Here is a 181,007-nt window from a genome sequence, read left to right on the forward strand (position 1 = left end):
GGTTAGGGTTAGTACGTGGATCAGTTTTAGATGGAAAACCTGGGGGTTACTGGGTCACTTCTGGATGGAAATCAACACCCACGGGGATGAGCGCCATTCCGATGGCCAATGGAGGTGTACTTCATGGGTAGTATCCGCAACTCAGACACCATGGGCAGCCTGTTCATGGACTTCAGATTTCAGGGCCAGCGGTGCCGGGAGTACACGGCACTGACCGACACCCCAATCAATCGCAAGAAGCTGGCAAAAGTCCTCGCCAAGATCGAGTCCGAGATCAATGCAGGCACCTTCGTATACGCCAACTACTTTCCCAACAGCAAAGCGCTCAAGCGTTTTGCACGGGCAAACCTTGAGAAGGCGGCTCCCACTGCGGTGATGGAGGCGATCGCAGAGTCGGCTGAGATGACGGCCGTAGAGCCGAAGTCGACTGGCCCATTGTTCTGCGAATTCTCGGCCCAATGGTTCAAAGAGCACGAGATCGAATGGCGACGCAGCCATATCCGATCCCTGCGCTCCACTCTGGACGGTCGACTGATCCCTCACTTCGGACAAAAGGTGGTCAGCAGCATCACCAAATCCGACATCCTTGCCTATCGCGCCACACTCGCCAAAGTAAAAGGTCGCGGAGACAAGGAAGGACTCTCACCCAAACGGATCAACGAGATCATTGGCACGCTTTGCCAGATCATTGACGAAGCCGCCGACCGATTCGAGTTTACGACGCCCACGACCAACATCAAGCGACTCCGAGTGCGCAAGGTCGATGTGGATCCGTTCAGCCTGCAGGATGTACAGAGCATTCTGGCGACCGTCCGTGCGGACTATCGCAACTATTTCACCGTGCGCTTTTTCACCGGAATGCGCACTGGAGAAGTCCATGGCCTCAAATGGCGCTACGTCGATTTCGAGCACCGCCTGATTCGGGTCCGGGAGACCTTCGTTCTTGGAGAGGATGAATACACCAAGACCGACGGCAGCCAGCGCGATATCCAGATGAGCCAGCCGGTAGTCGAGGCCCTCACCAAGCAGTACGAGGTGACGGGAAAACTGTCCGACTACGTGTTCTGCAACCTGATGGGCGCGCCATTGGATAACAAGAACTTCACGGACCGCATCTGGTATCCATTGCTGCGCCATCTGGACATGACTGAACGCAGGCCTTACCAGATGCGCCACACCGCGGCGACCCTGTGGCTGGCTTCCGGTGAAGCGCCCGAATGGATCGCACGCCAGCTCGGCCACACCTCCACTGAAATGCTGTTCAGGGTCTACAGCCGATACGTGCCCAACCTCACGCGCCAGGACGGTTCGGCCATGGAGCGTCTACTGGCCAGTCGGCTTGCCACCGGCAAGGTCTTGCGCATGGACGGCGCTCACCTGCAGCAAGTGGGCGATAGCAACCTATTCGCCGAAGCAGGGGGCAGCGAGCGGGCGCCCATGCCCGTGCCCAAACCCCGAGGCGTTGCGGTTGGAGCCTCAGAACGGGCCCGAACAAACCGGTCACGCACATCGCAGGACATCACCCTGCCCGAACGCCATGCGGGCGAAGACCCGCAACCCCCGCCCCCGGGCGCGATGCGTACTCACGTCAGACGGCTGAACCCGCTGCACGCCTGAGGCCGCACTAAGCCACCGTCGACACCTCCGAGCCCCGCTGGCACCAAGCAGCGGTCTGGGCGGAGCTTTGTCCGACGCAGGCCCCTCGCTGTGTCATCGCCCACCTCATTCACCTTCAGTCTTTCATCGCCAGGAAACCATGAACCCCATCACTGTGCGCCGATATCCCCGAGCCCCATATTCCGAGAGCTGTTACGTGCCACCGGCACCAGCGGCTCCACAGAATAGGTCGTTGACCTCCAGAGTTGAGCAAATTCATGGAGTCGTGAACCTGCTCGATCACCTGCCAGCCTGCGCCAACAAGAGTCTTCGTAGCTTTATCGCCGATGTGTTCGACAAGGCACTTCTTGCGGCGTACTCCATACCGGCGAGGGGCGCCTGGGCACCCGAGTGTTGCCAATCTGCAGAACATTCCCTGCTCGGCTGGAGCCTTCAGATGTCCAAACGCGCCCGACGGTATCCGGCCCTGCACGCATGGGAGCGGGATGTGGCAGTCGCAGCCGCTTTGGTCGCTCCGTGTGGACTGGCGGGCTACCTGCATGACCATCCCGACCGAGACCCTGTGCTAAGCCTGAACAGCGAGGAACGCGAAGAAATTGTCGCGCGGCGCCTTGTGATCCTCGACGCCCCCTTGCGCCGCTTGCGATCACGTGATGCCGAATGCGGCAGCACGTTGGGCGCAGTGCTCGACGTCAGTGGAGACGAAGAGCTCGACCGCCAGCAAGTCGCGCGTATCACCGCCGCCATCGGCTTCATGGCAATCCTCTGACTATGCGCCCCACACGCTGAACAACTGGACCCCAACATCCATGAAACCCACATCCAATCCAATATCCAGGAACGCCTCTTCCGCTGGCTCCACCCCTACCCACTTTGTGCAGGAGCACAAGGGCCTGTGCATCCTGGCGTTGCCAGCAAGCTTTCGCAAAGCGGTCCCCGCAGAGCGCTGGGGGGAGATCCACCGTGAACTGCATGCCCAAGTGCTGGAACTCATTGAGCGACTGCCCGGAGCGGTTCACTTCGTCGCGATGCCCCTGTGCGTAGCCCAGATCACCGGCGACATAGACCCGGCAGAGATCGGTCAGCGGTTGACTCAAGAGGACTTCATCCTCGAGCCCCGCGGGCGGACAGGAGAAACCAGCAGCCGTGCGACCCCCCGCAGGGCAGCCTCCAAGAAAGGAGCCTCCCGTGCGTAATCACCGAGCCCGACAAGGAACTCAGGACATGTTCGGAGCCCCCCAGAGTCAGCGTGCTCTGCAGGTCCAGGCTGAGCAACGTGCCCAGTTGCTCGGGCAACTACCGCTGCTTTCTAACCAGGCGCTGGTGCCATTCGTCACAACGGTTTTTGCATTGGATGAACTGGTCGCCGCATATCTCCTGCCTTTGCGTTCTGCGCCCCGAGAACTGGATGAAGGAGATCCGACTGCACTTTCGCAGTGTTTAGCTGCCATGGGGCGTGCCCGCCGTTGCAGAACCTTGGTCCTCAAATCCAGCTGGGAGCCCGTTGCCGTGGCGCTGTTGGTCAACCCCTGTGGCTACTACCTCTGCCTGCGCGAGCTCATGTTTGGACGTCACTACGTATCGACGCCTGACATGTACCAGCGGATTAGCCATGTCAGGGCAGAGGTGCTGACCAAGCCCCTGCAGGCACTGTGTGAAGCCGACCCCCAGGTCGGACGTTATCTCGCCTGGATCTTGGGGTTTGGTTCCTACAAGGGGCTGGATGTCCGGCGGGCGGTCGACATGCAGAGGGCGGTGTATCGCGAGACGCTATGGATGAGCTGAGACATCGACATGACCACGAAAGGAATCAACGATGCACTGGATCATTCACCTGACGCTCCTGGCGTTGAGCGCCATCAACGCGTATCTCATCTTCCGCAGGGATTGGGATCCCATGGACGCCTGGCTCTTTGTGGCGGGTGCTGCGGTGGCGCTACTCCTCACGTTACTCCTGCATCTGCTCTTGAAGGTCAGGTCCGAGGAGCGCATCGCGCTCCTGCACGAAGTGGCCAAGACGGCTAAAGCCGATCTGGTCGCCTTCCTGAAACTGCTTCGCTTCTGGCGTTGATAGCGATCTCCATTCCATGTCGGTCGCGCGAGATGTGACCGGTGCAGAACCCAAACAGAAATTTCCATCACCATGAGAACAACGAACATTCAATTGCGCGCGCACATCTGCGAACGCAGCGCCCAGCTACGACGCATCGCTGCCGAGCTCAAGACCGAGCTTTTTGGGATTGATGACATCATCGATCGCGTGATCGACACAATACGGGCGTGGTACGTCCTGCCCGACATCATCAACCGGCCAGTCATCGTGAACCTGTGGGGACTCACCGGTACGGGCAAGACCCAACTCATTCGCAGCCTGTCCAAAAAGCTCGGGTTCTATGACCGCCTGATCGAAGTTCAGATGGACGGCTATTCCAACGGAGGAGGGGTGTCGATCGGCTCCATGTTGTCGGACTCCGCGATCGCCGAGGGCACTCCCGGAATCCTCGTGCTCGATGAATTCCAACGATTCAGGACCATTGACCGCGAGGGGCGCGAGCGCAAGGTCGAGCACTACATGGACGTGTGGGGCTTGCTCTCCGACGGGAAATTGCCTCCCAACATTAGCTTCCTTGGGGATATTGAGCGCAGGTTGGCCGAGGCTGCATATCGTGACGAACACAAGCGGGTTGGCGTGAAGTCGGATGCTGACGAGGAGGATGTGGTCGTTGGGCTGTTCGCGCGAACGCCCCGCAATGATCTTACGAAGTTCGCTCTGCCGCCGTATCAGGCCCAGGAATTTAAAGCGATGTTGAAGCTCAAGGAGTCCATCATGGAGATCATGACCTGGTCTCCGCAGGATCTCCACAGTCGCTTGGTTGACTTCATGCAGGACCCCCATGCGTGGGAGACAGATTACTCGAAACTGCTGATTTTTGTCTGCGGCAATCTGGATGAGATGTATGCAGATGCCGCAAGTCGCGTGGAAGACTGCGACACGGATGCTGATGTGTTCCATGCCATGACCCGCAAGCTTTCGCTCATTGATGTGAAGCGGGCGTTGAGTGAGCGCTTCAAGCCCGAGCAAATTGCCCGTCTTGGCAACAACCACGTCGTCTATCCCAGTCTGAACCGCTCGACCTACCAAAAGCTCATCGAGGTAGCGGTGCACGGGTACTTGCAGGAAATCGAGGCGTCCAGTGGACTGCGCTTTGAAGTGACCGATGCGGTCAGGGAGCAGATCTACGCCAATTCGGTGTTTCCCACCCAGGGCACCCGTCCGGTTTTCTCTTCCGTGCATGGTCTGATGAGTGCACCTCTGGTGGACTTCACACTCTGGGCGCTGGAGCAGGGCGCCGGGCCAGGTGAGGAGCTGACCATAGATGTCGACCCAGATGCCGGACTACTGATCGCGCGATGGGGCCACCGGATACATACCGTACCCGTAGCGTTTGAGATCAGCAAGCTTCGTCAGCGACCCGACCCAGACATGCGGGCAGTTCTGGCGGTGCACGAAGCGGGGCATGGTCTGATATACGCCTTGCTCTTCCGGCAGGCTCCGCTGGAAATTCGCATCAACATGGCGACCTTCTCCGGGGGCTACAACAGCTTCAATGCGCTCAAAGTCAAAACCCGCGGCAATCTGCTCGACGCGGTGTGTGTTGCGCTCTCAGGTCGCGCTGCCGAAGAGATGGTGTTTGGCATGGAGTCGCTGAGCTCGGGCAGTGAGAACGATCTCAAGCTGGCGACGCAGCAAATGGCCGCCTTTATCCGGCATGCCGCGTTTGGTAAGCGCATCAGCCATGTGGATGTCAGCACGGAGGCCGGGGAGGATATCAACACGGATGTGGCCGGTACCAATTCAGAAATTGAAGCAGGTCTGCAGACCCAGTACGAACGTGCGCAGACCCTGCTCGCTGAAAACCGGGCTATCTATCTTCGGATGGTCAACGAGCTCATCAACGAAGGTCAACTGGCGCCGCAGAAGATCCGGGAGTGGTTGGGACTGTCGCAGCCGGAGGTGCCCAAGGATGCGTTGGAGCCATTTGATGCAAAGTTGAGAGAGTTCGAACGACGCCATTCCCAACGGCTCACGAGTGTCTAGGGAATCCGGGGCGATTCATCCAATTTGAAGCACTGCGCCCTCAAGACAGTTGACCGAGCGCAGGGACCTGTATCCATCTGTGATCGTGACGGTAAGATGGGACGAGTGATTTCTATGCGTCCAACCCGCTCTTTTGAGCCGGGTTGTGCGGCCAAATTCTCTCAGCCTCCATGCTCGACGACATCAAAAAAACCCTCTGGGCCACCGCCGACAAGCTGCGCGCCAACATGGACGCCGCCGAATACAAGCACCTGGTGCTCGGCCTCATCTTCGTCAAATACATCTCCGACACCTTTGCCGCCCGCCGTGCCGAGCTGACGGCCCGCCTCACCAACCCCGACGACGAATACTTCTATGGCGACGCTGACCCCGCCGACATCGAAGCCGAACTGGAAGACCGGGACTACTACAAAGAGGTCAACGTCTTCTGGGTGCCCGAAGGTGCGCGATGGGAAGCCCTGCGCAACGCCGCCAAGCAGCCCGACATTGGCAAGCGCATTGATAACGCACTGACCCACATCGAGGTTGAAAACCCCAAGCTCAAAGGCATCCTCGACAAGCGCTACGCCCGTGCGCAGTTGCCCGATGGCAAGCTGGGCGAGCTGGTGGACTTGGTATCTACCATCGGCTTTGGGGCCGACCCCGCCGTGGCCCGCGACGTGCTGGGCCAGGTGTACGAATACTTTCTGGGCATGTTCGCCAGTGCCGAGGGCAAGCGGGGCGGGCAGTTCTACACGCCCGCCAGCATTGTCAAAACCCTGGTCGCCATCCTGGCGCCGCACGAAGGCAAGGTGTACGACCCCTGCTGCGGCTCAGGCGGCATGTTTGTTCAGTCTGAAAAGTTCATCGAAGCCCATGGTGGAAAAATTGGCGACGTGTCCATCTACGGCCAGGAGGCCAACCCCACCACTTGGCGCCTGGCCGCCATGAACCTGGCCATTCGCGGCATCGACTACAACCTGGGCCGCGAGCCTGCCGACACCTTCACCCGCAACCAGCACCCCGACCTGCGGGCCGACTACATCCTGGCCAACCCGCCCTTCAACATCAGCGACTGGTGGCACGGTAGCCTGGAAGGCGACCCGCGCTGGGAATATGGCGACCCACCCCACGGCAACGCCAACTACGCCTGGTTGCAGCACATGCTGCACCACCTCAAACCCACGGGCCGCGCAGGCATTGTGTTGGCCAACGGCAGCATGAGCAGCAGCCAGAACAGCGAAGGCGTGATCCGCGCGGCCATGGTCGATGCCGATGTGGTCGAAGTCATGGTGGCCCTGCCCGGCCAGTTGTTCTTCAACACCCAGATTCCCGCCTGCCTGTGGTTTTTGGCCAAGCAAAAGACGCGCAAGGGCGAGGTGCTGTTCATTGATGCCCGCAAGCTGGGCCGCATGATCAGCCGCGTGCAGGCCGAGCTGACGGATGAGACGATTGCCCGCATCGAAGCCGTGGTGGCCGCCTGGCGCGGCGAACCGAGCGCAGGCAGTTATGAAGACGTGAAAGGCTTTTGCCGCAGCGTGCCTCTGGCAGAGATCGCGCAGCACGGCCATGTGCTCACCCCCGGCCGCTACGTGGGCGCGGAAGACGTGGAAGACGACGACGAAGCCTTTGCCGACAAGATGCAGAAGCTCACCGAGAAGCTGGGCGAGCAGATGGCCAAGGGTGTGGAGCTGGATGCGGTGATTCGGGCGAAGCTGGGGGGGCTGGGGTATGAGTTCTGACTTGACCACCCTGACCCCCGAATACCGCCAGTGGCTGGCCGAGCTGAAGGCCCGCTATCGCCAGGTACAGCTCAAAGCGGCGGTTGCAGTCAACACGGCCATGCTGCAGTTTTATTGGGAACTGGGCACCGACATGGTGGCCAAGCAGACCCAGTTTGCCTGGGGCAGCGGCTTTTTGCGCCAGATCAGCGCCGACCTGATGCGCGAGTTCCCCGAGGTGAAGGGGTTTTCCAAGCGCAATCTGGAGCAGATACGGCGCTGGTACAGCTTCTGGAATGCCTCACCAGCAATTGCGCAGCAGGCTGCTTCGCAATTGATGGGGATTCCTTGGTGGCACCACGTCACCATCCTGACCAAGTGCAAACAGCCGGACGAGGCGCTGTACTACGTGCAAGCCACGCAAACTTACGGCTGGAGCCGCAGCGTGCTGACCCACCAGATCGAAAGCGGCCTATGGCAGCGCGAGGGCAAGGCCATCACCAACTTTGCGCAGACCCTGCCCGCCGTGCAATCCGACTTGGCGGTGCAACTGCTCAAAGACCCGTACCAGTTTGACTTTCTCTCCCTGACCCCAGAACACACCGAACGCGAGCTGGAAACCGCCCTCATCGAGCATGTGACGCAGTTTTTGCTGGAGCTGGGCGCAGGCTTTGCCTACATGGGCCGCCAGGTGCCGCTGCAAGTGGGCGAGCGCGATTTCTTCTTGGATTTGCTTTTCTATCACGCACGCCTGCACTGCTACGTGGTGGTCGAGCTGAAAACCGTGGACTTCGAGCCCGAGTTTGCGGGCAAGCTCAATTTCTACCTGAAAGCCGTGGACGAACAACTGCGCCGCGAGGGCGACCAGCCCACCATCGGCCTGCTGCTGTGCAAAAGCAAAGACCGACTGGTGGCCGAATACGCGCTGAGCGATATGCAAAAGCCGATGGGCCTTGCGACCTACAACCTCAGCCATACCCTGCCCGAGGCACTGCGGGGGCAGCTGCCCAGCATTGAGCAATTGGAGCGGGAGTTAGGGCTGGATGCTGCGGGTGGCGATGATTCGGGCGAAGCTGGGGGGCTGGGGTATGAGTTCTGAGTGGGCAAGTGGCAAGCTGGGTGATTTCATCGAACTCAAAAGAGGGTATGACCTCCCACAGGCCAAACGTGAGCCTGGAAAAGTGCCCTTGGTTTCATCATCGGGCGTTAGTGATCGCCACAGCGTGGCGATGGTGAACGGCCCTGGCGTTGTAACCGGTCGATATGGAACGATTGGACAAGTTTTCTATGTCCAAGAAGATTTCTGGCCGCTAAACACCACTCTTTACGTGCGCGACTTCAAGGGCAACGATCCGCAGTTCATCCACTACTTTCTGAAAATAGTCGATTTTTTTGCTTATTCGGACAAGGCGGCAGTGCCCGGCGTGAACCGCAATCACCTGCATGAGGCTTTGGTAGTTGTTCCGCCGATTGATTCCCAGAAAAGCATTGCTCAATTCTTAGGTGCTCTCGACGACCGCATCACCCTCCTGCGCGAAACCAACGCCACGCTCGAAGCCATCGCCCAGGCTCTGTTCAAGTCCTGGTTCGTCGATTTCGACCCCGTGCGCGCCAAGATGGAAGGCCGCCCGCCCGAAGGCATGGATGAGGCCACCGCAGCGCTGTTTCCCGATGGGTTTGAAGCGTCGGAGTTGGGGGAGGTGCCGAGGGGGTGGCTGTTGCAGACATTCCGCGACACTATCCAAATCATCGGTGGCGGCACTCCAAAAACCTCCAATCCGGATTTTTGGGGTGGTGACATTCCTTGGTTCTCCGTGGTTGATGCGCCCGGGCCATCTGACGTATTTGTGATCGACACAGAAAAGCACATCACGGAAGCGGGATTGCATGGGTCATCCACCAAACTGCTGCCCGCTGGCACAACCATCATTTCAGCTCGCGGAACTGTTGGAAAGCTGGCTCTTTCCGGACGGTCTATGGCAATGAATCAATCTTGCTACGGGTTACGAGGCAAGGCGGGCGATACCTACTTCACCTACTTCAGCGCAACGCGTTTGGTACAGCAGTTGCAGCAGCGAGCACACGGCTCCGTCTTTGACACCATCACACAAGAGACCTTTTCAGGCGTGTATGTCGCTTGTCCCCAAGCTCCAGTAATCCAAGCGTTTGATGCAGCCGTGGATGCGCTGATGGCTCGAATCCGAGCAAACCTGTTCCAAGCCCAAACCCTCTCCTCCCTCCGCGACACCCTGCTCCCCCGCCTGATCTCCGGCCAGCTGCGCCTGCCCGAAGCCCAGGCCGCCACCGAGGCCGCCCTGGGCGGTGCGCTGTAAGTATGAATGCTTTGTTTTTGATAGCTGCTTGCGCTTGCTCCATAAGCGCTAGAGCCGTTTTTTACTTCAAGTGTCTTGTCGGCCTGGCCCGCTGGGGGCAGCTCTGCGCACGGCCTGCCGGTGCCGCTTGGGGGGCTGGCCCACAATGCAGCCAGCGCCGCACGCGTGCGGCGGCGTCCCTGACCCTGGAGCCTGCGTATGCAAATTGAGTCCATCGAAATCAAGAACTACCGGCTGTTTCGCCACGCCAAGCTCAGCACCATTCCGCGCTTGTGTGTGCTGGTAGGTGCCAATGGCACGGGCAAGTCCACGTTGTTTGATGTGTTCTCGTTCCTCAAGGACGCACTGGCCATGAACGTGGGCAAGGCGGTGAGCAAGCGCGGCGGCTTCAAGGAGTTGGCGAGCCGGGGCTTTGCCCACGAGCCGATTGAGCTGACGCTGCAGTTTCGGCTGGAGATCACGGGCAAGGAGCGGCTGGTGACCTACCAGTTGCGCGTCGAGCCCGACATGATGGGCCGCGCCGTGGTGGCGCGCGAGGTGCTGCGCTACAAGCGCGGGCCGCACGGCAAGCCGTTTCACTTTTTGGACTTTGCGCTGGGCCAGGGCTATGCCATTACCAATGAGGAAGACTTCTCCAAAAAAGACGAAGACCTGACCCGCGAGGTGCAGGCGCTGGACGCGCCCGATATTTTGGCGGTGAAGGGCCTGGGGCAGTTTGACCGCTTCAAGGCGGCCAGCGCGCTGCGGCTGATGATTGAGAACTGGCACATCTCGGACTTTCATGTGTCAGAGGCGCGGCCCAGCCAGGAGGATGGCTTTGCCGAACACCTCTCCACCCGGGGTGACAACCTGCCGCTGGTGGCGAACTTTCTGTTTGAGCACCACCCGGATGCTTTTGCGCGCATTCTGGAGGCCATGAAGGCCCGTGTGCCCGGCGTATCCCTGGTGGAGCCCCGCCAGACGGAGGATGGGCGGCTGGTGCTCCGGTTTCAGGATGGCAGCTTCAAAGACCCTTTTGTGGCACGCCATGTGTCCGACGGCACCATCAAGATGTTTGCCTATTTGGTGCTGCTCAATGACCCGCAGCCCTACCCACTGCTGGCAGTAGAGGAGCCCGAGAATCAGCTCTACCCCGAGTTGCTGCCGGAGTTGGCGGAAGAGTTTCGCAGCTATGCCCAGCGCGGCGGGCAGGTGTTTATCTCTTCACATTCTCCCGACTTTTTGAATGCGCTGAAGCTGGAAGAGATTTACTGCCTGCGCAAGGTACAGGGCTTCACGCAGATCAGCCGCGCGGCGGAGTCAGCCAACTTGCAGGCGCTGGTGGATGCGGGTGATTTGCCGGGCGCGCTGTGGAAACAGGGTCTGCTGGAGGGCTTGAACTGATGGCGGGGCGGCTGGTGTTTTTGCTGGAAGAGCCCTCGATGAAGCTGTTGCTGGAAGGGCTGCTGCCCCGCCTGATGCCCGGTTGGGTGGCTGGGCAACACTTTTTGTGTGTGCCGCACGAGGGCAAGTCAGACCTGGACAGAAGCATTCCGCGCAAGCTCAGTGCGTGGCAGATTCCGGGGGATAGGTTTGTGGTGGTACGCGACAACGACGGGGCAGATTGCGGGGATGTGCTGCACAAGCTCCAGTCCATGTGCCGCGCCGCTGGCCGCCCCGACACCTTGGTGCGGCTGGCCTGCCAGGAGCTGGAAGCCTGGTATCTCGGCGATCTGCAAGCCGTGGCCGCAGCCTTCGCCCACCCCAAGGCCGACAGCGCAGCACATCGCAAAAAGTTTGCAGACCCCGATGCATGGCGAAAGCCGTCGGTGGAACTGGAGCGTTTGGTGCCGCGCTTTCAAAAAGGAGCTGGCGCCCGTGCCATGGCCCAGCACCTGCGTGAGCCAGAGCACAACCAATCACACAGCTACGGCAAGTTTGTGGGCGGGGTGCGCCGAGTTGCGGGGGAGATGGGGCTGTGATGGAAACGCGGATCGAACCGGAGGAGGCGGGGCTGATCAAGACCGACGAGTCGGACACGACCTCCACGCACTACGCGCACTATCTGCCGTTCTGGGCCTGAAAAGTGCTTAAACGCAAACCTTTTATCAGCGAGGGGTGCTTGAAAAATTCATACATATCAAGGGTTTACGTGTTTAAACGCAAACTCGCTTACGCCACCCTCCGCGACACCCTGCTCCCCCGCCTGATCTCCGGCCAGCTGCGCCTGCCCGAAGCCCAGGCCGGCACCGAGGCCGCCCTGGGCGGTGCCCTGTAGGCATGATTGCTCTGCTTTTTATAGCTGCTTGCGCTTATCCATAAAGCGCTAGCGTCCAATTTGGCTTAAGAATCTGCTCCAGGACCCGTGTGATGTTCTCACCCACCTCCCTCGAAGACCTGGCCCTGCTGCGCGAAACGGTGGAGCTGGAGTGCAAGCTGGCCCAAGGCCAGAACGGCCAGGGCGAGGTGCCCAAGGATTTCTGGCCCACCTACTCGGCCATGGCCAACGCCCACGGCGGCGTGGTGCTGCTGGGCGTGCGGGAGAAGGATGGGGTGTTCTCCATTGCGGGCATTCCCAACCCGGCGAAGGTGCGGGCAGACCTGTTCAACAACCTGAACAACCCGGGCAAGGTGAGCGCCAATCTGCTGACCGACGCCGATGTGCAGGAGTGGGTGCTGGGGGACAAGAGCATTTTGGTGGTGCGCATTCCGCAGGCCATGCGCAAGCAAAGGCCGGTGTTCCTCAACGGCCAGCCGTTCGGCCATACGTACAAGCGGCTCAACGACGGAGACCGGCCGTGTGATGAAGAGACGGTCAAGCGTATGCTGGCCGAGCAGGTGGAGGATGAGCGCGATGCCCGAATTCTGCCGGGCTTTGGTATGGGGGACATTGATGGCGAGAGCTTGCGCATCTACCGCCAGATGCTCAAAGACGAAAAGCCAGGTCACCCTTATCTGGAGCAAGACGACTTTACCTTTTTGACCAGCCTGCGCGGCTGGCGGCGTGACCGCCAGACAGGCCAGGAGGGAATGACGCTGGCGGGCCTACTGATGTTTGGCACCTGGGCGGCCATCCAGGAGGCCGCGCCGCACTATTTTCTGGACTATCAAGAGCGTCCAGAGGCCAAAACCGAATTGCGTTGGGTTGACCGATTGGTACCTGATGGTACCTGGACGGGCAATCTTTTCGAGTTTTACCGCCGGGTGTACCGAAAGCTGGTGGCCGACCTGAAAGTTCCGTTTTCGCTCAAAGACGGCCAAAGGCAAGACGACACGCCGGTACACGTCGCCTTGCGTGAAGCGTTGGTCAACACCCTGGTGCATGCGGACTACACGGGCCGGGTGTCGGTGTTGGTGGTCAAGCGGCCAGACATGTTCGGCTTTCGCAACCCTGGTTTGCTTCGGCTGCCTGTGGAGCAGGTGATTCGGGGTGGCGAGAGCGATTGCCGCAATCGCATCCTGCATCAAATGTTCTTGCTCATTGGCCTGGGTGAACGTGGGGGCTCGGGCATGCCCAAAATTTACAGCGGCTGGCAAAGCTGCCACTGGCGTCAGCCGCTGCTGAGGGAAAAGGACATGCCAGAGCAAACCTTGCTGGAATTGCACATGCTGGATTTGCTGCCACCTGCGGTGCTGGACGCACTGCGGGCGCGGTTTGGTGCATCGTTCGATCAGGTGGGGGCGCTCGACAGAATGATTCTGTCCACGGCCGTGATCGAAGGTGTGGTCAACCATGCGCGCATGACCGAGATTTCCCCCCAGCATCCTCATGACATCAGCTTGGCGCTGGCACGGTTGGAGCGTGATGGGATGTTGCTCTCCCAAGGCCAGTCTCGTGGCAAGGTTTATTACTTGCCGGGCGCGGCTCCCGTTACCCCGGAGCAGGTATTTCCCGCAGCGTTCAGCTTCGGTAGTAATGGCACTAGCTCCGGTAGTAGCACTGCAAGCTCCGGTACTAAGGAGGATACCTCCGGTAGTGATCAGCCCGTGCGGCCGGAGCAGGCCACGCCTCGCACTACGGAGGGCGTCAACACCCACACTGCAACCAGGGATGAGCACGGTTGTCTACTGTCGCCCTTGCTGGATGCGCCCGTCTTGGATGATCTCAGCGCCCTTTCAGATACATTGAAGGACGACCTGTTGCGGCGAGCCGCCCTACCCCGGGGTAAGGCACGGTTGGAGCGTCCAGCCATGGTGGAGGTAATCTTGTCGGTATGCGAAGGACGGTATGTGCGGCTCAGTGCATTGGCTGAGCTTTTAAACCGGGATCCAGACGGTTTGCGCAAAGGCTATTTGGACGCATTGGTCAGGGAGCATCGCATTCGGCGCGCATTTCCTGGTACGCCAACCCATGAGTTGCAGTCCTATCGGAAAGCCGAAGAATGATCGGGGGGCTTTCTGCGGGGGCCTGCAACAGGTACCTGCGCTACATCGAGCTGATGAAGCTGTAGCCACAGGACAAAAAAGCGAGAGGGAGCCGTGACCGAAGACCAACTGGAACGCGAAACGCTGGCCTGGCTGCAAGACGTGGGCTACACCCACCGCTACGGGCCTGACATTGCCTTTGACGGCACCACGCCAGAGCGCGCGGACTACCGGCAGGTGCTGCTGCCCTTTCGGCTGCGCGAGGCCATCAACCGCCTGAACCCCAGCATTCCAGTGGCTGCCCGCGAAGACGCCATCAAGCGCGTCACGGATCTGGGCATCCCCTCCTTGCTGTCGGCCAACCGCGCGTTCCACAAAATGTTGGTGGGCGGTGTCCCCGTCCAGTATCAAAAGGATGGCGAGACACGCGGCGACTTCGTGCGTCTGATCGACTGGGCACACCCCGAGAAGAATGAATGGTGGGCGGTCAACCAGTTCACCATCAAAGGCCCGCACAAAACCCGGCGCCCTGACATCATCCTGTTCGTCAACGGTCTGCCGCTGGTGCTGCTGGAACTCAAAAACCCCGCCGACGAGAACGCCAACATCTGGAAAGCCTTCGACCAGATCGAGACGTACAAAGAGCAGATACCGGACGTGTTCCAGTACAACGAGGTGCTGGTGATCTCGGACGGCACCGACGCGCTGATGGGTTCGCTGTCTGCCAACGCCGAGCGCTTTATGGCTTGGCGCACGATTGATGGAGTAAACCTCGACCCACTGGGGCAGTTTCAAGAACTGCAAACCCTGGTGCGTGGTGTGCTGACCCCACAGTACCTGCTGGACTACATCCGTTACTTTGTCCTGTTCGAGGACGACGGTCAGCTCGTCAAGAAGATTGCAGGCTACCACCAGTTCCATGCTGTGCGTGCAGCCATCGAAGAAGTGGTGACCGCCTCCCGGCCCGGAGCTTCCCGCAAGGGCGGTGTGGTGTGGCATACCCAGGGCAGCGGCAAGAGCATCACCATGACCTGCTTTGCCGCCCGTGTGATGCAAGAAGCCGCGATGGAGAACCCCACCATCGTGGTCATCACCGATCGCAACGACCTCGATGGACAGTTGTTTGGCGTGTTCAGCCTGGCCCAAGACCTGTTGCGCGAGCAGCCGACACAAGCGTTAACCCGCCCGGACTTACGCGCCAAGCTGGGCAATCGCCCCTCCGGTGGCATCATCTTTGCCACCATCCAGAAGTTCATGCCGGGGGAGGATGAAGATACCTTCCCGGTGCTGTCCGAGCGCAGCAACATCGTGGTGATCGCGGACGAAGCTCACCGCACCCAATACGGGTTCAAGGCCACCCTCAAAGGCAAGCCCGGAGAGGAGAAATACCAGGCGGGCTACGCCCAGCACCTGCGCGATGCGCTACCCAACGCCACGTTCGTAGGCTTTACCGGAACCCCGGTCAGCAGTACCGACCACGACACCCGAGCAGTGTTTGGTGAGTACATCCACGTCTACGACATGCAGCAGGCCAAGGAAGATGGCGCCACCGTGGCCATCTACTACGAGTCCCGCCTGGCCAAGCTGCGCCTCAAAGACGAAGACCTGCCCAGCATTGACGACGAAGTGGACGAGCTGGCCGAGGACGAGGAAGAAAGTACCCAGGCCAAACTCAAAAGCCGATGGGCCGCCCTGGAAAAAATCGTAGGCGCCGAACCCCGCGTTGCCAGTGTGGCCGCCGATCTGGTGGCGCACTTTGAAGAACGCAGCACCGCCCAATCCGGCAAAGCCATGGTGGTGGCCATGAGCCGCGACATCTGCGTTCACCTCTACAACGAGATCATCAAGCTGCGGCCCGACTGGCACGACCCAGACCCCGAGAAAGGCGCAATCAAGATCGTGATGACCGGCTCCGCCAGCGACAAAGCCCTGCTGCGCCCCCATATCTACGACGGCAAGGTCAAAAAACGACTGGAAAAGCGCTTCAAAGACCCCGCCGACCCGCTCCGCCTGGTGATCGTGCGCGACATGTGGCTCACCGGCTTCGATGCCCCCTGCGTTCACACCCTGTACGTGGACAAGCCCATGAAGGGCCATAACCTCATGCAGGCGATTGCCCGCGTGAACCGGGTCTTCAAGGGCAAGCAAGGCGGCCTGGTGGTGGACTACATCGGCATTGGCAACGAACTCAAAGCCGCCATGAAGGAGTACACCGCCAGCAAAGGCCGGGGCACTCCCACCGTAGATGCCCGCGAGGCGTATAGCGTCCTCATGGAAAAGCTCGATGTCCTGCAATCCATGCTGCATGGCTGCGATTACAGCGACTTCCTCACTGGGGGGCACCAGACCCTGGCACGAGCTGCCAACCACGTCCTGGGCCTGCGGGAAGAAGGTGGCAAGGATGGCAAACGCCGCTTTGCTGATACCACGCTGGCACTGACCCAAGCCTTCTCCCTGTGCTGCACCCTGGACGAAGCCAAGGCTGTGCGGGAAGAAGTCGCCTTCATGCAGGCTGTGAAGGTCATCCTGACCAAGCGGGACATCACCGCTAAAAAGCGCACCGACGAACAGCGCGACGAAGCCATCCGCCAGATCATCAGTAACGCCGTCGTGTCCGACCAGGTGGTGGACATCTTTGATGCCGTGGGCCTGGACAAACCCAACATTGGGCTGCTGGACGATGAATTCCTGGCCCAGGTGAAAAACCTGCCCGAGAAGAACCTGGCGGTTGAACTACTGGAACGCTTGCTCGAAGGCGAGATCAAGAGCCGCTTCGGCAGCAACGTGGTGCAGGAAAAGAAGTTCTCCGATCTGCTGGGCAACGTGATCAAGCGCTACCAGAACCGCTCCATTGAAACCGCGCAGGTCATGGAAGAACTGGTCGAGATGGCCAAGAAGTTCCGCGAGGCCGCCAGCCGGGGCGAGTTGCTGGGGCTGACCGAGGACGAGGTGCGCTTTTACGATGCCCTGGCCACCAATGAATCAGCGGTCAGAGAACTGACCGACGAAACCCTCAAGAAGATTGCCCATGAGCTGACCGAGAACCTGCGCCAGAACCTGACGGTGGACTGGTCCGAGCGTGAGAGTGTGCGGGCCAAACTGCGACTGATGGTCAAGCGGGTCTTGCGCAAGTACAAGTACCCGCCAGACTTGCAGGAAGAGGCGGTGGACTTGGTGCTGCGGCAAGCGCAGGTGTTTGGAGACAACTGGGGCAGCACCTAGCCGGACTCCGGGGCGAACCGACGCGCCAATATTGATGAGCACTTCGCTCAGGGATTCTTGGTACCGAAGGCTTTCACGGCATCAAGCACGCCCTTTGCGAGCGTGCGGATGCCGCTCAAGTTGTAGCTGCCACCGATCTGTTCATAGGCATAGCGGGCTTGAATGAAGTAGTTCGAGCACTCGGCAAGAAGCGGTGCCAGCTGTTCTCCTGACGCCGCCAGAAATTCAGACTCAATAGCAGCCTGAGTGGGCAGTTCAAGAGACGCAAACACATCCGACAAGTTGTGCCCATGTGCCGTGGACATGATCTTGGCAGCCTTCACAAGACCATCCGAGGTTACGCCCCCGCCAACCGCGCCGCCTTTTTCCACTTATTCGCGATTCCAGGCCGCCATCAGCATGGTGCCGACTTCATCGTAGTCCGTATCCTTCTTTTCGGCGACTCGCCGCACGCCAGTCCGCACAGCCCGCTTGCCACTCTTGGCTGTGTGAGATGCAGCTGAATCGGTCAGCAATCCACCCAGCAATATCCGGTAAAACTCCTGGAAGGCATCCTCGATGGTTAGGTTGGCCTGGGCAAGGAATGCCGGGCGGCGCAACCTCAGTGCCGCTCCCAGCATCACCTCAGACATGACCAATCCATGGCAAGGGGTGAAAACACCCTGCCGCACTCCTTCGTCGATGAGTTGGGACATTCGCATGGTACGGGCATGCTGGTAGTGGTCGAAGATGCCTCGGGCAACCGCAGAGTCTTCGACATCCTTCAAGAACTGCACACCAATACGGCTGGCCGCATGGACGCCGACGCTGAGGTAGACAGCGAGAGCCGTCGTCAAATCTTTTTCACTGTGGATCAATGCCTCCCCCTGTTCCAGGAGGCTGTCAAAAAAGCGTTGCACGACAGCGCAAAAGATCTCTTCCTTTGTCTGCGCAATGTCATAGAGGCGCCGCCGCGAGCAATGCATACGCGCGGCAATTTCACCCACGGTCAGACCTTTGATGCCCTCCGTTAAGAGCAAATGGGTCAACGCATCGAAGAACTCCTCGTCTGTGAGCTTTTTTTTCATGCGGGTTTCTCCCAATAAAAAGCGGTACCAAAACAATTGACCCAGTACCTATCTAGATGTCCAATGGTACTAATTTACATCAATTGGTACCAAATGAACAGCCTGCTCAACGTACCGCACAGCACACGATTTCTGTTTGCCCGTTGGTGCTGAAGGCGTGCGAATTGTCAGCGACGGCGAGACCACTGAAATTGACCTGAACAAAGAAGCAACGCAATGAATCTTCTCGACTATTTCGATGCTGGCGTCGCCAGCCACCCGGACGCCCCTTGCTTTTTTGACCACGGGCGCGACACCACGCCCATGACCTATGCTCAGGCGGGTGCGCTCACCTGCCAGATCGCCCGAGGGTTGGATTCCTTGGAGTTCGCGCCGGGCTTTCACGGCGCGGTGCTCAGCGGCAACTCCGGAGCCGCATTCGTGGCGTTGCTCGGGGTTGTACGCGCTGGAGGCGTTTGGCTCCCCGTCAATGCGCGCAACAGTGTGGAGAGCAACATCGAGTTCCTGCAGGACATGGACTGCGACGTCTTGTTCTACCAGGCCCGATATGCCGGCCAAGTCGCCGAGATCCGCGGCAAGGTTCCCCGCATTCGCCATTACATCGCCTTAGACGAGACTGATGAGCAGGACCTGTCGGTTGCCCAGCTGATCCAGGGCCAGTCGTCCGAGATGTTTGCAGCGCCGCTGCAACCACAGGGACTGGCCATGATCATGGGTACCGGTGGCACCACGGGGCGTTCAAAGGGGGTCATGCTCAGCCACCGCAACCTGACGGCGACCATGGCCAACCACATGTCGGCGATGTATATCACCGACCACATGACCGTGCTGGCAGCGGCGCCCATCACCCATACCGCAGGACTGGTGTCGCTGCCTTTTATGGCGCGAGGCGGCCGCGTCATCCTGATGGATGGGATTGATCCGCAGAACCTGCTCAAGGTGATTGAGCAGGAGCGGGTCAACATGATGTTCCTTCCTCCTACGGTCATCTATACGTTGCTGGCCCAGCCCAACGTTCGCGATTTCGACTTTTCTGCGCTGCGCTACTTCATGTACGGCGCCGCACCCATGTCACCCGACAAGCTGGCCGAGGCCATTGAGGTTTTCGGCCCAGTCATGCTGCAGATCTATGGCCAGGCGGAAGTGCCGGGCGCCATCTCCGTGTTGCGCGTCGAGGATCATTTCATTGACGGACAGGTGGCCCCCCGCCAGCGCCTGCTGAGCGCAGGGCGCCGCTTTCCCTTCACGCGAGTGGCCATCATGGACGACGACGGTCAGGTGCTCACTAAGCCGGGGGCTGTGGGCGAAATCGTCGCGCAAGGCGACATCGTAACTACGGGTTACTACAAAAACCCCGAGGGCACCGCCGAAGTGCAGCGTCATGGCTGGCATTGCACCGGTGACGTGGGCTATTTCGACGAGCAGGGCTTCCTGTTCATCGTTGACCGCAAGAAAGACATGATCGTCACCGGCGGCTTCAACGTCTTCTCGTCCGAGGTTGAAGCTGCCGTTATGGCACACCCTGCAGTGAAGGACTGCGCCGTCATCGGGGTGCCCGATGACAAATGGGGTGAGGCCGTCAGAGCCGTCATCGAGCTGCGCCCAGACCAATCTGTGGATCCGCAGGCGCTCATCCAGTTCGTCAAGGACCGCCTGGGAAGCGTGAAGGCGCCCAAGGAGGTCGATGTCGTCGCGCAACTTCCGCGCAGCGCAGTGGGCAAGGTCCTGAAGAAGGAAGTACGCAAGAAGTACTGGAGCGCGCAGGAGCGGATGGTCTCCTGAACGCAGGACGCTTCGAATCAACGCACGTTTGGCAATTCAACCTGGAGCTATCGCAATGCAAGAAACCGTTCTCGTCGCCGGTGTCGGCATGACCCCTTTCAAGAAACCTGGTGACAACCTGCCGTACCCGGAAATGGCCGCGCTGGCGATCCGCCAGGCGCTGCAGGACGCCGGCTTGGTGTACTCCGATATTCAGGATGTCTATGCAGGCTATGTCTATGGTGACTCGGCCAGCGGCCAGCGCGCTGTTTATGAAGTTGGCATGACCGGCGTACCGGTGATCAACGTCAACAACAATTGCTCATCCGGTTCCACCGCCCTGTACCTCGCGCGCAAGGCCGTCGCCAGCGGCTCGGCCGACTGCGCCCTGGCTGTGGGCTTCGAGCAGATGCCCTCAGGTGCCCTGAAGGCGCACTGGGACGACCGGCCCGACCCGCTCGATCGCTTCAACGGTGTCATGGATGAGGTCTTCGGCCATCCTGAGCTCCCGATGGCAATCCGCTATTTCGCTGGAGCTGGCCGCGAGCACATGCAGAAGTACGGAACATCACTGGAGACTTTTGCCCGAATCCGCGCTAAGGCGAGCCGCCACGCCGCACGCAATCCTCTGGCGCTGTTCCGCAAGGAAGTCACCGCCGAAGAAGTGCTGGCCAGTGCGCCGTTGGTCGATGGGGTAATGCACCGTCTGATGGCCTGCCCCCCGACCTGCGGTGCTGCTGCGGCTGTCTTCGTGAGCAAGCGCTTCGCGCAAAAGATGGGCTTGACTCCAGGTGTGCAGGTGTTGGCACAGTCGTTAGTGACGGACCGTTCCGGCGCGTTTACCGACAAGTCCGCCATTTCGATTGCCGGCTTCGGTATGACGCAGGAAGCCGCTCGCCAGGTGTATGAAGCTGCAGGCGTGGGGCCACAGGACATCAATGTGTGTGAACTGCACGACTGCTTTGCCCAAAACGAGCTGCTCAGCTACGAGGGCCTGGGCTTCTGCGGCATCGGCGAAGGTGAGGCGTTCGTGCAATCCAACAACAACACCTACGGCGGCGCCGTAGTCGTCAATCCCTCCGGTGGATTGCTTTCGAAGGGTCACCCCTTGGGCGCTACCGGCCTAGCGCAGTGCTTTGAGCTGGTCCACCAGGTGCGTGGCAGTGCTGAGGATCGGCAGGTTGAGGGGGCGCGGTTCGCCTTGCAGCACAACGCCGGTTTGGGTGGCGCCACAGTGGTAACTCTCTACGGCCCAGCCAATTGAGGAACCGGATATGACGAAAAGACTGGAAGGCAAGGTCGTCTTGGTGACGGGTTGCGGATCGTCAGGCCCCGGCTGGGGCAATGGCAAGGCGATGGCGGTGCTGTTCGCTCGTGAGGGAGCGAAAGTTTATGGCTGCGACATCAATCTGGAAGCGGCCCGGGAGACTGAATCCATCGTTCAAAGCGAGGGCGGAACCATCAGGGTCACCCATTGCGATGTGACCGATCCTGTTGCGGTAGAGACATTGATCCAGGACTGCATTGCTACCTATGGCGATGTCGACGTGCTGGTGAACAACGTTGGCATTGGCCGCCTGGGTGGAGTCGTCGAGCAGAGCCTGGAAGACTGGCGCCTGGTGTTCGACGTGAACCTGACGTCCATGTTCCTGACATGCAAACACGTCATTCCCTCAATGCTCAGGAAGGGCAAGGGAAGCATCGTCAACATCGGCTCGGTGGCTGGTCTGCGTGACAGCGGCGTGGCGTACGTTTCCTACAGCGCATCAAAGGCGGCTGTGCTTGGCTTCTCGCGCAGCGTGGCTTTGCAGTACGCCAAGCAGGGCATCCGCTCCAACGTCCTGATGCCGGGTCTGATGAATACGCCCATGGTCCGTCAACCGTCTCTGGCACTGCAAAAGGGCTACCAGGAGGCATCCGTGGACGACACGATGGAGAAACGCAATAAGCAATGCCCCATGGGGCACATGGGAGAGGCATGGGACGTGGCTTACACGGCCCTATGGCTGGCGAGTGACGAATCCAAATACGTCACTTCCGCCGAAATCTTGGTCGATGGCGGAATTTCCGCACGCATCGGCTGATTAGAAGCATCTGAAATTAACCAAAGGAGACAGAGCATGGGTAATTTTTCGAAATGGGTCAGAAGGAGCATGGTGGTTGCTGCGGCAGCCACGATCGGACTGACCGCCACAGCGTATGCACAAGCCACGCCGGAGAAGTTCAAGGTCGGCGCCGTGCTGTCGCTGTCGGGCCCTTACGGCTTGCTGGGAGAAGATATGCGCCGCGGGGTGCAGATCGCTGTGGAAGAGCGCGGTGGCAAGGTGCTGGGCGTGCCAATCGAAATCACCTGGGAAGACGATGAGACTAAACCACAGCCGGCAGTGCAGAAGGCTACCAAGCTGATCTCTGAAGGCTCGCACATGATCTTTGGCGCACTGAGCTCCGCATCGACCCTGGCGATCATGAACGTGACCAAGCAACGCAAGATCCCTCACCTCGTCACCATTTCGGCGGACGACAAGATTACCGTGCCCGGTGGTTCGCGCTACACCTTCCGTACGTCCAACAACCTGGATATGGAAAACCGCATGGCGCTGGTGTACATGCAGGAGAAAAAGCTCAAGCGCATCTATGCAGTGACTGCGGACTACCAGGCCACCCGCGACGGCTACACCTGGATCAAGTCCCAGCTTGACGCCAATGGCATTCAGGCCGTGGGGGAGGACTTCCCCCCGTTTGGCAACCGCGATTACTCGTCCATCATCGACAAGATTTCCAAGTCGAATGCCGACGGCGTGTTGTTGATGATGACGGGCTCCGACGTGGTCACCTTCCTCAAGCAAGCCGGCCAAGTCAATCTCGGCAAGACAAAGGTGCTGTTCGGCCCCGTAGCAGCTGATGACACGATGGTCGCAGCCGTTGGGCCCGCTGCGGTCGGTGTCAATTCTGGCCAGCGATACCACTACACCGTTGAAAACGCTGCGAACCAGAAGTTCGTGGAGGCCTATCGTAAGAAGTTCGGCATGTTCCCCAGCATGACGGCGGGCGAGGCTTACGACGGCATGGCATGGTGGCTTGACACGGTGGAAAAAACCGGCTCCTGGGACAAGGAGAAGTGGGTTGATGCGTTCGCTACCAGCGTTCGTGAAAACTCCGTTGAGGGCAAGAAGACCATGCGTGCCTGCGACCACCAAGCAGCACAACCCGGCTTCTGGAGTGAAGTGGTGAACGGCACCCCACCTGCACCGGCTCTGACCATGAAGGTCACCAAGGTCTTCTCCGAGGACAAGCTTTTCGCTCCCTGCAAGAACTAAGGACCGTACGGCACGGAGGTCCGCAAGGCACCTCCGTGTCAGCAACGGTGGTTCGTACCCGGTAATTCGATATGTCAACTATTGTGATTGGCTTGAGCTTAGGCATGCTGCTGTTTCTTTTGGCAGCGGGCCTCACGCTCATCTTTGGCATGTTGGGCGTGATTAACTTCGCCCACGGCGCCATTTACATGCTAGGTGCCTACGTCTCTTTTGAGACAGGTAGGCGAACAGGCTCCTTTCTCATGGGCGCACTGGTAGCCACCCTCGTAACCGCGGTTGTGGGAGCAGTGGTGGAAAAGTTGACCCTGCGCCCACTGTATGACCGACCGCATTTCTATCAGTTGATTCTGACGTTTGGCCTGATCCTGGTTTTGGGCGATGCCGTGCGCTTCTTCTGGGGCCCGGGCTACCAGGAGGTGCCAATTCCCCAACTTTGGAGCGGCACTGTCGACATGCTGGGTAGCACGATCCCCATCTACCGACTTTTCGTCATCGGGTTCGGCGCGTTCATTTCCATCGGGCTTTACCTTCTGCTCGAGAAAAGCACATTCGGCATGCTCGTGCGTGCTGCCAGCAGCGATGCGGAAATGGTGCGCATCTTAGGACTGCCGGTGGGTACTGTGCGCATGGCGGTATTTTCCATTGGCTGCGGACTGTCCGGCCTTGCTGGTGCGATTGCGGCGCCTTTGTTCCCGATTGAGCTGGGAATGGCCACGAACACCATCATTGACTGCTTCATCGTCGTGATCCTGGGTGGGCTTGGAAACATCCGTGGGGCGATTGCTGCCTCCATGCTGATCGGCATGGTCCGCGCTCTGGGTTACGTGTACATGCCCGGCTGGGTGGACATCATGACATTCGTGCTGCTGATAGGCACCCTTTTGACACGCCCACAAGGCCTGTTTCACCGTGCGACGAGGACGGCATGAAGTTCACCAAGTTTGATATCTACTTTGGCTTGCTGTTGGCGGCAGCGAGCATCATCGTGCCGCTTCTCAACCCCGGGGAGGCAACCATCCAGTTGCTGACGTTGGCTGCCATCTGGGCGATATTCGCCGTCGGATTCGACTTCGTCTTCGGCTCCTTGGGAATGGTGTCTTTCGGCCATGCCACCTTCCTTGGGGTTGGCGGTTACGCCGTGGCCCTGGCGACGCAAAAGTACGGTCTTCCTTTCTACGGCGGAGCTGTCATGGCGATTGCTGTCGGTGCCGTATTCGCACTGTTGTTCAGTTTTTTCGCTCTGCGGGTGTCGGGCATCTTCTTCGCGTTGGTGACTTTGGCACTGTCCCAGTTGATTTTCATTCTGGCGGACAGCAAGCTTCGCGGCTTCACGGGTGGCTCGGATGGCATCTCTGGCGTCGAACGCCCCAGCTTCATAGGCATCGACTTTTACGATCCCGTCGCCTACTACTGGTTTGTCCTTGGTGTGTATGCCCTGGTGATGCTGGTGGTGATCTCGCTGCGCAGTTCGCCTTTTGGGCGCGTTATCGCGGCCATTCGGGACAACGAAACCCGCGCTGACCAACTGGGCTTCAACATCAACCGCTACAAACAGATCACCTTTGTGATTTCTGGCGCCTTGAGCGGCTTGGCCGGCGCTCTTCTGGCATCGTTGCTGATGTACATGAACCCGCAGATGCTGCATTGGACGACGTCTGGCGACGTCATCATCATGACGCTGCTGGGAGGCTCTGGAACGCTTTGGGGTGCCACGGTCGGTGTGATCGTGTTCGAGTTCCTCAAGGAATGGCTGAGCAGTTGGACCGAATATTGGTACGGCGTCTTGGGCGTGGTGTTCATCCTCGTCACCATCTTCTTCCCACGCGGCATCGTCGGTGAATTGGAGAAAGCCTTTGCGACCTACCAGAAAAATCGCCGAGGAGGTGTCCAATGAGCCAGGTGGCACTCAAATGCGACGGCGTGACCGTGAGCTACGGAGCGCTGAGGGCCGTCAACGATGTGAGCCATGACTTTCATGAAGGACGCATTTACGGCTTGATTGGCCCCAATGGTGCGGGAAAAACAACTTTGCTGAACGTTCTGGCGGGACGCCAGATGCGCCACGACGGCAGGGTTTTTTGCCATGGCCAGGAGATTAGCCAGCGCCCCGCTTACGCGCGTGCCCGCATGGGCATAGGCCGGAGCTTCCAGATCATCAAGATCTTCGGCGAGATGACGGTGGAAGAGAACCTGTTGATCGCTGCACAGTCTCGGCGCCCAGGTTTTCAGCCTTTCTGGATCAGCAGCAGCTTTGACAGGAAGTTCCGCGAGCAGCTGGACGCCATCCTGGAACTGACCGGACTCACCGCGCACCGTGACGAAATTGCTGGCACGTTGCCCTACGGCTTGCAGCGTTCGCTAGAGCTTGGCGTCACGCTGCTGCCCGACCCCAAGATTTTGCTGTTGGACGAACCGCTGGCCGGCATCGGCCACCACGAAATCCAGGCTGCGCTGGAACTCATCCACAAAGTCGCGCAGGGGCGCACGGTGCTCCTGATTGAACACAACATGGATGCAGTGATGTCTCTATCCCACGAAATCGTGGTGATGAATAACGGTTCTGTCATTGCTTGCGGTTCGCCGGAATCGATCCGCAAGGACGAGTCGGTACGTTCAATTTACCTTGGAGAGGACGCCCAGTGATCGAACTCGATAAAGCAAGCGTCAAGTATGGGCAGGCTCTGGCGCTGGAGGAGATTTCCGTGCGCATTGATGCCCACGAAATCGTCGCCATCGTCGGCCGCAACGGTGCCGGCAAGACCACCCTGCTCAAGGCGCTGATGGGCCTGATGCCATTGGTGGGCGGTCGGCGCCTGCTTGGTGAGCAAGACATCTCGGCCCTTGGCGTGGAAGCCATCGCCAAGCTCGGTGTCGCTCTGGTTCCTGACACGCGCCGTATCTTCCCCAATCTCACGGTGTTGGAGAACCTGAAGATTGGGACATTGGCCCATCAACCGGGGCATTGGACCATTGACCGCGTGCTGGAAATTTTCCCGCGCCTGGCAGAGCGACTGAACTTTGGCGGAGACCATCTTTCTGGCGGGGAGCAGCAAATGCTCTCCATCGGACGGGCACTGCTGAGCAACCCGCGCATGCTTTTGCTGGACGAACCGACGGAGGGTCTGGCGCCCGTGATCGTGGACCACCTGGTCCGCGTCTTCAGCGAGGTGCACAGCCAAGGCACCGGCATTGTGCTGGTGGAGCAAAACCTCAAAGTCCCCATGAAATTGGCGCATCGGCAATACGTTCTGGACCATGGCCAGGTCGTGTGGTCCGGCACGGCCCAGGAGCTCGAAGCGCAGCGCGCCCACGTGGAAGGCCTCATTACCACGGGAGCGGCCACATGACTGCCCCTATCCAACGCCCATCCGATACGAACACCACGATGAATCGAACCACTGCACGCATAGCCCCGTTGAGCGCGGACGACCCACGGTCCAAGGACCCTGTGATTGAAGAACTGGTGGACTTCATTGGCTACCGCCCCAACGCCCTATTGACCATGGCCCGCAAGCCCGGTGTGGTGCCGCAGTTGCTCAAGCTGTTTGCGCTGACGGTGCGCGGTGATGGGCTGCTGCCGCAATCGCTGCGCTTCCTGGTGGCGGCGGAGACTGCGCGCCGTGCGCACTGCCGCTACACCACGACGCACCTGGTCCACGCTGCCCACCATGTGGGTGTCTCCTGGGACAAGCTTGCTGCGCTGCCAACCTACCGCGATGACACCCGGTTTACCGACCAGGAGAGAAGAGCTTTGGCCATTGCCACCGCCGGAGGCAGCTTGCCGGTTCGCGAACCGGCCCAAGCCATTGAACAGGCCAAGCAGATCTTTTCCGACGAGGAAATCGTGGAGATCGTCTCCTGCGTCGCAATGGTCGGTTGGTTCAACCGCTGGAACGGCCTGATGGCTTCGGAGCTTGAGGCAGAGCCAGCGGAAGCGATGGCCCATGTGCCTTGGCTTTCGGAACTGGAAATCTGAGCTTGGCGCTCCCATGCGCCCTTGGTGCGAAGGAAAAAGACGATGTATAGCCGTATTGACGAGCCCCACGCATGCACGTTGACCGATGCCTTGCGCGAGTGGGCATGCAGCCATCCTGACCAGCCCTGGCTTGAGGACAGCCAAGGCTTCCAGCTCACCGCCGGCCAAGCCTACGCGGACAGCCAGCGATTCGCGGGCTATTTGCACCAGCTTGGGGTTCAGCCCGAGGAGCGCGTGGGTGTCTTCATGACGAACAGTTGCGCAACCGCCACCACCGTGTTCGGCATTGGCCTGCTGCGCGGAGCTGCGGTGATGCTCAACACGGAATTGCGCGCCACGTTCCTGCGCCACCAATTGAACGATTGCCAACTGGCCACCATGGTGGTGGACGCATCGCTGGTCGAGCACATCGTCAGCCTGGCTGACGAGCTGCCACACCTCAGAACACTGATCGTGTTTGGCGAACGCACTGGCGCGATGCCCAGCCAGTGGCGCTGTCTGGACTGGGCCGACCACCGGTCCAGCACACCGTGGGAAGGCCTTGCGCCAACGCCCCAAGACATCTTCTGCATCATGTACACGTCAGGCACCACCGGGCCCAGCAAGGGCGTGCTCATGCCGCACTGCCACTGCGCGCTGTTCGGCATCGGTGCCATGCGCAGCGTGGAGATCACGGCGCAGGACAAGTACTACATATGCCTGCCTTTGTTCCACGCCAACGGGCTCTTCATGCAATTAGGCGCGACGGTGCTGGCCCGCATTCCCGCGTATTTGAAGCAGCGTTTCAGTGCTAGCACCTGGTTGGCGGACATCATGAAAACCGGCGCCACTCTGACCAACCACCTGGGCACCACCGCGATGTTCGTCATCAACCAGGCGCCCACGGCGCAAGACCGCAGCCACCGCCTGCGCGTCTGCATGAGTGCCCCCAACCCCGTGCAACACGAAGTGGTTTTTCGGGAGCGCTTTGGCGTCAAGGATGTCTTGTCGGGTTTCGGCATGACCGAGATTGGCATTCCGATCTGGGGCCGCCTGGGCCATGTCGCACCCAACGCGGCGGGCTGGGTCCACGAGGATTGTTTCGAGGTCTGCATCGCCGACCCCGACACCGACGTGCCGGTGCCCGCCGGTCAGACGGGCGAAATCCTGATGCGACCCAAGGTGCCGTTTGGCTTCATGGCGGGCTACCTCAACGTGCCCCAAAAAAGTGTCGAGGCCTGGCGAAATCTCTGGTTCCACACCGGTGATGCGGGGATACGCGACGAACAGGGTCTGATCACGTTTGTCGACCGCATCAAGGACTGCATCCGCCGCCGGGGAGAAAACATCTCGGCCACCGAAGTTGAGGCCGTAGTGGGCCAACTGCCTGGCATTCACGAGGTGGCTGCCTACGCCGTGCCCGCGCAAGGCCCGGGTGGTGAAGACGAGGTCATGCTGGCGCTGGTGCCCAGCGCAGGTGCGACCCTGGACATGGCGCAGATCGTGCGCCAGGCCAGTGCCCGGTTGCCGCGTTTCGCCAAGCCGCGCTACCTGCGCCAGATGAACGAACTGCCCAAGACCGCGACCGGCAAGATCCAGCGGGCCGTCCTGCGCCAGCAAGGCAGCGCAGGCGCCTACGATTCCGAGTCGACGACGACCGACTGACGGGGAGAGCAGACGATGTCCAACAAGTTGCGCGGCAAGGTCGCAGTCGTCACGGGCTCGGGGCGCGGCATCGGCCGGGCAATGGCCATCAAGCTCGCCAGCGAAGGCGCCAGAGTCGTCGTCAATGACCTCGACGATGGGCCCGCTCAAGCCGTGCGCGAGGAAATCCGCGCGCTGGGTGGCGAGGCGCTCGCTTGCAGCGGCAGCGTCACCGACCCGGAGTTTGCCGATCGCATCATCAGCGCCGCCACCGACGCGTTTGGCGGACTCGACATCCTCATCAACAACGCTGGCTACACCTGGGACAACGTCATCCAGAAGATGAGCGACGAGCAATGGCATGCGATGATCGACGTGCACCTCACCGCACCGTTTCGCCTGCTGCGGGCAGCCCAGCCGGTGATACGCACGTTGTCCCAGGCCGATGCGGCAGCGGGCCGCCGCGTGGTGCGCAAGGTGGTCAATATCTCCTCGGTTTCCGGCGTTTTTGGCAATGCAGGGCAAGCCAACTATTCCAGCGCCAAGGCCGGCATCATGGGCCTGACCATGACATTGGCCAAGGAATGGGGGCGCCTGAACACCACGGTCAACTGCGTCGCCTATGGCCTCATCAGAACCCGCATGACCGAGGCCACCGCCAACGCAGACGCCACCATTGAAGTCGAGGGACGCGAAATCAAGGTGGGCGTCAACCACGACTTGATGGCGATGATGGAACGCAGCATCCCCATGGGCCGTGCCGGTACGCCGGAGGAAGCAGCCGGCGCAGCCTATCTGTTTTGCATTCCCGAGTCCGATTACGTCAGTGGCCAAACCGTGCTGTGCACGGGCGGTCTTACAGGCATTTAATCTTTCAACCGGCAACCATTGCTCCCATGTCAAAGCCCGAAGGCGCCGCGCTGCGCTACCCGTTTGAAGCCCCGGCTCCGGGCCAGGCGATGCAGATCGCCCCGGGAGTGCGCTGGATCCGGCTGCCCATGCCTTTTCGCCTGGACCACATCAACGTGTGGGCCGTCGATACGGACGATGGCTGGGTGCTGGTCGACACCGGACTGAACGACCCCAATACGGTGGCCGCATGGCTTGCCCTGATGGACCAAGGCGCGCTGGCACGCCCGCTGCAAGGCGTGTATGCCACCCACATGCATCCAGACCATATCGGCCTGGCGGGCTGGTTCACACGCCGTGCCGGCGTGCCGCTGTCCATGAGCCGTCTCGAATATCTAACCTGCCGTGTCATGCATGCCGACACCAGCCGCGAGGCACCGCCCGACGGAGTCTTGTTCTACCGGCGCGCGGGTTGGTCGCCGGCCGCCATTGAGAACTACCGCAGTCGCTTCGGGAGTTTCGGCAAGCAGATACACGCACTGCCTGACAGCTTTCGGAGGCTGCAGGACGACGAGGTGCTCCAGTGGGGGCGCCACGCCTGGCAGGTGGTCGCCACCGCTGGCCATTCACCTGAGCATGTCTGCTTTTATTGCCCCGATCTGAAACTGCTGATCTCCGGTGACCAGGTGCTGCCACGTATCTCGTCCAATGTGTCCGTATTCGCCAATGAGCCCCAGGCCAATCCGCTCAAGGAATGGTATGCGTCGCTCGACAAGCTGCATCGCCAGATTCCCGACGATGTACTGGTACTTCCGTCGCATAACGAGCCGTTTTACGGGTTACACAAACGCCTGCTTTCGCTTCGAGCGGGTACTACGGAGGCATTGGAGCGGCTGTGCCAACAACTGCGCGGCGGGCCCCAACGGATCGTGGACGTATTCCCGGCACTGTTTCGCCGCCCCATAGGCGAACAGGATGGCCAGCAACTGGGCCTTGCCACGGGAGAGGCGGTGGCGTGCATGAACTACCTCATCGTTGAACGCGCGGTGCAGTGCACCGTGGATGCCGACGGCGTCGCCTGGTACGCACAAGCGTCGTGACACCTGACCCGCCCGGCCCCGGCGACGGTAGGGACAGTGGCACGGCTATCCATTTTTGGTTTAGGAGCAACCCATGGAATCGATCTATATCGCAGGCGTCGGTATGACGCCGTTTGGCCGCCATCGCCAATGGAGCGTGAAAGACCTCACGCGCCAGGCCGTCACCGCCGCGCTGCAGGACGCAGGCTGCGACGCCTCGCTCCTGCAAGCCGCCTATTTCTCCAATGCCACGCAGGGTCACATGGACGGCCAGCACATGGTACGCGGGCAACTGGCTTTGCGCGCCATGGGCGTACAGGGCATTCCGGTGGTCAACGTGGAAAACGCCTGCGCCAGCGCCAGCACGGCGCTGCACATGGCCGTGCAACATGTGCGCAGTGGCGCCGCCGATATCGTGCTTGCCGTGGGCGCCGAGAAGATGTGCATTGACGACAAGGCCCGCATGTTCGCCGCCTTCGACGGGGCCTGGGATGTGCATGAAACCGAAGCCGGTAAAGAGCGCCTGCTGGCCATGGGCCACGGCATCGCCCCGCCTCCGGGAAGCCAGTCGCCCCGCCCCTACAGCCTGTTCATGGACATCTACGCCGCCATGGGCCGCATGCACATGCGTGAATTCGGCACCACGCAGCAGCAGTTCGCGGCGGTGGCCGCCAAGAACCATGGGCACTCTGCGCACAACCCGCTGGCGCAATACCGTGAAGCCATGAGCGTGGAGCAGGTGCTGGCCGCCCCGCCGATCAGCTACCCGCTCACGCTGCCCATGTGTTCACCGGTGAGTGACGGCGCGGCAGCGGCCATCGTCTGCAACGAAGCGGGCCTCAATCGCCTGCAAGGCGATGCCCGCCGTGCCGTGCGCGTGCTGGCCTGCGTGCTGCAGACCGGCAGCGAGCGCGCGTCGAACGACCTCGAAAACCACCTGGTGCGCAAGGCCGCCCACCGGCTCTACGAACAGTCCGGCGTGTCGCCCCAAGACGTGGGCGTGGCCGAGGTGCACGACGCCACGGCCATTGGCGAAGTCTTGCAGTCCGAACTGCTGGGCCTGGTTCCCATGGGACACGGCGGCCCGGCGGCCGAACGCGGCGAGACGCGCCTGGGTGGACGCATCCCCATCAACCCCTCAGGAGGGCTCGAAAGCAAAGGCCACCCGATTGGTGCCACCGGACTGGGCCAGGTGTTTGAGCTGGTGACGCAACTTCGCGGCGAGGCCGGGCCGCGACAGGCACCGGGCGTGCGCATCGCGCTGGCAGAAAACGGCGGCGGGCTGGCGGGCGTCGAGGAAGCCGTGGCCTGCCTCACGCTGCTGGGCCGCTGAAAAGGAGGTGAAAGGTATGAGCCATTACCCCGACAACATCTTCCCCGGCATGGTCGCCAACCGAGCCGCAGAGTTTCCAGACTTCAAGGTGCTCACCATCGAAGGCGCCGGGGTGCGTCCCGACGAGGTGCGCACCTACCGCCAGCTTTGGGACAACGGACAGCGCATGGCGCAGGCCATGCTCGACCTGGGCATTGCCCCGGGCGAACGCGTGGCCCTGCTCATGGCCAACCACGCCGAGTTCGTCGAGGCCATGGTGGCCGCTGGCATCGTGGGCGCAGCCGTGGTGCCCATCGATCCACGCACCAAAGGCGACAAGCTGCACTTCATGCTGACCAACAGCCAGTGCAGCGCAGCCATCGCCGCAGACTACGTCCTGCCCCGCCTGCAACCGCTGCGCGAACGACTGCCCGGCCTGCGCTGGGCGATGGCCTTTGCCACCGACGAGGGCGACCGGCCCCTGTCCGACTGGCAGGGCGTTGAGGACTTGGCGGCACGGGCTCCGGCCGATGTGCCCGACCTGCCCCTCCTGACCACCGACCCCGACAGCGCACTGGAGCTGATCTTTACCTCCGGCACCACAGGCGACCCCAAGGGCATCGTGATGACGCACCGGCGGTATTGCCAAACCGTGCAGCTCGGCCCGAGCCTTTTCGGGTACAGCACGGACGACGTGCTGTACTCGGGCCTGTCGCTCACGCACGCCAACGCGCAACTCGTCACGCTCGGGTCGGCACTGGCCTGTCGCCTGCGCTGTGTCCTTTCGCGGCGATTTACCAAATCGCGCCTGTGGGACATCACGCGCCAGTACGGCGCGACCACGTTCACCTTGCTCGGCGGCATGACCACAGCGGTTTATACCGAACCCCGCAAACCCAACGATGCCGACAACCCGGTGCGCTTCGTTGTCTCCTCCGGCATGCCGGCTGCCATCTGGGGTGAGTTTTCCCAGCGCTTTGGTGTGCAGATCGTGGAGTTCTATGGCGCGGCCGAAGGCGGGATGACCTTCAATCACTTTGGCCAGGGGCCTTTGGGCAGTATTGGCAAACCTCCGCCCTCGCTGCAATATCGCATCGTGGATGACGCCGGCAACGATGTCCCGCCCGGCCAGCAGGGCGAACTACTCATGCGCCATGCCAACGGTGCACCTTTCGTTGTGGAATATTTCGGCAACCCCCAGGCGTCGCAAAGCAAGTGCGCCGGAGGCTGGCTGCACATGGGCGATGTGGTGCATGCGGACCAAGATGGCTGGCTGTATTTCGACTATCGCCAGGGCAGCGGCATCCGTCGCAACGGCGAATTCATTGCCACCGCATACATCGAGAAGGCGATCGCTGAATCGGGCATGGTCGATGACGTGTACGTCTACGGCATAGCCAGCGCGCAGCTCGCACCAGGAGAAAAGGAAGTCGTCGCCGCCGTTGTACCCAAGGATGCGGCGATTTTCAACGCGCAGCAACTCTTCGACGTGTGCCGGGAGCACCTGGAGGCCGGCATGTTGCCGGGTTTCATCCAAGTGTTAGCCCAAATTCCCAAGACGGCATCCGAAAAGCCGCAGGACCGCTTCCTGATGGAGGCGTTCGAGCGCGAGCCGCAGAGCGTGCACCGGCGTATGGTGCGGATTTAAGACTCGGGAGCTCCACCGCTGCAAGGTGACGGAGATCCTTTCCGTATTGGGTCAACAGTGCAATCCTCGGCTTTGTATGGGTGGATTGCTCAGGCGGAAACCCGCACCGCCGGAACCGTTGTCTGTTCCGGGTTGATCTTGTCGCCGCAAGGAACTATAAAAAGGACATGTCTACAACCCGCCAAGTTCTCGATGATCCAGTTCTATTGGGGCTGATTCTGACCGCCATAGCTATCAACCTTGCAGCGCTTGGTCTTAAATTGGAGCGACGGCGTGCACATGAGGTGACAGACTGATAGCGGTTAGGTGGAACGGGTGCTGCTGGGTGATCCTTGACGAGCCCAGGGGCGATTCACTGCACCAATTGATACACTGCTCTATTATGGAGGTAGCACTGGTTATGCCTTCAACGCCTGTATTGATCTACGGGCTCTTTGTCTTGCTCTTCATTCTCATTGCAATCCCCGCAGGGAGAATGATTGATAAGGCCAACAAAGAAACAGACGAATCAATCAGGTTGTTGTTAAAGCGCCGTGACGAGCTACGTCAAATAACTTCAGATAGCGACTACTAAGTTCGCCCTGAACAATTCGCCTCTCAGTCGCAGGCCAGTCGGTGATTGCGTGGAGCGGCGACCAATGCAACGATGAGCGCCTGCATCGACAGTCCGAAGCGGGCGCGTAAAAGCCGCAGCGCGGCCAGAATCAGGCGCAAGTTGTGCCCGGCCCCGCACATCACCGCGTGCAGCGCATCGCCCAGCGCACCCTTGAGCGGATTGCGGGCAAGCCGCCCATCCATCTTCATGTGCCCGATGGCCGGCTCGATGGCGCTGCGCCTTTTAATCATGGCCTTGAGCGTTCGGGTGATGCCTCGCTTTTGGCCTGACATCAGAATGCGCACGCCCTCCACCTTTACGCCCCCAGCCCTTGTCCACGATGGCCGTTGTCGGCGGCTTGTCCGTGCCAGTGAGGATGCCCACTTGCTCCAGTGTCTCGGCCAGCGTGTGACCGTCGTAGGGGTTGCCCGGCATGCTCCTCATGCCCACCACCAGGCCTTCCTTCAATGTGGTGGCGATGCTGACCTTTACGCCGAACTCGTATGGCGTTCTGGCTTTGCCCTTGCTGATGCACTCCACTTCGGGCGCGTGCAGGGCGTACAACTTGTTCTTGTCTTTCGTCCGTTGGGTCAGGATGCGGCCCGTGCGCTGCAATAGGTCCTGAACCTTGGCCTTGGCCACCTCAGGCAGCAGGTGCAGTTGGCGAGTAACTTCACGATGCACCCGGCCCACGCGGGTGCGCAGTGTCCTCACAGCTTTCTTCATGCGCTTGAACTGCTTGGCGTGCGCATAGCGCCCAATCTGCGCAGCCACCTTCACACCCGGCTTTTGGGTGAACAGCATCAACACTTCCTCGGCCACATCGGAAAACTCCAGCTTGGCCTTGATGGGGTCGAGCTCCACCGAACCGAAGAACATCGTCTTCTTGGTGGGTGCCGCTCCGGCTGTGCCGGTGCCACTACCCGAATTTGCGCACGCAGCAGCAGTATGGAACTCGCCAGAGCGAGCGACCAGGCTTGCAATCGATCTGCCCGTAGAAAGCCGACATCCGCGATAAGCCATAGCAGCACCTTATGGATGCGCCGCGAAGTGAATTCCGGCATGTTCAGATCGGCATCCAAAGTTAGTCGAGGAGCCCGATTCATGAACCAGTCAAACACCGGCGGCTTGAAGCGACCCAACAAGTGTCGACATTCAACTTGAAGGAGCTTGTCGATAAGCCGCTGCTACAACCACTGCTGTAATCAGTAAGGTCATGGCGATCTTGGCAGACACTGGTGTCAGTGCAAGCGAATCCATCACGCGCGAAACTCAGAAGTCGTCATCCCGGTATCAAGATACGCTTGCGGGACTCATGTAAATACATAATTCCATTGACAGGTTGATGGCTCAATCATCCTCGGATAGTGGACCGTGACAGGTTATTGCAGGTTGACACTTTGTTAGCAAGTCCCACTGCCCCCTTGGGCGGGGTCTCGTCCATGAGCAGCGTTCAAACCGCCGTTCTCAAGGCATTGAGGATCAAACAGCTACAACAAGGCGCTCAACTCAGTCTCTTGTAGGGGCACGTTTGACACTCGATGTCAATGAAATCAATCACTTGCGCCATTTGGCGTCGAACTCCGGTGCTCCCTGTAGACGTACCCTGTCAATTGTCATGCCGCAGCCAAAAATGCAGGTGATTCACTCGCGCGAAAACGCCACTTTCGTGCTAAAGTAGAACTAATGGCCGTCTGCGTGCGGCCAGACCGCCTGCTAACGGCGAGCCATCATGGATTGGGAAACCTGTCCTATACATATCCGGTGCCTCCCATGGCCCGAGATTTAATTTTGATGGTTGATGGTTCATAACCGTCAGTCACTCAGCGGGAAAATTCCCCCTCATAAATTAGCCGACGTTACACGCGTCGCGCTCCTCAAAATTGATTGCACAACAACTGTGCGGCAATCAAAATATCAACGGATTTTTTTGGCGAAATATCGCCATTAATTTATCTTCGCTTCAAGGACGGTTCGTCCGTCATTTAAAAAATCATCGGTGCAGTTAAGTGCATCGATGCTCCCATACTGGCCCCGCATCCTCTGGGGGTCGTCAAATTCGCAGTCCACGCGGATCGCGCAATCTCCCTCCCACCATTAATTTCGCTCGCCTTAGCGCTGGCGGCCGTTTGTCGTGCGGCAAATTTTTCTACGACCAATATTTATCTATTTGATTTGAAAGGAATTCCTATGATTTTTGAAAATGCATTGGTTTTTGAATCAAGAAGGACTGGTGAGTTAATCGCAACTTTGGAGCAAAAGGTGACCCATCAACTAACAGCGATTATTGATGACGAAGGTGTTGAAGTCGGTGGCGGCGTGGCGGATCTGCGATTTGGCGAGATGAATTCGCTAGCCGCAGCGCTAAAAAATATATTGACTGGCGAGCGTTTGTGCGAGCCTGAGTTGCTGTTAATAGAATCGATCGCGCGCAGTAAACCTGATGGAACAATTCTTCAGTTGAGGTTGTTTTGTTATGCCGAAGAAGGCGCTTTTGATCGGTCGAAGGCGAATCGTCTCATTCGGGCAATTTTGCAGAAAATGTTGGGATATTCTGCTCAAGATGATCCAAAATACCTTGATGAAAATCAACTAGCAGACTGTGAAAGGGAAAATGTACAAGTCGTTGCTCAGGAAGCTTTGCGAAGCTTGGCAAACAGAAAAATCAAGGCCCCAATCCGCGTTGATTTTTTTGGTTCAAATATTGAATTGGAGGGGAAATTTGCGCCGCGTGCGAACCTGGCTTGTTTTGAACCGAAACAGATTTCTCTTTATGGTCGAATCCTTGGGTTTGATACAGGAAAGAAGAGCTTATTAATGCGGGTGGAAAGAAAGGTTATGGAGATCCATTATTTGGAGGATGAACTGCCCCTCGTCCAAGTAGCAGAACTAGCGCAAATTGGCTCAGAGGCGCATGTACGGGCGAGGAAAACACTAGATCACCTGGGTCGTGAAGTGCTTTGTTATTCTTGCTTTGCGGAGCCCCGTGCGGTAGCTTAGTATTTTGGTGACTACGTGGTCAGCTTGCTTTGGTTGGCTGACCACGATAACGCCAAAGAAATAAGAAAAATTAGCATAAATTCATGACTTGAGCGAACAGATCCTGTGCCTCTGAGTCCAATCGCCGCGCAGCGATCAATAATGCTTGCTAGCGGAAATCCACGCCGAACTGGATCCACTTGAAGTTTAATGCCTTCGAGCTTCAAGGTTTGCGTTGTAATTAATTGGAGTGAATTGTCGTCAGCGAATTTTTGTAGAGCCATTTCCCGGGAATTTGTGAAAATTCGGAAACTATCATTTTCAAGCTTCCAGCAGTTTATGACTTGTTTCATGAATTCAAAATGCTCTTTCTTCCACATAAGCACCTGCCGAGAAGGACCAATGTAGGTGCTGATTTCCTCGCCAGCGTACGGGAAATTGGAGGATAGGGACTCATCCCACTTCACTAACTCTGTATGTCGTACCAGTTCAGCCCAGCGTGTCGGTTGAATTCCAGAAAGCCAGTCAAGTGGGTGCGAGCCTGTCTTTTTTCTTGAAACTATGCGGCCCGTTTCGATCAATAAATTCTCTAGACGCTTTGCATTTTGGTCGGAGATATTTGTCGCCGACTGAGCGATGCCGAAATTTCTCCGTAGAACAAGCATCCGAACAAATTTGAGGGCCTCCGTAGCTGTGAGGGGACTTGTGGTAGTCGTGCCAGAGTTTTGTTCAAATGTGCTTAAGTAGTCATGGAGTAGCGTGATCCTGTCCAGGTCAATCAATTTTTCCTGAAGATATTTGGACCTATCCTGTTGAGTGAATTTCTGAAGCTGCACGGAGCGGCTTGCCACATTCGGAAAGAAATGAAAGTAACTTCGAAATGTTGTGCCTGGTTGTGCATGACCCAGTAGTCGGGCGACAGCCCACGAACAGCGGCGTGTTGATTCCTCACTTCCCAGTAAGAGGCGCCGTGCATTCTGGTGTGCGGCGCTCCCGATATCAAACGGATTCAAATTCAATGTACTGAGGTCCAAGAGCTCAGCCACTCTGTTCGCAAACGTATGTCGGTTGTGATGCGGACTGAGTTGATCGTTGCGGGTTACCTGTTGAATGACACCACCAATTCTTCTGAGCAGTCCTCGCCGCTCTTCCAAACCATCTAGCCCAAACTCGGTCGGGAAGAGTTCGTCTTTGTCATGCAAGACCGGGGTGGCTTGTCGTACTAGGAAGCATTGCTCGATGATTGCCCTCTCGTGATCCGTCAGCCGAAAGAGGAGTGGAACTTGGCGACGGCTTGCTGGCGATTTCAGCCGGCGCAAATGATTGCTCCGAACCATGAGCACCACACAGTCCGGCGCCGGCTCCGTCCAGTCAGATCGCAACAGACATGCGGCCTCCATCCCGCGCAAGCCGAATCGGTACATCAACAGATTGATGAACGCGCATTGAAGATCGCCCACGGATGCTTGGGCTGGAATGGGCGCAAGACAAGCATTGATGCGGAGGTACTCCAGCTCTGTGATGCAGCCAGCGGATACCAACAAGCTGGGCCCATCTGAAAAAATTTCTGACCAATCTGGGTTTTCGACTCCGAACGCAGCGTTTATCGTTTGGTGGAAGTCCTTCAGGCACTGGAGGGCTAGGTGGAGGGTCTTGTATCCATTCTTGGCGACCTCTGTGCTGAAGTCTGGTGAATGTGCTGTTGGCTCGGTTGTATCTGGAACACTGGAGCGAGCGTCCATCAAGCGCAGGTAGAAGTCTGTGACATCTTCTTCCTCGCACGCCAGTAGATCGTGGTCAAAACCGATGGCCAAAAAGCACAGTGACAAGCTGCTGAAATATCTGTCCACAGAACTGACGCGAAGAAGGGTGCCCTTGCTGGTGCTTCTTCGTAAGAGGTGCCGCACCCACTCCACCAGGAGAAGGCAACTTCTACCGGCGGACCCTCGGTATTGATCCAGCGCTCTGCAAAGTGCCGCGTCCATATTTCTGCGGCCAATCCCACCAGCGGTAGCGGCGGCGTGTTTTCTGAATATCGTCCGCACCTCGCCGAATAGCTTCTTGCTTGCCTCCTGTGAGATGGCGGGATCTGGCATTCCGGTTGGTGGCGAATGGTCTGCCGTATCTCTGTCAACCAGAGCGGATAGATGAACTTCATGCTGGTCTGGAGATATCCTGGGTGGGCCTTGCTCGTCCTCGAAAATTTCCGAGCCGCTCTCCGTTTCGGATGCTTTGAATGTTCCGAAATCACCGGCCGCACCGTGCCGCAGTCTGATCCAGTCGCGATGCGGCAATCCGACGGATTGGAGGTCGCCATTCAGATAGGCCGTAAGTGAGGCGGGGAACTCCAGAAGGTTTGCTTGATGGACCAGTTGCGCGATTTCAGTGATCGTTGCAGTGGCGGTGTTTATGTGCGGGGCCAGCAGCCCGATCTCTTTGCAGAGCTTTTGCCACTCAACGGGAGGACTGCTCTTGCCCATGTCCAGGCCACGTTTTGTCGTACTGGCGCGGGCAAGGAAGTTCGCTGCGGCAACACTGATGGGGTAGCGTTTGACGGCGCAGCCCGAATCGATGTCCAAGTCAGGGGAATACTCCAGATAGTAGGATTGATCGAAATGCACAAGCCGAAAGTTTTTGGCCACGAGCAGGTCTCGGAGCAGGGGGGGCTCTGTCACCCTGGACTCAAGAACCGTGAGCACTGTTCCAAAGAAAAGACATTCGCGAAGCGAAGTACGGGAGAGCTCCTTCGTGTCAAGAATGTGCTGCAGGGCATGAAGTGCCGCCGCTACCTTTTGGCGGCTGCCGATAGCTTGGTGCGAGAGCAACGTGCGCTCCTCCAAGGCAGGCAGGTAGCGCTTTTTGAGACGTGGTCGAGTCCCATCCGCGCACCAGCGTTGCCGAATCCAGTTCTGAAGCGCTTCGTATCGAAGGGAGCCGAGTGCTCGCGGTGTGCCCGAGTCGTTGAGCAGCATGCGTTGGCTCAGCACCTCCCATTCGTCGGCTGAGATTGAATCGACAGGTCGCTCTCCAACAAAACGAAGAATCTCACTTTGTGCTTCAGTCAGTGCGTCAGCGTGGCGTTTCGCGCGTCGAGTCTCACGGGCCGCTCTGCCGAATTGCGCACCCTCTTCAAGGCATGTCTTGCCAGGCGTCAGGTCGGGAAAATCAAGGGGTGTGGTGTCCCAGCCAGGCGTTTGAGGTGGGGCAAACTGAAGCGCGGCGAAGAGCTGTTCAAGGGCCGGGCGGATAGCTTCCAAATCCTGAAGCCTAACCCTTGCCGAGAACCGTCCGTATGTAGCCGTTCCTCCTTCTGCATGCCCGAGGAGGCCGTCGATGATCTCGGGGTCTTGCCCCAATCTGCGCAGATTCGTGCTGGTCCGATGTCGGAACAGGTTCCACGGCAACGGCCAGGAGAAGACCTCCATCGAGTCCAGCGTCACTTCAGATACTTCGAACCAGCGCAGGCTTTTTCGTGCGGGGTCTTCCCCGAGGAAGAAAAGTGCCGGCATCGCGGCGCTGGCTGCGCCAGCGGATAAAGTCTGCAGCTCTTGAGAGAGAGGGGGATCCTGGCTGCTGAGGCAGGAAGCTAGGCGACGAAGGTGGGGCAGGTAGAAGTCTTGGCAGAGCCGGACCAACTCGCTGGGAAGAACCACCATCCGACCGTCATGACGTTGGGAGGCAACTTTGTCCACGACGAACAAATACCTTTCGTCCCAGTCGACCTGCCCGAAGGACTCCAATGGGCTGGACACCGGACGAATTGCAGTCGCGGCAAGAATTGCGGCGGTCATGTAGACCGTCACCGCGTTGTGGTGGGCTAGCCAGTTCTCGGCCGGGCCAGCCGCCAGGCGGCCAATGTGCTGACCTACCCGTGCAATTTCTTCGCGCAGCAATGGGTCAAGCGGGCTCAGTTCACTGCCGGCGATGTTTTCTTGTGCTTGCGCGTTCCGTGGGAACAAAGGAGGTGGCGCGAGACCCGCAGCGGTTATGCCTCGGTGGACTTCCGCTGTCCGAAAAGCTGCATAGGCACAAGATCCCGGCAAACCACTTCGCGAGCTGCTCGCAAGCAGGCGACCGAGTACGGGGTCACCGGTTGCCTCGAAAACGCCTTGCTCAAGGACGTGTGCGAGCGTGCCTGACCGAACGCGTTCCAAGCCGGGTGTGCGCTTGCACACTTCGTTGAACATCGCCTCTGGCGAATCTTGGGCTGGTGACGACGGCCAAAGATCCAACAGTGCGCGCGCCGACGGGCGTCCCGAGCAGTGCTGAGAAATGATTTCTGCAACTTCGTCTGGAAGTGGCACTTGAAGATGGCCCGCGAGGGGTTCCAGCCATTGCGATGTCGCAGATGAAGCCTTCCATCCCCTGGGGTGCCGGGGGGGCAATCTCTGCAAAGTCTGGGTGTCGGGGTGAATGCTCCAGTCCCGCCCACATTGACTGGAAAAGGAGATGTCGGTCGCTGCCATCCGAACGGATTTGGCCGTGTAGACCGCGATCCAAACGAGTGCGCCCAAGAGGCGAAGACTTTCGGGTGCGTCTCGCGCAATTGCAGCCTGCCACCAGTTTTCCAGGCAAGCCCGTTCAAACTGATTGAGGCGGTTGGTACTGAACGGGAGGAATTGCTGGTCTTCGATGGTGGCGAGAAGCACACCACGCGCTTCATGTTCCTGAGCCACCGGATTGAGGCGCTCATCAATCTTTGCTTCCCAGCATTCGGTCCCTTCGCCGCCATCCTGGTCGATGAACCTTCCGGTGATGGGCTGGGGGTCTTCCGCCAAGATTTCGCCTGGAGAAAAAACGGTCGGCGCTGTACTTTGAGCGGATGTTCCCCAAAGATGCTCACGACCGGGGGACAAGCGGGCATATTGAGAAAAGGCACCCTTCGCGGTCAGGGTTTCGGCTCGGCCGGCCCGGATCGGCTCAGATTCACAGTAGCTGCGCAATGTCCGGAGCAGTTTGATATGCGCCTTGACGCCGGGCCCGTCGTTGGACGCCAGTTCTAGCTTGCCGATCAGAGCTGCAGATTCCCAAGTCAGATGCTGTCTATATATAGTTAGTGATCCACTGGGGGGGCGAAGCCCAGCGAAAAGATCCCGCCAATCCCAGTCGCCAGAGACTGCTTGGCGCAAGCTCCACGACACCTCGACGAGCCGTTTGTCCGGCTCGGATCCCTCATAGATGGCTGCGATGAACTGGATGAACGTCCAGGTTCGAAATGTTTCCAACCGAAGGTGGGCGGCTGCGTCAGGGTGATAGGCCCTGGGCACGCACAGCGCGAGGAGGGCGAATTCGCGCAACGTGCCGCGTGGGAGTTGCGCGGCTACCTGTTGGGCCGGAGGCAAATATGGATACAGACGGGCAATGGTTGGGGACGCAGCTAGGGACTCCATGAGCCGGTACAACTCCGAAGCCGGCTCGGATTCGTCGGCCCATGCCGAGGCAATCTTCAACGGTACGGGCTGGCGCAAGTACTCAATGATTGATCCGACGTACTCAGGATTGGCGCCGGTTTTTGATGCATCAAGAACCGCAAGCAGCGGACGAGTCAGCCTTAGCCGGCTAGCCCATTCGAGCAAAGGATGCAGCGACGCTGGAAGCCCAAAGGTCTCAAAAGCCTGTCCGTCCTGACCGCCGAAAATCCAGGGTCCGTTGTCCATTAGGTCTCATTCGTTGAAATGCGGCGCGTTCTGCACCGACCGGAATCGTCAAAATTCCATGTGTATTCAACGTTTTACATCATTTCTAGTCAATTGAAAACGTAAGATACGTTCTCATCAGCCTAGAGCTCATAACCTTCTCGCGCAACCAATAAGCAAGCGGTTTCCGCTGACAGTAAACGCCCACTAACCAGTGGGCGTTTTTGTTTGTAGCCCAACCATAGCCTTGTTGTAGCCATCCGTAGCCTGTCGGTTTGGTCGATTGGTTCCATACGACCATTGGGTGCTTTCGGGCGTTAGTTCGAAATCGAACGCCTGATCGGGCCACTACGTAGTTGGCAGCAAGAGCAAACCTCCAGAAGGGGGGGCCGGCGGCCGTTTGAGGCTGATCAGCGACATTCGCGGGCCGTGCCATGGACGGTGGGGGCCCGACAATGGCGGTCATTGAGAGCCGTTGGCCGCAACCGACAGCTTTACTCCCAACACCAGTCGCTCGACTGCACTACGGACAGCAAGCTGACTTGAACGGCCGTTCCCGCACAGAGTGTCAGGCTCAAACGCCCCATGGTAGACGTTCAACGGGGGCAGCGGCCAGATGACCCTGCCTTGATTTCACGTACAGCAAGAAGTTGGAAACTTCAGCTGTATGGAGAATCGAGATGCGAGATACCAAACTGCCCAAGCGGCAATACACGGATGAATTCAAAGTCGAGGCGACCCGGCTGGCCGAATCGGTCGGAGGCCACGAAGCGGCGCGCCGATTGGGTGTTCCGGTGGCCACACTGGGCAACTGGAAGCGGCGCTCAGCCGCAGCAGGCACAGGCGCACCTGAAGTCGCGTTGAATGCGGGGGCAGTGCCAACGCGCCGGCCCGTGAGCGAACTGGAGGCTGAGAACAGCCGGTTGCGCAGGGAACTCGCCGACGCGAAGCTCGATGTGGAAATCCTTCGAAAAGCGACGGCGTACTTTGCCAAGGGGTCGCGATGAAGTACGCCTGGATCGAGCATCATCGCGACGAGTACACGGTGAGCCGGCTGTGCCGGGTGTTGTCGGTATCCCGGTCGGGGTACTGCCAGTGGCGCGTGCGGGCGCCCAGCGCGCGATCCCTTGCCAACCAGGCCCTGGACACCAAGGTGGCGGCCATCCATCAGGGCAGCCGCCGCAGCTCCGGCAGGCCCCGGATCACGCAGCAACTGCGCCAGCAGGGCGAGTGCGTGAGCGCCGAGCGGGTGCGCCAGAGTCTCAAGCGCCAAGGCCTGTTCCCGGTGTACCGCCGGGCGTACGTGGTCACCACCGACTCAGGGCACCGCCTGCCGGTGGCAGCCAATATTTTGGATCGACGTTTCGACGGCTGGCAGCCGAACCAGGCCTGGGTGGGCGACATCACGTATGTCGCCACCGGCGAGGGTTGGCTGTACCTTGCCGCGGTGATGGACCTGGCGAGCCGCCGGATCGTAGGTTGGTCTATGTCAGACTCGATCGATGCGAAGCTGGTGTGCGCTGCCCTCAAGTCAGCGTATTGGCAACGCAAGCCGAGCCCGGGATTGCTGGTGCACACGGATCGTGGAAGCCAATATGCCAGTCATGAATACCGCCGGCTGGCGGCGGACTTCGGCATCACGATGTCGATGAGCAGACGGGCGAACTGCTGGGATAACGCGGCCATGGAGAGCTTCTTCAAGACGCTCAAAGTCGAGCGGATCTACCAGGTAAGCTATGACACTCGGGCGCAGGCAAGATTGGACATCGTGGACTGGATCGAGGGCTTCTACAACCGCGTGCGCATGCACACGGCTATCGGATGCCGGGCCCCTGTCACAAAGGAACGCAGCCTGCTGGCTGCATGACTTGGTGTACGTGGAAACGAGGCAGGGTCACAACATCGTGCAGAGAATCCTTAGCCAAACGGGGAACTCCAACTGAAATACATTAGTCAATTCAGGATCAATCGCTAAGTGCCAAGCCGAGATCAAGAACTGTCGTATCTCGCTCAGCGATTCTGCATCGGAAACGCAATCCTTCAGCCTCACCAAACCACAGTTCGGTGCGAAGCAGATCGCCTGGATAGACCGGTGCGGAAAAACGCGCGTCAAAGCGTCGTAGGCGCGATGCGTCGCCCGCGGCTGCCAGAGCCGCCACGGCATAGGCGGCGATGCCGTAGGTGCAAAGTCCGTGAAGTATCGGCCGCTTGAACCCCGCACGATGTGCCACGGCAGGGTCGGCGTGCAGCGGGTTGTCGTCGCCGCTCAGCCGGTAGATCAACGCCGCCTGCAGCGGGATGCGGAAATCAAGAAAGCCGTCCGGCTTGCGCGGCGGCAGTGGAAGCACTGCTGGCATGGTGACGGGAGGGCCGCCGAAGCCGCCGTCCGCGCGACAGATGGCGTTGGACCGTAGCGAACATAGCAAGGCGCCATCAGTGTTGTCGAAGAGGTCGCGGCGTGTGTACAGGTGTGCGCCGCGACCGGGGCCCTTGTCGATGATCTCTTCCACGACCATGCGGCCCGTCACGCTGCCTGACACCGGCAGCGGCCGGTGCACAACGAGGCTTTGTTCGCCATGCACCACCGCCTGCCACTGGATGCCGGTGTCGGGGGCACGCTGCCAGAAACCCGGATGGCCGAGCACCACCGCCATGGTTGGCAGGATGCGAAGACCTTCCTCGTAGACATAGTGCAGTTGCTGCGCGTCCAGCGGATTGTGACCCAAACCCAGACCGAGCGCGTAGAGGATACCCTCGCGCGGGCCGTAGGCCTGAACCACATCGGGAAAGACGCGGCCGCGCAGGCGTTCATAGTCGATCGTCATCGGAGCATCGTTTCTTGTTGCTCAGATTGCAGCGCGCTTGCCCCACATCGGCAGTGGCATGGCAACGGGTTTGGCTAAGCCGAAGGGCTCCGGTGCGATGGTCACGATCTTCCGCGCGCGCCACTGGTCATAGGTTGGGAAGGCGCGCGTATTGCTCTGTGTCGTCGGATCGAACTTCACCCCCCAACCCACGATGGTCGACCCTGCAGGCAGGTCAAGGGCCAGCGCAGCCGCGCGGATCTTTTCGGTGTCCATCGCGCCCGCGTCGGGCAGGATGCGCTTGAGCAGAAGGTGCATCGCCGTGAAGCCCATGCCGGTATGCGCGGAAGGTTCGCGGCCGCCATGCTTTTTCCGGTGTTCTTCATGGAAGCGCTTGAAGAGCGCCGCGGCCTCCGGGGTGAGGCCGGACGCATTGATATTGACGGAAGTGCCGGCGTTAAAGACGCCGTTCACGTCGTCCATCAGCGCGTCCGCGTACTCCCCGACGTTGTGACCGCCGCCGTTGCCGATCACAGCTTTGAAGTTGAGCCCAGCTTCGCGCGACTGGCGTGCGAACAGGATGCAGTCGGGCGTGTACTGGCAGGCGATCAGCACGTCCGGCTGCAGTGACTTGTAGCGCTGCACTATGGACGACATGTCGGTCGTCTTGTAGCTGTAACTGGTGGCATCGACGACGGTCACCCCCTTCTTGGCCAGCCAGGCCTTCGCACCTTCGGCAATGGCCGTGCCGTTGGCCGAGTCTTCTGTTAGCAGTGCCACCTTCATCTTCGAGACCTCCAGGCCGCAGCCCGGCGCGATTGTGTCGGTGACGAAGCGTGCAGCGCCGGCCCCCAGCGTGGTCGCCGGGTAGATCATGCGAAGTAGGTACTTAAAGCCGCGCTTGGTCACGTCGTCGGCGACCGCGCCCTGCTCCAGGTAGATCACCTTGTTGCGTTCGGCCACCTGGCTCGCGGGCAGCGAGATCGAGCTCGCATACGAGCCCACGATGACTTTGACTCCATCCTTGCTGATCAGGCGATTGGCTTGCGAGACCGCCTCCGTGGAACTCGGCACATCGGCCACCGCGAACTCGATCTGCTGGCCGAACACTCCGCCCTCGGCATTGATCCACTCTTGCGCCATTTGGAAGCCGCGGAACACGTCGTTGCCGAGTGTGGCGAGCGGCCCCGACAACGGCAGCAGCACGCCGATCTTCAGCGGTGGCTTTTGCGCGAAGACCGATGGTGCGGTCGCGGCCGCGGCCAGGCCGCCACTGGCCATGGCGGCAAAGGAACGTCGGGATATCTTGTTCATGTGCTTGTCTCCTGTTGCTTTGGTGAACCGAGGCCGAGATAGATGCTTTGCACCTCGGGGTTTTGGGAAAGTTCGCGGCCCGTGCCACTGAGGGCGGCGTGGCCGTGCTGGATCACGTAGGCGCGGTCGGCCATTGCCAGCGCGCGACCGACGTTCTGCTCGACGATCACTAGCGTCACCCCGGTGTCGCGGATGGCGCGAATGGCGTCGTAGACGACGTCGACCGCGATCGGAGCCAGGCCGAGCGAGACCTCGTCGAGCAACAGCAGATCGGGCATGGCGACCAGGCCGCGTGCGATCGCGCACATCTGCTGCTGTCCGCCCGACAGTGTGCCGCCGAGCTGCAGCGCACGCTCCTGGAGGATGGGGAAGAGGCGGTGCACATAGGCCAGGCGTTCGGTCAGATGAGGGCGGGCCCGCTTCGAGTAGGCCCCCATTTCCAGATTGCGCCGCACGTTCATGCGCTGGAACAGGCGCCTTCCTTCGGGCACTAGTACCACGCCCCGTTCGACGATTTCGCTGCAGGTCTGGCCACCGATGGCAACGCCATCGAGCAGTATGCTGCCCCGCGTGGGTTGCACCAGTCCGGCGATCGTGCGCATCAGCGTCGTCTTGCCGACGCCATTGGAGCCCACGATTGCCACCACTTCCCCACGCTGGACCGCCATGTCCATGCCGAACAGCACCTGGGTGTCTCCGTAGCCAGCGTCCACATCCTTCACTTCAAGCATGGACGGCTCCCGTGATCGCGGTGGTGGTGAGGTCGCCCAGATAGGCACGGACGACGGCCGGATCTCGCATCACCTCCTTGGGGCTGCCGTCGGCGATCTTCTTTCCGGTGTCCATGACAACGAGCCGGTCGCAGATGTCCATCACGGCCTCCATGTTGTGTTCGACGAAGAGCACGGTCGTGCCTTCGTTTCGCACGACGCGAATCAGCTCGAGCATGGCGCCGACCTCCGAGGAGTTGAGCCCCGCCAGCACCTCGTCGAGCAACAGCATGCGGGGTACCGTGGCCAGAGCGCGACCCACTTCCAGCCGCTTTTTCTCGGCTGTGGTGAGCGAGGGCGTCGGTAGGTCGAGCCGTCCACCCAAGCCGACGCGTCGCGCGACGTCGCGGGCCGCGGTGCGTGCTTCGTCGATGCGCCGTCGGTGTAGCATGCTGCCAGTCATGATGGTCTCCAGCACCGTCATGGATGTAAAGGTTTGCGGTATCTGGAAGGTCCGCGCGAGGCCGCGTCGGCAGATGCCCGCTGAAGACATGCCGGCCAGAGAGCGCCCTTCGAACAGAATGTCGCCGCTGTCCGGTGCGATGGCACCTGCGACGAGGTTGAAAAGGGTGGTCTTGCCGGCGCCGTTCGGACCGATCAGTCCGAAGATCTCGCCGGCGGCCACTTCGAAGTCTACCGCGTCGACGGCCACCAAGCCTCCGAAACGTTTGGTGAGGGTCTGGATCTGCAGCATCATTCGTCTCCCGTGCGCGTAGCGGGCCCAGCCTTGCGCCGCTGCAGCCGCTCACGCAGATCCTGCAGGCCACCTACCAGGCCCTGCGGCAGCAGCACCACGATCACGACCAGCATCAGCCCGTAGACCACCAGGTGCGTGCCGGAAGCAGCGCTACCGAAAGCCTCCACTAGGAACTCCCGGAAGGGCAGGGCGATGGCGGCGCCCAGCACCGGACCCGCCAAGGTGCCCACGCCGCCCAGGATCGACATCAGGGCCAGATCCACGGAGAAGCTGATAGTGAAGACCGTCCCGGGCTCGATGTACATGACGTACTGAGCCATCAGCGTTCCGCCGATTGAGGTGAGTGCGGCGCTGACCACCAGCGCTAGTAGCTTGTAGCGCCGCAACGGCACGCCTGCGGCATCGGCGGCTTCCTCGTTGTCGCGGATCGCGCGGAGGTAGAAGCCCGTGTAACTGCGCGACAGCAGGAAGGCGGCGATCAGCACTACCGCCAGATAGCCGCCGGTCAGCCAGACATAGCTGCTGCGATCGGCAAACACCATGCGGGCGAAGCCCGGCACGAAGTCCACGCTCAGCCCATAGGGCAGCGCGACGAACTTGCGCGAATAGATCAGCAGGATGCGCACCGTTTCGCCAAAGGCGAGCGTGGCCATCGCGAAGAACACCCCGCGCATGCGAAAGGTGGGGAAGGCAATGATCACCACCAGCACGATGCTGAACACGGCACCTGCGAGCATGCCAAGCCACGGGCTGACGCCCGCATAGTTCAGCAGGATGGTCGAGGTGTAGGCACCGATGCCGAAGAACGCGGTGTGGCCGAGCGAGAACTGTCCCGCCATGCCGCCCACGATGTTCCAGGAAGACGCCAGGCCCGCGTAGAGCAGGGTCAGGATCAGCAGGTTGAGATAGTGATCGTTGCTGGGGATCAGCGCCCCGGCCACCACGACCAGGGCCAGGACGCCGGCCCAGGCCGCATCGCGGCGATGGGTGATGAGGTAACGCGACGTCATTTGAGCGCCTCCTTCTCTGCGCCCTTGACGCCGAACAGACCATGCGGACGCACCGCGAGCAGCAGGATCAGCAGCACGAAGTGCGTGGCCTCTTTCAGGTCGGGGCTGATGAAGCCGGTGATCGATTCCACGATGCCCAGCACCAGTCCGCCGATCACGGTGCCGGGCAGGCTGGACAATCCTCCCAGCACCACCACGACGAAGGCGACCAGCACGAAGAAGGTGCCCACCGAGGGAAAGGCATAGAAGCTCGGAACCAAGACAGCCCCGGCAATGCCGGTCAGTCCGATGCCGAGACCGAAGGTGATCAGAAAGATGCGGCCAGGGTCGACGCCCATCACACGCGCGGCGACGATGTCCTGCGAAATTGCCTCGATCGCACGCCCCAGGAAAGTGGAGCGCATGAATACGACCACCGCAGCCAGGATCGCGGCCGCGAAGCAGAAGGCCACCAGCCGGTTCGAGCTGAGCGTGATGCCCAGCAACTCAACCGATTCGCCGCCGGGCGGCATCACCTGAACGGTGCGGTAGTCGGCGCCCCACAACATCAGCGCCACGTTCTGCAGGGCGATGCCCAGCCCGAGCGTGGCGAAGACCTGCGTCATCTCGGGTTTGTAGATGGTGAAGCGCATCAGGCACCAGTAAAAGAGCAGGCCCAGCACGAAGAAGGCGGCGCCGATCAGCGGGGCGCCGAAGTATGGGTTGATGCCGGTGCTGCGCATGAGCCAGTAGCCCGCGTACATCCCCAGCATCAGGAACTCGCCATGCGCGAAGTTAACAACCTTCGCCACGCCGAAGATGAGGTTGAGTCCGAGTGCGCAGAGGGCGTAGACGCCGCCGAGTAGAACGCCCGAGACGATGAGTTGAATGAGAACCTGCATTGGAAGGACTTATCTCCGAGGGGCGGGTTTTGCCGAATGAGTTGGCGATAAATATTCTATAAACTACAGAATGTATTTAATTTAATGTGGCGATGATTCTTGTGTCAAGGGGGTCAACACCCATGGCCGCTCAGCCGCCCAATCTGCCTGTTCACATCACCTTCATCCACGGACTGCCCATGACCATCCAGCGCTCACTCACCACCTCAACGCCCAGTCCCGAACTCATTGCCGGCGTGCTGGAGGAGGCGGGCATCAACGCGGTGTTCGGCATCTCCGGCGGGCACACCGGACGGATCTTTGGTGCGCTGGAAAAAAGACAGGCCACGATCCGGACCGTGCTGGTGCGGGAGGAATCTCTGGCCGCCGTCATGGCGGAGGTCTACGGGCGGCTGACGCGCAAGCCGGGCGTGGTGCTGGGGCAGGGGCCGTGGGTGCTCGGCAACGGGCTGGTAGGCACCATCGAGGCGCGTTTGTCGAGCTCGCCGATGCTGCTGCTGACCGACTTCAGCGACACCCCGCCGTTCGGGCTTCACGCGCCCTACCAATCGGGCACCGGCGAGTACGGCAACTGGGACGCGCGCCAGGCTTTCGGTGGCATCACCAAGGAAGTCTTCGCGGTGCACGACGCCACCGGTGCCGTGCAGGCGACACAGCTCGCGATCAAGCATGCGCTCAGCGGTCAGCCGGGCCCGGTGGCGGTGATCTATGGCCTGGCGGCGCTGACCGGCGAGGTCGGCCCCGATTCGCAGCCACGCCTCTACCCGACGCGTCACTACCTGCCGGTGGCGCTTCCTCCCGCACATCCAGTGGCAGTGGCCGACGCCATCACCGCGCTGCGCGCCGCCCGTCGACCGGTGCTGGTCGCCGGCAACGGCGTGCGGTTGGCGGCGGCCTACGAGCCGCTGCGCCGCTTCGCCGAGGCCGCCGGCCTGCCGGTGGTCACCACCCCGTCGGGCAAGGGGGTGCTGGCCGAGACGCATCCGCTCGCCTTGGGCGTGTTCGGCACCTTCGGCACCGGCGGTGCCAATGCCTGCGTCGCGGAGGCGGATCTGGTAGTCGTCGTGGGTTCCAAGCTGAGTGCGTCGGACACCGCGCGCGAGAACCCGTTGCTGCTCGATCCCGAGCGGCAGACCTTCATCCAGATCGACGTCGAGCCACGCAATGCCTCGTGGACCTTTCCGGCCGAGCACGTGCTGTTGGGCGACGCCGGCAGGGTGCTGGATCAATTGCGCGAAGCGCTCGGCGACGCGGCAGCGTCGGATGGCGCCGACCGTGTGGCGCGCCAGCGTGCGCTGCACGGGCACTTCGACGGCGATGCCTACCGATCGGACGCCAGCCCGCTGATGCCCCAGCGCATCATCGCGGAACTGCAGCGCCACCTGCCGCAAGACGTGGTGATTACCTGCGATGCAGGCGAGAACCGCATCTTCATGACGCACTGCTACCAGACCCGTTCGGCTGGCGCCTTCCTGCAGGCGGCCGGCGCCGGGCCGATGGGCTTTGGCATCCCCGCGGCGCTCGCAGCCAAGCTGGTGCATCCCGAGCGCGCGGTGGTCGCGGTCTGCGGTGACGGAGGATTCGCCATGACCATGAACGGACTGATGACCGCGATCGAGCAGGCGCTGCCCATCATCGTCGTGATTTTCAACAATCAGGCGCTCGGCTGGTCGCTGCATTCGCGCGGACCCTTCGCCACCACGCTGGGTGACTTCGACCATGCGGCGATCGCGCGCGGGATGGGCTGTGAGGGCGTGCGCGTGACCGACCCGGCCAAGCTAGGGGAGGCGCTGGAGGCCGCGCTGCGGGCCACTCGACCGACGGTCATTGATGTGATGACTTCGCTGGACATCTCGTTCGACGACCTCAGTCTACCCCTGGCCGCACCGGCACGGTCCGGTACCTGAACCTGCTAGCCAACTTCAATTAACCAGGAGACATGACATGACATCACACATCCGAGAAGTCGCCACTGGGCTGCGCTTTCCCGAAGGGCCGATCGCCATGCCCGATGGCTCGGTGCTGCTGGTGGAGATCGAGGGCAAGACGCTCACGCGCGTGAGCAGTGACGGCCGCGTCAAGCGCATCGCGCAGCTTGAAGGTGGACCGAATGGCGCGGCCATCGGCCCCAATGGCAAGGTGTTCATCTGCAACAACGGGGGCTTCAAGTGGCACGACAGCGCCGAGCATGGCATTCGCCCGATCGGCCAAGCGGATGACTACGTTGGCGGGTGGATCGAGACCGTCAATTTGCGCTCCGGACAAGTCGAACGCCTCTACGAGCGCAGTGACGCAGGACCGCTGCGCGGGCCCAACGACCTAGTGTTCGACCGCCATGGTGGGTTCTGGTTCACCGACCACGGCAAGACCCGACCACGGGATGTCGATCGCGGTAGCGTCTGCTATGCCAAGGCTGATGGCTCGCAAATCCAGGAACTGATCTTTCCACTGTGGTCGCCCAACGGCATTGGCTTGTCGGCCGACGAGCGCACACTGTATGTGGCGGAGACTTTTACGGGACGTGTCTGGGCTTTCGACCTCAGCGGGCCCGGTGAGATAGCCAAGAAACAGTGGCCGCTATCGCCAAACGGTGGCCGGCTTCTTGTCGGTCTGCCCGGTTACCAGAATCTGGACTCGCTCGCGATCGACAGCGCAGGAAACGTTTGCGTTGCGACCTTGGCAAATGGAGGCATCACCGTGGTTGCGCCGGATGGTAGCAGCGCCGACCATGTGCCACTGCCTGACGCGATGACGACCAACATATGTTTTGGAGGGCCATCATTGCGCACCGCATACATCACGCTGTCGAGCACCGGCAAGTTGATTGCTATGGAGTGGCCGCGGCCTGGATTGCCCTTGAACTTCCTGAACACCTAGGGAAGCTCTTCACGAATCGGTTCTGGCTGTGCCACGGCGATGTGTGAGCTCAAATAGCACTCACGTTGAGCAGTTTGGGCGTGTGCAGGGCGCCCAGCAGGCGCTGCGCCAGGGCAATTGCCCGGTTTCGTGGGGCATTACGCCCCCTGCACGCGCACCTGTCCTAGGCAGCATCCCTTTCAAGGTGTTGCCCCTGATCCCGCAGCAGTAACCTGCGCCCCACAGCGGGAGAGCTGCGGATGTGGAAAGAAGTCTTGGAGAGGTTTGAGAGCCATGCGCCGGTGAGCGTGATGACCCGGGCGGCGTTGGAGCATGCCTTGCCGGCGAGCTGGGTGGATGAAGTGTTCCAGACCAGCCGCCAACGCCAGTATCCTCGCGAGTTGCTGTTCTCCAGCGTGGTGGAGCTGATGATGCTGGTGAGCCTGGGGCTGCGCCCCTCGCTGCACGCGGCGGCCAAGAAGATGGCGCAGTTGCCCGTCACGCTGGCGGCGCTGTACGACAAGGTCAAGCGCACAGAACCCCTGGTGCTGCGGGCTCTGGTGCAAGGCAGCGCGGCTCGCCTGGAGCCGGTGGTTGCTGCGGTAGGCAGCCAGCCCAGCCTGCAGGGCTGGCAACTGCGCATCCTCGATGGCAACCATTTGCCAGCCAGTGACAAACCACCCCAATTTGGACAAGACCGGCCCCTGAAGCCAAGCCGTGCCCACAGAGACCGGGCAGGTGCGTGAGCAAGCCATTGAGCTGGCGGCCACCCAGGAGACGGTGGTCGCCCCGCCGTCCTGGCGCCGCATCGAGATCCAGTTGCAGGCGCCCACCGAAGCGGGTGACCAAAGCATTGCCTTGTGGAGCAACCTGCCGGCGAGCATCGACGCGGCCACCATTGCGCAGTTGTAACGCAAGCGCTGGCGCATCGAGGGCTTGTTCGGACGGCTCGAATCGGTGCTGCACAGCGAGATCCGGACCTTGGGCCACCCGCGTGCGGCGCTGCTGGGGTTTGCTGCAGCAGTGCTGGCGTTCAACGTGTTGGCGCTGCTCAAGCGCTGCGTGGAGCAGGCGCACTGCGAGCGAGCGCCTGGTCTGGATGTTTCGAGCTATCACCTGGGCGTGCATGTGGCCAGCGACTACCAGGGCATGCTCATTGCGCTGCCATCCGAGGTGTGGCAACCGTGGTGCGAGGCGTCAGGCGAGGAGGTTGCGCAGCATCTGCTGCGCCTGGCAGGGAAGGTCAACCCGCGCAGTGTTGCCACGGCCAAGCGCGGCCCCAAGAAGGAAAAGCCTGGGGGATACGTGGCTGGCGCTGTGGCTCGCAAGCAGCTGTCCACCGCTCGTGTCCTCAAACAGGCTGCGGGGACAACACCTTGAAAGGGATGGTCCTAGGCAGGCCATCAGCTTGTGCCTTGCCATCCACAGATTGCCCTGCGCAAACAGCGTGACGATCTGCGCCGTGTTCTTCTTGAGCCCCCGGTAGCGAACCTTCACGTACCCGAATTGTTGCTTGAGCACTCGGAATGGATGCTCCACCTTGGCCCGGATGCTGGCCTTGGTGCGCTCGAACTGATCAATCAGAGTACCCAGTGCTGATGAATCAACATACGCGTTCAAACATGGCTTCGACCAACTTGTAGTCGTTGAGCAAGCGGCGGAATTAGTGGCGTCGGGCACAGGCTCGAAACCCAGGTCTATGCCGACGAAACGGCGCAGGCTGGCACTGTCGTACAAAGCTTCTTCATATGCCAGGTTGGCGAGGTTGAACCAGTGCTGGATGAAGTGGGTGCGCAGCATGCGCTCGAGCCCGATGGGCGGGCTTCGATTGCCAAGCTTGGGGTAGTACGGTGCGATTTCATCGCACAGTGCCGCGCACGGCACCAGCGCATCCATGGTCTTCAAGAATTCGTCTCGCCGCGTAGGCTTGCGGTGCAGTTCAAAGCCCGACTGTGCGTCGGCCGCCATGGCCAGTGTCTGCTACTTCATGACCCGGCGATTTACCCCGGGATGTACGAGCAGCAGGGATTTTTTCAGCGCCGCCCCAGCAGAACCTGAACGCGGCATCGGGAGCCCTGGCGTTCAACGCCCTGTCCAGCGCGGTGGGCGCTTCTCGATGAAGGCGCGCGGCCCTTCGAAGTAGTCATCGCTGGCTGCCGCCAGTTGCATGCCGACGACGCTGCACTGGCGAAGCTCGCGCTCGTCCAGGTCTAGCGCTGTGCGTGCCACGCGAAGGCTCTCGCGCACGGCTATCGGCGCATTGCCTGCGATTTGCGAGGCCAGTAGCAGTGCTTCCTCCAGCACTCTCTCGGGTGGGACAAGCCGGTTGACGAAACCGAAGTGGTGCGCACGTTCAGCGTCAATCGGCAGCGCCGTAGCGATCATTTCCAGAGCAATGTTGGGCGGCAACGCCCGTGGCAGTCGGTACAAGCCCCCTGCGGCGGCGATCAGGCCGCGCAAGACTTCGGGCAGTCCGAAGGACGCGCGCGGTGACGCAACCACCATGTCGCATGCCAGGACTAGCTCGCAGCCACCAGCGAGCGCCTTGCCATCGACCGCGACAATCCAGGGCTTGTCCCGCTTTGCGAATACCAAGCCGGCAAATCCGCCACGCTCGGTGCGCAGACTTGCTCGTTGGCCGGCGGCTATCTCTTTGAGGTCGGCGCCTGCAGAAAAGACGTCAGGATGCGAGCTGGCCAGCACAATGGCACGAATGTGCGAATCGGCCTCGGTGGCATCGACAATGGTTTCGAGCGCCGTCGCGACCGCCCCATTGACTGCGTTGCGGGCATCGGGCCGGTTCAGCGTGACGAGGGCGGTGTGGTCGTCGCGCACTTCGAAGCGAACCACGGCATCCGGCGCGTCGAATCCTGGCAGCGCAGTGCTCATGCGTCTATGCTCCGACCCGGTTGCAGCACCACTTTCGACACGTCGCGCGCCCGAGAATGCGCGAAACCATCGAGGGCCTGGTCGAGCCCGAGCACCATCGAGACGAAGGGGCGCACCGCCTCGGGCGTGTCATAGAGGCGACGAGCCATGACCTCCCACCCGGCGCGCTTGGACGCGTGCGCGCCACGAATCTGCTGGCGGTTGCGCACCAGCGCGGTCAGGTCGATGGCGGCATGCTGGGCATGGATGCCAGCGGTGACTAGTATCCCGTCCTTGCGTAGCACCGCCAGGCCCTGGTTGATGCTCCCGGGATGGCCTGTGGCCTCGAAAACGACATCGGCCAATCTGCCATCGGTAGCGGCAAGGAAGCTGGCGCTCAGGTCTGTCGTGTCCGCGAGATCGATGATGTGTGTCGCGCCGATCTGCATCGATGTCTTCAGACGCGCTCGATCGTTGAGTCCCACCACCACTACCGTCGTCGCACCGCGCCAGGCGGCGGCGCGCGCGATCGCTTGGCCGATTGTGCCTGGCCCCAGAACCAGCACGGTGTCGCCGGAGGTCACTGCGCCCACCTCGGCCGCGTTGTCGCCTACACAGAGTGGCTCCATTAGCGCTGCGAGCACCGGATCAGTGCCTTCGCGCAGGGCCACGCAAGCCAGCGCCGAGACGCGCACGAAACGCGCGAACGCACCGTCACTGGTCAACCCGATGGTGCGGCGGAAGTTGCAGCGCTGAGGGAATCCCGCCACGCAGGTGGTGCACTTCATGCAGCCGATGGTGGGGATCGCGGATACCAAGTCGCCCTCCGCCAAGCTGGAAACCTCGGGCCCAACTGCCGCGATGCGACCGGAAAACTCATGTCCCAAAGTCACCGGCAAGCGGTTGCGCATGAACTCGTAGCTGCTGCTCCAGTCGTAGACATGCACGTCCGAACCGCAGATGCCAGTGGCTGCCACCTCAATCAACACGTCGCCAACACCGGGGCGACCGGGTTCGGCCACCTCGTCGAGTGACAGGCCAGGGGCGGGCGCGGTTTTGCGAAGGGCTAGCATCAGGTGACCTCGTACCAGCTTACCGGCGGGAATGCGTTCTCATCAGTCACGACATCGATCAGGGTCATGGTTTCGGCCTTCAGCGCGTCATCCAGGGCGGCTCCTAAGTCGGCGGCGTTCTCTACGCGCACGCCCCGTGCTCCGACCGCCCGGGCGATCGCCGCGTGATCGACGGGCACGAAATCGCAGGCATCGGTGTGGGCTCCGAACTTGACGTTCTCGGCGTGCTTCTGGTAGCCGAGGATGCCGTTGTTCAGCACCACCAGCACTACCCGTAGCTTCATCCGCACGGCCGTCTCCAACTCGGCCCACGCATGCGCGAAGCCTCCGTCACCAACCACGCAAAAGATCGGCGCGTCGGGCTTAGCGACCCGCGCACCCAGCGCCATCGGAAAGCCCCAGCCAAGGCCGGCCAAGCCGCGCGGCGTGATGAAACGCATGCCGGCGCGACGCGAATGTAGATAGTTCGCGACCCAGATCGACGAGTAGCTCGCGTCGGCCACCACGATACTTTCGGGCGTCAGTCGCTGGTCGATCTCGTTCATGATCCGTTCGGGGCGCAGTGGCGAGGCATTGCTCTCGATCAGCGCGGCGGCTTCGTCGCGGTGCCGATCGTGGCCCTTGCGGATTGCGGCTTCCACTTCGGCGCGACGGGCGCGGCGCTTGGAGAGGAGGTCGCCGCGCTCGAGCCGGTCGGTTAGTGCAGCGAGCGTGAGGCGTGCGTCGCCGATTAAGCGCATTGCCTCGTAGTTGCGTCCGACTTCCAGGGGTTCGACATCGATGTGGATGAAGCGCGCGTTTTTTGGATACAGCTTCCAGGAGTCGGTCCCGTTCTGGTTGGTGCGGTTGCCCACCAGCAGCACAACGTCGGCGTCGGTGATCAGCGGTTTGAGGTAGCGAGCGCCGCCGTTCGGCCCGGTGAAATAGCTGGCCACACCGATCGACAGCGCGTGCCCCTCGTCGACCCCGCCCTTGCCCATGACAGTGGTGGCCACCGGCACGCAGCCGACCTCCTGCAGTCGCTCCAGTTCGGCAGCTGCGCCGGACAGATGCACACCGCCACCCGCGATAACGATTGGGCGTTCCGCTTCGGCGAGCAAGGCGGCGGCTGCGTCGAGGCTGACCTGATCCGGCAGCATGCGATCCAGTGGATAGCGACCCAGCGACGCCTGGCGCGATGTCATCGGTGGCGCCGGCTCCAGCAGCAGGTCAGCGGGCAGCAGCAGCACCACCGGGCCTGGACGGCCGCTCGTCGCGGCGGTGAAAGCCATGTCGAGGTAGTCGTCAATCCGGCTGGCCTCCGTGATCCGACGAACCCACTTCGTGCACGGCCGGAACATCGACTCATGATCGATCTCCTGGAACGCATTGCGATCGGTCTGGTCCCGGTTGACGTCCTGCACCAGTGCAATCAACGGGATCGATACCTTCAACGCTTCGAGCAGCGGTGCCACCAGCAGTGCGGCGGCCGGCCCGTTCTGCGCTGTAACGATGCCCACCTGGCCGCTCAAACGTGCATAGGCGTCGGCCATGTAGCCGCCGGTGTTCTCCTGGCGATATGCGATCTGGCGGATGCCGTACTGCTTACCGGCCAGATGCACCATCGACGGCAGGCTCTGTCCGAACAAAAAGTTCACGCCGTGGCGTTGAAGACCTGCCGCGATACGGTGTGCGACGGTCTCGGTCGGGTCCAAGCCGCGTGACTGGGTTGCCCGGCGGGTGGTCGGGTCAAGTGCGAGGGGGGGCATGGCATGTCTCCTGTGTCTCTTTGAAGATCGCAGGGCCTGATTGGTAGGCACTGTCTGCGGGGGATCGTTACGACCTGCGACGCCTTCCTGCGCCATAGGTTTCGCTACGGATGCAATAATTCTATAAACTATAGAATATGTCAACCTAAATATAGATTACCGTTTGTCCCGGCTTCTCCCTGTGCTTCAATCTGTGGCATCCCAATCCGATACACGAAGATGATCAAGTCCGGTAGCGACACACTCCTCAAGGCCACTGTGCCCATCGCCCACTCGAGCCTGTCCACCAAGGTCTACGAGTTCATGCGTAGCGCGCTGGCGAACGGCGAACTTCTGCCCGGCCAAAAGCTAAGCGCTCGCACGCTTATCGACCGGCTGGGCGTCAGCCAGACGCCGGTCCGCGAGGCCATGCTCCAGCTGGTCGCGGAACGCGCCTTGGCGATGAACCGCAACAAGTCGGTGACGGTGCCAATCCTCACGGCCGAGATGTATATCGAACTGCGCGACATACGGGTGGCACTCGAAGGCCTGGCCTGCCGCGGCGCGGTGGAGCACGTCGCCGAGTCGGACGTTAAGGCGATCGAGAAACTGCACCGCGAGATGATGGTGGCGAAGCGCGCAGGCGACTACCGTAACACGCTACGCCTGAATCGCGAGGTCCACCTGGGGATCTACGCACTGAGCCGGCGGAACGAACTGCTGGCGATCATCGAATCGCTGTGGGTACGCACGGGCCCGTACCTGAACCTGATCTACAAGGAAACGGACAAGAAGGAGCCCGAGTCGCACGAGCACGAGAAACTTTTTGCCGCGTTGCGCGCCCGCGATCCCGACGCCGCCGCCGCCTCGATCGCACGCGACATCGTTAAGGGGGGGGCACCGGTCGTGAAGGCCCTGCTGGCGCAGGCCGGAGGCCGTGCAGCGTGAAGTCCGGGCGCTTAGGTCGGCAGCAGGCGTTGGGCTTGCATGGAGGCAAGCCAGTGCCGCAGCGACACCGCTGTGTCGATGCAGTCGCGTAAGCCGTGCTTGCGCAGCTTGAGACCGCTGAGGACAGAGTCGGGCGGTTGCGTGACGCCGCTGGCCAGGGTGCGGTGGGCAAACTGTCAGGAGCTACCGACGAGCGCGTCCAGGGTGATTGGCAGCAATCGCTCGCGCTGGATGATGTGTTGCTACAGCGCCGCGTGCGCGGGCATTTCCGCCGCCAGCGACATGGGCGTCGGCGGCCCGGCCGACATGCCAAAATGTTCGGCCAGCGTTGGCCACAGATCCTGCCAGACCAGCATGTCTCTATTTACGATGTTGTAGGTTTCGTTGGCGGCAATTTCATGCGTTGCGCAGAATTCGGCCGCACGTGCGATTAGCCGACTGTCGCTGCCTGCGACGATGAAGCGGCCGCCGCCGGGATAGCCCAGAGGCTGCGCGCATTCACGCTGGATCGCGGCGATGACGTTCATTAGGCTGACCACCGCATGTCCGAACACGACCTGTGGTCGCAGCACGCTGAATGTCCAGGCTGCCTCGGCCTGGCGTTCGCGCACTAGGTCTTCCTGCAGCCAGTAGAAGTTCTCATGCGGATGCCGCGGCTGGCTCTCGCGGCAAGGAACCGGCGCTGGCTCAACGTGACCGCCATAGGCCTTGGCACCCTGCATCAGCGTGAGGTGCCGCATTCTGGGTGCTGAAGAGTGCAGCGTGTCGAGCAGGTTGCGCAGCATCGCAAGATTGGTCGACATCTGCTGCGGATCGCGCCAGCCGCTCACCAGTTCAGGCAACTCGAACAATGCGGTGTAAAACAAATGCGTGACGCGGTCCAGGGCGGCGCTGGCGTTGCGACAGCTCTGAAGATCGGTCAAATCGACCTGCAGTTGGGTGACGCCGGGCGGCAGTGGCATCGCACGACGCGCCAGGGCGATCACCTCCCAGTTGGGCAGCGCCGCAAAATGCGCGAGCGCCGCAGCGCCGACCACGCCGCTGGCGCCGGCCACGAGCAGCGTGTGCTTCGCGGTCATGTCGACGTTTGCGCAACCGTGATGACCACCTTACCCTTGGCACTGCGGTTCGCCACGGCAGTCATGGCATCGGCGGCCTGTTCCAGCGGATAGCGCGCGCATATGTGGGGCTTCACCTTGCCTTGCTCAAACCAGCTAAAAAGCTGCTGCATGTTCTGTGCGTTGCGCGCGGGTTCGTTACGCGCAAAGGCGCCCCAGAACACGCCGACGATGGCGCATCCCTTGAGAAGCGGCAGGTTCAACGGAATCGAGGGGATGTTGCCCGCCGCGAAGCCCACCACGAGAAAGCGTCCGTTCCAGGCGATGCTGCGCAGGGCTGGTTCGCTGTAGGCACCGCCGACCGGGTCGTACACGACGTCGACACCGCATCCGTTCGTGATCTGCCTGATCCGTTCCCGCAGGTCCTCGCGCTCGTAGTGGATGAGTGCATCGGCGCCATGCGCCGCACAGACAGCCAGCTTGTCGTCGGACGACGCCGCGGCGATCACCCGCGCGCCCATCGCCTTGCCGATCTCGATCGCCGCCAGCCCGACGCCGCCGGCCGCACCCAGCACCAGCAAGGTCTCACCTGCCTGGATTTGCGCACGGTCCTGCAGCGCGTGGTGGGAGGTGCCGTAGGTCAGGGCGAAGGCCGAAGCCGTTGCGAAGTCCATGGTGGGTGGGATCGGCAGCACGCGCCAGGCCTCCGCCACCGCCTCCTCGGCGTAGCCGCCCCAGCCCAGCGGCGCGAGCACACGCTGGCCAAGTTGCAGCCCGCTCACTTCGTGGCCGATCCGGACGATCACGCCGGAGACTTCCCCGCCGGGCGAGAAGGGCATCTCCGGCTTGAATTGGTACTTGCCCTCGATGATGAGGGTGTCTGGAAAATTCACGGCCGCAGCATGCACGGCGATCACGACCTGCTTCGGCCCGGGCACAAGGCCTGGCACGTCCTCCAGCGTCAGGCTCTCGGGCGAGCCGTATTGACGGCAAAGAATAGCCTTCATGCGGAGGCCACCGATGCGTGGCGTGCCAGATCGGCCACGCCGATGGCACGGGATGCGCGCAGCGCGGCAAGCTCGGCCTCGTCGATGCCCAGCACTTCGCGCAGGACATCTGCCGTGTGTTCGCCGAGCTGCGGCGGCGCGCGTCGGTAGGTGACCGGTGTCTCGGAAAATTTCAGCGGGTTGGCGACGATTGGCGTCATGCCCTTTACCGGGTGGTGCACCTCCTGGCGCAGTTCGCGGTGGCGCACCTGTTCGTCATCGAAGACCTGCTGCAGGTCGTTGAGCGGGCCGCACGGCACCCCCGCCTCGGTCAGGCGGGCGCGGCAGTTGGCGACCGACCATACGGCCAGGGCATTGGTAAGCACCGGTACCAGCGTCTCTCGGTGCGCGACGCGCAACGCGTTGCTGGAGTAGAGCTCGTCGCACGCAAGCGCGTCGAGGCCCAGCACCGAGCAAAGCTGCACAAACTGCTTGCTGTTGTTGACGGCAATGACGATCTGGCCGTCAGCGCAATCGAAGGCCTGGTAGGGGCAGCTCATCTGCGAAGCGATCCCCAGTCGGCGCGGCAATTGGTCTGCGATGAGGTAGTTCGTGGGGACCAGCGTCATTGCGGCGATCTGCGCATCGAGCAGTGCCAGGTCGATGTGTTGACCGCGCCCTCCAGGCGTGTCACGGTGCCTAAGCGCCGCAAGGATACCGATCGTCGCATAGAGGCCGGCTGTCGCGTCGGAGATGGGATAGCCCACGCGCTGGGGCCCGCCCCCAGGTTGGTCTTGCGGGCCGCCGGTCGCGCTCATCAGTCCGCTCATCGCCTGAAAGATCAGGTCGTAGCCGGGCAGCATGCGATACGGTCCGGTCTGGCCGAAGCCGGTGATCGAGCAGTACACGAGGCGAGGGTAGAGCGCGGACAGGGATGCATAGTCTAGTCCGTAGCGCTGGAGGTCCCCTGTCTTGAAGTTTTCCACCAGGATGTCCGATTCGGCCGCGAGGCGGCGCGCGATAGCCTGCCCGCCGGGCGAGGCGAGATCCAATTCGATGGAGCGCTTTCCACGGTTGACCGCGCTGAAGCCGGAAGTGTCTTCCATGTTGCTGCCGGCGCGTGGCTTCGGTCTAACACCCTGCGTGCGGGCCTCGTCACCAACGCCCGGACGCTCGACCTTGATCACATCGGCGCCTAAGTCGGCCAGCATCTGCGTGACCGAGGGACCGGCCAGTACGCGGCTTAGATCTAGTACCCGCACCCCGGCCAGCGCGCAGGGAGTGACCTGCTGCTGCGCGCTCATTGGCCTTTGCCGGTGGCCAAGCCGGCCTCTTTGAGCGCCCTGCCCATGCTGATGTAGCCCTCGTCGATCATTCGAGCGTAGTCAGGACCGGTCATCGTCGTGGCATCGATGCCCATGCGACCGAAACCAACCAGCACTTCCTTGTCCTTCATCGCCGCAAGCATGGCGGCCTGCAGGCGATCGACGATCGGCTGAGGCGTTCCCTTGGGCACGGCCAGTCCCATCCACGATTCGATCTCGACGTCGTAGCCACTCTCTTTGACGGTGGGCATGTCGGGTCTGTCGGTCCATCGCGCCGGACTCACCGATGCAAGCAGGCGCAGTTTTCCCGACTGGACATGTGGCACGATCTCTGACGGCGTCTGAATGATTGCGTCGACCTGCCCCATGACAAGCGAGAGCACGGTTTCGCTGCCGGACTTGTAGAGAACCTGATCGAAACGCGCGCCCGTCTTGCGGCCGAGCTCGAACATGGCGATGTTGTTGGGAGCCCCCGGGGCGCCGAAGAAAAGTGGTTTGAGCTTTGCGGCTTCGACCAAATCCTTGACTGTCTTGTATGGAGAGTCGGCCCGCACCGCCAAGCCATATTGGAAGCGACCAAAAGCTCCGGTGAAGATGAAGTCCTTTGCGGTGTAGTTCACGGGAAGCATGTGCGGGACGATCGCCATCGGTGCGAATGTGAGCACGCCGACGTTGTATCCATCGGGCTCCAAGCGAGCCAATTGCGTCGGGTTCATCGTGGCTTGGGCTCCGGCCTTGTTGATCACCACGATGGGCTGCTTCAGTTCTTTTTCCATCGCCCTCGCCAACAGTCGGGCTGAAATGTCCCCCACCCCGCCCGCTCCATAGCCGACACTCAGTTTAATTTCCTTTTCCGGATAGTCTGCCGCCGTCGAACTGAGTGGCAAAAGCACTGCGGCGCTGAGCGCGGTGGTGGCTAGCATGTGCAAAATCGTCTTCATAGTTGTCTCCTTTTTTTGTTGAGGCGTGGGTGCCTCCGATACGAGGCAGGGGCAAGGCAAGGCCGTCAAATCATGAAAGCGCCTCCGTTGACATCTAGAGTGATGCCGTTGATGAACCCTGCTTCACGGCTTGCCAGGAAGGCTGCAGCGGCGCCGATATCGTCGGGCGTGCCAAGGCGGCCGACCGGGATGCGCTCCAGATATGCCGCGTTCACGGCAGTACCCGCTTCAGCCGCCATCGGGGTTTCGATGCGCCCCGGTGCGATGGCATTGGCTGTTAGACCGTACTTTCCACCCTCGGTGGCGAGTACGCGCGTTAAGCCCATCATCCCAGCCTTTGAGGCGGCGTAATGTGCTCCAGCGATGTCAGTCCTGGTTCGACCGGCTTGCGACGCAATGTTGACAATGCGGCCGAACCGCAGCGACTTCATATGAGGCAGACATGCTTTCGAGCATAGGAAAGCTCCGGTGAGGTTGATGTCGAGTACACGGCGCCACTCCACCTCGTCCATGTCAGAAATAAGTGCCTTCACTCCGTTGTGCTTGGGCGAAATTCCAGCGTTGTTGACCAGAATGCCAATCGGTCCGAAGTGCCGGTCGGTTTCTTCCGCTAGTCGGGCTGCATCTGCTGGAGCAGACACATCGCAGACAAGCGTCAACACACGGTCAGGCACACCAAGCGTCACAGCGGCGTCCCTCAGCACATCGCCGTGTGTGTCGGCTAAGACCACTTTCCCGCCCTCCGCCAAGAAGCGGGCCGCTATGGCGAACCCTATACCGCGCCCAGCCCCGGTAACAACGACCACACTGTCCACGAATCGATCCATATGATTCCTAATTTGTATTTTGTAATTTATAAACTTATGAATGACGAGGTGTCAATCGGGTAGCTGCTGATGACAGGGAGAGAAGGCAACTGGCTGCATCTGAGCGACGCCACGCTCACCTTTCCGCAGACATTGGTGCTGCGCTATACCTATTTCGAACCTCTCGAGCGCCGTCAGCCTCAGGTTGCCGCTGACTATGCACGCTGGTTCCTCGCGAGACTGCGCGCCGTTGATGCTGCTGTGCAATGCGACGAGTTCCTTTGCGCTGGCCGGTTTACCGCCGCCGACGTCGCGGTGGCTTATGCGCTACAGCTGGCTCAGCACCTGGGGCTGGACGAACAATTCTCGCCAGCGGTCGCCGCGTACTGGCAGAGGCTGCAGGCGCGTCCCGCCTTCCTGCGTGCCTTGCAGCGGCAACGTCGTTGTGCGGTGGAGCAGGGCGTGGATCCAACCCCTTCGCCGGATCTGCGACCCTCATAGCATCTGGAGGTATGCATTCGCATGAGCCAACGGGTGAGATGAGGACGCCGCGGTAAGCTCTGGGTCCATTTATCGCCACCATGCTTCCTGATCTCGACTCTTTGCTGCTCTTCAGTCGCGCCGCAGAAACCGGTAGCCTCACCAAGGCTGCGGAGACCCTGCATATCGCGGCGCCTGCTGCCAGTCGCAGACTGTCGCTGCTAGAGCACCAATTTCGAGTGCAGCTCTTCGATCGCCACCCGCGCGGGTTGACATTGACCCCAGCGGGGGCATGCCTTCTGGAGCACGTGCGTGGCATCTTGGACGCCGTGTACCGCTCTCAAATCGAGCTGTCCAACTACGCTACTGGACAGGCAGCGGTACTGCGCGTATGCGCCAATACATCAGCGATGGCCCAGTTTCTACCGCAGGATTTGGCTGACTTCCAGGAGCTGCACCCGGATATCCGACTGGTTCTGGACGAGCAATGGAGCGAAGCGTGCGCCCAGACCGTGCGCGCTGCGCGGGCTGACCTCGCCATCGTCCTTGAAGGCCCGTGGACCAAGGGCTTGCCCACTTGGCCCTACCGCCGTGATCGGATTGCTGCGGTGTTTCGTCGAGGCAAGGCCCCCAAGGGAGATTGCCTTGCATTGGTCGACCTGATGGGGCAGAACCTCGTGGCCTTGGAAGACCGATCCAGCATGATGCGCCTACTGGCCGAAAAAGCCGCCCAGGCTGGCCAGACTTTCACCCTAGGTGCAAAAGTCAAGAGTTTCGAGGCGGTGTGCAGGTTGGTGCAAGTAGGCAGTGGCGTGGGTCTGTTGCCGCTGCGTGCTGCCCAGGCCTTTGAGGTAGCGATGGGGCTGGAGGTCGTACCGCTGTCCGACAGCTGGGCCGTCCGCCAGATGTCGATTTGCGCCGCCGATTCACAGCCATCTCCGGCGTTGCAGGCACTGATAGACCACCTGGCAAAGGTCGAGCATTCGAATTTATGAAACACGGCTTTCGCCAATCGGTCATTCTCTTGTGGAGACCTGCTGCCGATACTGCGATGAAGGGCACAGACCCGCCATCACAGAAATCATCAGGAGACATCGCATGACCCTTCGCACGATTCCCAGGCTGCACTAGCTCGCAGCGGCGGCGATATCAAACGCCGCGCGCCCCCTCGTCCTCCCCGTTCCCACTGCCCGCGAAATTGACGGGCGGTTCCGCATGCGCCACAGCGCAGGAGTGCCCATGTCTTCTTCCCCTCTCGGCAACGTGTCTTCCATCGGCATGAATATCGATCAGCCTCTCGCCAGTGTGAAAACGATCTTCGTAGGCGGCAGCTGGCGCGCCGCCCCAGACGGTGGCGTATTGCCCATGCACGCACCGGCCGATGGGCGTCTCATAGGCCACATCAGCCGCGGCACCGCAGCAGACGTGGACGCTGCGGTGGCGGCCGCCCAGGCCGCGCTGGCTTCCCCGGCATGGGGAGGGCTGAGCGCTGCGCAGCGTGGACGCCTGCTGATGGCGCTTTCGCGGCGGGTTCTAGAAGAGGTGGAGCGCCTGGCCTGGCTGGAGGCCCACGACACCGGTAAGCCTATCGGGTTGGCACGTGGCGACATGCAAGTGCTGGCCCGTTATCTGGAGTTCTATGCCGGCGCCGCCGACAAGGTGCATGGCGAGGTCATTCCGTTTGAGCCCGGCTACACCGTCACCGTGTCACGGGAGCCGCTCGGAGTCACGGCCCATATCATTCCGTGGAACTATCCTGCCCAGATGTTCGGGCGATCGCTCGCTCCCGCGCTGGCCATGGGCAATGCAGTGGTACTCAAGCCGTCGGAAGATGCCTGCATGTCTTGCCTGGCAGTGGCCGAGCTTGCGCAGGAGGCAGGATTCCCGCCGGGGGCCATTAACGTGGTCACTGGCCTCGGCGCAGAGGCGGGTGCAGCCCTCTCGGCGCACCCGGACGTGCGCCTCGTCACCTTCACGGGGTCCAGCGAGGTCGGAGCACTGGTGCAAGCAGCCGCGGCACGCCACCATGTCCCGGTCACGCTGGAATTGGGCGGAAAATCCCCCCAGATCGTATTTGCCGACGCCGATCTGGAGCGCGCTGCCGACGCTGTGGTGCGCGGCATCGTGCAGAACGCGGGCCAAACCTGCTCCGCAGGCAGCCGGGTGCTGGTAGAACGCTCCGTCTTCGCCGCCTTCGCCGAGCGGCTCGCAAGCCGCTTTGCGGCGGTGCGCTTGGGTACGCCGGAGGCCAATGCTGATCTGGGGCCCCTCATCAACGCTTCACAGCGTCAGCGCGTGGAGCGCTTCGTGGCACAGGCACGCGCAGACGGAATCGCCGTCATCGCTGAAACGCCCCTGCCGGATGATCTGCCTCCTCAGGGACTGTTCGTGGCGCCGGTTGTCTTCGGCCCGGTTCACGCGCGGCATCCGCTGGCCCGCGAGGAGGTGTTCGGGCCTGTGCTGTGCGCTATGCCGTTCGAGGATGAGGTCGATGCAATCCGCTTGGCCAACGACACCGATTTTGGCTTGGTGGCGGCGGTGTGGACCCGCGATGGGGACCGCCAGGCACGCCTGGCGCGTCGCATCCAATCGGGACAGTTCTTCATCAATTGCTATGGCGCGGGCGGCGGTGTGGAACTGCCCTTTGGGGGGGTGAAGCGCAGCGGTCATGGGCGCGAAAAGGGCATGGCAGCACTGGAAGAAATGAGTGTGACCAAGACCGTGGTGCATTTCCATGGCTGAATACGCCAATCCTCTCAACACGCACGCAGCGTCTGCGCAGCCCGGCCCCCTGAGTGGACTGTTGGTGGTCGCGTTGGAGCAAGCCGTTGCCGTACCGTACTGCACCAGCCGCCTCGCTGATGCCGGGGCTCGTGTGGTCAAGGTCGAGCGACCCGAGGGTGACTTCGCACGCCGGTACGACCACTATGTGCACGGCGAATCGAGCTACTTCGTCTGGATTAACCGCGGCAAGGAGTCGATCACGCTGGATTTGCGCGAGGGGGCGGATGCCGCACTGCTGCATGCCATGGTGGCGCGCGCCGATGTGTTCATCCAGAACCTGGCACCTGGCGCCGCGTCTCGTCTGGGCTTCGACAGCGAGTTGCTGCGCCAACGCCATCCGCGCCTGATTACATGCGATCTTTCAGGCTATGGAGAGGAGGGACCGCTTCGCGACATGAAGGCCTACGACCTGCTGGTGCAGGCCGAAAGCGGACTGGTTTCCGTCAATGGAGCGCCTGGAGAGTGGGGACGCATCGGTATCTCACTGTGCGATATCAACGCCGGCATGAACGCGCTCATCGGCATCCAACAGGCGCTGCTGCAGCGTGCGCGCACGGGCCATGGGTCGGGGGTGAAAGTGTCGCTCTTCTCCACGGCAGCCGAACTCATGTCTGTGCCCCTGCTGCAGACAGTGTGTGGCGGTGAGCCTCCTCAGAGGGTCGGGCTGCGCCATCCCACCATTGCACCGTATGGCGCATTCAGTTGTGCGGATGGTCGGGATATCGTGATCTCGATCCAGAACGAGCGTGAATGGCACCTTTTTTGCGCGGTGTTCATGGATGCGGCGAGCATGGCGGACGATCCGCGCTTTTGCACCCTGCCGGATCGGCTGAAGAACCGTGCGGAGCTTGACGCGCGCGTGCAGGAGCGCTTCAGCCGCTTGGCGCATGGGCAGGCCATCGACCTGCTGATGGCTGCAAACACTGCGTTTGCCTCGGTGAACTCGGTGTCCGACCTGGCGCGCCATTCTCAGCTGCACACGTGGCCTATGCCGGTGCACGGGGCTACCGTGCGCATGCCTGCACCTCCCTATGCCATGGAATGGGATCGGGGTGCCTTTGCCCCCGTACCTGCCGTTAACCAGCATGGTGCGGCGCTGCGAGCGGAGTTTGGCGAGGTGGTGGCATGAGCCGTGTTCCATCCCTCCCCGCGTTGTGGAGCGTAAACGCATGAACACGCCCGACACCTTTGACTATGTCATCGTAGGCGCAGGCGCAGCTGGCTGCCTGCTCGCCAACCGTCTCAGCGAAAACGGGCGCCACAGCGTCTGCCTGCTCGAATCCGGCCCGCCAGACCGCAATCCATTCATCCATATCCCGGCGGGCTTTATCAAGGTGGGGTATGACCCGCGGTACACGTGGCCGTTTGAAACCGCTCCCAGTTGGGGTACGGCAGGTCGCCGTGTCACCGCGCGCCTGGGCCGTACGCTGGGTGGATCGAGTGCGATCAACGGCTTCAACTACACGCGGGGAACCGCCTCCGACTATGACGGCTGGGCGGCACTGCGCAATCCTGGCTGGAGCTATGACGAGGTGCTGCCCTACTTCCAGCGTACTGAGCGGCGTATTGGCGGCGACGACGCCCCCCACCGAGGCCACGAGGGGCTGCTGCCCATCACCGATTGCGACTGGCGGCATCCGCTCTGCGAGGGATTCATCCGCAGCGCAGAGTCTCTGGGTATCGGCCCGGCGGGGGACTATAACCTGGGTGTCCAAGCCGGTGCCGGCTACTACCAGCGCTGGATCCACCGAGGCCGTCGTGTAAGCGCTGCTACGGCCTTCCTGAAGCCTGCTCGAGGGCGCGCCAACCTGGAAGTGCGCACTGGCGCGCATGCCACCTCGATCGTGTTTTCGGGTCGTCGTGCCGTTGGCGTGCAGGTGCGCATGCAGGCGGGAGGCGCACAGGGCACTGTGCATGCTCGGCGCGAGGTGATCCTGTGCGCAGGCGCGATCAACAGCCCTAAACTGCTACAGCTCTCTGGCGTGGGACCACTGGAGTGGTTGCATTCTTTGGGCGTGAAACCGTTGCATGCATTGGACGGAGTGGGGCGGCGGCTGCAGGACCACTTCATGGTGCGCTCCGTGGTGCGCGTGCAGGGCACGCCCACGATCAACAGCACCGCGCGTGGATGGCGGCTGTGCCTGGAAATTGGCAAGTGGGCGCTGGGCCGGCCCAGCGTGCTGGCCATCAGCCCGTCGGTAGCCTATGCCTTTGCCGCGTCGCGCCCTGGCCTGCCTGCGGCGGACCTGCAATTCCACTTTTCGCCGGGCAGCTATGCCTCGGGGATCGCCGGAAGGCTCGACAGCTTCCCGGGCATGACACTGGGCTTTTACCAGATGCGCCCCGCCAGCCACGGCCATGTGCGGGCTCTTTCGACCGATCCATTCGCACCTCCCGAGATACAGCCCTCCTACATGGAGCGCGAGGAAGACCGCCGCGTGGTGATCGACGGCCTGCGTCTCACGCGCCGCATCTTGCATGCCCCCGCACTGTTGCCCTATGTGGAGCGTGACGAGGCGCCGCCGGCACACGCGATGAGCGATGAGGATCTGCTGGAGTACGCCCGCCAGCGGGGGGGGACGGCCTGGCATTTCATGGGGACCTGCCGCATGGGCCCGGCCCAAGATGAGTCGAGCGTGGTGGACGCGCAATTGCGGGTCCATGGCCTCGAAGGCTTGCGCGTGGCCGATGCCTCGGTGATGCCGGCCATGCCGTCGGGCAATACCGGTGCGCCGACCATGATGATTGCGGAGAAAGCAGCGGACATGCTGCTGCAAACCTAGTCGGCTTTGGCGCCATTGCGCTTCAGCTGTCAGCGCCAACTGTACCTATCTCAATAGGTGCAGCAGGCTTACAGTAGGTGCTCGCATGCAGGCTCCGTTCCCAAGGCGGAGCATACAGTGGGTACAGATGGATCACCAGATCCGCACCGCCAGCAATGGCGACAACAGGAGACAAGTCATGACAGGAATTCGTCAGATCGCCAAGGCAGCAGCAGCGGCACTCACCGTGGCGTGCGCATTTGCAGCCCACGCCCAGGATGTGATCAAGATTGGCTACACGGCCGACCAGTCCGGCAGCGGCGTGGCAGAGCTGGGTATTGCCGGGCGTTGGGGGTTCGAGGCGGCCATCGAGGACATCAACAAGGCCGGCGGCATCCTGGGTCGCAAGGTGGTGGGCGTGATCCGCGACGACCAGGGCACTCCGCCGAAAGCCATCCAGACCATGCAGGACCTGATCGACAGCGAGAAGGTACAGGCTGTGGTCGGCCCTGCCAACTCGGGCAACGCCCTGGCCTGGCTGCACATCCCGCAGCAAAAGAAGATTCCGGTGGTAGTGCCGATCGGCACGGCCACCGAGATCACCACGCGCTATGCCAAGGAGCCGCAGAATTACCTGTTCCGCGTCTCGATGGTGGACCGCGAGCAAGTGGCGCTGCTGGCCGCCTATGCGGTCAAGGCGTCCAAGGACAAGAAAATCGCCGTGCTGGCCGACTCCACCGGCTACGGCCAGGGTGGCATCAAGGATGCGACCGAGATCCTGGCGCTGCACGGCGTCAAGCCCGTGGCCGTCGAGAAGTACGGTCCCAAGGACACGGACATGACCTCGCAGCTCAACAAGATCAAGGCCGCGGGGGCTGACACGGTCATCATCTACGGCATCGCCGATGGTGCCGCGCAGGTGGTGCGCAGCATGGAGAAGATCAACTACATGCCCATCACGCTGGGGACCTGGGGCAACCTGAGCTCTCTGTTCCCGAAAATGACCGGCCCCAAGCTGGCCGAGCATCTGATCATGGCCGCGTCCACCACCGAGGACAGCTCGGACAAGACGAAGGCATTGGGCGAGCGCGTGCGCAAGAACTTCCCGACGCTCACCACCTTCCCTTGCGCCGCGCAGTCCTACGACTCGGTGATGCTGCTGGCCGCCGCGATGAAGCAGGCCAACAGCACCGATGGCGAAAAGGTGGCGGCTGCGCTGGAGAACCTGAGCGGCGTGCAAGGCGTGATCAAGACCTACAACAAGCCATTCAGCAAGACCATGCATGAGGGCCTGCACGTGGGCGACTTCTACCTCGCCCGCTGGAAGGACGGCGGAGTGGTGCGTTTCCAGGACGACATCTACAAGTCCATCACGTCTGCCGACCTGAAGCAGTGAGCGTATGCGCTCCTAAAAAATGAGAGCTGCCCGCGCATGATTTGCAAGGGTTTCAGCATAACAACAGGCTGAAACCTTGATCTAGCAAGCGCTGGCAGCTCATTTTTTGACGACTACCGCATCAGTGTCAGTGGAAGGCAGCGCATGGCCGATTCGATACTCCAGGCAATTTTCAGCGGCCTGGCCCTGGGCAGCATTTACGCGCTCGTGGCCGTGGGCTTCAACATCACGTTCAACACGACCAAGACCTTGAACTTCGGGCAGGGCGAATTCCTGGTGGCCGGGGCCTTCGTCGCAGTGTCAGTGCTGCTGCTTCTGGCGGGCAAGCAGATGACCGATGCGCTCCTACCTGCAGAGGTGTCATTGGCGCGCTACCTGCTCAGCTTGGTGGCGACCATGGCGGTGTTGGCGCTGCTGGGTGTCGTGCTGTACTACGCCGCGGTGCGGCCCTTCGTCGGACAAGGTGGGATGGCGTGGGTGATGAGCACCATTGGCTTTGGCATCATCATCCAGAACACTGCGCTGGCGATCTGGGGGCCGTCCCCGTTGGTCATGCCGTCACCCCTGGGCAATGACGTGATCCGCATCGGCGGCGCGGGCGTGCTGCCGCAGGAGGTGCTGGTGCTCGTTGCAAGTCTGGCCGTGCTGTTGACGCTGGACTGGGTGATGCGCCGCACGCGACTGGGCAAGGCCGTGCGCGCCGTGGCGCAAAGCGGCAATGCCGCTACGCTGATGGGCATCAATGTGAGCGCTATCGTCGTGCTGGCTTTCGTCGTCAGCTCCAGCCTTGCCGGGCTTGCGGGGCTATTGATCGCACCCATCACCACGGCCTCGGTCTTCATGGGGATGACGCTGGCGCTCAAGGCATTCTCGTCGGCCATCCTGGGCGGGCTCACCAGTCCCCGCGGCTGCATGCTGGGCGGAATACTGCTGGGTGTGATCGAGGCGTTGGTGGGCCTGTGGCATGCGGAGCTGCGTGAAATCAGTATGTTCCTGCTCATCATCGTCGTGCTCGTGGTGCGCCCGCAGGGGCTGTTGGGCCAGCGCATTGTGGAGAAGGTATGACGGGCGAGCGCAAGCATTACCTGGGGCTGGCCTTTGTCGCCGCACTGGCGGCGGTGGTGCCGCTGTTCACGGACAACGATTTCTATCTGCGGGTGCTGTTCCTCATTGGGGTCAACTACATCGCCGCCGCCGGCATGAACGTGCTGGTGGGCTACACCGGACAGAAGTCGCTGGGCCACGCGGGACTGTACGCGGTGGGCGCGTACACGACGGCGCTGCTGACCACACGCTGGGGGTGGAACCCCTGGCCTGCCTTTGCCGCAGCGGGCGTGATGGCCGGGCTGTTTGGCATCGTTATCGCGCTGCCAGCTCTGCGGGTCAAGGGGCCGGCGCTGGCCATGGTCACCATCGGTTTCGGCATCGTGGTGGAGAAGATCGTCTCGGAATGGCAGGACGTGTTCGCCGGCCAGCAAGGCATTTACGGCGTGCTGCCGTTGTCGCTGGGCGGTGCCATGTTCAGCTCCAAGCACTGGGTGTGGTTCGTGCTGCTGCTGGGTGTGGCCCTGCACGTGATGCTGCGCCTGCTGCTGCGCGGGCGCTTCGGGCGGGCCTTCATGGCGGTCAACACGGCAGAGGTGGCGGCCGAGAGCGTGGGCATCAGCGTCTACCGCTTCAAGGTGCTGGCCTTTGTGATCAGCGCCGTGACCTGCGGTTTGGCCGGCGCGCTGATTGCCCAGCAGAACCAGTACATCAATTCCGACTTCATCACCTTCAACCTGTCGGTCTTCATCTTGCTGATGGTGCTGTTCGGCGGACCATCGATCTATGGTCCCCTGCTGGGTGCAGTCGTACTGACATTGCTGGATGCGTTCCTGTCGCGCTGGCCGAGTGTGCAGCACTTCACCTACGGGGCATTGCTGCTGTTTGCTCTCTACGCCATGCCCGATGGGTTGGCGGGGTTCTTGCGGAAGATATCCCGTAAATGGGCACCCAGTCTGCTGTCGTCTGAGCCACTGCCTGGACAACTCGCTCCCTGGCGCCCGCGAGGGCAGGGGAATGCCGAAGAGATGCTGCTGGAGGCTGAAGGGCTATACAAGGCCTATGGCGGTGTGGTGCCCACCAACAATGTGGACATTCGCATCCGCGCCGGCCATGTGCATTCCCTGATCGGGCCCAATGGAGCCGGGAAGACCACCCTGCTGAATATCCTGTCGGGTATCGTGCCGCCCGACCGTGGAAAAATCCGATTCGAGGGGCGCGACGTCACGGGCCTGCCACCCTACCGCATCGCGCGTGCGGGCCTGGGCCGAACCTTCCAGAACCTCAAGCTGTTCGCTGGCATGTCGGTGCTCGACAACGTCAAGCTTGGACTGCATGCGCACATTCCCACGGGCTTCTTCGGCAGCCTGGTGGGCAGCGGCGGCCGGGCTGAACAAGCTGCCCGCGACGAGGCGCTGCAGATCTTGGATGCGCTGGGCCTGCGGGACAAGGCGCAGGAGATCGCCGGCAGCCTGCCTTATGGCATACAGCGCCGCCTGGAACTGGCACGCGCGCTGGCGACACACCCTCGCTTGCTCTTGCTGGACGAGCCCGCCGCCGGCCTGAATCCGCAGGAAACGCAGGAGCTGGTGCAGGTGATCCTGCGCATCCGCGACATGGGCATCACCGTGCTGCTGATCGAACACCACATGGACTTGGTGATGGCCGTTTCCGACCACGTCATCGTGCTGGACTACGGGCAGAAGATCGCCGAGGGAACGCCCGCACAGATGCAGAACGATCCGCGAGTGATTGCGGCCTATCTGGGGGCGGAGGACACCATGGAAAAAGAGAATGAAGAAGGTGGTGCCCATGTCCAATGAGCTGCTGCGCATTGAGGATCTGCATGTTTACTACGGTGCCGTGCAGGCGCTCAAGGGCGTCTCCCTGCATGTGCAGGCGGGCGAGGTGGTCACCATCATCGGCGGCAATGGAGCGGGCAAGACCACGCTCATGCGCTGCATCTCTGGATTGGAGCCAGCCGCAGGCGGCCGCGTGCTGTTTCAGGGCAAGGACCTCGCAGGCACCCCTGGTCACAAGCGGGTGGCACTAGGCATTGCGCAGTCTCCCGAAGGCCGGCAGGTGTTTGCCGATCAAACCGTGCGCGACAACCTCGTGCTGGGCGCTTACCACCGCCGTGCCAGCGCCGCGGAGATCGAAGCGGACATCCAGGCCCAGTTCGAGCGCTTTCCCCGCCTGGGTGAACGCCAGCAGCAAATGGCGGGAACGATGTCGGGGGGCGAGCAGCAGATGCTGGCCATTGCGCGCGCCCTGATGGCCCGTCCCCAGTTGTTGTTGCTGGACGAACCCTCGTTGGGCCTGGCACCCCTGATCGTCAAGGAGATCTTTGACACCATCCGCAGCCTGCGCACCCAGGGCGTCACCATCTTGCTGGTGGAGCAGATGGCCAACCAGGCGCTGGCCGTGGCGGATCGAGGGTATGTATTGGAGACCGGGCGCATCACCCTTCAGGGCCCGGGCGCTGCGCTGCGCAGCGACCCCAAGATCCGTGCCGCCTACCTGGGGGGGCACTGAGACATGCTGAACAACACCCCAGCCGGCCATACCGCCCGATATTGACATGAGTTACGCAGAGAGCTTCGACTATGTGGTGGTCGGCGGCGGCACGGCGGGCGCCATTGTGGCCAGCCGACTCGCCGAAGACCCTTCCGTCACGGTATGCCTGTTGGAAGCAGGACCGCCGGATCGTCACCCCTTCCTGCATCTGCCGGCTGGGTTCATCAAGATGCTGTTCAACCCCAGCTACACCTGGACCTTCAGCTCCGAGCCGCATGAACGCACCCTGGGCCGCCGCATCCCGCTCCCTCAGGGGCGCACGCTGGGCGGCTCCAGCGCGATCAACGGACTCATCTACAACCGGGGGCAGGCCCAGGACTATGACGGCTGGGCTGCGCTAGGCAACCGGGGGTGGTCATTCGCTGACGTGCTGCCTTACTTTCAGCGTAGCGAGCGCTGGTTAGGACCGAGCGGTAGCCCGCTGCGCGGCCGCAACGGGGCCGTGGCGGTCACGCCGATCGACTGGTCCCATCCCATATGCGAGGCATTCCTGGAGGGCGCCGCCGAATTGGGGCTGCCCCGCAATCCCGACTACAACGCCGAAGCCCAAGCGGGGGTGGGCTACTTCCAGCGCACCATCCACCGTGGCTGGCGCGTGAGCACCGCGCGCGCCTACTTGCGGGGGCAGGGGCAGCGCCCGAACCTGGTGGTGCGCACCCATGCCCAGGCCACGCGCATCCTCTTTGAAGGGCGCCGCGCCACGGGGGTGGAATACCTTGCCAACCAGCAGGCGGACCGTCGCACCGTCGGCGCGCGCAGCGAGGTGGTGGTGTGCGCAGGCGCCATCAATACGCCCAAGCTGCTGCAGCTCTCAGGGATCGGCCCCGGGGCTTCTTTGCAAGCCCTGGGCCTGCCCGTGCTGCAACCTCTTGATGGCGTGGGCTCCCATCTGAAGGACCATTTCTCGGTGCGCGTGGTGGCCCGCGTGCGCCAAGGTTCGGCAACCACCATCAATGAGCTGGCGCGCGCACCGCGCCTGTGGTGGCAAGCCGCGCGCTGGCTGACGGGCCAGCCCAATATCCTGGCGCTGAGTCCCTCGCTCGTGCACTTCTTCTGGAACTCCGGCGTGGGGGCGGGCGACCGGCCCGATCTGCAGGGGGTATTCACACCCGCGAGCTACCGCGAGGGCTATGTGGGACAGCTCGACACCTACCCTGGCATGACCTGCGGCGTCTGGGCCCACCGGCCCCGCAGCGAAGGCGAGGTGCGCCTGAGCAGTCCGGACCCGCGCGCGGCACCGCTGGTGCAACCGAACTATCTCGGGCACGAGGAAGATGTGCGGGTGCTCACGCAAGGGGTGCGGCTCGCCCGCCGGCTGCTGCAAACCCAGGCCCTGGCCCGGTTCTACGATACGGAGTCGATGCCGGGCCCCGACGCCCAGGACGACAACGCGATCCTGGAGTTCATCCGCCGCTTTGGCGTCTCGTCCTACCACCTGTGCGGCACGGCACGCATGGGGCCCTCGGCCGACACGGGCGCGGTTGTGGATGCCCAGTTGCGCGTACACGGCCTGCAAGGGGTGCGGGTGGTCGACTCTTCGGTCATGCCCGCCATCCCATCGGCCAACATCTGTGCTGCCACCATGATGATCGGCGAACGGGCTGCGGACCTGATCCGGGGCCGCTCGGCCCAGGCGCAGCCACACCATCCGCAATGAGGAACCCCGCATGATCGCGCTGCCCGAAGAGGCCACCATCGGCTTCATCCTGGCACAGGCCGCCGCCACGTACGCTGAGCGCCCGCTGCTGGCCGCCCCTCCCAACCCTGGCCGCAGCTATGACCCGCATGGGCGATCGCTGAGCTACGCCGAGGTGCATGCCGCCGTCCAGTCGCTTATGAGCCGCTACCGCGAGGCTGGTTACGGCATGGGGCACCGCGTTGCACTGCTGCTGGAGAACCGGCTGGAGCACATGCTGCACAAGCTGGCGCTGAACGCCTTGGGCATCTGCTGCGTCCCCGTCAACCCGGACTACCGGCCCCGCGAACTGGCATACCTCATTGACCATGCCCGCGTGGACCTTGCTGTGGTGCTGGCCGCGCGCCGGGCCGATTGGGATGCGGCCTCCCGCGAGGCCGCATGGCAACCTCCGTGCACGGTATTCGAGGAATTCTCTGCAACTTTGGCTACCGCCCGCGTCCCGGCTACGGCATGGGAGCCCGCGTGCGACACCCCCGCGAGCATCCTGTACACCTCGGGTACCACCGGCCGGCCCAAAGGCTGCGTCCTCTCCCACCGCTACGAGCTGGCCGCAGGCGCCTACTACGCGACGCGCGGCGGGTTAGTGGACTTTTGCCCCGAGGGGGAGCGCATCTACAACCCGCTGCCCCTCTTCCATGTCAACTCGTCCATCCTCTCGTTCTATGCCGTGCTGCTGACCGGCAGTTGCCAGATCCAGACCGACCGTTTCCAACCGACGCGCTGGTGGTCCGAGGTGCGTGCCACGCAGGCCACGGTCGTGCACTACCTCGGCGTGATCGTGCAGATGCTGTGCGCGCAGCCCCCCAGCCCGGACGACCGCAACCACAGCGTACGCTTCGGCATGGGCGCGGGAGTGGAGCCGCAACTGCACCAGGCCTTCGAGGAGCGTTTCGGTTTTCCGCTGCTGGAGCTGTGGGGCATGACCGAAAACGTCCGCATCCTGGTGGACAACATGCCGCCTCGGCAGGCCGGCACGCGGGCCTTCGGCCGGGCTACGCCCGGGATCGAGGTGCGCGTCGTGGATGATGCCGATCGCGACCTGCCCGACGGAACGCCGGGCGAAATGCTCATCCGCCACTCCGCGGCAACGCCGCGCAAGGATTTCTTCTCGGGCTACCTCGACGATGAGGCCGCCACCGAAGCCGCCTGGCGGGGCGGGTGGTTCCATACCGGCGATGTGGTGGTGCGCGATGCCTCGGGCATGCTGCATTTCGTCGAGCGGCGCAAGAACATCATCCGCCGCTCGGGGGAGAACATCGCCGCCGCAGAAGTGGAGGCTTGGCTGCTGACGCATCCCGCGGTGGAAATGACCGCCGTCATGGCCGTGCCGGACGAGGTGCGTGAGGAAGAGGTGCTGGCCTGCATCGTGCTCAAGCCGGACGTCGCGTCCACCCTGTGCGAGCCTGGAGCGGAAGCGGCGCTGCTGCGCTCCCTGTTCGAACACTGCAGTGCGGGCTTGGCCTACTTCAAGGCACCGGGCTGGATGTGGTTCACCCCGCAGATTCCGACCACGGGCACCCAGAAGATACAAAAGCACGCCATCTTCGGTGCGCACGGTGACCCGCGCAGCATGCCGGGCATGCAGGACCTGCGCGCATGGAAGAAGCGCGCCGGCGGCGCTGCAGCCGCGCCGGGCATCCGCCACCCCTGAATCCCGCAGGCCCGCACCATGCTTTGCGCGCCACCCTGCCCGCGGCCCTTTAGCCCTGCGGCAACTGCGTGGGCCTCAGCGCCGCAGCTGGTCGAAGGCCCCGCGAAACCGCGGGTCCAGCACCGCATGGGGATTGCAACGCGACCAGGGCGAAGGCAGCTGGCTGTTCACGCTGAAGATGTTGCCAGGCGCCATCACGATGTTCTTGGCCAGCATGGCCTGGGCCAGCGCGTGCGCATCGGGGAATTCGGGCCAGCGTGCCCAGATGAAAAGCGAGTGCTGCGGGCGCACGAACACCCGGGCCCCCATGGTGTCGAGCAGGTCATAGGCCTGTTGCGTGGCTTCGGCCAGCTTTTCACGCAGCTGCTCCAGATGCCGCGCGTGGCGGCGCTCCGCCAGCAGGGTGTCCACCGTGCGCTCGGCATACTCCGAGCTGCTGACACCCGTGAGAATCTTGAGGTTGGCCAGATCGTTGGCCAGATCCGGGCTGCAGGCCACGAAGCCCACGCGCAAGGCGGCCGAGAGGGATTTAGAGAAGCTGCCCACGTAGAGCGTGCGCTCCAGCTGATCCAGGGCCGAGAGGCGCGGCGCCTTGGCACTGCGGAAATCGCTGAGCGCATCGTTTTCCACCAGCAGCAGGTTGTGCTGTTCGGCGAGACGCAGCATCGCCTTGGCCTTGGCGGGCGACAGGTCCGAGCCGGTAGGGTTGTGGGCCAGCGACTGCGTGAAGAAGACGCGTGGCCGCAGCGCCTTGAGCAAGCGTTCCAGCGCCTGCAGGTCGGGGCCGTCCGCCAGCCGTGGAACCCCCACGGTTCGCGCGCCGACGAGGTGGAGCTTGCCCAGCAGTGGGTAGTAGCCGGGGTCGTCAATCAGCACCACCGCGCCCGGTGGAACGAAGTAACGCACGATCAGGTCCATCGCCTCGTTGGCCCCGTGGGTCAGCACGATCTGCTGCGGACTGGCGTCCAAGCCCAAGTGGGCCAGATGCCGCACCAGGCGGTGGCGCAGCGGCGCATAGCCCAGGCGGTCGCCGTAGCGAAACAGCGTTCCCAAGCCGCCCCGTGCCACTTTGTGGTGGATGCGGTCCAACCGTGCGCCGGCCAGCCACTCCGAGGGGGGAAAGGCATCCCCCACGGTCAATTGTCCCGGCTCGTTGCGCAGCTGCATGCGCATGAGCCAGACGATGTCCATGGCGCGGTGCAGCGAGCTGTTGTCTTCTGCCGCACCACCCGCCGGCAGCCCCTCCTTGACAAAAAACCCCGAGCCGCGCCGCGGTTCAACGAGACCGCGCGACACCAGCAGCTCGAACGCAGAGATCACCGTATTCTTGCCGTAGCTGCGCAGCGCGGCGATCTCGCGCAGAGAGGGGAGCTTTTCGCCTGCTTTGTATACGCCCTCGCGGATCTGCCGCTCGAGCGAGTCGGCCAAAGCGGTAAACAGCGGAGGCGAGGTAGAGACCGTTGCACGAACCTTCATGTGCAAGAACTGTACCTGCGATTCTCCTGCCTTCGCTGGCATTCCCTTCCTCCACGCACTTTCTACCTGCCATGAACCCCATCGACTCCCGCTTGCCCCAATTCCGCTCCCTGACGCCGCAGCAGCGCCTTCAGCACATCGTTGCCGCTGCCGGATTGAATCCCGACGAGGCAGCCTTGTTGAACAACAGCGGCGCCTTGGACCGCCAACTTGCGGACGGGATGATCGAAAACGTCATAGGAACCTTCGAGCTACCCTTGGGCGTCGCGGGGTACTTCAAGCTCAACGGCAAGGACATGCTCATTCCCATGGCAGTGGAAGAGCCCTCTGTTGTGGCGGCGGCATCGTTCATGGCCAAGCTCGTTCGCGAGTGCGGAGGCTTCGAGACATCCAGCACCCCGCCGCTGATGCGTGCGCAGGTCCAGGTCCTGGGCCTCACGGATCCGCATGGTGCCCGCCAGACGCTGTTGCGCCGCAGCCGTGAGATCATCGATCTCGCCAACCAGCGTGACAAAGTGCTCATTGGCCTGGGCGGTGGGTGCCGCGACATTGAGGTGCATGTGCTGGAGAACACGCGGCGCGGCCCCATGGTGGTCATGCACCTGATCGTGGATGTCCGCGATGCCATGGGCGCAAACACCGTCAACACGATGGCGGAGTCCGTCTCTCCGCTCGTCGAGGAAATCACCGGCGGCCAGGTGCGGCTGCGCATCTTGTCCAACCTCGCGGATTTACGCCTGTCCCGCGCCCGCGTGGCCCTGTCGCCGCAAGTGCTCACTACAGCCGAGTACGAAGGCCAGGAGGTCATCGAACGGATCCTGGATGCCTACGAGTTCGCCGCCGTGGATCCCTACCGCGCCGCCACCCACAATAAGGGGATCATGAACGGCATCGACCCCGTGATCGTTGCCACAGGCAATGACTGGCGGGCCGTCGAGGCTGGCGCCCATGCCTGGGCCTGCCGAAAGGGGCATTACGGATCGCTCACCCGCTGGGAGAAGGACGCGCGCGGCTGGCTCGTGGGGAGCCTGGAGATGCCCATGCCCGTGGGACTGGTGGGCGGAGCCACGAAGACCCATCCCCTGTCGCGGATAGCTTTGAAGATCATGGGAGTGCAGACCGCGCAGGAGCTGGGCGAGGCGGCCGTGGCCGTGGGATTGGCCCAGAACCTCGCCGCGTTGCGCGCCCTGGCCACCGAGGGCATTCAGCGGGGCCACATGGCGTTACATGCGCGCAATATAGCCATCCTGTCGGGTGCGACGGGGCCAGAAATTGATCAAGTCGCACGGTTGATGGGGCAAGAAAAAGATGTGCGTGTGGATCGGGCTCACGCGTTGCTCAAGGATTTGCGCGGGCATTCCTCTGACCAGTAACGGGATGCGTGGGCTTGTGGCGGTGTGCAAGTCGGCTTCAGGCGGGTTGCGACCGTGCAATCGCGGCAATTGAAGGGCGGCTCGGACCGAAAGCGGTCACACAAGGCTCGAAAAGCTCAATGTCCGCTTCGTTTCTCTGATCGAGCACTCGGGCAATGCATGCTGGCATGCGAGCCTCTTAGCAACTGCTTGGCCCTTGGTGACGGGCAGAGGTCGATCCGGCCACTTGGATTTATGCGGACATCGTTTGCTTCTCAGCGAAAACAGACCTTTCTGGCGATGCGACATCTAGCCTCCCGTCAGTCAGCGTGCCATGGCCTATCAGTAGGCCACAAACCCGTGAGCCCTCAGCGCTTTGCGAATCAGCTGCAGGGTCTTCCGCTGGCGCTCTTTAGGCATGCGCGCCTCGGTCGTGGCAACACTGATGCCGGCCACCACATCTCCCGTACTGTCGTAGACCGCCAATCCCACCGCAAGAACACCTCGTGTGGCGTGATTGCCCACCACGGACCAGCCACGCTCGCGCGTGGCGGCCACCAATGCTCGCAACCGATCCTGCGTCATGCCGCCATACAGCGCCAGTGTGGGCGCATTCACCTCAATCACAGCCTCCACTTCGCGATCTTCGAGCGCCGACAGCAGTGCCAAACCGGCAGCCCCCACACCCAGCGGCTGGCGCGTTCCCACCTGGATCACAAGTACCTGGACCGGGTAGTTGCCTACGTGCCGCGCAATGCAATGCGACAACCCCCCGTCGCGTACTACTGCAAAGGCTGCGTCACCGCACCCCGCACTCACGCTGGCCAACACGGGAGTCAGCCGTTCGGCCAGGTCTTCGCGCTGCTTGGTAAGTGGCACCAACGCTTTCCAGCGCTCGCCTGGGCCGTAATGAAAGCGTGACACCACGCTGACGTATCGCGCCGCCTGCAGCGAATGCAGTAGCCGATAAACGGTCGCTCGCTCCAGTCCTGTCTTGCGGCACAACGCGACCACTCGCAGCCCCTCCTGGGGGCCAGCAAGGATCGCATCCATGACCTCCAGCCCGCGGTTCAAGGTTTGGCAGTCCTCGTTCGACAAGGGTTTTCTAGAGGTATTTTTGTCCGTAGATCGGACGTTTCTAATCATTCGTTTACTGGTTCCGTTGAAACAATGGCCATCAACCCAGGGTGATGCACCAACGGGTTGAGCTTGAGCTATTCGCAGACCAAAAATTTACCGTCAAGGAGACAAAAATGAAGTCGCACGTCAGCCGCAGAACGATTAGCCTGGGCATGGTGGCCGCCCTGCACGCTACCCTGGCAGCCCCAGTTTTTGCCAACGAGCCGAACTGGCCGACCAAGCCCATCAAGCTGGTCGTGGGCTATGCAGCGGGCGGCGCAACCGACATAGTGGCGCGCTTGGTAGCCGCCCGCATGGGGACCGAGTTGGGCCAGTCGGTTGTCGTGGACAACCGCACAGGTGCCAACAGCAACGTGGGCGCCGAGATCGTGGCACGTTCTCCCGCTGACGGCTACACGCTTTATGTGTTCACGATCGCCAACACCATCAATGCCACCTTGTACAACAAACTTGGCTACGACCCGGCCAAGGACTTCGAGCCAATCGGGCTGATCGCCAAGATTCCGAACCTGCTTGTAGTCAACCCCACCCTGCCCGTGCAATCGGTGCAGGAATATATCAAGTACACCAAAGAGTCGAAGGACGGTATCACGTTCGCATCCTCGGGCAGTGGCTCGTCCATCCACCTCTCGGGCGAGATGTTCAAGATGAAAACCGGGCTGAACATGCTGCACGTTCCGTACCGTGGCAGCGCGCCCGCCGTGACAGATCTGCTGGGCGGTCAAGTGCAGTCGATGTTCGACAACTCGCCATCGGCCATGCCGCATGTAAAGGCTGGCAAGCTGCGTGCGCTGGCCATTACCAGCAAGGAACGTTCGTCCTTGCTACCCGACGTGCCCACAGTCGCCGAGTCGGGCTTCCCAGGATTCGAGGTGCAGTCGTGGTTCGGTATGTCTGCCCCCACCGGAACGCCCGCTCCGGTGATCAAACGCTTGAATGCCGCACTCAACACGGCACTGAGCGACCCCGCCGTCAAGCAACGCCTGGTGGACTTGGTTGCCACCGCCTCCCCCGGCACCTCCGATGACATGCGCAAGTTTGTCGCCAGCGAACTCAAGAATTGGAACGAGGTGGTCAAGGCCTCGGGCGCCAAGGCAGATTAATTATCTCCGTGAACTATGTATCCCATTGATTTCTTCTGGCGTGCTGCGCAGCGCTGGCCCGACCGCATTGCCATCGACACACCAACCGAGCGCATCACCTATCAGGCCTTAGCCCGGCGGGTGCGTGCGGTGGCCGCCGGGCTGGTGCAGTGCGATCCCGCGCCGCAGTCGCGTGTGGGCATCTGCGCGACCAATAGCGCAGAGCACATCATTGCCCTGCTGGCCGTGTTGGCCTGCGGCAAGGTATGGGTGCCCTTGAATCCCAAGAGCACGTCCTCGGAGATCCGCCGCATTACCGACACCATCGATGCCAGCATCCTGTTCATTGAGGTGGGCTACGCGGCGTTGGTAACCGATGAGCGCGCCCAGCGAATCCTCATAGGTGCTGCAGACGTTGGGGACATAACCTTGGATTCCCTGGTGCAAGCCCACGCCGATGCCCCCCCGCCAACGCTGGACCTGGACGGCGACGCCACGCAGGCGATCAAGTTCACGGGTGGAACTACAGGTGCGCCCAAGGGCGTGATGCAGCCCTATCGCGCCTGGATGGCCAACATCGTCAACCAGATCCACGCCTGGTCGTTCGACGAACATGATCGCTATGTGATGGCCGCGCCCATCACGCATGGAACGTCCACCTACGTGTTGCCAATTCTGGCCCAGGGCGGTTGCCACGTCATCATGAATGGTGCGGGTGCATCAGCCGTGCGCGACGCGTTCAAGTACCGCGGCGGCACCGTGTGCTTCATGCCGCCCACGCTGGTGTACATGCTGATAGCGATCGAGGGTGTTACGCGTGCCGACTTTCCGCAGCTCAAGCGCCTGATCTACGGTGGAGCTCCTATGCCGCCCGAGAAGATCCGCGAAGTGCGCGCGTTTTTCGGGCCCGTTCTGGGAACGACTTACGGACAGACTGAAGCACCGCAGATTCTGACCGTGATGCGCCCTGAGGATTTTGAGGATGAAGCCAACTGGGCCGCCGTGGGGCGTCGCACGTGGTACAGCGATGTCGCCATCATGGCCCCGGATGGCACGCTGCTGCCGCCAGGAGAAGTGGGCGAGGTCGTTGCCCGGGGGCCTTTGGTGATGACGGGCTACTGGAAGTTGCCTGAGAAGACCGTCGAAACCCTGGTAGATGGCTGGCTTCACACTGGTGACCGCGGTCTGTTTGATACGCGCGGTTACCTCTACTTGAAGGACCGGCTCAAGGACCTGGTCATCACGGGAGGGTTCAACGTCTACCCCATCGAGGTGGAAAACGCACTATCGCAGCATCCCGCCGTGCATGAGTCCACCGTATTCGGAATCCCCGACGACAAATGGGGAGAGAGCGTAAACGCCGCAGTCCAACTGCGCCCAGGCCAACAGGCCAGCGAGGCTGAACTGGCGGCCTTTGTACGTGAACGCCTGGGGCCCGTGCAAACGCCCAAGCGCATCCATTTCGTGAACGACCTGCCCCGATCGCCTGTGGGCAAGGTATTGAAGAACGCCGTGCGCGACATGGCACTCACTGGACAACTTTGACTTGACGCCTCCTATGACCACCACCAAGAAGACACCCACCACCAGTCTGTGCACGCACACCCTCACCAGCCTGACCTACGGCAACGCCAACCTGGTGGATGACCTGATGGGCAAGACAACCTTCACGGAAGTGATGCTCATGCAGATATTGGGCCGCAAGCCGCGCCCGGTGGACCTCCGCGTCACTGACGTGGTGCTCATCGTTCTGATGGAGCATGGCCTCACACCCAGCGCCATTGCCACACGCCTGATCTACATGAGCGCGCCCGAGAACCTGCAAGGCGCGGTGTCCGCCGGCCTGCTCGCCGTGGGCAGTTCCTTTGTCGGTACTATGGAGAACTGCTCGGGTCTACTCGATCGCATCATTGCTGCGCCCGATGCGCACGCCGAAGCACTAGAGATTGCGCGCCACTATAAGGCGCTGAAATCACCTGTGCCCGGCTTCGGTCACCACTTGCACAAGCCGGTCGATCCTCGGGCATACAAGCTGCTTGAGCTGGGTCGCGCCGAGCCAGAACTGCACGGCAACCGCATCCGTGCGCTTGAAACGCTCTCGAAAGCAGTGGACGAAGTCGCCGGGCGCGCCATCACTATCAACGCCACAGGCGCGGTCGCAGCGTTGCTTGGCGAGATCGAGGTACCTACAGCCATCATGCGCGGCTTTGCCGTGATCTCGCGCGCGGCAGGACTGGTGGCCCACATCGTGGAGGAACAACGCGATCCGTCGGGGCGCTTCATCTGGGACACGGTGGAACATGCCATTCCCTTTGTCAGCCCTGGCGCAGCCACGGAGGCGTGACATGGACATCCGTGCTTTAGTCACCGGCGGCAGTCGCGGTATTGGCCGGGCCGTGGTGGACCGCTTAAGCGAGGACGGCTATCAGGTCGTCAACTTCGACCAGCAGCCGCCAGAGCGACTGGCCTATGGCGAACAGTATCTGTGTGTCGATGTCAGCGACGAGGCTGCCCTGTGCCAGGCGCTCGACGAAGCGCTGACAAGCGGGCCGATCACACGCCTGGTAAACAACGCCGGCATCGTGCGACCCCAGTCCATCGAGCGGGTCACTACCGACGACCTGCGTGCCGTGATGGACGTGAACCTCGCGGCCTCGGTGCTGTGCGCTCAAGCGCTCATGCCGGGCATGAGTGCTGCGATGAACGGGCGAATCGTCAATATCTCCAGCCGAGCCGCTCTGGGCAAGACCGAGCGCATCGCCTATGCGTCGAGCAAGGCAGCCCTGCTCGGCTTTACCAAGGCACTTGCGCTGGAAGCCGGTGTGAACGGCATCACTGTGAATGCCGTAGGCCCCGGCCCGATCGCCACCGAGCTGTTTACCAGCGTTAATCCGCCTGGAGCGCCCGCGACGGAGCGCATTCTGGAGGCGATTCCGCTGCGCCGTATGGGCTCGCCCTCAGAGGTCGCCCACATCGTGGCGTCCCTGCTAGACACGCGCGCGGGCTTTACCACGGGCCAGGTCATCTATGTGTGCGGGGGAATGACAGTCGGGCTGGCGTCATGAGCGGCACTACCGGACATACATCCAACGCACCTTGGGATCTCACTGGCAAGACGGTAGCCGTCGCGGGTGGCGGATCAGTGGCCCCTGGCTGGAGCATCGGCCGGGCCTCGTGCGTGACCTATGCCCGTCTGGGCGCTACAGTGTGCGTACTCGATCGTGACCTTTCCTCCGCACAGGAGACAGTTCGACTCATCACGGAGGAAGGCGGCGCAGCCTATGCCTATCAGACCGACATGGCGCGCGAGGAAGACATTGTGGATACCTTCCGCACCTTGGCCGCGCGTCATGCTCCGCTGGACGTGCTCCATCACAACGTAGGCATCGGCAAGACAGGTGGACCCATGGAGACCAGCGCCGAAGATCTGGATCGTATTCACGCGGTCAACGTCAAAAGCCTCATGCTGAGTTGCCAAGCAGTGCTACCCGGCATGGTGGAGCGTGGCGCTGGCGCGATCATCTCGATCGCCTCTGTGGCCGGTCTGCGCTATCTGGGCTACCCGCACTTGGCTTATTGCACGACCAAGGCAGCCGTTATTCAAATGACGCGAATGATTGCGCAGCAGTACGCGCCCCACGGCATTCGCGCCAACACGGTAGTACCGGGCCTGATCGACACGCCACGCGTGACAGCCAACGTGGCGCATGTGTTTTCCGATAGCCTGGAAGAGGCCAAGGCCGCACGTGCGCGGCAGGTGCCGCTGCAACGCATGGGCACGCCGTGGGAGGTGGCGAACGCTTGCGCCTTTCTTGCCTCTGACGCGGCCAGTTACGTCACGGGCACAGAACTGCTGATTGATGGGGGGTTGACCGGGAAATATGTGTAGCTGGGACCACGAACCCCGCTGCACAGGATCTCTTCTGCAGTTGCCCATTCGGCTGACTACCGTCGGCCAGAAGCAGTAGCTCTCCTGATCGCACCCAGCGTCAGGTGAAGACTGGTACGGGATGTTGATCGATATCGACTTGTCCACGGTGCGTGGCCAGCCGCGTTCGGCGTTTCTGGCCACCGCTGCAGAGCACGAGATGGCGAAGACCTAGGGCTTGATCGATTTGGAGCAACTCACCAGCGCCGCGCGCATCTTGCGCTCATACCCTCGCAGCAGTCGCCCTCGTCCAGCGCGGTGCGCAGCAGCACTGCTTTGATGGGATCGCCGGCTGGAAGGGGGCAGGTCACACAAAAGATTCTGAGGCCCCCCCACGAGACAGCTGGACAAACCAACCTTTTCGGTAGTTTGCAGCGTAGTGGATGCCAGAATTTCTGTCTGGCTGACTCAATAATCCGTCGAGGCATTCCAAACCAACAACCAACGCGCATCGGACCCAGTCATCACACGCGCTGCCGACTCCAGTTTGTGCTGCTCTGGCGACCAGCTGCATAGGTGCGGCATCTGAATTGACACGCGGATCAAGATTTGTTGTCGCTATTCGTGTCGAGTTCTTGATCCCGATTTGGTCGACTAACTGTTACCCAAAGGTCACATAGATGGCTGCTGATCAAAGCCGATCTTGGCGACCCTGTGACATATAATTGAATCCAAGTGAGCTAAAACGAGTTGTGTGTCACGCTATTTTTTGGACTTGCACAGAGGGCGGATGACGTGGTTCACCAATTAAAACCAGACGACCAACACGTATGGTTTGTCGCCTCATAACCCAAAGTTCTCGCGCAACCAAAAAATGCGGTCTTCGCTAATAAAAACGCCCACTTCAAGTGGGCGTTTTTATTTGTGCTTCCGTTGTCTCATGACGAAATATTCAATCGGAAGGCGCATGTATTGAACGCATGCGTACGTGGAGCACATGGCTGGTATCAGCGCTTGGTGATGTGCACTGCGGAAAACGCTGTGCCGGCACGTCGCCGCACCGATTGGGCGCTGCTTGGAGCAACGGTGGCCTTGCGCAAACACGGGCTCTCGCGGTTGGGGCGCAGCCCCTCGGTTTCCAAGATCTTTCCGAGCAGGAGTTGATACAGTGAATCGTTTCCATGCGGATGTATCTGCGTGACCGCCTCAGCCGTTCAGGGTTGATTGCACTCCTGGAGGAATGGGCACAGGAGGACTTCGCACGGGTGCAGCAACCGCGGGATATGGCGGAGCAGCTGAGCCGCTGGCTGAGTGCCGTGGATGCCATCAAGGTCAGCAGGGCGCTGAATGCCATGGAGGTTGTTTCGCCAGGGATGGTGCGGCGGGGACGGCCTGTGGATGCGCCAGCAATGGACGCCGTCATTCAAGCCGCGAAAGCTGAAGTCTTGGGGCTCATCGCCAAGCCGATTTCTCCTGTGAAACCCCTTCGCGGCCGGGTGAACCAAGTGCCTGTCGGTCATGTCGAAGCGCAGCCCTCGACAGAGCCCGCAGCGCAGATCCAGCGGTATGTGGGCCTGCAAAAACAGATGGGAACAAAATTCGCGGTCCTGCGTGGGCAGATGCGACAGTGGTTGCGCGAGGGGCCGCTCGCGCTGCAGCAACTGGCAGCGCTGGATGTCGTGATGGAGCAGATGCTGGATGCCCGCGAGCAGCGGCTGTGGGCATCGCTGCAAGGCCATCTGGAGCGGCGTCTGGCAAATCTACGGCACAGGCACCAGCAGGGGTTGCAAAGCAGCGGACGGGCGGGTGAGCCGGAGGGCGGTCACCCGGAGGATGGTTGGCTGTGGGCCTTTGAGGAGGACTTGCAGGCCTTGCTGCTCGCAGAGATGCAGGCACGCCTTCAGCCCATCACGGGGCTGCTGGAGGCTGCCCGCAACCAGGTAACAGGACAACAGGAATGAACAAGAGTGTGATGGCAGCCATCTTCGCAGTGGGCCTTGCGGCCGTAGGCTGGGTGGGCTGGGGTTTTGTGGGCTACAGCCCGCTGGCATTGGCAATGACGGTCGTGATTGGCGGGGTATACGTGCTGGGCGCCTATGAGCTGATGCAGTTTCGCGCCGCGACGGCGTCTCTGCGGATGGCGCTGGCAGGCAGCCCCGCAGCGCCGCTGTCCGACCTGAGCGGGTGGCTGGGTCGCCTCGCCCCCTCACTGCGCAACCCCGTGCGCCAGCGCATCGAGGGCGAGCGGGTGGCACTGCCCGGACCGGCCCTCACGCCCTACCTGGTCGGTCTGCTGGTCATGCTGGGCATGCTGGGTACTTTTCTGGGCATGGTGGTCACCTTCCATGGCGCAGTGGCAGCACTGGAAACCTCGTCCAGCCTGGAGTCCATTCGCGCCGCGCTGGCGGCACCCATCAAGGGCCTCGGTCTGTCGTTCGGTACCTCGGTCGCCGGTGTGGCCGCTTCAGCCATGCTGGGCCTGTTGTCGGCCATGAGCCGCCGCGAGCGGCTTGAAGTGGTGCGCCTGCTGGATGCCCATGTCCCCACCCTGTTCAGGCCCTTCTCGTCCGCCCACCGGCGTGAGGAAATGCTCCTGGCCCTGCAGACGCAGGCCCAGGCACTGCCGCTGATCGCCGAACACCTGCAGGGCCTCATGGAAGGCCTGGAGCGCCGTCACGGCCAATTGGGCGAGCAGCTGCTGACACAGCAGCAGGGATTCCACCGCGAAGCGGCCTCGGCCTACACCCAGCTGGCCAGCACCGTCGGGACATCCTTGCAGGAGAGTCTGGGCGCCAGCGCCCGCCAGGCGGGAGAGACGATTCGTCCCGTGGTCGAGCAGGCAATGGCCACCCTGGCCCAGGAGGCCCAGCGCTCGCACGAACGACTGCGCGAAACCACCGATGCACAGCTGCAGGCGCTCTCGGCCCAATGGGAGGGTACGGCCCGCCAGGTGGCCGACACATGGACTTCGGCACTGCACAGCCACACACAGACCCAGGGCACCCTGGTGGAACAGCTCGACGGTGCCCTGCAGTCGGTCACACAAGCGTTTGACCAGCGGTCCAGCGCACTGGTGGACTCCCTGCAGGCGTCAACCGTGCAAGCGCACGCTGCCCAGGCCGTGGCCGATCAGCAGCGTCTGGAAAGCTGGAATCGTTCCATGGAGGGCATGGCCAGCAGGCTCGGTGCCGAGTGGCAACGCACAGGCATGCAGATGCTGGAGCAGCAGCAGCGCGTCGGCGCGGCCCTGGAAGGGGCGGTCCAGCAGATCGACCACAGCCTGCAGACGGCCGCGCAGGCGTTTGACCAGCGTTCCGACAGCTTGCTGACAACGCTGCAGGACACGGTCGCACAATCGCACACGGCCCAGGTGGCGGCCGACCAACTGCGCCAGGACGGCTGGAGCCGCTCCATGCAAGCCATGGCCAGCACGCTCAGCGCCGAATGGCAGCGTGCGGGCGCACAGACGGTGGCGCAGCAGCAGGGTGTGTGCCAGGCCCTGGAGACAACCGCCACGCAGATCACCGAACGCATGACCGAGCAGGTGGCACGCACACTGGGTGGTGCGGCCACGTTGTTGGACCAGTCGGACATGCTGCTGCGCACCCGCATGGAGGCCGAGGCCCAGTGGGTGCAGGCCCAGGGCCAGCGCATGGACGAACTGACTGGTGTGTGGCGCACCGAGCTGGTGGCCCTGCGCGATGCCGAGGCCCAGCGCGGCCAGGCGGCCGTGGAGCGGCTCGACACACTGCAGGCGGCCGTGGCACAGCACCTGGCCACACTCGGGTCGGCCCTGGAGGCCCCGCTCACGCGCCTGCTGCAGACCGCTTCGGACGTGCCGCAGGCTGCGGCCGAGGTCATCGTCCAGCTGCGCCAGGAAATGACGCGCCTGAGCGAGCGCGACAACCTTGCCTTGGCAGAACGCACTGCCATGATGGAGCAGGTGGGCACACTTTTGCAGTCGGTGAACGAAGCGGCCGTGCAGCAGCGCGCCGCCATTGATGCGCTGGTGGGCTCGGCCGCCCAGGTGCTGGAGCAGGCGGGCCAGCAGTTCGCCCAGTCGCTCGGCGCGCAGGCCGGCAAGGTGGGCGAAGTGGCAGCGCATGTGGCCGCCAGTGCCGTGGAGCTGGCCAGCCTGGGTGAGTCCTTCAACCATGGTGTGGGCCTGTTCAGCGCCAGCAACGAGAAACTCATGGAAAGCCTGCAGGGCATCGAAGGCGCGATCGGCCAGTCGATGGGCCGCAGTGATGAGCAACTGGCCTACTACGTCGCCCAGGCCCGCGAGGTGATCGACCTGAGCATCAGCGCGCAGCAGGGCATCGTGGAAGACCTGCGCCGACTGCATGGCAATGCCGGCAGGGTCCCGCCGCAAGGGGTGGCCGCGTGACGGGCTTGGACGACAGCCTGGACGATGCCTCCGAACAGACGGCCCCGGTGTGGGCCGTGTTCGGCGACCTCATGGCGGGATTGCTGGGGGCCTTTGTACTGATCCTGGTGGGCGTGCTCGTGGTGCAGATCGACCTGGTGGCCAGCCTCCAGCAGGAGGTGGCGAAGCGCCAGATGGAGGAGCAGCGCCGCATGGCACTGGAAAAAGCACTCGCCATTCCCCTGGCCAGCGGCCGGGTGACTGTGAACAATGGCCGCATCGGCATCAGCGGCAGCGTGCTGTTTGCCACAGGCTCTGACGAGCTGCGCCCAGAAGGCCGCCAGCTCCTCACCAGCCTGGTGCCGCCCCTGCAGGTGTACCTGCGCGAACGCGACGAAATGCTCATGGTGAGTGGTTTCACCGACAACACCACGCTGCTGCGAGGTGCCCACCAGCGCTTTGCCGACAACCTGGAGCTGTCGGCCCAGCGCGCCTTGACGGTGGCACGGGCACTCATCGACGAAGGCATGCCCTCCTCGCAGGTCTTTGCAGCGGCCTTCGGTGCAGAGCAGCCGGTGGCGGACAACACCGACGAAAAGGGCCGGGCGCAAAATCGCCGCGTGGAAATGGCGCCTGTGCCCAAGGCATCGAATGCAAAGCCTGTCCGATGAGTGAGCCGGGCGAGCCCACGCTGCAGTCCCTGCGGGCCCACGGCGCAGATCGCCATGACCCGGTACGCTTTCACTTCCTGGAGGTGATGGCCCGCCGCATTCCAGGCCAGCCTGCAGCCGTGCAGCAAGTACTGCAAGGCCGGCTGCGTGCGGCGGTGATCGACTATGCCGCGTGCGTCCGTTCGGCGCCAGGAGCGCGGCAGCGCATGGAGCCGCCCGCCATACCCGCAGCGGGCTCTGCCCTGGCGCAACTCAACCGCGATCTGGACGCCCGTGTCCGGAACGATGGCGGCATCGCGCGCATGGGGGTCGGCGCAGGGGTTTCGGACATGAAGAGCGTGCGCCAGTTCAGCGAAGTATGGTCCAAGATTTCCGCGGAACGGCGGGTAGCGCAGGCGCTGGAAAACGGACCTGACAATGCCGGTCCGCTCAACTCCCACAAGCTCATGCTGCGCGCCCTTTGCTTGATGCAATCCTTGTCGCCGGACTACCTGCGGTGCTTTTTGTCGCACGCTGATTCCCTGCTGTGGCTGGAGCAGGCCAGTGTGAAGCCCTCACGCTTGGCGGCCAAACCGGGGCGCAAGAGCCAGCCCAGGCAATGAGCCTTCTGGCAGAGCGAATTCCCGTGTTGTGATGCCCATCGTTCAGGGAAGCGCATCGCCTGCGCTGCCGATTCTGCAATAGCGCCAATCCGGGCGGTGCCTCACTGGGCAAAGAGCTCTGCCCTGGCGGCCCGTGTGATGGCGGAAACGCAGGGGTGGGTGATGCGGCGTTCTACGGAGATGGCGAAGAATTCCTCCACCAGCTCGGAGGTCTTTCCCACCACCTGCACGCCAAACTGCGCCACGGTCTCGTCCTCCAGCACGCTGGGCGAGGTGAAAACGCCGCGACCTTCCCGGCCAAAAGCATTCATGAGCGCGCTGTCATCGAACTCTCCCACGATGTGCGGTTGCAGCTGGTATTTGTTGAACCAGTGATCGAGTTGCTGGCGTACGGAGGACAGGGGGCCCTGAATCAGCATGGGCGCGCCGTGAAGGCATTGGGGAAAGGGGCCCTGGAGCTGCTGGGCGAGCGAAGGGGCGCAGAAGAAACTCATGGCGCTGATCCCGAGCGCATGGTTGAAGGCCTTCACCCCCACTTTTCGGGACACCGGTTCGTCGGCAATCACCAGATCCAGGCGGTGCAGCGTGAGTTGCGCCAGCAGCTCCGGGAACTTGCCTTCGTGGCAGATCATGTGCACGCGATCCGCCAGGCCCAGTGCCGGCTCCAGCAGATGGTAGGCCACCGGCTTGGCGACCGAATCCGCGATGCCCACGCGAAATTCCAGCGGTTTTGCCTGGCCGCGCGAGAGGCGCACGGATTTTTCCAGTGCGTCCCCCAGGGCGAAGATCTGTTCGGCGTACCCCAGCGCAATGCGCCCCTCGCTGGTCAGCTCCAACCCCCTGCCGCGCTTGCGAAAGAGGTCATGGCCCAGCCATTGCTCCAGCTGCTTGATCTGGCCTGACAGCGTCTGGGGCGTGGTGTGCAACTGCTCACCGGCGCGCACCACGCCGCCGGCCTTGGCCACCGTCCAGAAATACTTGAGATGCTTGAAGTTCATCGGGATGTGCAATGGTTCGATAAAAACGCAATGTTTTTAACAATAAAACGAATATACGCGAAGTGTTGAATCCACTACATTGGTCCGATGGACCGAGCTGGAAAGGGGTTTCCCGGGGCTCGGAGGTATCAATGTTCACAAGGAGTGAAGATGCGAATTACCACCAGAGGACAGCTTGCCGTGTCAGCGATGACCGACCTGGCCATGCGCCAGAACACAGGCCCGGTGGCGCTGTCCACGATCAGCGCGCGCCAGGGCACCTCCCTGTCGTATCTCGAACAGCTTTTCAGCGCCCTCAAGCGGGCCGGCCTGGTTGACAGCACGCGCGGGCCCGGGGGGGGCTATGCCCTGGCCCACCAGCCCGAGCAGGTGTCGGTGGCCGACATCGTGGTCGCGGTGGAGAACCACCAGCCAGGGGAGGAGACGGCGGCGACGCAGGCATCGTCCCAGATGGTGACCATGACCGGAACGCTCTGGACAGCCTTCAACGCACGGGTGCTGGAATACCTTCAGTCCGTCACGTTGCGTGATTTGGTGGCCGAGCAGCAGGCGCGTGGCGTGCAGGTCGAGTCGCCGGTGGTGGCGCGCGCCAAACTCGCCCGCCGTCCGGCGCCACTGATGGCCCGTGCCGGAGTGCCCAATTCGGTCTTTGCCCTGGGCGCTGCCACTGCGCTGGCAGGCAAATGAGTGGGGGCGGCGACCCGGTCGCCGCGTCCATGCCGCGGACTCGGGGCATATCGGCGCCATGCCGCCCCAGCAGGGCGGTGCTGCCTACCACTGCTGCGCCAGCTGCTTGATGCCGCGGATCAGCATCTCCACCGAGATGGCCACCAGGATCAATCCCATCAGGCGCTCAAAAGCCATCACCACGCGCTCGCCCACCAGGCGCTGGATGCGTTCGGCCATTAGCAGCACCACGGCGCACACGGCCATGGTCACGCACAGGGCGGCCACCCACTCCAGCCGCCGTTCGGGTGCCTGGGCCACCAGCAGCATGACGGTGGCCATGGCCGAGGGGCCCGCCAGCGCGGGGATGGCCAGCGGCACGATCAGCGGCTCACCCGGCAGTTCTGTCTGGGGCCCGGAGTCTGGCGGAAAGATCATGCGCAGCGCAATCAGAAACAGCACGACCGCACCGGCGAGCTGCAGCGACAGGTCGCTCAGGTGCATCACCTGCAGAAACTGCGCGCCAAAGAACAAGAACACCAGCAGCAACGCAAAGGCGATCAGCACCTCGCGCAGGATCACCCGGGCCCGGCGTTCGGGCGCAACGCCGCGCAGGGCGTTGGCAAAGAGGGGGATGTTGCCCAGCGGGTCGGTGATCAGCAGCAGCAGGATGGTGGCCGACGCGAAGGTGTAGCTCACGGTGCGTACACCGCGTCCAGCGACCGAAAGCCCTTGATCTCGATCGGGTTGCCGCTCGGGTCATGGAAGAACATCGTCCACTGCTCGCCGGGCTGGCCTGCAAAACGGACTTGCGGTTCCAGTACAAAGGCGGTGCCGGAAGCCTTCAGAGACGCGGCCAATGCATGCCAGTCGGGCAACTCCAGAATGGCGCCGAAGTGCGGCATGGGCACCAGATGGTCGCCCACATGACCAGTGCGGGTGCTGGCAAAGGGTGTGCCCAGGTGCAGCGAAATCTGGTGGCCAAAGAAGTCGAAGTCCACCCAGGTGTCGGTGCTTCGCCCTTCCTGGCAACCCAGCACGCCGCCATAGAAGCTGCGGGCTGCATCGAGGTCGGTGACGTGCAAGGCGAGGTGAAAGAGGCTGCGCATCCCGCAAAGGATAGCAGCCAGGGGCCTCCCCATGGGGGGCCTGGCGCAGTTTTCAGCCCATCGACGGATCGGCCGCCATGTTGTCGAACCTCTTGAAGTACTGGCGCGCCATCGCCACCAGCTGGGCGTCCGTGGGGTGGTCTGCCGTGACCGAGTCCACCACCGCGCCGGCCACCGCAGCATGGTGCCTGGTACACCAGTCGCGGAACTGGTGGCATGCAAGTCCGGGGCCGGCCAGCAGCACTTCTTGGGTATGGGCCAGCGCCTGGGCGATTTCGGCAAAGAACTGGCCGAGGTCCTCCGTCTTGCCCTGGTGTCTGTGGTGGCTGCGGGATTTGATGCGCTGCGCCTCGGTGTGTTCGCGGTCGAACATCACCACATGGGCTTCGGCATGGTCCATCCAGACAACGGCGTGAAAAGTGTTCATGGGAAGGCCTTTTTGCGGTGGAGGTGGACAAAGAAATTGGCTCAGGCTGGCCGGCGATGCTGTTCGGCCTTTTCCTGGCATGGCACGCAGCGCGCCGCCTCGGGCGTGGCATGCAGGTGCGCTGCGGAGATGTCGGCGCCGCAATCGGTGCACCCGCCATAGGTGCCCGCCTCGATGCGCGCCAGGGCGGCTTCCACGACAGCGAGGTGGGCCGTTTCGCGTTCGTCCAGCGCGAACTCCAGTGCACGCTCGGTAGCCAATTGGGCGCGCGGATCTTCCGGCTGGCCGAAATGGTTGGCGGCAGCTTCGGCCCGGCCGATGGCACCGCCACGCTGCTCGGCCAACTGGGTCAGCAGCGCAGAGCGTTCTGCGAGCAGTTGCTGGTGGAAAGGGGCGGCCTGGGACGGTTCCATGCTGCGCCCGAAGCGCACGCCCTGCGTTGACCAAGATCAAGGGGTGTGGGTGCGGCGCCGGGGGCGCCCTGGCCGGCCGCTCAGCGCTTGGGTGGGCGCGCCATCATCTCGGCGGTGCTGGCCTTGCGGTCGGCGTTCACGCGCTGCACATGGGGGCGTTCGGCCATGCGGGTCAGGTATTCGCGCACGGGCAGGTCGGCCAGGTAGTCGCGGCCGTAGATGATCTTGGTGGCCGAGCTGATGAGCGGCAGGTGCACGATGGCGGCGCAGTCGGCCAGGGTGAAGCTGTCGCCCGCCATGCAGGGGCTGAACTTCGCCAGCCGGCCGAAGGCGGCAATGTTCTTTTCCAGCTGGGCGCCCACCTTCTCGCGGGTCGATTCACTCACCGTGCCACCAAAGAAGGCCTGGGGATACAGGTTGCGCGCCACCAGCTCCAGGTGCAATTCCAGGAACGTGATCAGCTCGCGCACCTTGGCGGCGCCAAACGGGTCGGCGGGCAGCAGGGCCGGTTGGGGATGGGCGGCCTCGATGTAATCGGCCATCACCGCAGATTCGCACAGGGTTCCCTGGGGCGTGCGCAGGTAAGGCACCTTGCCCAGGGGCGTGGCGCTGCGGTCGGTCTCGCCCACCCAGGCCTGTTCTTCCGTAAAGGGCAGGCCTTTTTCCAGCAGGGCGAGCTTGACCTTGTTGTAGTAGTTGCTGGCTGAAAAGCCGCAGAGTGTCAGCATGGGGATGTCTCCTTGGGGGTGGGCAAAGCGTACATCGTAGAAGGGTTCCAGGACAAAGCCCGTCGCCCAGATGACCCCGGTCAAGGACATGGCGGTTTGCCCACCTACAATCAGCGCCTTCATGCCTGCCCCCCTGCAAACCCTTCGCCGCCTTCGCTGGTTCGCCCGCCTGGTGCTGGCGTGGTTTGTCATGTCCATCGGCGTGGCGGTGGCGTCGCCCCTGGTCAACCCGCAGGCCATGGAACTGATCTGCTCGGGCTCGGGCGCGATCAAGGTGCTGGTCAAGACCGACGACGGCGCCAAGGAGCTGTCCAGCCACACGCTGGACTGCCCGCTGTGCGCGCATGTGGGCGCTCCGCCTCCCGCGTCGCAGGCCTCGCTGCCGGTGGTGCACCCCCTGGCGCATGCCCTGCGCCCCATTCCTGCCGCGCACATCGCTGCGCGCACTGCCGCGCCGCTGCCGCCGCGCGGGCCCCCATCGCTCTCCTGAAATTGCTATTTATTTAATAGCTGTTTGCGTATGAAACACATACGCTTGCAGCCTATTTGGCTTGATTTTCAGGAGTCTCCATGCGCAAGAGCCGCATGGCGCTGGCCGTGGCCAGTGCCTTTCCCCTCGTCCTTACCTTCACGTTCACCGGGGCCGTGCCCGCATTCGCCCAGACCGCCGGCAGTGCCAATGCATCTGTCAAGGAGCTGGGCGTGGTCACCATCCGTGGCGGCCAGCCCACCTCGCTGCCCACACAGGTTCCCACCACCATCGAGGGCGTGACGCGCGAGCAGATCGAGCATGCGATCAACGCCACCGATAGCGAAGACGCCCTCAAGTACCTGCCCAGCCTGCTGGTGCGCAAGCGCTACATCGGCGACTACAACCACGCCGTGCTGTCCACGCGCGCCTCGGGCACGGGCAACCCGGCACGCTCCATGGTGTTTGCCGACGGCATTCTGCTAAGCAATTACCTGGGCAATGGCCCCACCAACGCGCCGCGCTGGATGCTGGTCACGCCCGAGGAGATCGAGCGGGTGGACGTGCTCTACGGCCCGTTCTCAGCCGCGTATGCGGGCAACTCGGTGGGCGCGGTGGTGGACTACGTCACGCGCATGCCGACACAATTCGAGGCGCATGGCCAGGTCAGCACCCAGCACCAGCCGTTTGACCTGTACAACACCAGCGGCACCTACGGCGGCAAGCAGGTGAGCGCCTCGGTGGGCAACAAGAACGGCGACTGGTCCTGGTTCCTCAACTTCAACCAAACGGACAGCGAAGGCCAGCCGCTCACCTTTCCCACGCGGCTCGTGTCCGCCGGCGCCGTGGGCAATGCGGGCACGCCGGTCACGGGCGCGGTGCTGGGCAACAACCGCAGCAACCAGCCCTGGTACCTGCTGGGCACCGCCACGCAGTACCACACGCAGCAAGACCATCTCAAGGCCAAGATTGCCTACGACTTTTCACCCACCGTGCGGGCCGCGTACACCTTTGGCTGGTGGCACAACGCATCCGAAGGGCGCCCCTCCAGCTACCTGCGCGATGCCAATGGCAACGCGGTGTACGCGGGCACCGTCAACATCAACGGCCGCTCGTACACGCTCGCGCCCACCGACTTCAACGTGTCCAACGAAGACCTCACGCACTTCATGCACGGGCTTGTCGTCAAGAGCCACACGCAGGGCGCGTCCGACTGGGAGGTGGCCGCCAGTCTCTACGATTACCAGACCGACACCCTGCGCGCCGCCACCGTGGCGCTGCCCGCCGCTTTGAGCGGCGGCGCGGGCCGCATCGTCAACAGCCAGGGCACGGGCTGGAACACGCTGGCCGCCAAAGGCACCTGGCGGCCCGAGGGTGTGCAGGGCCACATCGTGGATTTTGGCCTGCAGCGCGACAGCTACCAGTTGCGCACGGTGGAGAGCGCCACGGCGAACGGGATCAGCGGCGATGCGGGCGCACGCAACCAGGCCTTCAACGGCGACACGCAGCTCCTCGGCCTGTGGGCGCAAGACACCTGGAAGATCGCCCCGCAGTGGAAGGCCGTGCTCGGCGCCCGCGCCGAACGCTGGAGCGCCCGCGACGGCCAGACCGGCAACGCCACCACCACGCTGAGCCACCCCGAGCGCAACGAAACCTACCTCTCGCCCAAGGCCGCCGTGGCCTGGCAGGCCAGCGACCTGTGGGTGCTCAAGGCCTCCACCGGCCGCGCGGTGCGCATGCCCACCGTGGCCGAGCTGTACCAGGGCGGCATCAGCGGCAGCGGCACGTTGATCAACAACGACCCCCATCTCCAACCCGAAAAGAGCTGGACCACCGAGCTGACGGCCGAGCGGGACATGGGCAATGGCCTGCTGCGCCTCACGGCCTTCTTCGAGCGCACCAGGGACGCGCTGTACTCGCAGACCAATGTGCTGGTCACGCCCAACGTCACCAACATCCAGAACGTGGACGCCATCCGTACCCAGGGGCTGGAACTCTCGTACCAGGCGGCCAACGTGTTGGTGCGCGGGCTGGAGCTGGGCAGCAGCCTGACCTGGACCCATTCCAGGATCACGCGCAACGACAAGTTCCCCGCCAGCGTGGGCCAATGGCAGCCGCGCATCCCCGAGTGGCGCACCAGCGCCGTGGCCACCTGGCGACCCGACGACCAATGGTCGTACACCCTGGGCGCGCGCTACAGCGGCAAGCAGTACAGCACGCTCGACAACACCGACCCCAACGGCTTTGCCTACCAGGGCGCGAGCCGCTACTTCACCACCGACGTGCGCGTGCGCTACCAGATCAGCAAGCAGGTCAGCGCCGCCGTGGGCATCGACAACCTGAACAACTACCAGTTCTGGAACTTCCACCCCTATCCGCAGCGCAGCTACATGGCCGAGCTGAAGTGGGCCCTCTGACCTCTGCATACGCCATCATTACCATGAAAATTCTCAAAAAAATAGCTACTTGCGCTTTATTGGTAAGCGCTACAGGTCTTTTTAATGTTGCAAATGCCCACATCACGCTGGAATACCAGGTGGCCAACGCCGGCAGCGGCTACAAGGCCACGTTCCGCGTGGGCCACGGCTGCGGTGAGTCGCCCACGCGCGAGATCGTCGTGACCCTGCCGCCCGGCGTGGAAGGCGCCAAGCCCATGCCCAAGGCCGGCTGGACCATCGCCATCGAGCGCGAAAAGCTCACCCCACCGCGCACCGACCATGGCAAGACCATTGCGGAGGAAGTGCGCCGCATCCGCTGGACGGCGAACACCCCGGCCGATGCGCTGCCCAACGCCTACTACGACGAGTTCGTGCTGCAGGCGCGCATGCCCGCGCAGGCCGGCGTGCTGTACTGGCCGGTGGCCCAGGTCTGCGAGCAGGGCCGGACCGACTGGGCCGAAGTGCCTGCCGCAGGCCACACGCCTGGCGATCTGAAATTTCCCGCGCCCGTGCTGGAGCTGATGCCGGCTGCAGGCGGCCACGCGCATTGACCGATTCCCTTTTTCTTTTTCAACCCCAGGAGAGCTCCATGACACTGCACCCTATCACCCGCTCCGCTTTCATCGCCCTCGCCCTGCTTGCCGGGCAGGCCCATGCCCAGGCCACCGCACCCGTGGCGGTGGATGGCGCCTGGGCACGCGCCAGCGTGCAAGGCCAGAAGGCCACGGGCGCCTTCATGCGCCTCACAGCCAAGGACGGCGCCCGCCTGGTGCGCGTCGAAACACCGGTCGCCGGCGTGGCCGAAGTGCACGAGATGAAGATGGAAGGCGACATCATGAAGATGCGCGCCGTGCCCGCGCTCGACCTGCCCGCGGGCAAGACCGTGGAGCTCAAGCCCGGTGGCTACCACGTCATGCTGCTGGACCTGAAGGCACCCTTGGCCAAGGGTTCCACCGTGCCCGTGACGCTGGTGTTCCAGGATGCCAAGGGCGTTGAAACCCAGTTGCCGCTGCAGTTGCCGGTGGCCACGCAGGCGCCTGGTGCAACGGCTGCCACAATGGGCCACGGCACGGCGCACGGGCAAAAACACTGAGCACCGGGGGCTTCCCGCCGCCCAAGGCATTGGAGTAAGCTGTGCCACAGACCCACCTCTTGCGGAGCGGCCATGAGCGACACATCCCACTTTGGTTTCGGCAAATTCGTCCCCGGCTTCGACTTTCTGCAAAGCCTGGCCAAAGGCGCCTCCAGCAGCATTCCCCAGCTGCCCAACCTGTCGAACTGGGTGGCGCCCACGCTCAGTGTCGAAGAGCTGGAAAAGCGCATCGACGAACTCAAGGCCGTGCAGTTCTGGCTGGAGCAGAACTCGCGCGCCCTGACGGCCACCGTCCAGGCGTTGGAAGTGCAGAAGATGACCCTGGCCACGCTCCAGGGCATGAACCTCAGCATGGCCGAGGTGGCCAATGCCTTCAAGCCCAAGGCCGCCGATACCGTTGCCAGCCGGGCCAGCGCCCCCGCGCCGGCACCCGCGCCCGCAGCGGCTGCGCCACAGCCCGCTGAACCCGTCCAGCCTGCTGCGGCCGGAGATGCGCAGGCCGCCAAGGCCCCTGAGCCGGCCCTGGTGGACCCCATGCAATGGTGGGGTGCGCTGACCAGCCAGTTTCAGCAGATCGCTGCCAGCGCCCTGAAAGACGCCGGCAAGCCGGCGACGCTGGACCCCACCACAAGCATGGCCACCGAAGCCCTCAAGACCGCCACCGACATGGCCAGCCAGTTTGCCGCCAAGGGGCTGCAGACCCTGCAGGCCGGCCAGCGCACTGCCGCCGGTGCGACCAGGCCGACCGCTGCCAAAAAGCCCGCCGCCAGGAAGGCGCCCGCCCAATCTGCGGCCAAATCCGCCGCCAAGAAAACTACGGCCCGCCGCGCACCGCGCAAGCCGGCAGGCGGATAGGCTGCTCTGGCGGTGCTGCAGGCAGCGCCCGCCGCCGCCCGTGAGGTCACACCATGAAACTATTTCCCACCGGCCATGCCACCCATCCCCAGTGGCGCATGGCCGCCGCCCTGGTGCTGGCGCAGTTGCGCGCCCAGATGGCCCTGCCCGACTACGCGCACACCCCCACGCTGGGCCTGCTCTACATCACCGACCACTACGCCAGCGAGGCGCAGGCACTGTTCGACTTCCTGAGTGGTGAGCTGCCCGAAGTGACCGACTGGAGCGGTACCGTGGGCGTGGGGGTCGCGGCCAACAATGCCGAGTATTTCGATGAGCCTGCGCTGTCGATGATGCTGCTCGACATCCCGGCCGACCAGTACCGCGTGTTCTCGGGCGTGGCCCCGCTGCCGCGCAATCCCGCCAGCGGCTTCGAGGCCCATACCGCGCTGGTGCATGCCGATGGCCACACGGCCGAGCTGGCGGAGCTGCTGGGCGAAATGGCCGCGCGCACCACCACCGGCTACCTGTTTGGCGGGCTCAGTGCCAGCCGGGGCGCCAGTGTGCAGTTCGCCGTGGCCGGCAATGGCAACATCGCCGGCCACGGGGCGGCGGGCGGGGTGTTCGATGGTGGCCTCTCGGGCGTGGCCTTCGGACCCGGCGTGGCGCTGCTGTCGCGGGTCACGCAGGGATGCCAGCCGGTGGGGCGCTTGCACACCGTCACCGCTGCGCACGAGAATGTGGTACTGCAGCTCGACGCGGAGCCCGCGCTGGATGTGCTGCTGTCCACGCTCGATGTGTCGCTGGACGGCGATCCGCAGGCGGCGTTGCGCAAGGTGCGGGCCACCCTGGCGGGGCTGGTCGATGCCGGCGAACAGCCGCAGGGGGCGCAGCACACCGGCCACTTTGGCACGGACACCCGGGTGCGCCATATCGTGGGCCTCGATGGTGCGCGCCGGGGGGTGGCGCTGGCCGACCATGTGGAGCCCGGCATGCACCTGGCGTTTTGCCAGCGCAACGTGGCCGCGGCCCGCGCCGACCTGATGCGCATCTGCGCGGAAATCCGCGAGGAGCTGTCGCCGGAAGAAACAGAGCCGGCACCGCAGGCCAGCGAAGCGCAGGAGGGTTTGCGCCAGGCGCCTGGCAGCGCGGCACCGGCGGCGGCCAGCCCCGCGGCCCGGTCCATCCGGGGCGCCATCTATGTGAGTTGCTCGGGTCGGGGTGGCCCGCACTTTGGCGGGCCCAGCGCCGAGTTGCAGATCGTGCGGCATGCGCTGGGCGATGTGCCGTTGACAGGTTTTTTTGCGGGCGGCGAAATCGCACACCACCATCTGTATGGCTACACCGGTGTGCTGACGGTGTTCGTCAGCGCCTGAGGGCTCCTCCAGCTTGCTTTGTTTGGGGGGCGTGGTCGTGCTCAACCGCCTTCCGCTGGCAGGCCGCAGGCATCCCACGGCGTGCCGCTGCGCGCCATGGTGGTGGCGTATGTCACGGGCACGGGGGCGGCGCCTCGGCGCTTTCCCGCGTTCCGGGCGGAAACCGGTGATGGCAACCGGTTCCCGGGGTCAGGCCCTCCTGGCTGCCGGTACCAGCGCAGGGGAGGCACACCCCGCGGCCATTCCCTGAAACGCAAAATCCACCTCGGGCACGCGGCCGCTCACGATGTCGGCCAGCGCCTTGCCCGAGCCGCAGGCGTGCGTCCAGCCCAGCGTGCCGTGGCCGGTGTTGAGGAACAGGTTGGCCACCTTGGTCTTGCCGATCAGCGGCACGTTGCTGGGCGTGGCGGGGCGCAGGCCGGTCCAGAACTGGGCCTGGCTGGCATCGCCCGCGCCGGGAAAGAGCTGCTCCACGCGGCGCACGATGGCCTCGCAGCGCATCGGGTTCAGGTTGCGGTCATAGCCGTTCAATTCCGCCGTGCCGGCAATGCGCAGCCGGTCGCCGCCGCGCTCGCTGGTGTAGCGCGAGAACACCAGCTTGAACTCGTCATCCGTCAGGCTCACCCCGTGGGCCATCGACGCATCCTTGACCGGCATGGTCACCGAATAGCCCTTGGCCGGGTAGATGGGCAGGCGAATGCCCAGCGGCTGCGCCAACAGCGGGCTGAACGAGCCCATGGCCAGCACGAAGGCGTCGCCGCGCACGCGCTCGAAGCGGCCCTCGGCGTTGGTCAGCTCCACATGGTCGATGTGGCCACCGGCCTCGCGCAGCGCCGTGATGTGGTGGCCCAGGCGAAATTGCACGCCCGCCGCCGCGCACAGCCGGGCCAGTTCGCGGGTGAACTGGTTGGCATCGCCCGACTCGTCCTCGGCCGTGTAAGTGGCGCCGGCCAGTTGCGGGCGGATATGGGCGAGGGCTGGCTCGATGCGCACGGCCTCGTCGGCGCTGATGACCTGGCGCTCGCAGCCGAGCTGGCGCATCTGCTCAGCCGGGGCCAGTGCGCCGTCGAACTCCCTGGCGTTGGTATAGAAGTGCAGGATGCCCTGTGTGCGCTGGTCGTACGCGATGCCGGTGGCCGCGCGCAGCTGCTGCAGCACGCTGCGGCTGTAGGTGCCCAGGCGCACGATCTGCTCGATGTTGTGGCGCGTGCGCGCCGGGGTGCAGTTGCGCAAGAACTGCAGGCCCCACAGCCACTGGCGCATGTCGGCGCGCAGGCGGAACAAGAGCGGTGCATCTTCCTGACCCAGCCACTGCAGCACCTTGAGCGGCGCACTGGGGTTGGCCCAGGGCTCGGCATGGCTCACCGAGATCTGGCCACCGTTGGCAAAGCTGGTCTCGGCACCGGGCGCGCCCTGGCGGTCGATCACCGTGACCTCATGGCCGAGTTGCTGCAGGAAATACGCCAAAGTCACGCCGAGCAGGCCGGCACCCAAAACGATCACGCGCATGATTTTCAAAGCCTTTCTGGGCTCTGGCGCTTGACAGGCGTTCGGTAGATGCTATTGATTAAATAGCGTGCAGCCGGCGCGTCTGCCAAGCTGCCGCTCCCCCTGTCCTTGGTACCTGAGAGATTCACCGCATCGCCGGCATGGCGCGTGGTTTGCTCCTTCGGTGCGCCACGCATGTAGGTCGTGGCGGCTCTCCAGACGGCTTTGTTGAATGGTGCAGTACGGAACCTGAGCGTGTATGGGAGTTTGCGCCTTCGGTGAAGCGGACGGTGCCGCTGACTCTCCTGCGAGGCCGATTCTAGGCGGCACTGCGGCGCAAAAAGGGGTCTGTGCGCGCTAATGGATGGCAATCGTTGCTGATGCTGGAAAGGCGCTGAAACCGGTGCCTCGCCATAATCCGCCAAGCTTTACCCCCCAGGATGCCTGCCATGTCTGATACCGCCTTTGATCCCTTTGCCAGCGCGGCCTTGCTCACCATGGCGCGCCAGGGGCGCATGCCCCGGCCGCTCGATCTGCCCGCCGCCCTGCGCCCGTGCAATGTGGCCCAGGCCTATGCCGTGCAGGACGCCGTGGTGCGCGAGCGCGGCGAGATCGCGGGCTGGAAGGTGGGCGCCGCATCGCCCCAGGCGCTGCCCGCGCGCGCGGCGCTCACCCGCGATTCGGTGGCGGTCGCGTCAACCGGGCAGGCCGTGCATTTGCCTGCCGCAGGCTTTGCCGTGATGGGGGTCGAGGCAGAGCTGGTGTACGAGCTGGGCGCCGACCTGCCCGAGCGCACCGCGCCCTACAGCCCGGCCGAGGTGCTGGCGGCCATGGCATCGGTGCGCGCCGCCATCGAGGTGTGCGACACGCGCTTTGCCGCCTGGGCCCAGCAGGGTGAGTTCAGCCGCCTGGCCGACCAGGCCTGCCATGGCGCATTGATGGTGGGTTCGGGGTCGGCCAACGTGGCTGCGGTGCAGCCCCTGGTGCAGCCGGTGAGTCTGTCCGTCAACGGCACGGTGGCCGTAGAGCGCGCCGCCTGGGGCAACCCGGCGGGCGAGCCGCTGCGGCTGCTGGTGTGGCTGGCCAACGAGGGCGCGCGCAGCCTGGGCGGCCTGCGCGCGGGCCAGTGGGTGACCACGGGCTCGTGCACCGGCACCGTCCTGGTGGCGCCGGGCACGGTGGTGGTGGCCGACTTCCCGGGCCTGGGCCGCGCCGAGCTGCACCTGGTCTGATTCCTTTTCCAAACCCTCCGTGTCGTCGTTGCTTCGCCTTGCCGTGCTGCAGCACTGTCTGCGGCTTTGCGCCTGGACGCGAATGACTTGGCAATGGAATGCCCCCTGGGAAGCCGCAGGGGGCCGCCTGCGCCGCAAGGTCAGTTGCGACGCGGGTTGTCGGGCTGGCGGTCGTGGCGGTTGGGCACGCCATCGCCATCACGGTCCCGGTCGTAGCGATTGGCCAGGCCGTCCCGGTCACGGTCCCAGCCGCCGCGCTGCATGGCCCAGCGGCCGTCATGCTCGGCCCAGCGGGGTTCACGGTAGTGGTAGCCAGGGCGGGCCTTCACCCAGTAGCCCGCCAGCCATACATGGCGGTGGCCGCGCCATTCCCAGTGGCCGGGCACCCACGCCATGCCGCGCCGGGGGCGGGGCGCGGCCTCATGGCGCGGAGGCGGCGGCGCCTGGTATTGCACCAGGGCCGGCGCGGGGCGCTGGTACTGGGGGCTGCCGGACTGGATGATGACGGTGGCGCCGACCTGTGCGTGCGCCGTCGTCAGGGCGCTCAGCGACAGCAGGGCGATGGAAGCGGCGGCGAGGGCAATGCGTGCCATGGTGTTCTCCTCAGAAATGATTCCGTGCGGAACCGGGAGCCTTGATCGTGGGGGCGCTGCGTCAAGCGCGTGTAGGCGCTGTGCGAAGTGTTGTGAAGTTGTGTTTCAGCGCGCCGCCGTGCGCGCTGGATGTGCGGAGCCACCTGTCCTTTGCCATCGCGGGCCTGTGGGGTCTGCTGGCACTGCGCTGCGTGGCGCCGGGCAGGCTGGACGCCCCATCGCAGGGCGCCGTGTTGCGTCGGGCCACCGCCCAAGCAACTGCTGGCGGCCGGTGTGGCCTGACTGGTGTGGTCGGCGCTGGCGGCTTTGTGCAACAGCGGCACGCCGGACCTGCCGCGCGCCACGGCGTATGGGCAGAATGGCGCCCACGCCGAGGGAGGCGCATGCGGGCCGCGCATCTGGCGTGCCGGCCGGCCAACACAACACAGCAAACCCGTCGAAAACGAGGAAAAAACGCATGCACCCCCAGACCCCGTCCACCAGCGCTGTGCCCGCGCAGGAGGACCCCAGCCAGTTCGCCCTGCTGCGCCAGCGCCGCTTTGCGCCGTTCTTCTGGACGCAGTTCTCCGGCGCGGCCAACGACAATCTGTTCAAGTTCGCCTTCACGGTGATGGTCACCTACCAGTTCAGCGTGTCGTGGCTGCCGCCGGCGATGGCGGGGCTGGTGATCGGTGCGCTGTTCATCCTGCCGTTTTTGCTGTTCTCGGCCACGTCGGGGCAACTCACCGACAAATACGACAAGACGCGCATGATCCGCTTCGTGAAGAACCTGGAGATCGCCATCATGCTGGTGGCGGCGGGCGGGTTCATGGCGGGCAACGCGCCGGTGCTGCTGCTGTGCACCTTTTTGATGGGCGTGCACTCCACGCTGTTCGGGCCGGTCAAGTTCGCCTACCTGCCCCAGGTGCTCAGCGAGCGCGAGCTCACGGGTGGCAATGGCATGGTGGAGATGGGCACCTTCGTGGCCATCTTGCTGGGCAACGTGGCCGGTGGCCTGTTGGTGGCCTTACCTGGCATCGGCCACACCACCGTGGCCGTGGTCTGCGTGGTGCTGGCGCTGCTGGGGCGTTCCGTGGCGCAGTTCATCCCCACGGTGCCCGCCACCGACCCGGGCCTGAAGATCAACTGGAACCCCTTCACCGAAACCTGGCGCAACCTCCGGCTGGCGCACGAGAACATCGTGGTGTTCCGCTCGCTGCTGGGCATCAGCTGGATGTGGTTCTTCGGCGCCGTGTTCCTCAGCCAGTTCCCCAGTTTTGCCAAGGAAGTGTTGCATGGCAACGAGCAGGTGGCTTCGCTGTTGCTGGTGGTGTTTTCCATCGGCATCGGCACCGGTTCGCTGCTGTGCGAGGTGCTGTCGCGCCGCCATGTCGAGATCGGCCTGGTGCCGCTCGGGGCCATCGGCATGAGCGTGTTTGCCATCGATCTGTACTTTGCCTCGCGCAGCCTTGCGGCCTCCGAGGTCATGCCGCTCGCCGCCTTTCTGGCCCAGCCCGCGCACTGGCGCGTGATGGCCGACCTGGCGCTGCTCAGCCTGTTTGCCGGGCTGTACAGCGTGCCCATGTATGCGCTGATCCAGATGCGCAGCCGGCCCACGCACCGCGCGCGCACCATCGCGGCCAACAACATCCTCAATGCGCTGTTCATGATCGCCAGCGCGGTCATCGCGGGCGCGCTGCTGGGTGCGGGGTTCACGGTGCCGCAGGTGTTCTTGTTCACCGGCCTGGCCAACGCCGTGGTGGCGTTCTACATCTTCCTGCTGGTGCCCGAGTACCTGCTGCGCTTCGTGGCCTGGGTGCTCTCGCGTTTCGTCTATCGCTTCAGGGTGCGGGGCGATGAGCATCTGCCCACCACCGGCGCCGCCATCCTGGCCTGCAACCATGTGAGCTTTGTCGATGCCGTGCTGCTCATGGCCGCCAGCCCGCGCCCGATCTGCTTCGTGATGGACCACCGCATCTTCCGCGTGCCGGTGCTGGGCTGGCTGTTCCGCCTGGCCAAGGCAATTCCGATCGCTCCGCAGAAGGAAGACCCGCGTGTGTACGAGGCCGCTTTCGAGCGTGCCGCCCAGGTGCTGCGTGAAGGCGATCTGCTGGCCATCTTTCCCGAGGGCGGCATCACGCACGACGGGCAGTTGCAGCCGTTCAAGGGCGGCATCGCCAAGATACTGGAGCGTGCCCGCGCCGACGGGCTGGAGGTGCCCGTGGTTCCCATGGCGCTGACCAACCTGTGGGGTTCGTATTTCAGCCGCATCGAACAGGGCGGCGCCATGGTGCGGCCATTCCGGCGCGGGTTGTTCAACCGGGTGGGGCTGAACGTGGGCGCCGCCGTGGCGCCCGCCCAGGCGCAGCCCGAACTGCTGCGCGAGCATGTGGCACGTCTGCTGGCGGCCTGACCGGCTAGCGCCGCCAGTAGCCGGGCGGCGGTGGCGGCATGGGCGTGCCGTAGCCCGGCCCCATGGCGCCCGGGTTGGTGACCATGCGGCCGTACACCGGAACCTGGTGGCCGCGGGCATACATGCATTGCACGTAGGCGCTGTCGTAGCCCCGCTGGCCGCCATGGACGCTGGACTGGGCATTGCTGGTGCCGACCGACGAGCCCATCAGCAGGCCCATGCCCGCGCCCACCGCCGCACCCTCGTGGTTGCCGCCGAGCGCGGCGCCCGCCAGGGCCCCGACCGCCGTGCCCACCACCGCGCTGCCCACCGCGCTCTGGTTGGCCGCATCGGTGGCGCCGCCGATCTGCATCTTTGCGTATTGCCGGCAGTTGACGTCGTCATACCGGAATTGCTCGAAGCTCTTGCTGCTGCCGGGCAGCACCGTCACGCTGGGGCCGGTGGGCATCACCGTGCAGGCGGCCAGGGTCAGTGCCAGCAGCGGCACAGTGGCGAGGGAAAGGACTCTCATCATGCTTCCTCAGATAGGAAAAGGAACATCGGCCATGCGCCAGGGTGTGCGGGGCGCCCGTCAGTTGGCTGGCGGCTGCGCCGGCACCTGCAGCCAGCCGCCCGGGCATTGGCTGACATAGGGGTAGTAGCCATCGGGTTGGTTGCAGCGGTACCAATAGCCCTGTGGTGGTTGCCCATCGGCGCCCCTGTTGTAGCCCGTGCCGTCGTTGCCGCGCTCGATGTACACGGGCGGCTCGGTGGGCACTGCAATCACCGCTGGCGCAGGGTACGGCTCGGGGTAATAGTAGGAATAAGGGTAGGCTGGGCGGTACACCGGGTAACCGAAGCCCGGCCCCAGGTAAAGGCCGATGCCGACCCGCGCACCCCCCCGGTGCCCATGGCCGCGCCCGTCCCGATCCGCCCACACCGGGCTGCTCGCGCCCAGCGCCACGGCGGCCATTCCCGCCCACGCGAGAGGTCGAAAATTTCGCCACACCATGATTGCACCCTGCTGATCCGAAGGAGATGGGTTGGGGCCCGTTCAAGAGGGAAAGTTCCTCCCCCATGGCACCGGTGCCATGGCTGCTGCGAAGCATAGTCCCGCGGGGTATTGCTGGGTTGGAGTCTTGGTCAAAATGGGTTGTAGCGCTTGGCTGTAAATTGTTTATTGCTATTGAATAAATAGCATTTCAAGGGAGGGAATCATGGGCAAATCACTGCGGCTGTCCGAAAAATGGTTTCGCCGCGGCCTGTGGCTGGTGGCGCTGGTGTTTGCCGGCTTCCTCATCGGCCTGGGTGGCACCATCGTGGGCGACCTGCCCAAGGTCGAGGCCCCGCTGCGGGTCGATGACTTTCTCGACCAGCCGGCCGCCCAGGCCCTGCGCAGCCAGGTGCGCGATGCCCGCCAGGCCGAGCAAACGGCGCAGACCGCGCTGGAGCAGGCCCAGCTGCAGCGCAGCAAGGCCCGCAGCGAAAGCCAGGGCGAGCGCGAAACCTTCAACAACTGGCTGGCCACGCGCAACGCCACCCAGCGCGCCGAGCACGACCCCGAGGTGCTGGCGCGCACGCAGGCGCTTGACACCCTCCAGCAGGCCGAGCGCACCACCCAGCAGGCGGTCGAGGCGCAGCAGCAGGCCGCGCTCGATGCCCGCCAGGCCGCAGCCGCCGCGCAGGCGCGGCTGGACAAGCTCGAAGCCGCCGGCCACGAAAAGCGCAACGCCGAGCGCCGCAGGGTCGAGCTGCGCGTGTTCCTGTACCGCCTGGCGCTCACGCTGCCGCTGCTGGCCATGGCCGGCTGGCTGTTCGTCAAGAAGCGCAAGGGCACGTACTGGCCGTTTGTCTGGGGCTTCATCTTCTTTGCGCTGTTTGCCTTCTTCGTCGAACTGGTGCCGTATCTGCCGAGTTACGGCGGCTATGTGCGCTATGTGGTGGGCATCGGCATCACGGCGCTGGTGGGACGCTACGCCATCCTGGCGCTCAACCGGTACCTGGAGCGGCAAAAGCAGGCCGAGTCGCTGCCCGACCCGCAGCGCCGCAAAGAGTTGGGCTACGACGTGGCCCTGGCGCGCCTGGCCAAAAGCGTGTGCCCCGGCTGCGAGCGCCCGGTGGATCTGAAAAACGACAAGATCGATTTTTGCCCGCACTGTGGCATCGGCCTGTTTGACCACTGCGGCCACTGCAGCACGCGCAAGAGTGCGTTTGCGCGCTTTTGCCATGCCTGCGGCACGGGGGCACAGGCCACCGGCCAGCCCGCAGCACCCGTGCCGGCAGCAGAGCCTGTCACATCCGCGTGATACAACGGCCGGCGGTGTCCGGGGTTTCACCCCGGGTGCCGACGGTCACACCACCCTCAACGCCACCTTGGGAGCACAGCCATGGGTTTCTTTTCCAACATCTTTTCCAAGATCTTCCCGTCGGCCAACGCCGCCGAGGTCGTTGTTGCGCCGCCAGCCCCGGTCGAGGCTGGCGCGCCTGCTGCACCTGCCGCGCCGGCGTCCATCCCGCTGGGTGACGTGGCCCCCATCCTGGACGCCATGCCCGGCGCGAACGGGCTGAACTGGCGCACCTCCATCGTCGATCTGCTCAAGCTGCTGGGCCTGGACAGCAGCCTGTCCGCGCGCAAGGAGCTGGCCGGCGAGCTGCTGTACAGCGGCAGCGACGAACCCGGATCGGCCGCCTGGAACATCGGCCTGCACAAGCAGGTGATGCGCAGCATCGCCGCCAACGGCGGCACGCTGCCGCCGGATCTGCGCGACTGATCTGCGCTGGCACACACCGCCGTGCGCCCCAGCAGACACCTGCCACCAGTGTGTGGCAGTTTGTTCGGGGCACTGGCAACAGTGCTGCGGTGGGATCAGGGTGCAAAGTGGCTCTTGCGCTTATGGGGTAATCGCAAGCAGCTATAGGAAAAATAGCAATTGACCAAGTGCGCGCGCAGTCGCGTGCTTTGCATCCTCACACGCCCCGCGCCCGGTCTGCCTTGAACTGCGCCCGGAACTGCGCAAACTGCCCGGCCTCCAGCGCGCCCCGCACTTCGCGCATCAGGTTCAGGTAGTAGTGCAGGTTGTGGATGGTGGTGAGCATGGGGCCGAGCATTTCGCCACAGCGGTCCAGGTGGTGCAGGTAGGCGCGGCTGAAACCCTCGCGACCGCCCTGGCTCCATGGCACGCCCGATTTTCCGGCGCAGGCATGGCAGCTGCAGGTGGTGTCGAGCGGCTGGTGGTCGGTCTTGTGGCGGGCGTTGCGAATTTTGAGGTCGCCAAAGCGCGTGAACAGCGTGCCGTTGCGCGCATTGCGCGTGGGCATCACGCAGTCAAACATGTCCACGCCCTGCGCCACGCCTTCGACCAGGTCTTCGGGCGTGCCCACACCCATCAGGTAGCGCGGCTTGTGGGCGGGCAGCAGGTGCGGCGTGTGCGCCATGATGCGCAGCATCTCGTCCTTGGGTTCGCCCACGCTCACGCCGCCCACGGCGTAGCCGGGGAAATCCATCTCCACCAGGCGCTCCAGCGACTCGGCGCGCAGGTTCTCGTACATGCCGCCCTGCACGATGCCAAAGAGGGCATTGGGGTTGTTCAGGCGCGCAAATTCATCTTTGCTGCGCAGGGCCCAGCGCAGGCTCATCTCCATGCTCTTGCGCGCCTCGGCCTCGGTGGTGAGGTGGCCCTTGGTTTCATACGGCGTGCACTCGTCGAGCTGCATCACGATGTCGCTGTTGAGCGTGGTCTGGATCTGCATGCTCACCTCGGGCGACATGAAGAGCTTGTCGCCGTTGACGGGAGAAGCAAAGTGCACGCCCTCTTCGGTGATCTTGCGCATGGCGCCCAGGCTCCAGACCTGAAAACCGCCTGAGTCGGTGAGGATGGGCTTGTCCCACTTCTCAAAGCCATGCAGGCCGCCAAAGCTTTGCATGACCTCCTGGCCGGGGCGCATCCACAGGTGGAAGGTGTTGCCCAGGATGATCTGCGCGCCCATGTCGTGCAGGCTTTGCGGCATCACGCCCTTGACGGTGCCGTAGGTGCCCACGGGCATGAAGATGGGGGTTTGCACCACGCCGTGGTTGAGCGTGAGCGTGCCGCGGCGGGCGTGGCTGGTGGGGTCGGTTTTAAGAAGGTCAAACTGGAGCATGGGCGCGATTGTCCCAGATGGGCCATCTTCCCCCTGCGTGCCCCGCGCACTGCCAGGGCGCCGCTACACTGGTCTGGATGGTTCAATAAAAAGGAGTGCTTGCCATGCTCAAGATTCTGATTGCCGTGGATGGCTCGGCCCTGTCGCTTGATGCCGTGCACCATGTGCTGCGGCTGGTGCAGGATGGTCTGCGCGCCAGCGTGGTGCTGGCCAATGTGCAAGAGCCCGCGTCGCTGTACGAGCTGGTGGTGTCGCGCGACCCCGACCTGATTGCCGCCGCCAGCGTGGAGGCCGGCGAGCACCTGATGGCCCCGGCCCGCGCGTTGCTGCAGGCGGCCGGCCTGGCCTGGGAAACCGCCGTGGGCGTGGGCGACCCGGCGCATGTGCTGGTGGACATCATCGAAAGCTCTGGTTGCGACATGGTCGCCATCGGTGCGCGCGGCCAGGGGGCCATCAGCAGCGCGCTGCTGGGATCGGTGTCGCAGGAACTGGCCCATGCCAGCCCGGTGCCGGTGACCATCGTGAAGCACCCGGAGGTGCCGGAGCAGGAGGATGACGCGGATGGTGCTGCAGACGTCACCGCCTGAGCTGCAGAGGCGGCCTTGGTGGGTGGTGACGGCTGGCTTCAGGCCGCCTTGCGAAGCGGCCTGGCCTTGCGGGCCCGCCGCGCGCGGGCGCCGGTGGGTGTTGTTGGCACACGACTGGAGATATACGCTAGAAGTCGACCAGGCTCAGCCCCAGGCTGAACACCGTGCGCTTCTTGTTGTAGTCGATCATGCTGTCGCCGTAGCCACTGAACAGCTGGGTGTGCAGGCGCAGGTTGCTCTTGCTGCTGCCCAGGCCGGAGCCCAGGGTTTGCAGCCATTCCAGCCGGGCCGAGCCGCGCCCGTTGCTGGCCAGCGAGTGGCGCAGCGTGGCGCCCAGGGTGTTGTCCTTGTCCAGGTTCCAGAACGCCTTCACCTCGCCCCGGCCGATGTAGTCGCTGATGCCGGGGTTGTCGTCGTCGGGGCTGTTTTCGGACAGGCGTTTCCATACGCGCGCCTGGATGTTCCAGCGGTTGTCCAGCTCCATGCCGGTCATGAGGTAGACGCGGTTCCAGCTGCGCGACAAGGGGTTGCTTTGGCCGTTGGACTGGTGCACCAGGCCGGCGCCGCTGTAGCGCCAGCGCCAGCCAAAGGGCAGCCGGGCGTCGGTGGGGTAGACGTACATCACCTCCGGCTCATGGTCGGTGGTGCGGAAGGGGCGCGAGATGCCGGGGCTGAACAGCTGCCAGTACGACTGCTGCGTGTAGCCAAACCACAGCGAATCCTTGAGCGTGGGGTGACCCTGGGTGAGCAGGCTCTGGGCGATCTTGGTGCGCACCGACAGCTGGATGCGGTTTTCGGTGCGCTGGTAGGGGGTGAATTCTGTCGCGGTGCGGCCGTCGGCGTCCGAGCTGGGTTGGCGGTTCACATTGCTGCTTGCCACCACCGACACCGACAGCGGCCGGTAGCCGCGAAATCCGAAGGTGCCGCAGTTGCTGCCCGACTCCAGTTCCCAAAAGCGCGAGAGGTCGCTGTACTGCGTGTCGCGGCAGCCTTCGGTCTGGGCCACGTCGATGATGCGCGTGGCCGGCAGCCGGGTGTCCACCGGCAGCGGCACCGTCGCAGGGGCGGCTGCGCCCTCTGTGCTGGCCGCAGCCGATGCCGCGGGTGCCTGCCAGTCCTGCTGGCCGGCCCACTGGTCGAAGCAGGCCAGGCGGGCCGGGCTGTCGTTGCCCAGGGCGGCGCACCGGCGCCAGGCGCTGTCGGTGCCGGTGGGTGCCGGGGCGGCGGCGCTCCCGGGGGTGGGTGCGGCCTGTGCCAGGGCGGCCCCGGCAGGGGCCAGCAGTGCCAGCACCAGGGCGGCGCCGTGGCGCGCGCTCATTGCCAACCCGGCTGCTTGCGCAGCACGAAAGCAAGGGAGAGGGTGGGGTGGACGTTGTTCCATGTTCCGCGTATTTCCTTGCCACAACTGCCATCGACCACCTGGCCGGTCCAGGTGGCGCTGATGTTGGTGCCGTTGATCGATTCTTCCAGGGCCAGCTCGCCCGCATCCACATCGCCGCTGAGCTGCGCACTGGCGTCGCCGCGCTGCACGGTGCCGCGCACGCTCTCGGCCAGCTCGGGATGGGGGCCCAGCTGCAACACGGCCGTGGTGGCGGGTGCTGGCGCTGCATCGGGTGCGGCAGGCTGCAGCGTGGCGTGCCAGCGGCCTTGCAGGTGTTGGTGATTCAGGTCAGCCGCAGCCGGGCAAGCGGTGGTGGATTTTGGATCATTTTGGCCTGTGGCGCTTGTAGGAAAAGCGCTGATAGCTATCAAAATGTAAGCAATCACAGGCCGGGGTGTGGGCCATGTTCTGGGGTTTGGGGTGCGTGGTGTCATGCGCTGGGCACCGCGTTGGCGGCACTGGCGGCCTGTGCCTTGGCGGCAAACTCGGCGCGCAGGGCCTTGAGTTTCTCGCGCGGGTCCTCGCGCGTGGTGGCTTTGTCCAGGCCCATCTCGGCAATGAAGCGGCTGGGGCGCGCGGCCACCATCTCGCGGCCCTTCTTGCGTTTTTTGGTCCAGCTCACGGCCAGCGTGCGCTGGGCGCGGGTGATGCCCACATACATCAGGCGGCGCTCTTCCTGCAGGCGCTGCAGGGTGTCATCGGCCACTTGCAGCTGGCGGCCTTCGTCGTCGTCGAGCTTGAAGGGCAGCATGCCCTCGGTCACGCCGACCAGCACCACATGCGGCCACTCCAGTCCCTTGCTGGCGTGCAGGGTCGACAGCGTGACCATGTCCTGCTCCTGCTCGCGCTCGGAGATGGTGGACAGCAGCGCAATGGTCTGCGACACCTCCAGCAGGCTTTTCGTCTCCTTGGCCACCACGGCGCCTGCCGTGTCGTCGATCTGGCCGCCCGCGCGCTGGGCCATCCAGTCGCAGAACTCCAGCACATTGCTCCAGCGGGCGGCGGCCACCTTTTCGCTGTCTTCACCGTCGTACAGGTGCTGCTCGTAGCCGATTTCCTGGAGCCAGTCGGTCAGAAAGGTGCGCGCATTCTCGGCGCCGTGCGTGTGGCGGGCGCGGTGCTCCAGGTCGTTGATGTAGCGGCCGAACTCGTGCAGGCCATCGAGCGCGCGCTTGGGCACGGCCGCCGGCAGCATGCCATTGAACAGCGCGCCAAACATGCTCTGCTTGTGCTGCGTGGCAAACGCGCCCAGGGCCGCCAGCGTGGTGTGGCCGATGCCGCGCTTGGGGCTGCCGATGGCGCGCAGAAATGCCGGGTCGTCGTCGTTGTTGATCCACAGGCGAAACCAGGCGCACAAGTCCTTGATCTCGGCGCGGTCGAAAAAGCTCGTGCCGCCCGACACCTTGTATGGAATGCTGGCCTTGCGCAGCGCTTTCTCGAACGGCTTGGCCTGGTGGTTGGCGCGGTACAGGATGGCAAAGCTCTTCCAGTCCGGCGGCGGGTTGGCGGCGGCGCGCAGGCTCTGGATGCGGGCCACGGCGCGGTCGGCCTCGTGCTCTTCGGTGTCGGCATCGACCACGCGCACGGGTTCGCCCTCGCCCAGTTCGCTGAACAGCGTTTTGGGAAACAGCTTGGGGTTGGGCCCGATCACGTTGTTGGCCGCGCGCAGGATGGCGCTGGTGGAGCGGTAGTTCTGCTCCAGCTTGATGACCTGGAGTGTGGGATAGTCCAGCGGCAGTTTTCGGAGGTTGTCGAGCGTGGCGCCGCGCCAGCCGTAGATGGATTGGTCATCGTCGCCCACGGCGGTGAAATGGCCGCGTTCGCCCACCAGCAGCTTCAAAAGCTCGTATTGCGTGGCATTGGTGTCCTGGTACTCATCGACCAGCACATGGGCCAGGGCCGCCTGCCACTTGGCGCGCACCTCCGGGAAGTCGCGCAGCAGCCTGAGTGGCATGCCGATCAGGTCGTCGAAGTCCACGCTCTGGTAGGCCGCCAGGCGCTCTTCGTAGCGCGCCATCACCACGGCAATGCTGCGCTCGTTGTCGTCGGCCGCCTGGGCCAGGGCCTGCGCGGCATCGAGCCCCATGTTCTTCCACTTGCTGATGGTCCACTGCCACTGGCGCGCCGTGGCCAGGTCGGTGGTGCCGCCGGCGGCATCTTTCAGGATGCCGGCCACGTCGTCGGCATCCATGATGCTGAACTGGGGCTTGAGGCCCAGCACCGCGCCGTCCTCGCGCACCATGCGCACGCCCAGGGCGTGGAAGGTGCACACCAGCACATCCTTGGCCCGGCGGCCGATGAGGCCCTTGGCCCGCTCGCGCATTTCGGCGGCGGCCTTGTTGGTGAAGGTGATGGCGGCGATGCGCCGGGGCTCCGTGCCGCGCTCGATCATGTGGGCGATCTTGTGCGTGATCACCCGCGTCTTGCCCGAGCCCGCACCGGCCAGTACCAGGCAGGGGCCTTCGGTGTAATGGACAGCCTGAAGCTGGGCGAGATTGAGGCCGGCGGACATGGAGGGGCGGGGGAAAGACGGGGGAAAACGGGGAAAGTGCAGCGGGCGGACGACGCGGAGCGCGCAATGATACAGAGCCGGGGGCGGGCATGGTCCGCCCGGCGCGGTGGCGGTGGGGTGCAATAAATTTCACATGGCGAAGCAGCGGCGGCAAAGCCTGCGCCTGCGAGAATCCCCGCCGTGCTGTCTGTTCTGCTTGTTACCTTTCCTTTCTTTGCGCTCGTGCTCTGCGGCTATCTGGCCGCGCGCAGCGGCGTGCTGCCGCAGCCCGCCATCCCGGGGCTCAACGCCTTCGTGCTGTACTTTGCGCTGCCCTGCATGCTGTACCGCTTTGGCGCCAGCACGCCCATCGGGCAACTGCTCGACCCGGCCGTGGCCGGCGTGTACCTGCTGTGCGCGCTGGTTATGGTGGGCGGCACGGTGGCCCTCACGCGCAATGCCCGCATCGGCTGGAACGACGCCGCCTTTGGCGCCCTGGTGGCGGCTTTTCCCAACACCGGCTTCATGGGTGTGCCCCTGCTGGTGGCGCTGCTGGGGGCGCAAAGCGCGGGCCCGGTCATCGTCACCCTCGTGGTGGACATGGTCATCACCAGCTCGCTGTGCATTGCGCTGTCGCGCCTCGACGGCGCGGGCACCCACGGCGTGGGTGTGGCCTTGCGCAACGCCTTCAGGGGCATGGCCACCAACCCCATGCCCTGGTCGATTGCGCTGGGCGCGCTGGCGTCGGCCCTGCAGTTCAGCTTGCCCGGTCCGGTGGAAAAAACCGTGGCCATGCTGGCCGACGCCGCCTCGCCCGTGGCGCTGTTCACCATCGGCGCCGTGCTGGCGCGCTCGCAGATGAACCAGCACGAACAGGTGCCGGTGCGTGACTACGTGCCCATTGCCCTGGCCAAGCTGCTGGTGCACCCGCTGCTGGTGTGGGGCGTGGGCCGGACGGCCATCGCCCTGGGTGTGCCGCTGTCGCCGTTTGCGCTCACCGTGCTGGTGCTGCTGGCCGCGTTGCCCAGCGCCAGCAATGTCTCGCTGCTGGCCGAGCGCTTCGGCGCCCACAACGGCCGCATCGCGCGGATCATCCTGGTGTCCACGGCGCTGGCGTTTCTGAGCTTTTCTGGGGCAGTGGCGCTGCTGACCTGATTGCTTTTTGATAGCCTGTAGCGCTTATCCCATAAGCGCTTTGGTCTTAAAACACCACTATTCTTCTGTGAGCCTTAGTCGGGACGAAAAAAACCGACCCAAGAGAGCCGGTCTTTCGCTGAGAGTTACCTGGATCAGTAACGACCGCCGCCATAGCCACCCGTGCCATAGCCAACGTCCGAGCGGTTGGCCGCGCTGTAACCACCCGCACCGTAACCACCCGAGCCGCCACCTGCTTCGCGGGGGCGTGCCATGTTCACGACGATCGAGCGGCCATCCACGGACATGCCGTGCAGTGCCGTGATGGCGGCCTGGGCGACTTCGGCAGAAGCCATTTCCACAAAGCCGAAGCCTTTGGAGCGACCGGTTTCGCGGTCCATCATGACCTTGGCGGAGGACACACCACCAAACTCGGAAAAGTTGCTTTCCAGGGTGGAATCGGTCACGGAGTAGGGCAGGTTGCCCACGTAGATTTTGCTGCTCATGAAAGAGCCTTTCTGAATAATGGCGCGCAACGGATAGCGCACCGTTGGGAAACGGGTGTACGGACTGGGAGCCCGCAGCAACCGGAAAGGGCGGATGGAATTTGCGATGCGCAGGCCATCAGCACACGGGCGGGTGCTGCATGCACGTTTGCAGCCAGCCCTGGGTGATGGCAAAGAGCCGGGCGGCTTCGCGCGAGGCAAAGGGTTTGTCAAAACGGAACACGCGGCAGTAGCTGCCGTTACCCTGGGTTCGATGGACCGAAAAGGAGGCGCGAAAGCGGCCGCAGTCGGTCGGGTGTGTCGCGGGCGAAACGACGTATTGGCCCATGGAAATGGCGGTCTGTGAAATCTGGATCAATCAGGATCGCAGGCCTGTCCATCGGCCTGCGTGAGCATCAAAGGACGTGGTGGGCTGCAGCTCTACAGACCCACTGGGCGAAAAGGTCGCAAAAGGCGGCCTGCATGAGGGTGGATTGCACCTTGGAGCAGGCGTTGCGGTGACTGCCCGAACAAGGTGCCGTGACTGCAACGCTTGGCAGTATAAGCGCAATTGGGTATTTAAAATTAAATTAATATTCTTTGAGGTTTTAAAGACAGGGATGCCCAGGGCTCGGTAGAGCTTTTGCGCCAGACGCCGAAATGCTATTTATTTAATAGCTTACAGCGCTTTCGTAGTAAGCGCTAAAGTCCAAAAACACTTCAAATCGCCAGCGGGTCCACATCCACCAGCCAGCGGATCAGGCCCTTGTGCGCGGGCTGGCTGCGGGTGGCCTGCAGCACGGGTTGCCAGGCGGCCAGAAAGCGCTGCAGGGCGGCGCGGCTGCTGCTTTCCATCAGCATCTGCGCACGCTCCACATTGGCTACGCGCTGGATGGTCAGCGGCACGGGGGGAAACAGAATGACGGTGCCATCCGGCAGCCCGGGCAATTGGGCCGTATGTGCGGCGGCGGTGGCGGCGCTCAGAAAGCCCTGCGCCACCTCCTGGGTGCGCGCGTCGGCGCGCACCAGGGCCTGGTACGAGAAGGGCGGCATGGCGGCCTCTTCGCGCTCTTTCAATTGCTGTGCGGCAAAGGCGGGGTAGTCGTGCGTGCGCAGCGCCTCGAACACCGGGTGCTGGGGGTGAAAGCTCTGCACCCACATCTCGCACTGCGTGCCCTGTGCGGCCATGTAGGCGGCGTCGCGCCCGGCACGGCCTGCGGCCTGCATGAGCAGCGCAAACAGCCGTTCGGGCGCGCGGAAGTCGCTGCTGAACAGGGCACCGTCGGGCTGCACGGCGGCCACCAGCGTGATGCGGCGAAAGTCGTGGCCCTTGGCGATCATCTGCGTGCCCACCAGCACGTCCACTTCGCCCGCATGCACCTGCGCCAGCTGGGCTTCGAGTGCGCCCTTGGCCTTGGTGGTGTCGGCATCGATGCGGGCGATGCGGGCGGGGTTGCCGTCGGGGCGCTGCACGTTGCGCAGCAGGGCGCCGAGCTGTTCTTCGAGCTGTTCGGTGCCCCGGCCCATGGGGTGAATGTCGGGGCTGCCGCAGGTGGGGCAGTGAAACGGCACGCGCACCGTGTAGCCACAGTGGTGGCAGCGCAGGGTGCGGTCGGTCTTGTGGAACACCTGGTGCGCGCTGCAGTGCGGGCAGTCGCTTTTCCAGCCGCAGTCCACGCAGTGCAGCACGGGGGCGTAGCCGCGGCGGTTCAGCAAGACCATGCTCTGCTCGCCACGCGCCACGCGCTCGGTGATGGCGGCCAGCAGCGGTGCGCTGAACACGGTGCGCCGGGGCTGCTGGTTCATGTCCACACGGCGCACGCGGGCCAGGGCGCCGGCGCCGATGCGGCTGGGCATTTCCAGCCGCAGGTAGCGGCCCACGGTAGGGTCGCTGGCGTGCCAGCTCTCCAGCGACGGCGTGGCCGAGCCCAGCAGCACCTTGGCGCCCTGCTCGCGCCCGCGCCAGATGGCCAGGTCGCGCGCCGAATAGCGGGCACCCTCCTGCTGCTTGTAGCTGGGGTCGTGCTCCTCATCAACCACGATGAGTTGGAGCCTGGGCAGGCTGGCGAACACCGCCATGCGCGTGCCCAGCACGATGCGCGCCGCGCCGCTGTGCGCAGCCAGCCAGCTTTTCAGGCGCTGCGGGTTCGTCATGCCGCTGTGCAGCGAAACCACCGCGCCAGCTCCGAAGCGCGGGGCAAAGCGGCCCACAAAGTGTTCTTCGAGCTGGGGCGTGAGGTTGATCTCGGGCACCATCACCAGCGCCTGGGCGGTCGGGTCGGCCTCCAGCGTCTCCTGCACGCAGCGCAGGTAGACCTCGGTCTTGCCGCTGCCGGTGCTGCCAAACAGCAGGAAAGGGCCATTTTCCGAGGCAATCCGGGTTCTGGCGCTTTCCTGTTCCGTGGTAAGTGCTATGTTTTGAATAGCATTCTGCGAAAACTCCGATGCCGTGCCGGGGCGGCGCAGGCGGCGCGCCAGCTGCTCGGGGCGCAGGTCGCGCAGCTGCGGTGGCAGGGCGGCCAGGGCCACCTCGCCCAGGGCGCGCTGGTAGTAACGCGCGGCAAATGCCACCAAGCGGCGCCAAGGCGAAGCCAGCGGCGCCACGCCGTCGAGCACCCCGGCAATCGGTCGCAGGGTGGCGCCATCGGGCAGCTCGCCGGTGGCCTCGTCGGCATCCCACACCACGCCCAGCACCTCGCGGCTGCCCAGTGGCACGCGCACCAGCGTGCCAGGCGCGAGCGGGCGCTCACTGGCGTAGCTCAGCAGGTCGCCCACGCCGCTGTGGGAGGGCGTCTGAAGGGCGATGTGGACGATGCAGGACGGCGAGGACACGGAAAAGTGCGAGGTTGCAGTGGCTTGTGGATGCAGTGTGGAGATTGAGCGGCTAAGTGCTTGATTTGACAAGGCCCGCCAGGTCATCCAGGATTTCTGTGGATAACTTTGTTGACATCCTGCCCGGATGCGCTGCCAAGCCGCATGAACGCTGGCCTGGAACAGATTGCCCGGAAAAAAGGCATGGGCAAAAAATCCTTATGAATCAACCATCTGAAAAAATTTTGGTGCAATTTTTGTGCTAATGCGTGCCGCTGCCATTTTGTTGCACCGCATCACGGCAAGTGTGCATAAGTCGTACAGGTCGGGAGCGTCAAGAGGGGAAAACGCCCCCGATTTGTGCTAACCCCGGGCGGGTGCTCTTCAAAATATTCTTCACTTTGGGGTGCAAGTGTTTGATTTCATGGGAGATTTTCAGGAAATCCAGAATTTCTGTGGATAACTTTGTTGATATCTCGGGGATTGGGCGCGCAAGTCCTTGAAGTGACGCGCTCTGGCTGGGGTGCCTACAAAAAAGGCAATCTGGTTAAGTCATTCAAAATCAAACACTTAGGTTTATTTTGTGCCGTTGCAACAGATCCTTGAAGAGGGCGCAGCGGTCATGCGGTGGCCCTGGTGGCTGCGCCCGTTGTGTGCATAACCATGGCACGAATGCCACAGCATGGTGTCTTTAGCGCTGGCGCTGTGCCCGCGAATGGCCATGCACCGCCTCGACCAGCGCCGCCACATGCTCGGGCGGGGTGAACTGGCTGATGCCGTGGCCCAGGTTGAAGATGTGCGTGGGGCCGGTGGTGCTGCGGTCGGTGTGCGGCTTGCCAAAGCTGTCGAGCACGGCGTGCACCTGGGTGACGATCTGCGCGGGGGGCGCAAACAGCACGTTGGGGTCGATGTTGCCCTGCAGCGCCTTGCCCGGGCCGCCCACCTGGCCGCCCACGATGGCACGCGCCTTGCCCAGGTTGGCCGTCCAGTCCAGGCCCAGCACCTCGCAGTCGATGTCTTTCATGTCGTCCAGCCAGATGCCGCCGCCCTTGGTGAAGACGATGCGCGGCACGTCCTGCCCGTCCACGCCGGTGCGCTGGAGTTGCGCCAGCACGCGCCGGGTATATTCCAGGCTGAACTGCTGGAAGGCGCCGTCGGCCAGCACGCCGCCCCAGCTGTCAAAAATCATCACCGCCTGGGCGCCCGCATCGATCTGGGCGTTGAGGTAGGCGGCCACGGCGTCGGCGTTCACGGCCAGGATGCGGTGCATCAGGTCGGGACGGCTGTACATCAGCGTCTTGACCAGACGGTAGTCGTCCGATCCCTTGCCCTCGACCATGTAGCAGGCCAGCGTCCAGGGGCTGCCAGAGAAGCCGATCAGCGGAATCCGCCCATTCAGGGCCTTGCGGATGCTGGTGACGGCGTCGAACACGTAGCGCAGCTTGTCCAGGTCGGGCACGGCGAGTTCGGCCACGGCAGCCTCGTCGCGCACCGACTTGGCAAAGCGCGGGCCCTCGCCCTCGGCGAACGACAGGCCCAGGCCCATGGCGTCGGGCACGGTGAGGATGTCGCTGAACAGGATGGCGGCGTCGAGCGGGAAGCGCTCGAGCGGCTGCAGCGTGACCTCGGTGGCGAAGTCCACGTTCATCGCCAGGCCCATGAAGCTGCCGGCCTGAGCGCGCGTGGCTTTGTATTCGGGCAGGTAGCGGCCCGCCTGGCGCATCAGCCACAGGGGGGTGTAGTCGGTGGCCTGGCGGCGGCAGGCGCGCAGGAAGGTGTCGTTTTGCAGGGGGGCGAAGGTGGTGCTCATGCCCGCAATTGTCGCAGGGCGGAAGGGAGGGCACCCCCTGAGACGCTTCGCGTCTTCCCCCTCTCCTGCGGGAAGGGGACGCACCCGGTGGCCTGGCAAAGCCAGTTCCACGGGTGCACTGGCCTGGGCCGCGCCGGTTGTAACGCGCGGGCGGCTCGGAGGGAGCTATCTTTCAGCGATGTAGTGCGACATGCGCGCCGTTTCGCCGGGGGCCAGAAACGCCCGCACCTCGGTCTCCAGCGCCTGGTCGGCCATGGTGGCGCGGGCGCGCTGGTGCAGGTAGTCGGCCCAGGATTCGACGATGAAGCGCTCCACATAGCGCGAGGGCTCGCCCAGGTCCTTGTACACGCGCCAGAAGGTGGCGCCGTCGCGGCGGCGCGGGGCCTTCATGCGGCTGATGGTGTCCAGAAAGGCCGCGTCGCTGCCCGGCGCAATGCGGTAGCCCACCTCCACGGCCACCGGGCCGGCCTCGGGCAGGGGCTCGGATTCGATGAACAGCTCATCCCAGGGCGTGGCCTGCGTCACCTCGTGCAGGGCGCCCATGCGCAGCGGCATTGGCTTGGCCAGCAGCAGGCTGGCCACCATCAGCGCGGCGGCCAGGCACAGCGTAGGCGTGAGGCCGACGAGGTCGGATGCCGCACCCCAGAAGGCCGAGCCCATGGCAAACGCACCCAGCGCCGCCACCATGTGCATGGCCACGGCGCGCGAGCGCACCCACTGCGGCGCGCTGGCCTGGGTGGCGGTGTTGAAGGTGGACATGGACGACATCCAGGCCGCGCCCGCCAGCAGCATCCACAGGTAGATGAACCAGGCCACCTGCGTGAGCGCGGCGGCCAGCATGGCGGCGGCAAACACCCCGCCGCCGGTGCCCACGATGGCCTCCATGCCGAAGCGCGCCCGCAGCCGCCCCAGCACCAGGCCCACCAGCACGGCGCCCGTGCCCAGGCAGCCCATGAGCAGGCCAAAACCCTGCGCGCCCGTGCCCAGGCGCTGGGCAATCACCGGCAGCAGCGCCCACAGGGCCGAGCCCGCCGCGCCGAAGGCCGTCACGCGCACCAGCTGCGCCAGGATCATGCGCGAATGCCAGGCAAAACGCAGGCCGCTGAGCGTGCCGCCCCACAGGCGCTCGGCCGGCAGCTTGGAAGGCGGGTGCGCTTTGGGTGGCCAGCGGCGAATCGACTTCCACATCACCAGCGTGGTCGCCACCGTGACGGCGAACACCCAGCCCGCCCCGAGCAGTGCAAACAGCAGCCCCGCCAGCGTGGGCCCCACGGCGCGCGCGGCGTTGTAGGCAATGCTGACGGCGGTGATGGCCTGCGGCCATTCGTCGCGCGGCACCGGGTCGATGACCGACGAATTCCAGGCGGGCGTGAGCATGGCCGTGCAACAGCCGCACACAAAGACGAGGAACAGCACCGAGGCCGGGCCGCTCCAGCCGCCCAGCGTGAGCAACGCCAGCAATGCGCAGGCGCCGGTCTGGGCCAATAGCGCGCCCGCAATCAGGCGCCGGCGGTCGGTGGTGTCGGCCAGCACGCCGGCCGGCAGCGCCAGCAGGAACATGGGCATGAACACGGCCGTCTGCACCAGCGCCGCCAGAAACGACGAGCCCGTGAGCTCCACCATGAGCCAGGCCGCCGCCATGGTCTGCATGCCGTTGCCCACAAAGAACACGCCGCCGCACATCCACAGGCCCCGGAAGGCGGTCTGGCGCAGGGGGCTCCACAAGGAACTTGAGGGCTGGGACATGAAACGGTCGAAGCGTGGGCGGACGGTTGGATGGGGGTGGGCGTCGTGGCGTGCCGGCCGTGCCGATCCTGCCGGGCTTGAGGATATCGCCACCTGGCCTTTTTGGTATGGCGCGTGGGCTGTGTCCCTCGAATGCCACCATCTCGGCAATGCCCCCGGTGCACCGGTGGGCAAGTTCTGAAGCCATTTTGGCTGCAGGCGCTATATGGACAAGCGTCAATAGCTATTAATCAAGGAGCATTCCGCCTTGGCTCGCCTCCAGCAGCCGGGTCAGCAGCGGGTGCATCACCTTGCGCGCGCTGTAGATCAGGTGGAACTGCTCCTGCACATCGGGCGTGGAGCCCACGGGCACCAGTCCGTGCGTTTGCGCCAGGTGCGCGCCCAGCGATACCGGCGCGGGCATCACGCCCATGCCGGTGGCGGCAAAGGTGCTGAGCAGGGCGCTGTCCTCGAACTCCCCGGCGATGCATGGGCGGATGCGCTCGCGCTCCAGCCAGTGGTCGATGCGCGCGCGCATGGCGGCATGGTCGGTGGGCAGCAGCACGGGTACCACGGCCAGGCTGTGGGGGAAGTTGTTGGTGGCCGTTTCTGCCCACAGCGGGGGCGCGTACCAGGCGATGGCGCTCGTGCCCAGCAGCTGGCTGGTGGTGCGCAGCGCGGGGTTGGGTGGTGCGGCGCGGTCGGCCAGCACCGCGTCGAGCTTGTGCAGCGCCAGCTCGCCCAGCAGGGGCTGGAACTCGCCCTCGTGGCACAGCAGGCGCAGGTGGGGCTCGTCCAGCACGGGTGTCAGCAGCCGGTGCACGGCCAGCTTGGCAATGCCGTCGGAGATGCCCAGGTTCAGCCGCAGCGTGGGGCCCGACGCGGCCTCGCGCACGCGCTGGGGCAGCAGCTCGCCCAGGGCAAAGATGTGGTCCGCCTCGTGCAGCGCGGCTACGCCGGCGTCGGTGAGCACCAGGCTGCGGCCCTCGGTGCGCAGCAGGCTCACGCCCAGGGCCTTTTCCAGCTCGCGTACCTGGGCGCTGATGGTCTGCACGGCCATGTCCAGCCGCTCGGCGGCGCGGGCGATGCCGCCCTCCTTGGCCACCACCCAGAAGTAGAAAAGATGGCGGTAGTTGAAGCTCTGGCTCACGGAGATCTCCCAGAGTAGAACCGAATTGGTTCGTAAAAACAGAACCAATTCTACCAATATCACAGGTTTTTATGAATCCATGGCGCCACTACAGTGCGGGGCTGTTGTTGCCGGGCGGGGCGCCTGGCAGGACGAATCCCCTTTCGGAGAAAAAGCATGGAAACGATAGGCACCTGGTGGATGTGGGCGGGCTTTGCCGTCTTTGTGGTGGTGGCCATTGCCATCGACCTGCTGGTGATGGAGCGCCAGGGCGCGCACCAGGTCACGATGAAAGAGGCCGTGCGCTGGAGCCTGCTGTGGTTCTCGCTGGCCTTTGTGTTTGTGGCGCTGCTGTGGTGGTACCTCGATGGCAGCCAGGGCCGCGCGGTGGCCAACACGGTGTCGATGCAGTTCATCACCGGCTACCTGGTGGAAAAAAGCCTGTCGGTGGACAACATCTTTGTCTTCCTGATGCTGTTCAGCTACTTTGCCGTGCCGCCGCAATACCAGAAGCGCGCGCTCATCATCGGCATCATCGGCGCCATCGTGCTGCGCACGCTGCTGATCCTGGTGGGCGCCTGGCTGCTGGCCACCTTCCACTGGCTGCTGTATGTGTTTGGCGCCTTCCTGGTCTTTACCGGCGTGAAGATGTGGTTTGCCGCCGGCCAGGAACCCGACATCGCTACCAACCCGGTGCTCACGCTGCTGAAAAAGCGCATGCGCATCACCAACCGGTTCGATGGCGAAAAGCTCTCCACCATGATCGACGGCGTCAAGCACTACACCCCGCTGTTCGTGGTGCTGGTGCTGATCGGCACCACCGACATCATCTTTGCGGTGGACAGCATCCCCGCCATTTTCGCGATCACCAGCGACCCGTTCATCGTGCTCACAGCCAACATCTTCGCCATCCTGGGTCTGCGCGCGCTGTACTTCCTGCTGGCAGACCTGGCCAACCGCTTTCACCTGCTGGCCTACGGCCTGGCCTTGGTGCTGGTGTTCATCGGCGGCAAGATGCTGCTGATCGATCTGGTGAAGATCCCGATCGGCTATGCGCTGCTGGTCACGGCCTCGCTGATTGCCGGCTCCATCGTGCTGTCGCTGCGCAACTCGGGCGAAAGCGCGCACGGCAAGCCCCCGGCCTTGCCGCCCGGGGTCTGAGAGGGCATCACCATGCAGATGCTGTGCACTCTGCGCCGCTGGCTGCGCGGGCTGGAGCCCCGCGTGCGCGGCACGATAGACCGGCCCGGGCTTGCGCGGCTGCAGCCCTGGCTGGAGCGGCGCGCGCTGTTCCGCTTTCAGCGCCAGCCGTTGGCGCGCGGGGTGGCGGCAGGCATGTTCTGCGGGCTGATCCCCGGCCCGCTGCAGCTGCCGGGCACCCTGCTGGCCTGCGCCTGGCTGCGGGGCAATGTGGTGGCGGGCGGCGTGGCCACGTTCTACACCAACCCCCTGACGATCGTGCCGCTGTATGCGCTGGCCTTTTACCTGGGCGCGCTGGTGATCCCCGGCGAACAGCCCATGCCCGCCTGGACTGGCGTGGCACCGGGCGGAGACTTCTCGGTGCAGGCGCTGGGCGCGTGGATGCAGGCTTTGGGTACGCCGCTGCTGGTGGGCCTGCCCACGCTGGGGCTGGCGCTGGCCTTGCTGGGCTATGCCACGGTGCAGCTGCTGTGGCTGGCCCCGGCGCTGCAGCGCCAACGCCGCTGGGCGCGTGGCCGGTGCGCTGGCTTGGCGGTGCCGCCCGGCGAGTAGGTGGCGATGGCCCGCACCAGGCGGCCGCGTGGGACAGATCGTTACAGCGCAGCCAGCGCCTGCCGCACCTCGGCCACGCTGAGGATCTCGGTCAGCACCAGCGGCGCCTTGCCGGGCGCGTACAGCACATACACCGGTACGCCGCTGCGCCCGAGCTGGGCGAGCGCGGCGGTAATGGCGGGGTCGCGGCGCGTCCAGTCGGCGCGTAGCAGCGCCACCTTGCGCGCGGCCAGATCGGCCAGCACGCTGCTGTCGGCCAGCGTGGTGCGCTTGTTGTACTGGCAGGTCACGCACCAGGCTGCGGTGAAATCCACAAACACCGGCTGGCCTGCGGCCATCAGCTCGGCCGTGCGGTCGGCAGACCACGGCTGCCAAGCATTGGTAGCGCTGTCAGTGCCGGAGGCCACCTGGGCGGCGTTCTCTACCGGTTTGGTGATGTTTTGGCCGATGGCGCCTGCCAGCCATGCTCCGCCAGCTATGAAAATAGAAGCGATCACCACCCGCGTGCGACCGCGCAGCGTGAGCGACCACACCAGCGCGCTGCCCGCCACCAGCAGCGCCAACAGGGCGCCGGCGCCGTCGATGCCGCTTTGCTGGCCCAGCACCCACACCAGCCAGACCACGGTGGCAAACATGGGGAAAGCCATGGCGTGGCGGAAGGTGGCCATCCACGGGCCGGGGCGCGGCAGCCAGCCCACCACGGCGGGCACCAGGCTGGCGGCGAGGTAGGGCAGGGCCATGCCCACGCCTAAAGCGGCAAACACGGCCAGCGCCTGCGTGGCGGGCATGCCCACGGCAAAGCCCAGCGAGGCGCCCATGAAGGGCGCGGTGCAGGGCGAGGCAATGGCCACGGCCAGCACGCCCGACAGGAACGCATCGCCCACCGGGTGGCGCGCCTGCAGCGTGGCTAGGCGCCCCGGAACGAACTGGCCGAACTCGAACAGGCCCGCCAGGTTGAGCCCGATCAGCGTGAACAGCGCGGCCAGCAGCGCCACCACGGCGGGCGACTGCAGCTGAAAGCCCCAGCCCAGCTGTTCGCCTGCTGCGCGCAGGCCCAAGAGCAGGCCGCCCAGCGCCAGGAACGACAGCACCACGCCGCCGGTATAGGCAGCGCCGGCTAGGCGCTGCGCGCGCCGGTTGCTGCCATGCTGCGCAAAGCCCAGCACCTTGATGGCCAGCACCGGAAACACGCAGGGCATGAGGTTGAGCAGCAGGCCGCCCAGCAGCCCGCCCGCCAGCGCCGCCAGTAGCGTGCCCAGCGGGGGGGTGGAGGGGGAGGGCGCGGCGGGTGCAGGGGAGGCGGTCTTGTTGGCCTCCAGCGCCGCCGCGAGGGCCGGCGATACGCTGGCGCGCGCGGCTGCGGCCCAGGTGCCGTTCACATCGGCCACGGTGCGCCAGGCGTGGGGGGTCGCGCGGTCCGCGGGGCGCTGGTCGAGCGCCAGCACCAGTGGCAGGCGCTCGGGCGTATCACCGCGCTGGGGCGACAGCGGCAGGTCGGCGGTCCAGGCATCGCCATCCCAGGCCTGGGTCCAGTTCTTGCCGGGCACGGCGGCGGAGATTAGCACCTCGGGCGTTTCCGCGAACAGGGCCAGCGTCTGGCCGCGTGCCGCGGCGGGCAGCCCGCGCACGCGCAATTGAAGGCGCTCGCCCTGCACCTGCACCTGGCTCGTTCCGGCCAGCGCCAGCGGCTGATCGGCCTGGCTCTGGGCGAAGGCGGCGGCGTGCAGGGCGGTGGAGCCGCGCACGGGCAGCTGCAGTGCGAAGTCGCCCTCTTCGGGAATGCACTCGACGCGGCACACCAGCCAGGTGGCGCGCAGGCGCACATCGAGCGTGCCGTTGCCCGCCAGCGGCACCTTGAAGTCCGGGCCCACCTGCACCGGCACGGGCAGCAGCACCGTGCCTTCGTAGCCATGGTTGGCAAGGGTGCCGATGCGGATGGTGTGGGGCACGGGCCAGGCGATGTCGCCCGCCGTGAGGCCGGTGGGCAGCGTCCAGGCCAGCTCGGTGGGCAGGCCAGAGTCGCCGGGGTTCTTCCAGTAGGTGTGCCACTCGGGCTGGTGGGTGATTTGCAGGCCCAGCCACAGCGGCTGGCCGGGGCCCACGCCCTCGGGCGCGTGCGCCACGAGTTCGGCACGCACGCGGGGCGTGGTGACCACGCTGCCGGTACGGGCATCGGGTTTTGAGTTGAATTGGGCGCTGGCGCCTGTCCATGAAGCGCTGGAAGCTATGAAAAGCAGAGCGAAGAAAAAGTGGGAGAGCAGGCGATGGGGCATGGTTGCAGGGTGTGAGCGCTGGCGCTGCGGTTGGTTCCGGAGCGCCGTGCGCGGTCCGCCTATTGGGTGGCCAGGCTCAGCTGGGCCTGGGGTGTCCATTTTTCGTCCGGCGTGGCGGCCTTGGGGGCGGCCAGGAACAGGCGTCCCTCGGGCAGCTTCTGCTCGGCCAGGTAGGCCTTGACGGCCTGGCCGCGGTGCGTGGCCAACTCGGTCGCCAGCTCTTCGGTGGCGGCGGGCAGGTGGGCCAGCAGCAGGGCTTCCATCTCGGGCACGGGCAGGTCCTTGGCCATGCCCACCAGGTTGCGGGGCTTGGGCATGTCGGCGCGGCGGTACACCGCCTTGAGCAGCGCCGGGTATTCGGCGGCCTGCACGGGGGTGGTGTCGGCGGGGGTGGCGCGGCGCTTTTCGGCGCGCACCAGGTCTTGCAGGCGCTCGCGCTGGATGGCTTCGCGCTCGCGCGCCAGGCTGGCCGTGCCCGTCACGGTGAGCTTGAGCGCGGGCCGCTCGATCAGGGCCTTGGCCACCTTGTCCAGGCCCTGCCGGGCCTCGGGCGTGAGGCTGGCGCTGCCGGGGGCGAAGGCCACGGTGCTCAGTTCATCACCGCCCCCGAAAGCGCGGGCCAGCAGGCTGAAAGGGGCCGTGATGGCCTTGCCGATCAGGTTGACGATGATCTTGAAGATGACGGGGCCGATGCGGAACTGCGGGTCGTTCAGCGAGCCGCTGATGGGCAGATCGAGGTCGATCACGCCATGGCTGTCGGCCAGCAGGGCCACGGCCAGCCGCACCGGCAGGCTGTTGGGGGCTCCCTCCACGGGCTCGCCAAACGTGAGCTGGTTGAGCACCAGCTTGTTGCTCGCCGTGAGCTGGCCGTCGGGCAGCACCTTGTACGACACGTCCATGCTGAGCTTGCCGCGCTCGATGCCATGGCCCGCGTATTTCACCGAATAGGGCGAGAGGGGCGGCAGTTCGAGGTCGCGCACCTTGCCCACGATGTCCAGCGCCAGCGGCTTGGCCAGCGGGTTGAGCTTGCCGGTGATCTCCAGCGCGGCCGAGCCTTCGGCGCGGCCGCGCAGCTCCAGATCGGCCAGCACGGGCTCGCCGCCCGGGGGCTGGGACGAGAACGCGCTGAGCTTGCCGGTCAGCTCGGTCAGGTCGGCCGAGTAGTTGGGCCGGATGAAGTAGTCCGAGAACAGCACCTTGCCGTTGACCAGGCTCACCGGGCCGAACACCACCACCGGGGCCAGCGGGTCAGGCGGGGTGGCTGGTGCTGGGGGCAGCGGGGTGCTGGCCGATGCCGTGGCGTCCGCGGGCGCCGACCGGGCGGGGGATGCGGTGTCTGCGGCCGGTGCCTGGTGGCTGACCTCCGCCGGGCTTTTGGCGATGTCGCTCAGGTTGATGCGGCCGTTTTCGTTGATGGTGACGCGCGCAAAGAAGTCGGCCAGGCTGGTTTCCTTCACCTCCACCCGCGGGGCGGTGTTCGGTGCCAGGGCCACGGCCAGGCCGCGCAGGCCCAGGCTCTTCCAGGCCAGCAGTTCTTCGCCCACCTGTGCGGCGGTCTTGGGCGTGGCGGCGGCCGTGCTGTTGGCGCGCAGATCGTCGATGGCGGCGTCGCCATTCACGCGCAGCGTGGTGCCGTGTGCGCTCTGGGACAGGGCCACCTGGCCGCGAAAGCCCAGGTCGGCGCGCAGCAGTTCGATGGCCAGCTGGTCGGCCAGGTAGCCGTCCAGCGCGTACAGGGGCAGGCGGCTGGCTTCCAGGCGCCCTTGCGTGGCAAATGGCTGGGGTGTCAGTGTGCCGCGGTAGCGGAGCTGGCCGGCCTGGCCCCGGCGTGCGGCCACCCGGGCCGAGAGTTCGACGGCCTCGGGCTTGCGGCCGTCCGGCGCCAGGTTGCGGGCCTGCAGGCTCAGCGCCGACAGGTTCAGCGCCACGGGGCGGGGCTGGGCGCGGTCGGCAAAGGCCACGCTGCCCTGGTTCACGTTCAGCTCGCCCAGGCGTACACGCCAGGCGGGCGCGGCAGGCGCCTTGGCCGTGGCGGTGGTGGGTGCGGCCTTGAGCCAGCGTTCGTACATCCAGCGGCCGTCGGCAGCGCGTTCCACCGTGGCCTGGGGCTGGGTGATGGCCAGGCGCTCGACGTCCACGGTGCGCTGGTCCAGGTTCAGCTTCAGGCCATCCAGCGCCAGCTTGCCCACGCCGGCCAGCGTGGTCTTGCCCTGCTGCAGCGCCAGTTGTTCCAGCGCCAGGGGGCCGGCGCTGAGGGTGACGCCCGTGGCGCCTGCCTTGGCGGCGTCGCCGGCAGGGGCCTGCCACTGCAGGGCCAGTTCACCATTGATATGGCCGGTCAGCGCGGGTTTCAGTGTCTGGGCCAGGTAGGGCGCGGCCAGTTGCAGGGCCAGGCCTTGGGCCGACAAGTTCACCTCGGCCGTCCGGTCGGTGGCCTGGCCCTTGAAGGCCAGGGTGCTGCCCTGCAGGCCCAGTGCGCCCTGGAAGGTGAGGGGCGTCTGGAAGGGATAGGCCACACCGGCCACATCCAGTGTGAGCTCGGTGGCCTGCAGCGCGGCGGCGGGCTGGGTGCTCTGATCGCTCCAGTGCACCTGACCCTTGCGCACGGCGGTCTGCGCCACGGCCACGGTCCAGCCGGGGGCGGTGGCGGGCGGGGTGGCACCGCTGGCGGGGGCCTGGGGTGCCGGTGCGGCAGGCGGTGGCGGGGTGGTCGCCGGTGGCGCGGCCGGGGCGGACAGTTGCGCGAGGTTGATCGCGCCCTGGGCATTGCGCGTGGCCGTGACCACGGGCGCCGCCAGCTCCACACTGGTCAGGCGCACCACCTGGTCGAGCGGGCGCACCTCGGCCATGTCCACCGTGAGGCGCTCGTAGGACAGCAGGGGCTGGTTGCCGCGGTCGGTGATCTGCACGTTGCGCGTCTGCACCTTGCCCGTCAGCGTGACGGCCAGGCGGGGTTTCTGCTCGAATGCCAGCTTCACATCCAGGTCGAGCAGGGCGCCTTGCACCCGCACCGGCAGGCTGGCGGGCAGGTAGGGCAGGTAGGGCGCCAGGTCGAGCCCCTCCCATTTCAGCGTGGCGTCGCCCTTGCCGGTCTGGGCAAACGGGGTGGCCTGGGCCGACGAGTCAAACCGGCTGTCGCCCACCGCAAACGACAGGTGGGGCGCCACCGTGATGTCGCGTTGCGCGGGCAGGGTGCTGATGAAAGGCACTTTCAGGGTCAGCTCGCGCACGGAGTGGGTTTTGTCCACGGTGCGGTCGTCGAAGTCGATGGCGCCGCCGGTCAGCACCAGGTTGTGCAGCGCCAGCCGCGCCGGGCCGCTGGCGGGTGGGTCGGAGGGGGCGGTGAGCCGGGCCAGGATGTCGTCCACGTCGTAGTGGCCGTCGGCCAGGTGCGTGAGCCGCAGATGGGGCGCGTCGATTTCCAGGGCATCGACCACCGGCGCCAGGCGCAGCAGCGACTGCATTTCGGCATCGGCATAGATGCGCGCAATCTCCAGTTGGGGCGGGCCGCCCTGGGCGCCACCGATGGCGATGTCGCGCAGCGTGACTTCGAGCGTCCAGGGCGTGAACTCGATGGCCCCCACGGTGACCGGGCGCCCCAGCTGTTCGCTGGCGATGCGCTCCAGTGGGCCCTTGGCCAGCGCCGGCACCGACAGCCAGCTCAGCAGCCACAGCAGCAACAGCGCCAGCAAGGCCCACAGGCCCCGGCGCACCCAGCGGTGGTGGCGCAATGTGGCAAGCGATGCGGAGGCAAAGGGCTGGGGCATGGGGCGTACAGGCTGGATGGTGCGAAATGCGGCACCAGGCCCATCGTGCCAGGTGGCGTGGGCTGGTGCATCTCCCGGATTATCCGCGCGCCGCTGCTCCACTACCATGCTGGGCATGACCGCCGCTGCCACCCCACCCCTGCCGTCGCGCTTCTGGGCCGACCTTTCCACCCGCGACTTCGCCCGGCTGCAAGCCAGCGGCCAGGCGCGCCAGACCGTGGCCGTGCTGCCCGTGGCGGCCATCGAGCAGCATGGGCCGCACCTGCCGCTGTCGGTGGACGCCACGCTGCTGCAGGGCGTGATCGATGCCGCCCTGCCGTTGCTGCCCGCCGCGCTGCCCGTGCTGTTCCTGCCGCCGCAGGTGGTGGGCCTGAGCCCGGAGCACATCCGTTTTCCGGGCACGCTCACGCTCTCGCCCGCCACCGTGATCGCGCTGTGGACCGAGATCGGCGAATGCGTGGCGCGTGCCGGGGTGAAAAAGCTCCTGCTGTTCAACGGCCACGGCGGCCAGGTCAGCGTGATGGACATCGTGGCGCGCGAGCTGCGCACGCGCAGCAAGCTGCTGGTCTACAGCAGCAGCTGGTTCAGCCTGCCGCTGCCCGACGCGGTGGCGGGCCAGTTCAGCGCCGAGGAGCACCGCTTCGGCATCCATGCGGGCGAGATCGAGACCTCGATGATGCTGCACCTGGCGCCGGACACGGTGCACATGGCGCACGCGCGCGATTTCCGCTCTACCTCGCAGGACCGGGCCGAGCGCTACGCCATCCTGGGCAATGGCAAGAGCGCCAAGCTGGGCTGGCAGATGCAGGACTACCACGCTGCTGGCGCCGTGGGCAATGCCGCCGCCGCCACGGCCGACAAGGGGCGGGCGGTGGTGGATGCCGCCGCGCAGCAGCTGGTGCGCCTGCTGCAGGAGCTGCACGACCTGCCGCTGGCCACCCTGGTGGACGGTCCGGGCGAGTAAAGAAGTTTGGGGTATTTTTGGGCTGCAGCGTTTATGTTGCAAGCGCAAGCAGCTCTGTTTTTGATCGGGACGGGCTACATCACCCGCCCGAACCACCACACCGACAGCCCTGCCGCCAGCACCGCCAGCGCGGCGCCCACCAGCGCCAGCAGGGCCGAGATTTCGGTCTCGCGCTTTTCCACCGTGAGGCGTGAACTCAGGGTTTCATAGACCTTTTTCAGGTCGGCGGCCGTGGCGGCGTGGAAGTATTCGGCCTGGGTGCGCAAGGCCACCGCCTTGAGGGTGTCTTCATCCAGGCGCACGCGCATCGACCAGCCCTCGAAACCAATGGTCTCGCCCTGCAGCGTGCCCACGCCCACGGTGTACACGCGCACGCCCCGGTCGGCCGCCCATTGGGCGGCTTCCAGCGGGTCCACGCCCGTGGTGCGCTGGCCGTCGGTCAGCATGATGATGGCGGCCGAGTTGTAGGAGCCGGGCGCCACGGGCGTGAAGGTCTTGGCCGGATCCTGATTGGTCACCTCGTCGAGCGAGCGCGCCCGCATGGCCTGGCGCCCGCCCAGCGCGGCGATGTCGATGCCTGCGTCGGGGAACAGCGTGGCCAGCGCCAGCATGATGCCGTTGCCCGTGGCCGTGCCGCGCTGCAGCTGAAAGCTGTCGATGGCCTTGACCAGGTCTTCATGGCTCTGGGTGGGCAGCTGCGCCAGCTGGGCGCTGCCGGCAAACGCCACGATGCCCACGCGCACATGGCGCGGCAGCTCGGCGATGAAGGCCTTGGCGGCGTCCTGCGCGGCGGTGATGCGGTCGGGCTGCACGTCGGTGGCGCGCATGCTGCCCGACACATCGATGGCCAGCATGATGGTCTGTTGCTCGGAGGGCAGCGTGATGACGGCCAGCGGCCGCGCCGCCGCCAGCAGCAGGGCCACCAGCGCCAGCAGCAGGAGCGCGGGCGGGATATGGCGGCGCAGGCGCTGGCCGGGGCCGAGCGCGGCGCGCACCAGGCCAAGGCTGGGGTAGTTCAGCGCCGCCTGCTTGCGCCGGTGCAGCAGCCAGGCATACAGCAGCACCAGCAGCGGCACCGCCAGCAGCAGCCAGAGCAGGGTGGGCCAGAGAAAAACCATGGTGGGAGCTCCCAGTCTCTCAGGGGTCAGCCAGCGGCCTGCACGGCCGGCGGGCGGGGGGTGGGCTGGAAGGCGCGCAGCCGGGGCCCTGCACGGCGCTGGCGCAGGTCCATGAAGCGCAGCAGGGCGTCGATCAGGTCGTCATCGGTGCGCAGTTCCAGCGTGTCGGCGCCCGCGGCGGCCAGGCCTGCGCGCAGGGTGGCCTCGCGCTCGGCGGCCAGGCGGGCAAAACGCTGGCGAAAGCCCTGGTCGTGGGTATCGACCTGCAGCTGCTCGCCGGTCTCGGCATCGCGCAGGAGCACCAGGCCGAGGTCGGGCAGCGCGAGCTCCAGCGGGTCGAACAGGCGCACGGCCACCACGTCGTGGCGCTGCGCGAGCTGGGCCAGCGGCTTGTCCCAGCCGGGCGCGCTGATGAAGTCCGACACCACGAACACGGTGGAGCGCCGGCGGATGGCGCCCAGGCCGGCCTGCAGCAGCACATGCAGCTGGGTGCCGCCTGCGGGCTGGCCGGTGGCGGGCTGCAGCAGCTGGTGCATGAGCTGCAGCACCTGCGCGCGGCTGCTGCGCGGGGGCAGCACCGCATCCACCGCGCGTACGCCACCGCGGCCGGTGCCATACAGCAGGGCACCCACGCGGTTGCCGTGGCGGGTGAGCAGGCGCGCCAGCACCGCCACAAAGCCGGTGAGGATGTCGCGCTTGGCGTGGCCCTGCGGGCCAAAGTGGATGGAAGGGCTCAGGTCCAGCAGAAACCAGGCCGACATTTCGCGGTCTTCGGTGAACACGCGCACATGGGGCGCGTTCAGGCGCGCCGTCACGTTCCAGTCGATGTGGCGCACATCGTCGTGGGGCTGGTATTCGCGCAGGTCGGCCAGGTCCAGGCCGCTGCCGCGTACCAGGGTGCGGTAGTCGCCCTGCAGCAGGCCGTCCAGCCGCCGGATCACCTTCCATTCCAGCGCGCGCAGCAGCCGGTCGGCCTGCCCCGGCAAGGGGTGCAAGGCCTGCACGGTGGCGGTTTCAGGCGGCTTTTTGTTCATGGTGCAAAGGCCGTGCGGGCGCCGGTATCTTGGCCATGATGCGGGCAATCAACGCATCGGCGTCGAGCCCGTCCGACAGTGCCTCGTAGGACAGCGACAGCCGGTGGCGCAGCACGTCGGCGGCCAGGTCGGTCATGTCCTCGGGCAGCACGTAGGCGCGTCCGCGCAGCATGGCCAGGGCCTGGGCGCCCTCGGCCAGGCAGATGGTGGCGCGCGGGCTGGCGCCGCAGGCGATGTAGTGCGCCATGTCGCTGATGCCGTGCTGCGCGGGCGCCCGCGTGGCCGCCACCAGCTTCACCGCATACTGCAGCAGCGATGGGTCCACATACACGCTGCGGCATTCGGCCTGCAGCGCCGACAGTTGCGCCGTGGTGGCCACCGGCAGCACCTGCACGGGCGCATCGAGCGCGCGCTGGGCAATCACGAACTCCTCCTCCTCGGTGGGGTAGCCGAGCAGCACCTTCATCATGAAGCGGTCCACCTGGGCTTCGGGCAGGGCGTAGGTGCCTTCGGTCTCGATGGGGTTTTGCGTGGCCATCACCAGAAAGGGCTCGGGCACCCTGTGGGTCTCGCCGGCAATGGTCACCTGGCGCTCCTGCATCACCTCCAGCAGGGCGCTCTGCACCTTGGCGGGGGCGCGGTTGATCTCGTCGGCCAGCAGCAGGTGGGTGAACACCGGGCCCAGCGAGGTGCTGAATTCGCCCGTCTTCTGGTTGTACATGCGCGTGCCCACCAGGTCGGCGGGCACCAGGTCGGGCGTGAACTGGATGCGCTTGAAGCTGCCCTGGATGGTACGGGCCAGCGTCTTCACCGTGAGCGTTTTGGCCAGGCCGGGCACCCCTTCGACCAGCAGATGGCCCTGGGCGAGCATGGCCACCATCACGCGTTCCAGGAAGCGGTCCTGCCCGACCACGACGCGTTTGACTTCGTAAAGCACCTGCTCCATCCAGGTGGCGGTGGAGGCGGCGACAGGGGGCGTGGTGCTGTGTGTCATGGCGTCCTTGCAAAGGGTGGATGAAGGCGATGGCGGGCTAGAACGGCGGCATGCCGATGGCGGCGGCTGCGTTTTCAATGGGCACGGCAAAGCCGATGCCAATGAAGGTGCGTGCCTTGGTGGGGTTGAGGATGGCGGTGACGATGCCCACCACCTCGCCGTCCATGGTGACCAGCGGGCCGCCCGAGTTGCCGGGGTTGGCGGCGGCGTCGAACTGGATCAGGTTGGTCAGCGGACCGTTGCCCTCGGGCGAGTCGAATTCCCGTTCCAGGCCCGACACCACGCCCGCCGACGCCGACGGCCCGATGCCGAACGGAAACCCGATGGCCACCACCTGGTCGCCCGCCCGCAGGTTCTGTGTGGAGCGCAGGGGCGCGGCGGCCAGGTCGTCAGGCAGTTTGTGGGCCTGCAGCACGGCCAGGTCGTTTTCGGGCTGGACGCCGGTGACGCTGGCGGTGGTTTCCAGCCCGTCGTGGAAGGTGACGGTGATGCGGCTGGCCCCCTCCACCACATGCAGGTTGGTGAGGATGATTCCCGAATCCACGATCACCACGCCGGTGCCCACGCCGCGCTCGATCTCCGCCTTGCCGTTCTTGCTGCGCGCATAGCCCGCCACGCGCACCACCGACGGCGCCACGGCCTCCACGGCCCCTGCGGCGGGCGAGGGCAGGGTGGTGTTCTCCAGGGTGCGCAGCACGGCGGCGTCGATGTCTCCTTGCGTGATGCGGCGGGGCGCCGCGCCCGGGTGCAGCCACAGGCTGGCCAGCAGCAGCGCGGTAAGCACCACCACGGCCGCCCACAGGGCGCGCAGGCGGCGGTGCGCTGCGGTGGGGCGGGTTGCGGCGGTGGACGTCGCGCTGGGTGATGTCCCCGGTGGCGCCGGCGTGCTGGCGACCTCGGCCGCCGGTTCTGCCGGACGCCGTGGGGGGCGGGAACTGCTGTAGAGGGCGGGCCGGGGCATCCTGTCACCTTCTGGTTCCATGGCCATTTCCGTCCCCGGTGTCTTGCACGCGGTGTCCGGAGACAGCAATTCGCGCCAGGGCAACGGCGCAGGGAATTGACAGTAGCACGGATCGCCCATTTCCGCACCCGCTGGCGGACGGGCGGGTTGCCGGTTGGGGCATCATGGCGGCATGCCCTCCTGGATCGACACCCACTGCCACCTGGACGCCGCAGAGTTTGCCGCCGACCGCGACACCGTGCGCCAGCAGGCCGCCGCCGCGGGCGTGGCGCACTGCGTGATTCCGGCGGTGGAGCGCGCCAACTGGGATGCCGTGCGCCAGCTCGCGCACCACCATCGCGACAGCTACGCCCTGGGTATTCACCCCCTTTACACAGCGCGGGCAGCCGAGGCCGATCTGGCGCTGCTGGACCAGGCGCTGCAGCAGCACCGCCACGACCCGCGCCTGGTGGCCATTGGCGAGATCGGGCTTGATTTTTTTGCCGCCGGGCCGCCCCAAGGCAAAAAGCGGCCCCCTGGGGGGGCAGCGAACCCACGCAGTGAGGGAGCGTGGGGGCATGGTTCAGTCGATGGCCTCGACCCCGCGCGGCAGGAGCAGTTTTACCGCGCGCAACTGCAGCTGGCGCGCCGCTTCGATCTGCCGGTGATCCTGCATGTGCGCCGTTCGGCCGACCAACTGCTCAAGGGCCTGCGCGAAACGGCGGTGCCGGGCGGCATTGCCCACGCCTTCAATGGCAGCCTGCAGCAGGCGCAGGCGTTCATCGCGCTGGGGTTCAAGCTGGGTTTTGGCGGCGCGCTGACCTACGACCGGGCGCTGCAACTGCGCCGGCTGGCAACCGAGCTGCCCGCATCGGCCCTGGTACTGGAAACCGACGCGCCCGACATCCCGCCGCACTGGCTCTACACCCCGGCCGCGCAGCGGGCCGCCGGGCAGCCGCAGGGACGCAACGCGCCGGCCGAACTGCCCCGCATCGCCGGGGTGATGGCGGGCCTGCGCGGCCAGCCGCTGGTGGATCTGGCGCGCAGCACCTCCGCCAATGCCTGCGCGGCGCTGCCACGCCTGGCAGGTTTGCTGCAGAAAATCTGATTTTTTGGCCGCAAGCGCAATATGCAAAAGCGCTGATAGCTATTTATTTGATAGTGCTCGGATTGCATGCCTGGTTTGCGGCCAGAATCGGGCCATGAAGGAAAACAAGGTGGCTCTCGGCCACACCGATCCCAGCACCGATGCGTCCCGACCGCTCCCGTCGCCCGGCGGCGAGCGGCTGACGGGCCTGGCGCCCGTGGTGTCCGAGGGCACGGTGGTGCTGGTGCTGGGCAGCTTTCCGGGCGCGGCCTCGCTGCGGGCAGGGCAGTACTATGCGCACCCGCAAAACCATTTCTGGCGCATCCTGCAGGCGCTCTGGCCGCAGCACCCGCTGCCCGGCGCCGGGCATTACGCCCAGCGCTGCGACTGGCTGCTGGCGCGGGGGCTGGGCCTGTGGGACGTGTATGCCAGCTGCGAGCGCGTGGGCAGCCTGGACACCCGCATCCGCAACGCGCAGGTGAATGACTTTGCCGCCCTGCGCGCGCGCTGTCCCCGGCTGGCGGCCATCGCCCACAATGGCGGGGAGAGCTTCCGGCATGCGCGCAGCACCGCGCAGCTGGGGGTGCCGGTGCACCGGCTGCCCTCCACCAGCCCGGCCAACGCCTCCTGGAGTTTTGAACGTAAATTGAACGCCTGGGCCGAACTGCTGGCCCGGCATGGATTGGTGTGAATGGCCCGCAAGAAAACAACCGATATCGAACTGCCCGAAGTGAGCGTCTCCGACGACGGCGAGGTGCGCCACCTGCACCTGGGAACCCCCTGGATCCAGGGCTCCATGCGCGTGGCCGAGCCGTTCGAGATCGAACTGCAATACGTGCAGCGCATGATGGCCTGGCTGCTGTTTGTCGAGCCCGCCAGCGTCACCAAGCGCCACGCCATGCAGCTGGGGCTGGGGGCCGGGGCCATCACCAAGTTCTGCCACAAGAAGCTGCGCCTGTGCACCACGGCCATCGAGCTCAACCCCCAGGTGCTGGCGGTGTGCCGCCAGTGGTTCAAGCTGCCGCCCGACGGCCCCAAGCTGCGCGTGGTGCTGGCCGATGCGGCCGAGGAAATCCGCAACCCGATGTGGCTGGGCACCGTGGATGCGCTGGCAGTGGACCTGTACGACCACGAGGCTGCGGCGCCCGTGCTCGACAGCCCCGGTTTTTATGCCGACTGCCGCGCCCTGCTGACCGAGGACGGCTGCATGACCGTCAACCTGTTCGGCCGGGCGTCGAGCTTCGAGCGCAGCCTTAAGAGCATGGCCAGTGCCTTTGGCGAAGAGGCCCTGTGGGCCTTCAAGCCCACGCGCGAGGGCAACACCGTGGTGCTGGCCCAGCGCACGCCCAGCCGGCCCAAGCGCACCGAACTGGCCGCGCGGGCCGAGGCCATCCAGGCGCGCTGGGATCTGCCCTCGGCCAAGTGGATGCGCGTGTTCAAGCCCGTGGTGGGCTGAGGGCCTGCGCGCGTTGATGCGCCAGGACCCCGACATCATCATCGTGGGCGAGATCCGCGACCTGGAAACCGCCGAGATGGCCATCCAGGCCACCTGGTGTTCTCCACCCTGCACACCAACGACGCGCCCAGTGCCATCACCCGCATGATGGAGCGGGGTGTGCCCGCCTACCTGATCAATGCCACGCTGCTGGACGTGCTGGCCCGGCGGCTGGTGTGCACGCTGTGCAAGCAGCCCGATGCCATGGCCGATGGCATGCGCCCGCTGCGCCTGGCCGAAGGGCTGACCACTCTGGACGAGGTGAGTGCGGCGAGGCCGCTCCTCGATTGATTCCACCGGGGTAAACCCGTGTGCATCCGGGGTGCCGCAGGGCAGCGCGCGGTCATTGTGACGGGATGTAGGTGGAATCCACATCGCTTTGCGCCCACATTCCCCGCACAATCCCGTGGTTGAGATTCCGCCAAGGAGACATTCGTGAAAATCAAGAGTCAAAAAGACTTTTTTGCCGGCCTCATGTTCATGGGCGTCGGTGTGGCCTTCGCCTGGGGTGCCACGACCTACAACGTGGGCAATGGTGCCCGCATGGGCCCGGGCTATTTCCCTCTGATGCTGGGCATCTTGCTGGCCTTGATCGGCGCAGTGATCACCTTCAAGGCCACCGTGGTGGAAACCGTGGACGGCGAAAAGATCGGCAAGTGGGCCTGGAAGCCGCTGTTCTTCATCCTGGCCGCCAACTTCGCCTTCGGCATCCTGCTGGGTGGCCTGCCCAGCATGGGTATTCCGGCCATGGGCCTGATCGTTGGCATCTATGCGCTGACCTTCATCGCCAGCCTGGCAGGCAATGAATTTCACGCAAAGTCGGTGTTCATTCTTGCCACCGTGCTGGCGGTGGGCAGTTACGTGGCATTCGTCTGGGCGCTGAAGCTTCAGTTCCCGGTGTGGCCCAGTTTTATTTCCGGTTAAGTCAGGAGCACCCACACCATGGAATTGTTTGACAACCTGGCGCTCGGCTTCGGCGTCGCCTTCACGTTTCAGAACCTCGTTTACTGCTTTATCGGCTGCCTGTTGGGCACGCTGATCGGCGTTTTGCCTGGCATTGGCCCCGTGGCCACCATCGCCATGCTGCTGCCCGCCACCTATGCGCTGCCACCCGTGGCCGCGCTGATCATGCTGGCCGGTATTTACTACGGTGCGCAATACGGTGGCTCGACCACCGCCATTTTGGTGAATCTGCCGGGTGAGTCGTCGTCGGTGGTGACCGTGATCGACGGCTACCAGATGGCGCGCAAGGGCCGGGCGGGGCCCGCGCTGGCGGCTGCCGGCCTGGGCTCGTTCTTTGCAGGTTGCGTGGGCACTTTGATACTGGCGGCCTTCGCGCCTCCGTTGACCGAAGTGGCCTTCAAGTTCGGTCCTGCCGAATACTTCTCGCTGATGGTGCTGGGCCTGATCGGTGCCGTGGTGCTGGCCTCGGGCTCGCTGCTCAAGGCCGTGGGCATGATCGTGCTGGGGCTTTTGATTGGTCTGGTGGGAACCGACGTGAATTCGGGTGTCGCCCGCTTCGCCTTCGACATCCCTGAGCTGACCGACGGCATCGGCTTCGTGACCATTGCCATGGGTGTGTTCGGCTACGGTGAAATCATTGCCAACCTTGCGCGTCCCGACGATGACCGTGAGGTGTTCACCGCCAAGGTCGAGGGGCTGTTCCCCACCAGGCAGGATTTCAAGCGCATGTTCCCCGCGGTGCTGCGCGGCACGGCCCTGGGATCGGCTCTGGGCATCTTGCCCGGCGGCGGTGCGTTGTTGTCGGCCTTTGCCGCATACACCATTGAAAAGAAAACCAAGCTGCACCCCGGCGAAGTGCCTTTCGGTCAGGGCAACATTCGCGGTGTGGCTGCTCCCGAGGCCGCCAACAACGCCGGGTCGCAGACCTCCTTCATCCCGTTGCTGACGCTGGGTATTCCGCCCAACGCCGTGATGGCGCTGATGGTGGGGGCCATGACCATCCACAACATCCAGCCTGGTCCACAGGTGATGACCAGCAACCCCGAGCTGTTCTGGGGCCTGATCGCCTCGATGTGGCTTGGCAATGCCATGCTGGTGATCCTGAACCTGCCGCTGATCGGTATCTGGATCAAGCTGCTCACCGTGCCTTACCGCTGGCTGTACCCGTCCATCGTGCTGTTCTGCGCGGTGGGTGTTTATTCGACCAACAACAACACCTGGGATGTCTGGATGGTGGGTATCTTTGGTCTGGTGGGCTACATCTTCCACAAGCTGGGCACCGAACCTGCTCCCCTGCTGCTCGGGCTCATCCTGGGCCCGATGATGGAAGAGAACCTGCGCCGTGCGCTGCTGCTGTCGCGCGGCGACTGGAGCGTGTTCGTCACGCGTCCACTGTCGGCCGGTCTGCTGGCGGCTGCTGCCTTGCTACTGATCATCGTGCTGCTGCCTGCGGTGAAGAACAAGCGCGAAGAGGCCTTCGTCGAAGACTGACGCTGCACCCTGCTCCCGCTGTGCGGGAGCCGGCATCAAGACCAACGGCACCTTCGGGTGCCGTTGTTTTTTGGGGCGGCGGTGCAGCGAGAAGCCTGCATGTCCGGTACACAATGGCGCACCGAGGACCGCATGCCACCATCCCATCACCCCACGCAGCATCCGCACCGGGTCATGCTGCACAACGAGATCCACGCCCGTCCGCCAGAGGCCATGGCGGCGCCGCTGGCCATTGCCCACATCGTCATGCTGGCCGATGCCGCCGGCCGCGAAGCCAGCCGCGCGCATGTGGCGGCGCTGCTGCGCGACCACCACATGGCGCTGCCCGACGCGCAGACCACGCACCTGCGCATGGATTTCGGCGCGTTCCGCATCCGCTGGGAGCTGCACACCGAATTCGTCTCCTGGACCTTCATGGTGCCCACGCCCGCCGAGGCCTTTGGCGAGCGCGAGCCCGCCAGCGCCATCGACGCGGTGCCGCGCGAATGGCTGGCCGCCCTGCCGGGGCAGTGTCTGTGCAGCCTGAACCTGTGGGTGTTGCCCACGCACCAGTTTGGCTCGGGCTCGCTGGTCAGGCATGTGCTGCACGAGGACACGCTGGTGGCCTCCACCGTGGCCGATGGCCATGGCGAGCTGTACACCGACTTTGCCATCCACGCCGATGGCTTTTCGCGCATGGTGCTGCTGGCCGGCGGCATGACGCCGCGCCGCCTGGGCCGCCTGGTGCAGCGTCTGCTGGAAATCGAGACCTACCGCATGGCCGCCCTGCTGGGCCTGCCCGCCGCGCGCGAGGCTGCCAGCGTCTTGGCCTTTGCCGAGCGCGAACTGGCCGCGCTGGCCGACGCCATCCGCACCGCCAACCGCGATGCCGAACCCGCACTGCTCGACCGCCTGACCCGGCTGGCCGGGCAGGTCGAGAGCCAGTACGCCGCCACGCATTCGCGCTTCTCGGCCAGCAGCGCCTACTTTGAACTGCTGGACCGCCGCATCCAGGACATCGCCGAGTCGCGCCTGGCGGGCATGCAGACCATCCGCGAATTCATGGACCGCCGGCTCACGCCCGCGCGCAGCACCTGCGAATGGGCCACACGGCGCCAGGACGCGCTGTCGCAGCGCGTCTCGCGCATGAGCAACCTGCTGCGCACGCGCGTCGAGATCGAGCAGCAGCAAAGCAGCCAGGCCCTGCTGGCCACCATGAACCAGCGCCAGGACCTGCAGCTGAAACTGCAGTCCACGGTGGAAGGCCTGTCGGTGGCGGCTATTACTTACTACATCGTCGGCCTGGTGAGCTACCTGGCCAAGGGCGCGCAAAAACTGGGCTGGCCCCTGTCGCCCGAGACCACGGCGGCCGTGGCCATTCCGGTCGTGGCGCTGGGCGTGTGGTGGTCGCTGCGCCGCATGCACCACCGGATGTTCCGCGCGCACTGACCATCCGGTATCCGCCTGCAGCGAGTCGCAGGCATGCGGCCGATAATCGCCGCATGCCTTTCAGCTACACCTCCCCCTATCCCAGCACCCGCTTGCCGGTGTTCGCGCGCAACCTCTGTTCCACCTCGCACCCGCTGGCCGCACAGGCCGGTCTGCGCATGCTGCAGCAGGGCGGCAACGCGGTCGATGCGGCCGTGGCCGCCGCCGCGGCGATGACCCTGTGCGAGCCCGTCAGCAACGGCCTGGGCAGCGATGCGTTCTGCATCCTGTGGGACGGCCAGGCGCTGCACGGCCTCAACGCCTCGGGCCGCGCGCCACAGGCGTGGACGCCGGAGTATTTCCATCGCCGCTACGGCACGGGCGCGGCCACGCCGCCCCGGCGCGGCATCGATTCGGTCACGGTGCCCGGCGCCGTGAGCGCCTGGGTGGCGCTGTCGGAGCGCTTTGGCCAACTGCCCTTTGCCGATCTCATGGCGCCCGCCATCGAGATCGCCGAGCGCGGCTACCTGGTGCCCGTGGTGGTGCAGCAAAAATGGGCCGCCGCCGTGCCCGAGCTGCAGTCGCAACCCGGTTTTGCGCAGAGCTTCATGCCCTGGGGCCGTGCGCCGCAGGTGGGCGAACTGTTCCAGTTTCCGGCCGCGGCGCGTGCCTTGCGCGCCATCGGCGCTACGCGGGGCGAGGCCTTCTACAGCGGCGAAATTGCGCAGGCCATGGTCGCTTTCGCACAGGCCCAGGGTGGCAGCCTCAGTCTGGCGGACCTGGCCGCGCACCGCCCCGAATGGGTGGCGCCCATCGCCCGCAACTACCGCGGCTATACCCTGCACGAGATTCCACCCAGCGGCCAGGGCATTGCCGCGCTGATCGCGCTGGGCATCCTGGAGCAATTCGACCTGGCGAGCCTGCCGGTGGACGGGCCCGAGGCCCAGCACCTGCAGATCGAGGCCATCAAGCTGGCGTTTGCCGATGTGTACCGTTACGTGGCCGAGCCATCGTCCATGGAGGTGACCCCCGCGCAAATGCTCGATGACAGCTATCTGGCATCCCGTGCCAGACTCATCACCATGAACCAGGCGCAGGATTTTGGTGCGGGCAACCCGGTCAAGGGCGGCACCATCTACCTCACGGCCGCCGATGAGAACGGCATGATGGTGAGCTTCATCCAGAGCAACTACCAGGGCTTTGGCTCGGGCTGCGTCGAGCCCACTTATGGCATCAGCCTGCAGAACCGCGGCTTTGGCTTCAGCACCGATCCGGCTGGCACCAACCGCGCCAACCTGGTGGCACCGGGCAAGCGGCCGTTCCACACCATCATCCCGGCCTTCCTCACCCGGGACGGCCAGCCCGTGATGAGCTTTGGCGTCATGGGCGCCAACATGCAGCCCCAGGGCCACCTGCAGACGCTGGTGCGCATGATCGACCACGGCCAGAACCCGCAGATGGCCTGCGACGCGCCGCGCTGGCGCTTCAACGCGGGCCTGTCGATCAACGTCGAGGCGTCGATGCCGGCGGCCACGGTGCAGGGCCTGCAGGCACGGGGGCACCGCACCGAGGTGCTGCAGGATTCCTACCAGGATTTCGGCGCCGGCCAGTTCATCTGGCGCATGGGCGACCCCCAGGTGCACGGCTATCTGGCGGCCAGCGATGCGCGGCGCGATGGCCTGGCTGCCGGTTTCTGAATGCGTTGGCGAGAGTTTTAATAAAAAGTGCCTGAAGCCCAACACCAGAATGCGCAAGCAGCTAGAAAAAAAATAGCAACCGGCCTGTTCCTGGCCTTTTTTGGCGCCATCGCCTTCAGCGGCAAGGCCATCATCGTGAAGCTGGCGTACCGCCACGGGGTGGATGCGGTCACGCTCATCATGTACCGCATGCTGTTCGCGCTGCCCATCTTCGCCGCGATGGCCTGGTGGGCCAGCCGGGGCAGGCCGCCTTTGGCGCGCCGCGACTGGCTGGGCGTGGCGGGCCTGGGCATCACGGGCTACTACCTGGCCAGCTTTCTCGACTTTGCCGGGCTGGCCTACATCAGCGCCAGCCTGGAGCGGCTCATCCTGTACCTCAACCCCACGCTGGTGATGCTGCTGGGCTGGCTGCTGTATGGCCGCAGCATCCGCTGGGGCCAGGCGCTGGGCATGGCCATCAGCTACTGCGGCGTGGTGCTGGTGTTTGGCCTGGAGGCGCAATTGCAGGGGGCCGATGCGGCCTGGGGCGCGCTGCTGGTGTTCCTGAGCGCCGTGAGCTACGCCATCTACCTCGTGTACAGCGGCGAGATGGTGCAGCGCATCGGCGCGCTGCGGCTGGTGGGCCTGGCCACCACGGTGGCCTGCCTGTGCTGCCTGCTGCAGTTCGTGCTGCTGCGGCCGCTGAGCGCGGCCGTGGTGGCGCCCGAGGTGGTCTGGCTGTCGGTGCTCAACGCCACGCTGTGCACGGCGGCGCCGGTGCTCATGGTGATGATGGCCGTCGAGCGCATCGGTGCCGGCATGACCGCGCAGACCGGCATGGTCGGCCCGCTGTCCACCATCCTCATGGGTGTGTGGATTCTGGACGAGCCTTTCACACTGTGGGTGGCTGCGGGCACCGCGCTGGTGATGGCGGGCATCTTTGTGTTCACGCGGATGTCGCGCCGCTAGGCGGCACCGGCCCACCGGGGCATGGCGGGCGGCCACCGACCGGGCTGCCAGGCCCCTTTATGATTTGAAACGGCTGCGTGTTGCGGCCAAACATCGGGAGTTTTTATGGATCTGGGTATCGCGGGCAAATGGGCGCTGGTGTGTGGCGCCAGCAAGGGGCTGGGGTTTGGCTGCGCGCAGGCGCTGGTGCGCGAAGGGGTGAACGTGGTCATCAACGCGCGCAACGCCGATGCACTGCAGCTGGCGGCTTCCAAACTAACAGCTGCTGGCGCGGATACGGCAGGCGCCAGAGGCCAAAATGGCGCCCAGCCAGTGGTGCTGGCGGTGGCCGCCGACATCACCACCCCCGAAGGGCGAGCCGCCGTGTTGGCGGTGCCCGGCGGGCCGGGGCGCGACTTCGACATCGTGGTGACCAATGCGGGCGGCCCGCCCACGGGGGATTTCCGCGACTGGGACCGCGACGCCTGGATCAAGGCGGTGGACGCCAACATGCTCACGCCCATCGAACTCATCAAGGCCACGGTGGATGGCATGGCCGCACGAGGCTTTGGCCGCATCGTCAACATCACCTCCAGCGCGGTGAAGGCGCCGATCGACATCCTGGGTCTGTCCAACGGCGCACGCAGCGGGCTCACCGGCTTTGTGGCCGGCGCCGCGCGCAGCAAGCTGGCCGCGCAGGGCGTGACCCTGAACAACCTGCTGCCCGGCAAGTTCGACACCGACCGCCTCGCCACCACCCTGGGCGCGGCGGCCACCAAGACCGGCAAGAGCCTGGACGATGTGCGGGGTGCCCAGCAGGCGCAGATTCCGGCCGGCCGCTTTGGTACGCCCGAAGAGTTCGGTTCCATCTGCGCATTTTTGTGCAGCGTTCATGCCGGCTACATCACGGGCCAGAACCTGCTGGCCGACGGCGGAGCCTACCCGGGCGTCTTCTGAACGATGGAGCGGCGGGCCTGGGGCGCAGCGCGGCCAGCGGGCGCGGGCGTTTTGCCTCGTCGTGCAACATTTTGTTGCAAATATGCGCATTCCCATGGCCCAGCGGCTCAGGGAAACTGGTCTCCAACCCCTGGAGACTTTTCCGCCATGAATGCCACCACCCCCACCTCCACCCTGTACCTCAGTGCCCCCGCGATGGCCGAGCTGATCGGCCGCAAGGGCGTGGGCCACTGCATTGCCTCGATTGCAGCCTGCATCCACGAAGATTTCCTGCGCTGGCCGCAGTTCGAGAAATCGGCGCGCACGGCCAACCATTCGCCCGACGGCGTGATCGAGCTCATGCCCATTTCGGACGCCACCACCTACACCTTCAAATACGTCAACGGCCACCCGCACAACACGCGGCGGGGCCTGCCCACCGTGATGGCTTTTGGCGTGCTGGCCGATGTGGCCACGGGCATGCCGCTATTGCTCAGTGAACTCACCTACACCACGGCCCTGCGCACCGCCGCCATGTCGGCCGTGGCCGCACGCGCCCTGGCGCGGCCGGACAGCCGGGTGATGGCCATCGTCGGCAACGGGGCGCAGAGCGAGTTCCAGGCCCTGGCGTTCCAGCACCTGCTGGGCATCACCACGCTGCGCCTGTTCGACACCGACCCGGCCGCCACCGCCAAGCTGGTTGCCAACCTCGACGGCACGGGCCTGCAGTGGACGGTTTGCACCAGCGTGGCCGAGGCCGTGCGCGGCGCCGACATCGTGACCACCCTCACCGCCGACAAGGCCCGCGCCACCATCGTCACGCCCGCTATGGTGGAGCCGGGCATGCACCTCAATGCCGTGGGCGGCGACTGCCCTGGCAAGACCGAGCTGCATGCCGACCTGTTGCGCCAGGCGAGCGTGTTTGTCGAATACACCCCGCAGACGCGCCTAGAAGGCGATATCCAGCAACTGCCGGCCGACTTTGGCGTGACTGAGCTGTGGCAGGTGCTGGCCGGCCACCAACCCGGGCGCACCCATGCCGCGCAGGTCACCGTGTTCGATTCGGTCGGCTTTGCCCTGGAGGATTTTTCCGCCCTGCGCTACATGCGCGACGCCGCCATCGAACTGGGCCTGGGCGAGCGCATTGCGCTGATCCCGGCGCTGGCCGACCCCAAGAACCTGTTTGGCGCGCTGCACCAGCCTGCTGCCACCGCCAGCCACCGCGCTCCCGCGCCGCGCACGGTGGCCTGACGGCGCTTCTGGGAAAACGCCAGGACGCTCTTTTTGAATAGCTTTTTGCCCTTACGCGGCAAGCGCTAGCGCCAATTTTCAGCGCCGCGACGAGACCACGATGCCTCCCACGATCAGCGCAAACGCCGCAGCGTGGTAGGCGCTGGGCGCTTCGCCCAGAAAGGCCGCCGACAGCAGGGCGGCAAACAGCGGCGTCAGGTTGGAAAAGAAACCCGCCACCGCAGGCCCCGCCCGCTGTACCCCGATGCCCCAGCTGCGGTAGGCCAGCAGGGCCGGTCCCAGGGCGATGAACAGCAGCGCTGCCGCCAGCGGCCAGCCCCACTCGATGTGGGTGCGCCCTGTGGCCCACTCGGCGCTGGCCAGGGCGCCCGACCAGGCCAGGCCGAACACCATCTGCCCGGTCAGAAAAGCCGCCCAGTCATCGCGCAGGCTGGCGGGTTCGCGGGTGCGCACCAGCATCCAGCTGTAGAACGACCACGAAATGGTGGCCAGCAGCATGAACAGATCGCCCGCCACCAGACGCAGCGCCAGCAGCTGGCTCCACTCGCCCCGGCTGAGCACGGTGACCACGCCCGTCATCGACAGGGCCGCGCCGGCCAGCTGCCGGCGGGTGACGGCAGCGCCAAAAAACAGCGCGCCCACCGCCAGCATCCACACCGGCATGCTCGAGCCCACCAGCGTCACGTTGATGGGCGTGGAGGTCTGCAGCGCCAGGTATTGCAGCGCGTTGTACAGGCCCACGCCCAGCAGGCCCAGCACGGTAAAGCGCCGCCAGTGCGGCCACAGCGGGCTGCTTTTGCGCAGCACGCGGTGGGTGAGCGGCAGCAGCAGCGCCAGGGCCAGCACCCAGCGCAGAAAATTGAGGGTGATGGGCGGCACCAGGTCATGCACCAGGCGGCCCACCACGGCATTGCCGGCCCACAGCAGCGGCGCCGTCACCAGCAGCGCCACCGTGCCGGGCGTCAGTCTTTGAGTCATGGGCTGCACTGTAGCGGTGCATTGCCAGCAAGGCTTGCAGATTCATGGCAGGATGGCCACCGTTGGTTCCACCCGTTACACCCGTTATTCAGGAGCGTTTTGTCATGAGCCTCGCCGTCCAGATCCGCCAGCATGGTGGCCCCGAAGAACTTCACCTGGTGGACGTGGCCGTGGGTGAGCCCGGTCCGGGCGAGATCCGCATTCGCCACCACGCCATCGGCCTGAACTTCATCGACGTGTACCACCGCACGGGGCTGTACCCGCTCAGCATGCCCGCCACCATTGGCATGGAGGCGGCCGGCGTGGTCGAGGCCGTGGGTGAGGGCGTCACGCACCTCCAGGTGGGCGACCGCGCCGCCTATGCCAGCCAGCCGCCCGGAGCCTATTGCGAGGTGCGCGTGATGCCCGCCAAATGCGTGTGCAAACTGCCCGACACCATCAGCTTCGAGACCGGTGCCGCCATGATGCTCAAGGGCCTGACGGCGCAGTACCTGCTGAAGAAAACGCGGCCCGTGGAAGGTCTGCAGCCTGGCGACCCTGTGCTGTTCCATGCCGCCGCCGGCGGCGTGGGTCTGATCGCCTGCCAGTGGGCCAAGGCCCTGGGCCTGCAGCTCATCGCCACGGCCGGCACCGATGCCAAGTGCCAGCTGGCGCTGGCCAACGGCGCGGCCCACGCCATCAACTACGCCACCGAGGACTTTGCCGCGCGCGTGAAGGAGATCACCGGTGGCAAGGGCGTGAAGGTGGTGTACGACTCGGTGGGCAAGGACACCTGGGACAAATCCCTCGATTGCCTGCGCCCGTTCGGCCTGATGGCCAGCTTCGGCAACGCCTCGGGCCCCGTGGCGCCGTTTGCGCCCGGCGCACTGGGGGCCAAGGGCTCGCTCTACGTCACGCGCCAGACGCTGTTCAGCCACATTGCCACGCGCGAGAGCACGCAGGCCATGGCCGACGACCTGTTCGCCGTGGTGGCCAGCGGCCAGGTGAAGATCCACATCGACCAGCGTTACCCGCTGGCCGAGGTGCAGCAGGCGCACCGCGACCTGGAGGCACGCAAGACCACGGGCTCGACCATCCTCACGCTGTGACGCGGGCGCCTGCGGCGTCTGCCGCCGATTGGCTGGCCGAGGCCCGCGTGGCCGCCTGCCAACCCCCTGCGCAGGCGCGCCAGCCCCTGTGGGTGGCGGGGCAGGCCGTGGGGTCGGTGGCGGCGGGTATTCTGGATGAAGTCAACCTGCAGTGCTTGTCGGGGCAGCGCTATCAGCTTCTGAATCAGGAGCGATCCGAGGGGTGCGTGTGGCACCTCGACGTGGCTCCCGACGCGGCCACGCCCGCGCTCAACTTGCTGGCGAGCGTCTTGCGCACCCAGGGGCGCTGCGGCCCGTGGCGCAACGAGCAGCTGGCTGTATGCAACGCCCATGGCGAGCGGCTGGGCACCGTGGAGCGCGGCGCCGTGCGCGTGCTGGGCATCGCCACGCGGGCCGTGCACCTGGTGGGACTGGCGCCCGATGGCCGCATGTGGGTGCAGCAGCGCGCGCGCACCAAACCCAACAACCCGGGCATGTGGGACACGCTGATGGGCGGCATGGTCTCTGCCGACGACACGCTGGACCAGGCGCTGGCGCGCGAGACCTGGGAAGAAGCGGGCCTTGTGCTGCCCGCATTGCAGGCCGTGGGGCAGGGCGTGACGTGGGGCGGTCAGGTGGATTTCAGCCGGCCCAGCCGCGAGGGCGGCGGCGTGGGCTACATGGTCGAGCGCATCGACTGGTTCCGCTGCACCGTGCCTGAAGGCATGGAGCCCCGCAACCAGGACGGCGAGGTGGAGCGGTTCGCGTTGTGGAGCCCCGCCCAGGTGCGCGAGCGCATCGCCACCGGTGACTTCACGCTGGAAGCGGCGCTGGTGCTGGGCGCCTGCTGCGGAATCTGAAGTGCCACGGGCGCTCAGGCGTGCGTCACCCAGTCGGCGTGTTCGCGCCCGCCCAGGTGCGGCAGGGTGTTGAAGGTCTGCAGCATGAGCCGCTTGGGCGACACGCTGAACTCCGTCACGGCGCTGTTGCGGATGCGCATGTTCAGCGCAATGGTCACCTCGGGTGCCGTGCCCAGTACCTCGCCCACCGCCGCCGAGATGGGACCACCGCTGCTGACCAGCAGCACGTTGTGCCCCGCATGCTGGTGGCGCACATGGTCGAGCGCGGCCCGCACGCCGCCCGAAAATTCGTCCCAGCTGGGCATGCCCTGCGGGCTGATCACCCCCGCCATCCATTGCGCCAATGCGTCGCACAGCAGGCGGAAATGCTGGCGGTAGCGCTCGGGGGTGTCGGGTTTGGCCAGCGGCTGCGGGTGGATGGCGCGGATCAGCGCCAGGCTGTCGTATTCGTTCAGACCGGGCAGCTGCAGCGGCTCGGGGCGGATCTGCAGACCCTCGGCAATGCCTTCGAGGGTTTGCGTGTGGCGCCGCAGCGTGCCGGTGAGGATGGCGTCAAACGCCTGGCCCTGGGCGCGCCAGTGTTCGCCCAGCCGCACCGCCTGTTCGCGGCCCCGCGGGCTGAGCTGGTCGTAGTCGTCGGCACCAAACGAGGCCTGGCCGTGGCGCACTAGGTAGAGGGTTCCCATGGCGCAGATTGTGGCTTTTGGGTGGGCTGCACCTTTGTCACTGCCGCGACTTGTGCTATCGAAACACGAGCAAACCCATGCACCGGTTCTCGGTCATGTGCCCCTCCGTTGCAGCTTTGCAAGTTTTGATGGATGAAACTTTATTCGACTGCTTTGACGCGACAGGCATGAAGACATAGATTGGGGTCAGATAAACAGTTTCATCGAAAGAAACTCCATGCCTTCCCCCGCACGCCCCAAAGCCGTCATCACGCATGAGCGAGGCAGTACCTCGTCGGTGGAGCGCGCCATGCGCGTGCTGCGCGTCATGTCCGAGGGCGGCGGCGTGCGCCTGACCGACATTGCGGCGGCTGCCGACCTGGACAAGGCCACCGCGCTGCGCCTGCTGGATGTGATGGCGCGCGAAGGCTTTGTGGCGCGTGACGCGAAGAGCAAGCAATTCACGCTGGGGCCCGAGCTCACGGTGCTGGGTGCTGCGGCACTGCGCCGTTTCGACCCGCGCCCCCTGGCACGGCCCAGCCTGATGCGCCTGGCCGGTGTTTTCCAGGACAGCGTGGTGCTCTCGATGCGCAGCGGTGTGGAGTCACTGTGCATCGACGTGGAAGAAGGCACCTATCCCATTCGCGCCAACTACCTCAACGTCGGCAGCCGCCGCCCGCTGGGCGTGGGTGCCGGCAGCCTGGCGCTGCTGGCCTGCCTGCCCGACGACGAGCGCGAGGCCGCGCTGGACACCCTGTCGGGCCAGCTGGAGCGCTACCCGCGCATCACCCCGGCGCTGCTGCGCGAGCGGGTGGCGCAGGCGCGCGAACGTGGCTACGCCGTGTTGCTCGACGTGGTGGTCGAGCGCATGGGCGGCATTGGCGTCGCCATCCTCGATACCGAAGGCCGCCCGGTGGCGGCACTGAGCATTGCGGCGTTGAACGAACGCATCCTCACCCGCGAGACCGCGCTGGCGCAGGCGCTGCTGCACGAGGCCACGGTGTGCCAGGTGCGCTGGGCCGAGGCCACGCGCGCCGACCGACGACCCGCAATCCCCCCCAAGGAGACACATTGATGAATGCAGCGTTACGACCGGCGTATGTGCGCGGTGCCGGTGGCACATCGTTCGGGCGACACGAAGGGCGCAGTGCGCTCGACCTGATGGATGCCGCGGCCGCGCAGGCCATCGAGAGCGCCGGCCTTGCGCGCCATCAGATCGACGGCGTGCTCTGCGGCTATGCCACCACGCTGCCGCACCTGATGCTGTCCACCCTGGTGTGCGAGCGGCTGGCGCTGCGTCCGCGCTACGCGCACGGCTTGCAGCTCGGTGGCGCTTCGGGCGCGGCCATGCTGATGGCGGCGCGCGAGCTGGTGCGTTCGGGCCGATGCCGCAACGTGCTTGTGCTGGGTGGGGAGAACAGGCTCAGCGGCCAGTCGCGCGACAGCTCCATCCAGACGCTGGCCCAGGTGGGTGACGCCGATTTCGAGGTGCCCAACGGCGCCTCCGTTCCCGCGTACTACGCGCTCATGGCCTCGGAGTACATGCAGCGCACGGGCGTCACGTCGGCCGATCTGGCCGAGTTTGCCGTGCTCATGCGCACCAACGCGGCGGACCACCCCGATGCTCACCTGCGCACCCCGGTCACGCTGCAGGAGGTGCTGGCCGCCAAGCCGATTGCCTCGCCGCTGTCGCTGCTGGACTGCTGCCCGATCTCGGATGGCGCGATGGCGCTCGTCGTGTCGGCCGACCCTGCCGCGCAGGGCGCTGTGGCCATGGTGGGCGCGGGCCAGGCCCACCGGCACCAGCACCTCACGACCATGGAGGACGTGATGCAGTGTGGTGCAGGCGAGGCGGCGCAGCAGGCCTTTGCAGAAGCCCGGCTGGGCCTGGGCGACGTGGACTACCTGGGGATTTACGACTCGTTCACGATCACGCTGGTGATGCTGCTCGAAGAGATCGGCTTCGCACCACGCGCCGGCGCTGCCCAGCGCGCGCGTGCGGGGGACTTTGCGCCCACCGGGTCGTTGCCCCTGAATACCCATGGCGGCCTGCTGTCGTTTGGCCACTGCGGCGTGGCAGGCGGCCTGGCGCACACCGTGGAGGCCTGGCACCAGATGACGGGCCAGGCGGGTGCACGCCAGCTCACGCCCCCCCGCCGGGCATTCATCCATGCGGACGGCGGCGTGATGTCGTCCCACGTCAGCCTGATCTTGTCGCGCGAGGATTGAAGTGAAACGACAACCCCCTGAGACGCTTCGCGTCTTCCCCCTTCTCTCACGCTGCGCGTGGGAAGAGGGACGCAGCCCTCGCTGCGGGGCGGCCCTTGCTCGGCTGCCCTGGCTCGGGGCGCGCCGGTTTCATGCGCCATGCGTGGCGCGCAGCACTATGGATAACTGAGATGACCACCACTGCCCCCAACGCCGCGATCCCGCTGGCCTCCCCCTTTACGGACGGCCTGCGCGACGGCGTACTGCGCTACCAGCAGTGCACGGCCTGCGGCGGCGCGCAGACGCTGGCGCGCTATGCCTGCCAGCACTGTGGCGAGCGCGGCACGCTGCACTGGCGCGACGCGCAAGGCAGCGCCACCGTGCGCGCCGTCACGGTGGTGGCGCGCGCGCCATCCGATGCGTTCCGCGCGCTCGCGCCGTACACGCTGGTCATCGTGCAACTCGCCGAGGGGCCGCGCCTCATGGGCCACGCGAGCCCCGGCGTGCGCATCGGCGACCAGGTACAGGCGGGCTTCTTCGCGCACGAGGGGCGCACGCTGGTGCGCTTTGCGCCCGCGCCATAGCATTTTTTTCGCGTCTTTTCCTTTCATTCACCGGCATTCAAACGACATCACCCCAGGAGACAAGCCATGATGAACCCCCCCATTTCCCGCCTGACGTCCCGCCGCCACTGGATCGGCCTGGCCTGCGCCGCACTGTGTGCGGCGGGGGCGCCACAGGCCTTTGCGCAGGACTATCCGAACAAGCCTGTGAAGCTGGTCGTGCCCTACCCACCCGGGGGGCCCACGGACATCGTGGCGCGCGCCGTCGCGCAGAAACTGCAGGAGCGCCTGGGCCAGCCGTTTGTCATCGACAACAAGCCCGGCGCAGGGGCCAACCTGGGCGCTGAAGCCGTGGCCCGCAGCGCACCGGATGGCTACACGCTGGTGGTGGCCACCACGGCGCATGCCATCAATCCCGCGCTGTTCGCCAAGCTCAACTACTCGCTGACCAAGGATTTCGCGCCGATCTCGCAGCTCACTGGCGGTCCGCTGGTGATTGTTGCCAACCCGGCCCTGCCGGCCAACAACGTGGCCGAGCTCATCGCGCTGGCCAAGGGCAAAAGCGGCGGGCTGAACTACGGCTCGTCAGGCAATGGCCAGTCCACCCACCTCTCGGCAGAGCTGTTCAGCGCCATGGCCGGGATCAAAATGAACCATGTTCCCTACAAGGGCAGCGCGCCCGCACTCACCGACGTGATGGGCGGACAGGTCGATCTGATGTTCGACACCATGCTGTCGTCCATGCCCCACGTGAAGGGCGGCAAGCTCAAGGCCCTGGCCGTGACGAGTGCCCAGCGCTCCGCGGTGGCGCCCGAGCTGCCCACCGTGGCCGAGTCCGGCTTGCCCGGTTACGAGGCCATCGCCTGGAACGGCCTGCTGGCACCCGCTGGCACGCCCAGGGAGGTCATTGCGCGGCTGAGCACCGAGCTCAAGGCGGTGCTCGAGAGCCCCGACATCCGCCAGCGTTTCGATGCCCAGGGTTTTGCCGCGGCCTGGAGCGCGCCGGTGGCGTATGGCGCCTTTCTGCAGGCCGAAGTGGACAAATGGGCCAAGGTGGTGAAGACCTCCGGCGCAAAGATTGACTAAGGCGACGCTGAATAAGTCCCCGCGATGGCGCGTTTCGCGCCTTCCCCCTGCACAGGGGGACGCCGCCCGTGCGGCGGGGCGGCCCTTGCACGGCGGCCCTGGACTGCGCCGCGCCAGGCGCGAAGGCCGCACTCGATGAACCCCTGAGACACACGTAACTGCCATGCAAGATCTCCTTACTTCCGCCCTCGACCCGCGTTCGGTTGCCATCATTGGTGCCTCGGACAACATCCACAAGATTGGCGGGCGTCCCATCTACTACATGCAGCGCCACGGCTACCAGGGCGCGGTCTATCCCATCAATCCGGCACGCGCGGAGATTCAGGGCCACAAAAGCTACGCCACGCTCGCCGACCTGCCCGAAGTGCCGGATCTCGCCCTGGTCGTGGTGGGCGGCGACAAAACCGTGGCGGCGGTGGAGGAGTGCGCCGCGCGTGGCGTCAAGTCGGCCGTCATCATTGCCTCGGGATTCGGCGAGACCGGCCCCGCCGGGCGCGAGCTGCAGGACCACATGGTGGCCAGGGCCCGCGCCGCCGGCATGCGCCTGTATGGCCCCAACACGCAGGGCCTGGCCAACTTCGGCACGGGCGCCATCGCGGGCTTTTCCACCATGTTCATCGAGGTGCCGCCCATGGACGGGCCCGTGGGGGTGGTGAGCCAGAGCGGCGGCATGAGTTCCATGATCTACGGCCTGGTGCGCGGGCGCGGCCTGGGTGTGCGCCATGTGCATGCCACGGGCAACGAGGCCGATGTGACCGCCGCCGAGATGGCCTGGGCCGTGGCCCACGACCCCGACGTGAAGCTGCTGCTGCTGTACCTGGAGAGCATTGCCAACCCCGAGATGCTGGCCGCCACCGCCGCCTATGCGCGCGAGCGCGACCTACCCATCGTCGCGGTCAAGGCCGGGCGCTCGGCCAGCGGGCAGAAGGCCGCGTCGTCGCACACGGGCGCGCTGGCCAACGAGGACCGCACCGTGGACGCCTTCTTCAAGCACCACGGCATCTGGCGCGTGCGCGATCCGCACGAGCAGGCGCGTGCCGCGCACGCCTACCTGAAGGGCTGGCGCCCCGAGGGCCGGCGCCTGGTGGTGATCAGCAACTCCGGCGCGAGTTGCGTGATGGGCGCCGACGCGGCCGAAGACCTGGGCCTGCCGCTGGCGCAGCTGAGCCCCGCCACGCAGGCCGACGTGGCCTCCAAGCTGCCGGGCTTTGCCACCGCCAGCAACCCCATCGACGTCACCGCCGCGCTGCTGTCCAACAGCGGCCTGTTCGGCGACGTGCTGCCCGCCGTGGCGCAGGACCCGGCGGCCGACCTGTTCTTCCTGAACATTCCCGTGGCTGGTGCGGGCTACGACGTGGACCGCTTCGCCCGCGACGCCGCCGCCTTCGAGGCCACCACCGGCAAGCCCGTGGCCGTGGCCGCCTGGCAAGAGAGCGTGGCAGCGCCCTTCCGCGCGCACGGCATCGCCACCTTCCCCAACGAAGGCGAGGCCATCGCCGTGCTGGCCCAGGTGGCCGGGCACACGGCGCTGATGCGCCAGCCGCGCGCCGCATGGCCCCCCCTGCCCAACGTGCAGGTGCCGGCCGGCGCGCAGGGTTTTCTGAACGAGGTGGACAGCCTCGCCCTGCTGGCGCACCACGGCGTGCCCACGGTGCCCATGCACCTGTGCCGCACCGCCGACGAGGCCCGCGCGGCGTTCGATGCCATCGGCGCACCCGCCGTGGTCAAGGCCTGCTCGGCCGAGGTGCCGCACAAGTCCGAGCACGGGCTGGTGGCCCTCAACGTGCAGACACGCGAGCAGGCGGCCGAGTTGTTCGAGCGCTTCTGGTCCAAGATGGATGCCATGGGCGTGCAGCGCGATGGCGTGATCGTGGCGGCCACGCGCAAGGGCCAGCACGAGTTCATGGTGGGCGCGCGCATCGACCCCGTCTTCGGCCCCGTGGTGGTGGTGGGCGACGGCGGCAAGTACGTCGAGGCGCTCAAGGACTGCGCCGTGCTGCTGCCACCCTTCAGCCAGGACGAGGTGGTGCGGGCGCTGCGCACGCTGCGCATCGCGCCGCTGCTGGAGGGCGTGCGCGGTGACCCGCCACTGGACGTGCAGGCGCTGGCGAACATCGCTGTCGCCGTCGGCACCGTGATTTCCGGCGCGCGTGGCACCATCGCATCCCTCGACCTGAACCCCGTCATGGTGGGGGCCGCCGGTGGCGGTGCGGTGGTCGTGGATGCCCTGGTGGAGTGCGCCGGGGCAGCCGGTCGTCCCTGAAAAAATGTGAAGGAATTTGCCGTATGGACTTCAACCTTTCTCCTGAAATCCGCGACCTGCGCGACAAGACGCGCGAGTTCATCGCCGAGCAGGTCATTCCCCTCGAAAACGACGAACGCCAGTCGTCGCATGGCCCCAGCGAGGCGCTGCGCCGCGAGCTGGTGGCGCGCGCCCGCACGGCCGGCCTGCTCACGCCCCATGCCTCGCGCGAGATGGGGGGGCTGGGCCTGAGCCATGTGGCCAAGGCAGCGGTGTTCGAGGAGGCGGGCTACTCGTGGCTGGGCCCCACGGCGCTGAACATCCACGCGCCCGATGAAGGCAACATCCACCTCATGGAAGAAGTGGCCACCGCCGCACACAAGGAGCGCTGGCTGCGCCCGCAGGTGGCGGGCCACCTCCGCTCCTGCTTTGCCATGACCGAGCCCTCGCCCGGTGCCGGTGCAGACCCCTCCATGCTGGCCACCACGGCGGTGCGCGACGGCGGCGACTACGTGATCAACGGCCTCAAATGGTTCATCACCGGTGCCGAAGGGGCCGACTACGCCATCATCATGGCGCGCATGGAAGACGGTTCGGCCACCATGTTCCTCTCCGACATGGACCGACCCGGCATCACGCTGGAGCGCAGCATGGACGCCATGGACAGCTGCTTCACGGGCGGGCATGGCGTGCTGCGCTTTGACAACCTGCGCATACCCGCCACCGACGTGCTGGGCGAGATCGGCAAGGGCTTCCGCTATGCGCAGGTGCGCCTGGCCCCCGCACGCCTGACGCACTGCATGCGCTGGCTGGGCCAGGCCCGCCGCGCGCACGATGCGGCGCTGGCCTATACCCGCAAGCGCCAGGCGTTTGGCAAGCCTTTGGCTGAACACGAAGGCGTGGGCTTCATGCTGGCCGACAACGACATGGACCTGCACACGGCCCGCCTGCATATCTGGCACACCGCCTGGCTGCTGGACCAGGGCGAGAAATGCAACTTCGAATCGAGCCGCGCCAAGGTGGTGTGCTCCGAAGCGCAGTGGCGCGTGGTCGATCGCAGCGTGCAGATGCTGGGCGGGCAGGGGGTCACGTCCGAGTCGCCCGTGATGCGCATCTTCACCGACATGCGGGCCTTTCGCATCTACGACGGCCCGAGCGAAGTGCACCGCTGGAGCATGGCGCGCAAGCTCGTGCACCTGGCCGAGAAGGCCGAGGCCGGGGGGCAGGCATGAGCGGCGCCATCGATCGCTTCCGGCTCGACGGCCGGGTGGTGCTGGTCACGGGCGCGTCCAGCGGGCTGGGCACCCATTTCGCCCGGCTGCTTGCCGACGCCGGGGCGCGCGTGGCCGTGGCCGCGCGCCGTGCGGACAAGCTGCAGAGCGTGGTGGACGCCATCGTGCAGGCAGGCGGCCAGGCGCGGGCGCTGGCACTCGACGTGACCGACGCGGCCAGTGTGCATGCCTGTTTCGATGCGCTGGCCAGCTGGGGCGCGCCCGACGTGGTGGTGAACAACGCCGGTGTCACCGTGACCCGTCCGCTGCTGGAGCAGACACCGGAAGATTTCGACCATGTGCTGGACACCAACCTCAAGGGCTGCTGGCTGGTGGCCACCGAGGCAGCGCGGCGCATGGTGGCGGCCGGGCAGGGCGGCAGCATTGTGAATGTGGCTTCCATCCTCGGTGAACGGGTGGCCGGCGGCGTGGCCCCCTACGCGATCTCCAAGGCCGGCGTGGTGCAGGCCACCAAGGCCATGGCGCTGGAGCTGGCGCGCCACCGCATCCGTGTGAATGCGCTGCTGCCGGGCTATGTGGTGACCGACCTGAACCGCGACTTCCTCACCAGCGAAGCCGGCGACAAGCTGCGCAGCCGCATTCCCAGCCGCCGCTTTGGCGAGCTGAGCGATCTCGATGGGCCGCTGCTGCTGCTGGCATCGGATGCCGGTGCTGCGATGTCGGGCGCGACCGTGGCGGTGGATGGCGCACATCTGGTGAGCTCGCTGTGAGCACCGGCGCCGCATCCCTGCCCCTTGGGCCGCTGGCCGACTACCTGCGCGCGCAGGGCCTGGCCGGGGCTGGCGCGATCGAGGTGTCCCCCCTGTCCGGCGGGCAATCGAACCCCACCTTCCGCATCACGGCCGGTGGCAACGCCTACGTGCTGCGCAAGAAGCCGGCCGGCCTGCTCGCCCCATCGGCCCACGCCATTGACCGCGAATACCGCGTCATGCGGGCGCTGCAGGGCAGCGATGTGCCCGTGCCGCGCATGCTGGCCTACTGCGAGGACGAATCCATCGTCGGCACGCCGTTTTACCTGATGGATTTTCTGCAGGGCCGTGTGTTCATGGACCCGGCGCTGCCCGGCATGGCACCGGCCGAGCGCGGCGCCATCTACCGCGAGATGGGCCGCGTGATCGCCGCGCTGCACCGCGTGGACCCTGCGGCCGTGGGCCTGGCGGACTTCGGCCGCACGGGGCGCTATGTGGAGCGCCAGATCGACCGCTGGTCGCGCCAGTGCCGCGCGCTGTCGGTGCCGCTGGACAAGGCGATGCTCGATCTGATGGCGTGGCTGCCCGCGCACCTGCCCGAGGGCGACGAGACCACGCTGGTGCATGGCGACTACCGCATCGACAACCTGGTGTTCCACCCCACCGAGCCGCGGGTGCTGGGGGTGCTGGACTGGGAGCTGTCCACGCTGGGCCATCCGCTGGCCGATCTGGCCTACCACTGCATGGCCTGGAACGTTCCGCCCGCGCTGTGGCGCGGCATGGGCGGGCTGGACCTGGCCGCGCTGGGCATTCCGAGCGAGGCACAGTACCTGGCCGGCTACCAGGCCGCCACCGGGCGCGATGCGCAGGGGCATTGGTCGTTCTACATGGCCTACAACCTGTTTCGCATGGCCGCCATCCTCTACGGCATTGCGCAGCGCGCGGCCGATGGGAGTGCGGCTTCGGCCGACGCCGAGGAGACCGGGCACAAGGCCGGTCCCCTGGCCCGGCTGGGCTGGGAGTGGGCGCAGCGCCACGGCGGATAGCCCAGCGCTTTCCGCTGCGCCGATCTGTGGACCGGCGCAGCGGGGTTCATCATTCCGGAGCGATCCCGGCGGCGGTGATCAGGCTGCGCCATTTGCCGATCTCACTGCGTGTGAATTCGTCCAGCTGGGCGCTCGTGCTGCCTTCGATGGTGAAGCCCAGGTCGGCGAACCGGGCGATGACGTCCTTGGATTGTGTGAACCGCACCACCTGCTGGTTCAGGGCCTGCACCACCGGTGCGGGCGTGCCGGCGGGCGCATACATGGCGATCCAGTAGCTCAGGTCGAAATTGGCCATGCCCGGCGCGGTGGCCAGGCTGGCGACGCCTGGCAACAGGGGGTGCGCCTGCGCGGTCGTGACCCCCAGGGCCTTGAGCTTGCCGCTGCGCAGGTGTGGCAGTGCGGACTGCATATCCACAAACAGGCTCGATGTCTGTCCACCCATGACATCACTGAGCGCCGCCGGCCCGCTTTTGTAGGGAACGTGGATCAGAGCCAGATTCGATTTGAGCGCCAGCGTGGCTCCACTGATGATGCCGGAGCTGTTGGCGCTGCCGTAGCTCACCTTGCCGGGATTGTTTTTGGCATAGCTTACGAATTCAGCGAGTGTGCTGAAGGGCGCATCCGCGCGCGTAGCCAGCACGAAGGCGCCTTTGCCCAGCAGTGAAACGGGCGCGAAATCCTTCTGCGGATCGTAGGGGATCGTCTTCATCAGGCTCAGGTTGGAGGCCTGGGTGGTGTTGGTGGTCACGAGCAGCGTGTAGCCATCGGCGCGGGCCTTTGCGACGGCATCGGCACCGATGGCACCATTGGCGCCCGCCCGGTTGTCCACCACGACCGGCTGCTTGAGCGCGTCGGCGATGTGCTGTCCGACCAGCCGCGCCAGCGTATCCGTCGCCGTGCCCGCCGCAAACGGAACGATGACACGCACGGCCTTATCCGGGTAGGCCTGTGCGTGGGCGGGCAGTGCTGCGCCGATAACAGGGCTCAACAGGAATGCCAGCGTGGCGCGGCGGTTGATGGGGCTCAAGAACAGGGGCATGGATGTCTCCTTCAAGCAGGGGGATGGAAATGTGCGCAGTAAGCACCTGGCTCTGTGGCCGCGGATGAAAAATGGGTGGCTGCTGCGTTCAGGCTGCCTGTCGCCGCGGGTGGTATGCCAGCTTGTCCGGGTCCAGGGTCGCGCCGAACCCTGGGCCGTCGGGCACGCACAGGGCGAATTCTTCGTAGTGCAGTGCGCCGATGGCCACGTCGTTAACCAGCAGCTGGGGGCCGACAATTGGCATCCCCATTGCAGGTCGGGCAGAGTCGAATACAGCTGTGCGCAGGCCGCCGTGCCGATAGCCCCTTCCATCATGGTGCCGCCAAAGATCGCGAGGCCCCCCGCGCTGGCAATGTGGGCGATCTGGGCCGTGCGCATCATGCAGCCGATGCAGGCGCAGATCGACGATGGTGCTTGCAATGGCCGTGATCTTCATGCCAGGGGCCGGGCCTGCGCAGCCGTGGGCAGCAGCCGGCGCTGCTGCAGCTGGCCAAACCACTTGCGGAACATGTCCTCGGTGTCGATGCAGGCGGCAAAGCCGGCCTGGCGAATTTTTACCGAGCTCATGATCACCGGCGGCAAGGTACCTGTCTTGCCGTGGTTCATCTGGAAGTCCGCGTAGGTGGCGCCCTGGCCGATGAAGGCCGCCAGCTCGCGCGGCGCCGCCAGCCGGTATTTGTCCACGATGCGTTCCCAGGCCTGTTGCTGCCCCGCCAGGGTGGCACCGAGCGACTGCGGCTCGGGCTCTCCCACGGCCATGCCCAGCGCATCGGCAATGGTGGGCCAGACGTTCTGCCACACGAAGACGTCGCCGTTCTCCAGGTTGAAGGTTTCGTTGCGCGCGTTGGGCGCCTCAGCGGCCCAGGCGCAGGCCTGGGCGATCAGGTCGGCATCGATGGCCTGGTTCACCCGCGCGGGGCCGCCGGGGTAGGCCAGCGGCAGGCCTTGTTCATGGCGCAGCCAGGCGTAGACGCCAATGGCCGGGATCGGGTTCATGTGGCTGCCCATGGCGTCGCCGAACACGATGCGCGGCCGCATGATGGTGAAGTGCCAAGCGTCCCCGGAGCGGGCCTGGCGCTCGCGCAGGAAATCTTCTTGCAGCCAGTAGAAGTTTTCGTGGTCGTCGCGCGGCCACCGTTCACGCGCGGGCACCGCGATCTGGGGGTGGATGTGCACGCCGTAGGCCTTGCCACCCTGCATGATGGTGACATGGCGCAGCGGACCGCCGGGGCGGTCCAGCGGCTCGACCACATTGCGCAGCATCTGCAGATTGATGCGCATCTGGTCCTGGTCCTGCCAGCCCCCGACAAGACCGCCGGGCTTCTCGTAGACAGCGGCGTACACCACGTGGGTGATGTCGTCGCGGCCTGCCAGGGCGGCCGCGCAGGCACCCGCGTCTTGCAGGTCCAGCTGCAGGCCTTCGGCGCCGGGCGGCGGCTGGATCGGGCGGCGCGCCACGCCGATCGCACGCCAGCCGGGCAGGCTGGCGAAGTGGCGCAGACAGGCCTGGCCCACCACGCCCGTGGCGCCGACGATCAGTGCAGTGTGCAGGGGTGTCGTCATGGCCGCCCGGTCCTCACTTCTTGACCATCGGGCACTTGGACTGCGACAGCGGCAGGAAGGCCTTGTCGCCCGGCACCGTGGCCAAGAGCTTGTAGTAGTCCCAGGGGTACTTGGAATCGGCCTGCGACTTGACTTCGAACAGGTACATGTCGTGCACCATGCGGCCGTCCTCGCGGATGCGGCCATTCTTGGCAAAGAAGTCGTTGATCGGTGTGGCCTTCATTTGCGCCATCACCTTGGCCGTGTCGTCGGTCTTGGCGGCCTGCACGGCCTTGAGGTAGTGCATGGTGGATGAGTAGGCGCCCGCCTGGCTCATGTTGGGCATCTTCTTCATCTTCTCGAAATAGCGTTTGGACCAGGCGCGTGTTTCGGGGTTCATGTCCCAGTAGAAGGCCTCGGTGAGCATCAAGCCGCCCGCCGTGCGCAGGCCGATGGCGTGGATGTCGTTGATGTACATGAGCAGCCCTGCCAGGGTCTGCTTGTTCTTGCCCTGGGTCAGGCCAAACTCGCGCGCAGCCTTGATGGTGTTCACGGTGTCGCCGCCGGAGTTGGCCAGGCCGATGACCTGGGCCTTGCTGTTCTGCGCGCTGATCAGGAAGGATGCGAAGTCCGTCGCGCCAATGGGGTGCTTGGCCGATCCCAGTACCTTGCCGCCCTGGGCCGTGACCACGGCGCTGGCCTGGTCCTGCAGGCTGTGGCCGAAGGCGTAGTCGGCGGTGACGAAGAACCAGTCCTTGCCACCGCGCTGCGTGATGGCGCTGGCCGTCACGTTGGCCAGCGCATAGGTGTCGTACACGTAGTGCACGGTGCTGGGCATGCACAGGTCGCCGGTGAGGCGGTCGGTGCCGGGGCCGTTGAAGACGATGACCTTCTGCTTTTGCTTGGCCACTTCCAGCACGGCCAGTGCCGGGGCGGAGACGGCCACGTCCATGATGGCATCGACCTTGCCGGTGTCGAACCATTCGCGCGCCTTGCTGGCGGCGATGTCGGCCTTGTTCTGGTGGTCCACCACCAGCAGTTCGATCTTCTTGCCCAGCACCTGACCGCCGAAGTCGTCGATGGCCATCTGGATCGCGGCGGCGCTGCCCGGGCCGGTGATGTCGGCAAACGGGCCGCCCAGGTCCGTGAGGATGCCCAGGCGCACGACGTCGTCGGAAATCCTGGCGTCCTGCGCCGTGGCGGCCGTGGTCGCGGCGGCGATGGCCAAGCCGATACATGCCGCGCGACAGGCGCGCTGCAAGGCGCTGCGGGGAGTAGAGGTGAGGGGGGGGCAGTGGCTCATGTTGTCTCCTGGTGTGTGTAGGGATGGTTGGGGGGATCAGAGGGTGGCGATGGGCGTGACCGGCGAGCCCACGGCACCGGGAAGGCGCAGGGGCGGCGCGGTGAGCAAAAAGCGGGTGCGCCCCCGGGCGTGCAGTGCTTGGGCGAGCTCGTCGAGGTACCACAGCTCACCCAGCGGCAGCCCGAGCTTGAACAGGCAGTGCTCATGCAGCGGCAGCACGGGGTAGGGTGTGCCGTCCTGGGGCACGCGTGTGGGCGGGTGGCGCTCCACGGCGTAGTTGTCGGCCACCAGGGCGGCGATGCCGCTGTCGGTGATCCATTGCAGCAGCCGCTGGTCGCCGCCGTCGAGTGCGGCGCAGCTGTGGTGCAGGCGCTCGGCGTCGGGCTGGCCCTGCATGGACAACACCAGTCCCGCAAAGCCGGTGCGCAGCAGCAGCATGTCGCCGGGCTCTACCGTGGCGCCGCACTGCGCCATGGCGTGCATGAGCTGGTCGTAGCCGATGTCCTGGAAGGCGGTGCCGCAGACCCGGGCCAGGTCCACCAGCACGGCGCGGCCCTGCATGCCTTTTCGGGCCAGGTTCTCCACGCCCAGGGCCCGGGCCACGCTGGCGTCGGCGGGGCGGCCCGCGCAGCACACAGGGCGGTAGGGGCCGGGTGCGCCTTGTGCGTCGCGTTGCGGCAGGCCATGGTCTACGGGCCCCAGCACATGTTCGTGGCCCCGGTAGCCGTTGTAGTAGGTGGTGCGCAGCTGACCGTCGCCCTCGGCGTCGAACAGCGAACCGACATGGGCCAGCGAATCCCACTGCGTGGAGTACTGCAGCGACAGCAGCACCTGGTCGTCGCTGATCACATCGGTGGCGCCTGCATACACATGGCCCAGCGGGAAGTTGAGGTATGGCCGCTCACCATTGCGCGTGGGCGACAGGCGCGGAGGATGGCGCCGCGCATTGAGCGCGTTGCCGCCCGGGTAGTCCAGCGGCAGCGAGAGGCAATAGCTGAGCCCCTCACGCACTTCCTGCGCGCCCTTGCGCACCTGCTCCGGCCCGATCAGGTTGGCGCGCCCCAGTTGGTCATCGGGCCCGAAATCGCCCCAGTTCGAACCGGGCGGGCGTTGTTTCCATCGCATGCTGTTGTCTCCTGCCGCTGGTGACCGCGGATGTGGAGACTATGGTGTTGGGCGCGTGTGGTTTGTGTCAAACCCCGTAGTGAATATTTCGAAGAATGAAATTTTATATCGGGTAAACCCTTCTGTCTGGCGCAGTAAAAGAAGCCAATGAGCGTGTAAACCGAGTGTCTTCGCTGGATTAGGTTTCGTTCAGCAAAACTATTAACCGGGGCATTTCAGACCCCCGCGAGCGTCCGCGCGAATGTTGCGCGTCCCCATTGCCGCCGGTGAGCGTCACTCCCACCGCCTGCTCCGCGAGCCAGTCTTTTTCCTGCAGCGCGGTGACGGGCGCTTGCAATAGCGGCCGACGGGCAGCGCGTCCGCGCAGGTGGTGGTGTGGCTGCTGACCATGCTCTCCACGCGCACCGGGCGCGGCAGTGCACGCGTGGCGGGAATGGTCGAGCACGCGCCCAGGCCCTGACCGATGGGAACGTACACATTGTTCAGTTGGGATACGTCGCGCAGGAACTCCCACCATCAGTGCCATGCCGAACAAGTCCCACGTCATCCAGTGGTGCGCGGCAAATGGCGATGGCTTGTCCAGCGCAGCCCTAAGCAAACCTTCAGACGCTGGGGGCACCATCCAGTCCTCTCCCTATAAAAAAGAATGCGCCCCATGAACCCTCTTCTTCGCCCCCTGAGCCGCCAGTTTGCTGGTGTGGTGCTGGCCTCTCTGGTGCCTGTGGTGCTGACGGCTTTCCTGAGCATTCCGTTCATCCTGGGAGGGCATCCTGGCGACGAGCGCCTGGTGGATGCCCGCATCTCGCAACACATGAGTTGACTGCCATGTCCATTCCTCTCTTTGCTGGCCCCTGCCATCGCGGGCGGGCGTCGCGTCCTGCATGGATCCGCCGGGTGATGGCCTGTGCAGCGGCGGCGTTGGTTGCGGGTTGTGGTGGGGCAGCTTCCTGGGACAGGGAATATGTGTGCGAGGGCCAGGAGTCCTCGGTGTCGCAATTCAAGGGAGCCTCAGCCGTGCGCCAGTCTTACCCCCTGTCCCTCGACCTGCATGTGCGCGATCCGTATGTGTTCGTCAAGGGCACCACGAGCGACGTGCGCTCACGCCGTGATGGCGATACACATTTTGCGGTGCGCTCCGCGTCGTTCTGGATGGCCGGCGGCTTCGACGAGCCCAAGGGCCTCCTGACCCTGGTGGAGGAGCGCACGCTGACCCTTGCGGGCCAGGAGCAGCAGGTGCGCATTTCGGGCACCTACCGTTGTCATCGAAAAGGGATGCCGGGTGTCGGATCCTGATCTGTGTCGTGCCCCGGAATTTGAGTGATAAGTACCTCTTGCACTTTTCCAATGGGGGTGAGGTGCCATGGCTTTGATAGGAATGCAGTAACGTCTTCATGCGCCGTTGCCGGGGTTTGAACGTGTCCTGCGGTGCCGGCGGGCCCCGCAGGGCGAATCCGGTCATCGATTCCGGCCCGTGACGTAGCCACCACGACGACGGAGGGGCACTGGCGAAGTTGTCCGACAGCGGCCTGCGCAGCACGCCCGCACACTGGCAAATGCGCTTCGGCGCAGGCAACGAAAGGGGGATTCCATGAACATTACCATTGCACGATGCATCGGGCGACTCACCGCCGTGTGCATCACCTGCGCATCGCTGGGACTGGCCCAGGCGCAACCTCGTGATCAGCGGGACCACCGCGGCCCGCCCGGCGATCGGGGGGCGTGGGGCCAGCGTGGCGAGGCGCGCCATCCGCCGCCACCGCGCGCTCATCCGCCAAGCCCGCCCCAGCGCCCCCACTGGGCCCCTCCACATGACCGCCCCATGAACGGGCCCGGATGGCGGGGTGCAGGGCCCGAACACAACTGGTATCGAGGCGGGCGTCTTCCGCCGGCCTATCGCAGCTATCACTATGTGGTCGATGACTGGCGCCTTCACCGCCTGCCGCCGCCGCCGCGTGGCTACCACTGGGTGCAGTACGGCGGTGACTACCTGCTGGTGGCCATCGCTACCGGGGTAATCCTGCAGATCATCCTGAGCAACTGAGGCTACTGGCCCCGCACGCTCAGTTGGTCGGGCGCAGCACCTGGCTGAACACGGCGGCATCCACATTGCCGCCCGTGAGCGCCAGACCCACCACCTGGCCGCGCAGTTGGCTGCACTCCTGCAGCGCCGCCGCCAGGGCTGCAGCGCCCGCGCCCTCGGCCACGTTGTGGGTGTCGGTGTACAGCGCCAGCATGGCGGTAGCCACCTCGCAGTCGCTCACCTGCACGATGTGGTCGATGTGCGGGGCGCTGATGGCCAGCGCCTCGGGGTCGGCCACGCGGCAGGCCATGCCGTCGGCCAGATGGGTGGTGACCGGCGCCTCTACCACGCGGCCCGCGGCCACCGAATCGGCGTAGGTGGTGGCGTGGCTGCTGACCACGCCCACCACACGCACGCCGTGGCCCAGCGCCCGCTTGGCGGCAATGGCCGAGCATGCGCCCGAGCCCTGGCCGATGGGCACGTAGACCACGTCGAGCTGCGGCACGGCGCGCAGGAACTCCCACCAGTAGGTGCTGACGCCGCGCAGCAGGTCGGGGTGGAAGCTCGGGACCATGTGTGTACCGCGCTCGGCTGTGATCTGCATGGCGTGTTCGCGCGCGTCCTGGAAGTCGCTGCCGTGTTCGACAAGCGTGACGCCTAGGGCGCGCATGGCGGCATTCTTCTCCACCGAGTTGCCCTTCGGCACGACGATGGTGCAGGCCACGCCGTGGCGGCGCGCGGCCCAGCCCATGCTCTGGCCGTGGTTGCCACGCGTGGCGCTGATCACTTCGCGGGGCAGCGCGCCGCGTTGGGCGAGCTGGTCGAAGTAGGTGAGGCCGCCGCGTATCTTGAACGCGCCCACGGGGGTGTGGTTCTCGTGCTTGAGCCAGCAGTCGGTGCCCAGGCGTTCGCTCAACAGGTCCCAGCGGTATTGCGGCGTGGGAGCGAAGTCGCGGTACACCACCCGCGCGGCGGCTTCGATGTCGGCGAGGCTGGGAAGATGGGCGTCTGCGCCCGGCGCAAAGGTGCTCACAGCAGCACCTCGCCGCGCACGCAGGTCACCGTGCTGCCGCCCACCCAGATGGCGCTGCCTTCCTGGGCCACATGCACCCGGCCGGCGCGGCCCAGCGCGGTGCCCTGGCTGGCTACATAGTGCGTGGGCGCCAGGCCCGCGCCGATGAGCCATTGCGCCAGCGCCGCATTCAGGCTGCCCGTGACGGGGTCTTCGCTCAGGCCGTTGCTGCCAGGGAAGAAGGCGCGCACTTCGAAGGCGATGCCGTGTTCATCGCTGCTGCCCACCACTCCGACCTTGCTGCGCGGACCGACCACGCCCACATCCAGCCCGCCAAGGATGGCGCCATCGGGCTTCAGCGCCAGCACCTGCGCGGCCGACTGCAGCATCACGCCGCGCCAGTTCGGGCCGTTGTCGCACCAGGCATGGTGCAGGATGTCGCTGCGCGCCACGCCCAGGCCCTGGGCGATGCGGGCCACATCGGCTTCGTCGAGCGGGCCGCTGCGGATCAGTGGCGGCGCGGCAAAGGCCAGGCGGTCGCCGTCCTGGCGCAGCGCCACCAGGCCCACGCCGCATTCCTGCACCACCCGGCCCGCTGTGTGGGGCTGGCCGCCGGCTTCGAGCCAGGCGTGGCAGCTGCCCAGCGTGGGGTGGCCCGCGAACGGCAGCTCGCGGCCGGGGCTGAAGATGCGCACGCGGTAATCTGCCCCGGCCACGCGGCCTTCGGGCGTGGGCGGCAGCAGGAAGGTGGCTTCGGACAGGTTGGTCCAGTCGGTGAACTGCTGCATGGCCTCGGTGGTGAGGCCTTCGCCGTCCAGCACCACGGCCAGCGGGTTGCCCAGGTAGGGCTGGTCGGTGAACACATCCACCTGCCGGAAGGGGCGCTGGCGCATGGTTTCAGCCCTTCGCCTGGTGGGCGCGGATGGCTGCCGCCAGCGCGGCGATGGCGGTGCGGATCTCGTCGCTGCTGGCCGTCACGTACGACAGGCGCAGCGTGCGCGTGTCGGGGTGCTCGGCATAAAACGGTGCGCCGGGCACAAAGGCCACATTGCGCTCCACCGCAGTGGGCAGCAGCGCCTGCGCATCCACGCCCTCGGGCAGGCGAACCCACAGGAACATGCCGCCCGCCGGGCGTGTCCATTGCACGCCGAGGCCGGCCATCTCATGCTCCAGCGCGGCCAGCATGGTGTCGCGCTGCTGCTGGTAGAGCGCGCGGATGGTGGGCACATGGCGGTCGAGGAAGCCGTCCCTGATCACCTCGGCCACCACACGCTGGTTGAAGCCGGGCGTGTGCAGGTCGGCGGCCTGCTTGGCCTGCAGCAGCTTGGGGTAGATGGCCTTGGGCGCCACCAGAAAGCCCAGGCGCAGGCCCGGGGCCAGTACCTTGGAGAACGAGCCCATGTAGATGCAGCCATCGGGGTTGCGCGCTGTCAGGGGGGCGGGCGGGGCCTCGCCGAACCACAAGTCGCCGTAGGGGTTGTCCTCGATCAGCGGAATGCCCAGTTCGGCAGCCTTGGCCACCAGCGCGGCACGGCGTGCTTCGGTCATGGTGCGACCCGTGGGATTCTGGAAGTTGGGCAGCACATAGGCCAGGCGGGCCTTGTCGGCGCCGGTGCCGGCCTTGGCGGCAAAGTCTTCCACGAGGATGCCGTCGTCGTCGCTGGCCACGCTGACGGCCAGGGGTTCCTGCGGCGCGAAGGCCTGCAGCGCACCCAGGTAGGTGGGTGTTTCCACCAGCATGCGGCTGTTCTTGTCGAGGAACACCTTGCCGATCAAATCGAGCGCCTGCTGCGATCCGGTGGTGATGAGCACCTGGTCGGGGTCCACCGCCCAGGGCAGCATGTCGGCCACGGCCTGGCGCAGGGGGGCGTAGCCCTCGCTGGTGGCGTATTGCAGGGCCGCGGCGCCGTCGCGCGCCATCACGGTGTTGCAGGCTGCGGTGAACTCCTGCAGGGGAAAGGTCTTGGGCGAGGGCAGGCCGCCGGCCAGGCTGATGATGCCGGGCTTGTCGGTGAGTTTGAGGATCTCGCGGATCGCGGAAGGGTTCATCTTGGCGGCGCGTGCGGCCAGGGTCCAGTTCGTCATGCAGTCATCTCCAGTGGCGCCCGCCAGGGGCGCTTGTCATCCATAAAAAAGCCGTTGTGCGGCGTGGTACCGGCCTGCGGGTGGGCCGATGGGTCCGCACTGTAACCCGCCCTGCGGCCGCAATGTCCCGAGGTGTCGCCATCGTCATGCCGAGGCGGGCCGTGGCCGCACCGGCATGCGCCGGCCCAGCAATACGGTGGCCATCACGGCCAGGCCAAAGCCCACGCTCACGGCATCGAGGCCCTCGCCCAGCAGGGGCACGGCAAACAGCATGCCCAGAAAAGGCTGCACCAGTTGCACCTGGCTCACGCGCACCGTGCCACCCAGCGCCAGGCCCCGGTACCAGGCAAAAAAGCCCAGCCACATCGAAAACACCGATACATAGGCAAAACCGCCCCAGGCCAGCGCTGGCATGGGCGTTGCGGGCAGCGACAGCGCCGCCAGCGGCACCGTGGCGGGCAGCGAGATCACCAGCGCCCAGCAGATCACGAACTCGGCCCGCATGTGCTGCGACAGCCGTGCACCAAAGGCATAGCCCACGGCCGCGCACAGCATGGCGCCCAGCAGCAGCAGGTCGGCCGGATGCAGCGAAAGCCCCGTGCTGCCCGAACGCAGCACGGCAAAAGCCACGACCAGGCCGGTGCCCAGCAGCGCGCAGGCCCAGAACGCCGGCGACGGGCGCTGGCGGTGCAGCAGCGCGCCCACGGCGGCGGTGGCCAGCGGCAGCACCCCCACGATCACGCTGGCGTGCACGGCGCTGACATGGCGCATGGCGATGGACGTGAGCAGCGGAAAACCGAACACCACGCCCAGCGCCGTCAGCACCAGCGGCCCCCGGTCGGCGCGCTGCGGCAGGGGTGCCCGCAGGGCCAGCAGCAGGGCGCCCGACAGCAGCCCGGCCACGGCCGCGCGCCCCATGGCGATGAACAGGCCCGACATCAGCGGAGCCTCGGGCGTGCCCACGGCCAGACGCGTCATGGGCAGGGTCAGGGCAAAGATCATGACGCCCAGCAGGCCCAGGGCCAACCCACGGGCCTCGGGGGCGGTGTGCGGATGGGGCGCGGGCGCGGTGGATGGCATTGCAACGTCCGGGCTGGCAACGGATGCGGACCCGGGCGCGCTCATGCGCGTACCATCCAGGCCGCCGTCACCACCAGCACCAGCGCCATGGCACGGTTGAACCACAGCAGGCGCCGGCCGCGCGCCAGCCAGTGGCGCAGCAGCGCGCCCACGGCGGCATATACCAAGTTGCTGGACAGCGCATACAGCGCCATCACCGGCAGCACCACGGCCAGGCGCTGCAGGCTGTCGTCGCGCCCGACGATCCATCCCGCCACGATGGTCAGCGACAGCAGCCACGCCTTGATGTTCACGAACTGCAGCGCCGCACCCTGCCAGAAACCCACGTCCATGCGGGCCGCGTCGGCCTCGCCGAGCTGGCCGCTCTGGCTGAGCTTCCAGGCCAGCCACACCAGGTAGGCAATGCCCACGGCCTTGATGCCCCAGCGCAGCGCCGGCACCGCCACCACAGCGGCCCCCAGACCGCCCGCGCACAGCAGCAGCAGGGCGCTCCAGCCCACGGGAACAGCGCAGACAAAGCGCATGGCATGGGGCAGCCCCCGGTTGGCCGCCAGCGCGGTGGACAGCGTGGTGTTGGGGCCGGGGCTGAAGCTCATGGCGGTGGCCAGTGCCAGCAGGGCAGTGAATTCAACAGGTGGCATGGCGTTGTAGGAGGAGGTTTGGCTGTTACTGTAGAAGCAATAGCAATACAGTGCCGATACAGATTGACCGACAATGGCACGATCTGTAATGGCGATTGTGTCAGCACAGTTGGCATTTCTGCACGAGGCCCCGCATGTTGACCCGTTCCAGCAACCACACCCTGACCGAGCAACTGGCCGAGCGCTTTGCCGAGCGCATCCGCTCGCGGCTGCTGCCCGCGGGCACGCGCCTGCCCTCGGTGCGCGAATGCGCGCGCCAGCAGGGCGTGAGCCCCTACACCGTGGTGGCTGCCTACGACCAGCTGCAGGCCCAGGGCCTGGTGGAGGCGCGCAACCAGCGCGGTTTCTATGTGCGTGATTTTGTGCAGAATGGGGCTCTAGCGCAGGAGAAAAAAGCGCTTTCAGCTATACAAAATGTAGCAGTCGCGATGCCGGATGGACGCCTGGACTCCGGGCCTTTGCCCTCGGGTTCGCGCATCAACGCCACGGCGCTGATCCGGGGCATGTTCCACCAGGCATCCTCCCACCCGCAGCCGGGTTCCGGCGTGTTTCCTTCCGAATGGCTGGAGGCGGGTTTCATGGCGGCGGCGGTACGCAAGGTGACGGCCAGCCGGGCGCTGCAGGAGGGCTCGCTCCAATATGGCGACCCCATGGGCGACCCCGGCCTGCGCCAGGTGCTGGCGCGCAAGCTGGCCGGCCTGGACATTCCCGCCCCGGCCGGGCAGATCATCACCACGGTAGGGGCCACGCACGCGCTCGACATTGTCAGCCGCACCCTGCTGCGCCCGGGCGACCCGGTGATGGTGGAGGAGCCCGGCTGGTCGGTGGAGTTTGCGCGGCTCGATGCCCTGGGCATGCGCATCCTGCCCGTGCCGCGCCGCGCCGACGGGCCCGACCTGGAGGTGATGGCGCGCTATTGCGAGGCCCACGCGCCCAAGCTGTTCGTGAGCGTGAGCGTGTTCCACAACCCCACGGGGTATTGCCTTTCGCCCGGCAGTGCCCACCAGGTGCTGCAACTGGCGCAGCGGCACAACTTCCACATTGTGGAGGACGACACCTACAGCCACATCGCGCCCGCGCACGCCACGCGGCTCACGGTGCTCGACGGCCTACGGCGCACCATCTATGTGAGCGGCTTCGCCAAGATCCTGGCGCCCAACTGGCGCGTGGGCTACTTGGCGGCGCCGCCCGATCTGCTGGAGCGGCTGCTCGATACCAAGCTGCTGTCCACCCTGACCACGCCGTCCATCCTGGAAAAAGCGCTGGCCCTGTGCATCGACCAGGGCCAGCTGCGCCGCCACGCCGAGCGCATGCGCCTGCGCCTGGCCCAGGCGCGCATGCGCAGCGTGCAGCTGGCGCTGGAGGCCGGGTGCAGCTTTGCGGCCGAGCCGGCGGGGCTGTTCGGCTGGGTGGAGACGGGCGTGGACACCGATGTGCTGGCCCAGCGCATGCTGGACGAGGGCTACCTGCTGGCGCCCGGGGCCTTGTTCCACGCCAGCCGGCAGCCCTGCACGCTGATGCGCATCAACTTCACCACCACGCAGGATGCCGCCTTCTGGCGCGTATTCCAGCGGGTGGTGGCGCAGAGCCGGTAGCCCCATGGCGCTGCGACGGGCAGCACCGGTTCAGGCGGCGGGGCGTTCCACTTCCAGATCGGCCAGCACCCGCAGCAGCGCGCGGTTGACTTCTTCCAGGTCCAGCCCGTGGGTTTCGCTCAGCTTGCGGATGGCGCTGGCGTCGTTGGACTCCCGGGCGCGCGCCATCTGCAGGCCCGAGGCGTAGGGACCGGTGTCGAGCACGTTGGCATCGTAGGCGCGTTCGGACAGCGGGACGCGGCGCTGGATGGAGCCCAGGGGTTCGTCCATCGCATCCTCCAGTGGCGACAGCAGCCCGCACAGGCAGAGCTCGCGGCGCAGGTTGTTTGCCATGCCGGCATCGAGCAGATGCGTCATGCGCTGTGCCCGCATCACCATGGCTTCGCGCACGGATCGCAGGTTCAGGTGGGTGCTGTAGAGACCCCGGCCCACGGTGCAGCAGACAAGGTGCTGCCCTTGAACCAGCGCGATTGCGCGGAATCACTGACCGCCCTCACCATCGGATCCAATGGGTTACCGCAAGGCTCGGAGGGCGCCTTGCGTTGGTCGACCGTTCGTCAGGCAGAAAGTGCCGACCAGCGCTCCAATGCTGCCATCAATTCTTCCTCGATCTCACCTTCGCGCGCATGCAGGGTTGCCGCGCGGGCCGGGTCCTGGCTGTAGAGCTGCCCGTTGGACAGCTCCTGTTGCAGGGCCTTCTGCTCGGTCTCCAGCTCGGCAATCCGTTCAGGCAACTGGTCCAGCTCACGTTGCTCTTTGTAGCTCAGTTTCTTTTTTTGGAGTTGTTCCGGCTTGTCTGGTGTGCGCGGGGGGGCATTTTTCTCTGCAATATCTGTTGCCCCCGAACGTGCCTGAGGCGCAGCGGCGGCCAGTGCCCGGCTGCGCTTGGACTGGACCAGCCAGTCTTGCACGCCGCCCTCATACTCCCGCCACCGTCCGTCGCCTTCGAATGCAATGGTGCTGGTCACCACGTTATCGAGGAAAGTCCGATCGTGGCTGACCAGAAACACGGTGCCATCGTAGGACTCCAGCAGTTCTTCCAGCAAATCCAGGGTGTCGATGTCCAGATCGTTGGTGGGTTCGTCCAGCACCAGCACATTGGCGGGGCGGGCGAACAGGCGCGCGAGCAAAAGCCGGTTGCGCTCGCCCCCGGACAAGGACCGCACGGGGGAGTGCGCGCGCGCGGGCGAAAACAGGAAATCGCTCAGGTAGCTCTTGACATGCTTGCGCTGCCCGCCGATCTCAATCCATTCGCTGCCTGGACTGATGAAATCCTCCAGCGTGGCATCGAGATTGATGGCATGGCGCATCTGGTCGAAATAGGCTACCTGCAGGTTGGCCCCCTGGCGGATCGTTCCTGCGTCAGGCTGGAGCTCGCCCAGGATCAGCTTGAGCAGGGTGGTTTTGCCCGCACCATTCGGGCCAATCAGGCCCACCTTGTCGCCGCGGAGAATGGTGGCGCTGAAGTTGCGCACGATGGTCTTGTCGCCGAATGCCTTGCTGACCCCGCTCAGCTCGGCCACGATTTTGCCTTGGTAGCCGTTTTGCGAACCGGTGGCCACATCCATCTTCACGCTCCCCACCACATCCCGCCGCGCCTCGCGGCGCGCGCGCAGGTGCTCCAGCCGTGTGATGCGGCTTTGGCTGCGTGTGCGCCGCGCCTCCACGCCCTTGCGGATCCAGATTTCTTCCTGGGCCAGCAACTTGTCTGCCTTGGCGGCGATCACCGCTTCCTGCGCCAGTTGCTCTTCCTTCTGGACGAGGTATTGCGCGAAGTTGCCCGGGTAGGAGCGCAACTGACCCCGGTCGAGTTCCACAATCCGCGTGGCGACCCTGTCCAGAAAGGCGCGGTCGTGGGTGATGGTGACAACACTGCCCGGGAAATCGAGCAACAGATCTTCGAGCCACTCGATGGAATCCAGATCAAGGTGATTGGTGGGCTCATCAAGCAGCAGCACGTCAGGCCGAGCCACGAGTGCCTGGGCCAAGGCGACGCGCTTCTTGGTCCCGCCCGAGAGTGTGCCAACTCTGGCATCCGGGTCCAGGTGCAGGCGCTGCAGCGTCTCCTCAACCCGCTGTTCCCAGTTCCAGGCATCGTAAGCCTCAATCACGGATTGCAGTGCGTCAAGGTCGAGCCCTTCCGCTCCGGAAAGATACTGGTCCCGGATCGCAATGACATGCTGCAAACCTTCCGAGGCCGCTTTGAAAATGGTGGCTTCCGGGTCCAGTGCGGGTTCTTGTGCAACGTAGGCGATGCGCACGCCTTGCTGTACCTGCAGGGTGCCATCGTCCGGTTTGGCCAATCCGCCCAGAATCTTGAGCAGGGACGACTTGCCAGCTCCGTTGCGCCCGATCAAACCAATGCGCTCCGTGGTTTCCAGGGAGAAGCCGGCGTGGTCCAGCAACGCGACATGCCCAAATGCGAGTTGGGCGTCCAGAAGGGTGATAAGTGCCATAGTGGCGCTGATTATCGGGGGCATCCGTTTCTGTCCTGGGGCGATTGGCCTCCCCCGGTTCAGGACAAAGTGGCGCAGATCGTGGGAGTCTGGCTCCGGACGTAGCTTTCCCGTGCTATAGTCGATGGCTTCGCTGCCGTTGGCCTTCTTTGTGAGGGTTCTGGGGGTGGAGGAAAAAAGAAGATGGTTTTGGGTTTTGCTGGGTAAAAACCCGGTAT

General features: G+C 64.7%; 151 protein-coding genes, 7 pseudogenes and 1 riboswitch. Of the genes and pseudogenes, 96 read left to right on the top strand and 62 right to left on the bottom strand.

Going from position 1 to position 181,007, the window contains the following annotated elements:
* The first annotated feature begins 123 nt into the window (after window positions 1-123).
* The 14 genes from AC1Q5S_RS05535 to AC1Q5S_RS05600 all read left to right on the top strand — a co-directional run bounded on the left by AC1Q5S_RS05535 (window position 124) and on the right by AC1Q5S_RS05600 (window position 17,315).
* Complete coding sequence (locus AC1Q5S_RS05535; protein WP_008903534.1) at window positions 124-1,617, top strand: Arm DNA-binding domain-containing protein; 1,494 nt, start codon at window positions 124-126, stop codon at window positions 1,615-1,617.
* 265 nt (window positions 1,618-1,882) lie between these two features.
* Entirely contained in the window at window positions 1,883-2,386 is a 504-nt protein-coding gene (locus AC1Q5S_RS05540) for a hypothetical protein (RefSeq protein WP_008904203.1), read from the top strand.
* 40 nt (window positions 2,387-2,426) lie between these two features.
* Window positions 2,427-2,813 (top strand): hypothetical protein, encoded by a 387-nt coding sequence (locus AC1Q5S_RS05545; protein ID WP_085942523.1) that lies wholly within the window; start codon window positions 2,427-2,429, stop codon window positions 2,811-2,813.
* 28 nt (window positions 2,814-2,841) lie between these two features.
* Window positions 2,842-3,402 carry a hypothetical protein gene (locus AC1Q5S_RS05550; RefSeq protein ID WP_008904200.1) on the top strand — a complete coding sequence of 187 codons (561 nt, stop codon included), beginning with the start codon at window positions 2,842-2,844 and terminating at the stop codon, window positions 3,400-3,402.
* Window positions 3,403-3,433: 31 nt separating this feature from the next.
* Entirely contained in the window at window positions 3,434-3,688 is a 255-nt protein-coding gene (locus tag AC1Q5S_RS05555) for a hypothetical protein (RefSeq protein WP_008904199.1), read from the top strand.
* Between the two features lie 72 nt (window positions 3,689-3,760).
* Window positions 3,761-5,716 carry a P-loop NTPase family protein gene (locus tag AC1Q5S_RS05560; RefSeq protein WP_492238462.1) on the top strand — a complete coding sequence of 652 codons (1,956 nt, stop codon included), beginning with the start codon at window positions 3,761-3,763 and terminating at the stop codon, window positions 5,714-5,716.
* A 170-nt stretch (window positions 5,717-5,886) separates the two neighbouring features.
* Entirely contained in the window at window positions 5,887-7,437 is a 1,551-nt protein-coding gene (locus AC1Q5S_RS05565; protein ID WP_348683972.1) for a class I SAM-dependent DNA methyltransferase, read from the top strand.
* A gap of 1 nt (window position 7,438) precedes the next feature.
* Window positions 7,439-8,515 carry a PDDEXK nuclease domain-containing protein gene (locus tag AC1Q5S_RS05570; RefSeq protein ID WP_431604002.1) on the top strand — a complete coding sequence of 359 codons (1,077 nt, stop codon included), beginning with the start codon at window positions 7,439-7,441 and terminating at the stop codon, window positions 8,513-8,515.
* Window positions 8,505-9,749: a restriction endonuclease subunit S gene (locus AC1Q5S_RS05575; RefSeq protein WP_492238463.1), complete on the top strand. Its 1,245-nt coding sequence runs from the start codon at window positions 8,505-8,507 to the stop codon at window positions 9,747-9,749. The genes AC1Q5S_RS05570 and AC1Q5S_RS05575 overlap by 11 nt, the downstream gene beginning before the upstream one ends.
* Window positions 9,750-9,947: 198 nt before the next feature.
* On the top strand, window positions 9,948-11,132 hold the full coding sequence (locus AC1Q5S_RS05580; RefSeq protein ID WP_348707521.1) for an AAA family ATPase: 1,185 nt from the start codon (window positions 9,948-9,950) through the stop codon (window positions 11,130-11,132).
* 38 nt (window positions 11,133-11,170) lie between these two features.
* Window positions 11,171-11,710 (top strand): DUF4276 family protein, encoded by a 540-nt coding sequence (locus AC1Q5S_RS05585; protein ID WP_348707519.1) that lies wholly within the window; start codon window positions 11,171-11,173, stop codon window positions 11,708-11,710.
* Between the two features lie 170 nt (window positions 11,711-11,880).
* Window positions 11,881-12,006, top strand: a complete 126-nt coding sequence (locus AC1Q5S_RS05590) for a hypothetical protein (RefSeq protein ID WP_348707517.1) — start codon at window positions 11,881-11,883, stop codon at window positions 12,004-12,006.
* Window positions 12,007-12,098: 92 nt separating this feature from the next.
* Entirely contained in the window at window positions 12,099-14,114 is a 2,016-nt protein-coding gene (locus AC1Q5S_RS05595; RefSeq protein ID WP_348707515.1) for an RNA/DNA-binding domain-containing protein, read from the top strand.
* 93 nt (window positions 14,115-14,207) lie between these two features.
* On the top strand, window positions 14,208-17,315 hold the full coding sequence (locus tag AC1Q5S_RS05600; RefSeq protein WP_492238464.1) for a type I restriction endonuclease subunit R: 3,108 nt from the start codon (window positions 14,208-14,210) through the stop codon (window positions 17,313-17,315).
* Between the two features lie 47 nt (window positions 17,316-17,362).
* Here the strand turns inward: AC1Q5S_RS05600 and AC1Q5S_RS05605 are convergent, their stop codons facing one another.
* Window positions 17,363-17,686 carry a hypothetical protein gene (locus AC1Q5S_RS05605; protein ID WP_348707511.1) on the bottom strand — a complete coding sequence of 108 codons (324 nt, stop codon included), beginning with the start codon at window positions 17,684-17,686 and terminating at the stop codon, window positions 17,363-17,365.
* On the bottom strand, window positions 17,687-18,382 hold the full coding sequence (locus AC1Q5S_RS05610) for a TetR/AcrR family transcriptional regulator (protein ID WP_348707509.1): 696 nt from the start codon (window positions 18,380-18,382) through the stop codon (window positions 17,687-17,689). It lies immediately after the preceding gene.
* A gap of 216 nt (window positions 18,383-18,598) precedes the next feature.
* Between AC1Q5S_RS05610 and AC1Q5S_RS05615 the strand changes: the two genes are divergently transcribed.
* The 14 genes from AC1Q5S_RS05615 to AC1Q5S_RS05680 all read left to right on the top strand — a co-directional run bounded on the left by AC1Q5S_RS05615 (window position 18,599) and on the right by AC1Q5S_RS05680 (window position 33,947).
* Window positions 18,599-20,164: an AMP-binding protein gene (locus tag AC1Q5S_RS05615; protein WP_348707507.1), complete on the top strand. Its 1,566-nt coding sequence runs from the start codon at window positions 18,599-18,601 to the stop codon at window positions 20,162-20,164.
* A gap of 55 nt (window positions 20,165-20,219) precedes the next feature.
* Complete coding sequence (locus AC1Q5S_RS05620) at window positions 20,220-21,407, top strand: lipid-transfer protein (RefSeq protein ID WP_348707504.1); 1,188 nt, start codon at window positions 20,220-20,222, stop codon at window positions 21,405-21,407.
* A 10-nt stretch (window positions 21,408-21,417) separates the two neighbouring features.
* Entirely contained in the window at window positions 21,418-22,227 is an 810-nt protein-coding gene (locus tag AC1Q5S_RS05625; protein WP_348707502.1) for an SDR family NAD(P)-dependent oxidoreductase, read from the top strand.
* 69 nt (window positions 22,228-22,296) lie between these two features.
* A complete protein-coding gene (locus tag AC1Q5S_RS05630) occupies window positions 22,297-23,460 on the top strand; it encodes an ABC transporter substrate-binding protein (RefSeq protein WP_492238465.1) in 1,164 nt (387 codons plus the stop codon).
* Window positions 23,461-23,531: 71 nt separating this feature from the next.
* Window positions 23,532-24,389: a branched-chain amino acid ABC transporter permease gene (locus tag AC1Q5S_RS05635; protein WP_348707498.1), complete on the top strand. Its 858-nt coding sequence runs from the start codon at window positions 23,532-23,534 to the stop codon at window positions 24,387-24,389.
* The gene (locus AC1Q5S_RS05640) at window positions 24,386-25,354 is read left to right on the top strand and encodes a branched-chain amino acid ABC transporter permease (RefSeq protein WP_431150968.1); all 969 of its coding nucleotides are present in this window, start codon (window positions 24,386-24,388) and stop codon (window positions 25,352-25,354) included. The genes AC1Q5S_RS05635 and AC1Q5S_RS05640 overlap by 4 nt, the downstream gene beginning before the upstream one ends.
* A complete protein-coding gene (locus AC1Q5S_RS05645; protein ID WP_492238466.1) occupies window positions 25,351-26,103 on the top strand; it encodes an ABC transporter ATP-binding protein in 753 nt (250 codons plus the stop codon). Before AC1Q5S_RS05640 ends, AC1Q5S_RS05645 begins: the two co-directional genes overlap by 4 nt.
* Entirely contained in the window at window positions 26,100-26,807 is a 708-nt protein-coding gene (locus tag AC1Q5S_RS05650; RefSeq protein ID WP_431150965.1) for an ABC transporter ATP-binding protein, read from the top strand. Before AC1Q5S_RS05645 ends, AC1Q5S_RS05650 begins: the two co-directional genes overlap by 4 nt.
* A 155-nt stretch (window positions 26,808-26,962) precedes the next feature.
* Complete coding sequence (locus tag AC1Q5S_RS05655) at window positions 26,963-27,436, top strand: carboxymuconolactone decarboxylase family protein (RefSeq protein WP_492238467.1); 474 nt, start codon at window positions 26,963-26,965, stop codon at window positions 27,434-27,436.
* 42 nt (window positions 27,437-27,478) lie between these two features.
* Complete coding sequence (locus AC1Q5S_RS05660; RefSeq protein WP_431150962.1) at window positions 27,479-29,080, top strand: AMP-binding protein; 1,602 nt, start codon at window positions 27,479-27,481, stop codon at window positions 29,078-29,080.
* Between the two features lie 15 nt (window positions 29,081-29,095).
* Window positions 29,096-29,929 (top strand): SDR family NAD(P)-dependent oxidoreductase, encoded by an 834-nt coding sequence (locus tag AC1Q5S_RS05665; protein WP_431150961.1) that lies wholly within the window; start codon window positions 29,096-29,098, stop codon window positions 29,927-29,929.
* A 26-nt stretch (window positions 29,930-29,955) separates the two neighbouring features.
* Complete coding sequence (locus AC1Q5S_RS05670; RefSeq protein WP_431150959.1) at window positions 29,956-31,008, top strand: MBL fold metallo-hydrolase; 1,053 nt, start codon at window positions 29,956-29,958, stop codon at window positions 31,006-31,008.
* A 73-nt stretch (window positions 31,009-31,081) separates the two neighbouring features.
* The gene (locus AC1Q5S_RS05675) at window positions 31,082-32,320 is read left to right on the top strand and encodes a thiolase family protein (RefSeq protein ID WP_431150957.1); all 1,239 of its coding nucleotides are present in this window, start codon (window positions 31,082-31,084) and stop codon (window positions 32,318-32,320) included.
* A gap of 16 nt (window positions 32,321-32,336) precedes the next feature.
* Window positions 32,337-33,947, top strand: a complete 1,611-nt coding sequence (locus AC1Q5S_RS05680; protein WP_431150956.1) for an AMP-binding protein — start codon at window positions 32,337-32,339, stop codon at window positions 33,945-33,947.
* A 597-nt stretch (window positions 33,948-34,544) separates the two neighbouring features.
* Here AC1Q5S_RS05680 and AC1Q5S_RS05685 read toward each other — a convergent pair.
* Window positions 34,545-35,319: pseudogene (locus AC1Q5S_RS05685) on the bottom strand (transposase); the annotation flags it as partial.
* A 1,413-nt stretch (window positions 35,320-36,732) separates the two neighbouring features.
* Here AC1Q5S_RS05685 and AC1Q5S_RS05690 point away from each other — a divergent pair.
* Window positions 36,733-37,542 (top strand): hypothetical protein, encoded by an 810-nt coding sequence (locus tag AC1Q5S_RS05690; RefSeq protein WP_431150955.1) that lies wholly within the window; start codon window positions 36,733-36,735, stop codon window positions 37,540-37,542.
* 11 nt (window positions 37,543-37,553) lie between these two features.
* Here AC1Q5S_RS05690 and AC1Q5S_RS05695 read toward each other — a convergent pair whose 3' ends face one another.
* Window positions 37,554-43,178, bottom strand: coding sequence for a hypothetical protein (locus AC1Q5S_RS05695; protein WP_492238468.1), 5,625 nt, complete (start codon window positions 43,176-43,178; stop codon window positions 37,554-37,556).
* A gap of 659 nt (window positions 43,179-43,837) precedes the next feature.
* On the opposite strand from AC1Q5S_RS05695, the gene AC1Q5S_RS05700 reads away from it, so the two are divergent.
* Window positions 43,838-45,024 (top strand): IS3 family transposase gene (locus tag AC1Q5S_RS05700; RefSeq protein ID WP_492238469.1). Its coding sequence is split into 2 segments (ribosomal slippage): window positions 43,838-44,132 and window positions 44,132-45,024, totalling 1,188 coding nucleotides; the frame shifts between segments, so codons are not numbered across the junction.
* A gap of 97 nt (window positions 45,025-45,121) precedes the next feature.
* Here the strand turns inward: AC1Q5S_RS05700 and AC1Q5S_RS05705 are convergent.
* The 6 genes from AC1Q5S_RS05705 to AC1Q5S_RS05730 are packed head-to-tail and all read right to left on the bottom strand — an operon-like array spanning window position 45,122 to window position 50,633.
* Window positions 45,122-45,982: a MaoC/PaaZ C-terminal domain-containing protein gene (locus AC1Q5S_RS05705; RefSeq protein WP_492238470.1), complete on the bottom strand. Its 861-nt coding sequence runs from the start codon at window positions 45,980-45,982 to the stop codon at window positions 45,122-45,124.
* A gap of 21 nt (window positions 45,983-46,003) precedes the next feature.
* A complete protein-coding gene (locus tag AC1Q5S_RS05710) occupies window positions 46,004-47,275 on the bottom strand; it encodes an ABC transporter substrate-binding protein (RefSeq protein WP_492238471.1) in 1,272 nt (423 codons plus the stop codon).
* Complete coding sequence (locus tag AC1Q5S_RS05715) at window positions 47,272-48,006, bottom strand: ABC transporter ATP-binding protein (protein ID WP_492238472.1); 735 nt, start codon at window positions 48,004-48,006, stop codon at window positions 47,272-47,274. The genes AC1Q5S_RS05710 and AC1Q5S_RS05715 overlap by 4 nt, the downstream gene beginning before the upstream one ends.
* Complete coding sequence (locus AC1Q5S_RS05720; RefSeq protein ID WP_492238473.1) at window positions 47,999-48,739, bottom strand: ABC transporter ATP-binding protein; 741 nt, start codon at window positions 48,737-48,739, stop codon at window positions 47,999-48,001. The genes AC1Q5S_RS05715 and AC1Q5S_RS05720 overlap by 8 nt, the downstream gene beginning before the upstream one ends.
* Window positions 48,739-49,752: a branched-chain amino acid ABC transporter permease gene (locus AC1Q5S_RS05725; protein ID WP_492238474.1), complete on the bottom strand. Its 1,014-nt coding sequence runs from the start codon at window positions 49,750-49,752 to the stop codon at window positions 48,739-48,741. The genes AC1Q5S_RS05720 and AC1Q5S_RS05725 overlap by 1 nt, the downstream gene beginning before the upstream one ends.
* Window positions 49,749-50,633: a branched-chain amino acid ABC transporter permease gene (locus AC1Q5S_RS05730; protein ID WP_492238475.1), complete on the bottom strand. Its 885-nt coding sequence runs from the start codon at window positions 50,631-50,633 to the stop codon at window positions 49,749-49,751. Before AC1Q5S_RS05730 ends, AC1Q5S_RS05725 begins: the two co-directional genes overlap by 4 nt.
* Window positions 50,634-50,755: 122 nt before the next feature.
* Between AC1Q5S_RS05730 and AC1Q5S_RS05735 the strand changes: the two genes are divergently transcribed.
* From AC1Q5S_RS05735 to AC1Q5S_RS05745, 3 genes and pseudogenes are all read left to right on the top strand, one after another.
* Window positions 50,756-52,540 (top strand): thiamine pyrophosphate-binding protein, encoded by a 1,785-nt coding sequence (locus AC1Q5S_RS05735; RefSeq protein ID WP_492238476.1) that lies wholly within the window; start codon window positions 50,756-50,758, stop codon window positions 52,538-52,540.
* 37 nt (window positions 52,541-52,577) lie between these two features.
* Window positions 52,578-53,510 (top strand): SMP-30/gluconolactonase/LRE family protein, encoded by a 933-nt coding sequence (locus tag AC1Q5S_RS05740; RefSeq protein WP_492238477.1) that lies wholly within the window; start codon window positions 52,578-52,580, stop codon window positions 53,508-53,510.
* Between the two features lie 290 nt (window positions 53,511-53,800).
* Window positions 53,801-54,869 (top strand): annotated as a pseudogene (locus tag AC1Q5S_RS05745) (transposase).
* Window positions 54,870-54,878: 9 nt separating this feature from the next.
* On the opposite strand, the pseudogene AC1Q5S_RS05750 reads toward AC1Q5S_RS05745, so the two are convergent.
* From AC1Q5S_RS05750 to AC1Q5S_RS05770, 5 genes and pseudogenes are all read right to left on the bottom strand, one after another.
* A pseudogene (locus tag AC1Q5S_RS05750) lies at window positions 54,879-55,088 on the bottom strand (transposase); the annotation flags it as partial.
* Window positions 55,089-55,098: 10 nt separating this feature from the next.
* Window positions 55,099-55,457: pseudogene (locus AC1Q5S_RS05755) on the bottom strand (transposase); the annotation flags it as partial.
* A gap of 114 nt (window positions 55,458-55,571) precedes the next feature.
* Complete coding sequence (locus AC1Q5S_RS05760; protein ID WP_492238478.1) at window positions 55,572-56,378, bottom strand: enoyl-CoA hydratase-related protein; 807 nt, start codon at window positions 56,376-56,378, stop codon at window positions 55,572-55,574.
* Entirely contained in the window at window positions 56,375-57,430 is a 1,056-nt protein-coding gene (locus tag AC1Q5S_RS05765) for a zinc-dependent alcohol dehydrogenase (protein WP_492238479.1), read from the bottom strand. Before AC1Q5S_RS05765 ends, AC1Q5S_RS05760 begins: the two co-directional genes overlap by 4 nt.
* Entirely contained in the window at window positions 57,430-59,178 is a 1,749-nt protein-coding gene (locus tag AC1Q5S_RS05770; RefSeq protein WP_492238480.1) for an acetolactate synthase catalytic subunit, read from the bottom strand. The genes AC1Q5S_RS05765 and AC1Q5S_RS05770 overlap by 1 nt, the downstream gene beginning before the upstream one ends.
* A 219-nt stretch (window positions 59,179-59,397) precedes the next feature.
* On the opposite strand from AC1Q5S_RS05770, the gene AC1Q5S_RS05775 reads away from it, so the two are divergent.
* Window positions 59,398-60,105, top strand: a complete 708-nt coding sequence (locus tag AC1Q5S_RS05775) for a GntR family transcriptional regulator (protein ID WP_492238481.1) — start codon at window positions 59,398-59,400, stop codon at window positions 60,103-60,105.
* Window positions 60,106-60,347: 242 nt separating this feature from the next.
* On the opposite strand, the gene AC1Q5S_RS05780 is transcribed toward AC1Q5S_RS05775, so the two are convergent.
* From AC1Q5S_RS05780 to AC1Q5S_RS05800, 5 genes are all read right to left on the bottom strand, one after another.
* A complete protein-coding gene (locus AC1Q5S_RS05780) occupies window positions 60,348-61,184 on the bottom strand; it encodes an NAD-dependent epimerase/dehydratase family protein (protein ID WP_492238482.1) in 837 nt (278 codons plus the stop codon).
* Window positions 61,181-62,170, bottom strand: coding sequence for an NADPH:quinone oxidoreductase family protein (locus AC1Q5S_RS05785; protein WP_492238483.1), 990 nt, complete (start codon window positions 62,168-62,170; stop codon window positions 61,181-61,183). The genes AC1Q5S_RS05780 and AC1Q5S_RS05785 overlap by 4 nt, the downstream gene beginning before the upstream one ends.
* Complete coding sequence (locus tag AC1Q5S_RS05790; protein WP_492238484.1) at window positions 62,167-63,453, bottom strand: CaiB/BaiF CoA transferase family protein; 1,287 nt, start codon at window positions 63,451-63,453, stop codon at window positions 62,167-62,169. Before AC1Q5S_RS05790 ends, AC1Q5S_RS05785 begins: the two co-directional genes overlap by 4 nt.
* On the bottom strand, window positions 63,450-64,415 hold the full coding sequence (locus AC1Q5S_RS05795; protein WP_492238485.1) for a Bug family tripartite tricarboxylate transporter substrate binding protein: 966 nt from the start codon (window positions 64,413-64,415) through the stop codon (window positions 63,450-63,452). Before AC1Q5S_RS05795 ends, AC1Q5S_RS05790 begins: the two co-directional genes overlap by 4 nt.
* Before the next feature lie 65 nt (window positions 64,416-64,480).
* On the bottom strand, window positions 64,481-65,230 hold the full coding sequence (locus tag AC1Q5S_RS05800) for an SDR family oxidoreductase (protein WP_492238486.1): 750 nt from the start codon (window positions 65,228-65,230) through the stop codon (window positions 64,481-64,483).
* Window positions 65,231-65,329: 99 nt separating this feature from the next.
* Between AC1Q5S_RS05800 and AC1Q5S_RS05805 the strand changes: the two are divergent.
* The 11 genes and pseudogenes from AC1Q5S_RS05805 to AC1Q5S_RS05855 form a co-directional block, all read left to right on the top strand.
* A pseudogene (locus AC1Q5S_RS05805) lies at window positions 65,330-65,722 on the top strand (glutathione S-transferase family protein); the annotation flags it as partial.
* 80 nt (window positions 65,723-65,802) lie between these two features.
* Complete coding sequence (locus tag AC1Q5S_RS05810) at window positions 65,803-66,696, top strand: LysR family transcriptional regulator (protein WP_492238487.1); 894 nt, start codon at window positions 65,803-65,805, stop codon at window positions 66,694-66,696.
* A gap of 283 nt (window positions 66,697-66,979) precedes the next feature.
* Complete coding sequence (locus AC1Q5S_RS05815; RefSeq protein WP_492238538.1) at window positions 66,980-68,443, top strand: aldehyde dehydrogenase family protein; 1,464 nt, start codon at window positions 66,980-66,982, stop codon at window positions 68,441-68,443.
* Window positions 68,436-69,614, top strand: a complete 1,179-nt coding sequence (locus AC1Q5S_RS05820; RefSeq protein WP_492238488.1) for a CaiB/BaiF CoA transferase family protein — start codon at window positions 68,436-68,438, stop codon at window positions 69,612-69,614. Before AC1Q5S_RS05815 ends, AC1Q5S_RS05820 begins: the two co-directional genes overlap by 8 nt.
* Before the next feature lie 40 nt (window positions 69,615-69,654).
* Window positions 69,655-71,268, top strand: coding sequence for a GMC family oxidoreductase (locus AC1Q5S_RS05825; RefSeq protein WP_492238489.1), 1,614 nt, complete (start codon window positions 69,655-69,657; stop codon window positions 71,266-71,268).
* A gap of 178 nt (window positions 71,269-71,446) precedes the next feature.
* On the top strand, window positions 71,447-72,643 hold the full coding sequence (locus AC1Q5S_RS05830) for an ABC transporter substrate-binding protein (protein WP_492238490.1): 1,197 nt from the start codon (window positions 71,447-71,449) through the stop codon (window positions 72,641-72,643).
* A gap of 144 nt (window positions 72,644-72,787) precedes the next feature.
* Window positions 72,788-73,708: a branched-chain amino acid ABC transporter permease gene (locus tag AC1Q5S_RS05835; protein ID WP_492238491.1), complete on the top strand. Its 921-nt coding sequence runs from the start codon at window positions 72,788-72,790 to the stop codon at window positions 73,706-73,708.
* Window positions 73,705-75,510 carry a branched-chain amino acid ABC transporter ATP-binding protein/permease gene (locus tag AC1Q5S_RS05840; RefSeq protein ID WP_492238492.1) on the top strand — a complete coding sequence of 602 codons (1,806 nt, stop codon included), beginning with the start codon at window positions 73,705-73,707 and terminating at the stop codon, window positions 75,508-75,510. Before AC1Q5S_RS05835 ends, AC1Q5S_RS05840 begins: the two co-directional genes overlap by 4 nt.
* Window positions 75,500-76,222 (top strand): ABC transporter ATP-binding protein, encoded by a 723-nt coding sequence (locus AC1Q5S_RS05845; RefSeq protein WP_492238493.1) that lies wholly within the window; start codon window positions 75,500-75,502, stop codon window positions 76,220-76,222. Before AC1Q5S_RS05840 ends, AC1Q5S_RS05845 begins: the two co-directional genes overlap by 11 nt.
* A gap of 46 nt (window positions 76,223-76,268) precedes the next feature.
* Entirely contained in the window at window positions 76,269-77,921 is a 1,653-nt protein-coding gene (locus AC1Q5S_RS05850; protein ID WP_492238494.1) for a GMC family oxidoreductase, read from the top strand.
* 10 nt (window positions 77,922-77,931) lie between these two features.
* The gene (locus AC1Q5S_RS05855; RefSeq protein WP_492238495.1) at window positions 77,932-79,614 is read left to right on the top strand and encodes an AMP-binding protein; all 1,683 of its coding nucleotides are present in this window, start codon (window positions 77,932-77,934) and stop codon (window positions 79,612-79,614) included.
* Window positions 79,615-79,689: 75 nt separating this feature from the next.
* Here AC1Q5S_RS05855 and AC1Q5S_RS05860 read toward each other — a convergent pair whose 3' ends face one another.
* Window positions 79,690-81,090, bottom strand: coding sequence for an aminotransferase-like domain-containing protein (locus AC1Q5S_RS05860; RefSeq protein ID WP_492238496.1), 1,401 nt, complete (start codon window positions 81,088-81,090; stop codon window positions 79,690-79,692).
* Between the two features lie 71 nt (window positions 81,091-81,161).
* On the opposite strand from AC1Q5S_RS05860, the gene AC1Q5S_RS05865 reads away from it, so the two are divergent.
* Window positions 81,162-82,463 carry a hydroxymethylglutaryl-CoA reductase, degradative gene (locus tag AC1Q5S_RS05865; RefSeq protein WP_492238497.1) on the top strand — a complete coding sequence of 434 codons (1,302 nt, stop codon included), beginning with the start codon at window positions 81,162-81,164 and terminating at the stop codon, window positions 82,461-82,463.
* 321 nt (window positions 82,464-82,784) lie between these two features.
* Here the strand turns inward: AC1Q5S_RS05865 and AC1Q5S_RS05870 are convergent, their stop codons facing one another.
* Complete coding sequence (locus AC1Q5S_RS05870; protein ID WP_492238498.1) at window positions 82,785-83,588, bottom strand: IclR family transcriptional regulator; 804 nt, start codon at window positions 83,586-83,588, stop codon at window positions 82,785-82,787.
* A gap of 107 nt (window positions 83,589-83,695) precedes the next feature.
* Here AC1Q5S_RS05870 and AC1Q5S_RS05875 point away from each other — a divergent pair, with 107 nt between their 5' ends.
* From AC1Q5S_RS05875 to AC1Q5S_RS05915, 9 genes are all read left to right on the top strand, one after another.
* Window positions 83,696-84,685, top strand: a complete 990-nt coding sequence (locus AC1Q5S_RS05875) for a Bug family tripartite tricarboxylate transporter substrate binding protein (RefSeq protein ID WP_492238499.1) — start codon at window positions 83,696-83,698, stop codon at window positions 84,683-84,685.
* Between the two features lie 15 nt (window positions 84,686-84,700).
* Window positions 84,701-86,209, top strand: coding sequence for a class I adenylate-forming enzyme family protein (locus tag AC1Q5S_RS05880; protein ID WP_492238500.1), 1,509 nt, complete (start codon window positions 84,701-84,703; stop codon window positions 86,207-86,209).
* A 13-nt stretch (window positions 86,210-86,222) separates the two neighbouring features.
* Window positions 86,223-87,008 carry a citryl-CoA lyase gene (locus tag AC1Q5S_RS05885; protein WP_492238501.1) on the top strand — a complete coding sequence of 262 codons (786 nt, stop codon included), beginning with the start codon at window positions 86,223-86,225 and terminating at the stop codon, window positions 87,006-87,008.
* A 1-nt stretch (window position 87,009) separates the two neighbouring features.
* Window positions 87,010-87,729, top strand: coding sequence for an SDR family oxidoreductase (locus tag AC1Q5S_RS05890; RefSeq protein ID WP_492238502.1), 720 nt, complete (start codon window positions 87,010-87,012; stop codon window positions 87,727-87,729).
* Window positions 87,726-88,553, top strand: a complete 828-nt coding sequence (locus tag AC1Q5S_RS05895) for an SDR family NAD(P)-dependent oxidoreductase (protein WP_422205421.1) — start codon at window positions 87,726-87,728, stop codon at window positions 88,551-88,553. The genes AC1Q5S_RS05890 and AC1Q5S_RS05895 overlap by 4 nt, the downstream gene beginning before the upstream one ends.
* A 1,160-nt stretch (window positions 88,554-89,713) precedes the next feature.
* Window positions 89,714-90,493 (top strand): DUF3348 family protein, encoded by a 780-nt coding sequence (locus AC1Q5S_RS05900; protein ID WP_422205419.1) that lies wholly within the window; start codon window positions 89,714-89,716, stop codon window positions 90,491-90,493.
* Window positions 90,490-92,919, top strand: a complete 2,430-nt coding sequence (locus tag AC1Q5S_RS05905) for a DUF802 domain-containing protein (RefSeq protein WP_492238503.1) — start codon at window positions 90,490-90,492, stop codon at window positions 92,917-92,919. Before AC1Q5S_RS05900 ends, AC1Q5S_RS05905 begins: the two co-directional genes overlap by 4 nt.
* A complete protein-coding gene (locus AC1Q5S_RS05910) occupies window positions 92,916-93,569 on the top strand; it encodes an OmpA family protein (protein WP_422205416.1) in 654 nt (217 codons plus the stop codon). Before AC1Q5S_RS05905 ends, AC1Q5S_RS05910 begins: the two co-directional genes overlap by 4 nt.
* On the top strand, window positions 93,566-94,171 hold the full coding sequence (locus AC1Q5S_RS05915; protein WP_492238504.1) for a DUF2894 domain-containing protein: 606 nt from the start codon (window positions 93,566-93,568) through the stop codon (window positions 94,169-94,171). Before AC1Q5S_RS05910 ends, AC1Q5S_RS05915 begins: the two co-directional genes overlap by 4 nt.
* Before the next feature lie 101 nt (window positions 94,172-94,272).
* On the opposite strand, the gene nhaR is transcribed toward AC1Q5S_RS05915, so the two are convergent.
* Entirely contained in the window at window positions 94,273-95,169 is an 897-nt protein-coding gene (nhaR, locus tag AC1Q5S_RS05920; protein WP_492238505.1) for a transcriptional activator NhaR, read from the bottom strand.
* Window positions 95,170-95,319: 150 nt separating this feature from the next.
* Here nhaR and AC1Q5S_RS05925 point away from each other — a divergent pair, with 150 nt between their 5' ends.
* Window positions 95,320-95,856, top strand: coding sequence for an Rrf2 family transcriptional regulator (locus AC1Q5S_RS05925; protein WP_303832960.1), 537 nt, complete (start codon window positions 95,320-95,322; stop codon window positions 95,854-95,856).
* Window positions 95,857-95,940: 84 nt separating this feature from the next.
* On the opposite strand, the gene AC1Q5S_RS05930 is transcribed toward AC1Q5S_RS05925, so the two are convergent.
* The 5 genes from AC1Q5S_RS05930 to AC1Q5S_RS05950 all read right to left on the bottom strand — a co-directional run bounded on the left by AC1Q5S_RS05930 (window position 95,941) and on the right by AC1Q5S_RS05950 (window position 98,512).
* Window positions 95,941-96,534, bottom strand: coding sequence for a MarC family protein (locus AC1Q5S_RS05930; protein ID WP_303832962.1), 594 nt, complete (start codon window positions 96,532-96,534; stop codon window positions 95,941-95,943).
* Window positions 96,531-96,944 carry a VOC family protein gene (locus AC1Q5S_RS05935; RefSeq protein ID WP_303832964.1) on the bottom strand — a complete coding sequence of 138 codons (414 nt, stop codon included), beginning with the start codon at window positions 96,942-96,944 and terminating at the stop codon, window positions 96,531-96,533. The genes AC1Q5S_RS05930 and AC1Q5S_RS05935 overlap by 4 nt, the downstream gene beginning before the upstream one ends.
* Before the next feature lie 52 nt (window positions 96,945-96,996).
* The gene (locus tag AC1Q5S_RS05940) at window positions 96,997-97,371 is read right to left on the bottom strand and encodes a hypothetical protein (protein WP_303832966.1); all 375 of its coding nucleotides are present in this window, start codon (window positions 97,369-97,371) and stop codon (window positions 96,997-96,999) included.
* 41 nt (window positions 97,372-97,412) lie between these two features.
* Window positions 97,413-97,784 carry a TraR/DksA family transcriptional regulator gene (locus tag AC1Q5S_RS05945; RefSeq protein WP_422205411.1) on the bottom strand — a complete coding sequence of 124 codons (372 nt, stop codon included), beginning with the start codon at window positions 97,782-97,784 and terminating at the stop codon, window positions 97,413-97,415.
* 80 nt (window positions 97,785-97,864) lie between these two features.
* Complete coding sequence (locus AC1Q5S_RS05950; protein ID WP_303832970.1) at window positions 97,865-98,512, bottom strand: glutathione S-transferase; 648 nt, start codon at window positions 98,510-98,512, stop codon at window positions 97,865-97,867.
* 121 nt (window positions 98,513-98,633) lie between these two features.
* Here AC1Q5S_RS05950 and AC1Q5S_RS05955 point away from each other — a divergent pair, with 121 nt between their 5' ends.
* From AC1Q5S_RS05955 to AC1Q5S_RS05980, 6 genes are all read left to right on the top strand, one after another.
* Complete coding sequence (locus AC1Q5S_RS05955; RefSeq protein WP_492238506.1) at window positions 98,634-99,002, top strand: DUF2946 family protein; 369 nt, start codon at window positions 98,634-98,636, stop codon at window positions 99,000-99,002.
* Window positions 99,003-99,082: 80 nt separating this feature from the next.
* Window positions 99,083-101,398 (top strand): TonB-dependent receptor, encoded by a 2,316-nt coding sequence (locus AC1Q5S_RS05960; protein WP_492238507.1) that lies wholly within the window; start codon window positions 99,083-99,085, stop codon window positions 101,396-101,398.
* 23 nt (window positions 101,399-101,421) lie between these two features.
* A complete protein-coding gene (locus AC1Q5S_RS05965; RefSeq protein ID WP_492238508.1) occupies window positions 101,422-101,970 on the top strand; it encodes a YcnI family copper-binding membrane protein in 549 nt (182 codons plus the stop codon).
* 38 nt (window positions 101,971-102,008) lie between these two features.
* Window positions 102,009-102,512: a copper chaperone PCu(A)C gene (locus tag AC1Q5S_RS05970; protein ID WP_303832976.1), complete on the top strand. Its 504-nt coding sequence runs from the start codon at window positions 102,009-102,011 to the stop codon at window positions 102,510-102,512.
* Window positions 102,513-102,584: 72 nt separating this feature from the next.
* Window positions 102,585-103,367 carry a PhaM family polyhydroxyalkanoate granule multifunctional regulatory protein gene (locus tag AC1Q5S_RS05975; RefSeq protein WP_303832977.1) on the top strand — a complete coding sequence of 261 codons (783 nt, stop codon included), beginning with the start codon at window positions 102,585-102,587 and terminating at the stop codon, window positions 103,365-103,367.
* A gap of 53 nt (window positions 103,368-103,420) precedes the next feature.
* Complete coding sequence (locus AC1Q5S_RS05980) at window positions 103,421-104,722, top strand: FIST signal transduction protein (RefSeq protein WP_492238509.1); 1,302 nt, start codon at window positions 103,421-103,423, stop codon at window positions 104,720-104,722.
* Window positions 104,723-104,911: 189 nt separating this feature from the next.
* On the opposite strand, the gene AC1Q5S_RS05985 is transcribed toward AC1Q5S_RS05980, so the two are convergent.
* Entirely contained in the window at window positions 104,912-106,231 is a 1,320-nt protein-coding gene (locus AC1Q5S_RS05985) for a D-amino acid dehydrogenase (protein ID WP_492238510.1), read from the bottom strand.
* Window positions 106,232-106,323: 92 nt separating this feature from the next.
* A riboswitch (glycine riboswitch) is annotated at window positions 106,324-106,439 on the bottom strand.
* 220 nt (window positions 106,440-106,659) lie between these two features.
* Here AC1Q5S_RS05985 and AC1Q5S_RS05990 point away from each other — a divergent pair.
* A complete protein-coding gene (locus AC1Q5S_RS05990; protein ID WP_303832981.1) occupies window positions 106,660-107,442 on the top strand; it encodes a 2-keto-4-pentenoate hydratase in 783 nt (260 codons plus the stop codon).
* A 140-nt stretch (window positions 107,443-107,582) separates the two neighbouring features.
* On the opposite strand, the gene AC1Q5S_RS05995 is transcribed toward AC1Q5S_RS05990, so the two are convergent.
* Window positions 107,583-108,035: a YXWGXW repeat-containing protein gene (locus AC1Q5S_RS05995; protein WP_422205402.1), complete on the bottom strand. Its 453-nt coding sequence runs from the start codon at window positions 108,033-108,035 to the stop codon at window positions 107,583-107,585.
* A gap of 457 nt (window positions 108,036-108,492) precedes the next feature.
* Between AC1Q5S_RS05995 and AC1Q5S_RS06000 the strand changes: the two genes are divergently transcribed.
* Window positions 108,493-110,427, top strand: a complete 1,935-nt coding sequence (locus AC1Q5S_RS06000; RefSeq protein WP_492238511.1) for an MFS transporter — start codon at window positions 108,493-108,495, stop codon at window positions 110,425-110,427.
* A 4-nt stretch (window positions 110,428-110,431) separates the two neighbouring features.
* Here AC1Q5S_RS06000 and AC1Q5S_RS06005 read toward each other — a convergent pair whose 3' ends face one another.
* Both AC1Q5S_RS06005 and AC1Q5S_RS06010 read right to left on the bottom strand, forming a co-directional pair.
* Window positions 110,432-110,938, bottom strand: coding sequence for a glycine zipper family protein (locus AC1Q5S_RS06005; protein ID WP_492238512.1), 507 nt, complete (start codon window positions 110,936-110,938; stop codon window positions 110,432-110,434).
* A 60-nt stretch (window positions 110,939-110,998) separates the two neighbouring features.
* Complete coding sequence (locus tag AC1Q5S_RS06010; RefSeq protein ID WP_492238513.1) at window positions 110,999-111,418, bottom strand: hypothetical protein; 420 nt, start codon at window positions 111,416-111,418, stop codon at window positions 110,999-111,001.
* Between the two features lie 205 nt (window positions 111,419-111,623).
* Between AC1Q5S_RS06010 and AC1Q5S_RS06015 the strand changes: the two genes are divergently transcribed.
* Together AC1Q5S_RS06015 and AC1Q5S_RS06020 are read left to right on the top strand one after the other, a co-directional pair.
* On the top strand, window positions 111,624-112,712 hold the full coding sequence (locus AC1Q5S_RS06015; RefSeq protein ID WP_492238514.1) for a serine endopeptidase: 1,089 nt from the start codon (window positions 111,624-111,626) through the stop codon (window positions 112,710-112,712).
* Between the two features lie 81 nt (window positions 112,713-112,793).
* Complete coding sequence (locus tag AC1Q5S_RS06020) at window positions 112,794-113,177, top strand: DUF3597 domain-containing protein (protein ID WP_492238515.1); 384 nt, start codon at window positions 112,794-112,796, stop codon at window positions 113,175-113,177.
* Between the two features lie 196 nt (window positions 113,178-113,373).
* Here AC1Q5S_RS06020 and tgt read toward each other — a convergent pair whose 3' ends face one another.
* Window positions 113,374-114,546 carry a tRNA guanosine(34) transglycosylase Tgt gene (tgt, locus tag AC1Q5S_RS06025; RefSeq protein ID WP_303832994.1) on the bottom strand — a complete coding sequence of 391 codons (1,173 nt, stop codon included), beginning with the start codon at window positions 114,544-114,546 and terminating at the stop codon, window positions 113,374-113,376.
* Window positions 114,547-114,650: 104 nt separating this feature from the next.
* Here tgt and AC1Q5S_RS06030 point away from each other — a divergent pair, with 104 nt between their 5' ends.
* Entirely contained in the window at window positions 114,651-115,133 is a 483-nt protein-coding gene (locus tag AC1Q5S_RS06030) for a universal stress protein (RefSeq protein WP_492238516.1), read from the top strand.
* Between the two features lie 127 nt (window positions 115,134-115,260).
* Here AC1Q5S_RS06030 and AC1Q5S_RS06035 read toward each other — a convergent pair whose 3' ends face one another.
* Genes AC1Q5S_RS06035 through AC1Q5S_RS06045 form a run of 3 tightly spaced genes read right to left on the bottom strand, consistent with a single transcriptional unit; the run spans window position 115,261 to window position 119,026 of the window.
* Window positions 115,261-116,451 (bottom strand): phospholipase A, encoded by a 1,191-nt coding sequence (locus AC1Q5S_RS06035; protein WP_492238517.1) that lies wholly within the window; start codon window positions 116,449-116,451, stop codon window positions 115,261-115,263.
* The gene (locus AC1Q5S_RS06040; RefSeq protein ID WP_303832998.1) at window positions 116,448-116,900 is read right to left on the bottom strand and encodes a hypothetical protein; all 453 of its coding nucleotides are present in this window, start codon (window positions 116,898-116,900) and stop codon (window positions 116,448-116,450) included. The genes AC1Q5S_RS06035 and AC1Q5S_RS06040 overlap by 4 nt, the downstream gene beginning before the upstream one ends.
* Window positions 116,901-116,944: 44 nt before the next feature.
* A complete protein-coding gene (locus AC1Q5S_RS06045; RefSeq protein WP_303832999.1) occupies window positions 116,945-119,026 on the bottom strand; it encodes an ATP-dependent helicase in 2,082 nt (693 codons plus the stop codon).
* A 180-nt stretch (window positions 119,027-119,206) separates the two neighbouring features.
* Between AC1Q5S_RS06045 and AC1Q5S_RS06050 the strand changes: the two genes are divergently transcribed.
* A complete protein-coding gene (locus tag AC1Q5S_RS06050) occupies window positions 119,207-120,160 on the top strand; it encodes an AEC family transporter (RefSeq protein WP_492238518.1) in 954 nt (317 codons plus the stop codon).
* Between the two features lie 134 nt (window positions 120,161-120,294).
* Here the strand turns inward: AC1Q5S_RS06050 and rbp are convergent, their stop codons facing one another.
* The 6 genes from rbp to AC1Q5S_RS06080 all read right to left on the bottom strand — a co-directional run bounded on the left by rbp (window position 120,295) and on the right by AC1Q5S_RS06080 (window position 128,120).
* The gene (gene rbp, locus AC1Q5S_RS06055; RefSeq protein ID WP_303833001.1) at window positions 120,295-120,645 is read right to left on the bottom strand and encodes an RNA-binding regulator; all 351 of its coding nucleotides are present in this window, start codon (window positions 120,643-120,645) and stop codon (window positions 120,295-120,297) included.
* A 118-nt stretch (window positions 120,646-120,763) separates the two neighbouring features.
* Window positions 120,764-120,973, bottom strand: a complete 210-nt coding sequence (locus AC1Q5S_RS06060; RefSeq protein ID WP_492238519.1) for a hypothetical protein — start codon at window positions 120,971-120,973, stop codon at window positions 120,764-120,766.
* 371 nt (window positions 120,974-121,344) lie between these two features.
* The gene (gene priA, locus AC1Q5S_RS06065; RefSeq protein ID WP_303833003.1) at window positions 121,345-123,456 is read right to left on the bottom strand and encodes a replication restart helicase PriA; all 2,112 of its coding nucleotides are present in this window, start codon (window positions 123,454-123,456) and stop codon (window positions 121,345-121,347) included.
* Between the two features lie 670 nt (window positions 123,457-124,126).
* Window positions 124,127-125,245 carry a uroporphyrinogen decarboxylase gene (gene hemE / locus AC1Q5S_RS06070; protein ID WP_492238520.1) on the bottom strand — a complete coding sequence of 373 codons (1,119 nt, stop codon included), beginning with the start codon at window positions 125,243-125,245 and terminating at the stop codon, window positions 124,127-124,129.
* 165 nt (window positions 125,246-125,410) lie between these two features.
* The gene (locus tag AC1Q5S_RS06075) at window positions 125,411-126,991 is read right to left on the bottom strand and encodes an MFS transporter (protein WP_303833006.1); all 1,581 of its coding nucleotides are present in this window, start codon (window positions 126,989-126,991) and stop codon (window positions 125,411-125,413) included.
* 226 nt (window positions 126,992-127,217) lie between these two features.
* Complete coding sequence (locus AC1Q5S_RS06080; protein ID WP_303833007.1) at window positions 127,218-128,120, bottom strand: LysR family transcriptional regulator; 903 nt, start codon at window positions 128,118-128,120, stop codon at window positions 127,218-127,220.
* A 156-nt stretch (window positions 128,121-128,276) separates the two neighbouring features.
* Here AC1Q5S_RS06080 and AC1Q5S_RS06085 point away from each other — a divergent pair, with 156 nt between their 5' ends.
* Window positions 128,277-129,260 (top strand): TerC family protein, encoded by a 984-nt coding sequence (locus AC1Q5S_RS06085; RefSeq protein ID WP_303833008.1) that lies wholly within the window; start codon window positions 128,277-128,279, stop codon window positions 129,258-129,260.
* Window positions 129,261-129,272: 12 nt separating this feature from the next.
* Window positions 129,273-129,851 carry a DUF2062 domain-containing protein gene (locus tag AC1Q5S_RS06090; protein WP_303833009.1) on the top strand — a complete coding sequence of 193 codons (579 nt, stop codon included), beginning with the start codon at window positions 129,273-129,275 and terminating at the stop codon, window positions 129,849-129,851.
* A gap of 41 nt (window positions 129,852-129,892) precedes the next feature.
* Here the strand turns inward: AC1Q5S_RS06090 and AC1Q5S_RS06095 are convergent, their stop codons facing one another.
* Both AC1Q5S_RS06095 and AC1Q5S_RS06100 read right to left on the bottom strand, forming a co-directional pair.
* Window positions 129,893-132,124 (bottom strand): protein-disulfide reductase DsbD family protein, encoded by a 2,232-nt coding sequence (locus AC1Q5S_RS06095; protein ID WP_492238521.1) that lies wholly within the window; start codon window positions 132,122-132,124, stop codon window positions 129,893-129,895.
* 59 nt (window positions 132,125-132,183) lie between these two features.
* Window positions 132,184-135,891, bottom strand: a complete 3,708-nt coding sequence (locus AC1Q5S_RS06100) for a DUF748 domain-containing protein (RefSeq protein WP_492238522.1) — start codon at window positions 135,889-135,891, stop codon at window positions 132,184-132,186.
* Between the two features lie 115 nt (window positions 135,892-136,006).
* On the opposite strand from AC1Q5S_RS06100, the gene AC1Q5S_RS06105 reads away from it, so the two are divergent.
* Entirely contained in the window at window positions 136,007-136,855 is an 849-nt protein-coding gene (locus AC1Q5S_RS06105; protein WP_492238539.1) for a creatininase family protein, read from the top strand.
* A 74-nt stretch (window positions 136,856-136,929) separates the two neighbouring features.
* Here AC1Q5S_RS06105 and AC1Q5S_RS06110 read toward each other — a convergent pair whose 3' ends face one another.
* From AC1Q5S_RS06110 to AC1Q5S_RS06125, 4 genes are read right to left on the bottom strand one after another with little or no spacing between them, the layout of a single operon-like run.
* Window positions 136,930-137,973 (bottom strand): VWA domain-containing protein, encoded by a 1,044-nt coding sequence (locus AC1Q5S_RS06110; protein ID WP_422206141.1) that lies wholly within the window; start codon window positions 137,971-137,973, stop codon window positions 136,930-136,932.
* Between the two features lie 26 nt (window positions 137,974-137,999).
* Window positions 138,000-139,007 carry a DUF58 domain-containing protein gene (locus AC1Q5S_RS06115; protein WP_422206143.1) on the bottom strand — a complete coding sequence of 336 codons (1,008 nt, stop codon included), beginning with the start codon at window positions 139,005-139,007 and terminating at the stop codon, window positions 138,000-138,002.
* Entirely contained in the window at window positions 138,988-140,001 is a 1,014-nt protein-coding gene (locus AC1Q5S_RS06120) for an AAA family ATPase (RefSeq protein WP_422206145.1), read from the bottom strand. The genes AC1Q5S_RS06115 and AC1Q5S_RS06120 overlap by 20 nt, the downstream gene beginning before the upstream one ends.
* A 37-nt stretch (window positions 140,002-140,038) precedes the next feature.
* Window positions 140,039-140,962 (bottom strand): S1C family serine protease, encoded by a 924-nt coding sequence (locus tag AC1Q5S_RS06125; RefSeq protein ID WP_303833018.1) that lies wholly within the window; start codon window positions 140,960-140,962, stop codon window positions 140,039-140,041.
* Window positions 140,963-141,134: 172 nt separating this feature from the next.
* On the opposite strand from AC1Q5S_RS06125, the gene AC1Q5S_RS06130 reads away from it, so the two are divergent.
* From AC1Q5S_RS06130 to ocd, 11 genes and pseudogenes are all read left to right on the top strand, one after another.
* Window positions 141,135-142,049, top strand: a complete 915-nt coding sequence (locus AC1Q5S_RS06130; RefSeq protein WP_303833019.1) for a TatD family hydrolase — start codon at window positions 141,135-141,137, stop codon at window positions 142,047-142,049.
* A 94-nt stretch (window positions 142,050-142,143) separates the two neighbouring features.
* The gene (locus AC1Q5S_RS06135; protein WP_303833021.1) at window positions 142,144-142,719 is read left to right on the top strand and encodes a DNA-deoxyinosine glycosylase; all 576 of its coding nucleotides are present in this window, start codon (window positions 142,144-142,146) and stop codon (window positions 142,717-142,719) included.
* Window positions 142,720-143,484 (top strand): class I SAM-dependent methyltransferase, encoded by a 765-nt coding sequence (locus AC1Q5S_RS06140; RefSeq protein ID WP_303833022.1) that lies wholly within the window; start codon window positions 142,720-142,722, stop codon window positions 143,482-143,484.
* Window positions 143,477-143,814: pseudogene (locus tag AC1Q5S_RS06145) on the top strand (ATPase, T2SS/T4P/T4SS family); the annotation flags it as partial. The gene AC1Q5S_RS06140 and the pseudogene AC1Q5S_RS06145, both read left to right, overlap by 8 nt.
* 144 nt (window positions 143,815-143,958) lie before the next feature.
* Window positions 143,959-144,447 (top strand): tripartite tricarboxylate transporter TctB family protein, encoded by a 489-nt coding sequence (locus AC1Q5S_RS06150; RefSeq protein ID WP_303833023.1) that lies wholly within the window; start codon window positions 143,959-143,961, stop codon window positions 144,445-144,447.
* Between the two features lie 18 nt (window positions 144,448-144,465).
* Complete coding sequence (locus AC1Q5S_RS06155; protein ID WP_492238523.1) at window positions 144,466-145,977, top strand: tripartite tricarboxylate transporter permease; 1,512 nt, start codon at window positions 144,466-144,468, stop codon at window positions 145,975-145,977.
* Window positions 145,978-146,109: 132 nt separating this feature from the next.
* On the top strand, window positions 146,110-147,405 hold the full coding sequence (locus tag AC1Q5S_RS06160; RefSeq protein WP_303833027.1) for a DUF3422 family protein: 1,296 nt from the start codon (window positions 146,110-146,112) through the stop codon (window positions 147,403-147,405).
* A gap of 53 nt (window positions 147,406-147,458) precedes the next feature.
* On the top strand, window positions 147,459-149,081 hold the full coding sequence (locus AC1Q5S_RS06165; RefSeq protein WP_303833029.1) for a gamma-glutamyltransferase family protein: 1,623 nt from the start codon (window positions 147,459-147,461) through the stop codon (window positions 149,079-149,081).
* Window positions 149,082-149,108: 27 nt separating this feature from the next.
* Window positions 149,109-150,029, top strand: coding sequence for a DMT family transporter (locus AC1Q5S_RS06170; protein WP_238323185.1), 921 nt, complete (start codon window positions 149,109-149,111; stop codon window positions 150,027-150,029).
* A 105-nt stretch (window positions 150,030-150,134) separates the two neighbouring features.
* Window positions 150,135-150,965, top strand: coding sequence for an SDR family oxidoreductase (locus AC1Q5S_RS06175; RefSeq protein ID WP_026435262.1), 831 nt, complete (start codon window positions 150,135-150,137; stop codon window positions 150,963-150,965).
* 147 nt (window positions 150,966-151,112) lie between these two features.
* Window positions 151,113-152,195, top strand: a complete 1,083-nt coding sequence (gene ocd / locus AC1Q5S_RS06180; protein ID WP_303833033.1) for an ornithine cyclodeaminase — start codon at window positions 151,113-151,115, stop codon at window positions 152,193-152,195.
* 78 nt (window positions 152,196-152,273) lie between these two features.
* On the opposite strand, the gene AC1Q5S_RS06185 is transcribed toward ocd, so the two are convergent.
* Complete coding sequence (locus AC1Q5S_RS06185) at window positions 152,274-153,173, bottom strand: DMT family transporter (RefSeq protein WP_303833035.1); 900 nt, start codon at window positions 153,171-153,173, stop codon at window positions 152,274-152,276.
* Between the two features lie 104 nt (window positions 153,174-153,277).
* Here AC1Q5S_RS06185 and AC1Q5S_RS06190 point away from each other — a divergent pair, with 104 nt between their 5' ends.
* Window positions 153,278-154,261 (top strand): quinone oxidoreductase family protein, encoded by a 984-nt coding sequence (locus AC1Q5S_RS06190; RefSeq protein WP_492238524.1) that lies wholly within the window; start codon window positions 153,278-153,280, stop codon window positions 154,259-154,261.
* Entirely contained in the window at window positions 154,258-155,100 is an 843-nt protein-coding gene (locus AC1Q5S_RS06195) for an NUDIX hydrolase (RefSeq protein WP_492238525.1), read from the top strand. The genes AC1Q5S_RS06190 and AC1Q5S_RS06195 overlap by 4 nt, the downstream gene beginning before the upstream one ends.
* 14 nt (window positions 155,101-155,114) lie before the next feature.
* Here the strand turns inward: AC1Q5S_RS06195 and AC1Q5S_RS06200 are convergent, their stop codons facing one another.
* Window positions 155,115-155,786, bottom strand: a complete 672-nt coding sequence (locus tag AC1Q5S_RS06200) for a histidine phosphatase family protein (protein WP_303833037.1) — start codon at window positions 155,784-155,786, stop codon at window positions 155,115-155,117.
* 217 nt (window positions 155,787-156,003) lie between these two features.
* Here AC1Q5S_RS06200 and AC1Q5S_RS06205 point away from each other — a divergent pair, with 217 nt between their 5' ends.
* The 8 genes from AC1Q5S_RS06205 (at window position 156,004) to AC1Q5S_RS06240 (ending at window position 164,891) form a co-directional block, all read left to right on the top strand.
* A complete protein-coding gene (locus tag AC1Q5S_RS06205; protein WP_303833039.1) occupies window positions 156,004-156,840 on the top strand; it encodes an IclR family transcriptional regulator in 837 nt (278 codons plus the stop codon).
* Complete coding sequence (locus AC1Q5S_RS06210; protein ID WP_492238526.1) at window positions 156,840-157,994, top strand: thiolase family protein; 1,155 nt, start codon at window positions 156,840-156,842, stop codon at window positions 157,992-157,994. The genes AC1Q5S_RS06205 and AC1Q5S_RS06210 overlap by 1 nt, the downstream gene beginning before the upstream one ends.
* 170 nt (window positions 157,995-158,164) lie before the next feature.
* Window positions 158,165-158,557 (top strand): Zn-ribbon domain-containing OB-fold protein, encoded by a 393-nt coding sequence (locus AC1Q5S_RS06215; RefSeq protein WP_303833042.1) that lies wholly within the window; start codon window positions 158,165-158,167, stop codon window positions 158,555-158,557.
* Window positions 158,558-158,623: 66 nt separating this feature from the next.
* Complete coding sequence (locus tag AC1Q5S_RS06220; RefSeq protein WP_492238527.1) at window positions 158,624-159,622, top strand: tripartite tricarboxylate transporter substrate binding protein; 999 nt, start codon at window positions 158,624-158,626, stop codon at window positions 159,620-159,622.
* 163 nt (window positions 159,623-159,785) lie between these two features.
* Window positions 159,786-161,885 carry an acetate--CoA ligase family protein gene (locus AC1Q5S_RS06225; protein WP_492238528.1) on the top strand — a complete coding sequence of 700 codons (2,100 nt, stop codon included), beginning with the start codon at window positions 159,786-159,788 and terminating at the stop codon, window positions 161,883-161,885.
* A gap of 23 nt (window positions 161,886-161,908) precedes the next feature.
* Window positions 161,909-163,096: an acyl-CoA dehydrogenase family protein gene (locus tag AC1Q5S_RS06230; protein WP_492238529.1), complete on the top strand. Its 1,188-nt coding sequence runs from the start codon at window positions 161,909-161,911 to the stop codon at window positions 163,094-163,096.
* Window positions 163,093-163,866, top strand: a complete 774-nt coding sequence (locus AC1Q5S_RS06235; RefSeq protein ID WP_303833047.1) for an SDR family NAD(P)-dependent oxidoreductase — start codon at window positions 163,093-163,095, stop codon at window positions 163,864-163,866. Before AC1Q5S_RS06230 ends, AC1Q5S_RS06235 begins: the two co-directional genes overlap by 4 nt.
* Complete coding sequence (locus AC1Q5S_RS06240; protein WP_492238530.1) at window positions 163,863-164,891, top strand: phosphotransferase family protein; 1,029 nt, start codon at window positions 163,863-163,865, stop codon at window positions 164,889-164,891. Before AC1Q5S_RS06235 ends, AC1Q5S_RS06240 begins: the two co-directional genes overlap by 4 nt.
* A 49-nt stretch (window positions 164,892-164,940) precedes the next feature.
* Here the strand turns inward: AC1Q5S_RS06240 and AC1Q5S_RS06245 are convergent, their stop codons facing one another.
* The 5 genes from AC1Q5S_RS06245 to AC1Q5S_RS06265 form a co-directional block, all read right to left on the bottom strand.
* Entirely contained in the window at window positions 164,941-165,930 is a 990-nt protein-coding gene (locus tag AC1Q5S_RS06245; RefSeq protein WP_492238531.1) for a Bug family tripartite tricarboxylate transporter substrate binding protein, read from the bottom strand.
* A gap of 88 nt (window positions 165,931-166,018) precedes the next feature.
* Complete coding sequence (locus AC1Q5S_RS06250) at window positions 166,019-166,174, bottom strand: hypothetical protein (protein WP_492238532.1); 156 nt, start codon at window positions 166,172-166,174, stop codon at window positions 166,019-166,021.
* Window positions 166,175-166,362: 188 nt separating this feature from the next.
* Window positions 166,363-167,493, bottom strand: coding sequence for an SDR family oxidoreductase (locus AC1Q5S_RS06255; RefSeq protein WP_492238533.1), 1,131 nt, complete (start codon window positions 167,491-167,493; stop codon window positions 166,363-166,365).
* Between the two features lie 13 nt (window positions 167,494-167,506).
* Window positions 167,507-168,775 (bottom strand): ABC transporter substrate-binding protein, encoded by a 1,269-nt coding sequence (locus tag AC1Q5S_RS06260; RefSeq protein ID WP_492238534.1) that lies wholly within the window; start codon window positions 168,773-168,775, stop codon window positions 167,507-167,509.
* Between the two features lie 36 nt (window positions 168,776-168,811).
* The gene (locus AC1Q5S_RS06265; protein ID WP_303837923.1) at window positions 168,812-169,900 is read right to left on the bottom strand and encodes a cyclase family protein; all 1,089 of its coding nucleotides are present in this window, start codon (window positions 169,898-169,900) and stop codon (window positions 168,812-168,814) included.
* Window positions 169,901-170,555: 655 nt separating this feature from the next.
* Between AC1Q5S_RS06265 and AC1Q5S_RS06270 the strand changes: the two genes are divergently transcribed.
* The 3 genes from AC1Q5S_RS06270 (at window position 170,556) to AC1Q5S_RS06280 (ending at window position 171,941) form a co-directional block, all read left to right on the top strand.
* Window positions 170,556-170,720: a hypothetical protein gene (locus AC1Q5S_RS06270; protein ID WP_492238535.1), complete on the top strand. Its 165-nt coding sequence runs from the start codon at window positions 170,556-170,558 to the stop codon at window positions 170,718-170,720.
* 5 nt (window positions 170,721-170,725) lie between these two features.
* Window positions 170,726-171,193: a hypothetical protein gene (locus AC1Q5S_RS06275; protein ID WP_492238536.1), complete on the top strand. Its 468-nt coding sequence runs from the start codon at window positions 170,726-170,728 to the stop codon at window positions 171,191-171,193.
* Between the two features lie 526 nt (window positions 171,194-171,719).
* Complete coding sequence (locus tag AC1Q5S_RS06280) at window positions 171,720-171,941, top strand: RcnB family protein (RefSeq protein ID WP_422206176.1); 222 nt, start codon at window positions 171,720-171,722, stop codon at window positions 171,939-171,941.
* Between the two features lie 19 nt (window positions 171,942-171,960).
* On the opposite strand, the gene AC1Q5S_RS06285 is transcribed toward AC1Q5S_RS06280, so the two are convergent.
* From AC1Q5S_RS06285 to AC1Q5S_RS06305, 5 genes are all read right to left on the bottom strand, one after another.
* Window positions 171,961-172,953 (bottom strand): threonine dehydratase, encoded by a 993-nt coding sequence (locus tag AC1Q5S_RS06285; protein WP_492238537.1) that lies wholly within the window; start codon window positions 172,951-172,953, stop codon window positions 171,961-171,963.
* Complete coding sequence (locus AC1Q5S_RS06290) at window positions 172,950-173,825, bottom strand: PhzF family phenazine biosynthesis protein (RefSeq protein ID WP_303837870.1); 876 nt, start codon at window positions 173,823-173,825, stop codon at window positions 172,950-172,952. The genes AC1Q5S_RS06285 and AC1Q5S_RS06290 overlap by 4 nt, the downstream gene beginning before the upstream one ends.
* A 4-nt stretch (window positions 173,826-173,829) precedes the next feature.
* Window positions 173,830-175,017 (bottom strand): aminotransferase-like domain-containing protein, encoded by a 1,188-nt coding sequence (locus AC1Q5S_RS06295; RefSeq protein ID WP_303837872.1) that lies wholly within the window; start codon window positions 175,015-175,017, stop codon window positions 173,830-173,832.
* Between the two features lie 144 nt (window positions 175,018-175,161).
* Window positions 175,162-176,097, bottom strand: a complete 936-nt coding sequence (locus tag AC1Q5S_RS06300) for a DMT family transporter (protein WP_303837877.1) — start codon at window positions 176,095-176,097, stop codon at window positions 175,162-175,164.
* A gap of 41 nt (window positions 176,098-176,138) precedes the next feature.
* Entirely contained in the window at window positions 176,139-176,738 is a 600-nt protein-coding gene (locus AC1Q5S_RS06305; protein ID WP_422206179.1) for a LysE family translocator, read from the bottom strand.
* A gap of 134 nt (window positions 176,739-176,872) precedes the next feature.
* Here AC1Q5S_RS06305 and AC1Q5S_RS06310 point away from each other — a divergent pair, with 134 nt between their 5' ends.
* A complete protein-coding gene (locus tag AC1Q5S_RS06310) occupies window positions 176,873-178,333 on the top strand; it encodes an aminotransferase-like domain-containing protein (protein WP_422206181.1) in 1,461 nt (486 codons plus the stop codon).
* A gap of 30 nt (window positions 178,334-178,363) precedes the next feature.
* On the opposite strand, the pseudogene AC1Q5S_RS06315 reads toward AC1Q5S_RS06310, so the two are convergent.
* Together AC1Q5S_RS06315 and AC1Q5S_RS06320 are read right to left on the bottom strand one after the other, a co-directional pair.
* Window positions 178,364-178,747, bottom strand: a pseudogene (locus AC1Q5S_RS06315) (HDOD domain-containing protein); the annotation flags it as partial.
* 143 nt (window positions 178,748-178,890) lie between these two features.
* The gene (locus AC1Q5S_RS06320; RefSeq protein WP_492238540.1) at window positions 178,891-180,789 is read right to left on the bottom strand and encodes an ATP-binding cassette domain-containing protein; all 1,899 of its coding nucleotides are present in this window, start codon (window positions 180,787-180,789) and stop codon (window positions 178,891-178,893) included.
* Window positions 180,790-181,007: the final 218 nt, after the last annotated feature.

Source organism: Acidovorax sp. GW835-FHT14B10 (genome assembly GCF_058793725.1).

Bases quoted from the DNA above. Each gene is read 5' to 3' on its own strand.
- AC1Q5S_RS06130 (WP_303833019.1), top strand. From the start codon at position 141,135: ATGCCCTCCTGGATCGACACCCACTGCCACCTGGACGCCGCAGAGTTT.
- AC1Q5S_RS06115 (WP_422206143.1), bottom strand. From the start codon at position 139,007: ATGAACAAAAAGCCGCCTGAAACCGCCACCGTGCAGGCCTTGCACCCC.
- AC1Q5S_RS05780 (WP_492238482.1), bottom strand. From the start codon at position 61,184: ATGACCGCGAAGCACACGCTGCTCGTGGCCGGCGCCAGCGGCGTGGTC.
- AC1Q5S_RS06255 (WP_492238533.1), bottom strand. From the start codon at position 167,493: ATGACGACACCCCTGCACACTGCACTGATCGTCGGCGCCACGGGCGTG.
- AC1Q5S_RS06090 (WP_303833009.1), top strand. From the start codon at position 129,273: ATGCAGATGCTGTGCACTCTGCGCCGCTGGCTGCGCGGGCTGGAGCCC.
- AC1Q5S_RS05880 (WP_492238500.1), top strand. From the start codon at position 84,701: ATGTATCCCATTGATTTCTTCTGGCGTGCTGCGCAGCGCTGGCCCGAC.
- AC1Q5S_RS06205 (WP_303833039.1), top strand. From the start codon at position 156,004: ATGCCTTCCCCCGCACGCCCCAAAGCCGTCATCACGCATGAGCGAGGC.
- AC1Q5S_RS06270 (WP_492238535.1), top strand. From the start codon at position 170,556: ATGAACCCTCTTCTTCGCCCCCTGAGCCGCCAGTTTGCTGGTGTGGTG.
- AC1Q5S_RS05715 (WP_492238472.1), bottom strand. From the start codon at position 48,006: ATGCTTGAAGTGAAGGATGTGGACGCTGGCTACGGAGACACCCAGGTG.
- AC1Q5S_RS05740 (WP_492238477.1), top strand. From the start codon at position 52,578: ATGACATCACACATCCGAGAAGTCGCCACTGGGCTGCGCTTTCCCGAA.
- AC1Q5S_RS06225 (WP_492238528.1), top strand. From the start codon at position 159,786: ATGCAAGATCTCCTTACTTCCGCCCTCGACCCGCGTTCGGTTGCCATC.
- AC1Q5S_RS05940 (WP_303832966.1), bottom strand. From the start codon at position 97,371: ATGAACACTTTTCACGCCGTTGTCTGGATGGACCATGCCGAAGCCCAT.
- AC1Q5S_RS05890 (WP_492238502.1), top strand. From the start codon at position 87,010: ATGGACATCCGTGCTTTAGTCACCGGCGGCAGTCGCGGTATTGGCCGG.
- AC1Q5S_RS05825 (WP_492238489.1), top strand. From the start codon at position 69,655: ATGAACACGCCCGACACCTTTGACTATGTCATCGTAGGCGCAGGCGCA.
- AC1Q5S_RS05580 (WP_348707521.1), top strand. From the start codon at position 9,948: ATGCAAATTGAGTCCATCGAAATCAAGAACTACCGGCTGTTTCGCCAC.
- AC1Q5S_RS06290 (WP_303837870.1), bottom strand. From the start codon at position 173,825: ATGCGCCAGCGCCCCTTCCGGCAGGTGGATGTGTTCACCGACCAGCCC.
- AC1Q5S_RS05985 (WP_492238510.1), bottom strand. From the start codon at position 106,231: ATGCGCGTGATCGTTTTGGGTGCCGGCCTGCTCGGCGTGACTTTGGCG.
- AC1Q5S_RS06220 (WP_492238527.1), top strand. From the start codon at position 158,624: ATGATGAACCCCCCCATTTCCCGCCTGACGTCCCGCCGCCACTGGATC.
- AC1Q5S_RS05725 (WP_492238474.1), bottom strand. From the start codon at position 49,752: ATGACGTCGCGTTACCTCATCACCCATCGCCGCGATGCGGCCTGGGCC.
- AC1Q5S_RS06275 (WP_492238536.1), top strand. From the start codon at position 170,726: ATGTCCATTCCTCTCTTTGCTGGCCCCTGCCATCGCGGGCGGGCGTCG.
- AC1Q5S_RS06075 (WP_303833006.1), bottom strand. From the start codon at position 126,991: ATGTCCCAGCCCTCAAGTTCCTTGTGGAGCCCCCTGCGCCAGACCGCC.
- AC1Q5S_RS05710 (WP_492238471.1), bottom strand. From the start codon at position 47,275: ATGAACAAGATATCCCGACGTTCCTTTGCCGCCATGGCCAGTGGCGGC.
- AC1Q5S_RS06235 (WP_303833047.1), top strand. From the start codon at position 163,093: ATGAGCGGCGCCATCGATCGCTTCCGGCTCGACGGCCGGGTGGTGCTG.
- AC1Q5S_RS05630 (WP_492238465.1), top strand. From the start codon at position 22,297: ATGGTGGTTGCTGCGGCAGCCACGATCGGACTGACCGCCACAGCGTAT.
- AC1Q5S_RS06140 (WP_303833022.1), top strand. From the start codon at position 142,720: ATGGCCCGCAAGAAAACAACCGATATCGAACTGCCCGAAGTGAGCGTC.
- AC1Q5S_RS05675 (WP_431150957.1), top strand. From the start codon at position 31,082: ATGGAATCGATCTATATCGCAGGCGTCGGTATGACGCCGTTTGGCCGC.
- AC1Q5S_RS05830 (WP_492238490.1), top strand. From the start codon at position 71,447: ATGACAGGAATTCGTCAGATCGCCAAGGCAGCAGCAGCGGCACTCACC.
- AC1Q5S_RS05770 (WP_492238480.1), bottom strand. From the start codon at position 59,178: ATGCCCCCCCTCGCACTTGACCCGACCACCCGCCGGGCAACCCAGTCA.
- AC1Q5S_RS06030 (WP_492238516.1), top strand. From the start codon at position 114,651: ATGCTCAAGATTCTGATTGCCGTGGATGGCTCGGCCCTGTCGCTTGAT.
- AC1Q5S_RS05885 (WP_492238501.1), top strand. From the start codon at position 86,223: ATGACCACCACCAAGAAGACACCCACCACCAGTCTGTGCACGCACACC.
- AC1Q5S_RS05860 (WP_492238496.1), bottom strand. From the start codon at position 81,090: ATGAAGGTTCGTGCAACGGTCTCTACCTCGCCTCCGCTGTTTACCGCT.
- AC1Q5S_RS06210 (WP_492238526.1), top strand. From the start codon at position 156,840: ATGAATGCAGCGTTACGACCGGCGTATGTGCGCGGTGCCGGTGGCACA.
- AC1Q5S_RS05620 (WP_348707504.1), top strand. From the start codon at position 20,220: ATGCAAGAAACCGTTCTCGTCGCCGGTGTCGGCATGACCCCTTTCAAG.
- AC1Q5S_RS06010 (WP_492238513.1), bottom strand. From the start codon at position 111,418: ATGGTGTGGCGAAATTTTCGACCTCTCGCGTGGGCGGGAATGGCCGCC.
- AC1Q5S_RS06175 (WP_026435262.1), top strand. From the start codon at position 150,135: ATGGATCTGGGTATCGCGGGCAAATGGGCGCTGGTGTGTGGCGCCAGC.
- AC1Q5S_RS05565 (WP_348683972.1), top strand. From the start codon at position 5,887: ATGCTCGACGACATCAAAAAAACCCTCTGGGCCACCGCCGACAAGCTG.
- AC1Q5S_RS06110 (WP_422206141.1), bottom strand. From the start codon at position 137,973: ATGGTTTTTCTCTGGCCCACCCTGCTCTGGCTGCTGCTGGCGGTGCCG.
- AC1Q5S_RS06250 (WP_492238532.1), bottom strand. From the start codon at position 166,174: ATGCCAATTGTCGGCCCCCAGCTGCTGGTTAACGACGTGGCCATCGGC.
- AC1Q5S_RS05695 (WP_492238468.1), bottom strand. From the start codon at position 43,178: ATGGACAACGGACCCTGGATTTTCGGCGGTCAGGACGGACAGGCTTTT.
- AC1Q5S_RS05575 (WP_492238463.1), top strand. From the start codon at position 8,505: ATGAGTTCTGAGTGGGCAAGTGGCAAGCTGGGTGATTTCATCGAACTC.
- AC1Q5S_RS05670 (WP_431150959.1), top strand. From the start codon at position 29,956: ATGTCAAAGCCCGAAGGCGCCGCGCTGCGCTACCCGTTTGAAGCCCCG.
- AC1Q5S_RS05615 (WP_348707507.1), top strand. From the start codon at position 18,599: ATGAATCTTCTCGACTATTTCGATGCTGGCGTCGCCAGCCACCCGGAC.
- AC1Q5S_RS05795 (WP_492238485.1), bottom strand. From the start codon at position 64,415: ATGAAGACGATTTTGCACATGCTAGCCACCACCGCGCTCAGCGCCGCA.
- AC1Q5S_RS05560 (WP_492238462.1), top strand. From the start codon at position 3,761: ATGAGAACAACGAACATTCAATTGCGCGCGCACATCTGCGAACGCAGC.
- AC1Q5S_RS06245 (WP_492238531.1), bottom strand. From the start codon at position 165,930: ATGCCCCTGTTCTTGAGCCCCATCAACCGCCGCGCCACGCTGGCATTC.
- AC1Q5S_RS06060 (WP_492238519.1), bottom strand. From the start codon at position 120,973: ATGGGCCAATACGTCGTTTCGCCCGCGACACACCCGACCGACTGCGGC.
- AC1Q5S_RS05835 (WP_492238491.1), top strand. From the start codon at position 72,788: ATGGCCGATTCGATACTCCAGGCAATTTTCAGCGGCCTGGCCCTGGGC.
- AC1Q5S_RS06295 (WP_303837872.1), bottom strand. From the start codon at position 175,017: ATGACGAACTGGACCCTGGCCGCACGCGCCGCCAAGATGAACCCTTCC.
- AC1Q5S_RS05720 (WP_492238473.1), bottom strand. From the start codon at position 48,739: ATGCTGCAGATCCAGACCCTCACCAAACGTTTCGGAGGCTTGGTGGCC.
- AC1Q5S_RS06105 (WP_492238539.1), top strand. From the start codon at position 136,007: ATGACCGCCGCTGCCACCCCACCCCTGCCGTCGCGCTTCTGGGCCGAC.
- AC1Q5S_RS05990 (WP_303832981.1), top strand. From the start codon at position 106,660: ATGTCTGATACCGCCTTTGATCCCTTTGCCAGCGCGGCCTTGCTCACC.
- AC1Q5S_RS05865 (WP_492238497.1), top strand. From the start codon at position 81,162: ATGAACCCCATCGACTCCCGCTTGCCCCAATTCCGCTCCCTGACGCCG.
- nhaR (WP_492238505.1), bottom strand. From the start codon at position 95,169: ATGAACTTCAAGCATCTCAAGTATTTCTGGACGGTGGCCAAGGCCGGC.
- AC1Q5S_RS06015 (WP_492238514.1), top strand. From the start codon at position 111,624: ATGGGCAAATCACTGCGGCTGTCCGAAAAATGGTTTCGCCGCGGCCTG.
- AC1Q5S_RS05995 (WP_422205402.1), bottom strand. From the start codon at position 108,035: ATGGCACGCATTGCCCTCGCCGCCGCTTCCATCGCCCTGCTGTCGCTG.
- AC1Q5S_RS06310 (WP_422206181.1), top strand. From the start codon at position 176,873: ATGTTGACCCGTTCCAGCAACCACACCCTGACCGAGCAACTGGCCGAG.
- AC1Q5S_RS05645 (WP_492238466.1), top strand. From the start codon at position 25,351: ATGAGCCAGGTGGCACTCAAATGCGACGGCGTGACCGTGAGCTACGGA.
- AC1Q5S_RS05965 (WP_492238508.1), top strand. From the start codon at position 101,422: ATGAAAATTCTCAAAAAAATAGCTACTTGCGCTTTATTGGTAAGCGCT.
- AC1Q5S_RS05980 (WP_492238509.1), top strand. From the start codon at position 103,421: ATGAAACTATTTCCCACCGGCCATGCCACCCATCCCCAGTGGCGCATG.
- AC1Q5S_RS05705 (WP_492238470.1), bottom strand. From the start codon at position 45,982: ATGACGATCGACTATGAACGCCTGCGCGGCCGCGTCTTTCCCGATGTG.
- AC1Q5S_RS05635 (WP_348707498.1), top strand. From the start codon at position 23,532: ATGTCAACTATTGTGATTGGCTTGAGCTTAGGCATGCTGCTGTTTCTT.
- AC1Q5S_RS06215 (WP_303833042.1), top strand. From the start codon at position 158,165: ATGACCACCACTGCCCCCAACGCCGCGATCCCGCTGGCCTCCCCCTTT.
- ocd (WP_303833033.1), top strand. From the start codon at position 151,113: ATGAATGCCACCACCCCCACCTCCACCCTGTACCTCAGTGCCCCCGCG.
- AC1Q5S_RS05765 (WP_492238479.1), bottom strand. From the start codon at position 57,430: ATGCTAGCCCTTCGCAAAACCGCGCCCGCCCCTGGCCTGTCACTCGAC.
- AC1Q5S_RS05820 (WP_492238488.1), top strand. From the start codon at position 68,436: ATGGCTGAATACGCCAATCCTCTCAACACGCACGCAGCGTCTGCGCAG.
- AC1Q5S_RS05815 (WP_492238538.1), top strand. From the start codon at position 66,980: ATGAATATCGATCAGCCTCTCGCCAGTGTGAAAACGATCTTCGTAGGC.
- AC1Q5S_RS06320 (WP_492238540.1), bottom strand. From the start codon at position 180,789: ATGGCACTTATCACCCTTCTGGACGCCCAACTCGCATTTGGGCATGTC.
- AC1Q5S_RS05905 (WP_492238503.1), top strand. From the start codon at position 90,490: ATGAACAAGAGTGTGATGGCAGCCATCTTCGCAGTGGGCCTTGCGGCC.
- AC1Q5S_RS05970 (WP_303832976.1), top strand. From the start codon at position 102,009: ATGACACTGCACCCTATCACCCGCTCCGCTTTCATCGCCCTCGCCCTG.
- AC1Q5S_RS05680 (WP_431150956.1), top strand. From the start codon at position 32,337: ATGAGCCATTACCCCGACAACATCTTCCCCGGCATGGTCGCCAACCGA.
- AC1Q5S_RS06100 (WP_492238522.1), bottom strand. From the start codon at position 135,891: ATGCCCCAGCCCTTTGCCTCCGCATCGCTTGCCACATTGCGCCACCAC.
- AC1Q5S_RS06265 (WP_303837923.1), bottom strand. From the start codon at position 169,900: ATGCGATGGAAACAACGCCCGCCCGGTTCGAACTGGGGCGATTTCGGG.
- AC1Q5S_RS06185 (WP_303833035.1), bottom strand. From the start codon at position 153,173: ATGACTCAAAGACTGACGCCCGGCACGGTGGCGCTGCTGGTGACGGCG.
- AC1Q5S_RS06155 (WP_492238523.1), top strand. From the start codon at position 144,466: ATGGAATTGTTTGACAACCTGGCGCTCGGCTTCGGCGTCGCCTTCACG.
- AC1Q5S_RS05975 (WP_303832977.1), top strand. From the start codon at position 102,585: ATGAGCGACACATCCCACTTTGGTTTCGGCAAATTCGTCCCCGGCTTC.
- AC1Q5S_RS06280 (WP_422206176.1), top strand. From the start codon at position 171,720: ATGAACGGGCCCGGATGGCGGGGTGCAGGGCCCGAACACAACTGGTAT.
- AC1Q5S_RS05610 (WP_348707509.1), bottom strand. From the start codon at position 18,382: ATGAAAAAAAAGCTCACAGACGAGGAGTTCTTCGATGCGTTGACCCAT.
- AC1Q5S_RS06120 (WP_422206145.1), bottom strand. From the start codon at position 140,001: ATGACACACAGCACCACGCCCCCTGTCGCCGCCTCCACCGCCACCTGG.
- AC1Q5S_RS05870 (WP_492238498.1), bottom strand. From the start codon at position 83,588: ATGATTAGAAACGTCCGATCTACGGACAAAAATACCTCTAGAAAACCC.
- AC1Q5S_RS06200 (WP_303833037.1), bottom strand. From the start codon at position 155,786: ATGGGAACCCTCTACCTAGTGCGCCACGGCCAGGCCTCGTTTGGTGCC.
- AC1Q5S_RS05545 (WP_085942523.1), top strand. From the start codon at position 2,427: ATGAAACCCACATCCAATCCAATATCCAGGAACGCCTCTTCCGCTGGC.
- AC1Q5S_RS05915 (WP_492238504.1), top strand. From the start codon at position 93,566: ATGAGTGAGCCGGGCGAGCCCACGCTGCAGTCCCTGCGGGCCCACGGC.
- AC1Q5S_RS06000 (WP_492238511.1), top strand. From the start codon at position 108,493: ATGCACCCCCAGACCCCGTCCACCAGCGCTGTGCCCGCGCAGGAGGAC.
- AC1Q5S_RS05550 (WP_008904200.1), top strand. From the start codon at position 2,842: ATGTTCGGAGCCCCCCAGAGTCAGCGTGCTCTGCAGGTCCAGGCTGAG.
- AC1Q5S_RS06095 (WP_492238521.1), bottom strand. From the start codon at position 132,124: ATGCCCCATCGCCTGCTCTCCCACTTTTTCTTCGCTCTGCTTTTCATA.
- tgt (WP_303832994.1), bottom strand. From the start codon at position 114,546: ATGCTCCAGTTTGACCTTCTTAAAACCGACCCCACCAGCCACGCCCGC.
- AC1Q5S_RS05730 (WP_492238475.1), bottom strand. From the start codon at position 50,633: ATGCAGGTTCTCATTCAACTCATCGTCTCGGGCGTTCTACTCGGCGGC.
- AC1Q5S_RS05775 (WP_492238481.1), top strand. From the start codon at position 59,398: ATGATCAAGTCCGGTAGCGACACACTCCTCAAGGCCACTGTGCCCATC.
- AC1Q5S_RS06085 (WP_303833008.1), top strand. From the start codon at position 128,277: ATGGAAACGATAGGCACCTGGTGGATGTGGGCGGGCTTTGCCGTCTTT.
- AC1Q5S_RS05840 (WP_492238492.1), top strand. From the start codon at position 73,705: ATGACGGGCGAGCGCAAGCATTACCTGGGGCTGGCCTTTGTCGCCGCA.
- AC1Q5S_RS05555 (WP_008904199.1), top strand. From the start codon at position 3,434: ATGCACTGGATCATTCACCTGACGCTCCTGGCGTTGAGCGCCATCAAC.
- AC1Q5S_RS05850 (WP_492238494.1), top strand. From the start codon at position 76,269: ATGAGTTACGCAGAGAGCTTCGACTATGTGGTGGTCGGCGGCGGCACG.
- AC1Q5S_RS05810 (WP_492238487.1), top strand. From the start codon at position 65,803: ATGCTTCCTGATCTCGACTCTTTGCTGCTCTTCAGTCGCGCCGCAGAA.
- AC1Q5S_RS06045 (WP_303832999.1), bottom strand. From the start codon at position 119,026: ATGTCCGCCGGCCTCAATCTCGCCCAGCTTCAGGCTGTCCATTACACC.
- AC1Q5S_RS05790 (WP_492238484.1), bottom strand. From the start codon at position 63,453: ATGAGCGCGCAGCAGCAGGTCACTCCCTGCGCGCTGGCCGGGGTGCGG.
- AC1Q5S_RS05535 (WP_008903534.1), top strand. From the start codon at position 124: ATGGGTAGTATCCGCAACTCAGACACCATGGGCAGCCTGTTCATGGAC.
- AC1Q5S_RS06135 (WP_303833021.1), top strand. From the start codon at position 142,144: ATGAAGGAAAACAAGGTGGCTCTCGGCCACACCGATCCCAGCACCGAT.
- AC1Q5S_RS05875 (WP_492238499.1), top strand. From the start codon at position 83,696: ATGAAGTCGCACGTCAGCCGCAGAACGATTAGCCTGGGCATGGTGGCC.
- AC1Q5S_RS05760 (WP_492238478.1), bottom strand. From the start codon at position 56,378: ATGAGCACTGCGCTGCCAGGATTCGACGCGCCGGATGCCGTGGTTCGC.
- AC1Q5S_RS05955 (WP_492238506.1), top strand. From the start codon at position 98,634: ATGCCTGCCCCCCTGCAAACCCTTCGCCGCCTTCGCTGGTTCGCCCGC.
- rbp (WP_303833001.1), bottom strand. From the start codon at position 120,645: ATGAGCAGCAAAATCTACGTGGGCAACCTGCCCTACTCCGTGACCGAT.
- AC1Q5S_RS05655 (WP_492238467.1), top strand. From the start codon at position 26,963: ATGGCCCGCAAGCCCGGTGTGGTGCCGCAGTTGCTCAAGCTGTTTGCG.
- AC1Q5S_RS05925 (WP_303832960.1), top strand. From the start codon at position 95,320: ATGCGAATTACCACCAGAGGACAGCTTGCCGTGTCAGCGATGACCGAC.
- AC1Q5S_RS06230 (WP_492238529.1), top strand. From the start codon at position 161,909: ATGGACTTCAACCTTTCTCCTGAAATCCGCGACCTGCGCGACAAGACG.
- AC1Q5S_RS06125 (WP_303833018.1), bottom strand. From the start codon at position 140,962: ATGCCCCGGCCCGCCCTCTACAGCAGTTCCCGCCCCCCACGGCGTCCG.
- AC1Q5S_RS06165 (WP_303833029.1), top strand. From the start codon at position 147,459: ATGCCTTTCAGCTACACCTCCCCCTATCCCAGCACCCGCTTGCCGGTG.
- AC1Q5S_RS05785 (WP_492238483.1), bottom strand. From the start codon at position 62,170: ATGAAGGCTATTCTTTGCCGTCAATACGGCTCGCCCGAGAGCCTGACG.
- AC1Q5S_RS06300 (WP_303837877.1), bottom strand. From the start codon at position 176,097: ATGCCATCCACCGCGCCCGCGCCCCATCCGCACACCGCCCCCGAGGCC.
- AC1Q5S_RS05950 (WP_303832970.1), bottom strand. From the start codon at position 98,512: ATGCTGACACTCTGCGGCTTTTCAGCCAGCAACTACTACAACAAGGTC.
- AC1Q5S_RS05735 (WP_492238476.1), top strand. From the start codon at position 50,756: ATGGCCGCTCAGCCGCCCAATCTGCCTGTTCACATCACCTTCATCCAC.
- AC1Q5S_RS05945 (WP_422205411.1), bottom strand. From the start codon at position 97,784: ATGGAACCGTCCCAGGCCGCCCCTTTCCACCAGCAACTGCTCGCAGAA.
- AC1Q5S_RS05640 (WP_431150968.1), top strand. From the start codon at position 24,386: ATGAAGTTCACCAAGTTTGATATCTACTTTGGCTTGCTGTTGGCGGCA.
- AC1Q5S_RS06035 (WP_492238517.1), bottom strand. From the start codon at position 116,451: ATGAGCGCGCGCCACGGCGCCGCCCTGGTGCTGGCACTGCTGGCCCCT.
- AC1Q5S_RS05960 (WP_492238507.1), top strand. From the start codon at position 99,083: ATGCGCAAGAGCCGCATGGCGCTGGCCGTGGCCAGTGCCTTTCCCCTC.
- AC1Q5S_RS05595 (WP_348707515.1), top strand. From the start codon at position 12,099: ATGTTCTCACCCACCTCCCTCGAAGACCTGGCCCTGCTGCGCGAAACG.
- AC1Q5S_RS05895 (WP_422205421.1), top strand. From the start codon at position 87,726: ATGAGCGGCACTACCGGACATACATCCAACGCACCTTGGGATCTCACT.
- AC1Q5S_RS05665 (WP_431150961.1), top strand. From the start codon at position 29,096: ATGTCCAACAAGTTGCGCGGCAAGGTCGCAGTCGTCACGGGCTCGGGG.
- AC1Q5S_RS06005 (WP_492238512.1), bottom strand. From the start codon at position 110,938: ATGAGAGTCCTTTCCCTCGCCACTGTGCCGCTGCTGGCACTGACCCTG.
- AC1Q5S_RS05855 (WP_492238495.1), top strand. From the start codon at position 77,932: ATGATCGCGCTGCCCGAAGAGGCCACCATCGGCTTCATCCTGGCACAG.
- AC1Q5S_RS05690 (WP_431150955.1), top strand. From the start codon at position 36,733: ATGATTTTTGAAAATGCATTGGTTTTTGAATCAAGAAGGACTGGTGAG.
- AC1Q5S_RS06020 (WP_492238515.1), top strand. From the start codon at position 112,794: ATGGGTTTCTTTTCCAACATCTTTTCCAAGATCTTCCCGTCGGCCAAC.
- hemE (WP_492238520.1), bottom strand. From the start codon at position 125,245: ATGAGCACCACCTTCGCCCCCCTGCAAAACGACACCTTCCTGCGCGCC.
- AC1Q5S_RS05900 (WP_422205419.1), top strand. From the start codon at position 89,714: ATGCGGATGTATCTGCGTGACCGCCTCAGCCGTTCAGGGTTGATTGCA.
- AC1Q5S_RS05660 (WP_431150962.1), top strand. From the start codon at position 27,479: ATGTATAGCCGTATTGACGAGCCCCACGCATGCACGTTGACCGATGCC.
- AC1Q5S_RS06260 (WP_492238534.1), bottom strand. From the start codon at position 168,775: ATGAGCCACTGCCCCCCCCTCACCTCTACTCCCCGCAGCGCCTTGCAG.
- AC1Q5S_RS05935 (WP_303832964.1), bottom strand. From the start codon at position 96,944: ATGCGCAGCCTCTTTCACCTCGCCTTGCACGTCACCGACCTCGATGCA.
- AC1Q5S_RS06160 (WP_303833027.1), top strand. From the start codon at position 146,110: ATGCCACCATCCCATCACCCCACGCAGCATCCGCACCGGGTCATGCTG.
- AC1Q5S_RS05845 (WP_492238493.1), top strand. From the start codon at position 75,500: ATGTCCAATGAGCTGCTGCGCATTGAGGATCTGCATGTTTACTACGGT.
- AC1Q5S_RS05585 (WP_348707519.1), top strand. From the start codon at position 11,171: ATGAAGCTGTTGCTGGAAGGGCTGCTGCCCCGCCTGATGCCCGGTTGG.
- AC1Q5S_RS05625 (WP_348707502.1), top strand. From the start codon at position 21,418: ATGACGAAAAGACTGGAAGGCAAGGTCGTCTTGGTGACGGGTTGCGGA.
- AC1Q5S_RS06305 (WP_422206179.1), bottom strand. From the start codon at position 176,738: ATGCCACCTGTTGAATTCACTGCCCTGCTGGCACTGGCCACCGCCATG.
- AC1Q5S_RS06190 (WP_492238524.1), top strand. From the start codon at position 153,278: ATGAGCCTCGCCGTCCAGATCCGCCAGCATGGTGGCCCCGAAGAACTT.